Origin of the sequence: Shewanella marinintestina (assembly GCF_023283845.1) — a bacterium.
Classification (GTDB): Bacteria; Pseudomonadota; Gammaproteobacteria; order Enterobacterales; family Shewanellaceae; genus Shewanella; species Shewanella marinintestina.
Genome location: NZ_JAKILC010000007.1, coordinates 1 through 230,686 on the forward strand (window position 1 = coordinate 1; position 230,686 = coordinate 230,686).

Annotated in this window: 197 protein-coding genes and 2 riboswitches (1 of these 199 cut by a window edge); of the genes, 93 read left to right on the forward strand and 104 right to left on the reverse strand. The window is 43.3% G+C overall.

Annotated features, from left to right (window positions below; genetic code table 11):
- Nucleotides 1-1,066: 1,066 nt before the first annotated feature.
- The 3 genes from L2747_RS09305 to L2747_RS09315 form a co-directional block, all read right to left on the reverse strand.
- The gene (locus tag L2747_RS09305; RefSeq protein WP_248998764.1) at nucleotides 1,067-1,954 is read right to left on the reverse strand and encodes a phosphoribulokinase; all 888 of its coding nucleotides are present in this window, start codon (nucleotides 1,952-1,954) and stop codon (nucleotides 1,067-1,069) included.
- A 168-nt stretch (nucleotides 1,955-2,122) separates the two neighbouring features.
- Nucleotides 2,123-2,377: a YheU family protein gene (locus tag L2747_RS09310; RefSeq protein ID WP_248998765.1), complete on the reverse strand. Its 255-nt coding sequence runs from the start codon at nucleotides 2,375-2,377 to the stop codon at nucleotides 2,123-2,125.
- On the reverse strand, nucleotides 2,371-3,351 hold the full coding sequence (locus tag L2747_RS09315) for a hydrolase (RefSeq protein WP_248998766.1): 981 nt from the start codon (nucleotides 3,349-3,351) through the stop codon (nucleotides 2,371-2,373). Before L2747_RS09315 ends, L2747_RS09310 begins: the two co-directional genes overlap by 7 nt.
- 178 nt (nucleotides 3,352-3,529) lie before the next feature.
- On the opposite strand from L2747_RS09315, the gene L2747_RS09320 reads away from it, so the two are divergent.
- Together L2747_RS09320 and L2747_RS09325 are read left to right on the forward strand one after the other, a co-directional pair.
- The gene (locus L2747_RS09320) at nucleotides 3,530-4,045 is read left to right on the forward strand and encodes a TAT leader-containing periplasmic protein (RefSeq protein ID WP_248998767.1); all 516 of its coding nucleotides are present in this window, start codon (nucleotides 3,530-3,532) and stop codon (nucleotides 4,043-4,045) included.
- An 87-nt stretch (nucleotides 4,046-4,132) separates the two neighbouring features.
- Nucleotides 4,133-5,719 (forward strand): GMC family oxidoreductase, encoded by a 1,587-nt coding sequence (locus tag L2747_RS09325; protein ID WP_248998768.1) that lies wholly within the window; start codon nucleotides 4,133-4,135, stop codon nucleotides 5,717-5,719.
- Between the two features lie 99 nt (nucleotides 5,720-5,818).
- On the opposite strand, the gene L2747_RS09330 is transcribed toward L2747_RS09325, so the two are convergent.
- Both L2747_RS09330 and L2747_RS09335 read right to left on the reverse strand, forming a co-directional pair.
- Nucleotides 5,819-6,283 carry a TIGR02444 family protein gene (locus tag L2747_RS09330; RefSeq protein WP_248998769.1) on the reverse strand — a complete coding sequence of 155 codons (465 nt, stop codon included), beginning with the start codon at nucleotides 6,281-6,283 and terminating at the stop codon, nucleotides 5,819-5,821.
- A gap of 117 nt (nucleotides 6,284-6,400) precedes the next feature.
- Nucleotides 6,401-8,311, reverse strand: a complete 1,911-nt coding sequence (locus L2747_RS09335) for an ABC transporter ATP-binding protein (RefSeq protein ID WP_248998770.1) — start codon at nucleotides 8,309-8,311, stop codon at nucleotides 6,401-6,403.
- 152 nt (nucleotides 8,312-8,463) lie between these two features.
- On the opposite strand from L2747_RS09335, the gene L2747_RS09340 reads away from it, so the two are divergent.
- On the forward strand, nucleotides 8,464-8,673 hold the full coding sequence (locus L2747_RS09340) for a YheV family putative zinc ribbon protein (protein WP_248998771.1): 210 nt from the start codon (nucleotides 8,464-8,466) through the stop codon (nucleotides 8,671-8,673).
- Between the two features lie 575 nt (nucleotides 8,674-9,248).
- A complete protein-coding gene (gene dbpA, locus L2747_RS09345; RefSeq protein WP_283107242.1) occupies nucleotides 9,249-10,658 on the forward strand; it encodes an ATP-dependent RNA helicase DbpA in 1,410 nt (469 codons plus the stop codon).
- Between the two features lie 230 nt (nucleotides 10,659-10,888).
- Here dbpA and L2747_RS09350 read toward each other — a convergent pair whose 3' ends face one another.
- A complete protein-coding gene (locus L2747_RS09350; RefSeq protein WP_248998772.1) occupies nucleotides 10,889-12,448 on the reverse strand; it encodes a DEAD/DEAH box helicase in 1,560 nt (519 codons plus the stop codon).
- A 412-nt stretch (nucleotides 12,449-12,860) separates the two neighbouring features.
- Here L2747_RS09350 and L2747_RS09355 point away from each other — a divergent pair, with 412 nt between their 5' ends.
- The 4 genes from L2747_RS09355 (at nucleotide 12,861) to cydC (ending at nucleotide 17,499) form a co-directional block, all read left to right on the forward strand.
- A complete protein-coding gene (locus tag L2747_RS09355) occupies nucleotides 12,861-13,061 on the forward strand; it encodes a DUF3565 domain-containing protein (protein ID WP_248998773.1) in 201 nt (66 codons plus the stop codon).
- 193 nt (nucleotides 13,062-13,254) lie between these two features.
- The gene (locus tag L2747_RS09360; RefSeq protein WP_248472557.1) at nucleotides 13,255-13,596 is read left to right on the forward strand and encodes a DUF3622 domain-containing protein; all 342 of its coding nucleotides are present in this window, start codon (nucleotides 13,255-13,257) and stop codon (nucleotides 13,594-13,596) included.
- Nucleotides 13,597-13,951: 355 nt separating this feature from the next.
- Nucleotides 13,952-15,760, forward strand: coding sequence for a heme ABC transporter permease/ATP-binding protein CydD (cydD, locus tag L2747_RS09365; RefSeq protein WP_248998774.1), 1,809 nt, complete (start codon nucleotides 13,952-13,954; stop codon nucleotides 15,758-15,760).
- The gene (gene cydC, locus L2747_RS09370; RefSeq protein WP_248998775.1) at nucleotides 15,760-17,499 is read left to right on the forward strand and encodes a heme ABC transporter ATP-binding protein/permease CydC; all 1,740 of its coding nucleotides are present in this window, start codon (nucleotides 15,760-15,762) and stop codon (nucleotides 17,497-17,499) included. Before cydD ends, cydC begins: the two co-directional genes overlap by 1 nt.
- Before the next feature lie 120 nt (nucleotides 17,500-17,619).
- On the opposite strand, the gene L2747_RS09375 is transcribed toward cydC, so the two are convergent.
- From L2747_RS09375 to L2747_RS09400, 6 genes are all read right to left on the reverse strand, one after another.
- The gene (locus L2747_RS09375; protein WP_248998776.1) at nucleotides 17,620-19,500 is read right to left on the reverse strand and encodes a methyl-accepting chemotaxis protein; all 1,881 of its coding nucleotides are present in this window, start codon (nucleotides 19,498-19,500) and stop codon (nucleotides 17,620-17,622) included.
- Between the two features lie 66 nt (nucleotides 19,501-19,566).
- Complete coding sequence (locus L2747_RS09380) at nucleotides 19,567-21,447, reverse strand: methyl-accepting chemotaxis protein (RefSeq protein WP_248998777.1); 1,881 nt, start codon at nucleotides 21,445-21,447, stop codon at nucleotides 19,567-19,569.
- A 349-nt stretch (nucleotides 21,448-21,796) separates the two neighbouring features.
- Nucleotides 21,797-24,991, reverse strand: coding sequence for a bifunctional proline dehydrogenase/L-glutamate gamma-semialdehyde dehydrogenase PutA (putA, locus tag L2747_RS09385; protein ID WP_248998778.1), 3,195 nt, complete (start codon nucleotides 24,989-24,991; stop codon nucleotides 21,797-21,799).
- 661 nt (nucleotides 24,992-25,652) lie between these two features.
- Nucleotides 25,653-26,228 (reverse strand): TIGR04211 family SH3 domain-containing protein, encoded by a 576-nt coding sequence (locus L2747_RS09390; protein WP_248998779.1) that lies wholly within the window; start codon nucleotides 26,226-26,228, stop codon nucleotides 25,653-25,655.
- Between the two features lie 162 nt (nucleotides 26,229-26,390).
- Nucleotides 26,391-27,659, reverse strand: a complete 1,269-nt coding sequence (locus L2747_RS09395) for an inorganic phosphate transporter (RefSeq protein WP_248998780.1) — start codon at nucleotides 27,657-27,659, stop codon at nucleotides 26,391-26,393.
- Nucleotides 27,660-27,683: 24 nt separating this feature from the next.
- Nucleotides 27,684-28,364 (reverse strand): TIGR00153 family protein, encoded by a 681-nt coding sequence (locus L2747_RS09400; protein ID WP_248998781.1) that lies wholly within the window; start codon nucleotides 28,362-28,364, stop codon nucleotides 27,684-27,686.
- A gap of 232 nt (nucleotides 28,365-28,596) precedes the next feature.
- Between L2747_RS09400 and L2747_RS09405 the strand changes: the two genes are divergently transcribed.
- Nucleotides 28,597-30,084: a CYTH domain-containing protein gene (locus L2747_RS09405; protein ID WP_248998782.1), complete on the forward strand. Its 1,488-nt coding sequence runs from the start codon at nucleotides 28,597-28,599 to the stop codon at nucleotides 30,082-30,084.
- A gap of 80 nt (nucleotides 30,085-30,164) precedes the next feature.
- On the opposite strand, the gene L2747_RS09410 is transcribed toward L2747_RS09405, so the two are convergent.
- The 8 genes from L2747_RS09410 to L2747_RS09445 all read right to left on the reverse strand — a co-directional run bounded on the left by L2747_RS09410 (nucleotide 30,165) and on the right by L2747_RS09445 (nucleotide 37,089).
- The gene (locus L2747_RS09410; RefSeq protein WP_248998783.1) at nucleotides 30,165-31,016 is read right to left on the reverse strand and encodes a potassium channel family protein; all 852 of its coding nucleotides are present in this window, start codon (nucleotides 31,014-31,016) and stop codon (nucleotides 30,165-30,167) included.
- Between the two features lie 58 nt (nucleotides 31,017-31,074).
- Complete coding sequence (locus L2747_RS09415; RefSeq protein WP_248998784.1) at nucleotides 31,075-31,404, reverse strand: hypothetical protein; 330 nt, start codon at nucleotides 31,402-31,404, stop codon at nucleotides 31,075-31,077.
- Nucleotides 31,405-31,537: 133 nt separating this feature from the next.
- On the reverse strand, nucleotides 31,538-32,188 hold the full coding sequence (locus tag L2747_RS09420; protein ID WP_248998785.1) for a DUF4178 domain-containing protein: 651 nt from the start codon (nucleotides 32,186-32,188) through the stop codon (nucleotides 31,538-31,540).
- 11 nt (nucleotides 32,189-32,199) lie between these two features.
- The gene (locus L2747_RS09425) at nucleotides 32,200-32,889 is read right to left on the reverse strand and encodes a PspA/IM30 family protein (protein WP_248998786.1); all 690 of its coding nucleotides are present in this window, start codon (nucleotides 32,887-32,889) and stop codon (nucleotides 32,200-32,202) included.
- A 12-nt stretch (nucleotides 32,890-32,901) separates the two neighbouring features.
- Nucleotides 32,902-33,315, reverse strand: coding sequence for a YjfI family protein (locus tag L2747_RS09430; protein ID WP_248998787.1), 414 nt, complete (start codon nucleotides 33,313-33,315; stop codon nucleotides 32,902-32,904).
- Between the two features lie 91 nt (nucleotides 33,316-33,406).
- Complete coding sequence (locus L2747_RS09435) at nucleotides 33,407-35,134, reverse strand: polyamine aminopropyltransferase (protein WP_248998788.1); 1,728 nt, start codon at nucleotides 35,132-35,134, stop codon at nucleotides 33,407-33,409.
- A gap of 82 nt (nucleotides 35,135-35,216) precedes the next feature.
- On the reverse strand, nucleotides 35,217-36,116 hold the full coding sequence (locus tag L2747_RS09440; protein ID WP_248998789.1) for a DUF350 domain-containing protein: 900 nt from the start codon (nucleotides 36,114-36,116) through the stop codon (nucleotides 35,217-35,219).
- A 13-nt stretch (nucleotides 36,117-36,129) separates the two neighbouring features.
- A complete protein-coding gene (locus tag L2747_RS09445; protein WP_248998790.1) occupies nucleotides 36,130-37,089 on the reverse strand; it encodes a hypothetical protein in 960 nt (319 codons plus the stop codon).
- Between the two features lie 348 nt (nucleotides 37,090-37,437).
- Here L2747_RS09445 and glnE point away from each other — a divergent pair, with 348 nt between their 5' ends.
- From glnE to L2747_RS09480, 7 genes are all read left to right on the forward strand, one after another.
- Nucleotides 37,438-40,299 (forward strand): bifunctional [glutamate--ammonia ligase]-adenylyl-L-tyrosine phosphorylase/[glutamate--ammonia-ligase] adenylyltransferase, encoded by a 2,862-nt coding sequence (gene glnE, locus L2747_RS09450; RefSeq protein ID WP_248998791.1) that lies wholly within the window; start codon nucleotides 37,438-37,440, stop codon nucleotides 40,297-40,299.
- Between the two features lie 363 nt (nucleotides 40,300-40,662).
- Complete coding sequence (locus L2747_RS09455) at nucleotides 40,663-41,346, forward strand: DUF4347 domain-containing protein (RefSeq protein ID WP_248998792.1); 684 nt, start codon at nucleotides 40,663-40,665, stop codon at nucleotides 41,344-41,346.
- Between the two features lie 153 nt (nucleotides 41,347-41,499).
- A complete protein-coding gene (locus tag L2747_RS09460; RefSeq protein WP_248998793.1) occupies nucleotides 41,500-41,949 on the forward strand; it encodes a hypothetical protein in 450 nt (149 codons plus the stop codon).
- Between the two features lie 580 nt (nucleotides 41,950-42,529).
- Nucleotides 42,530-43,114, forward strand: a complete 585-nt coding sequence (locus L2747_RS09465; protein ID WP_248998794.1) for a hypothetical protein — start codon at nucleotides 42,530-42,532, stop codon at nucleotides 43,112-43,114.
- A 700-nt stretch (nucleotides 43,115-43,814) separates the two neighbouring features.
- The gene (locus L2747_RS09470; protein ID WP_248998795.1) at nucleotides 43,815-44,180 is read left to right on the forward strand and encodes a hypothetical protein; all 366 of its coding nucleotides are present in this window, start codon (nucleotides 43,815-43,817) and stop codon (nucleotides 44,178-44,180) included.
- Between the two features lie 240 nt (nucleotides 44,181-44,420).
- Nucleotides 44,421-44,915, forward strand: coding sequence for a hypothetical protein (locus L2747_RS09475; protein WP_248998796.1), 495 nt, complete (start codon nucleotides 44,421-44,423; stop codon nucleotides 44,913-44,915).
- Nucleotides 44,902-45,414, forward strand: coding sequence for a DUF3592 domain-containing protein (locus L2747_RS09480; RefSeq protein ID WP_248998797.1), 513 nt, complete (start codon nucleotides 44,902-44,904; stop codon nucleotides 45,412-45,414). The genes L2747_RS09475 and L2747_RS09480 overlap by 14 nt, the downstream gene beginning before the upstream one ends.
- 56 nt (nucleotides 45,415-45,470) lie before the next feature.
- Here the strand turns inward: L2747_RS09480 and L2747_RS09485 are convergent, their stop codons facing one another.
- The 4 genes from L2747_RS09485 to dsdC form a co-directional block, all read right to left on the reverse strand.
- On the reverse strand, nucleotides 45,471-46,226 hold the full coding sequence (locus L2747_RS09485) for a leucine-rich repeat domain-containing protein (RefSeq protein ID WP_248998798.1): 756 nt from the start codon (nucleotides 46,224-46,226) through the stop codon (nucleotides 45,471-45,473).
- Between the two features lie 203 nt (nucleotides 46,227-46,429).
- On the reverse strand, nucleotides 46,430-46,699 hold the full coding sequence (locus tag L2747_RS09490; protein ID WP_012156666.1) for a hypothetical protein: 270 nt from the start codon (nucleotides 46,697-46,699) through the stop codon (nucleotides 46,430-46,432).
- A gap of 310 nt (nucleotides 46,700-47,009) precedes the next feature.
- The gene (gene zapE, locus L2747_RS09495) at nucleotides 47,010-48,296 is read right to left on the reverse strand and encodes a cell division protein ZapE (protein ID WP_248998799.1); all 1,287 of its coding nucleotides are present in this window, start codon (nucleotides 48,294-48,296) and stop codon (nucleotides 47,010-47,012) included.
- A gap of 98 nt (nucleotides 48,297-48,394) precedes the next feature.
- The gene (gene dsdC / locus L2747_RS09500) at nucleotides 48,395-49,369 is read right to left on the reverse strand and encodes a DNA-binding transcriptional regulator DsdC (RefSeq protein ID WP_248998800.1); all 975 of its coding nucleotides are present in this window, start codon (nucleotides 49,367-49,369) and stop codon (nucleotides 48,395-48,397) included.
- 220 nt (nucleotides 49,370-49,589) lie between these two features.
- On the opposite strand from dsdC, the gene dsdX reads away from it, so the two are divergent.
- Together dsdX and dsdA are read left to right on the forward strand one after the other, a co-directional pair.
- Nucleotides 49,590-50,927, forward strand: coding sequence for a D-serine transporter DsdX (gene dsdX / locus L2747_RS09505; RefSeq protein ID WP_248998801.1), 1,338 nt, complete (start codon nucleotides 49,590-49,592; stop codon nucleotides 50,925-50,927).
- An 18-nt stretch (nucleotides 50,928-50,945) separates the two neighbouring features.
- Entirely contained in the window at nucleotides 50,946-52,271 is a 1,326-nt protein-coding gene (gene dsdA / locus L2747_RS09510; RefSeq protein ID WP_248998802.1) for a D-serine ammonia-lyase, read from the forward strand.
- 115 nt (nucleotides 52,272-52,386) lie between these two features.
- Here the strand turns inward: dsdA and L2747_RS09515 are convergent, their stop codons facing one another.
- From L2747_RS09515 to L2747_RS09540, 6 genes are all read right to left on the reverse strand, one after another.
- Complete coding sequence (locus L2747_RS09515) at nucleotides 52,387-53,157, reverse strand: hypothetical protein (RefSeq protein ID WP_248998803.1); 771 nt, start codon at nucleotides 53,155-53,157, stop codon at nucleotides 52,387-52,389.
- 9 nt (nucleotides 53,158-53,166) lie between these two features.
- Nucleotides 53,167-54,180 (reverse strand): plasmid segregation protein ParM domain-containing protein, encoded by a 1,014-nt coding sequence (gene parM / locus L2747_RS09520; protein WP_248998804.1) that lies wholly within the window; start codon nucleotides 54,178-54,180, stop codon nucleotides 53,167-53,169.
- Between the two features lie 142 nt (nucleotides 54,181-54,322).
- Nucleotides 54,323-55,858, reverse strand: a complete 1,536-nt coding sequence (locus L2747_RS09525) for a M16 family metallopeptidase (protein ID WP_248998978.1) — start codon at nucleotides 55,856-55,858, stop codon at nucleotides 54,323-54,325.
- Nucleotides 55,858-57,258: a M16 family metallopeptidase gene (locus L2747_RS09530; RefSeq protein WP_283107249.1), complete on the reverse strand. Its 1,401-nt coding sequence runs from the start codon at nucleotides 57,256-57,258 to the stop codon at nucleotides 55,858-55,860. Before L2747_RS09530 ends, L2747_RS09525 begins: the two co-directional genes overlap by 1 nt.
- A gap of 170 nt (nucleotides 57,259-57,428) precedes the next feature.
- Nucleotides 57,429-58,982 carry a nitric oxide reductase transcriptional regulator NorR gene (gene norR / locus L2747_RS09535; protein WP_248998806.1) on the reverse strand — a complete coding sequence of 518 codons (1,554 nt, stop codon included), beginning with the start codon at nucleotides 58,980-58,982 and terminating at the stop codon, nucleotides 57,429-57,431.
- Nucleotides 58,983-59,393: 411 nt separating this feature from the next.
- The gene (locus L2747_RS09540; RefSeq protein WP_248998807.1) at nucleotides 59,394-60,320 is read right to left on the reverse strand and encodes an LpxL/LpxP family Kdo(2)-lipid IV(A) lauroyl/palmitoleoyl acyltransferase; all 927 of its coding nucleotides are present in this window, start codon (nucleotides 60,318-60,320) and stop codon (nucleotides 59,394-59,396) included.
- Nucleotides 60,321-60,419: 99 nt separating this feature from the next.
- Here L2747_RS09540 and hldE point away from each other — a divergent pair, with 99 nt between their 5' ends.
- The 5 genes from hldE to L2747_RS09565 all read left to right on the forward strand — a co-directional run bounded on the left by hldE (nucleotide 60,420) and on the right by L2747_RS09565 (nucleotide 65,392).
- Nucleotides 60,420-61,850 carry a bifunctional D-glycero-beta-D-manno-heptose-7-phosphate kinase/D-glycero-beta-D-manno-heptose 1-phosphate adenylyltransferase HldE gene (gene hldE / locus L2747_RS09545; RefSeq protein ID WP_248998808.1) on the forward strand — a complete coding sequence of 477 codons (1,431 nt, stop codon included), beginning with the start codon at nucleotides 60,420-60,422 and terminating at the stop codon, nucleotides 61,848-61,850.
- A gap of 13 nt (nucleotides 61,851-61,863) precedes the next feature.
- Entirely contained in the window at nucleotides 61,864-62,781 is a 918-nt protein-coding gene (locus L2747_RS09550) for a hypothetical protein (RefSeq protein ID WP_248998809.1), read from the forward strand.
- 172 nt (nucleotides 62,782-62,953) lie between these two features.
- Complete coding sequence (locus L2747_RS09555) at nucleotides 62,954-63,445, forward strand: TetR family transcriptional regulator (protein WP_248998810.1); 492 nt, start codon at nucleotides 62,954-62,956, stop codon at nucleotides 63,443-63,445.
- A gap of 261 nt (nucleotides 63,446-63,706) precedes the next feature.
- Nucleotides 63,707-64,300 carry a hypothetical protein gene (locus L2747_RS09560; RefSeq protein ID WP_248998811.1) on the forward strand — a complete coding sequence of 198 codons (594 nt, stop codon included), beginning with the start codon at nucleotides 63,707-63,709 and terminating at the stop codon, nucleotides 64,298-64,300.
- A 9-nt stretch (nucleotides 64,301-64,309) separates the two neighbouring features.
- Nucleotides 64,310-65,392, forward strand: coding sequence for a rhomboid family intramembrane serine protease (locus tag L2747_RS09565; RefSeq protein WP_248998812.1), 1,083 nt, complete (start codon nucleotides 64,310-64,312; stop codon nucleotides 65,390-65,392).
- A gap of 78 nt (nucleotides 65,393-65,470) precedes the next feature.
- On the opposite strand, the gene L2747_RS09570 is transcribed toward L2747_RS09565, so the two are convergent.
- The 4 genes from L2747_RS09570 to L2747_RS09585 all read right to left on the reverse strand — a co-directional run bounded on the left by L2747_RS09570 (nucleotide 65,471) and on the right by L2747_RS09585 (nucleotide 69,860).
- Entirely contained in the window at nucleotides 65,471-66,832 is a 1,362-nt protein-coding gene (locus L2747_RS09570; protein ID WP_248998813.1) for a MipA/OmpV family protein, read from the reverse strand.
- Nucleotides 66,833-66,981: 149 nt separating this feature from the next.
- Entirely contained in the window at nucleotides 66,982-68,364 is a 1,383-nt protein-coding gene (locus L2747_RS09575; RefSeq protein ID WP_248998814.1) for an NAD(P)(+) transhydrogenase (Re/Si-specific) subunit beta, read from the reverse strand.
- A 6-nt stretch (nucleotides 68,365-68,370) separates the two neighbouring features.
- Nucleotides 68,371-68,646, reverse strand: coding sequence for an NAD(P) transhydrogenase subunit alpha part 2 (locus L2747_RS09580; protein ID WP_012153916.1), 276 nt, complete (start codon nucleotides 68,644-68,646; stop codon nucleotides 68,371-68,373).
- Nucleotides 68,646-69,860, reverse strand: a complete 1,215-nt coding sequence (locus tag L2747_RS09585) for a Re/Si-specific NAD(P)(+) transhydrogenase subunit alpha (protein WP_248998815.1) — start codon at nucleotides 69,858-69,860, stop codon at nucleotides 68,646-68,648. The genes L2747_RS09580 and L2747_RS09585 overlap by 1 nt, the downstream gene beginning before the upstream one ends.
- A 345-nt stretch (nucleotides 69,861-70,205) precedes the next feature.
- Between L2747_RS09585 and L2747_RS09590 the strand changes: the two genes are divergently transcribed.
- The 6 genes from L2747_RS09590 to L2747_RS09615 all read left to right on the forward strand — a co-directional run bounded on the left by L2747_RS09590 (nucleotide 70,206) and on the right by L2747_RS09615 (nucleotide 78,318).
- Nucleotides 70,206-72,002: an assimilatory sulfite reductase (NADPH) flavoprotein subunit gene (locus tag L2747_RS09590; RefSeq protein ID WP_248998816.1), complete on the forward strand. Its 1,797-nt coding sequence runs from the start codon at nucleotides 70,206-70,208 to the stop codon at nucleotides 72,000-72,002.
- Between the two features lie 78 nt (nucleotides 72,003-72,080).
- Nucleotides 72,081-73,778 (forward strand): assimilatory sulfite reductase (NADPH) hemoprotein subunit, encoded by a 1,698-nt coding sequence (cysI, locus tag L2747_RS09595; protein WP_248998817.1) that lies wholly within the window; start codon nucleotides 72,081-72,083, stop codon nucleotides 73,776-73,778.
- Nucleotides 73,771-74,538: a phosphoadenylyl-sulfate reductase gene (locus tag L2747_RS09600; protein WP_248998818.1), complete on the forward strand. Its 768-nt coding sequence runs from the start codon at nucleotides 73,771-73,773 to the stop codon at nucleotides 74,536-74,538. Before cysI ends, L2747_RS09600 begins: the two co-directional genes overlap by 8 nt.
- Before the next feature lie 748 nt (nucleotides 74,539-75,286).
- The gene (locus L2747_RS09605; RefSeq protein WP_248998819.1) at nucleotides 75,287-77,011 is read left to right on the forward strand and encodes a hypothetical protein; all 1,725 of its coding nucleotides are present in this window, start codon (nucleotides 75,287-75,289) and stop codon (nucleotides 77,009-77,011) included.
- 138 nt (nucleotides 77,012-77,149) lie between these two features.
- Nucleotides 77,150-77,575, forward strand: a complete 426-nt coding sequence (locus L2747_RS09610; protein ID WP_248998820.1) for a DUF3010 family protein — start codon at nucleotides 77,150-77,152, stop codon at nucleotides 77,573-77,575.
- A gap of 170 nt (nucleotides 77,576-77,745) precedes the next feature.
- A complete protein-coding gene (locus L2747_RS09615; protein ID WP_248998821.1) occupies nucleotides 77,746-78,318 on the forward strand; it encodes a peroxiredoxin family protein in 573 nt (190 codons plus the stop codon).
- Between the two features lie 89 nt (nucleotides 78,319-78,407).
- On the opposite strand, the gene L2747_RS09620 is transcribed toward L2747_RS09615, so the two are convergent.
- The 3 genes from L2747_RS09620 to L2747_RS09630 form a co-directional block, all read right to left on the reverse strand.
- Nucleotides 78,408-79,268 carry a PA4780 family RIO1-like protein kinase gene (locus tag L2747_RS09620; protein ID WP_248998822.1) on the reverse strand — a complete coding sequence of 287 codons (861 nt, stop codon included), beginning with the start codon at nucleotides 79,266-79,268 and terminating at the stop codon, nucleotides 78,408-78,410.
- A gap of 95 nt (nucleotides 79,269-79,363) precedes the next feature.
- Nucleotides 79,364-80,857, reverse strand: a complete 1,494-nt coding sequence (locus tag L2747_RS09625) for a S41 family peptidase (protein ID WP_248998823.1) — start codon at nucleotides 80,855-80,857, stop codon at nucleotides 79,364-79,366.
- 119 nt (nucleotides 80,858-80,976) lie between these two features.
- Nucleotides 80,977-81,909, reverse strand: a complete 933-nt coding sequence (locus L2747_RS09630; RefSeq protein ID WP_248998824.1) for a phospholipase A — start codon at nucleotides 81,907-81,909, stop codon at nucleotides 80,977-80,979.
- A gap of 548 nt (nucleotides 81,910-82,457) precedes the next feature.
- On the opposite strand from L2747_RS09630, the gene cobA reads away from it, so the two are divergent.
- The 5 genes from cobA to cysC all read left to right on the forward strand — a co-directional run bounded on the left by cobA (nucleotide 82,458) and on the right by cysC (nucleotide 88,131).
- Nucleotides 82,458-83,273, forward strand: coding sequence for a uroporphyrinogen-III C-methyltransferase (gene cobA, locus L2747_RS09635; RefSeq protein WP_248998825.1), 816 nt, complete (start codon nucleotides 82,458-82,460; stop codon nucleotides 83,271-83,273).
- A 26-nt stretch (nucleotides 83,274-83,299) separates the two neighbouring features.
- A complete protein-coding gene (gene cysD, locus L2747_RS09640; protein ID WP_248998826.1) occupies nucleotides 83,300-84,208 on the forward strand; it encodes a sulfate adenylyltransferase subunit CysD in 909 nt (302 codons plus the stop codon).
- Nucleotides 84,209-84,254: 46 nt separating this feature from the next.
- The gene (cysN, locus tag L2747_RS09645; RefSeq protein WP_248998827.1) at nucleotides 84,255-85,694 is read left to right on the forward strand and encodes a sulfate adenylyltransferase subunit CysN; all 1,440 of its coding nucleotides are present in this window, start codon (nucleotides 84,255-84,257) and stop codon (nucleotides 85,692-85,694) included.
- 2 nt (nucleotides 85,695-85,696) lie between these two features.
- Nucleotides 85,697-87,421, forward strand: coding sequence for an SLC13 family permease (locus L2747_RS09650; protein ID WP_248998828.1), 1,725 nt, complete (start codon nucleotides 85,697-85,699; stop codon nucleotides 87,419-87,421).
- 92 nt (nucleotides 87,422-87,513) lie between these two features.
- On the forward strand, nucleotides 87,514-88,131 hold the full coding sequence (gene cysC / locus L2747_RS09655) for an adenylyl-sulfate kinase (RefSeq protein WP_248998829.1): 618 nt from the start codon (nucleotides 87,514-87,516) through the stop codon (nucleotides 88,129-88,131).
- A gap of 108 nt (nucleotides 88,132-88,239) precedes the next feature.
- On the opposite strand, the gene L2747_RS09660 is transcribed toward cysC, so the two are convergent.
- Nucleotides 88,240-89,097: a TIGR03899 family protein gene (locus L2747_RS09660; RefSeq protein WP_248998830.1), complete on the reverse strand. Its 858-nt coding sequence runs from the start codon at nucleotides 89,095-89,097 to the stop codon at nucleotides 88,240-88,242.
- 173 nt (nucleotides 89,098-89,270) lie between these two features.
- Entirely contained in the window at nucleotides 89,271-90,458 is a 1,188-nt protein-coding gene (locus L2747_RS09665) for an MFS transporter (RefSeq protein WP_248998831.1), read from the reverse strand.
- A 457-nt stretch (nucleotides 90,459-90,915) separates the two neighbouring features.
- Between L2747_RS09665 and L2747_RS09670 the strand changes: the two genes are divergently transcribed.
- From L2747_RS09670 to L2747_RS09695, 6 genes are all read left to right on the forward strand, one after another.
- Nucleotides 90,916-92,322: a porin family protein gene (locus tag L2747_RS09670; RefSeq protein WP_248998832.1), complete on the forward strand. Its 1,407-nt coding sequence runs from the start codon at nucleotides 90,916-90,918 to the stop codon at nucleotides 92,320-92,322.
- A gap of 32 nt (nucleotides 92,323-92,354) precedes the next feature.
- Nucleotides 92,355-93,503: an imelysin family protein gene (locus L2747_RS09675; RefSeq protein WP_248998833.1), complete on the forward strand. Its 1,149-nt coding sequence runs from the start codon at nucleotides 92,355-92,357 to the stop codon at nucleotides 93,501-93,503.
- A gap of 219 nt (nucleotides 93,504-93,722) precedes the next feature.
- Nucleotides 93,723-95,309 (forward strand): di-heme oxidoredictase family protein, encoded by a 1,587-nt coding sequence (locus L2747_RS09680; protein WP_248998979.1) that lies wholly within the window; start codon nucleotides 93,723-93,725, stop codon nucleotides 95,307-95,309.
- Nucleotides 95,310-95,528: 219 nt separating this feature from the next.
- Nucleotides 95,529-96,056: a menaquinone-dependent protoporphyrinogen IX dehydrogenase gene (gene hemG, locus L2747_RS09685; protein WP_248998834.1), complete on the forward strand. Its 528-nt coding sequence runs from the start codon at nucleotides 95,529-95,531 to the stop codon at nucleotides 96,054-96,056.
- 20 nt (nucleotides 96,057-96,076) lie between these two features.
- A complete protein-coding gene (locus L2747_RS09690; protein WP_248998835.1) occupies nucleotides 96,077-96,607 on the forward strand; it encodes a cytochrome b/b6 domain-containing protein in 531 nt (176 codons plus the stop codon).
- Nucleotides 96,608-96,732: 125 nt separating this feature from the next.
- On the forward strand, nucleotides 96,733-97,737 hold the full coding sequence (locus L2747_RS09695) for a glycosyltransferase (RefSeq protein ID WP_248998836.1): 1,005 nt from the start codon (nucleotides 96,733-96,735) through the stop codon (nucleotides 97,735-97,737).
- A 91-nt stretch (nucleotides 97,738-97,828) separates the two neighbouring features.
- Here L2747_RS09695 and L2747_RS09700 read toward each other — a convergent pair whose 3' ends face one another.
- The 4 genes from L2747_RS09700 to L2747_RS09715 form a co-directional block, all read right to left on the reverse strand.
- On the reverse strand, nucleotides 97,829-98,485 hold the full coding sequence (locus L2747_RS09700) for a thiol:disulfide interchange protein DsbA/DsbL (protein ID WP_248998837.1): 657 nt from the start codon (nucleotides 98,483-98,485) through the stop codon (nucleotides 97,829-97,831).
- Nucleotides 98,486-98,945: 460 nt separating this feature from the next.
- Complete coding sequence (locus tag L2747_RS09705; protein WP_248998838.1) at nucleotides 98,946-100,328, reverse strand: DUF4397 domain-containing protein; 1,383 nt, start codon at nucleotides 100,326-100,328, stop codon at nucleotides 98,946-98,948.
- Between the two features lie 167 nt (nucleotides 100,329-100,495).
- The gene (locus L2747_RS09710) at nucleotides 100,496-101,014 is read right to left on the reverse strand and encodes a hypothetical protein (protein ID WP_248998839.1); all 519 of its coding nucleotides are present in this window, start codon (nucleotides 101,012-101,014) and stop codon (nucleotides 100,496-100,498) included.
- A gap of 40 nt (nucleotides 101,015-101,054) precedes the next feature.
- Nucleotides 101,055-101,807, reverse strand: a complete 753-nt coding sequence (locus L2747_RS09715; RefSeq protein WP_248998840.1) for a winged helix-turn-helix domain-containing protein — start codon at nucleotides 101,805-101,807, stop codon at nucleotides 101,055-101,057.
- A gap of 455 nt (nucleotides 101,808-102,262) precedes the next feature.
- Here L2747_RS09715 and L2747_RS09720 point away from each other — a divergent pair, with 455 nt between their 5' ends.
- Nucleotides 102,263-103,084 carry a cytochrome c3 family protein gene (locus L2747_RS09720; protein ID WP_248998841.1) on the forward strand — a complete coding sequence of 274 codons (822 nt, stop codon included), beginning with the start codon at nucleotides 102,263-102,265 and terminating at the stop codon, nucleotides 103,082-103,084.
- A gap of 10 nt (nucleotides 103,085-103,094) precedes the next feature.
- The gene (locus tag L2747_RS09725; RefSeq protein ID WP_248998842.1) at nucleotides 103,095-103,625 is read left to right on the forward strand and encodes a hypothetical protein; all 531 of its coding nucleotides are present in this window, start codon (nucleotides 103,095-103,097) and stop codon (nucleotides 103,623-103,625) included.
- Nucleotides 103,626-103,766: 141 nt separating this feature from the next.
- Here the strand turns inward: L2747_RS09725 and L2747_RS09730 are convergent, their stop codons facing one another.
- Nucleotides 103,767-105,044, reverse strand: a complete 1,278-nt coding sequence (locus tag L2747_RS09730; RefSeq protein WP_248998843.1) for a lipopolysaccharide biosynthesis protein — start codon at nucleotides 105,042-105,044, stop codon at nucleotides 103,767-103,769.
- Between the two features lie 176 nt (nucleotides 105,045-105,220).
- Nucleotides 105,221-105,634 (reverse strand): hypothetical protein, encoded by a 414-nt coding sequence (locus L2747_RS09735; protein ID WP_248998844.1) that lies wholly within the window; start codon nucleotides 105,632-105,634, stop codon nucleotides 105,221-105,223.
- Nucleotides 105,635-105,780: 146 nt separating this feature from the next.
- Here L2747_RS09735 and L2747_RS09740 point away from each other — a divergent pair, with 146 nt between their 5' ends.
- The 5 genes from L2747_RS09740 (at nucleotide 105,781) to L2747_RS21495 (ending at nucleotide 110,574) form a co-directional block, all read left to right on the forward strand.
- Nucleotides 105,781-107,109: a BamA/TamA family outer membrane protein gene (locus tag L2747_RS09740; protein ID WP_248998845.1), complete on the forward strand. Its 1,329-nt coding sequence runs from the start codon at nucleotides 105,781-105,783 to the stop codon at nucleotides 107,107-107,109.
- Nucleotides 107,110-107,246: 137 nt separating this feature from the next.
- Nucleotides 107,247-108,146 carry a pirin family protein gene (locus L2747_RS09745; RefSeq protein ID WP_248998980.1) on the forward strand — a complete coding sequence of 300 codons (900 nt, stop codon included), beginning with the start codon at nucleotides 107,247-107,249 and terminating at the stop codon, nucleotides 108,144-108,146.
- A gap of 167 nt (nucleotides 108,147-108,313) precedes the next feature.
- A complete protein-coding gene (locus tag L2747_RS09750; RefSeq protein WP_248998846.1) occupies nucleotides 108,314-108,901 on the forward strand; it encodes a hypothetical protein in 588 nt (195 codons plus the stop codon).
- Between the two features lie 30 nt (nucleotides 108,902-108,931).
- The gene (locus tag L2747_RS09755; protein ID WP_248998847.1) at nucleotides 108,932-109,831 is read left to right on the forward strand and encodes a 3'-5' exonuclease; all 900 of its coding nucleotides are present in this window, start codon (nucleotides 108,932-108,934) and stop codon (nucleotides 109,829-109,831) included.
- Nucleotides 109,828-110,574 carry a DUF3465 domain-containing protein gene (locus tag L2747_RS21495; RefSeq protein WP_346347781.1) on the forward strand — a complete coding sequence of 249 codons (747 nt, stop codon included), beginning with the start codon at nucleotides 109,828-109,830 and terminating at the stop codon, nucleotides 110,572-110,574. The genes L2747_RS09755 and L2747_RS21495 overlap by 4 nt, the downstream gene beginning before the upstream one ends.
- Before the next feature lie 58 nt (nucleotides 110,575-110,632).
- Here L2747_RS21495 and L2747_RS09770 read toward each other — a convergent pair whose 3' ends face one another.
- Entirely contained in the window at nucleotides 110,633-110,842 is a 210-nt protein-coding gene (locus tag L2747_RS09770; protein ID WP_248998848.1) for a ribosome alternative rescue factor ArfA, read from the reverse strand.
- Between the two features lie 432 nt (nucleotides 110,843-111,274).
- On the reverse strand, nucleotides 111,275-112,369 hold the full coding sequence (locus tag L2747_RS09775; RefSeq protein WP_248998849.1) for a permease: 1,095 nt from the start codon (nucleotides 112,367-112,369) through the stop codon (nucleotides 111,275-111,277).
- Between the two features lie 263 nt (nucleotides 112,370-112,632).
- Here L2747_RS09775 and L2747_RS09780 point away from each other — a divergent pair, with 263 nt between their 5' ends.
- Both L2747_RS09780 and L2747_RS09785 read left to right on the forward strand, forming a co-directional pair.
- Nucleotides 112,633-113,562: a hypothetical protein gene (locus L2747_RS09780; protein ID WP_248998850.1), complete on the forward strand. Its 930-nt coding sequence runs from the start codon at nucleotides 112,633-112,635 to the stop codon at nucleotides 113,560-113,562.
- Nucleotides 113,563-113,925: 363 nt separating this feature from the next.
- Entirely contained in the window at nucleotides 113,926-115,308 is a 1,383-nt protein-coding gene (locus L2747_RS09785; RefSeq protein WP_248998851.1) for a Na+/H+ antiporter NhaC family protein, read from the forward strand.
- Nucleotides 115,309-115,381: 73 nt separating this feature from the next.
- Here L2747_RS09785 and L2747_RS09790 read toward each other — a convergent pair whose 3' ends face one another.
- Nucleotides 115,382-116,257 (reverse strand): LysR family transcriptional regulator, encoded by an 876-nt coding sequence (locus L2747_RS09790; RefSeq protein ID WP_248998852.1) that lies wholly within the window; start codon nucleotides 116,255-116,257, stop codon nucleotides 115,382-115,384.
- A 100-nt stretch (nucleotides 116,258-116,357) separates the two neighbouring features.
- Here L2747_RS09790 and L2747_RS09795 point away from each other — a divergent pair, with 100 nt between their 5' ends.
- Both L2747_RS09795 and L2747_RS09800 read left to right on the forward strand, forming a co-directional pair.
- On the forward strand, nucleotides 116,358-117,425 hold the full coding sequence (locus tag L2747_RS09795; RefSeq protein WP_248998853.1) for an HlyD family secretion protein: 1,068 nt from the start codon (nucleotides 116,358-116,360) through the stop codon (nucleotides 117,423-117,425).
- Nucleotides 117,426-117,471: 46 nt separating this feature from the next.
- Nucleotides 117,472-118,524 carry a DUF2955 domain-containing protein gene (locus L2747_RS09800; protein ID WP_248998854.1) on the forward strand — a complete coding sequence of 351 codons (1,053 nt, stop codon included), beginning with the start codon at nucleotides 117,472-117,474 and terminating at the stop codon, nucleotides 118,522-118,524.
- A 36-nt stretch (nucleotides 118,525-118,560) separates the two neighbouring features.
- On the opposite strand, the gene L2747_RS09805 is transcribed toward L2747_RS09800, so the two are convergent.
- The 3 genes from L2747_RS09805 to L2747_RS09815 are packed head-to-tail and all read right to left on the reverse strand — an operon-like array spanning nucleotide 118,561 to nucleotide 120,727.
- On the reverse strand, nucleotides 118,561-120,168 hold the full coding sequence (locus L2747_RS09805; RefSeq protein ID WP_248998855.1) for a PepSY-associated TM helix domain-containing protein: 1,608 nt from the start codon (nucleotides 120,166-120,168) through the stop codon (nucleotides 118,561-118,563).
- Complete coding sequence (locus L2747_RS09810; protein WP_248998856.1) at nucleotides 120,165-120,461, reverse strand: hypothetical protein; 297 nt, start codon at nucleotides 120,459-120,461, stop codon at nucleotides 120,165-120,167. The genes L2747_RS09805 and L2747_RS09810 overlap by 4 nt, the downstream gene beginning before the upstream one ends.
- Entirely contained in the window at nucleotides 120,461-120,727 is a 267-nt protein-coding gene (locus L2747_RS09815) for a hypothetical protein (protein WP_220780271.1), read from the reverse strand. Before L2747_RS09815 ends, L2747_RS09810 begins: the two co-directional genes overlap by 1 nt.
- Nucleotides 120,728-120,868: 141 nt before the next feature.
- Here L2747_RS09815 and L2747_RS09820 point away from each other — a divergent pair, with 141 nt between their 5' ends.
- A complete protein-coding gene (locus L2747_RS09820) occupies nucleotides 120,869-122,932 on the forward strand; it encodes a TonB-dependent receptor (RefSeq protein ID WP_248998857.1) in 2,064 nt (687 codons plus the stop codon).
- Nucleotides 122,933-122,976: 44 nt separating this feature from the next.
- On the opposite strand, the gene L2747_RS09825 is transcribed toward L2747_RS09820, so the two are convergent.
- From L2747_RS09825 to L2747_RS09835, 3 genes are all read right to left on the reverse strand, one after another.
- Nucleotides 122,977-123,504, reverse strand: a complete 528-nt coding sequence (locus L2747_RS09825) for a YgjV family protein (RefSeq protein WP_248998858.1) — start codon at nucleotides 123,502-123,504, stop codon at nucleotides 122,977-122,979.
- 128 nt (nucleotides 123,505-123,632) lie between these two features.
- Nucleotides 123,633-124,259 carry a Crp/Fnr family transcriptional regulator gene (locus L2747_RS09830; RefSeq protein WP_248998859.1) on the reverse strand — a complete coding sequence of 209 codons (627 nt, stop codon included), beginning with the start codon at nucleotides 124,257-124,259 and terminating at the stop codon, nucleotides 123,633-123,635.
- Between the two features lie 83 nt (nucleotides 124,260-124,342).
- Nucleotides 124,343-125,593 (reverse strand): MFS transporter, encoded by a 1,251-nt coding sequence (locus L2747_RS09835; protein WP_248998860.1) that lies wholly within the window; start codon nucleotides 125,591-125,593, stop codon nucleotides 124,343-124,345.
- A gap of 102 nt (nucleotides 125,594-125,695) precedes the next feature.
- Between L2747_RS09835 and L2747_RS09840 the strand changes: the two genes are divergently transcribed.
- The gene (locus L2747_RS09840; RefSeq protein ID WP_248998861.1) at nucleotides 125,696-126,481 is read left to right on the forward strand and encodes an AraC family transcriptional regulator; all 786 of its coding nucleotides are present in this window, start codon (nucleotides 125,696-125,698) and stop codon (nucleotides 126,479-126,481) included.
- 25 nt (nucleotides 126,482-126,506) lie between these two features.
- Here the strand turns inward: L2747_RS09840 and L2747_RS09845 are convergent, their stop codons facing one another.
- Nucleotides 126,507-126,794, reverse strand: coding sequence for a DUF6482 family protein (locus L2747_RS09845; protein ID WP_248998862.1), 288 nt, complete (start codon nucleotides 126,792-126,794; stop codon nucleotides 126,507-126,509).
- A gap of 171 nt (nucleotides 126,795-126,965) precedes the next feature.
- Here L2747_RS09845 and L2747_RS09850 point away from each other — a divergent pair, with 171 nt between their 5' ends.
- The gene (locus L2747_RS09850; RefSeq protein WP_248998863.1) at nucleotides 126,966-127,481 is read left to right on the forward strand and encodes a hypothetical protein; all 516 of its coding nucleotides are present in this window, start codon (nucleotides 126,966-126,968) and stop codon (nucleotides 127,479-127,481) included.
- 83 nt (nucleotides 127,482-127,564) lie between these two features.
- Here the strand turns inward: L2747_RS09850 and L2747_RS09855 are convergent, their stop codons facing one another.
- Complete coding sequence (locus L2747_RS09855) at nucleotides 127,565-128,089, reverse strand: hypothetical protein (protein ID WP_248998864.1); 525 nt, start codon at nucleotides 128,087-128,089, stop codon at nucleotides 127,565-127,567.
- A 165-nt stretch (nucleotides 128,090-128,254) separates the two neighbouring features.
- Entirely contained in the window at nucleotides 128,255-128,641 is a 387-nt protein-coding gene (locus L2747_RS09860; RefSeq protein WP_248998865.1) for a DUF2541 family protein, read from the reverse strand.
- Between the two features lie 415 nt (nucleotides 128,642-129,056).
- Here L2747_RS09860 and L2747_RS09865 point away from each other — a divergent pair, with 415 nt between their 5' ends.
- Nucleotides 129,057-130,358 (forward strand): NAD(P)/FAD-dependent oxidoreductase, encoded by a 1,302-nt coding sequence (locus L2747_RS09865; protein ID WP_248998866.1) that lies wholly within the window; start codon nucleotides 129,057-129,059, stop codon nucleotides 130,356-130,358.
- Nucleotides 130,359-130,457: 99 nt separating this feature from the next.
- On the opposite strand, the gene L2747_RS09870 is transcribed toward L2747_RS09865, so the two are convergent.
- The gene (locus tag L2747_RS09870) at nucleotides 130,458-130,754 is read right to left on the reverse strand and encodes a DNA polymerase III subunit epsilon (RefSeq protein ID WP_248469702.1); all 297 of its coding nucleotides are present in this window, start codon (nucleotides 130,752-130,754) and stop codon (nucleotides 130,458-130,460) included.
- Between the two features lie 687 nt (nucleotides 130,755-131,441).
- Here L2747_RS09870 and L2747_RS09875 point away from each other — a divergent pair.
- Complete coding sequence (locus L2747_RS09875; RefSeq protein WP_248998867.1) at nucleotides 131,442-133,271, forward strand: leukocidin family pore-forming toxin; 1,830 nt, start codon at nucleotides 131,442-131,444, stop codon at nucleotides 133,269-133,271.
- Nucleotides 133,272-133,717: 446 nt separating this feature from the next.
- Here L2747_RS09875 and L2747_RS09880 read toward each other — a convergent pair whose 3' ends face one another.
- Nucleotides 133,718-134,827, reverse strand: coding sequence for a GGDEF domain-containing protein (locus L2747_RS09880; protein WP_248998868.1), 1,110 nt, complete (start codon nucleotides 134,825-134,827; stop codon nucleotides 133,718-133,720).
- 39 nt (nucleotides 134,828-134,866) lie between these two features.
- On the opposite strand from L2747_RS09880, the gene L2747_RS09885 reads away from it, so the two are divergent.
- A complete protein-coding gene (locus L2747_RS09885; RefSeq protein WP_283107246.1) occupies nucleotides 134,867-135,943 on the forward strand; it encodes a linear amide C-N hydrolase in 1,077 nt (358 codons plus the stop codon).
- A gap of 45 nt (nucleotides 135,944-135,988) precedes the next feature.
- Here L2747_RS09885 and L2747_RS09890 read toward each other — a convergent pair whose 3' ends face one another.
- From L2747_RS09890 to L2747_RS09900, 3 genes are all read right to left on the reverse strand, one after another.
- Nucleotides 135,989-139,570, reverse strand: a complete 3,582-nt coding sequence (locus L2747_RS09890; protein WP_248998870.1) for a hypothetical protein — start codon at nucleotides 139,568-139,570, stop codon at nucleotides 135,989-135,991.
- Nucleotides 139,571-139,869: 299 nt separating this feature from the next.
- Nucleotides 139,870-140,340, reverse strand: coding sequence for a hypothetical protein (locus L2747_RS09895; RefSeq protein WP_248998871.1), 471 nt, complete (start codon nucleotides 140,338-140,340; stop codon nucleotides 139,870-139,872).
- A 9-nt stretch (nucleotides 140,341-140,349) separates the two neighbouring features.
- Complete coding sequence (locus L2747_RS09900; RefSeq protein WP_248998872.1) at nucleotides 140,350-141,033, reverse strand: C-GCAxxG-C-C family (seleno)protein; 684 nt, start codon at nucleotides 141,031-141,033, stop codon at nucleotides 140,350-140,352.
- A gap of 716 nt (nucleotides 141,034-141,749) precedes the next feature.
- Here L2747_RS09900 and L2747_RS09905 point away from each other — a divergent pair.
- Nucleotides 141,750-142,115 carry a DUF805 domain-containing protein gene (locus L2747_RS09905; RefSeq protein WP_248998873.1) on the forward strand — a complete coding sequence of 122 codons (366 nt, stop codon included), beginning with the start codon at nucleotides 141,750-141,752 and terminating at the stop codon, nucleotides 142,113-142,115.
- Between the two features lie 495 nt (nucleotides 142,116-142,610).
- Nucleotides 142,611-144,452, forward strand: a complete 1,842-nt coding sequence (locus L2747_RS09910; RefSeq protein ID WP_248998874.1) for a carboxypeptidase-like regulatory domain-containing protein — start codon at nucleotides 142,611-142,613, stop codon at nucleotides 144,450-144,452.
- 83 nt (nucleotides 144,453-144,535) lie between these two features.
- On the opposite strand, the gene L2747_RS09915 is transcribed toward L2747_RS09910, so the two are convergent.
- The 7 genes from L2747_RS09915 to L2747_RS09945 form a co-directional block, all read right to left on the reverse strand.
- Nucleotides 144,536-146,578 (reverse strand): S9 family peptidase, encoded by a 2,043-nt coding sequence (locus tag L2747_RS09915; RefSeq protein WP_248998875.1) that lies wholly within the window; start codon nucleotides 146,576-146,578, stop codon nucleotides 144,536-144,538.
- A gap of 276 nt (nucleotides 146,579-146,854) precedes the next feature.
- Nucleotides 146,855-147,517, reverse strand: coding sequence for a DUF2076 domain-containing protein (locus L2747_RS09920; protein WP_248998876.1), 663 nt, complete (start codon nucleotides 147,515-147,517; stop codon nucleotides 146,855-146,857).
- Nucleotides 147,518-147,837: 320 nt separating this feature from the next.
- Complete coding sequence (locus tag L2747_RS09925) at nucleotides 147,838-149,085, reverse strand: NupC/NupG family nucleoside CNT transporter (RefSeq protein WP_248998877.1); 1,248 nt, start codon at nucleotides 149,083-149,085, stop codon at nucleotides 147,838-147,840.
- A 31-nt stretch (nucleotides 149,086-149,116) separates the two neighbouring features.
- Nucleotides 149,117-149,692 carry an NAD(P)H-dependent oxidoreductase gene (locus L2747_RS09930; RefSeq protein ID WP_248998878.1) on the reverse strand — a complete coding sequence of 192 codons (576 nt, stop codon included), beginning with the start codon at nucleotides 149,690-149,692 and terminating at the stop codon, nucleotides 149,117-149,119.
- A 338-nt stretch (nucleotides 149,693-150,030) separates the two neighbouring features.
- Complete coding sequence (locus tag L2747_RS09935) at nucleotides 150,031-150,585, reverse strand: hypothetical protein (protein WP_248998879.1); 555 nt, start codon at nucleotides 150,583-150,585, stop codon at nucleotides 150,031-150,033.
- A gap of 269 nt (nucleotides 150,586-150,854) precedes the next feature.
- Complete coding sequence (locus L2747_RS09940; protein WP_248998880.1) at nucleotides 150,855-153,452, reverse strand: acylase; 2,598 nt, start codon at nucleotides 153,450-153,452, stop codon at nucleotides 150,855-150,857.
- Nucleotides 153,453-153,845: 393 nt separating this feature from the next.
- Nucleotides 153,846-155,066, reverse strand: coding sequence for an adenosylhomocysteinase (locus tag L2747_RS09945; protein WP_248998881.1), 1,221 nt, complete (start codon nucleotides 155,064-155,066; stop codon nucleotides 153,846-153,848).
- Between the two features lie 418 nt (nucleotides 155,067-155,484).
- Between L2747_RS09945 and L2747_RS09950 the strand changes: the two genes are divergently transcribed.
- Nucleotides 155,485-156,381 carry a LysR family transcriptional regulator gene (locus tag L2747_RS09950; protein ID WP_248998882.1) on the forward strand — a complete coding sequence of 299 codons (897 nt, stop codon included), beginning with the start codon at nucleotides 155,485-155,487 and terminating at the stop codon, nucleotides 156,379-156,381.
- A 400-nt stretch (nucleotides 156,382-156,781) separates the two neighbouring features.
- Nucleotides 156,782-158,080 (forward strand): hypothetical protein, encoded by a 1,299-nt coding sequence (locus L2747_RS09955; protein WP_248998883.1) that lies wholly within the window; start codon nucleotides 156,782-156,784, stop codon nucleotides 158,078-158,080.
- Nucleotides 158,081-158,157: 77 nt separating this feature from the next.
- On the opposite strand, the gene L2747_RS09960 is transcribed toward L2747_RS09955, so the two are convergent.
- From L2747_RS09960 to L2747_RS09970, 3 genes are all read right to left on the reverse strand, one after another.
- Nucleotides 158,158-160,071 (reverse strand): alpha/beta hydrolase family protein, encoded by a 1,914-nt coding sequence (locus L2747_RS09960; protein WP_248998884.1) that lies wholly within the window; start codon nucleotides 160,069-160,071, stop codon nucleotides 158,158-158,160.
- The gene (locus L2747_RS09965) at nucleotides 160,071-160,634 is read right to left on the reverse strand and encodes a hypothetical protein (RefSeq protein WP_248998885.1); all 564 of its coding nucleotides are present in this window, start codon (nucleotides 160,632-160,634) and stop codon (nucleotides 160,071-160,073) included. The genes L2747_RS09960 and L2747_RS09965 overlap by 1 nt, the downstream gene beginning before the upstream one ends.
- A gap of 339 nt (nucleotides 160,635-160,973) precedes the next feature.
- Nucleotides 160,974-161,315 carry a TM2 domain-containing protein gene (locus L2747_RS09970; protein ID WP_248998886.1) on the reverse strand — a complete coding sequence of 114 codons (342 nt, stop codon included), beginning with the start codon at nucleotides 161,313-161,315 and terminating at the stop codon, nucleotides 160,974-160,976.
- Nucleotides 161,316-161,623: 308 nt separating this feature from the next.
- Here L2747_RS09970 and L2747_RS09975 point away from each other — a divergent pair, with 308 nt between their 5' ends.
- Entirely contained in the window at nucleotides 161,624-162,646 is a 1,023-nt protein-coding gene (locus tag L2747_RS09975) for a tetratricopeptide repeat protein (protein ID WP_248998887.1), read from the forward strand.
- Nucleotides 162,647-162,794: 148 nt separating this feature from the next.
- Here the strand turns inward: L2747_RS09975 and L2747_RS09980 are convergent, their stop codons facing one another.
- From L2747_RS09980 to L2747_RS10010, 7 genes are all read right to left on the reverse strand, one after another.
- Nucleotides 162,795-163,520 (reverse strand): amino acid ABC transporter ATP-binding protein, encoded by a 726-nt coding sequence (locus L2747_RS09980; RefSeq protein WP_248998888.1) that lies wholly within the window; start codon nucleotides 163,518-163,520, stop codon nucleotides 162,795-162,797.
- Nucleotides 163,513-164,193, reverse strand: coding sequence for an amino acid ABC transporter permease (locus L2747_RS09985; protein WP_248998889.1), 681 nt, complete (start codon nucleotides 164,191-164,193; stop codon nucleotides 163,513-163,515). The genes L2747_RS09980 and L2747_RS09985 overlap by 8 nt, the downstream gene beginning before the upstream one ends.
- A gap of 7 nt (nucleotides 164,194-164,200) precedes the next feature.
- A complete protein-coding gene (locus tag L2747_RS09990) occupies nucleotides 164,201-164,938 on the reverse strand; it encodes a basic amino acid ABC transporter substrate-binding protein (RefSeq protein WP_248998890.1) in 738 nt (245 codons plus the stop codon).
- A gap of 427 nt (nucleotides 164,939-165,365) precedes the next feature.
- On the reverse strand, nucleotides 165,366-166,061 hold the full coding sequence (locus L2747_RS09995; protein ID WP_248998982.1) for a class I SAM-dependent DNA methyltransferase: 696 nt from the start codon (nucleotides 166,059-166,061) through the stop codon (nucleotides 165,366-165,368).
- Between the two features lie 251 nt (nucleotides 166,062-166,312).
- Nucleotides 166,313-167,308, reverse strand: a complete 996-nt coding sequence (gene add, locus L2747_RS10000) for an adenosine deaminase (RefSeq protein WP_248998891.1) — start codon at nucleotides 167,306-167,308, stop codon at nucleotides 166,313-166,315.
- 95 nt (nucleotides 167,309-167,403) lie between these two features.
- A riboswitch (purine riboswitch) is annotated at nucleotides 167,404-167,503 on the reverse strand.
- A 267-nt stretch (nucleotides 167,504-167,770) separates the two neighbouring features.
- Nucleotides 167,771-168,025 (reverse strand): HP1242/YdcH family protein, encoded by a 255-nt coding sequence (locus tag L2747_RS10005; protein ID WP_220758746.1) that lies wholly within the window; start codon nucleotides 168,023-168,025, stop codon nucleotides 167,771-167,773.
- A gap of 147 nt (nucleotides 168,026-168,172) precedes the next feature.
- On the reverse strand, nucleotides 168,173-168,319 hold the full coding sequence (locus L2747_RS10010; protein ID WP_248998892.1) for a hypothetical protein: 147 nt from the start codon (nucleotides 168,317-168,319) through the stop codon (nucleotides 168,173-168,175).
- Between the two features lie 285 nt (nucleotides 168,320-168,604).
- Here L2747_RS10010 and L2747_RS10015 point away from each other — a divergent pair, with 285 nt between their 5' ends.
- On the forward strand, nucleotides 168,605-169,720 hold the full coding sequence (locus tag L2747_RS10015; RefSeq protein ID WP_248998893.1) for a flavin-containing monooxygenase: 1,116 nt from the start codon (nucleotides 168,605-168,607) through the stop codon (nucleotides 169,718-169,720).
- A gap of 391 nt (nucleotides 169,721-170,111) precedes the next feature.
- Complete coding sequence (locus L2747_RS10020) at nucleotides 170,112-170,852, forward strand: hypothetical protein (RefSeq protein WP_248998894.1); 741 nt, start codon at nucleotides 170,112-170,114, stop codon at nucleotides 170,850-170,852.
- A 162-nt stretch (nucleotides 170,853-171,014) separates the two neighbouring features.
- Here the strand turns inward: L2747_RS10020 and metH are convergent, their stop codons facing one another.
- Nucleotides 171,015-174,770, reverse strand: a complete 3,756-nt coding sequence (metH, locus tag L2747_RS10025; protein ID WP_248998895.1) for a methionine synthase — start codon at nucleotides 174,768-174,770, stop codon at nucleotides 171,015-171,017.
- 250 nt (nucleotides 174,771-175,020) lie between these two features.
- On the opposite strand from metH, the gene L2747_RS10030 reads away from it, so the two are divergent.
- From L2747_RS10030 to L2747_RS10080, 11 genes are all read left to right on the forward strand, one after another.
- Complete coding sequence (locus L2747_RS10030; protein ID WP_248998896.1) at nucleotides 175,021-175,641, forward strand: histidine phosphatase family protein; 621 nt, start codon at nucleotides 175,021-175,023, stop codon at nucleotides 175,639-175,641.
- Nucleotides 175,642-175,762: 121 nt separating this feature from the next.
- A riboswitch (cobalamin riboswitch) is annotated at nucleotides 175,763-175,915 on the forward strand.
- A 109-nt stretch (nucleotides 175,916-176,024) separates the two neighbouring features.
- Nucleotides 176,025-176,882, forward strand: a complete 858-nt coding sequence (locus L2747_RS10035; RefSeq protein WP_248998897.1) for an ABC transporter ATP-binding protein — start codon at nucleotides 176,025-176,027, stop codon at nucleotides 176,880-176,882.
- The gene (locus L2747_RS10040; protein WP_371985474.1) at nucleotides 176,875-177,930 is read left to right on the forward strand and encodes a FecCD family ABC transporter permease; all 1,056 of its coding nucleotides are present in this window, start codon (nucleotides 176,875-176,877) and stop codon (nucleotides 177,928-177,930) included. The genes L2747_RS10035 and L2747_RS10040 overlap by 8 nt, the downstream gene beginning before the upstream one ends.
- Nucleotides 177,931-177,967: 37 nt before the next feature.
- Nucleotides 177,968-178,996: a nicotinate-nucleotide--dimethylbenzimidazole phosphoribosyltransferase gene (gene cobT, locus L2747_RS10045; RefSeq protein ID WP_248998898.1), complete on the forward strand. Its 1,029-nt coding sequence runs from the start codon at nucleotides 177,968-177,970 to the stop codon at nucleotides 178,994-178,996.
- Nucleotides 178,997-179,007: 11 nt separating this feature from the next.
- A complete protein-coding gene (locus L2747_RS10050) occupies nucleotides 179,008-179,787 on the forward strand; it encodes an adenosylcobinamide-GDP ribazoletransferase (protein WP_248998899.1) in 780 nt (259 codons plus the stop codon).
- A complete protein-coding gene (cobU, locus tag L2747_RS10055) occupies nucleotides 179,784-180,326 on the forward strand; it encodes a bifunctional adenosylcobinamide kinase/adenosylcobinamide-phosphate guanylyltransferase (RefSeq protein WP_248998900.1) in 543 nt (180 codons plus the stop codon). The genes L2747_RS10050 and cobU overlap by 4 nt, the downstream gene beginning before the upstream one ends.
- Before the next feature lie 60 nt (nucleotides 180,327-180,386).
- On the forward strand, nucleotides 180,387-181,946 hold the full coding sequence (locus tag L2747_RS10060) for a cobyric acid synthase (protein ID WP_248998984.1): 1,560 nt from the start codon (nucleotides 180,387-180,389) through the stop codon (nucleotides 181,944-181,946).
- Nucleotides 181,947-182,275: 329 nt separating this feature from the next.
- The gene (gene cobO, locus L2747_RS10065) at nucleotides 182,276-182,893 is read left to right on the forward strand and encodes a cob(I)yrinic acid a,c-diamide adenosyltransferase (protein WP_248998901.1); all 618 of its coding nucleotides are present in this window, start codon (nucleotides 182,276-182,278) and stop codon (nucleotides 182,891-182,893) included.
- A gap of 303 nt (nucleotides 182,894-183,196) precedes the next feature.
- Nucleotides 183,197-184,024, forward strand: coding sequence for a cobalamin-binding protein (locus L2747_RS10070; RefSeq protein ID WP_248998902.1), 828 nt, complete (start codon nucleotides 183,197-183,199; stop codon nucleotides 184,022-184,024).
- 185 nt (nucleotides 184,025-184,209) lie between these two features.
- The gene (locus L2747_RS10075) at nucleotides 184,210-184,767 is read left to right on the forward strand and encodes an HdeD family acid-resistance protein (protein ID WP_248998903.1); all 558 of its coding nucleotides are present in this window, start codon (nucleotides 184,210-184,212) and stop codon (nucleotides 184,765-184,767) included.
- A 155-nt stretch (nucleotides 184,768-184,922) separates the two neighbouring features.
- Nucleotides 184,923-185,306: an MAPEG family protein gene (locus tag L2747_RS10080; RefSeq protein WP_248998904.1), complete on the forward strand. Its 384-nt coding sequence runs from the start codon at nucleotides 184,923-184,925 to the stop codon at nucleotides 185,304-185,306.
- Nucleotides 185,307-185,540: 234 nt separating this feature from the next.
- Here L2747_RS10080 and L2747_RS10085 read toward each other — a convergent pair whose 3' ends face one another.
- From L2747_RS10085 to L2747_RS10095, 3 genes are all read right to left on the reverse strand, one after another.
- Nucleotides 185,541-185,921 (reverse strand): cytochrome c3 family protein, encoded by a 381-nt coding sequence (locus tag L2747_RS10085; RefSeq protein WP_248998905.1) that lies wholly within the window; start codon nucleotides 185,919-185,921, stop codon nucleotides 185,541-185,543.
- Nucleotides 185,922-186,088: 167 nt separating this feature from the next.
- Nucleotides 186,089-187,738, reverse strand: coding sequence for an HAL/PAL/TAL family ammonia-lyase (locus tag L2747_RS10090; RefSeq protein ID WP_248998985.1), 1,650 nt, complete (start codon nucleotides 187,736-187,738; stop codon nucleotides 186,089-186,091).
- 35 nt (nucleotides 187,739-187,773) lie between these two features.
- Entirely contained in the window at nucleotides 187,774-189,333 is a 1,560-nt protein-coding gene (locus tag L2747_RS10095) for a flavocytochrome c (protein WP_248998906.1), read from the reverse strand.
- A 1,076-nt stretch (nucleotides 189,334-190,409) separates the two neighbouring features.
- Between L2747_RS10095 and L2747_RS10100 the strand changes: the two genes are divergently transcribed.
- Nucleotides 190,410-191,936 (forward strand): sigma-54-dependent Fis family transcriptional regulator, encoded by a 1,527-nt coding sequence (locus L2747_RS10100; RefSeq protein WP_248998907.1) that lies wholly within the window; start codon nucleotides 190,410-190,412, stop codon nucleotides 191,934-191,936.
- A 191-nt stretch (nucleotides 191,937-192,127) separates the two neighbouring features.
- On the opposite strand, the gene L2747_RS10105 is transcribed toward L2747_RS10100, so the two are convergent.
- Nucleotides 192,128-193,285 (reverse strand): porin, encoded by a 1,158-nt coding sequence (locus L2747_RS10105; protein ID WP_248998908.1) that lies wholly within the window; start codon nucleotides 193,283-193,285, stop codon nucleotides 192,128-192,130.
- 442 nt (nucleotides 193,286-193,727) lie between these two features.
- Between L2747_RS10105 and L2747_RS10110 the strand changes: the two genes are divergently transcribed.
- The 7 genes from L2747_RS10110 (at nucleotide 193,728) to L2747_RS10140 (ending at nucleotide 201,629) form a co-directional block, all read left to right on the forward strand.
- On the forward strand, nucleotides 193,728-194,990 hold the full coding sequence (locus L2747_RS10110) for an efflux RND transporter periplasmic adaptor subunit (RefSeq protein ID WP_248998909.1): 1,263 nt from the start codon (nucleotides 193,728-193,730) through the stop codon (nucleotides 194,988-194,990).
- Between the two features lie 19 nt (nucleotides 194,991-195,009).
- Entirely contained in the window at nucleotides 195,010-195,252 is a 243-nt protein-coding gene (locus tag L2747_RS10115; RefSeq protein ID WP_248998910.1) for a hypothetical protein, read from the forward strand.
- 85 nt (nucleotides 195,253-195,337) lie between these two features.
- On the forward strand, nucleotides 195,338-196,069 hold the full coding sequence (locus L2747_RS10120) for an ABC transporter ATP-binding protein (protein WP_248998911.1): 732 nt from the start codon (nucleotides 195,338-195,340) through the stop codon (nucleotides 196,067-196,069).
- A gap of 21 nt (nucleotides 196,070-196,090) precedes the next feature.
- The gene (locus tag L2747_RS10125) at nucleotides 196,091-197,392 is read left to right on the forward strand and encodes an ABC transporter permease (RefSeq protein WP_248998912.1); all 1,302 of its coding nucleotides are present in this window, start codon (nucleotides 196,091-196,093) and stop codon (nucleotides 197,390-197,392) included.
- Nucleotides 197,393-197,418: 26 nt separating this feature from the next.
- Nucleotides 197,419-198,630 carry an ABC transporter permease gene (locus L2747_RS10130; RefSeq protein WP_248998913.1) on the forward strand — a complete coding sequence of 404 codons (1,212 nt, stop codon included), beginning with the start codon at nucleotides 197,419-197,421 and terminating at the stop codon, nucleotides 198,628-198,630.
- A gap of 218 nt (nucleotides 198,631-198,848) precedes the next feature.
- Entirely contained in the window at nucleotides 198,849-200,270 is a 1,422-nt protein-coding gene (locus L2747_RS10135; RefSeq protein ID WP_248998914.1) for a sigma-54-dependent transcriptional regulator, read from the forward strand.
- A gap of 75 nt (nucleotides 200,271-200,345) precedes the next feature.
- Nucleotides 200,346-201,629, forward strand: a complete 1,284-nt coding sequence (locus tag L2747_RS10140; protein ID WP_371985575.1) for a sensor histidine kinase — start codon at nucleotides 200,346-200,348, stop codon at nucleotides 201,627-201,629.
- A 66-nt stretch (nucleotides 201,630-201,695) separates the two neighbouring features.
- On the opposite strand, the gene L2747_RS10145 is transcribed toward L2747_RS10140, so the two are convergent.
- From L2747_RS10145 to L2747_RS10155, 3 genes are all read right to left on the reverse strand, one after another.
- Nucleotides 201,696-201,917, reverse strand: a complete 222-nt coding sequence (locus L2747_RS10145; RefSeq protein WP_346347782.1) for a DUF1272 domain-containing protein — start codon at nucleotides 201,915-201,917, stop codon at nucleotides 201,696-201,698.
- An 85-nt stretch (nucleotides 201,918-202,002) separates the two neighbouring features.
- Nucleotides 202,003-202,575 (reverse strand): TetR/AcrR family transcriptional regulator, encoded by a 573-nt coding sequence (locus L2747_RS10150; RefSeq protein ID WP_248998916.1) that lies wholly within the window; start codon nucleotides 202,573-202,575, stop codon nucleotides 202,003-202,005.
- Between the two features lie 23 nt (nucleotides 202,576-202,598).
- The gene (locus tag L2747_RS10155; RefSeq protein WP_248998917.1) at nucleotides 202,599-204,026 is read right to left on the reverse strand and encodes a coniferyl aldehyde dehydrogenase; all 1,428 of its coding nucleotides are present in this window, start codon (nucleotides 204,024-204,026) and stop codon (nucleotides 202,599-202,601) included.
- Between the two features lie 168 nt (nucleotides 204,027-204,194).
- Between L2747_RS10155 and L2747_RS10160 the strand changes: the two genes are divergently transcribed.
- The 3 genes from L2747_RS10160 to L2747_RS10170 all read left to right on the forward strand — a co-directional run bounded on the left by L2747_RS10160 (nucleotide 204,195) and on the right by L2747_RS10170 (nucleotide 205,703).
- Nucleotides 204,195-204,575 carry a SpoIIAA family protein gene (locus tag L2747_RS10160; RefSeq protein ID WP_248998918.1) on the forward strand — a complete coding sequence of 127 codons (381 nt, stop codon included), beginning with the start codon at nucleotides 204,195-204,197 and terminating at the stop codon, nucleotides 204,573-204,575.
- A gap of 129 nt (nucleotides 204,576-204,704) precedes the next feature.
- On the forward strand, nucleotides 204,705-205,136 hold the full coding sequence (locus L2747_RS10165; RefSeq protein ID WP_248998919.1) for a universal stress protein: 432 nt from the start codon (nucleotides 204,705-204,707) through the stop codon (nucleotides 205,134-205,136).
- 123 nt (nucleotides 205,137-205,259) lie between these two features.
- Nucleotides 205,260-205,703: a universal stress protein gene (locus tag L2747_RS10170; protein WP_248998920.1), complete on the forward strand. Its 444-nt coding sequence runs from the start codon at nucleotides 205,260-205,262 to the stop codon at nucleotides 205,701-205,703.
- Nucleotides 205,704-205,812: 109 nt separating this feature from the next.
- Here L2747_RS10170 and L2747_RS10175 read toward each other — a convergent pair whose 3' ends face one another.
- Genes L2747_RS10175 through L2747_RS10185 form a run of 3 tightly spaced genes read right to left on the reverse strand, consistent with a single transcriptional unit; the run spans nucleotide 205,813 to nucleotide 208,725 of the window.
- Nucleotides 205,813-206,385, reverse strand: coding sequence for a DUF924 family protein (locus L2747_RS10175; RefSeq protein WP_248998921.1), 573 nt, complete (start codon nucleotides 206,383-206,385; stop codon nucleotides 205,813-205,815).
- A gap of 2 nt (nucleotides 206,386-206,387) precedes the next feature.
- Nucleotides 206,388-207,902 (reverse strand): PH domain-containing protein, encoded by a 1,515-nt coding sequence (locus L2747_RS10180; protein WP_248998922.1) that lies wholly within the window; start codon nucleotides 207,900-207,902, stop codon nucleotides 206,388-206,390.
- On the reverse strand, nucleotides 207,892-208,725 hold the full coding sequence (locus tag L2747_RS10185; RefSeq protein ID WP_248998923.1) for a PH domain-containing protein: 834 nt from the start codon (nucleotides 208,723-208,725) through the stop codon (nucleotides 207,892-207,894). Before L2747_RS10185 ends, L2747_RS10180 begins: the two co-directional genes overlap by 11 nt.
- 187 nt (nucleotides 208,726-208,912) lie before the next feature.
- On the opposite strand from L2747_RS10185, the gene L2747_RS10190 reads away from it, so the two are divergent.
- The 4 genes from L2747_RS10190 to torR all read left to right on the forward strand — a co-directional run bounded on the left by L2747_RS10190 (nucleotide 208,913) and on the right by torR (nucleotide 212,341).
- Nucleotides 208,913-209,209 carry a winged helix-turn-helix domain-containing protein gene (locus L2747_RS10190; protein WP_248998924.1) on the forward strand — a complete coding sequence of 99 codons (297 nt, stop codon included), beginning with the start codon at nucleotides 208,913-208,915 and terminating at the stop codon, nucleotides 209,207-209,209.
- A 356-nt stretch (nucleotides 209,210-209,565) separates the two neighbouring features.
- A complete protein-coding gene (locus tag L2747_RS10195; RefSeq protein ID WP_248998925.1) occupies nucleotides 209,566-210,390 on the forward strand; it encodes an ion transporter in 825 nt (274 codons plus the stop codon).
- Between the two features lie 265 nt (nucleotides 210,391-210,655).
- On the forward strand, nucleotides 210,656-211,393 hold the full coding sequence (locus tag L2747_RS10200) for a TorF family putative porin (RefSeq protein WP_371985461.1): 738 nt from the start codon (nucleotides 210,656-210,658) through the stop codon (nucleotides 211,391-211,393).
- 237 nt (nucleotides 211,394-211,630) lie between these two features.
- The gene (torR, locus tag L2747_RS10205) at nucleotides 211,631-212,341 is read left to right on the forward strand and encodes a two-component system response regulator TorR (protein WP_248998927.1); all 711 of its coding nucleotides are present in this window, start codon (nucleotides 211,631-211,633) and stop codon (nucleotides 212,339-212,341) included.
- 78 nt (nucleotides 212,342-212,419) lie between these two features.
- Here the strand turns inward: torR and torT are convergent, their stop codons facing one another.
- On the reverse strand, nucleotides 212,420-213,481 hold the full coding sequence (torT, locus tag L2747_RS10210; RefSeq protein ID WP_248998928.1) for a TMAO reductase system periplasmic protein TorT: 1,062 nt from the start codon (nucleotides 213,479-213,481) through the stop codon (nucleotides 212,420-212,422).
- Nucleotides 213,482-213,619: 138 nt separating this feature from the next.
- Between torT and torS the strand changes: the two genes are divergently transcribed.
- A complete protein-coding gene (gene torS / locus L2747_RS10215; protein ID WP_248998929.1) occupies nucleotides 213,620-216,664 on the forward strand; it encodes a TMAO reductase system sensor histidine kinase/response regulator TorS in 3,045 nt (1,014 codons plus the stop codon).
- 75 nt (nucleotides 216,665-216,739) lie between these two features.
- Here the strand turns inward: torS and L2747_RS10220 are convergent, their stop codons facing one another.
- The 8 genes from L2747_RS10220 to L2747_RS10255 all read right to left on the reverse strand — a co-directional run bounded on the left by L2747_RS10220 (nucleotide 216,740) and on the right by L2747_RS10255 (nucleotide 224,997).
- Nucleotides 216,740-217,282 carry a type II secretion system protein gene (locus L2747_RS10220; protein ID WP_248998930.1) on the reverse strand — a complete coding sequence of 181 codons (543 nt, stop codon included), beginning with the start codon at nucleotides 217,280-217,282 and terminating at the stop codon, nucleotides 216,740-216,742.
- 168 nt (nucleotides 217,283-217,450) lie between these two features.
- Nucleotides 217,451-218,116 carry a molecular chaperone TorD gene (gene torD, locus L2747_RS10225; protein ID WP_248998931.1) on the reverse strand — a complete coding sequence of 222 codons (666 nt, stop codon included), beginning with the start codon at nucleotides 218,114-218,116 and terminating at the stop codon, nucleotides 217,451-217,453.
- Complete coding sequence (gene torA / locus L2747_RS10230) at nucleotides 218,113-220,605, reverse strand: trimethylamine-N-oxide reductase TorA (protein ID WP_248998932.1); 2,493 nt, start codon at nucleotides 220,603-220,605, stop codon at nucleotides 218,113-218,115. Before torA ends, torD begins: the two co-directional genes overlap by 4 nt.
- 14 nt (nucleotides 220,606-220,619) lie before the next feature.
- Nucleotides 220,620-221,798 (reverse strand): pentaheme c-type cytochrome TorC, encoded by a 1,179-nt coding sequence (gene torC, locus L2747_RS10235; RefSeq protein ID WP_248998933.1) that lies wholly within the window; start codon nucleotides 221,796-221,798, stop codon nucleotides 220,620-220,622.
- Between the two features lie 40 nt (nucleotides 221,799-221,838).
- Nucleotides 221,839-222,009 (reverse strand): periplasmic nitrate reductase, NapE protein, encoded by a 171-nt coding sequence (locus L2747_RS10240; RefSeq protein ID WP_248998934.1) that lies wholly within the window; start codon nucleotides 222,007-222,009, stop codon nucleotides 221,839-221,841.
- A 299-nt stretch (nucleotides 222,010-222,308) separates the two neighbouring features.
- A complete protein-coding gene (locus L2747_RS10245; protein WP_248998935.1) occupies nucleotides 222,309-222,698 on the reverse strand; it encodes a DUF2956 domain-containing protein in 390 nt (129 codons plus the stop codon).
- A gap of 82 nt (nucleotides 222,699-222,780) precedes the next feature.
- On the reverse strand, nucleotides 222,781-224,205 hold the full coding sequence (hutW, locus tag L2747_RS10250) for a heme anaerobic degradation radical SAM methyltransferase ChuW/HutW (RefSeq protein ID WP_248998936.1): 1,425 nt from the start codon (nucleotides 224,203-224,205) through the stop codon (nucleotides 222,781-222,783).
- Between the two features lie 366 nt (nucleotides 224,206-224,571).
- Entirely contained in the window at nucleotides 224,572-224,997 is a 426-nt protein-coding gene (locus tag L2747_RS10255; protein WP_248998937.1) for a PACE efflux transporter, read from the reverse strand.
- Nucleotides 224,998-225,148: 151 nt separating this feature from the next.
- Here L2747_RS10255 and L2747_RS10260 point away from each other — a divergent pair, with 151 nt between their 5' ends.
- The gene (locus L2747_RS10260) at nucleotides 225,149-226,054 is read left to right on the forward strand and encodes a LysR family transcriptional regulator (protein WP_248998938.1); all 906 of its coding nucleotides are present in this window, start codon (nucleotides 225,149-225,151) and stop codon (nucleotides 226,052-226,054) included.
- A gap of 41 nt (nucleotides 226,055-226,095) precedes the next feature.
- On the opposite strand, the gene L2747_RS10265 is transcribed toward L2747_RS10260, so the two are convergent.
- Together L2747_RS10265 and L2747_RS10270 are read right to left on the reverse strand one after the other, a co-directional pair.
- On the reverse strand, nucleotides 226,096-226,617 hold the full coding sequence (locus L2747_RS10265; protein ID WP_248998939.1) for a YdcF family protein: 522 nt from the start codon (nucleotides 226,615-226,617) through the stop codon (nucleotides 226,096-226,098).
- 92 nt (nucleotides 226,618-226,709) lie between these two features.
- Nucleotides 226,710-227,246, reverse strand: a complete 537-nt coding sequence (locus tag L2747_RS10270) for a dihydrofolate reductase family protein (RefSeq protein ID WP_248998940.1) — start codon at nucleotides 227,244-227,246, stop codon at nucleotides 226,710-226,712.
- 223 nt (nucleotides 227,247-227,469) lie between these two features.
- On the opposite strand from L2747_RS10270, the gene L2747_RS10275 reads away from it, so the two are divergent.
- Nucleotides 227,470-228,024 (forward strand): TetR/AcrR family transcriptional regulator, encoded by a 555-nt coding sequence (locus tag L2747_RS10275; protein WP_248998941.1) that lies wholly within the window; start codon nucleotides 227,470-227,472, stop codon nucleotides 228,022-228,024.
- Between the two features lie 122 nt (nucleotides 228,025-228,146).
- Here L2747_RS10275 and L2747_RS10280 read toward each other — a convergent pair whose 3' ends face one another.
- The 3 genes in view from L2747_RS10280 to L2747_RS10290 are tightly spaced (at most 37 nt apart) and all read right to left on the reverse strand, a layout consistent with a single transcriptional unit that may run on beyond the window.
- A complete protein-coding gene (locus L2747_RS10280; protein ID WP_248998942.1) occupies nucleotides 228,147-228,953 on the reverse strand; it encodes a heme ABC transporter ATP-binding protein in 807 nt (268 codons plus the stop codon).
- 13 nt (nucleotides 228,954-228,966) lie between these two features.
- Entirely contained in the window at nucleotides 228,967-229,983 is a 1,017-nt protein-coding gene (locus L2747_RS10285) for a FecCD family ABC transporter permease (protein WP_248998943.1), read from the reverse strand.
- A gap of 37 nt (nucleotides 229,984-230,020) precedes the next feature.
- Nucleotides 230,021-230,686: the 3' portion of a heme/hemin ABC transporter substrate-binding protein gene (locus L2747_RS10290; RefSeq protein WP_248998944.1), read on the reverse strand. 270 nt of this gene lie beyond the right edge of the window; only the last 666 of its 936 coding nucleotides appear in the window; its start codon lies off the right edge, out of view; its stop codon occupies nucleotides 230,021-230,023.

Below are 230,686 nucleotides of genomic sequence, written 5' to 3' on the forward strand. Positions count from 1 at the left end.
AAGTTTTACAAGGTAAGGTCAGCTAGCAATCTCAAGGAGATGAGCGGATCAAGCATGAAGGTGAAATTCATTTTTTAAGGGAAGTTTTACAAGGTAAGGTCAGCTAGCAATTTCAAGGAGATGAGCGGATCAAGCATGACGGTGAAATTCATTTTTTAAGGGAAGTTTTACAAGGTAAGGTCAGCTAGCAATCTCAAGGACATGAGCGGATCAAGCATGAAGCTGGAATACATTTTTTAAGGGAAGTTTTACAAGGTAAGGTCAGCTAGCAATCTCAAGGAGATGAGCGGATCAAGCATGAAGGTGAAATTCATTTTTTAAGGGAAGTTTTACAAGGTAAGGTCAGCTAGCAATCTTAAGGAGATGAGCGGATCACGCATGAAGGTGGAATTCATTTTTTAAGGGAAGTTTTACAAGGTAAGGTCAGCTAGCAATCCCAAGGAGATGAGCGGATCAAGCATGAAGGTGAAATTCATTTTTTAAGGGAAGTTTTACAAGGTAAGGTCAGCTAGCAATCTCAAGGAGATGAGCGGAGCAAGCATGAAGGTGGAATTCATTTTTTAAGGGACGTTTTACAAGGTAAGGTCAGCTAGCAATCTCAAGGAGATGAGCGGATCAAGCATGAAGGTGGAATTCATTTTTTAAGGGAAGTTTTACAAGGTAAGGTCAGCTAGCAATCTCAAGGAGATGAGCGGATCAAGCATGAAGGTGGAATACACTTTTTAAGGGAAGTTTTACAAGGTAAGGTCAGCTAGCAATCCCAAGGAGATGAGCGGATTAAGCATGAAGGTGGAATACATTTTTTTAAGGGAAGTTTTACAAGGTAAGGTCAGCTAGCAATCTCAAGGAGATGAGCGGATCAAGCATGAAAGGTGGAATACATTTTTTAAGGGAAGTTTTACAAGGTTAGGTCAGCTAGCAATCCCAAGAAAATGAACAGATCAAGATGGGGGAATTCACCTTCAAGGGAATGCTAACTTATCGTTCTTTCGCCTGAAATCCCGATGACTGAAGTCTACATATACAGGCTTAATCTAATCTTAAGATCTGGGCCTCTACAAAAGAATTATTCAATTTCCGGCGAGATTAGCTGTGAACGCTTATCCATTAAATCTTTAACCAGTGGAGTGAGGATTAGCTCCATTGCTAGTGACATCTTGCCACCTGGTACTACAAGAGTATTTACCCTAGACATAAAAGAGCCTTGGATCATGCTGAGGTAATAGGGAAAGTCTACATTGTTAATCCCGCGAAAACGGATCACTACAAAGCTTTCATCTAAACTCGGAATACTCTTAGCGCTAAATGGGTTTGAGGTATCAACGGTTGGTACTCGCTGGAAGTTGATATGAGTGCGAGAAAACTGTGGCGTCATATGGTTAATATAGTCGTCCATACTGCGCACTATAGAGTCCATCACTTTTTCACGGCTATGGCCACGTTCTGATGTGTCGCGGATGATTTTTTGGATCCACTCTAGGTTTACAATTGGCACCATACCTATGAGTAAGTCAACATGCTGAGCAACGTCACATTCATCGGTAACTACACCACCATGAAGGCCCTCGTAGTAGAGCATATCGGTATTTTCAGGTAATGGATGCCATTGAGTAAACGTTCCGGGCATTTGATTGAATGGCACAGCCTCATCGAATGTATGCAGGTAAGCGCGAGTTTCACCTTGGCCAGTATTACTGTAATCGTTAAAGCATTGCTCTAAACGTTTGAAGTCATTGGCTTCTGGACCGAAGTAACTGATATTACGGTTTTCAGTTTTTTCTTTACGGATCATTACCGCCATTTCAGGGCGAGTAAAGTGATGAAAACTGTCACCTTCAATAATGGCTGCATTAATGCCCAGCTGTCTAAAAATATGATTAAAAGCAGTTGTCGTTGTCGTCGTGCCTGCGCCAGAGGAGCCTGTTACTGCAATAATTGGATGTTTCGCTGACATTTTTTTACCCAAAGAAAGAGAGTTTGCTTCACCTGCATGTTAGCCAAAGCTACGACTAATTATCGTTATTCAGGTAAGAGGGTTGCGCTTATAACCTTCATTTATACGGCTTCACTTGGCTCAGGTCAATCTATGCCCAAGCCAAGAGCAGGCTTTTACTACTTGATATTAATCCTGTTGCCAATCTTGGACAACGATATCTTCTTTGCGTCTAATACCAATAGATTCTTCTTCCTCGCTGTACTCGACAACGAGAACGCCTTGCTTAAGTGCTGCTTTACACTGAATGATTGCTCTTTCCATGCTGTGTTCGCCGTCACCAGAAAAGCTGCCATCTTCAACTTGGCTGATAAGATATTCTTTAATAAGGTTGTCAAAAGTCTCGCTAGATAACTGAGCTAAAGACTCATAAGGCACTAACATGGTGATTTTTCCAATGAGATTAAAAAGTTTAAAATGCGTTTTTCAAGGTAGTAGCGTGGTCGCCATGGACTACCGCCATCGATAAAGCCTACGTGACCGCCATTTTCGTGGAGTTCATATTGTACTTGTTGTGAAAGTTGCTCTCTAGCAGGGATGACCGCTTCAGTCATAAAGGGGTCGTCTTTTGCGTGGATCACTAATATTGGCTTAGTGATGCGGCTTAAGTACGGCATACCGCTGGCACGATTATAGTAATCATCTACACCATCAAAGCCATGCAGAGGTGCTGTGACTTTATCATCGAATGCATAGAAGGTGGTGAGGCTATCAATGTCATGCTTATTAATTGGCATTAATGTGCTTAATTCAGGCTTTGCGACTTTACCGTGCATTTTTTGTTGTAGCTGCTTAATAAGGTAGCACTGGTACACTTTTGAAAAGCCTTTCTCTAGGCGATTGGCGCAAGAGCCTAATTGTAATGGTGCAGAGATGGCAACGGCTTTATCAATCAAACTCAACTCTTGCTGCTCGCCCTGATATTTTATCAGTACATTGCCGCCTAGGCTGTAGCCAACGGCTAGCAAAGGGTTATTTGGGAAATGGCTTTTTAAGTGTTGTAGTGTGCAATGGAGATCCTCTGTATCACCGCTGTGATATCCGCGTGGAAGACGGTTTAACTCCCCTGAACAGCTACGATGATGGTGTACTACAGCACATAAACCTGATGCCTTGCTAGCGGCTAAGATTCGACGTGCGTAGTGAGACTCAGCACTGCCCTCAAGGCCATGGATAATCACTAAAATCGGCTGTTTAGCTTCAGGTGTTCCTTGCCAGTCGAGATCGATAAAATCGCCATCGGCAAGTTCCAAGCGTTCACGTTGTAATACAGGTCTGTCCACTTTAGTCAGTACAGGGAGAATCGTTTGAATATGGGGGTTTTTAGCCCACCAAGGTGGCGAAAATATTTGGCTCATAATAATTTGGCTATTGCTGAAAATTAAAACGTGTGTTTAATTGTTGTTGTCGTCAGAGTGTAACATAGATTGAAATCGGTCATTTTAATGACTTTGTTTCGAGTTGTAAGTGGCTATGCAATCTGGATGAGTGACGAACTAGAGCGCCAAAACATAATGATTAGAAATAGAGGACGCGATGGAACGACGGACTTTTATTACAACCGCATTAGCAGGCACTGCCTGCTTAGCGTTGGGAGTGAATTACTGCTCTTCAGACTATATCGCGGTCAATAAAGAGCTAGATGACAAGCATCGTTTGTTATTTAGTGTGTTATTGCCCGTTTTTTTAGATGGCGCTCTGCCTGATGTCGCAACATTAAAACGCGATGCGATTAATCGTACACTCGACGCGATAGAACACACGATTTCGATTCTCCCCCAAGATAGCCAAGCGGAACTTGAACAGTTACTCAACATGCTTGAGGGACGTTTGGGGCTGCTTATTCTAACAGGAAGTGTTACGCCGTTAATGATGCGTAACGAATCTGAACTCATCGATATGCTGCAAAGTTGGCGTACAAGTTATCTTGATATGATGGTCACGGCCTATCAGGGTTTACGAGAGCTGGTGATGGCCAGTTATTACTCGAGCCCCGAGCACTGGAGTCGATTGCATTACGCTAAACCTAGCTTTTTAGAGGATATGCAGTGATGTTAATTGGAATACTTTCGGCATTATTAATACAGGTGCTAACCAAGCGGGCGCAGACAATAAAAACTCAGAATAAAGGACGCGTTTATGGCCATTGAAGATCCTATTGTAAAAGGACTGGATTCTGGCTGGGCGCATATAAATGCGGCTAAGCTCAATGAAAACCAAACCTTAGAAGCCGATGTGGTCATTGTTGGCAGTGGCGCTGGTGGCGGTGTTGCAGCAGAGATCCTTACCCAAGCAGGCTTATCAGTTATTATTGTTGAGGGTGGTCCGCTTAAATCATCTAGCAACTTTAATATGGAAGAGCGCCGTGCCTATCCTGACTTATACCAACAAGCTGCAGGGATGAAGACCGCAGATAAAGCGATTGGTATTTTTCAAGGTCGGGCAGTGGGTGGGTCAACTACAGTTAATTGGACCACTTCAATTCGCACTCCCGAGCCTGCGCTTAACTACTGGGCACAGGTCAAGTCTGTTGAGGGGCTGTCTCGAGCTGAGCTTGATCCTTGGTTTGAGAAAATGGAGCAGCGACTCAATATCAGTAAATGGGCTTATGAGCCCAATCGAAATAACCAAGCACTAAAGCAAGGCTGTGAGCAATTGGGTTGGGAACACACAGTTATTAAGCGTAACGTTAAAGGTTGTTGGAACACCGGCTATTGCGGCATGGGCTGCCCAGTTAATGCTAAGCAGTCGATGTTAGTGACCACGATTCCAGCGGCTCTTGAAGCGGGGGCAACATTGGTTAGTCAGGCGAAAGTAATTAAGCTTGAGCATCATAAGGACAAAATCTTTGCTATAAAAGCGCAAGCGGTAGATAGCAATATGAAGCCTTTACCGGTTGAAATTATGTTTAAGGCTAAGCATTACATTTTGTCGGCAGGAGCCATTCACACACCAACAATCATGTTGCGTTCTAAGCTACCAGACCCACATGAGATAATCGGTAAACGTACTTTTTTACACCCCACTTTACTTAGTGGCGCAGTGTTTAGCGACCCGATAAATGGCCATAGTGGCGCTCCACAGTCGATTTATTCTGATGAGTTTGTCTGGCAAAATGGCGCTGATGGAGAGCTAGGTTATAAGCTCGAAGTCCCTCCCATTCATCCAATTTTGATTGCCTCAAAAACCATTGGTTACGGTAAAAGCCATGCAGAGTTGATGGCGAAATTTAATCAACTACAAGTGACGATTGCTTTGGTGCGCGATGGTTACCATGAAAATAGCCAAGGCGGCCAAGTGAAATTGACCGAGCATGGCTTTGCGTTGGATTATCCGCTCACAGACGCCTTTTGGCGGGCAGCAAGGCGTGCCTATGCCAGCATGGCTGAATTACAATTTGCCGCTGGTGCGCAGCAAGTATTACCTATTAGCGAAGGAATGCCTTATTTGTCGAGTTGGAAGGAGGCCAAAAGCGCGATAAATGAGATGGAATTAGCGCCACTGAAAACCGTTGTGGCTTCTGCCCACGTGATGGGCGGCTGCCCATTCGGTGAAGACCCAAAAGTTTCTATGGTTAATAGTTTTGGTGAGTCACATTACTTCGAGAACCTTTCTGTAATGGACGGCTCTATCTTCCCTACTAGCTTAGGAGCAAATCCACAGCTGTCTATTTATGGTATTACTGCTAGAAATGCGACTCGCTTGGCTGAAAAGTTGACGGCTTAATTTGTACTGGTATAGCTTGGTATGGCTAAAAAGGCGAGCAGAGCTCGCCTTTTTAGATCTGTATTAAACACTTATTTCACAACTTATGAATACCGCTAGTTATTGGTTTAGACAGGGGTAATCTTGGCTATTAAGGTTAAATAGCGCCAAGTAGCGACTCACATTGCTATCGGTTTCAGCAGGGTAAACTTCATCTAGAACCATAGGCTTGAGTGCTATGAGGATCTTAGCTTGAGACTTGCGTTCTAACATTAACTCCACATCCAGCATTTGTTGATATTCAGCCTGCTCAAGTGCGGCCTTACTTAAGCGTCTCAGCTTACGGTAAGGCAATAATAGTCTTTGCTCCCAGCTGAGTAGAGCCTGCTGTAGCTGCTGCCAGTCTGATGAAGCAAGTCGTTGATGGTGGCTATCAAGCCATAGAGCCAATAGTAGTAAGTTTACGTTGAGCTGGTGGTCATCTTGCAGTGCTAAGAAAATGGTCTGTTGCTGGATATAGATGACATCACAATCTTGCCAAAGGTGCTGATAAAAGCTGGGGTTAAAACTACCTGGTAGCGTCATATGAAAAGCTCCGTCTACCGCAAGCCTATCGAGCTTACGTTTCATGCATATTAAAAAAGTTGCGCAAAAAGTGAGTTATAAAAAAGGGAAGCATTGCTTCCCTTATGTCGTTACCTATCAGACTTCTTCACGAACACTTTGTTCAATATTTTCAATTTCTTCTTGGATCTCAAGCCATTCCATTTCGCTCTCTTCCAAACCCTGAGTCAAAGTGGTTCGCTCACTAAGCACCTGAGTCAGTTTGGCTTTATTGTCGGCATCATAGAGGCTGGTGTCGGCCAACATTTCTTCTAGCTCTTTTAAGCGGTCATTGGCTTTTTGCTGATCTTTCTCTAGCTTAGTCTGTACCTTTTTCAGCGGCGACAGTTTTTGTCTTAGTTCTGCTTCTAAGCGCTTTTGTAACTTCTTGTCTTGAATTGGCGTGCTGGTTTCAACCGCTTCTTCTTTACCTGCATTTTTAGCCGCATCGAGTAGCCATTGATGGTAATCATCTAAATCGCCTTCAAAGCTTTTCACTTCACCTTGTTCGACAAGGTAGTAGTCACTACAACTTAGGCGTAATAAGTGTCTATCATGCGATACAATAATCATTGCACCTTCAAAAGTTTGCAGTGCCATGGTTAATGCATGACGCATCTCTAAATCTAAGTGGTTGGTTGGTTCGTCGAGTAGCAATAGGTTAGGGCGTTGCCACACTAACAGCGCCAATACTAAACGAGCTTTTTCACCACCAGAGAAAGGTCTTACAGGCGCAAGAGCCATATCGCCGTTAAAGCCATAACCGCCTAAAAAGTTACGTAACTCTTGTTCTGTCGTCGTTGGTGCCAAACGCACCATGTGTTGCAGTGGTGAGTCATCTAAACTGAGAAATTCCAGCTGATGCTGGGCAAAGTAACCGATATTTAAACCTGGGTTGGTTTCATATTTACCTTGCATTGGTGATAGCTCACCAGACAGTAATTTCACTAATGTCGATTTACCCGCACCATTACGCCCAAGTAGACCAATGCGGGCTCCCGGCACCAAGTTTAGGTGCACTTTTTTAAGGATCTCGGTTTCACCGTAGCCAATAGAAACTTGCTCCATTGTTACTAGCGGGTTTGGTAGTGCTGCCGGCTCTCTAAATGCCATATGAAACGGGCTGTCAGCTTGAGATGGTAGCAGCTCTGCCATACGTTCAAGAGCTTTTAAGCGACTTTGAGCTTGCTTAGCCTTACTGGCTTTATAGCGGAAACGGTCAACAAAAGACTGCATATGGGCACGCTCTTTTTGTTGGCGCTCAAAGGCCACTTGCTGCTGAGCCATACGCTCGGCACGAACACGCTCAAACGAGGTGTAGTTACCTTTGTAATAGTTAAGTTTGGTGTTCTCTACATGCACGATTTCATCGACAATACCATCAATAAAGTCGCGGTCGTGACTGATCAGAATGAGCGTACCTTGGTAAGCCTTGATCCAGCCTTCTAACCAGTACATGGTATCCAAGTCTAAGTGGTTAGTCGGTTCATCGAGTAATAGTAAGTCCGAGCGACATAATAGCGCCTGCGCTAAGTTAAGGCGCATGCGCCAACCACCGGAAAAACTCTTAACTGGATTACTTTGCTCTTGCTCACTAAACCCAAGACCTGCTAGCAGGCTTGCAGCGCGTGAATGAATAGCATAACCGCCAATTGCGTCTATTTTGCCGTGTAGTAGTGCAATTTTATGGCCGTCATCAGCTTCTTGCGCTGCGTGCAGCTGTGTTTCTAACTCTCGATATTCGGCATCGCCATCAATGACATATTCAATTGCAGAGACTTCTAGTGCAGGGGTTTCCTGAGCAACGGTAGCAAGTTGCCATCCGCTTGGCATGCTGAAGTCACCTTTATCTAAGCTTATTTTGCCTAAGATAAGGGCAAGTAACGAAGATTTACCGCTTCCATTGGCACCGACAAGCCCGACTTTATGTCCTGGATAGACAGTTAATGAAGTTTCATCGAGCAAGGTTTTTGAGCCACGAACGAGTTGAGCTTGAGTGATGGTGATCATTGAAGTCGGCTTAAAGTCAGAGTAACAGCAAATATTGGGGACAGATGATAGCCCAGAACCGCTAGATACTTCTATGGCAGAAGCTAGAAAAGTACGGTCTTGATGCGACTTTTGTGGCAAAATGGCGATATAGATGGATAGGAATTAAAATCATGACAATAACAACTAAAAAAGTGAAAAAACGTTTTGTAGCCGGCGCTAAATGCCCTAAGTGTCAGGCAAAAGAATCAATCGTATTATTTAAAGAAAATGGTATCGAAACTGTAGAGTGTGTCGATTGTGATTACCGTGAACAGCAAACAGAGGAAAAAGTCGCTAAAAAAGCCAGTGGCGCCGTTATTGGAGTATTTAATCCTGACTAACAATGAAGAGTCTGGGGCTTAAAATCGTCATCGTTAAATACCGCTTTTTGGTAAAGTGTAATCACATGTGTGCTGTCTGCTTGCTGGTGTAAACTTTGCGGATTTAGCCTTAGTGCTTTTTGCTAACGCAGCGTGGCGTGGCAAAATATTTAGAGTCAGTTGTTTAATGATATTCATATCAATTCGAATTTTAGTGCAGCAATGAGCATTCTGACTAAAATTAAGCTGGTATACATTGCCAGCTTTTTTGTGGCCGCTTTTAATAATCAAGCATACCTTGATGACCAATTGGCATAAGTGGCTATCTAAATATGGCTTTCAAGCGGGTTAAGGTCAGGGATAGAGGATATTTCTTCGTTATCCTTTATTGAGCATGCTGCAACTAAAAGAATTACTGCTACAATAGCGCGCTATAATTTATATCGATAGAAAACGACAACTTTTGCTCCAGCTGATTTGGAGCCTTGTCACCATGATTAGATCACTGCAAAGCACGATTTGAGCGCCTTGATAAAGGTATCGAGTCCTATAGGGAAAACCGCCCTAACCAGCAGTGCATACTTAGGAAAGATACTTTGACTCAAACAGTCCCAAATACCGATGCTCAAGCGCCGTTCTCAAGCCTAAATCTGAAAGCTGAACTGCTAGATAACCTGAAAACTATGGGTTATGACTCAATGACCCCAATTCAAGCGCAAAGCTTGCCTGCGATCCTTAATGGCGAAGACGTTATTGGTCAAGGTAAGACGGGTTCTGGTAAGACTGCTGCGTTTGGTTTGGGCTTATTGCACAAGTTAGACGTTAAACGTTTCCGCATTCAATCTTTGGTGTTGTGTCCAACGCGTGAGCTTGCAGACCAAGTAGCTAAAGAGATCCGTACGCTAGCACGCGGCATTCATAATATTAAAGTGCTAACACTTTGTGGCGGTGTGCCTATGGGGCCACAAATTGGTTCTTTAGAGCACGGTGCGCACATTATTGTGGGTACGCCAGGTCGTATTATCGACCACTTAGATCGCGGCCGTTTAGATCTTGAAAACGTACAGACTTTGGTGCTTGATGAAGCCGACCGTATGCTAGAAATGGGTTTTCAGGTTGAACTTGAAGGCATCATGGAACGTATGCCAATCGAACGTCAGACCTTGCTATTTAGTGCGACTTTCCCTGAGCAGATCCAATCTATTGCCGACAAAATCATGTTCAAACCAGTGATGGTGAAAGTGGCATCAACGCATGCAACTAGTACCATTGATCAGCACTTCTATGAAGTCGGTAATAACAATGATCGTATGCGCGCGCTTAAATTATTGTTACTGCAGTACCGTCCAGAAAGTGCGGTAGTATTTTGTAATACTAAGCGCGAAACTAAAGACGTGGCTGCGCAGTTGAAGAACGATGGCTTTAGTGTAGTTGCACTACATGGCGATCTTGAGCAGCGCGATCGTGATCAAACCCTACTGCAGTTTGCTAACAAGAGTGTGTCTATCATGGTAGCGACTGACGTTGCTGCCCGTGGTCTTGATATCGATGCGCTTGATGCTGTGATCAACTATCACGTGGCTTACGACACTGAAGTGCATATTCACCGTATTGGCCGCACGGGTCGTGCTGGCAGTAAAGGTTCGGCGCACACTTTCTATAACGATGAAGATGGTTACAAAATTGCGCTACTTGAAGATTATCTAGAGCGTGACATTGTTAATGAAGCACTTCCGTCTGAGCATTTGTTAGATACTTTCCCGGTACAGCCTGTTATGACTACCTTGCAAATTGATGGTGGTAAAAAGCAGAAATTACGTCCAGGTGATATCTTAGGTGCCTTGACTGGTGAAGATGGCATTCAAGGTAGCGAAGTAGGTAAGATTAAAATTACTGATATGCGAGCTTATGTTGCAGTTAACCGTAAGGTGGCTAAAAAGGCATTGCATAAAATTACTAACGGCAAGTTAAAAGGTCGTTCATACCGTGCATGGGAATTGCGTTAACTCGTATTCTTTGTTTTTGGAGTAAGTAATTAGATTTTATTTACTCCGAAAATGGCCATTGTTGGCATAAAAAAAGCAGCGTATAAACGCTGCTTTTTTTATGCCTGGAGCATTTATGCCAAGGCCCATGGATGGTTAGCCTTGGTTTTGTGTCTAGAGCACTTATGCCAATAACCACAAGTGGTTTTTGGCAAAGATATAATCGAGCTCAAGCAATATTAGGCGCTTGCTTAGCTGTTTTGGCTAGGCTTATTGGCTGTACGATTGCCATTACTTGCTCTATTTGGGTTCGGTCTGCGTTGTCCTGTTGGCTTGCTGTGGCTGCGTTCTGGACCGTTGCCGTTTGCAGTTGCGTTGCCGTTAGCTGCATTCGGTCTACGCTGACGTCTAGGCTTGCTTGGTTGTGAATCACCGTTTTGCTGGTGGCCACGAGCCATTTCACCACTACGTTGGCCATCCTTGTGCTCTACTTTAGCAGCATTATTTTGACCATTGCCTTGGCGACGCGGGTTAGCTGACTTATTGCTAGCTCCGCCTGAGTTTGCGCCTTTATTTGGACTACGCGATCGACCATTACCACGACTTTGGTTACCACCATTACGCGGACCTTTATTCTGGCCATGAGATTTACCGGTTAAGTCTGTTTCAGGTAAGTGATAAGTTGGCTCAAAGCCTTCGATTACGCGGCGTTCTAAGTTCTGTTTAATCAGTAACTCAATGTCACGCAAAAGTTTAATTTCTTCATCGCCAACAAGTGATACTGCATGGCCTGATGCCCCAGCGCGACCAGTACGGCCAATACGATGTACATAATCCTCTGGCACGTTTGGTAAATCAAAGTTAACCACTTGCGGTAGTTGGTCTATATCAAGGCCACGTGCGGCAATATCAGTCGCCACAAGTACGCGAATTGCACCACTCTTAAAATCGGCTAGAGCTTTCGTTCTTGCGCCTTGGCTCTTATTACCGTGAATCGCAGCAGCAGTAATATCTTTTGCTTCAAGGTTTTTAGCAAGACGGTTAGCACCATGTTTAGTGCGGCTAAATACCAATACTTGTTGCCAGTTATTTTGCTTAATCAGTTTGACTAAAACTGCTGCTTTTTGGCCTTTATCAACAGGGCAGATCCACTGCTGTACAGTATTAGCTGTCGCGTTACGCGGTGTAACAGAGATCTCAACTGGGTTGTTCACTAAGCCTTTGGCAAGCTGGCGAATATCATCAGAGAAGGTTGCTGAAAACATCAAGTTTTGGCGCTTTGCTGGCAAGATAGCTAAGATTTTTTTAATGTCATGAATAAAGCCCATATCTAGCATTCGGTCGGCTTCATCAAGAACAAGTACTTCAAGCTGACTAAAGCTCAGAGCACGTTGATTATATAGATCGAGTAAACGACCTGGAGTCGCTACCAGAATATCAACCCCGCGGTTAAGTTTAGTGATCTGTGGACCAATGCCAACCCCACCAAATACTACAGCTGATTTAAGCGGTAAATTCTTACCGTAAGTTTCAACGCTTTCACCAACTTGAGCAGCTAGTTCACGAGTTGGAGTTAGCACTAATGCGCGCACTTGTTTAGCCGGGGCTTTGGTGCCTTTTGAAAGTAGCTCTAGCAATGGCAGAGTAAAACCTGCTGTTTTACCTGTACCAGTTTGCGCAGCGGCCATCACGTCCTTTCCTTCCAATACGGCAGGAATTGCTTGTGCCTGGATAGGTGAAGGAGTGTCATAACCTTTATTGGCAACGGCTTTCAAAATTTGGGCTGATAAGCCCAGTGAGGCAAAACTCATAGATAGGTCTCATTTCGGCTGCGGAATAGACGTTAAAGTGCGACTGGCAGCGGTTTCAGGGGGCCTGCAGATGCTGGCGGCCGTGCAGCTTACAGGATCTGCCTAAAAAGCGCTAATTATTAAACAATCAACCGCTAAATAAACGGTCTTGCTAGCGTTGTCGCTTAACTCCACTGAGTATGGCAGTTAAATAAGAACTAGGGGGGTATTAGCAACTGAAATGGAGCTGATTGATCATTGTCAGCAGGATAAATTGACTAATTTGGTAAAAAACTATCGATTGTGTGATTTTTAGTCGATTAAAAGATGTTGTATCGGCGCTGCATGTGTTAATCTCGCGCCCCTGAAAGTTCATCTACCGATTTTCACCAGTAAATCTAGGTATACATCATACCTAACTCGGCGACTTGTCATGCAGCAACCTATCATTAGTTATCATAAAGATGATGAAGACCATTGGGTTGCGAATTTGTCTTGCGGTCATACGCAACATGTTCGCCATCGTCCTCCATGGGAGCGACGAGACTGGGTGACTAGCCAGCAAGGCAGAGATGCCATGCTTGGTTATAATCTGGAGTGTAAGCTGTGTGAACTCAATTCGGAAGTGGAATAAATCGTGTAGTGATTTAGGTGATCATTACAGAGCGATTTAGAAACAGAATTATGAACGTGAGAGTGATACTTAGAGTGTTGGTCTTGCGTATTGATTGAGCTATAAATAGCCTTGGCTGATATCTTTAACTGGGTATCGCACAAATAGTGTATTTGGCTCAAGTATTAGCATTATTGTTAGGATAAAAAGTAACATGACACAAACTAAGAAGTATGATTTTCGCGTAGTAGCAGATGGCGCAACTTGGACTGGCCAAATCACTCGTCGTCAAACAGCAAGAAAGATTGTTGTTTCTAAAGCTAAGAAAGGTTTTGCGACTGAAGCTGAAGCACAAGCTTGGGGCGAAACTGAACTTAAATCATTCTTAGAGAATTTGATTAAGCGTAATGAGCGTAAAGCTAAGGCGCGTGAAGAGCGTAACGAAGCTGCTGACGCTAAAGAACTTGCTGCTGATGCATGGCGCAATGCGCGTCCAAGCAAATCATCAGATTTCGATGAAGATAACCTAGATTATGAGTCTGACTCAGAAGGTTAATCTTGCGCAGCAAATCTAATTTGTTTTAGCGATAGCTAAATAAATTGAGAAACCGCAGTAAGCCTAGCTTAGTGCGGTTTTTTTATGTATAGGATTTGCTGAGCTGCTTGTTTTATAAACCGTGATTTATTGATCTAGCTCAATTTTTGTGAGTCCGATAACATTTACTGCATTGATGTTTTATTCTGCTATTAATGCCTGCGATACTGAGGGAATGCATTCGTGTTTTACTCGCCTTGCGTAAACTAAATAGATTGAACTTACGCTAGTCGATAAAGTCTTTAAAATATGTTTTTGCTCAAGTTAGATGCGCAGCATCCAACTTATCCTCTTGTTGTCGTTAGTCTGGAATCACATGGATAAAACAGTAGAAAAAAAGCTTACTAAATGGCTGAAGCTGCAAAAGAAAGCGTGTGGCTTTTATTTAAATTTGTCGGTTTTTTTCGGTGTATTAACCGGGCTAAGCTTAATGTGCCAAGCATGGCTTATTGCCACTGTACTGCAAGGCATTATTATTGATGAGTTACCCAAGAGTGATTTCATTAATCACTTTTGGGCATTGCTTGGATTAACAGTGGTCCGCGGCGTACTAGCGTTTGCCCGAGAACGCGCCAGTTTTCAAGCTGGTGCCAAACTCAGAGTTGAAATGCGCGCCGCGGTATTAGATAAATTAGCGCTGCTTGGGCCTGCATTTATTAAAGGTAAACCGGCAGGCAGTTGGGCCAGCATAGTGCTGGAACAAATAGAAGATCTGCAAGATTTCTACGCTCGTTACTTACCACAAGTCGTATTGGCTGGTTTTATTCCATTAATTATCTTAGTTGCGGTTTTCCCTATTAATTGGGCGGCAGGATTAATTTTGCTGGCTACAGCGCCGCTTATCCCGATGTTTATGATTTTAGTGGGTATGGGGGCAGCCGACGCTAACCGTAAAAACTTTAGTGCGTTAGCCCGTTTAAGTGGCCACTTTATGGATAGACTGAAAGGCTTATCAACGCTGAAGCTGTTTAATCAAGGTGAGAAAGAAGCCAGAGTTATCCGCAAAGCCTCAGAAGAGTTCCGTGAGCGCACTATGGCTGTATTGCGTATGGCATTTTTAAGCTCGGCAGTATTAGAGTTTTTTGCTGCTGTTTCGATAGCTGTTATGGCAGTTTACTTTGGTTTTAGCTACTTACATCATCTGGACTTTGGCCATTACGGCGTATCAATTAGTTTATTCACAGGTCTTTTTGTACTTATTTTAGCACCCGAGTTTTACCAACCACTGAGAGATATGGGAACCCACTATCACGCTAAGGCGCAAGCGATTGGTGCGGCAGAAGAGTTAATGGCATTACTTGATCACCCAACAGAGCAGTTTGGTGGCGAGAAGCAATTGAACGGAGATCTCGACATCATAGCTAAGGATTTATCTGTTTATAGCTTAGATGGCAGTCTATTACTGGGGCCGGTGAGTTTTCAGATTAAAGCCAATGAACATGTGGCAATAGTAGGCCCTAGCGGCGCAGGTAAAACTAGCTTACTGAATGCGCTACTGGGTTTTTTACCTTACAAAGGTCAGTTAAGTATTGCCGGTACCGAGCTTAAAGAGTTGTCGCTTATCGATTGGCGCAAACATCTTGCTTGGTTAGGGCAAGAGCCGCAGCTTTTTCATGGCACCTTGCGTGACAATATTGCCATGGGGCGCAGTTTATCTGACGACGATATTTTAACCTTGTTGGAACAAGCGCAGATTTTAGATTTTGTGGAGCAGTTGCCATTAGGCTTATCTCATCCAGTCCAAGAACAAACTGCCGGGTTATCGGTAGGGCAGGCGCAGCGAATCGCATTAGCAAGGGCGCTTGCTCAGCAAGCTTCGTTATTTGTACTCGATGAACCGACCGCCAGTTTAGACAGCTTGAGCGAGCAAGCGGTGCAAGCAACATTAACCGCAGCAATGCAAGGGAATGCTTGTATTATGGTTACCCACAGACTCGAAAACTTAAGCGCCATGGATAAAATATTTGTCATTGATAAAGGCGCGTTAGTGCAGCAGGGCTGTTATCAGCAATTAGTGGCACAAGAGGGCACCTTTAAGCAGATGCTGGATGAAGTCTGCAGTGTTAGCGAGTTTGATCTTAAACTTGTGCCGCAAACAAATAATCAGTCAGAAGGGGATAAGTAATGAGAGCACTATTTCCCTATATAAAACGCTTTAAAAGCCAAGCATTTATGATGTTCATCGGTTTGTTTTTGAGCGTTACAACCTTGATGGCAGGCATAGGTTTGCTGTCGTTATCTGGCTGGTTCTTATCGGCAACAGCGGTTGCAGGTTTAACCGTTTTGGCCGCGCAAACCTTTAACTATTTTACGCCAGCTGGTGGAGTGCGATTTTTATCGATTGTACGTACAGCAAGTCGCTACGGTGAGCGCTTAGCAACTCATGAGGCAACTTTTAGTTTATTAACTGATTTACGCTGCTGGGTATGGAACAAGTTACTGCCGTTAAGTGCAAAGAACCTGCAAGGGGTGCGTCAGGGCGATCTGCTAAACCGCTTGGTTGCCGATATTGATACGTTAGATCATCTGTACTTGCGTTTAATTACGCCGCTTGCTGCATCACTACTAATGATGTTGGTGCTTTACTTCTTTGTTGGTCACTTTGACCCTGAGCTTGCTCGTACATTGTGTAGCGTGTTGTTAGCTATATGGATCTTACTACCGACGACCTTCTATTTTCTTGGCCGCAAGCCTGGAATGGCACAGCTAGAGACTAAGCGCCTATTTAGGGTGCAGTTACTTGAATATATTCAAGGCCAAGCTGAGCTTACCTTGTTTGGTGCACAAAAAGCGTATCGCTTACGCTTAGAGAAAGCTCAGCGCGCGATGATAAATAGTCAGAATGCGATGAACCGTGTCACCGCGCTTAGCCAAGCGTGTTTGATTCTCTGCCATGGTTTTGCCGTCTTGTTGATGCTGTATCTTGCGGCGTCAGGTGTTGGCAGCGCTGTGCCGCCAGGTCCAAGACTGGCGATGATTGTATTTTTAACTATGGCGACGATTGAGATGATGATGCCGCTAGCGGGTGCCTTTCAGCATTTATCTGCATGTAGCTCTGCAGCGACTCGACTCAATGAAGTGGTTGAGCAGGCACCAAGTGTGACTTTTGGCGAAGGACAATGTGCTGACGTTAGCCTTGGTTGTGTTAGCTTTAAAGATATCGAATTTGGCTATAGCGAACAGCAAAGCGTATTGAAAGGGCTAAACCTTGAGATCGCAGCAGGTAAAAAAGTAGCGCTGCTCGGACAAACTGGTTGTGGTAAGTCGAGCTTATTATCGCTGTTAACCCGAGAGTGGTTGCCTAATAGCGGGCAAGTTAGTATCGATGGCTGTGATGCTAGCCAATACTCAGAGCTACAACTGCGTCAGTCGATGTCGGTGGTAAGTCAGCGTATTTACCTATTTAGTGGCACACTGCGTGAGAATCTTGCCTTAGCTATTAACGGTGCAACCCGTAAAGATGATGACAAGTTGATTGCGGTATTACGCAAAGTCGGTCTTGAGAGTTTATTACAGGGTAGTAAACCGCTGGACGCTTGGTTAGGTGAAGGCGGACGTCAGTTATCTGGTGGTGAGCAGCGCCGTATTGGTGTTGCCAGAGCCTTACTGCGCGATGCTCCTATCTTATTATTAGATGAACCAACCGAAGGCTTAGATAAGCGTACAGAGCGCGATATTTTGCGTTTATTATTTGAATTTGCAGCTGATAAAACCATGTTGATGATTAGCCATCGCCTTACCGCGATGAATCAAATGGATAGTATTCACTTAATGGAGCAAGGTGCGATTCGCGCGAGCGGCACTCATAGAGAGTTACTTGAGAGTGATGCCTATTATGCCAGCTTGTTTAAGCGTTTAAGTTAACGAGTCGTTGGCTACGGGCTGTAATGCTGCATAAATTTAGCTCAGGCTACTCGTTAATTAACAGCAAAAAGCCCAGTTAAACTGGGCTTTTTATTCGTTAGCATTGACTGTGAGTAAACGTTAAATAGTAAAGCGGGATACTCGCTCGCTTAGGCTATTAGAGGTATCGAGCATCATTTGTGCGTTATCACTGACTTCTTGAGTCTGCGCCGATAGTTGGTGTGAACTATCGCTAATCCCCTGCGTATTACGGCTAATGTCATCAGAAACTGCACGTTGCTCTTCTGCGGCACTGGCGATTTGAGTCGCCATATCACTAATTTCAGTAATTGAGTCAGTGATCCGCATTAAGCTTTGCTTGGCTTGATTAGCAAACTCGACGCTGTTACCTGCAATATCAGTGCTCGACGCCATAGATGCAACGGCTTGTTGACTATTTTGTTGTAAGGTGGCGATCATTGCACGGATCTCCTCGGTCGAATCTTGAGTTCGATGACTTAACACTCGTACTTCGTCAGCGACGACGGCAAAGCCTCGACCTTGCTCGCCTGCGCGGGCAGCTTCAATAGCTGCGTTAAGCGCTAACAAGTTAGTTTGTTCGGCGATGGCTTGAATCGTTGAAAGGATCTTATTGATCTCAATTACGTTAGCTTCAAGGGCTGATACAACTTGCGAAGCATCACCAAGCTGCTGCGATAGTAACTCAATCGACTCTCCATTTTTGCTAATAACGTCGTTACCTTCAAAGCACGCTTGGGTAGAGACTTGCGCGGCGTTAGCCGTCATCTCAGCGTGACTCGCGACTTCGCTGGCCGTTGCAGACATCTCATGAATCGCTGTGGCAATTTGATCTACATCTTGGTGTTGAGCATTAACTCCATCACTAGCTTTAGCAGCAATATCAGATGACTCATGGATCTGCTTTATCAGCTGTTCGGTATCGTTAGAAATTGCTTTAACCATTTGCTGTAGGCTGGCTAAAAAGCGGTTCATATGGCGCTCAAGGGTGCCAATTTCATCTTGTCGCTGAGCATTAAAGCGCTGAGTTAAATCGCCGTCACCTCTAGACAAGGTTTCAATCGCATTAGTCAGTTGCTGTAGTGGCTTAAACATGTGATTAACGATAAAAGATGCGATCACTAAGATCACTAACGCGAGTAGTACGATTGCAAAAATTGATTGTAATACTTGCTCTTGTATTGCTTGATAAGCAAGTGACTTATCTTCAACTAAGCCGAGTGTCCATTTAGTGCCTTGTAGCTCAGTTAAGCGCAGTAGTTTCTCGTTTGCATCTTGCCATTCAATGGTGGTAATCGCCCCGCTATTACGCAGTGTTTCAATATAAGATGGTGTTAGGCTGCTAGCAAGGCGATTGGCATTTTGCTGGGTGTAATTGCCATCTCTAAAGGCTAAGATTTTATTGTTCTCATCCAGTAAAAATGCGAAGCCTGCATTGGCTATGTTTAGTTCACTGACTTGCTGAGTGATATAGCCAATACTTAAATCTGCAGCAAGCACACCATTTGGATTGCCGTTAAAGCGTTTAGCTAAAGTGACCACGCTATCGCCTGATAAATCGACGTATGGCTCTGTGGTAATGATCTCGTGGCGATTAAACGCATCTTGGTACCAAGGGCGAGTGCGGCCGTCAAAATCTGCCGGGATTTCAACGTTTTTATCACCCGAGATAACTAGGCCATTGTCTAGACCCATATAGAGATTGATAAAGCCACCGGCTTGAATACTAAGTTCAAGCTCATTTGCGCTGCTTACCCCCGCGCTGATCCGCGCTTCATTGGTATTAATAATGCGCTTTTTATCTTCTAACCAACTGAAAATATTATTGCTAACCGAGCTTGCCTGTAAGCTAAATCGATCGGCAATTGATTGCTCAGTATTTTGCTGTAGTTGATTGATCGAGATATAAGACAAGGTTGCTGTAATGGTTAAGATCACAACTAGTATCGAGAGCTGAATTTTTTGTTTTATGCTTAAGTTCATTTATTGTTATCGTTATTGCGCTGAGTCGTAGTGAGTTGATAAAGCCCTATAGCGGGCTTTACTGGATTAAATTTTAAAGCGTGATACTCGATCGCTTAGGCCGCTAGAGGTTGCAAGCATCATCTGAGCGTTATCGCTAACCTCTTGAGTTTGGCTGGAAAGCTCATTAGAGGTGTCATTAATTGCTTGAGTATTACGGCTAATATCTTCAGAAACTGCACGCTGTTCTTCAGCTGCACTGGCGATTTGGGTTGCCATGTCAGTGATCTCAGTGATCGAGTCTGTTATACGTTCTAAACTGTGTTTAGCTTGATTCGCGAACTCGACACTTGATTTTGCAATGTCTGTGCTCGATGCCATCGACGAAACAGCTTGTTGGCTATTTTGCTGTAAGATCGAGATCATTGAGCGGATCTCTTCGGTAGAGTCCTGAGTTCTATGGCTTAAGACACGCACTTCATCGGCAACGACAGCAAAGCCACGACCTTGTTCACCCGCCCTTGCCGCTTCAATTGCTGCGTTCAGTGCGAGCAGGTTAGTTTGCTCAGCAATTGCTTGGATAGTTGATAGGATCTGATTGATATCAGTCGCATTTTGCTCAAGCGCAGAAACAACCGATGAGGCATCGCCAAGCTGCATTGATAGTTGCTCAATTGAATTACTGCTTTTAACTATGACTTCGTTGCCCTCAACACAGGCTTGCATCGACACTTGCGCGGCAGATGCCGTCATTTCAGCATGGCTGGCAACTTCACTCGCTGTCGCTGACATTTCATGGATTGCGGTGGCAATTTGATCGACATCTTGATGCTGACCATTCACGCCATCACTAGCCTTTGCGGCAATATTTGATGATTCGTTAACCTGTTTAATTAACTGCTCGGTATCGCTTGAAATGGCTTTAACCATTAGCTGTAAGCTTTCAAGAAAACGGTTCATGTGGGCTTCAAGCAGGCCTATTTCATCTTGCTTCTGAGCGTTAAAGCGTTGAGTGAGATCGCCATCACCTTTAGATAGTGTTTCAATAGCATTCGTAAGCTGTTGCAATGGTTTAAACATGTGATTAACGGTAAAAGAAGCAATTAAGAGGATCACTAGCGCTAATACAATAACCACCGCAAGTGATTGTAATACTTGTTGTTCAATAGCTTCATAAGCAAGAGACTTATCTTCAACTAAACCTAAGGTCCACTTGGTACCTTGTAAGTTAGTTAAACGCAGTAACTTTTCGCTGCCATCTTGCCATTCAATTGTAGTTATCTCACCTTGGCGTAATAACGAGTCAATATTGCTTGGAGTCAATGTTTTCGCTAAGCGAGAAGCATCTTTTTGTGCGTAGCTGCTGTCACGAAAAGCGAGCACTCTATTATTTTCGTCTAATAGAAACGCAAAGCCAGCGTTATCGATATTAAGATTGTTAATTTGTTCCGTGATATAGCTAATGCTTAAGTCAGCTGCTAGCACGCCGTTCATCACGCCATTGAAGCGCTGAGCTAAAGTAACTACTGCGGCACCAGTAATATCGATATAAGGTGGTGTGGCAATCATCTCGCTGCTGTTATAAGCCAGTTTATACCAAGGACGAGAGCGAGGGTCGTAATCTTCAGGCCAAGGCTGAGTCTTATCTCCAGAGATAATATCGCCAGTATCAAAGCCGGCATAAACATCAATGAACCCGCCGCCATTTAGAGTGAGTAATAGCTCTCTGTCGCTGTCTAAACCACGTTTGATGCGATCTTCGTTAGCAATGATGATACGCCTTTTATCTTCCAGCCAACTAAAAATATTGTTACTCACAGCTTCAGCATGCAGCTTAAAGCGGTCAGCAATTGCCACTTCGGTATCTTGGGTTAGTTGGCGAGTAGAGATGCTAGCTAGTGTGGTACTAATCACTAGGATAACGATCAAAACAGCAAGTTGGATTTTGTTCTTTATCGTAAGGTTCATTATATTTATCACTGATAAAATTAATATTTACTAGTCGGTTTAGCCAGTAAAGTATAAAAGACAGGTGTTTCTGAGAGCTAAAAAACCGCTGCATTATAGAGCAAGTTTTTTTAACTAAGAGCATAAATATTAAATATTTGAGAGAGTGGTCTCAAATATGTTGGATTCAATTTAAACAGGCTGTAAATACAACTGTATATTGGACAGAACATGTAAATTCAAAACAGAGATCACAGTTAACTCATTTTCATTGAGCTCGAAAAAGAGAAAGCCGATTACTAAGTAATCGGCTTTATGAGTACTTCAGAAAATCCGTTAGGTTTTACCCTAAACGGCCACTAAATTGCAGTTAGTCGTCACTATCACCTAAAGACAGCAGGGTCGCATTACCACCAATAGCGGTAATATTATTGGTGTGAGTCTTTTCAGTAATAAAGCGCGTGAGGTAGTGTGGACCACCTGCTTTAGGACCTGTTCCTGATAGGCCTTGACCACCAAAAGGTTGTACACCAACCACTGCGCCGATTTGGTTGCGGTTGATATAAACGTTACCTGCGCGGATCTTCGCTGCTAGCTTTAAGGCGTAAGCTTCGTTGCGGCTATGAATACCTAAGGTTAAACCAAAGTTGGTTGAGTTAATCTCTTCAATCACTCTTTCTAGCTCTGAAGATTTGTAACGGATCACATGTAAAATTGGCCCGAAGTGTTCCTTCTCTAATACTCTGATTGAGTCAATTTCCACTGCCGTTGGCGCAACATAATGGCCATTTTCAGTACCAGCGGGTAGTTCGACTTGTTTGATCAAGCTACCCACTTGCTTAATATGTTCAATATGGGCATTTAAGTTTGCCGCAGCTGTAGCATCAATCACTGGGCCAACATCGGTTTTGACAAAGTGCGGGTCACCAATGGTTAGCTCATCCATGGCACCTTTCATTAAATCAAGCACGCGATCGGCAATATCTTCTTGCAAGAATAATACTCGCAGCGCAGAGCAGCGTTGGCCTGCACTGGTGAATGAGGATGACACGACATCATTCACCACTTGCTCTGGTTGTGAAGTTGAGTCCACTACCATTGCATTCTGGCCACCAGTTTCTGCGATAATCGGAATGATTGGTCCTTCACGCATAGCAAGTGTACGGTTAATCTGTTTTGCTGTGGCGGTAGAACCGGTAAAGCATACGCCTGCAATTCGTTCATCTGAGGTTATTGCAGCGCCCACGGTAGCACCTGTGCCCGGCAGGAACTGTAATACTTCTTTCGGGATCCCGGCCTCGTGGGCAAGCTGAGTAGCGCGGTAACCAACGATTGAAGTTTGCTCAGCAGGTTTTGCGATAACAGTGTTACCAACTGCTAGCGCTGCTGTCACTTGGCCTAAGAAGATTGCCAATGGGAAGTTCCATGGACTAATACAAATAAAGATACCGCGACCTTCAAGGAATAGCTGATTACGCTCACCCGTTGGTCCTGGTAGTAATGTCGGTTTCTCCATCATCTTTCTGGCGTTGACCGCGTAATAGCGACAGAAATCGACAGCCTCACGGACTTCATCTATGCCATCTTGAATACTCTTACCCGCTTCGCGGGTACAAAGTGCAATCAGCTCTTCGCGATGTTCTTCAAGTAAATCAGCTAGCTTTAATAGTGCAGCAGTACGCACTTCAACTGGGGTGTTACACCAAGCAGGGAAAGCGGCGTCAGCACTAACAAACGCCAACTCTACAGCTTGTTCATCAGCGAAAGCGACATTGCCAACAAAGCGCTGAGTATCAAATGGGCTAACAACTTCTCTAGTTTCACCGGTCAGCGTTATACCGTTAACCAAAGGACCTGCATTCCAAGTGACATCTTTATACTTATCGAGCTTGGCAAAAAACGGCGTCGACTCAGAGATGATGTTCATATTGACCCCTTTAGAGTTTTTACGCTCAGGACCAAATATATCCTCTGGCAATACGATTTTAGTATTAGCTAAAGTTTTGTAATCTTTAAGGGTTCTTAAAGGGTGAACCACTAACGACTCAATTGGTGTATTAAGATCGACTAACTTGTGGACAAACGAAGTGTTAGCGCCGTTTTCAAGCAAGCGTCTAACCAAGTAAGGCAGTAGATCTTTATGGGCACCAACTGGGGCATAGATGCGTACTTTTTTAACGCCGCTTTCAGCGAGTAGTGTGTCATAGAGTTCTTCACCCATACCGTGTAGGCGCTGGAACTCATAATCACGATCACCTGCAATGTCAGTGATGCTGGCAATGGTTTGCGCGTTGTGACTGGCAAACTGCGGGTAGATGGCACCTTTTGTGGCGTCAGAGAGTAAGTATCGAGCACAAGCAAGATAAGACACGTCAGTACCGGCTTTACGAGTATAAAGTGGGTAGCCCGCTTCACCGTTTTCTTGTGACCACTTTAACTCGCTATCCCAGTACGCGCCTTTAACTAAGCGCAGTGGAATTTCATCACCTTGATCTTTCGATAGGCGAGTTAGCCAGCATAGAACGGGTAATGCGCGTTTAGAATAGGCTTGAACAACAATACCTAACAGACCCCAACCTTTGGCAGCATCTGAGTTGTATAGCTTTTGGAATAACTTAAGTGATAGCTCTAATCTATCCATCTCTTCAGCGTCAATAGAGACACCAACATTTAGGCTGCGAGCTTGTGTAATTAGCAGGATTAACGTGTCGTAAAGCTCGGTTAGCGTTCTATCTTCATTGGCCACTTCATAGCGAGGGTGCAGGGCTGATAGCTTGATAGAGATAGTTGGGCGCGGCGCATTGCTGGTGTCGTAATCTTGGGCACCTAGAGAAGCGATGGCATTTGAGTAATCTTCAAAGTATTTCTGCGCATCTTTTTTAGTTAGCGCAGCTTCACCTAACATGTCATAACTGTGGGTGTAACCCATCTTACGCTTATCGACACTATTTTTAAGCGCTTCTTTAACTGTGCGGCCAAGTACAAACTGCTTACCCATGATTTTCATGGCTGCCAACATAGACTTTCTTACGACAGGCTCACCGACCTTGTTGACCAAGCGGTTAAGCAGACTACTTGGTTTTCCATCGATATCATGATCAAGCTTAACGACTTTACCTGTTAGCATGAGTCCCCAAGTCGATGCGTTCACCAAAATAGAGTTACTCTTTTTGATGTGTTCATCCCACTTAGCACCGGATAGCTTATCTTCAATAAGCGCATCAGCAGTATCTGAATCAGGAATACGTAATAACGCTTCAGCTAGGCACATTAAAATAATGCCTTCGTTGGTTTCTAAGCTATATTGCTGCAGGAAAGCGTCAACACCGACCATTAGGCCTTTCTTATCGTATTGACGGACTTTATTCACTAGCTCGTGTGCACGGTTAGTCACACGGTTGAGCTCTTCATTACTTGAAGGAACCAGCTTTATCAAGTCTGATAAATATTGCTCTTCATCGACAATATAGTTATCGCTGATCGCTTGGAACAGTTCGTTGAGATCGGCTGAGTCATAACGCCCAGTAAGTACTTCACTCGCTTTGAACATATTAATCACTTCCATCTAGGCCATATGGGCAAATTGCTTGAATAATTGTGTCGATAAACCTTGATTGTTTTTCTTTTGTATACAATCTAAGGCCGTCTCGCGGCGATTATACCTGCAAAATGTGATGTGCGACACCTTTGTGATAGCTAGTGTGATTTGTGTTTGATTCTTATGGGTTAAACAGTGCGCAAGCTCTTGCTATATAAGGAGTTTGAAATGAACAAAAAAAACTCAGCGTTTGAAATTCATAGGCAAGATTAGCTATTTTTGAGTCACTATTAGCCATTTTGAGGTTATGGCTCGAAATTTACAGCTGTAAATTGAAAGGATTTTTTAATCGGATTGTTCGTGGTAACAATGTGATTACCGGTGGTTAACCTTGGTGGTACATTTCTGGCTAAAAATGGTGGGTTTAAATTGGATAAAGGAGCAATAGAGCTGGTATTTGGATTATGAAACTTAGTTTATTTTAGTGACTCATGCCAATTTCTCCCTAGTAGCAATTGAAGCATGCTTGATTACTTGTCTTTATTAAAAGAGGACTATTCTATTTCTTGGAGCTGGCATTAGCCACTCATAGAGTTATGTAACAGCGTTATTTTGCTTAGCAAAGGTAATAAAAAAGCCTGTGATGAGTACACAGGCTTTATGTTCGCTGTTTAGTTAACGAAACTGATTACCAACGGTTTTTAGGTTTACGCTGTGGTTTTGGAAGGTAAACCAAAATGATACCTAGTAATAAGCCACCGGCAGCGATCAAGCCACCTTGCTGCCACATTTCAAAACGTTCATTCTTCTGAAGGTTAGCTAACGTTGCTTTAGCATTGTCACGCTCAGAGCTAGCACTATCTAATGCTTTTTTAGCTGCAGAAAGTTGGGCTTTTACTTGGCTTAACTCTGCCGCGTTGTTGTCGCTACTGCTTAGCGCGCTTTCAAGCTCAGCTTTAGTTTTCTCAAGTTCGGCTTGAATAGCTGGTAGCTGCACACGTAAGCTCATTGACTTGCTTAGCATCTTAGTTTGGATCCAGCCTTCACGACCCTTATGGTCGACAATCTTGCTGTAATCGCCCTGAGCTTCTTCAAGAGAAGTGACCTGTTGGCCTGCTTCAATGCTGCCTAAAATTCGGAACTGAGTTCCAGGTCCACCATGAAGGTAGATATAAACATCATCTGAGATGTAGCGCGTTTGGTTTGCGGCCAGTAAAGAAGGGGAAAGTAACATCATCCCCGCAATCATTAGAATTCTTAACACTAATCTATTCTCATCTACGAAATTTAGCCCACATGCTAGGGATTTAAAGGGGTTAATGCAAGTGGCAAAAGAGCGATAAAACGCAAAAGGGAAGTTTGATACAAATATTATCAAACTTCCCTCATCATTACGTCGTACCTAGGGTACTTGTTGTACTCGGAATTAGTTAAAAATCCCTTTAATCATGAAGAAGAACATGATTGAAAGACCAGCACCAGCTGGAAGGGTAACAACCCAAGAAACAACGATGTTACGTACTACACCGATATTGATTGCTGCAATACCACGAGCCATACCCACACCAAGAACCGCACCAACAAGTGTTTGTGTAGTAGAGATAGGTAGACCAGTACCTGACGCGATAACAACAGTCGATGCTGCTGCAAGCTCAGCGGCAAAACCACGGCTTGGCGTTAGGTGAGTAATGTTTTTACCAATGGTTTGCATTACGCGTTGACCAAAGATAGCAAGACCAAGAACAATACCTACAGCACCTAGAGGTAGGATCCACCAAACTAGTGGTGCAGTATTGTTAATTTGACCGCCACTTTCTACAACAGAAACAACTGCTGCTAGAGGGCCAATCGCGTTAGCTACGTCGTTAGAACCGTGAGCAAATGCCATACAACATGCAGTCACAACCATTAAGATAGCAAATACTTTCTCAACGTTACCGAACTGAGTTTGACGGTCAGCTTTAGTGTCCATTTTAAGACGCTTAATCGCAATCATACCGCCGATACCAACAAGAATAGCAAGTACGATAGCAAGTGCATATGCTTCAACGTTAGTGAAGTGAAGACCTACATGCTTTAGACCTTTTTTGATAGTCACAAGTGACATTACAAAGCCAGCAAGCGCCATGTAGAAAGGCACGTAACGCTTAGCGTTTTCTAATGGATTGTCAGTATTGAAAATCAGCTTTTGTACACTTTGGAATATCATAAAGGCGATAAAGCCAGATATTGCAGGTGTTACAACCCAAGAGCCTACGATTCCGCCAACTTTACCCCATGCAACCGCATCGCTACCAACACCAACTGCAGCGAAACCAACAATAGCGCCAACAATAGAGTGAGTTGTAGATACTGGCCAGCCTAGAGCTGACGCAGCGATTAACCAGATACCTGCAGCAAGCAACGCAGAAATCATGCCGTAAACCAGCAATTCTGGTGAATCAATAAAGTATGCAGAGTCGATAATGCCTTTACGGATAGTGCTTGTAACTTCACCACCCGCTAGATATGCACCAGCAAACTCAAAGATCATAGCGATAATGATCGCTTGTTTAATTGTAATGGCATTTGAACCTACTGAGGTTCCCATTGCATTGGCTACGTCATTGGCGCCAATACCCCATGCCATTAAAAATCCAAATACAGCCGCAATACCAATAAGCCATGGGCCGTTGGTGACTAATACATCAACCATGTTGTTACCTTGATAATCTTTTGACTAGACGCGAGCTAACATTAGCTCTAAGCGAGAACCGACTCGTTCGGCAAGATCTGCCAAGTCACCAACCCACTCAATTATCTTGTAGAGGAACATTACATCTACAGGGTTCAGTTCCGACTCGATAGCGTAAAGCTGTCTACGGATCTTAATCTGTAAGTCATCGGTGTCTTCTTCGATAGAATCGAGCTCAGCAATCATTTTAGCAACAAGATCCACTTCACGACCTCTAAAACCTGTTTCTAACAGATCATCAAGTTCGTTGATTGCTTCTTTTGACAGAGAAACTGCATCGATACAGCGCTGCAAATAAGCAATAAATGGTTCTTTAATTACTTGAGGTAGCTCAAGCTGACGGCCAATGACGCGGCCTGAAATGTCTTTTGCTTTGTTAGCAATTTTATCTTGCTGGGTTAATAGCTCCAGTAAGTCAGTACGTTCAACAGGCATAAACAAGCCGCCCGGCAGAGTTAAACGGATCTCACGTTTTAGTGAGTCAGCTTCTTGCTCTGTAAGGCTAATTTGCTTACGTAATTGAACGGCTTTGTCCCAGTCTCCTGCGACAGTAGCTTCAAAAAATGGGACAAGTAATGACGCACAGTCGTATACTTTGTCGATATGCTCTTGAAGAGGCTTAATTGGCGATTTTGCAAACACGCCTAAAATAGAGTTTACTGGCATTGCCGTGTACCTATTTTGGTTATTCCACTATTGGAAAAAGCGGGCGCATGTTAACTCAAGCGGCCGCGTAAGAAAACTGTGTTTTACGATTTAAATTGACAGTTTTTTATTCTAGCGAGTTATATCCTAACTGCAAAGCGGATCCTACGGTGATATTATTGCAGAAATATTACAACATGTAACTTTAATGACAGATTGATTAATTTTTGATGACAAGGCGAATGGTGCATCGATGGAAGCTGAGATCGAACTCAAACTTTTCTTTAATGAAAATCACAAGAAAAGCCTTATAAAACTATTAGATAGCTTACCGAATTGCGATGCTAAAGGTATAGAAGAACTAACGAACGGCTACTTCGATACCGCAGACTTAACCTTAAGAAAATGGGACATGGGCCTCCGAATTCGAGGGGTTAATCAACATTTAGAGCAAACAATTAAAACAAAAGGTCAGGTTGTTGGCGGGATCCACTCTCGTCCCGAATACAATGTTGATGTAGATCAAAAGTTTCCTCAATTAAATTTATTCCCGAACGAAATTTGGCCTGTAGGCGCAAATATCGAGCAAACGCAGTCAGAACTCTTCTGTTTATTTAATACAGATTTCGCCCGTCAGCGATGGCATATTTTTGTTGATGACAGTTTAATTGAGGTGGCGCTAGACATAGGCGAGATCCGAGTCGACGATGCTGTAGACCCTATTTGCGAGCTAGAATTTGAACTGTTAGCGGGTGATACAAGTGCTTTATTAACTCTTGCTGGCATTGTCAGTCGAGCCATTCCAGTGCGTTTAGGTAAGGCGAGCAAAGCACAGCGTGGCTATCGTTTAGCGGGACAATATACTCCTGACACTATAGATGCACTGACATTTATTGAGATTGAGCCCAATCAAAGCCTTAAGCAAGTGGCAATTAACCTATTAACTTTAGGTTTAGATCGTTGGCAAACAATTGAAGCCATGCTGCTTGATCCTGAGCAAAATCAGCTTGAGCTACCAATGTTGAGTTATCGACTGCGTGCCTGCATTCGTTTATTAAAAAGCACACTGAAACAGTTTGATTTAATAGAGGACTCGTTTGAAGCAGATTTTGACTGTATTGAATGTCGCTTAAACTTTATTGAACAAGCACTGAGCCTATACGGCATTATCGAGGGCGACGTTGCACTGGTATCGAAATGGCCGCAACACCAAGCGTTGGTTGATGTGGCAACCGATAAATTGCAGCAGCTTGATGTCGTTGAACAGGTAGAGCAACTGTTGAATGATATCTGTTATGGTCGCCTACAAGTTCATTTGGTCGATCTGCTGACTCAAGTTACTGATGGTCAGGTTAGTATCAATAAAGAGCTCGACCTCAGACATTTCGCTAATAAAATGCAAGAAAACTCTTGGCAGCGCATTATCGATGTAATGCCACGCGACAATGAACTTAGCAGCTCTGATTATCTTTCAGTGGCTAAAGCACTCGATGACAGTATTTTTGTGGGAGTGGCCTATGGTGGACTTTACCCTGAAAAATCACGCGATCAGTTTAGAGCACCTTGGCAGGATCTAGCGCTGGGGATCCGTACACTTGCGGCTTATCGCCAGCTAAAAGAGATCAGCGAAATAGCCTATTTAGATATTAGTGCCTGGTTGGAAAACAAAGAGCAGAGCTTAGTACAAGCGATGGAGTTTTCTCGTCGCAGTGCGCTGCAAAACGAGCCTTACTGGCGTTAACTCATTCAGTAAACACGTTGAAACAAAAAGCCCACATCATGTGGGCTTTTTGTTTTGCAGCTAGCTTGACGCTAAAGGGATCAATTTTCGTCCTGGCGTTTGCTTTCTAGCTTCTGTTCAAGCTTATCGTCTATCTTGTCTGCTATCGTATCTTCAATAGACTGTTTTAGCTCATCGATTTCGGCTAGCAGCTTTTGTTGGTTGGCTTCCATTCGCTGTAGACTATTGTTTAACTCACAGCGGATTTCTTCTGCGTGAGAGTCGAGCTTTTCTGACTCATCAGGTGAGACAAATACCGACGCCATATAACCAGAAATTACACCAAAGAAGCTCACACCACAGACAATGACCACGCCACCAATAATGTGACCAGCGGTGGTGACCGGGTAATAATCGCCATAGCCTACAGTAGAAATAGTGACTAGTGCCCACCAAATGGCACTTTCAGCAGTGTCGATATTGGCACCATCAACACCGCTTTCAACAATTAATACCAGCACTGAAGAGAAGGTTAAGATGGTGATGAGTGCGACTAATAAGCTGGCAACAGTGGCTTGTCGGCGTTGTTTTAGCATGGGCACAATTAACGAGCGAGTAGTGCGAATAAGACGAACTACACGTAAGATTTGAAACAAACGCGCCATTCTTAATGCTTCAATGGCGGGAATACTGGCAATAAAGTCTATCCAGTGTCCTTTTAGGTATTCGACTTTTTCATCGGCCTTAAACAGCTCGAAAAAGAAGTTAGACATGAAGATAAGACAGATACTGGTATCGATAAAGAACAGTAAGCGTCGGGTTTCGCCATCAACCCGCCCAAAAGTTAGCACTAGCACTAAAATCACAGACAGCAGCGATAGCAGCATCATGGCTAATTGTAATGGGGTCGGAGGAGTATCGGGTTGCAGTAACCAACGCTTCTTATTTGCCATAACTAAGGTCCATCTTATTAGGTGCAATGGCCTTAGCCACTCAGCACCTTGTTTTGCACTAAGTATCAGCGCTAAATTGGATTAAATCATCTAATACATGTTTTTTGATTTCAAGCTGTTGCTCTGGTGATAGCTGATATTTTTTAGCTAAGAGTTCGTAATCGTTCACGCTAAGAGACACGGTAAGGCGCGGACGCTTGGGTCTTTTGGTGACACTTAAACCCAATATTTCTCGGATTTGATCTGACGGACTCACTCCAGCATCAAGTGCAGCTTTGCGAATGGCGTATTGGAACTTTTCATCCATATCAAAAGCGATTTGCGTCGCTTTAGCGGCTTTTTGGTTTTGCTGCCACTGAGCGGGTAAGGGATTTTTTTGTTTGGTCATGCGTGCGCTACCTAAATTTACTCATCCGTAAGAGATCGTGCGGAATATGCTTAATCCCAATTAGTATAATGCTACCACTCATCGAAGCCGAAACAAAAATGGTTCTAAAGCTGGGAGCTTTAGAACCATTTATTTATGCACCAGGCCAGTAGTCTCTGATATCTGAAAGCGGTCGATAGATGGTTAACATCACATCGGTTTCACCGCCTTCATACACTTCAACGTCAATGGCTTTATCTTCATCATCATCGAGTAACTGGTATGACTCAAAGGCATCACCCGTTGCACCGTTTGTATCTTGAGGTGGCTTTTGGCCTCGGTAATCTTGGCGATGGAAATAACCAAAACTGCCGGCAGTAACTTGATGATAATGAGCCGACAACCATTGCTCATAGTCTTGTAAGTCAGCTGACAAGGTTTTAGTCGTTAGCTCGGCTTTACCTGGCTCTTCAAAGATCTCACTAAATTGATCTAAATCGAACAGCGCTTCAACTAGGCCTCGATTAACTTTAATCGAGAGGCCAAGGTAGGTTTCATCATCTTCATCAAGGCTGAGAAAGATGGTGTCACTACCGTGACCTTTTAACACCCACTCAGTTTGTTGCTTGCGCTCATACTCGTAAGTATTAACCGCTTCAACTCGCAGTTGCTGACCACGCAGTTGTGGTGGCAAAGCAAAACTGTCATCAAGGGAGATCATATCTCCCTTATTAAGTTTTGATGGGTGATCGAGTTGACGTTTAGGTTCCTCTTTTTTGCCAAATAGGCTGCTTAGAAATCCCACGTCAGCCTCCTTTAGCCTTTACGCGCTTTAATGCGGTCAAGTACTGCATTGGCGTTAGACTTTTGCTCGCCAATACCTGCTTCAGCAAGTTTGTCGTGTAGAGCCTTATCGCTGTTCTCTTCTGCTAGCGTTTCAGAGGCTTTTAGGCGGTCATCAAATGACTGCTGGCGTGCCTTGATACGCTCTAGAGAATCTTTAGCGTTGAGCAGCTTAGAGTTGCTACCGGCAAAAGAGTCAGTAATCGTTGCAGTGGCTTTTTGCACGCTTTCAGTGGTTTTAACCATAGTCAGCTGGCGCTGGTAATCAGCAACTTGGCGCTCAGTTTTACGTACTAACTCTTTTAAGCGAGTCGCATGGGCACTGAAGCTTTCGTTTGCCGCTTGTTGATCGCTTAGCTGTTGGTCAAGTTCAGCAATTTTTTCAGCTACTTCTAGTGCTAGTGGCTCGTTGCCTTTTTCTAGAGCTTGTGTGACATAGCCTTCGTGTTCAGCAACAGAGCGTTTTAGACGGTCAACTTCACGGCTAGCTTGCATCTCTTTTGCCATAACTTCAGTTAAGTCGCGCTTAGCTTTAGTTAGGTGTTTCTCTGCATCACGAATTTCTTGTTCAAAAATACGTGTTGAGTTTGCATCTACGATGCCTTGGCCAACTTCAGTAGCGCCGCCACGGAAGGCCGTAAGAATTTTGTTTAGAATGCCCATAATGTGGCTCCTTTATTTAAGGTAATCGACGAGTTCGTCGATGACTTCGAGACAGTTATCAGATAGAACAGACAGTTCCTGCTCAATCTCTTGCATGCTTGATTGCACTGACAGCGCGCCGTAAACCACATACTTATCATCGATTTTTGCAAACGATGACAGTGGCATTGGAATGTTGAGCTCTAACATGGTCTCAAACATTTCAGCGCGACGTTCTTGATTCACTTCGTCTTCGCCCCATAAATAACTGATGCAAAGCACTTGGTTGTCCGTTACCGATACAAATACCGGAATTTCTTCTCGGCCAACAACGTTAACTTGTAAGACTTCCACGTCACCAGCAATTGGATAACAATCAAATTGAAAGCCAGTTTGGCTGTTGTCGCCAAGCGCATTTAGGTGGTTGGCAATTGTGTGGATATTCATATTTGTCCTTATTGACATATTATGTCTGTGATTAAAGATAGCACTGCGACATAATATGTCAAGCGCTATCTTTACGATTCAAAAATAAACTCTACTGATTTTCTAACCAAGCCTGCTGATGATATTGATACAGCTGGCTTGAACCTAAAACATTGGGCTTAATCTGGCCTTTATCTTGGTAGAAATTGCCCGGGAACTCAAAGGCCGCATGGATAAGTCCTGGAGTTAACCAAGGATCGTTTACCGGTAACTGCTGCACACTTTCTAATCGGCTTCTGCCACTTTTACCACTCAAAGTGGCGATACTCCAGCCCCATTCACCAAAGCTAGGCACATTGTGGTGATACTGATCGACAGTAAAGCCGGCCAGCTCCAAAGTGTTGGCCACAGAGATAAAGGCGTTGGGTGCATGGTACGGCGATGTTGACTGTATGGTTAAGGCAGCATCGTTGCTCATTAGTTCCTTCAATTTTAAATAGAAAGCATCGGAATAGAGCTTGTTAAGATCGGGATGGCTCGGGTCCGGTAAATCGACAATAATAGTGTCAAATTTTTCTTCTTTCGCCAGCAGTTTATCAACGCCATTAAAGGCGTCGTCATACATGATCCTAACGCGAGGATCGTTCAAAGCATTTTGATTGAGTTTTAGCAAGGCACGGCTTAGATGTTCAGGCATATCACTGGCAGGTTGTTTAAATAGCGCAACCAGTTCCTCATCAAGATCCATTAAAGTCACTTGCTTAGGTTGCCACTGCAATACTTGCGTCAGGCCTAAACCGTCACCACCGCCAATGATTAATATCTTATCGTGGCGCGCACTGGCCGCCATAGTCGGGTGCACTAAAAATGAATGATAGATATGCTCGTCACTACTTGAAAACTGTAAGCGACCGTTAATATAAAGCGAATGAACAGGTCCTAGTCCATTACCGCGTAAGCGCTCGGTAAAGGTGAGCTGCTGAAAGCGAGTTGCCTTGGCGTACACCACTTTGTCTTTATACAACAGGTTATTAAAGTTTTGCTCCCATTGAGGGCCGTGCAGCGCCAGCAGCACAAGGATCCCGGTCGCAATAAAGTGGCCGACGAGCAGTAACTTTACATGCCTGATTTGGTGCCAGAAGCGCCAGATAAAGATAAAACCAGCCAATAGATTAAAACTGGCTGTCAGGGCGGCGGCAAGTTGAATATCAATGGCTAACATAAAGCCAACCCAAATTGCTGCGCCAATACCCGCACCAATATAGTCGGCGCCATAAATAGTACCGGCATTATGCATTAGGTGTGCTTCAGACATCGCTTGGCGTACGCGGGCGATCAGTGGGATCTCCATACCGATCATCAAACCAAGCAATACACCCCATACATAAGGTAAGTACTCGCTAAGCTTTTGTAGTGTGCCAATAAAGCCGCCATCGGGAAGCTGATCTGCTGGCAAGCCTAATGTGTTAGCAATAATCAGTGGCAACTGTTGGCCAAAGCCAATAACTGCCGCGGTAATTAAAATAGCCAGTGATCCACACAAGGCAACACACAGTTCTAAAACGGCAAAGCCAGTAAAAGCGCAGCGAATTTTACGGGCGGCAAAGGCACCCAATCCCATGGAGACAATCATTAAACCAATCATGGTGTAAATCGCGGCTTCGAGTGCGCCAAGAATACGCCCAGCGTAATGGGATAATAAGTATTCATAGATCAGGCCACAGCCTGCAAGCACGGCCATAATGCCAAGCAGTAATACATCATCGAACCAGCCGAGTTTGCCTGATTCAATGGTTTGGTTACTAGATTCGATAGTGGAGTTATTTGTGTCGGTTTGCATTGAGTGTCTGTTGATTATGTTGAGTCAGATAAGAATGTGTAGCTAATAAAAAGGGAGCGAAGTGACGCTCCCTTGATACTCTCTAAGCCATTAAGGCAGCTAGAATAATCGCGATGGAGACGCTAATTGCCACTTCAACTGCAGCAAGACCGATATTGTGTTGCTGCTCAACTTCTTCACATAGGTTGATGTTAGCTAGCACTAGCTTTTTAATCAAAGTAATCAGTAGTGATAGCGACAACAGCATGACTACTGAGAAGACTAACCAGCCAATTAGGTTGGCAATGTAAGCTTCAGGATTAAAGATAATAAAGTGGCTAGCAGCATTAAAGCTAAACGCCATGGCTAGCATGTAACCGCTGTGGCGGATAGCTAGCGCTGTATGACCTTGCGCTAACGCTTCCTGCATTGATGCGCCTTGGTTGCGCTTAGCATAGCGATTTTCACGACCACGAGTCAGTAGTACTAACATTAGCTGCGAAATCGCAAAGGCACTAAAGATGGCAATAAAGGTATAGATTGTTAAGTCTTCAGCCCACATGAGTACCGAGCGGATAATTATCGCTGTAGCTATGGCTGCAGCTGCATCAACGATAGCAACCGACACATTACCTTTAATAATTAACGCGTTCTTATCTATGTTATTGAGGGCAATTTTGTCATGTAAAAAGCGCCCGAGTTTAATCAGTATTAGGCCAAATAAACCGTAAGCACTCATACCAATAGCTTCAACTAAATAGGACTCTGCCGCTTCGCCAGTAATTGCACCAGTGAGCACAATACCTAATGCCATCACGGCGCCTGCGGTACTAATACCAAAAGCAAAGTTATCGTTTTCAGCTAGCTCATGGCGGCTATTGACTTTAACTGTCCAACCTTGCAAGTAACGCATTAAGGTTAGTAGCAATACCGCAATGGCCAAGTCGATTGCCAGAATGATCATTAAATCGAGAGTGAGGCCGTAATTTTCTAAAAATGTCATAAAAGTTCCTTAATTATTTGCCTCGGCGAACACCGCGAGTGGTACGACTGCTGGAATTACGGAAGCTGCTGTCCTTAGAGTAGTTTGAGCGGAACTTGCTCTTACTGCTCGCAGTGCGTCCTGTTGAACTGGCTTTGGGTGTACTGCTACTTTGTCTTGAAAGACTGGTCGAGCCGGTACGCGATTTTGCGTACGGGCTATCAAATTTTCGGCCTTGAGAATTAAACTGCTTTTTAGTGCGCTCATAGGTTTGAGTTTGCGCACGAGCTTGCTTTGGCGAAGTGTAGCGGTAGCGACCCACATCGTTGTAGTAGCTGTAGTTACGACGGCTAGACCATCTGTCATAGCCAATTGGACCACGCGTCAGGTTAGAGAACATTGAATACATGCCGTACCACGCCCAAAACGACATACCGTTAGAGCCTGTTTGCCAGCCACCGTACGCAGGGTTGCCGACTAACTGACTGCCAGCGCCAAAGTCTTCAGCACCATTGGCAAGGGCAGCGGCTTCGCGACTAATGGAGTTAACTCGCGCCAGAGCACCATCTGACATATCGGCAACCACGTTAAGTGGGTCTGACAACATGTCGTTATATAAACTCGGGTCGGCGGCCTGATAAAGGTTCTCGACTTCAGCAAGCTGCTGATCGAGATCGACATAATTAGCCGCATTTTGGCTGTCGGTTAAGCGCCTAGTTAAAGAGGTGAACATCGGGCCGCGATTAGTCGCATCGGTAGCCAGCTCATTAAGCAAAGGGCTTAAATCGGGCTTTTGCTTTTCCAATACTTGCACGTATTGTTTGAGCAAATTAGCGTTACGTACCTGACCGTCGTTAAGCATATTGCTAAGAGTATCTAAGCGCTGTTGCGTTAGCTGCTGATACTTGGCAATTTGCTCTGGTCTATCATCGCCACATCCTGCAAGGGCGAATACCAGTATGACGGTGAGAACGCGCATTAGCATTCCTGCCATAGTCTCTCCAAAATCGGTTATGTTACTTTACACCCTTGGGTGTTAGCCGCGCATTGTCTAATGGTAACAGACCATAGCGCTTAATGAGTGTTGCATAAAGCAGTTTTGCTTGCTGAAACATTGAATTCGCAAGAGAAATAACCGCTCTTACTATAATCGCTGTAACTGATTAGTATAGTATTGCGTATTCGAGCAAAAAAATACCAAGGATCCTGTTTCCAGCTCAGTCGCGGCTAAAATCAACTCAAGTTGCCAACATCCGTGATAAAAATTGCTCACCTTTATTTACGCTCTATCTATATCATTAACGACATAATATGTCGATGTACTAATTTGTTAGGGATTATTATGCGCACGGCGACACAGGGTAATAAACAGCTTAGTTCTCAAATGGCAGCAACAGCAGACTTGTATTGGCAAAGGCTGTTAGATAATGCTGCCGACCTCGTCGCGTCATTGACTGATGAGCAACAGCAAGAGTTAAAACAAGTATTTGGACTCAGTGACTTTATTGCCACTCAGCTTTGCCGTCATAGTCAGTGGATCCCAGAGCTTTTTAGCCGAAATTTGCATAATTTTGAACGCCAAGTGTTTGATAAAGAGTTGGCTGAATTACTTGAGCCTGTAACCGATGAAGAACAAGCCAAACGGGTGTTGCGTCAATACCGCAATCGTCAAATGGTCTGCATCGCTTGGCGTGATTTTATGGATTACAGTCAATTACAAGAATCGCTGTTAGATCTATCAGCATTAGCTGAAGCGCTGATTATTGCAGGACGCGACTGGTTATACCGTGAGATGTGCGCCTCGTTAGGTACACCTAGTTGTAGCCAAGGTAAGCCGCAAAAACTCCTGATCCTCGGTATGGGCAAGCTTGGTGGTCGTGAGCTTAACTTTTCGTCAGATATCGATCTTATCTTTACTTTTGCCGAGCACGGCGAAACAGCTGGCGGCAGACGCTCATTAGAAAACCAGCAATTCTTCATTCGTATGGGGCAGCGCCTAGTTAACTTGTTGCATCAAGTTACCGTTGACGGCTTTGTGTATCGCGTCGATATGCGCTTGCGCCCCTATGGCGAAAGCGGTCCGCTAGTGGTGAGCTTTAGTGGTCTTGAAGATTATTACCAAGAGCAGGGGCGCGACTGGGAACGCTACGCCATGGTTAAAGCGCGAGCACTTGGCCCGTGGACTGCAGAATCAGATGAACTACACGACTTATTAAGACCCTTTGTATATCGCCGTTATTTAGATTTCTCGGCGATAGAATCTTTGCGCAAAATGAAAGGCTTAATTACCCAAGAAGTGCGCCGCCGTAAACTTACCGACAATATTAAACTTGGCGCAGGTGGGATACGTGAAGTTGAGTTCGTGGTGCAAAGCTTTCAACTTATTCGCGGTGGCCGTGAGCCAGCGCTGCGCCAGCAAAGTTTATTTGCTGCAATCGAGACCCTATATCAGTTAGGTCAGCTGGAATATTTAGCCGTCGATGAGCTCAAAAATAGCTACATCTTACTGCGCCGCGTTGAGAACTTGTTGCAAGCGATTAATGACGAGCAGACTCAGACATTGCCAAGTGAGTCACTTGATTGGCAACGCTTATGTTATGCGTTAAACGCCGATACTGAAATGGATCTGCGTGAACAGATCGCCACCGCAATGCGCCAGATCCATAGCCACTTTGAAGAAACCGTTGGTGGTAATAATGAAGACGATCAAAACGAAACTTGGACGCAACAGATCTGGAATGCTTACGAAGATGAGCATGCGCAGTCGATATTAGAAGAGCAGGGGATAGATGACGAAAAGTTGTGGCCAATGCTTAATAGCTGGCACGACACAGTAGTACGTCGAACGATTGGTCCGCGCGGACGCGAAACCTTAGACAAATTAATGCCTAAGCTATTGTGTGAATTTACCAATATTCCCCATCCGTCGAAAGCATTTGCGCCAGTTTCAAAGGTATTAGATCAAATTTTAACTCGTACAACTTACCTAGAGCTGCTGTGTGAAAACCCCGGAGCAAGGCAGCAACTCGTGAGCTTGTGTCTTGCCAGCCCGTGGATTGGTCAGCAATTAGCAAAATTCCCAATGCTGCTCGATGAGCTGATTGATCCCGCGCAGTTATATGACACCACATCGCTAGACGACTATGGCAGTGAGTTACGTCAGTATTTACTGCGGGTGCCTGAAGATGATCTTGAGCAGCAGATGGAAGCACTGCGTCAATTTAAGTTATCGCAGCAATTAAAAATTGCTGCGGCTGACGTCACCGGTGTTTTACCTGTGATGGAGGTGAGCGATCACTTAACTTTCTTAGCCGAAGCGATTATCGAGCAAGTCGTGCATCAAGCTTGGGCGCAAGTTAGCGCTCGCCATGGTGTGCCAGAAAACCTAAATGATAACGAAATGGGCTTTGCGGTTGTCGGTTACGGTAAAGCGGGTGGTATAGAACTAGGTTATGGCTCGGATCTTGATTTAGTGTTTTTGCACAATGGTAGTAAAGCCGGGCAAACCAATGGTGAAAGGCCTATCGATATCGGTCACTTCTACCTAAAGCTTGCCCAGCGGGTACTGCACTTTTTCTCTACCCGAACTAATTCTGGCGAGCTCTATGAAGTGGATATGCGCTTAAGGCCTTCTGGTGCATCGGGCTTATTGGTCAGCGAGATAGAAAACTTTGGAGAATATCAACGTGACGAGGCCTGGACATGGGAGCATCAAGCACTAGTACGCGCGCGGTTTATGTTTGGCGATAATGCTCTGTCAATGCGTTTTAATGAGTTAAGAGCTGAAGTCTTGCAAACCTCACGAGATAAAGTGTCGCTGGCTAAAGACGTGCGAGAAATGCGGATTAAGATGCGTAATCACTTGCTAAAAGTTGAGCCTGGTATGTTCGATTTAAAGCAGAGCAGCGGAGGCATCGCCGATATTGAGTTCATCGCCCAATATATGGTGTTAGCCAATAGCCATGAGCATAAGCGTTTATGTTTTTGGTCTGACAATGTGCGGATCTTCTCCGATCTTGCAGAGCTTGAACTGCTGCCACTTGAAAGTGCCCAAGCATTAACTCAAGCCTACTGCCATCTGCGAGACGAAAGCCACAGACTAACATTGCAACAAAAACCTACAGTGCTACCCATTGATGCATTGCAACCACATATCGACAGAGTGGAAGCTATCTATCAGCAGGTTTTAGCCGAGCCGCAGTAGAGTATTGCTGGTCATTAATAAGCCTCTGAGTATCTTGGATGTGACGAGGTTTTTTGCACTCTGATTAAATGATGTAATCAAGCTCTCTCCTATCACTCTCACTCATGACAAGCTAATTCTAGTGGGTATAGGGAGTCGCAAACTGCCTTGCAGATTAAGACAACATGATTAATCGCAGCGCTTTATACTGATAATCGCTCTAACAAGTCGAATACAAGCTCGTAGCCGCTTATTTATAGCCTTGCTAATCGCTTGAATGATAAGTTGTTATTTCTCAGCGTAGATAGCAACGAGCTAAAAAGGAACAACTTGGTTTACTCCTTGCAACCTTAGGCCTATTACCTTAAGTCTAAGGAGTTGCTTATGAACTCGCCCAAATTACTCAGTTGCTACACTCGGTTCAATGAATGCTTTACCAGCATGTTGATCAGCAAACACTTCACGCTTAAGTGTAAGCCTAGCACCAGTAAATATCAGTTTGTTAAGGAGTTACCGCTACGTTGGTTACTCGTTTTATGCGTTCTGTTGCTGATAAACAGCGCCGTTGCAGCCGATACACCCAATAAAATGATAACTATCCCAAGCTCGTTAGTCAGCGCAGATCAAGGTGTTAGCTTGATCATTGTCGATCGCTCCAGTGAGCAAATTGAGTCGTTTTTAGCAGGTGTGAGGGGAGATGTTCATCTACTGGTGTTAGAAGAAAACCAAGAGCCTTTTGAGCAAATAAATCAAGTGTTAGCCGAGGAGCCGCTTTACTCAAATGTGACCATTGTTGCTAAGGCTTCAAGCTCTGCAATTTACCTGGGTGGACGTTGGATCGATCAGCATTACTTGCTTGAGCATCAACATAGCTTAACGATTTTTGCTCGCCAGTTTGCCAACAATAGTCAGCTTTCTTTATATACCACTAACTTGACGACCAGTCATGGTGGTGAGCAATTTATCGGTTTATTTGAAGAGTTAACCCAGATGAGTGTGGATGTTATTCATATGCAAGGTTTGCGACATGAACCACTATGGGTACAGCGAACCCAATTTAGCTTTTAACTAGCGCTTAATAAAGTATCGCTAATGATACGTTTTGTATCATGTTTTCGACAAAATCTGCTTTGAGGAAATTGATTAAATGCTTACTATCGCAGCAATATATCTCACTATTGCTCAGGGGAGCAGTAAAGGGATCCTGTTGAGGATTGTTAGATGACTTCTGTTAGTGGCCTAGCCAATAGTGCAAACAGTACCAATATTAGCGCTAATCTCAGCTCCAAAGTCACGGCTGAACCGACAGCACAGCAAGCTGCTAACACTGCCAACCAAGCGATAAGCCAGACATCTGACAGCGCTAACAATGCGGTTACTGCTAGCGCAACTAAGCCACTGCCCAATACTGGTGATAGCACCACAGTTACCCTATCAAGCGCCGCCCAAGATAAACTGGCAGCAGAGCAAACAGGGGCTAAACCTGCTGCGGCTGAGGCAGCAAATAAAGCATCTGAAGAAGATGGCGGTGATATCGAATCGTTCGTGTTTGGTGCGCTTGGGCTTGATCATCCAGAAGAGATTGATGAGAACGGTGACCCATCGTATTCGGCAGGCCAATATGTGAAAGCGGCGGCGACGGTTGGCAGTATGATCGCGATGCTGATTTAGACGCTGTCTAAGAAGTGGGTTTTATCAGACTAGGTCTGATTTCTAAGTTAGACTGCGTCTAACAATTTCATTATGGGATTTCATCCCACTATAGGTCAATCAAACTTCGTTTGATAAAAGTCGTGGCGCTTCGCCCACACCTGAGCCAAGGGGGAAAGCGCTTGTCCCCCTTAACAAACCCTCAGCGCCCCAGACGAAGTTGTTGATCCTCACTCATTTTCGAAAATCGCTATCGCCTTATATTCGCCATCCATGGCTCACCTAAGGCTATCTCGTCATCCATGACTCGCTCACACTATTTTCTTCAATGACTTCGGCAACTCCGATGGGGGATTGGTGTTTTCTGTGAGCTTGGTAATTAACTCATTTCTTAATGATTAAACTCTTGCTTTGACCTAGCCCAGCATTTAGCTTTTTGCAATATATTTATTATCAGTAAATAAAGAATCATTTCTTTAAGTATTATTCGTAAAGCAATAATATCTATTTTAATTCAGGCTGTTAGCTTGTGCTTGTGGCTGTTTTGAATAAACGGTATTCGTATTTCAGTATAAAATTACCCATAAGATAGGTAAAAGACGTGATAACAAAAAATGTAATTACAGCAATGCTCCTCATTGGAACACTAGCTGGTTGTGTAGCGAATGATTATGGAAAGATGAGTCGAGGAAGTGGAGTCTCTGAAACTCTATTGGTCGAAAATTGTGAATCAATAATATGCTCTTACGATAAATTAAAAGATCGTGTTCAAGCCACTGCAAATGATATGAATGGCTTCTTAGCAATTTCTGGAGCTGAAACTCGAACTATTCAATATACTTGGGTAAGCGACACCAACAATATTTCTATAAATTTATATTCAACAGCGCTTTATGGTAGCTGGTCATTTATAGACTCTGCAGAGGTTTATGTTGGGAAAGACATGATTGCTAAAGTATCTGGCTCAGTAGACCGTATAGTTGGTTATTATAATGAAGTCGCTGGTGAGCATGAAAAAGTTGAAATTTTGACTGGAATTATTGACGTCGAGGCTGCTCAGAAAATAGCTGAGGCTAACTATGAAAACGTTACTGTCAGATTTTACGGCAAGGATGGTTATAAAGATAAAGAGTTACCAAGAGAGCATGATTTAATTAAAGTAGTTAATTTGGCAAAGTCTGCATAATGATTGCTTTGTGCTTTAGGTATTATGATAAGTGGGTCAGCGTAAACTTTCTGAATTGATGTTAGGTTCTTTAATTGCTGCTTTCTATATTTGGTCATAATCAAAAGTTTAATAACCCTTGTAGGTCAACAGGAAACACCAACTCCCCATCGAAGTTGCTGAAGTACGTAAATAACTCTTTGCTCGAAATAGTGCCGTGGAACCATCATGGATGATGGTTCAGGCTCGGCGGGACATGGATGTCCCATCTGAGCCGTTAGGCGATTTTTATTGGAGTATGAGGAGCAACAACTTCGTCGGGGCGGCAGGGGTGATCCAAGAGGGGATTGCTGTTGATCCCCTCTTGGCCGTGTGTGAGCTGGAAGCTCACGACCTTTATCAAGCGGAGCTTGATTGCATTGAATTCAGGCACAGCTTGCCATGGAAGTCTGGGACCAGGAAATGTGGGGTCAGAGTAAACTATTCTAATCTCATCTATCTTGAACCATAAATCAATCGTTAATTGGCGCGAATGAACTGACATAAACACCACTTCCCATCGCAGTTGCTAAACGACTGTATATAGCAATGTACAATCCTTAGTCCTGACTTTTCTTAAAATAATCTTAATTACTATACCGTTAACGCTTGGCTCCATGTAACATCAGGGGCTGCTTAAGGGGGGATCCCCAATATGTATTTTGCCAAGCAAAGAGGTTGCATGATCTACTATTTTTTTGTTGTCCTTATCTATGCTGCGCCAGCCCTGTTTACCTTAATCCACGACAAGATTGCGTATGGTAAAGCGTGGACTAGAGGGGTGACCTTTAATCGTCTGTTGGCGTGTTACGGCATCTATATGCTCGGCTTACTCTTTTATACGGTTTGGGAACCTATCGATTATTACGTCAATAGCTATTCTTGCGGTTTGCCTCAGCCTGCTGATTGGTGTGGCGGCTATGGATATTCATTGGTTCAAGGCATTGAGGATTGGTTATTACCTGTGTCAGTTACCGCAGCGGCAATCGGCCAGATTATTTATATTCATTACCTCGCTAACCTAAGTAAACTACTTGGCCGAGTGTGAGCTGGAAGCTCACGACCTTTATCAAGCGGAGCTTGATTGCATTGAATTCAGGCGCAGCCTGTCATGGAAGTCTGGGGCCAGATCAAATAGCATTTTGCATTGAATTCAGGCGAAGCCTGCCATGGAGGTCTGGGGACAGATCAAATAGCATTGACACCCATTGTTAATGGCAAGGTTAGCACCAAAACCAAGATGTATTACAGCAAGGCTATCTAAAGTCGCTGTAAATAAGGATTAAAAATGGACTTATCAAGACACTCTCAACTCACTCAGCTGCGCTACAGTTACTTTGCTGTGCCTGTGATTTATATTCTTGGCGCTCTTTGGTTGCCTGCGGCGACGCTATGGATAGGCTGGCTTGGTTGGGTTGGGGTTAACTGGTACCGCATCCAATCGGCGGTTTTAAAACAAGGGTATTGGGTTATTTTGCAATCGTTCGGCTTACATCTAGCGTTGAATTTGGCAGCTTTTGCTTCGGTTTGGGGAGCCAGCATATTTAATCGTGGCGGGCTGTTCAACAGTGCCGGCGACGGTGATGATTTTTTTTATATGCTTGCCTTAGGTTTGCTTGCGTTGGTGTTGCTGGTTATTGGCATGATATGGCCATTGGTAAAGCTTGTGAAAGGCTATCAAGCCTTGATGAATAGTCATAAGGATTGCACTGAGGGCAGTAGCGTCGATTGCAATAAAAAAGCTTGTGCGGATATTAAGGAACATAAAAATGAAGCGGTTTAAGCTGTCGCAGATTTCAATATTAATCTGGTTTATGTTTATCATGTTCTCCACTGCTGTTGGAGTGGCAACCTATGCTGTGCATCAGTCTCATGCAGCTTTTAATTGGCCTACAGCTAAAGGGATGGTGGTAAACTGTTGGCTGATTGAGCGCTACCATGAAAGAAGCAGCGCTGAATCTCATTACGAAGTGGCTATTGAGTACTTCTATGCAGTTGACGGCAAAATCTACCACAAGAGCAATAAGACCGATATCACAGGTGCTATCCCGGGTTACTCTTTGGAAGAAGCTGAAGCCTTGGTGGCAGAGTTTCCTCGGGATAAGAAGATCTTAGTACATTATAAACCCAGTAATCCCGACACCGCTGTTATCAAGCCAACAATGCACCTGTTTTTGATTGTGGCTTTGGTGGTGTTCTCTTTGATATTAATCCCCGTCCTTTATCTGATGTATCTGCAGATGACCTCAGACCGTGACAGTTTTATTGTTCGTAATGTGTAAACATTGAAGTGAAGCGTTGCTTGATACTTAAATCTAAGTTTGAGGGTGACTTAAGCTTATAAGTCACCAAAGACTTCGAGCCACTCTTCGTCAGTGAGTTCTCTGGGCGGCTTTTTGTTGCCAACGCCTTTAATGATCCTGCCCCTTAATGGGTTATCGGTAAAAGCGTCATTACCCATGTAAGTGACCGAAGTCGGAATGAATACGCTGGTTATGGCATTATCTGCAAACGCTTCAGAACCTATGTCAGTTACCGAGTCAGGAATTGTGATGCTTTGAAGTTCATTTCCTCTAAATGCGCCTAAGCCGATTTCAGTCACTGAGTCTGGAATGGTGATGCTGGTTAACGTATTAAATTGAAACACTCGGTCATTAATTTTAGCCAATGAATTTGGCAGGCTCAGGTGAGTTAATGCATTGTTTGCAGATGCTCTTTCTGCAATTTCAGTCACTGAATCTGGGATATCAACGCTGGTAAGTGCGTTTTCAGCAAAGGCCTTGTAACCAATACGAGTGACAGAGCTTGGGATCACTATCTCGGTAAGGGCGTTACGCTGAAATGCGCTATCGCCAATTTCTATGACAGTATTAGGGATAACCACGCTGGCTATTGGGTTCTGTGGGACCTCTTCGAATTCCTCGCTTAACTCCTCAACCTCTGAAAACGCATAATCCCAGATCTTGGTGACAGCTACACCGTCAAAATTATCAGGGATGATGATATGTTTATGCTTGCCCTTGTAAACATCAATCCTGCCTTGTTTTCTATCAAATGAGACGTCATCTAATGTCAGGGTATGTGGCTGGCTCACGGCTAATTCTCTTTTTGTTGTAGTTGTAGTGTGAGTTGTAGTTGAAGCTTTAGTCGCAGGGTGTGGGGGGAACTTGGCTTGATGCGCAGAGCTTTGTGCTATAGCAAGCCCAAACAGGGTGGCAAGGATAGCACCAGCTAACATGCGAGATAAGTTGGTGCTAAACAGGTTGATAATAAGAGGCTGATATTAAGCTGCTTATATCAGTCTTCCATCCAATCTAGATTTGGCATGGCATCTAAATGCTGGTTGTAGCGCTTTTCGTTAAATGACGCGCCATTTAGCATTACATCGCTAACTTCAATAGCTAGCGCGCATGCCATCCATTGAATCGCTTCTTCACGCGGCGTACCTGTCATCACTAAACGCATTAGCGTTTCTTTGACTTTTTTCGGCTCGCCATCGGCGATTTGATTTTCGACTGTTTCAATCAGGGTTTCTTCAGTCATGTAGCTGTCTTGCTGGTTATCCATTTTTACGACTCTGTAATGTAATTGGCGTCATTATGCCGCAAGCTTATTGCAAGCAATAGATTTGATCTCAAATTTCTCGAGCATTCTGACTTTAGCGGCATAATTTTGGGGAGTAGGCTTTTCTAACTTAGTGTAGATACAGCTGAGGCCTTTGGTAGTAAGGACGCCACCGTGGAGCGGTCATGGACGGCGAAAGCAAGCCTCGGCAGTGTCTGCACATGCGCTGACCGCAGGTCGTTGGAACCATTGATGGCGGGATCCTATGGGGCGAAGAATACATCGCATACCCGTTGCCTCCATTATTGAGTCATCAATATTCTAAACTCTGCATTTGGGTCAAACGGCTCAATGTGCGTCTGAACTCAAAGCTTAATGCGCCGCCGCTGTAGAGCTCATCCATCGCTACATCTGCTTGAATATACAGCTCCACTCCTTGGTCATATAACTCATCCACTAAGCTGATAAAGCGCCTCGCGGGATCATCACTCACCGCGTAAGACAGTTGTCTATTTCCTGTTTCTATTGCCACTGCGCCATCTTCGGTGCCGCGGGCTTTAATCCAACTGCGGGGCTCCCCGCCTAAAACCGGAACTTGGGTGAGTATAACCGTGCTAAAGCGGCTGGCTATTTCGATATAATCGAGCTGCGAACGTGGGCCGTCACACAGGGCGTCGAACTCAAACCAGGCCACATGCTGATTGTATTTAATGGTATCGATTATGCGGCCATGGATTAATAGCGGCGCGTCAATTGATGCAGCGGCTTCGGCTTGTGGGCATCGATTAAAAACCTGCTCAAACTGCGCTAGCACTAGCTTGTCATTTGAGTCGTTAGCGCTGTCATTAGATGAGTCAACAAAGTAGCGCGGCTTTGTCGCTGTATTTGAATCTGTGGATTGGTGCAAGCGATGATCTTGCTCACCGCTTAAATGCAGCTCTTGAGTATAACGATTGAGCAGGTCGATAGTCGGCAAAAAACGCTGGCGCTGCAGGCCATTTTTATATAGCTCATCGATAGGAATGTTTGAGGTGGCGACTAAGATAATGCCCTGCTCAAATAGCGCTTCAAATAGCTTAGCTAAGATCATCGCATCGCCGATATCGCTGACAAAAAACTCATCGAAACACAGTACGCGGCATTCCAGTGCCACCCGCTTGGCAATGCGCTTGAGAGGATCGCGCTTCCCCGACTCACCGATAAGCTCTTTATGAATGCGCGCCATAAACCGATGAAAATGCAGCCTAAGCGTGAGCACGCTAGATTCACTTTCAAGGCATTGATAAAACAAGTCCATCAAGTAGGTTTTACCACGGCCGACATCGCCCCACATATAAAGACCCTGACACACTAGATTTGCATCGTCACTGACTTGAGGCGCTTTGGGCTCTTGGGTTAGCTGTTGGTGCAATCGCTCCAGTGCTGCTATGGCTTGGTGCTGCGCGCCATCGTCGATAATCTGTCGCCGCTCGATCTGCTCTTGATAGCGCGCGAGGGGCCCGCTGCGTTCAGCACTAACAGTAACACCAGTACAGGCATCAGCAGCACTGGCAGTTAATTGCGGGTGTTGCCTCAATAGCTTCGCAGCTTGATGGCTCATAGCATTCCATTACATCTGTTGAGATGGCGTGATTATATCAGCTCAAGCTCATTTATTGGGGAGCATCCAATGTGAGTAAATTTAATTGTCTTCAGCTGTTAGTGATTGTTGTGTTTGGCTTGTTGTTTTAACCAAGCCACAAACAGCTTAGCCTTAGGGTTTAGCTCCTTATCATGAGAAGCCACATAATAGGTTTGCTCGCAGTTAACTTGCTGGCCAGCAAAGGGGGCGATGAGTTCACCTCGAACGATACGTTTACTTACCAGTTGGCCACGTCCCATAGCGATACCAGCATGGTTCATGGCGGCGATAACGGCTAAGTCTGAGCGGTCAAAACCGATTGAGCGCTTGTCTTCAATATTGAGCCCTTGAGTTTCGGCCCAATACTTCCATTCATCACAGTCTGAGTCATATTCCCAGGCCTGATTATCGTGTAGTAAGGTGCAGCGACTCAGATGCTCAGGCTTGTCGATAAGATCGTGCTCGGCTGCATACTCGGGGCTGCAGACTGGCATGATGGTTTCATCCATCAAGTGCTGGCAAAACAGTTTGCTGCGCGGATGATTGTCGTAGTAGATCGCGAGATCGATATGAAAGCTATTGAAGTTAACGTTTTCATTGCCGGTCAAAATATTAATGGCTATCGCTGGATACAGGCGGCTGAAATCGGCAATTTTGGGCACTAACCAACATTGGGCGATAGAAGGGCGCGAGTAGATGGTCAGTTTACCCGACACCTCTTGGTTTTTAATTTCGAACACTTCTTGGTTGAGACTTTTTAAGCTGTCTTTCAGCTTGGAAAACAGACGCTTGCCATCTTCCGTTAGCTCGATTCTGCGATGAAAACGAGCAAACAGCTTAAAGCCTAACTCACTCTCTAGTGCGGTAATTCTATGACTTACGGCTGAAGGACTGACGCAAAGCTCCTCTGCAGCTAGCGAAAAGGATTGGTGACGGGCAACCACTTCAAAGGTATGCAGTTTTGCCAGTTGGTAGCAACTGAGTAAACGGTTGCGGCTGAATACATCTTGCTGGGAATACATGACTGAGTTCTCAATTTGTGATGTGAGCATTTTACCTTAAGGCGCTTTTTAGCGCTGATCACATCAACACAGTTGAAGCTTGTGTCATGTAAAAAACGCTTTTGTGACAATTGAACACCTGTTGCCACAATCTGGCTCAACTGAACTGCAATTTATATCTTTTGTCAGCATTTCTGCGATTGGCTTTAATAGCGCAACTTTTTACTCCTTTTCATTCCTTTAACTCCTGTTAACCAATAAGAGAAATACAATGGAATCACAACTGTGGATTATCGGAACTTTACTTAGCAGCATTTTGTTGATTGTTGTCAGCATCGTAAAGTTCAAGTTGCACCCTTTCCTTGCGCTACTGCTAGCCAGCTTCTTTGTGGGCGGCATGATGGGCATGGCACCATTGGAAATGATCAAGGCGATGGAGTCTGGGATCGGTGGAACCTTAGGCTTCTTGGCTATAGTTATCGGTCTGGGCACGATATTAGGCAAGATGATGGAGATCTCAGGCGCTGCCGAGCGAATTGGTATCACCCTGCTAAAATCTCGCTACCTAAGCCCTGATGTGATCATGGTGCTGGTGGGCTTAATCTGCGGTATTACCTTGTTCGTTGAAGTGGGCGTGGTATTGCTTATTCCGCTGGCATTTTCTATCGCTCGTAAAACCAATACTTCACTGCTAAAACTTGCCATTCCACTGTGTACAGCCTTGATGGCAGTGCACTGTATTGTACCGCCGCACCCCGCTGCACTGTTTGTGACCAATGCACTAGGCGCTGATGTTGGAACAGTCATCATCTGGGGTCTGTTAATCGGTTTACTAGCCTCACTAATTGGCGGCCCGCTATTCCTTAAAATGTTTGGTGAGAAGCTGCCGCACTTAAGCGTACCGGCAGAGTTTAATGAAGTTTCTACCCGTGAAGAGAGCGAGTTGCCATCACTTGGAACGACCTTGTTCACCATTCTTTTGCCGATTATTTTAATGTTGGTGAAAACTGTGGCCGAGCTTTATATGGAGCCGGGCAGTGCGCTTTACACCACCCTTGAATTTATTGGTAACCCAATCACGGCGATGTTTATTGCAGCGTTTGTGGCTTATTACCTGCTAGGTTTGCGTAACAAGATGACCATGGGCACCTTGTTGACTAAAACCGAAGACTGTTTTGCCTCTATCGCTAATATCTTGCTGATTATTGGTACGGGCGGGGCGTTTAACGGCGTATTAAGTGGCAGCGGCATGGGCGATAGTCTGGCGCAGATCTTAGCAAACCTTGATATGCATCCTGTGCTACTGGCTTGGTTAGTCGCCATTATCTTACACGCAGCGGTAGGCTCGGCAACGGTAGCCATGATGGGCGCTACAGCGATTGTGTCGCCGTTATTAGTGCTTTATCCAGACTTGAATCCAGTTATTGTCACCTTAGCTATCGGCTCTGGCGCTATCGGCTGCACTATCGTTACCGACTCATTGTTCTGGCTGGTTAAGCAATACACCGGCGCGACGATGAAACAAACATTTATGTATTACACCACAGCCACCTTTATCGCCTCACTTGTGGCACTGGCTGCGACTTTTGCACTGTCTTATGTTATTTAATCCTAAAGGGGAATTGAAATGATGAACACTGAACAACTGCTAAACGACTTCCCTTTGCTGACTCAGCTTATCAAGCTTGAAGAAGTTAGCTGGTTTGAAACCAAGGCGACTCACTTAGCTGAAGCACTACCTTATGTTGGCTTAGATAGCACTGATGTGGCCGATGCTAGCGCACGTTTACAGCGTTTTGCACCCTACCTAACGTTAGCCTTCCCTGAGACGGCAGCGTCTAACGGAATTATCGAGTCTGAAGTGGTGGCTATTCCACAAATGCAGCAGGCGCTAGAAGCTAAATACGGCCAAAAGATTGCTGGTAATTTGATGCTGAAAAAAGACAGTCATCTACCGATTTCTGGCTCTATCAAGGCGCGCGGCGGTATTTATGAAGTGCTGACCCACGCTGAAAAATTGGCAATCGCTGCGGGTAAGCTTAAAGAGTCTGACGATTACCAAATGCTGTTTACTGAACAGATGCGTAGCTTCTTTAATGGTTATAGCATCGCGGTAGGCTCGACCGGAAACTTAGGCATGTCTATCGGCATTATGAGCGCCAAGCTTGGTTTTAAAGTGAGTGTGCATATGTCGGCAGATGCTCGCCAATGGAAGAAAGACAAGCTGCGCAGCCATGGCGTAACGGTACATGAATATGAGCAAGATTACGGCGTTGCAGTTGAGCAAGGGCGTAAGGCGGCAGAGTCGGATGCTAACTGTTTCTTTATCGACGATGAAAACTCTCGCACGCTATTTTTAGGTTACTCGGTTGCCGGTGAACGCTTAAAAGCACAGTTTGACGCAGCCGATATCAAGGTTGATAGCGAGCACCCGCTGTTTGTGTATCTCCCTTGCGGTGTGGGCGGTGGCCCTGGTGGTGTGGCATTTGGCCTTAAGCTTGCGTTTGGCGATAACGTTCACTGTTTCTTTGCTGAGCCAACACATTCGCCTTGTATGTTACTTGGCGTGCATACCGGTCTGCATGACGAAATCGCTGTACAAGACTTAGGGATCGACAACGTCACTGCGGCCGATGGTTTAGCGGTAGGTCGTGCTTCTGGCTTTGTTGGCCGTGCGATGGAGCGTATGCTTGATGGTTACTACACGCTAAGCGATCAGCACATGTATGATCTACTTGGTTTATTAGCTCAGAGTGAAGGTATTGAGCTTGAGCCATCAGCACTTGCGGGTATGCCAGGTGCTCTACGAGTAAGCGCTGATACACAATACCAAGCCCGTATGGGATTAACACCTGAGATGATGAGCAATGCGACTCACGTAGTGTGGGCGACTGGTGGTGGCATGGTGCCAGCAGTTGAGATGGCGAAATACCTGGCGCAATCGGCTAGCTAAACGTTTTACTCGTCAAACTTTTTACTTCGAAAACCCGTATCGAGTAAGCTAAAAAAAATCCACCCTAATACGGTGGATTTTCTGTTTTTAGAACTGTTCTAGTGCCCCAAAGTGGCTACCACAGCCCTTTGGATTTCACTCGTCTGGCTCGCTCAAGTTGCGTCTCTAAGCTGGGAGTTTCTAGGTTAGAGGCATCATTGGCAGAGCTGTTAGCAACAGTGCTAACAGAGACTTGAGCTAGCTGGCTAGATAAGCTTTTTATCTGCGCCATTAGCTTTTCTTGACCCTGCTTAAGTTGACTCAGCTGGGCACTAAAGTCTGGCTGATGCAGCTTAGTATCATCGCTGACTTCTGTTTGACTTGTCTCATTATTACGAGCCTCTTTATTACTCGCCTCTGCTTGGCTGGTGGCTGAATGCGTAAGCGCTGAGCTTAGCTGCTCCAGCCCCTCAAGCATTAGCTGTTGTAACTGGGCTAATTGCTGTTCAATGGCAGTTAAGTTAAGCGGCTCGCTTTGCTGCTTAGGCAAACTGGCAGCTTCAAGCATAGTGCTGAGTTTTTTCCACTGTAGCTCTGATAGACCATTCTCAGCCGCAGGCTCCAAAACCAGGCCCGCAGATTTAAGTTGGCAAGCCAAAGTCTGGCTATTCACTTTATCTTGCAGCAAGGTTTGGGTGAGCATGGACGGCAACTGCGGCGCTAATTCGTGCAGGAATAAGCCCGACAAATACAGGTCACGATGAAACTGAATACGGCGCTGTAGCACGATATCGGTTTCATCATTGCGCGCTTTTTCCTCTTGCTGCCATAGCCTTAGACATTGAATGGCGTAGCTGTGGGAGTCGAAGAGCTCAGGCTCTAGGCCCACATTGAATCGAATGCGCATAACTACCTCTTAAGCCGCGTCGCTAGCTTCTGCTGCGTGGTAGCAACAGATCTCGCGTGAAAGTGCCTCTTGAGGCTCTTTTATCATGACGATTTTTTCACCCAATGATGGGTAAGCTTCACGAATGGCTGTTTCAATTAACATGGCGCCACCGCCTACTAAATAGATGCGATTAGGGTTGCGGGTAAAGGTTTTAGCTTCGTAAGCAACTGCGGCGCCAAGTTCACTGATCTTGTTTTCGATACGTTCAAGTACCCAGTCAACCTTGCTTATATCGTTAATCACTTCTTCGACGAACTCGCGATTATGACGACGCTTAATCAGCTCGTTGGCAACAAGGTAGCTGGCATCGCTATCGGCTGCCGATAGGGCTTTTCTTGCCGCGTTAGTCACCATAGATACGCCAATTTCAGCATTGCCATAAACAGCTGACACATCGTCAAATTCACCAACAATCACTCCCATATCGAGTGTGGTGCCGCCGCAGTCGATAACAAGAGACTTGGTAAACTCATTCACGCCTGAATCCATCAATGTGGTCAGTACGGCGGGTAAGCTTTCAGGCAATACTTCTACATCGACAATAGTGAACAACTCGCCTTTGTTAAGGCTGATTTCACGCATTAGGTTGGCTTTCTTACGTGCGATATTTTCTTCGTTTTTCTGGCAGTCGTCGGCTTGGTAGTACTCAGTGATTGGCAGGGTAACCAGAATACTCACCGGGCAAGGTTTAACGCCCGTTTGCAACAGCGCATGATGTACTGAAAGTAGGTTCAAATCGTCATATTGAAAGGCAACATGAGTCGTCGATAATGCCTTGTCAGATGTGGCGTCGTAGGTATATTTAGTCGATGCTACTTGGTAGTTAAATACCTTGCGGTCATTTAGTAAAGCCGCGCTTTTCCAGTCTTTACGAAATGAGTTGGGCGAAGTTACGCTGCGCACTTGACCGTCCTCAAGCCAGCTGATCTTAACGTTGGTTGAACCATCGTCGATGGCGAATTTCATGATACTTGAATGCATGAGTGTTCCTATAAATAAACCCAATTTTGCATGTTAATGCGACTGGATTTAGCAATAACTGAAATCTTTATTGGGTTTATTTTCTAGGATGTTAGCGACTTAACAAAAAGGCCGCTATTTACAAAAAAGTCAGGTTGTATGCTTAGTTCGCTAATGCTTCGACTATGTTCCAATCGGGGAGTTTATTGTTAATATCGGCACTTATTTTATCAGCGTCCCCGCGGATCACGATATAGGGCACATTGTTAAAAACTGAGCTGGCAATGCGTTGTAATTGCTTTGGCGTTAAATTGGCCAATCTGCTGGCTTCGCGTTGCTCTTGTTGTGAGCTATCACCGCGAATTAATAGCTTAATAGTGTCGAGCTCAAGCGCGCGATAGTTGCTTTGGCGCAGTATTTTCTGGCTAGTAAGATAGGTGGTTAACGCACTAAGTTCAGTGGTTGAGATTGGTGTTTCGGTGGCTAAGGCTAAATGGTCTAACACGCCATCAATAAATGCACCGGTGTGTTCAAGTTTAGTGCTGCCATAAAACTTGAGGGTGAGCGATAACGGGTTGTCAAAACAGCGACCGTAAATACCGTAGGTTAAGCCACGCACTTCGCGCAAATCGTAATACAAACGGCCTGAGAAACTACGGCCAAGCCAGCTAGCCAGTAATTTACAATTTTGAATCGCATCAAGCTTGCTGTCCTTATCGCCATTATGGTCTGTAGGTTGACTGAGTGGGTAGCCAATCCGAACCTGAGTTTGTACGCTACCGGGAGCATCAATTAGATATAAGATTTTATTAGTATTACTTGGCTCGACAAAAGCTGTTTTACGGTCGCTACTCTGCGTCGATAATGCGTTTTTTGATGATGAATTGGCGGTTGAAGATAACCTAGGTACGTTTGTTATACTGCTAAATTGTTTAATAACATTAGCGCTAAAATCAACATCTTGTTCTAGGCGTTTATCGGCAAAAAAAGCCCATTGGGATTGGGCGAAAATGCTGTCTCTAACCTTATTGAGTTTGGCTAAATCTAACTCATCAGCCAAGGTTTTATCATCGAGCGCTTGATTATAAATATGCCGCTCGCCAAGGATTTTTTGCGCCCATACATCGTCTATCTCTGCGCCGCTATAGGCGTTAATATGTTTGCCCAGTTTCAGCTGGCGTCGCACCTTAGCTATGTCTATTTCTGCTAGGCCATCATTTTGCCAAAACTGCATGAGTAACTCGGTTGCTATTAGCGGCGAGTCAGGGCAATCAATACTCAATGTTAGGCTGTGCATGGTCGGCCGAATACGTAAACTCTCGGCGCAAGAGAGAGGTATTTGCTGCACTAACCAGTGTTTTTTCTCGCTAAAAGCATTAACTAACACATCGAGGTTGATCATTGGTTCGACGCTATAGGCCACGAGTGATAAGTGGTGCAGTTTTGATGGCGTATCGTTAAATAGATAGATTGCCAATGGCGATGTTTGCTCGTTAGCTAATGTGACTTGAGTGGCCGCTTGTAGAGGGTGATATTGCAATGCTGTAACTTCAGGTGCGCCTGCTAATGCATCAAAAACAGGTAATTGCGGCTCGGCAGTGGCGGTAAATTCTACTTGGGTTTGCTGGCAGCCAACAGCAGTTAAAACTAGGCTGCTACATAGCGCTAATGCCGCCACTTTTATTGCTATCAATCTCATCACATTACGCTCTCTTCAAGGCTGTCAGTCAGGCCTTGTGGTAAGACTTCTAAAATCGATTTAGTGGCGCGAATATACCAAGGTGGCAGTAAATCTAATCTAACGTAACCACCAGTAAAGTAGGTTTGCACCGTAGCTTGTAGCTGCTTGGCGCTAACCGCATTGATCCGCTGCCAAGGACCGGTTAATGGATGTTGTTTATCTTGTGGCTGAGTGGCAGACAAGGCTTTAGCAAGGTGCACTGGTGAATCTAATTGGGCTAACGCTTTATTGAGCCATACCTGTTTTAACTGGCATAGCTTAGCGTCAGTTATTGGCTCAGCGGCAAGCGAGTCAATTAAGCCTTCTACATTGTCCGTCAGTTGGTCAAGGGAGGTGCGAGCGCGAGGTACCAAGACCAAATTGGTCATGCCGTGATGAGTCATTTGCAAAGGGATGGAGTAACTGAGCAGTTGGTCTGGATCAGTAAGGCTGTGTTTTTGAATAAGACTACCACTATTTTGAAATAGATAGCTTTCAAGTAAGGTTAGCGCCGCAGCATCTGGTGAGTTACGCCCAGCGGTATGCCAAGCCAGTAACACCGCAGGCCAAGGCCCACGTTCATCAATAATTTCGCCATGTACTGCTTTGGGAGTGACCACTAAGTCACTGAGCTTGGACTGCTCAAACTCAGGAACTTGCCAGTCGCCAAACTGGTTATCTATCCAAGATTGGGTTTGAGGAGGAATATCACCAACTAAACTTAGTTGCATGGCATCAGGGCGATAATAGCGCTGGTGGAATGCATTTAGGCTCATAGGTGTGGCCGCTTTGACATCAGCAATACTGCCAATTACCGCATGGCCATAGGGCGTACCTTCAACTTGGTCTAATAAAAACTCCATCGCACTGCGCACATAGGGCTGGTTATCTATGCTGGTAGCCATCTCTTCGAGTACCGCACCTTGCTGATTTTTCACCGTGGTGTCATTGAGCGTTGGATAGCGAAAACGATCGGCTTCAAGCCATAGGCTTAGCTCAAGTGCTTGTGATGGAATGGTCAGATAATAGTTGGTGAAATCAAAAAAGGTGCTGGCATTAAACTGGCCGCTAAAAGCGCTCATGGTTTGGGTGTAGCTATCGCCCGGCGCATGTTCACTACCTTTAAACAGCATGTGCTCGAATAGGTGCGCGTAACCAGTTTGCCCCTTAATCTCATTGCGAGACCCGACATCAAACTGGCTAGCAATTGATACTACTTGCGTGTTTTCAAGCGCTAAAGTACGAACCTGTAAACCATTATCTAACCGTCGATATTGCAATCGCTGCTGAGCTGCATAAAGCGGCTTGGCAAGCGTGCCAAGGTCGCAGTGATTAGCCTCATTTATTGTTTGCGCATAGGAGGGCAAAGCAAGAGCCAAGGAGGAGAGTACAGCAAGACCTAATAGGGGATAGATCTTACTGTGAGCAATGACGTAGGTGATTAGTTGCTTCACTGAGTATTAATCCCTTTTAACGGCTTTGAGCGCCAATAAACTCCTTAAGTTATATCAGCTTAATTTACGCTCTGCCACAGTCGATAACGCTTGGCTTATTTCAGGCCAATACGTTTGGCAAGGCGATGTAAATTGCCTGAGTCTAAATCTAGCGCCCTTGCGGTGGCTGCCCAGTTATTGCCATTAGCGGCTAAAGCTTGGCGAATATATTGTGCCTGAAAGTTTTCAGTAGCTTGTTTAAGCGTTTGCTTAATATTAGTCTGCGACAAGGTCGATTTTGAGCCTGTGCTCGTCGGTACAGCGGCAATGCTTTTGCTTTGCTGATTATAAAAATCAAAGTGCTGCGGTCTTATCAAGGCAATATTTGATTGAGCTTCGGCGCGGGCTAACACCGCAGCGCGATGGATCACATGTTCAAGTTCGCGCACGTTGCCCGGCCAATCGTAATGGTTGAGTTGAGTGATACTATCAGGGCTGAGTCTTAAACTCTTTAAGCCCAGTTTTTGCCTGCTGCGCTCGATAAAGAATCCGCTTAATAAGATCACATCGCCTTCACGCTCATTCAGTGGTGGCACTATGATGGGGAACACGCTTAAGCGGTGGTATAAGTCGGCTCTAAAGCGTCCGGCTAATACTTCTTGTTTGAGGTCTTTATTGGTGGCGGCAATAATACGCACATCGACTTTTAAGCTTTTATCAGAACCGACTTTCTGTAAGTCGCCATATTGTAATACCCGCAGTAATTTGGATTGTAGCGACAAAGGTAACTCGCCAATTTCATCTAAAAACAGCGTGCCGTTATCGGCAATTTCAAACTTACCACTACGGTGGCTAATCGCGCCGGTAAACGCGCCTTTTACATGACCAAAAAGCTCGCTCTCTGCTACGGATTCCGGTAATGCGGCGCAGTTTAAATACACCAGTGGTTTATTCGCGCGCAGCGACCCCTGATGAATCGACTTCGCAACTAGCTCTTTACCTGTCCCTGTATCGCCTAAAATCAACACATTTAAATCAGTATTGGCGACAACGCTAAGCTCGGTTTGCAAGTTCTGCATCGCATGAGATTGGCCAATAAGCTCTACCTGCGCGTCTAAACTAGTTTGATTAAATGCAGAGGGTACTTGTGATTGCGCTGCTTGTTTTTCAAGTTTATCAATCAGTAAGGCGTTGTTGAGTGAAGCTGAGGCGATAGCGCTTAAGGTGCGCAATTCATTATCGCTAAAGGCATTAAATTGGTTTGGATCAAAGCCATCAATGGTGACGGCGCCAATCAATGTGCCCTCGGCTAGCAGGGGCAAGCCGATGCAGGCATGCACCATTAAGTGTTCATGTTGATGAGGGATTAAACCATCATAAGGATCAGGCAATTCGCTGTTGGCAGGAAATCGCACTACATCACCAGCGCGAGCAATGGCTTCAAGGCGAGGGTGCTCAGATAGAATAAAGCGTCTACCCAGTACATCAGGGCTGAGGCCATCAATCGCTAGCGGAGTAAACTGTTGCCCAGTAAATTGCAGCAGCGCCGCCGCATCACAATGTAGAGTTTGTCTGACTGTATCCAGTAGCCTTGAGAACCTGTCGTGATCCGACAATCCAGAGGTGATATCCAGCGCAATACGGGTAAGGTCGCTTTGGCTCAGTGACATAGGGGCTCCAACTTTAGGTTAGTTCGTTAACCTCGGACGAGTATTTTAGCTGCTATCTCTTATTGCTGATTAGAGTATCAGCTTAGGTTAATAGGGTGTCTTTTTAACAGTATTTAGCTCGCGGGGATTAATGTCAATTTTACAGTTTGACTCAAGTTGGGGAGTTAGATTACATCTATGGCTGGTATGGTGGCTTTGCCACATAAGACTTTTAAGGCATCAAACGAAGTTTGACCTGTAACTAAATCAAACTTCGTTTGATAAAGGGTCGTGAGCTGGAAGCTCACGACCTTAGTCAGGCGCAGCCTGATGCATTAAAAGGTCAAGCGAAGCTTGATTGCTTAAAACATAGTTTGTTAGACGAAGTCTAACTGCCAAAGCCCAGCCTGAATGCGTTAATGCAAACCTAAACTACTTATACAGCGAAGCATCGCCTTTATTCGGCCGGGTCTTAAACCGTCTATGCAACCACATGTATTGTGGTTTGTTACGGCTAATCGTTTCTTCAATAATCCTATTACCGCGTTTAGCATCTTCGACTTCATTTTCACCGGGGAAGTTATCTAACGCCGGTTGGATCTCAATATTGTAGCCGGTGTCATCACTATTACGTTCAACAAAGAAAGGTAATACTTTGGCTTTGCCTAGCTTAGCAAGAGTTGTCGCACCGGTAATGGTTGCGGCGTCGGGAACATTAAAGAAAGGGATGAAAATAGCGCTTGAACGGCCGAAATCTTGGTCGGCGGTGTACCAGATAACATTGGGGGCTCTAAGGCTGCGAACCATCTGACGTAGGTCGCGTTTGGGGACTAAGGCCTTGTTTGAACGCAGGCGGCCTTTAACTTGCAGATATTCCATTAAAGGGTTGTTGTGCGGGCGGTAAACACCGACTCCGGGTTGAAACTGGCCAAAAATTCGGGCGCCCATTTCTAGGGGCAGACAATGGACGGCAAATAGAATCACACCTTGGCCATTGTCTAACGTCTGTTGCACATGCTCTTGGCCTGCTATGGTCATGTGCTGCTGGATCTTTTCATCTGACCACCACCAGGCATTGACCGTATCGAAGATGGCTTTACCGGTTTCTTCAAAATTCAGCTTGAGTAACTTTTCTATTTCATCCTTGGGCATATCGGGGAAACACAGTTCTAGATTACGTCTGGCTGTCTTAGCTCGGCCACCGACAAGTTTCATCCCTAAACGACCCAGACCCGTGCCGAGTTTCATTTGTACTCGTAGCGGTAATAGCTGAGTGAGTCGCATAAAACCAACGCCTAACCATAAGAGCCAGTACTTTGGATGATAAAGATGAGTTGAAAATTGAGCTTTTTCTACCACGTAATTCTCGAATCCATTGAAAAATTACTCATTATTCTAACTCAAAATCGATTAAAATTAGGTACAATCACTATTAAATTTTGTGAAAGATAAGACGTTATGAAGATTTCTCTGCCAGCATTTGAAAAAGCCAAGGTTCTCGTTGTAGGTGACGTGATGTTAGATCGCTATTGGGCGGGGCCTACAGCGCGGATCTCTCCTGAAGCACCTGTTCCAGTTGTGAAAGTTGAACAACTTGAAGATAGACCCGGTGGTGCAGCTAACGTAGCAATTAACATCGCTACATTAGGTGGTGCAGCGAGTCTTGCTGGCATTGTTGGCTCTGACGAGACCGCTGATGCACTGACTTTAGGTATTCAAACTCTTGGTGTTGAGCCTAATTGGCATAAAGTGGCAGGCAAACCAACCATCACTAAGCTCAGAGTTATGTCGCGTAACCAGCAGTTACTTCGACTCGATTTTGAAGAAAGTTACACCCAAGCTGAAAGTGATGCATTACTAGAAAAGACGTTACCTGAACTCGATAAAGTCGATGTCGCGGTATTGTCTGATTACGCTAAAGGCGCGCTTATCTCTCCGCAAAGCTTTATTGAAGCCGCTAACGCTAAAGGCGTTAAAGTGCTAGTCGATCCTAAAGGTAGTGATTTTTCAAAGTATCGCGGTGCGTATTTATTAACGCCAAACATGAGCGAATTTGAAGTAGTTGTGGGTAAGGTTGAATCAGAAGCTGACTTAGTGACCAAAGCCCAAGGTCTGTTGGAGGCTTTTGACCTAACGGCTATGCTAGTGACTCGCTCTGAAAAAGGCATGACCTTAATCACTCGCGATCAACCTGAGCTGCATATCCCAACCGTTGCTCGTGAAGTTTATGATGTGACGGGTGCTGGTGATACGGTGATTTCAGCCTTAGCGACTGCAATTGCTGCAGGTAGCGATTTACCGCAAGCTTGTGCGATCGCTAACACTGCCGCTGGTATAGTGGTAGCTAAGCTTGGTACATCAACAGTGACGCGCCTTGAGTTGATTGAAGCACTGTCGCTTAATCATGGCGAGTCAGGTTTTGGTGCAGTAAGTGAAGACCAATTGGCGTATGCGCTTGAGCAGGCAAAACTGCGCGGTGAGCGTGTAGTCATGACTAATGGTTGCTTTGATATTTTGCATGCAGGCCATGTAAGTTACCTACAACAAGCTCGTGCTCTTGGCGATCGTTTAATTGTGGCGGTGAATACGGACGCTTCCGTTAAGCGTTTAAAAGGTGAAGGTCGCCCAGTTAACTCTGAAGATCGTCGTATGACGGTACTGGCTGCACTGGCGTCTGTTGATTGGGTTGTACCGTTTAGCGAAGACACACCTCAACGCATTATTTCACGCCTACTGCCAGACTTACTGGTAAAAGGTGGCGATTACAAAGTGGAAGATATTGCTGGTGGTGAAGAAGTTATTGCTGCTGGTGGCCAAGTCAAAGTCTTATGTTTTGAAGATGGCATTTCAACGACTGCAATCATTCAAAACATTATGGCTAATCAGTAAAGGTTTAGCATAAGTGATAAGCTCGTTGGCTGTTGCGGCGGTTAGTGTAATCGTCAATGCTACCGTCAGTGTTGTGGCTGTTGCCACAACACCTTTAGCAACGCCAAGTGAGTTTTTATGGGCCGAGATCGGCCCTAAAAAAGCCTTAGTTTGTAAGCTACAACAGCTTGAACCTTGTTTGAATAATCTTCCTGCTTCTGTGCGTAGCCAGTTACCGTCCGCCAGTTATCAATTTCACGCCTTGTTAGCGCAGCGCGGTGCTATGGTGCTGCCTTTACACGATGCGAGCATTGCTGGCTTAGTGATCACTGATTTTGCCAAGATTCCAAAATATCAAACCATTAATTGGGGCGTGGGATATTTCTCTTTAGCACTCGATAAACAAGCGGAGCTGACTTATTGGCATGAGCTGGGTCACTTATACGCTATTGATGCATTAAGTCGCCAAGACAAAACAATTGCAAATCCATATCAGCATGAGTGGTTAGCAGATGTCTATTTAGTGTGGCGCATTGCTCATGAAACCAATAGCTTAGATTTAGCTTGGCAGCAGTACCATAGGCGTAATTTAGCTGCGATGGCGGATAGCGAGTTTATGTCGCATTGGTCGGTGCCTGTTTTAGCGCAAATATTGGCAACTTACTCGGTAGCTCAGTTGCAGCAATTTAGCGATTTCAATGAGTTTTGGCAGGATTTTTCAGGCAAGTTAGTGTTGCATGACAACGACACTCTTGATGAGTTTTCTAGCTTAATGCAGCGCACGTTTGGTGCAGGTACTGTGCAGCCGTTACCGGGATATATGTATTGGCGCAAACCTAAACTGGGGCAATACCTAAAACCGACTCTAGTGCGTATTATGGGGCTAAGTGCGGCGCAATCATGGTTAGCGGAGCAGCAGATGGCGGGTGAAACTGAAGTGGAACATTATTAGTTTGTGGTCATCTTTAGCGCTCTACCTTGTGAAGGTTAGGTTTTTTGTCGGGAGTTTTTGACCGACTTGCTGAACCTTAGCTGAATGAGGCGTCGATTGTATGGCACAACTAAGGTTTTCCTAAAGTGCATTTGTTAGAGTCGTTGTATGTCGATTTTAATAAAGTATGGTTATGGCAAAGCGTTCAAAAGTGGCAACTAAGCAAACGGTACAGCAGATCTTAGACGAAGCGATGAAACAGATCTTGGAGCTGGGTTATGATGCAATGTCATACTCGACACTGTCTGCAGCAACGGGCATTAGCCGCACTGGGATTAGTCACCATTTTCCTCATAAAATCGATTTTCTGCAGCAGCTGGATCCCCGCATAGGCGAATTGTTTATTGATTGCTTAGACTTTTCCAATGCTCAATCGCTACAAGCCTCATGGAAGACCTCGTTAAATAATACCCGTTTCAGGGCTATCATACGTTTGTACTTTTCGTTGTGTGGTTCTAACCAACTAAATCTTGAAAACTACAAAGCCATTTCGCTTGCTAGTGACCATGCAGCTGAAACTCTCGGTGAACCAGGACGTTTATTAGTGAGTGCTTTAGTTGGGCAGAGCGCGATAAGATTACTGGCTACACCAAATGATAGTGAGTGCAATTTACTGGTTAGTTAATCTGCTGTATTCCTTTGCTAGCACAATAAGCTATAGGTAGTCATGATGACGCTGCTGCTTTGCGTTTTTGTCTATTAAAGGCTGTTTATTTTTTAGTATTAAGTTTAATTATCTATCTAGATCCTGTGTGTTCATCCATGTACACTGCCCGCTTTAAATCGTCCCTCGTTTAAAATTTAAGCCGTTATGAGTCTAAGGCGGATACAGCCTGTTAGTCATGCTCGGGGGAGTATGTGCAGCAAAAAAGGAGTCGTGCACGATATGGAAGTCAAACCAAAAGCGCCACCTACGGTAGAGTCTGTTAAACGTTTTCCAAAGTTAGATAACCAAGAATTAGTGAAAACCAGTTTTTGGGTCAGCCAGTTTTTTATGATTATTGCTACTGTCGCTGGAGTCTACTTGGCTGCTCAAGAAGGTTTGAGCCAAGCGATAAAATTTGATGATTTAAGCAACAAACAAAATAACTATTATCTGCGTTATGCTTTATACGATGAAGTAAAAGACAATATCGATACGATAAATGTTTATGCCGATACGCTGACAAAAGGCAGCAGTAACCCTTACGATTTGAAAAATATTCACCCAACGATTTCGACTTTTGTTTGGGAAAATATGCGTTACTCAGCAAATACCTTAGAAACCCCGACTGAAATTCTCACAGAAACCCGTCGCTTTTACATGCTCTCAGACGACATTGTGGCTAAAATTGAGGCGCGATTTTATGGCGCTAACTTCGGCGCCAAAAAACTTAGAGAGTTAACCGCAGAAGTGAGCCAAAACACCTTACCTAAGCTTAAGAAAAACTATACTGCCTTAGGTATTTACCTCGAAGAACATGGCATTACCGTCGAATAAGGAAATATGATGAATTTGAAGTGTCCAGGCTGCGCTAGCGACGAAATGCGAGTGTCTTTTTTTCATGGTCAAGAAGTCGATAGCTGTACTGCTTGCGGTGGTATTTGGTTTGACAGTGGTGAGCTTAATGCTGCGCTTTCTGCAGCCGATAATGGTAATGATAGTGTTGGTATTGAGAACTCATTGGGTTGTTATAAAGGGCCGTCTCAAAAAAGCTGCGTTCATTGTGATGAGGTTTTACACCATTACCATTTAATGGATGATTTCCATGTTGAAATTGATATATGCCACTCTTGTACCGGTGTTTGGATTGATGAACATGAGCGTGAAAAAGTGGTGCAGTCACCGCAAATTCACGCCGCATTAGAAGAGTTAAATAAAAAGGTAAACCTTAAGACCTGGCTATTTCAATTTTTAATGCAAATGCCGATGGAGTATAACCTTAAGCCTAAAAGTACACCTTGGGTAACCTATACCTTAATTGCGATTAACACCTTTATTTTTATTGCCACAGTACTGCAACCAAACGCAACTGAGTGGATTTACGATACGTTTGCTTTAAAGCCGGTTGATTTAGTGCAGGGGCAACATGTTACTGGCTTGGTGAGTCATATGTTTATGCATGGTGGCTGGATGCACCTGATTGGTAATATGTATTTTCTGTACGTAGTTGGTGATAATTTAGAAGATGCTTTGGGGCACAGTCGATTTTTAACTATGTATTTGATATGTGGTTTTGCCGCTGCTGCAGGGCATATTATTTCAGACCCAAGCTCGTCGATTTACATGGTTGGTGCAAGCGGTGCGATTGCCGGACTATTTGGTATGTATTTACTTTGGTTTAGGCATGCAAGTTTGACCTTTATGTTCATCATTTATCAAAAGAAACTGTCGCCAATGGCATTTTTTGCTATTTGGTTACTGATGAATCTTGCTGGTGCTTATTTTGGCGGTGGTGGTGTAGCTTATTGGGCGCACATTGGTGGTTTTGTTGCAGGGCTTAGTATTGGCTTAGTGCTGAAAAAGCAGGTGATGCGTGATAATCCAATCTTAAGTATGCTAAATTCGGATGAATTAAAAGTTGCCCGTTAATACATTCAGGCTGCTTATATTAGCCGTATAAATAAAAAAGGCCGCTGACGCGGCCTTTTTTATTGGTATATTAATAGCTTAGAAGTGCCACTGCAGATATACGCTTTGGTAGTTACTGCCGCCGCTAATACGTCCAAAAGCTGAGCTGGACTCGAAGATCCCTGAACGGTGGTGAATGCTATAACCCAACCACATATTGTCTAACTTAGCAGAATTAAAAATATCGCCGACGTTGACATCGAGAGAGAAATCTAAGTAATTAAGCAGCTTTGAAGGCTTATAGCCTTTGATATCAAGCTCCGAGCCTTCAATGTGAGTTACGTTGCTGACATAAGATAAACCTTCAGCAACACCGAGTCTAAATCGAGGTCCTAGTTCAAAGGTATAGTAGGCCTTTACAGCAATTACGGCTTCAGCAATATCGTCTTGTACTTCTGAGCTGTAATGCCAAGCAACACCCGGAGTTAAGTAGAGGTCGATAGGCAGGTTGAATAGGCTATCCGTTAGCTGAGTACCGTAAAATACTGAACTCATTTGGTTATTATATGGGTCAGTCTTAGTTTGCCACTTTAAGATGGCATTGAGGTTTGATGGCGTAGCCCAACCATGGGCGACGCGTATGTATTCGCTGCCCTCTTTACGCTTTTTTTGTACAGGTTGCGCAGAGTATTTTTTCTTGTTTGGTTCAGGATAGAAGCCAAAACCGAAGAAAGATTCATATTGAAAGCGGTTATTAATGGTCGGTAGGTGGTAGACGTCATCTTCAAGACGACCAACACCGAATTGACCAAGCAGATATAAGTTACTCGCTACATGATAACGGGCTTTTATACCAGCATTAAAGGCGATGCCGCCACCGACGTCATACTGCTCCAAGCCATAGTAATAGTCATTAAAGTCTGCACTTTTCCATTGAAACTCAGCATAGGGCTTAAGAGTCCAGTCACCTGATTGCCAGCTGTACTGGGTACGGCTGTAACCGTAACTGCGTTTATTGGAGTCCGATAAAAAGGCGATATCAAAGTCCCATTGATCTTTAACAAAACGGTACTGCAGACCAAAGTCAAAAGCTTGCGACTGCGATTCGTTTTGCAGCTCTTTCGGAATATCAACAAAGCGAAAGCGGGTATAGAGGTTTATCTGGTGATTATCGTTTTTCCAGATATGGCCTGCCGCTTCCATGCCATTGATATAGAAATAATCATTTTCAAAGTAGATTAATGGCAAAGTGTCGTAGACTTCGTCTTGCTCGGTAGCGTAGGGGATATCACCGCGGCGCACTCCGATACCTATGCCCCAGTTATTAGGCCATTGGACTTCAGGCTCTGCTGCAAGCTCAACTGGCGGTGGCGGCATGGGTGATTGCTGTTCTGCTGCCTGCAATGTAGCGCTGGCGATGAGTAAACTAAAAGGTAACAAGCTCTGTATTTTCAGTGTCATATTTTATTCTTGTTAGCGCGGGTACTGTGAGTAAGAGTACTGCGTTTTGAATCATGAATCACATTATTTTAACAATGTAGGGTTAAATAGTGCTTAATAAAAAAGGCCGCATATAGCGACCTTTTAGATGATTAATAGTTAGTAGGCCATTAATCGGCTTCTTTTAGACTCTGGGTCAGTTCAACAATGGCTTTTTTACCGTCGCCAAACAGCATCAATGAGTTATCCATAGCAAATAGTGGGTTAGGTAAACCCGCAAAGCCTGGGCTCAATGAGCGCTTAACGACAACTACTGTTTTAGCTTTATCGACGTTCAGGATCGGCATGCCGTAAATAGGGCTGCCTTTATCTTCACGAGCCATTGGGTTGGTTACATCGTTTGCACCAATCACAATTGCTACGTCAGTTTGCTCAAACTGAGGGTTGATCTCATCCATCTCAATCAACTGCTCGTAAGGCACTTCGGCTTCAGCTAGTAGTACGTTCATATGGCCTGGCATACGGCCCGCAACAGGGTGTATAGCGTAAAGTACTTGGGTACCACGCGCTTCCATTACTGAGGCGAGCTCTCGCACAGCATGCTGGGCTTGCGCCATCGCTAAGCCGTAACCTGGAACAATAACAACGCGCTCAGCAGTCTCAAGTAGCATCGCCACTTCTTCTGGCGATGATGAGGTTACTTTACCAGCGTAAACTTCATCAGCATCAACTGTTTCACCACCTTCAGCCATTACGCCAAATAGTACGTTAAACAGTGAACGGTTCATCGCTTTACACATGATTTGTGTCAGGATGATACCCGATGCACCAACCAGAGAGCCCGATACAATCAATACTGTGTTGCCAGTAATAAAGCCGGTAGTTGCTGCAGCAATACCTGAATATGAGTTAAGCAAAGCAATTACAACTGGCATATCGGCGCCGCCAATTGGCACAACCAATAACAAGCCAAGTACTAGTGAAACCGCAACTAATGCGTAGATCAGGTTGATATTGCTTGGGTCCATTACGATAGCAATGGCAAGACCAATGGCACTGATAAGTAAAATCGCGTTAAGGATTTTATTACCCGGTACCTTAATTGGGTTACCTGAGATCAACTCTTGCAACTTAGCAAAAGCGACAAATGAACCCGATAGCGTTACGGCACCAATAATCACTGTTGCAGTAATAGAGACAAGCGCAACAGTGTGGGTGGCTGAGCTAGGGTCAAGGAAGTTTGCTAGGGCAATAAATAGCGAGGCACCGCCACCAAAACCATTAAGCATAGCTACCATTTGTGGCATTGAGGTTACTTGGATTTTCGTTGCCATTACAGCACCAATAGCACTACCAAGTAGCACACCAGCAATAATCCACTCGTAGCTTAGAATGCTTTGATCGAATAGTGTAACCACTACCGCGATAAACATACCGAGTGCTGAAAGCTGGTTACCACGAACCGCAGTACGTGGCTTAGTTAGCCCTTTAATACCTAAAATAAATAGGCTTGCCGCTACAAGGTAGGCGAGGTAAATAATCGTCGTACTCATAGTGGCTTATTTCCTTTTGAACATGGCTAGCATGCGGTTAGTTACCATGTAACCACCGACAACATTAATCGTGGCAAGTACTACGGCAATAAAGCCTAATACGTTGACCCAGATGCCTGCACCAGAACCTGCTGAAAGCAGTGCGCCAACCAGAGAGATCCCTGAAATCGCATTTGAGCCTGACATTAATGGTGTGTGCAGCGTTGGTGGTACTTTGGTGATCATCTCGACACCTAAGAATACCGCCACCACAAATAGAGTTAACAGCAGTAAAATTTCCATTATTTAGCCTCCGAAGTGGTTGAGTTAGCGCTTTCAATTGAGTCTTCGTTAGGGCTAGCAACTTCTAAAGCGGGTAAGCCTAAAAGGTCGCGCAGACGTGCACTCGCTACTTCACCTTGATGAGCAACAACAGTGTCTTTGACGATTTCATCTTCAAAGTCGAGGTTTAGCTCGCCTTCTTTACTAACGAGTAGCTTAAGCAGGTTTTCAATGTTAGTGCCGTACATCTGACTAGCATGGTTTGCAGCTGTGCCCGGTACATTTGATGGCCCAAGAATGGTGACACCTTTGTAAACGACTTCTTTATCAAGCTCGGTTAGTTCACAGTTCCCACCGGTTTCAGCAGCAAGATCGACAATAATGGTGCCGCTCTTCATGCCATCAACCATTTCCTTGGTGATAAGGATCGGTGCTTTACGCCCTGGAATTGCTGCTGTTGTGATAACAATATCTTGCTGTGCAAGTACGTTCGCCATCGCTTGTTGCTGACGTTTTAAGAAGTCATCAGACTGTTCTGCTGCATAGCCACCTTTGGTTTCAGTATTTTCAGCTTCGAGGTCAAGCTCAACTGGTTTAGCGCCAACAGAGATGATCTGTTCACGCGCGGCAGGGCGAATATCATATGCCTCAACGACAGCACCTAAACGCTTTGCTGTAGCACAAGCCTGTAGACCCGCAACACCCACACCCATGATAAAGGCGCGTGCTGGTTTTAAGGTACCCGCTGCGGTCATCATCATTGGGAATAGTCGCGGCGCTTTATGGGCTGCAAGTAGCACTGCTTTATAGCCAGCAATGGTTGCCATAGATGACAGAATATCCATGCTTTGTGCACGAGTGATGCGCGGTACAAGCTCTAGCGCAATCGCGGTTGCACCTGTTGCGGCAATAGTTTGTGCATTTTGTGGCTGCGCAAGTGGATCCATCATACCAATAACAATTTGCTGAGGTTTAATCGCTGCCGATAGCTCTGCAAGTTGCTCATCTTTAGCGTTTACTACTGTGATGATATCTGCTTCAGTTAGCACTTGTTGGCGAGACACAATCGATGCGCCTGCTTGAATGTATTCTTCATCGGTAAAGCCTGCATTGCTGCCAGCGCCACTTTCAACAAGAACTTGTAGGTTATTTTTAAGCAGTCGAGTCACATTGGCAGGAATAAGCGCAACGCGACTTTCAGCTGCATGACTTTCTTTGGGTAGACCTAGCTTCACAAAGGTAAACCTCTCTGTTGAGGACATTCGTCGGGACAGATGTCATTTATTTGTCAGGATGCATATTGTGGCGACTCTTAATCTAGACACAAGCGCATATTTTTCAATATCCCACTTTATGGACTGGTCAGACTGAAAAATTTGCGCTAAGCCACACTTTTGAATAGAAGTTTGCGCTAGCAAACCCTATTGCAAACCAGTTTATTGATTCGCTAGTTACTTTTGTAGCTTAATTTTTGAGCTTTGTATATTCCTAAATCGAATTAAAAATTATCTTTTATTCTTTTTTTCTTTTGTTGGGAGGGGCTAAGCTTGCCAACAATATACTGATACAGGGCCGTTTCCATGTTGTTAAAAGAGCTTTCCTCACTCGCTTCGCCGCTTTCTGCTGGCCAAGTTGATAAGTTAAAGCAGCTCACTGCAGAGCTGAGTGCCGTTCAACTTGCTTGGGTTAGTGGCTATCTTGCTGCAACATCTGAGCAAGGAACGGCTGAACTACCACAAGCGGCTGGCAGCAGCGATGCTGGTGCTGAACAAACCATATCGATTGTTTATGGTAGCCAAACTGGAAACGGTCGCGGCATTGCTTCAGAGCTTGCAGAAAAAGCACAGGCTCAGGGTTATGCGGTTAACTTGGTTTCGATGGGCGATTATAAAACTCGCCAATTAAAGCAAGAGAGCTTATTGCTGTTAGTGGTGAGTACTCATGGTGAAGGCGATGCGCCGGATGATGCGATTGAACTGCACAAATTCTTAAGCTCAAAGCGTGCCCCTAAATTGGATAACTTAAATTATTCGGTGCTTGCATTAGGGGATTCAAGTTATGAGTTTTTCTGCCAAACAGGTAAAGACTTTGAGTCTCGCCTCAACGCTTTAGGGGCAACTGCGATTGCGCCGTTAGTTGAGTGTGACGTTGATTACCAAGAGCAGGCTGAACAGTGGCAAGCGGATGTATTAGAAGCGGTTAAGCCACTTATTCAAACAGCCGGTGCGAGCGTGGTATCGATAGCTTCTAGCCACGTAACAACTAGCAGCTACACCAAACAAAAGCCCTATAGCGCAGAGCTCTTGGTTAGCCAAAAACTCACGGGTCGTGATTCTGACCGCGATGTGCGCCATGTTGAGATTGAGCTCGGTGAATCTGGACTCAACTACCAAGCTGGTGATGCACTAGGTGTGTGGTTTACCAATTCACAAGATTTGATTGCTGAGCTGCTGAGGAGTTTAAAGCTTGATGCGAACGAAGCAGTTACAGTCGGTAAAGAAAAGCTTAGCTTGCTTGAGGCGTTGACTCATAAGAAAGAGTTAACACAGTTATATCCAGGTTTAGTGACTGGCTGGGCTGATCTAAGCCAAGATCCAAAGCTATTGGCTATTAGTGCTGATAAGTCGCTGACCCGTGAGTTTGTTAATAACCACCAAGTTGCCGATTTAGTGCGTTTGTTCCCCGCTAGCGTTACCGCAGAGCAATTTGTTAGCCTTCTGCGCGGTATTACTCCAAGACTTTACTCTATTGCGTCAAGCCAAGCTGAAGTTGAATCAGAAGTTCACTTAACCGTAGCCTTGGTTGAAGATGAGCGTGATGGTGTGGCCCGCTTTGGTGGTGCATCGCAATTCCTTGCCAGCGCCGAAGAAGGGCAAACGGTACAAGTTTATGTTGAGCCTAACAATCACTTCCGTTTGCCTGAAAATCCTGACACCCCGGTGATTATGGTTGGTCCTGGAACTGGCGTCGCTCCATTTAGAGCCTTTATGCAGGAGCGTGCAGCACAAGGTGCTGAAGGGAAGGCTTGGTTGTTCTTTGGTAATCCGCATTTTGAGCAAGATTTCCTATATCAAACAGAGTGGCAGCAGTATCTGCAAAGTGGCGAATTATCACGCATTGATCTCGCTTTCTCTCGCGATCAAGAGCACAAAGTTTATGTCCAGCACAAATTGGCTGAGCAAGGTGAAGCACTGTGGCAGTGGCTTGAATCTGGTGCGCATTTTTATATTTGTGGTGATGCAGAGCGTATGGCGAAAGATGTGCATCAAGCGTTGTTGGACTTAGTGATGAAGTACGGCAATAAAAAGCCAGAGCAGGCTGAGCAATACTTAGAAGAATTAAGAGCCGCTAAGCGTTATCAAAAAGACGTCTATTAGGCTCCATTTTGTCAATGATGAGCGACGCCATGCTAAAGCAGGCGCAAAACCAAAAGAATTTTAAGAGAGTGCCTTGCTATGAGTGAGCAAAAGTTAGCAGTAAATGAATACCTGAAGACCGACAGCGATTATTTGCGCGGTACCATCCAAGAAGGCTTAGATACAGCGGTTACTGGTGCCTTTAGTGAAGGCGATCAGCAGTTGATCAAATTCCACGGTTTTTATCAGCAAGATGACCGTGACTTACGTAACGAGCGTAAAGAGCAAAAGCTAGAGCCTTTGTATAGCTTTATGTTACGCGCCCGAGTAGCCGGTGGTGTGTGTTCTCCTGAGCAGTGGTTGGCGGTAGATAAAATTGCTTCAAACCTTACAAGCTCAAACAGTATTCGTTTAACGACGCGCCAAACGTTTCAGTACCACGGTATACCAAAGCGTAACCTTAAAACGATTATTCAAGATCTTGACCGTGAAGCTCTAGATTCTATCGCCGCATGTGGTGACGTTAACCGTAACGTGATGTGTAATCCAAACCCAGTTGAGTCGAAGTTGCATCAGCAGGCTTACGCTTACGCTAAAAAGCTATCTGACAACATGCTGCCGCACACCAAAGCCTATGCAGAGATCTGGCTCGATGATGAAAAGTTGGTGACCACAGAAGGTGAAGAAGTTGAGCCGGTATACGGTAAAACTTATCTGCCGCGCAAGTTTAAGATGGCAGTTGCTGTACCGCCTGATAATGACGTTGATGTTTACACTAATGACCTTGGCTTTGTTGCCGTTGCTGACGGCGATGAGTTAATTGGTTTTAATATGGTTGCCGGTGGTGGCATGGGCTCGACTCATGGTGAAGTTGCTACATTCCCACGCTTAGCAGATGATTTTGGTTATATCAAAGCGGAAGATACCCTCAAATTTGCTGAAGCGGTAATGACGATTCAACGTGATTGGGGGAATCGTGAAAACCGTAAGCTATCACGTTTAAAGTACACCATAGTGAAACATGGCTTTGATAAGTTTAAAGCAGAAGTCGAAGCTCGTACTGGTATTAAATTCGAGCCAAAGCGTGATGTGGTGATAGGTGATCGTGGTGATCGTTATGGCTGGAAACAAGGTGTGGACGATAACTGGCATTTGACTCTGTTTATTGAAGGTGGCCGTGTTAAAGATTTACCGGGTCAACCGCTGCAAACAGGCTTGAGAGAAATCGCCAAGATCCATAAAGGTGATTTCCGTATGACCTCTAATCAAAACATTATTATTGCAGGCGTCCCCGCTGCCGATAAAGAACAAGTTGAAGCATTAGCAAGGCAGCATGGGTTAATGGGTAAGCTAATTACTGAAACCCGTGGTCACTCAATAGCGTGTGTGGCACTGCCGACTTGTGCGTTAGCCATGGCGGAAGCAGAGCGTTATTTCCCTGACTTTTTAACTAAAGTGGAAGCGTTGCAAGAAAAGCATGGCTTCCTAGATCAAGGCATCGTTATTCGTATGACTGGGTGCCCTAATGGTTGTGCTAGACCCTTCGCAGCAGAAATTGGTTTAGTCGGTAAAGCACCGGGACGTTATAACCTTTATCTTGGCGCCAGCTTTGAAGGGACACGTTTAAACAAACTGTACCGAGAGAATATCCAAGAAGCGGAAATCCTCTCGGAGTTAGATACCTTGTTTGCGCAGTATGTGGCAGAGAGACAAACAGGTGAAACTTTTGGTAATTACACTGTGCGTAGCGGTGTGGTTGCAGCTGTAAATGATGCGGCTAAGGATTTTCATGGCTAATCTCCAAGCTGTTGACTCTGTTATTTCGGCGGATGAACTCAAGGCTTTATTGGATGCACCGAAAGTTGAGCAACAAACGGAATTAAAACGTGTTAATGCATTTTTGGAGCAATTAACACCGGTCGAGCGTGTTCGCTGGGCGTTAATTTACTTACCAGGCAATCATGCACTATCGTCTAGTTTTGGTATTCAAGCGGCGGTAATGCTGCATATGGTGAGTACTGAAAAGGCTGATATTCCGGTGTTACTGACAGACACTGGTTATCTGTTTAATGAAACTTATCAGTTTATTGATGAATTGACTGAAAGGTTAACGCTTAACTTAAAAGTGTACGCATCGCCATTTAGTGCTGCTTGGCAAGAAGCTCGCTTTGGTAAACTGTGGGAACAAGATATTGATGGTTTAGATAAGTATAACCAAATCAATAAAGTTGAGCCTATGCAACGTGCTTTAGCTGAGCAAGATGTGTCGACTTGGTTTGCGGGCTTAAGACGGTCACAGTCGAGTACACGTGAAGACTTGCCAGTATTAGCGATTCATGGACAACGCTATAAAATATTGCCGATTATTGATTGGAGTAATAAACAGGTACATGAATACCTAACCGAGTTTGAACTGCCATACCACCCATTATGGGATCAAGGTTATGTATCCGTTGGAGATACCCATTCGAGTAAACCACTTGAGCTGGGCATGAGCGAAGAGGAAACTCGTTTTAATGGATTAAAGCGAGAGTGCGGGTTGCATTTTGATATCTAACATTGCCAACGCGATAAGGTTATAAGTGGTACTATCGTGCTATCTATGGTTGCTAAGTGTTAACTTTGTATACAAAGGAGCTTTTGTCAAGAGTATGTAAATATTAACTTTTTAATCCTTTAGTATTAAAAATAATTTATTTTGTACATTTTTGCTCACAGGGTTATGCACAGTTAGTTTTTTTAGGCTATAGTCCAAAGTTCCCGTAGATGGTTTTAGGGAACTGTTCTGTATCAGACCCTATTGGGTCAAGTAATACTTAGTCTTCCACTGGTTAACTTATTAGCCAGCTAAGCATTACAGGCAGAGCCGTCAGTAACCAGATAAACCAAGCTTAGCTTTTGTAGCCATATAAGGGCAAAAGTTGAGTGCTTTGATTGGCTTGCTAGCGCCTGCTTATCAAGCAATTTGTACCCCAGGTCTCCCAGTTATTATGGAGTCTCTGGGGTTTTCATTTTATGAGGTAACCTCTTCTCCCTCTTGTACTTTCCCTATCTAGTTGTACTTATCTTCGATGGTTTGTAGCGTCGCTTTCTATAGCATTTACACTGTTTTTTTGGGCTGTAGGTCAATTACTTGCGCTGGCGACTACTGATGATAATTGGCTTATTTTGATTCGAAGTGGCTAGTAAAGCCTAAATGTGTTTTTGCTTAAGTTGGTAATAAGTAGGGACAATGTTGTAGTATTGCTGCGCTAATAGGTTGTTTCGCTTTTATTGGATAAATTGAATTATAAATGGAGTTTTGAATGAATAAGATGCTTATTGCCGCGGCAGTTGTCGCTGTAGGTGCGGGTGGATATTGGTATAGCCAGCAATCGGCGCCCTTGTCGACGAGCGATAATGCAGTACTAAGCTATGTACCTGCTGATACCCCTTTATTTTCTGCGCAGCTCACACCTTTCCCTATTAAATCTTATATTAACTCTTTACCTGAAGCTTACAGGCAGTACCCTGTTGACGTCTTAGATGAGCTTGAGCAAGAAGACGATCCTAGAGCCCAGTTTTTTGTCAGCTTGATGAAGTCTTATATGGCGTCCATGAAAGATGGCGAAACATTCATTAAGACCTTTGGTTTTGCTGCAGATATTCGCAGTTATTTTTATACTCTTGGCGCTATGCCGGTATTAAAAATCGAAGTTGAAAATGCTGACGCTGTTTGGGCTTTACTGGATAAAGCTGAAGCAGAGAGTGGCTTGATGCATATCAATGCCAACTTAAAAGGGGTTGATTACCGCAGTTATAAGCTCACTAGTGAGACAGAAGAAGAACAGATAAATTTAGTGTTTGCTGTGCATGATGGTTTGTTGACAACCACCTTTAGTACCTCGTTTAGCGATGCAACTTTACTTGAAACTGCATTAGGTGTGACGCCCGTAGATCACTCTATTACTGATGCAAATATCATTCAAGACATCATTACTAAGCATGGCTTTACCAATGAAGGGATTAGCTATATCAATCATAAAGAGATTGTGACGGCGCTAACCAGTACTGACGGTAATCAATTGGCAGGTCAGCTATCAAAATTATTCGCTATGGCTGATGAAGATCCATTTGAAGAATTAAGAACGCCAGCGTGTAGTGCTGAGCTAGCTTCTATTGCGAATAATTGGCCGCGTACCGTTGCTGGTTATGATGAGCTTAAGGTAACCGATAGTGCGAGTTCATTTGGTTTTAGAACGGTAATAGAGAGTGAAAACAAGCTACTGATCGATGCCTATCAAAAGCTACGCGGGTTTATTCCTGCATACGTGCAAGATATCGATAATAGTGTATTTACCATGGGCGTAGGCATTGATGTAAACCAAATGGTGCCATCACTTACTGCTATCTGGGATGACATGCTGACACCTGAGTACCAGTGTGCGCCTTTGGCGGAAATGCAAGCGCAAATGAGCCAGCAAAACCCCGCTATGTTAGGTATGGCTACAGGTATGGCTAATGGTGTTAAAGGTATTGGTGTTTCGCTTATTGATTATAAAATTGCTGACGACTTAGATGATCCTAAGTTAGAGAGTGTAGACGCTGTGATCAGCTTATCTGCTGAAAACCCAGCAATGCTATTCAATATGGCTAAGTCATTTTCTCCAGAGCTTGCTAGCGTTCAATTACCGACGAATGGTGATGCAATTGATCTAAGCAGCATGTTACCGCTGCCACCTGAAATGAATATTTCGCCAAAACTGGCTGTTAAAGGTAATCATTTAGTGCTGTTTGCAGGTGATAAAGGTGAAGCTGTCGCTAACTCTCTAGGGCAAGAAGCACTTGCCAATAATGGCTTGATGCTAATGTCTGCTGATTACATGAAAATGTTTAAGCCGCTACTGACTTTTATCGAGCTTACGGGTGAGCAAGTGCCTGAAGAGTTAGAAATGATGAAGCATTATGATATGCGCGTTAAGTTTGGTTTGGATATCGACCAAAAAGGTTTTCAAATCGATTCGCACCTCGACTCGCGCTCAACTCAATAAGCGAACTATGCCATAATCATCGCGCAACGCCAGCCATAGGCTGGCGTTTTATTATGGCCTATTTATTCTTTGAAATGCAGTGTCGTTGAGGAATATGGTTAACAGGCTCAGTTATTTTTGTGTAGGTGTGGAGTGGTGATGGGCGAACAGGTAGTTTGTGGCATATTTTTAAAAGCGAATGAAGTTAGAGTGGTGACCTTAGCAGGTAATCGAGCAACTCATCAGCTTATAGCGCCTAAAGTAAGCAAGTTTAGTTTGATTAAAAATCCGAACCAGGCAGACGTTAAAAACTTTATCACGCAATTGCAGGGCTATATTAGCGAGCATAAGGTTAATAAAGTGGTATTAAATCGTCGAGCCACCACTGGGCAAGGTGCTGGTGGAGCGGGAACCTTCTTGATGGAAGGGGCTATCTTGGCAAGTATTGAACAAGAACTTGAGTTTGTGCACCCTGCAACGCTGCGGGCGACAGATAAGCGTTGTTTAGCATTGAAATCTACGAAACCTAAAACGGTTGATTTAGGTAAAGCTTATGATTTGGCTTTTGAGTGCTTAAACGCATAGGTGTTATAAAAAATTCAGGTTATAAGTGATTGAGCAGCTAGTATTTAATGGCAACAATGATCTTTTTCAGCGGTGAAGCGTATGGTTGATTAACGTGAAGCTTTTGCTAGGTTTACAGGATTCAACATAGGGCTCTATGAGCTCTAATAATTTGATAAGGCGATAAAATAATGATTAAACAGCTTTCAAAACTAGGTTTTATAGCATTTTTGCTATTGCCACTTACAGCTGCTGCAACCGATTTAAAAGTTGGTGATGTAGCTCCTGATTTTAAACTACAGGCAACCGATGGCCATTTCTATCAGCTTAGTGACTATAAGGGTAAGCAAAACCTCGTTTTGGCTTGGTACCCAATGGCGAATACTCGCGGGTGTACTTTAGAATGTAAATCGTTAGTAGAAAAGGGACATCTTATTCGTGAGTACAATGCGGTTTATATGATGGCAAGCGTTGATGACTTAGAAGATAACCAAGCCTTTGCTCGGGAACAAAAAGCGGACTTCCCGATGCTTAGCGATCCGACTAAAGAAACGGCTAAAGCTTATGACGTTCTAAATTTAGTGCGTGTGGCAAGCCGAGTGACCTTTTATATCGGCACTGACGGCAAGATCCTTAAAATTGATGAAGATATCAATGCTAAAACTGCAGCAGAAGATATTGCAACTACGTTAGCTGAGCTCAATGTTGAAAAAGTTAATCAAGAGCAAGAAGTAAATAATAGCGAAACAGCTCAAGTTGAGTAAACGGCTTGATGACATTAAAAAGCCCAGCTAATCGCTGGGCTTTTTAGTTAAAGGCGTTACTAACCGCGATTTGTAAGCGTTAGCTAAGTCTAAAATTCATCTTCTGTTTCAGCTTGAATACGTGCTTTACGCTCTTGCTCTTCTTCAAATGCAGCTTGGATTTCGGCCAATACTGATTCAATGTCTGCACTGTGCTCGCTTTCAACAAATTGGCCTGTAAGCACTGTGTCTGGTAATAAATCGCCAGACTCAAACTTTAGCCACATCTCTTGAGCATATTTACTCGTCAATAGTGCTGGCGAAAATTGACCATAATATTGAGTCATATTATTCACATCACGCAGTAGCATACGTTTAGCATTGTTATTTGCTGCGGCATCTACGGCTTGGGGTAAATCTATAATTACCGGGCCAGTATGATCAAGTAGCACGTTAAACTCAGAAAGATCACCGTGAATAAGGCCTGCGCAAAGCATACGCTGCACATCTTTCATAACTAAAGCGTGATGCGCTGTCGCCATTTCAGCTGTTAGGCTAACATCGTTTAGCCGTGGCGCAACGTAACCAGCTTCATCGGTTATTAGCTCCATTAGCAATACGCCGTCAAAGCATCCGTATGGGGTAGGCACGCGAACGCCGGCATTCGCTAGGCGAAATAGCGCATCAACCTCGGCATTTTGCCAAGCTTGTTCTTGTTCCTGACGGCCGTAGTTGGAGCCTTTCTCCATCGCACGGGTTCTGCGAGAGTTACGACCTTTGCGACCTTCACGGTATTCGACAGCTTTTTTAAAACTACGTTTATCGGCTTCTTTATAAATTTTGGCGCAGCGAACGTCATCACCACATCTAACTATGTATACATCGGCTTCTTTGCCGCTCATTAATGGACGAATCACTTCGTCAATTAGTCCTTCATCAACCAGAGGTTGGAGTCGTTTTGGGGTTTTCATGGGGCTCTTATACCTTAGTTAGCCTGGTGATGGAATGGGTTCGCTTATTATCATAAAAAAAAATGACATTTATTAGCTCCAACTGACCATAATGACTAACGTTTTTCCAAAGTCGCAATAGCTACTGTACCTTTAAGTGGAGCGAGTGAACGAGTTAGTTTTTGCGCGGCAATGAGTGCAACAACCTGCTCGTCTTCAAAGGCTAGATGGTTAAGTTGCATTGCTGGAGCTAAGCCAATGCCCGAGATTAGCTGACCGCTTGGTGAATAGACAATGCCTTGGCTAAATTGCAGCTGAATTCCGCTATTGGGTAAGGTGGCATAATAACGCGGACTTAAGCTGCCACGAGTGGTTTCACCGATGAGCTCAACGTTAGGCCAATTGAGGGAAGCGAGTGCTATCCACTCACATTCTAGCTCGCAGCTAGAATCGATTAATAACGTGAGCTTTTGCTGGCTGATTTCAGCAGAGTTTGGCGAGCTTTGATGTTGGCGCACTAAAAAGTCACTGAGGGCGCTATTTTGGTTTAGTGCATTGTTAAATCCGTGATTAAGCAGTCGAGATTGCTCAAAAAAACTCAGCTCTGCAATAGAGAAATATTGATTGGCAATATGCTCTGCCCTTGATGTAGCAAAACGTTTATAGCGCAGTAAGCCGATACTGGTAGATTGATTAGCTTGACCAAAATGACTCTGCAGCAACGCCATTAGTTGAGGCTGTGGCGACTTTATAGCGCGGATATCGAGTGTGAGTGGTGAGCGACTCTCCTGTTGGGAATATAGCTCTTTTTGAGCCAATAGATGAGATAGCTGTTTAATCGTTGCAGAGTCTAGCTCATCCTCAAAACGCAGAAGGTGATGCTCAGAATTAGCTATTGAGTGGCTTGGAGTAGATGCTGTAAAAGGTTGCAAGCCACCGGTATCAGACGATTCATGAGCGAGTGTTAGTGTATGTTGCTCACTCACTTCACCATTACTGAGAGTTAGTACAACCTTTTTGTTAGCGGCAAGGCCGATGTCTTGGCGTAATTTAGTAATATGCTGAAGCCAATCAGTCTGGGCTTGAGCCGATTGCTTTAACGGATTGGCAAGATAAACTTGGGCGGCCTTTACCCAGCGGTTCATAGGAATACCATCTATATGGGTTAGATAAGGTAAGTCTTCTGCCAATAGCTTTTTCTTGTTAGAAAAGGCGTGCCAGTGCTCTCCATCAAAGCGCAGAGCTAAAGGTAAAGTTACAGCTGTTTGTGTGCTGGATATCAGAGAGACGGAAGCGGCTGGATCATTAAGCTTACTTATCAGTTGCTGGAGCTGTTGCTCTAGCGCCGCTGCTGAGGTTTGTTTGCTTGCTGACCGCGTAAGCTTTTGGCTTTCAGTTTCAATGCGTTGTAAATCTTGCGGGCTGAGAACAGCAAAAGCTGATCGTTGCTTAATCACGTCGACAAAAAACTGTATGTCTTGTTGGTATTGTTGGCGGTTTAATTGAGTGGCAAAAGTGCTTGGATAAAAAGCTAGATATAACAGCTGCACAATACTCACAAACATGAGTATTGTGAAAGCCGAAATCGTGCCCCTAAAGCTCAAAAGCATAAACCATCCTTATTATGCAAGCTTGGCGCACAGGCTTTCAAGCTTGCTTTAGATGTGTTTTGGTATCGAGCTTTATGGCTACTGTATGATGCCCGTTAAAAGTTATGCTTACAGGCAAGCTACAGAATATCGTTAATTGAAACCCCGATACCTATTCGTTGGTTATGTACATTGTAGTCGATTAAACTTTCACCGTAGCCATTAAAGTATTGGGTATAGACTCTTAAGTTACCTAAGATCGGGTAGCTCCAAGTAAACTCCACGGCGCCATAGTTAGGCTTTTGAATATAATTACGTAGCATGAGCGTAAAACGATGTTCATCTAAGCCGTACACTCCTGTGAACTCTATATTGCCCATATAATCGGTAATATCAGGGTTATCATCACCGCGCGGCGATTCAGGAGTCTCTTTTTCGTCTTCAGGTATTCGCCACCAAGCTTTAGCCTCAAGAGCAAACGGACCGTTATCAAAGACCATCATACCGTAGAGACGGTTCCAACTGCGTGAGAGCGAACCTGACTGCCCATTAGACTGATGTACTGCGCCAACTCCCCAAAAAGAGTTGGTAAGAGGCCCCAGTTGCCAATCGTTTGTAAATACCATAAACACTTCTGGTTCATGGTTGGTTTCTCTAAACGGCGAAGAGATATCTTTGTTGTAAACCTGCCAATAAGATTGGTTAGTGTAGGCGGCAAATAGATGGCCATTATCACCAAACACATTATGCCAAAGTGGAAACTTAAAGCTGATTTGAAACTTGGCTTCCATATTATCTAAGGTAAAGGGTTGTTCCTCTTGCTGCTGTTCAAAAGGAGCCATATTTGGAGATTTGCTGTACGTCACTGGCAGAATATAGTTCACTTTATGAGGTGTGATGACGTAGGGAAGATCTCCTGTGGCGCTTTCTTCCGAAATACGTTTATCAACTAATGACTCTTCAGCCTTAGGTTTGACCTCAATATCATCTTTATTGGTGTCAGTTTCATTTGCCTGTAACGCAAAAGTGCAGCAAAAGCTCAATGGCAGAATTAGCCAAGCTAGTTTGTTCATAACTATCCCTAAATCTAGCAATACCAAGCGTTATAAGCGTAAAACTACAGTCGTAGTAACAACAAAAAATAATCTGTAACTTATTAAGTGCTGTTTTATGTCCTTGCCTAAAAAAGCTGTAGCGACTTGTTTATTGTGATTGGTATCAACGCGGTTTTTAGTTTTCTATTGTGGGTAAAATATTCTACCTAGCTGGCACTTGCATTAACAGGGGTTTATCACTTCAGTAACATTGTTGCGGGGTAAAGTTGAATTGGATGGCAGCGGTTGCGGTGGTATCTTAGAGGCCTGTATTGAGAAATAACTATACCTAAATGCAATAAGTTAGTGCAAAACCGCACTGGGTTGCTCACTATTACGAACTGAATAAATAGAGCCTTAATATTTAACGTTTGTTAAACAATTACTTAGGTGGTCAGACTGGTCGTTAACAATGAGTTGAATATTTCTAAATAACAAAAAGTTATAAAAAGTAATAATTATCTATTTATTATGGAATAAGCAGGCAGCTATATTTCACTCTAACAAATTAGCAGTGGGGTAGCGGAATGGAAATTGTAGCTTTACCTGGCCAAGCCAGTACAGGAAAGGTCTGGTTGGTAGGGGCTGGGCCTGGCGATGTCGATTTGCTGACCGTCAAGGCATACCGAGTGCTGCAAAATGCTGATGCTGTGTTATTCGATGCATTGGTAAGTGACGATATTCTCGCGCTCATTCCACCTCATGCAGAAAAAATTGCAGTGGGTAAGCGTGCTGGTAAGCATAGTGCAGCTCAGAGCGAAATTAATCAGCTGTTGGTGACTAAGGCATATACCCGCAAAAATGTAGTGCGACTTAAAGGTGGTGACCCGTTTATATTTGGCCGCGGTGGTGAAGAGTTAGAAACTATTGTCGCGGCAGGCGTGGACTTTGAAGTCGTGCCGGGTATTACGGCTGCAAGTGGTACCGCTGCTTATGCGGGTATTCCACTCACTCACCGTGATTACGCCCAAGGTGTGACGTTTATTACCGGCCATTGCAAGTTAGAAAGCAGACCGATGGACTGGCAGAGTTATGCCAACCCAAATAATACCTTAGTAGTTTATATGGGAATATTGAATGCCAACTTGATTAAGCAAGGGTTGTTAGGTGCTGGCCGCATCGCAGCAACACCTGTGGCAATTGTCTCTAAAGCCACTACATCGAGTCAGCAAACCTTTATTGGTACGCTCGACAATATAGAACAATTAGCTAGCCACCCAGATTTAGTGATGCCAGCACTGATGGTCATTGGTGAGGTTGTTGAACTCGCCGACACGCTTAATTGGTTTACACCCCAATCAAACCAAATTAAGACCACTGAATTAGCTGCACAACTTAAATAATTGATTGAAGAATACGGAGAATTAGCATGGCCACGAAAGAGTTAAGCCATTTGCAACAACTGGAAGCTGAGAGCATTCAAATCATTCGTGAAGTGGCGGCTGAGTTTGATAATCCTGTCATGATGTATTCCATCGGTAAGGACTCTTCTGTGATGCTTCATTTGGCTCGCAAAGCATTCTACCCAGGAAAGATCCCGTTTCCATTATTGCATGTCGATACTGACTGGAAATTTAAAGAGATGATCGCATTTCGCGATGCTCAAGCTAAAGAGTTTGGTTTTGATCTGTTGATCCACAAAAATCCTGAAGGCCTAGCGTTGGGAATTAATCCATTTGAACATGGAAGTGCCAAGCACACAGATATTATGAAGACCCAAGGCTTAAAGCAGGCGCTTAATCAATATGGATTTGATGCCGCATTTGGTGGGGCGCGTCGCGATGAAGAAAAATCACGAGCTAAAGAGCGTGTCTATTCATTTCGCGATAAACACCATACCTGGGACCCTAAGAATCAACGTCCAGAGTTATGGCGGACATACAACGGCGCAGTAAATAAAGGCGAAAGTATTCGTGTCTTCCCGCTTTCAAATTGGACTGAACTGGATATTTGGCAGTACATCTATCAGGAAAATATCCAGCTAGTGCCACTGTACTTTGCTCAAAAACGCCCGGTGGTTGAACGTGACGGCATGATGATTATGGTTGATGACGAAAGAATGCCGCTAGCTGAAGGCGAAACACCGAAGGAGGAGTTGGTACGTTTTAGAACCTTAGGTTGTTACCCACTTACAGCAGCGATGCATTCAGAAGCGGACACGTTAGAAAAGATTATCGAAGAGATGCTACTGACTCGTTCGAGTGAACGACAAGGCCGACTTATTGACTCAGACCAAAGCGCGTCAATGGAACTGAAAAAACGTCAGGGGTACTTCTAAACCAGCCCGTAGGGACGGTTTGAATACAGAATTCTAAGGAATCATTATGAACCAAGCAGTAAATAACAACACACGCCTGGCGGCAGAACTTGAAGATTTAGGCGTAAAAGAATACCTGTCACTGCAGCAACATAAAGGCTTATTACGCTTTTTAACTTGTGGCAGTGTTGATGACGGTAAAAGTACTTTAATCGGACGTTTACTTCACGATAGTGCACAAATATATGAAGACCAGCTAGCAAGCTTAAAGAATGACAGTGCCAAGCTAGGCACAACTGGCGAAGAAGTTGATTTAGCCTTGTTAGTGGACGGCCTGCAAGCAGAGCGTGAGCAGGGGATCACCATTGACGTGGCTTACCGTTATTTCTCAAGTGACAAGCGCAAGTTCATTATTGCCGATACGCCGGGCCATGAGCAGTACACTCGAAATATGGCAACAGGTGCTTCAACGTGTGATTTAGCCGTGTTGTTAGTCGATGCGCGGTATGGAGTGCAAACTCAAACTCGCCGCCATGCTTTTATTGCGTCACAGCTTGGTATTCGTCACTTCGTGGTTGCGATTAATAAAATGGACTTACTTGGCTTTGATGAAAAAGTCTTTAATAACATTCAAGCTGAGTTTGCTGCTTTTGCAGAGCAGTTAGGTGATATTGATATTCGTTATGTGCCGCTTTCAGCACTTAAAGGCGACAATGTTGTTGATGCAAGTAGCCAAACTCCTTGGTATAACGGCGGCACACTGCTACAGCTTTTAGAAACGATAGATACCCGCCGTGAGCTTACTAGCCTACCTGTGCGTTTTCCGGTGCAATATGTGCAACGCCCAGATCTCGATTTTCGGGGCTTTTCAGGCACGCTGGCATCTGGTGTGATTAATGTAGGTGACGAGCTAGTCGCACTACCTTCAGGTAAGCGCAGTAAAGTCGCGCGTATTGTGACATTTGATGGTGATCTTGAGCAAGCTATAGCAGGCCAGGCGGTCACCTTAACCCTTGAAGATGAAATTGACATCTCAAGAGGTGACTTATTATCTCAAGTAGAAAATGCGCCAGCGATTGCCAACCACGTTAGTGCAGACATTGCTTGGATGGATGAGAAACCACTGCAATTGAATCAACTTTATGATTTAAAAGTTGCGGGTAAAAAGCTACAAGCCAGCGTGGTTAAAATAGAGTATGTTGTTGATGTTAATACGTTAGATCGTAACGAAGGCGACAGTATTGGTCTTAATGACATGGCACGCGTAACACTTGAGCTAAATGAATCAATTGCCATTGACCCATATACCTTAGTGAGAGACACAGGCGGCATGATCTTGATTGATCGTTTGTCGAATGCAACCGTTGCGGCAGTTATGGCTGTATCTAGTTCTAAAGAGCTTAAAGAAGTACAGCAATATAGCGATTTTGAACTTGAGCTTAACGCGTTAATTCGTAAGCAATATCCTCATTGGCAAGCAATTGATATTAGTAAAGTAGAAGGTTAACCGTGGTTGATTTGTGGGTGTTATCGTGCATTTTATTTGCTTTAGTCGTGGCCTTAATGGCTGGACTATGGACACCTGCGGCGCTGTTTTTTATAGCGTCACTCACCACCTACTTGTTAGGAATGGTTGAGCTTGAAACAGCGCTGTCGAGTTTTACCAATGCCAGCTTAGTCACTTTAGTGCTGCTAATTATGTCTACGGCGGCACTCGAAAAGACCTCAATGCTGGGTAAGTTAAGCCAGATGGTGGGCCGTGGCTCATTGGCATCGACCTTAGCTAAATTGGGGTTATCGACGGCGCTACTATCATCTTTTACTAACAATACAGCGGTTGTAGCCTCACTCATTGGTGTGGTGCGCCGCAATCAAGCTCATGCGCCAGCTAAATTATTGTTGCCTTTGTCTTACGCGGCAATTTTAGGCGGTACGCTGACGTTAATCGGTACGTCAACTAACTTGATTGTTAACTCATTTGTTGAAAATGCCGGACTTGAGCCTTTAGGTTTCTTCGAGTTTTCTCTTATCGGTATTGTGATTGTTGTCGCAGGTGTTGGTTTACTGGTTTTATTGGCTAATTGGTTACCTGATAGACGTGAAGATAATGCCGAGGAAACCTTGCCTTATTTACTTGAGGCTAGGGTCGCTAAAGAATCGTTATTGATAGGAAAAAGCGTACAAGATAACCGTTTACGTGCTCTTAAGAAGCTGTATTTGGTTGAGCTTGAACGGAGTGGGATCCGCATCTGCCCAGTACCACCGCATTTAGTCTTGCAAAGTGAAGATGTGCTGCGTTTTAGTGGCGCGGTCGAGTCGGTCGAATTACTGCATCAATTTGACGGTCTAGAGTGGTTTGGTAAGCAACAAGCTAAAGGTCAGAATCTGATTGAAGCAGTGCTGGCACCAAGCTCTACTTTAGTTGGTCGCTCATTAAAAGAGTCGACCTTTAGGGAAAAATTTGATGGTGCAGTATTAGCGATTCGTCGTGGGCATCAGCCATTGAAGGGCGGATTAGGTGATATTGAACTGCAAGCTGGAGATGTATTGCTAATCACTCCAGGTGATAGCTTTAGTCGCAATACTAAATTGGCGTCAGAGTTTGCTGCTGTGAGCGGTCTGGATCTAAGTGTTCGTTTAGACACCAGGCGCAGTCAGTGGGTGCTAGGAGGGTTCCTGCTGACTATTTTAGCCAGCTTAACCGGAGTTTTACCTCTGGTAAAAGGGCTTGTTTTACTGCTGATGAGTTATATTGCCATAGGTGCAGTTAGCCTGGCAGAGTTAAAGCGGCGCTTCCCGTTTGAGTTAGTGGTCATTGTAGGTAGTGCCTTAAGTTTGGCCAATTTAATGTTATCAACCGGACTTGCAGATGATATCGCTGCATTTATTCTAGGGGCAATTAATGGCTACGGAGTATTTGCAGCTTTTGTGGCTGTTTACCTATTAACCCTGTTACTGACTGAACTTATTACCAATAATGCGGCGGCAGCGCTATCTTTCCCTGTCGCTTACGCCATTGCAATGAATTATGGCGTCGATACTCGGCCATTTATATTAGCAGTGGTTTTTGGCGCGAGTGCGAGCTTTATTTCGCCTTATGGTTATCAAACTAATTTGATGGTTTATAACGCAGGTAATTATCGATTTAGTGATTTTGTTAGGCTGGGCTTGCCGTTGTCTTTACTGTATTCGGCAATCGTCTTGTTAATGGTTCCAGCCTTATTTCCATTTTAATTTAACCTGCTTTTATGGCGGGTATTTACCTAGGCAGCAGTAGTGCGGTGTTATCAATACCTCACTGTGAAGATTAGATTTTAGGAGTTTTTATGTCTGATATTGTTTGGCACCAACATAGTATTGATAAACAGTCGCGTGCGGATCAGAAAGGGCAAAATCCTATTTTGTTATGGTTCACTGGACTTTCAGGATCGGGTAAATCGACACTCGCAGGCGCACTAGAGCGTGCCTTATTTGATGCGGGCTTTCATACCTACTTACTCGATGGCGATAATGTACGTCATGGCTTGTGTAAAGACTTAGGTTTTAGTAGTGAAGATCGTGACGAAAACCTGCGTCGCGTCGGTGAAGTCGCTAAACTGATGGTAGATGCAGGTCTGGTTGTTCTGTCTGCATTTATCTCGCCGACACGTGAAGAGCGTGAGCGCGTGCGAGCATTATTTGATGCCGGCCAATTTATTGAAGTACATGTTTCAACACCTCTTGAGGTGTGTGAGGCGCGAGACCCCAAAGGCCTCTATAGCAAAGCACGAGCAGGCGAAATAGCCAACTTTACCGGGATCTCTGCTCCCTATGAGGTGCCTGCGGCGGCCGAACTGACTATCGATACCAGCAAGGGCGATTTGGCGACTCAAGTTAGTGCGCTACTAGATTACTTAGTTGCTATTCAGGTTATTGATTTAGATAAGTTAAAAGCGGCTGTATAACTTTATTCGACTAGGGTTATAGCTAGACGAGCTAAATGCGATACTGTAATGGTGTCGCATTTTTTATTGGCCTAGTTTCGGAACGGTTAATCGCAGCGATTGACAGCATTAATCAATTTTAAAGTCGTGTGAGAATAAAGCTTTCATCGCTTTGATATAGCTCTTATCGGTATTAAAGTGAATCAACTGAGCAAGCTCATCCCCAATGGGCGTAAAACGGTAGTAGCTGAAGAAAAGTTGACCGCTTTTTGGCGTTAGCCTTAACTTAATATCACTCAGTGAAAAATGAATCGGGGTTTTATTGCTAAGTAGCCCAGTCTCTAGTTCACTGCGGTGTAAGATCCCCGCTTCGACTAAGGTCAGAATATTGGAGTAAGGCAGGCCAAACTGGGATAAACCTATGCTGGTGGAGTTCGCTTTTTTAAATAACTGACTCAAGCCTCCAGCATACTTAAAACCAATGATTAGCTTAAGCCGAGTTTCATTGTTGACTAACACAGACATGCCTAAAGCTTTTTCTAAAATCTGCGCTTCTTTATGAGTAAGTTGCTTAAGTGTGCTTAATGTACGTAAGCTAAAGTGGCCTGGAGAGGTGATTTCATTGGCTAAGATCCGACCCCATAGTTCTTGCATTTTTCGGTTGTGGATTTGTTCTGCTAGTTGAAAAAACTGATGAGCCCAATCAGGATCTAGATCAACACCAGTCACATCGGAGGGAGTATGACTGATAGCAATCTTATAAATAGTCTCTAGGTTTTGTTGATACTGACAAGCTTGTTTTTGCGCCCTAAATGCGGCGCGTTCACCAATTGAAGCATTGCTAGCACGGTAATCGTCTTCACTAGCTAAGCCTAACATTTTACCCAGTAACAAGGCTTTTTTACGGGCTGATGGATCAGCCGTTTTATTGCTGTCTTGGGCCGTTTGTTTTATTGGGGCACTGTTATCTGAGACAGTTTCAACCATGCTGTATTGCCACTCTTTTTTGTTAATTATTTATCTCGCGCAGATGAGTATGCTCTGCGCTAGGTTAACCTAATATATGCCTTAGATTGTCTGCAACACCCTTGGCATAACACTGTAAGTGTTATGCCAAGGTTCTGTAGGCTTGTCTATTTATTTATCGACTTATTGCTTGACTAACTTGTTGATGTGACTGTTTTAGTTACTTTACCAAAATGAGCTACTTCTGCACCTTGATCAGGATGGCGAGGAACATTGATAGCTAAAATTAATGAGCATACAGCAAAGCCTGCACCTATATAGAACACCATTTCAGGGGAGGTCAGCCATAGTACTCCAAGCAATGCCGGAATAATGACTGCGGCAATATGGTTAATGGTAAAGCTTACCGACATAGTGGCTGCAATATCTTTAGGGTCAGCAATTTTTTGGAAATAGGTTTTTACTGCAATTGCCATGGCAAAAAGTAGATGGTCGATAACATAAAGTGCTGCTGCAAATTCCGCATGTTCAACTAAGGCATAACTCACAAATACTGCAATTAAGCCGATGTATTCTATGGTTAAGGCATTGCGCTCGCCTATGCGACCAATAAAGCGACCTATGGCTGGTGCGAATAATAGGTTCACTACATAGTTAATTAGAAACAGTGAGGTGATTTGAGTGATGCTATAGCCAAACTTTTCGACCATCATAAACCCGGCAAATACCATAAAAATTTGCCGTCTAGCACCAGAGAAGAAAGTTAGCATGTAGTAAAGCCAGTAACGCTTTCTTAATATGATTTTTTTATGCTGCATTTCTCCCTGAGGAAAAGTAGGGAAGTAGCGACTTATGGTGAGCACCATAACGAGACCTAAGGTGCCAATAATAGCGTACATCCATTGGTAATCTAATTTTAGCCAAGTCATGATAAGCCAAATACTGGCATAGCCACCCAGCGCAGCGGCGCTACGCCATGCTAGTGCTTTCCCCATAAAAGCGGCGGCATCTTGCTTATCAACCCACTGTAAAGTTAATGACTGATTAATGGTTTCAAAGTAATGGAAGCCCACTGACATTAATATGGTGGTGATATACAAGCCCAAGACCTGAGGGAAGAAGCCAGTAATGGCAACGCCTATACATAACACCGCTAAAGATAACAGTGCAAAAGCCTGCTCGCGGATCAGTAGCAATACAAAAATAGCAGTAAAAGCCAGAAAGCCAGGTACTTCGCGTAGGCTTTGTAGCATACCTATTTCTGCCCCCGTAAATTGGGCTCGCTCGATGACAAAGTTATTCAAAAGTGCCTGCCAGACAGCAAACACTAGCGACATAATAAACGTCATCCAGAGCAATAATTTTTGCGGATTATTCTTCATAAATTTTCCATGTAGTGAGCCTGCATGCTGCAAACATTAATCTTGAAGTGTATAGGCTAGTGCAGCTGATTATGCGGCAGTATACCTTAGTTAACTTTGAGTTATTAATTCAGATTTTTTGTTTATTAGCGATAACTTAATCATTTGTTGTCGCTATTTTTGCTCAGAGAGCTGCTTTTTTTAGCTGAGCAATTCAGCATTAAACTGTTTGCTGAATATAAATTTCAATCTTGACACTTGCTATTCCATGTAAGTGGTTACTATCGCCAAACCTTCTTACTTTAGAACTTTGCCTACGTGTTTGGCTTGCGATACCAGTGTCACTGGTTGGTGTTTTATGTAATCTTATTGTAAATAATATTGTAAAGATTAATGCAAATAGTTCTCATTACGTGTATTTTGACTGCGAATTTCGGGGGAGCTGGTTTCCAGCGCAGAATCAAAATGAGAGCGGTTTATGAAGTCTATTTCAAAACATGCCAAGTTAAATGTGCTAGCAATTGCGATTGCGAGCGTATTTAGTGCTAATGCCATGTCAGCAACAGATCCTGAGGCCTTGGCCGCAGCGATTGCAAAACAAGAAGCAGAATTAACTGCACTGAAAAGCCAATTACAACAATTGGCCCAGCAGCAAAAGCAGCAGGAAATTGAAGTTCAGCAGCAACAAACTGAGCATCAGCAAGAGCTGCAAGCAGTTAAGTCAACAACAAGTAAGTGGGATAAGTTTTCATTCAAGTCATATGGTAGCGCCATTTACACCAGTGATGAGTATTTCGATAACGTGCAAGACACTTCGCCTGAGCGTCGCAGCCGTTTTGACCTAGAGCGCATTGTAACTGAGTTTGGCTATCAGTTTAATGATGAATGGGACATGGAAGTTGAGATTGAATACGAACATGGTGGTACAGGTACATCGTTAGAATATGACGGTTTTGATGAGTTTGGTGAGTTTGAAGCCGAAGTCGAGGCTGGCGGTGAGGTCATGATCGAAAAGGCCGAGATCCGTTATCGCCCAAGTAAAGCATTTGGGGTGAAGTTCGGTAATATCCATCTGCCAGTTGGCTTAAGTAGTACGTTACACAAGCCAAGCCAATACCTTACGGTGCAACGCCATAAGAGTGAGGCGGCTATGTTACCAGCTGTATGGAATGAAAATGGTATCGGTATTTTTGGTGAGATGGCCGATTTCCATTACCAAGCTCAGGTAGTCAGTGGCTTAAATTCAGAATACTTCAGAACTTATGATTGGGTCGCGTCAGGCCATCAAAAGCGCTTTGAGCATGTTAATGCTGATGATTTGGCATATGTCTTACGCCTAGACTATGGCAATTTCAAAACAGGTTCTGCGATAGGTGCGTCTTATTATTATGGCAACACCAGTGGAAATCGACATAAAACCAATAAGCTAAGTTCAGATGGTACTGTTGAGATCTTGTCTGTAGCTGGTGCTTTTGTGGAAGGTCCTTGGACACTACGCGGCCAATATCTATACGGCACCTTAAGTGATAGCGACGCCATTACTCAAGCTAACAAAACTACACCGGGCTTAAAGCCGGGTAACTTCGCTCAACTGGGTTCAAAGTCAGAAGCTTTCTTCGTTGAGGCTGGGGTTGATTTAGGCCATTTCACACCTGTACCTATTACTATTTTTGCCAATATCGACTACTCAAACCCATTGAAAGAAGTTGAAACTGGTGTTGCGACCAAACGTTATGAAAACACTTGGATTAGCGCCGGTATCAACTATTTCCCTATCCCTGAAGTTGTTATCAAGGCGGAAGCCGGGGTGCATCAGGTTGCAGTGGCTGCGATTCCAGATACTAATTTCTTCGCACTCGGTGTTGGTTACCAGTTCTCACTTTAATTTGCACAAATGACATTATAAATGGAGTTTTCATGAAACACTTTACTCATTCAGCGCTAGCAATTGCCCTTATTTCAGCCCTTACTGCTTGTGGCGGCTCAGGCTCGGACGACAACTCAAGCGTAGCACCTGACAAGAGCTTTACTTTTGCTGCAACTGAAATGATTACGAATCTAACGGATAACGTTATTGTTGCTGGTTATACCAACCTTGCAGATAACGGCGAAGCCATGTTCCAAGCAACGCAAACGCTTGTTAACTCGCCTAGCCAAGCTAACTTGCTGGCAGCGCAAGAAGCGTGGAAAGCTGCACGTGAACCTTGGGAACAAGGTGAGTCACATATCTTTGGCCCGGTTGATTCTCTGGGTATCGATCCGCATCTTGATAGCTGGCCGCTAAATACCACTGACTTAACGACGGTTCTAGCTAATAACACTGGTTTTGATGCCGATACAATCAAGGGCTGGAACGATGATGTTCAGGGATTCCACACAATGGAATACCTATTGTTCGGTGACGGTGTTGCTGATAACGCAAAAGATATATCTGAGCTTACAGCTAACGAGCGTGACTATCTTATGGGGCTTGCAGAGGTTTTCCGTGATTATGCTAAAACACTCGACGATTCTTGGAAAGTAAGTCATGACGGTCAGAGTGGTAAAGCTTATGGCGAGCTACTTAAAAATTCTGGTACCGATGACAATACATTCTATAGCTCAGAAGTTGGCGTCGTTGAAGAACTCGTTAATGGCATGATCGGCATCGTCGATGAAGTGGGTAATGGTAAAATCGCTGATCCGTTTGGGGATTCACTTGCTAAAGCGGATACCTCAAAGGTTGAGTCACAGTATTCTTGGAATTCTTTAACTGACTTTAGCGATAACATTATTGGCGTGCGTAATGTCTATTTAGGTGAGTTTGAAGGTGAAGCCGACAAGCAAGGGATCAAAGACTTCGTTAATGCTGCAAACCCAACGCTTGCAAGCCGTGTTGAAACAGAAATTAATACTGCAATTACTCAAATTGAAGCGATTTCGGGTGATAGTAATATGCCATTCCGTCAAGCGATTAGCGACGCTGATGGTCGTGTACGTATTCAATCTGCAGTTGATGCACTTTCAACGTTACAAAGCAGTTTAGAGTCTGATGTTTTGCCATTACTTAAAGATTGGAAAGTCTAAGTAAATAAGATATGAGGAGGCCTAATAGGCCTCCTTTTTATTATGTTAATTCCCTTGTTTTATAAGTGGTTAATTAACATTTTATTTCGCAAATTAGATAAAGTATTACAGTGTGTGGAAACGTATATGGCAATTGAATCGAATACAATAACAACCACAAGTCTGATTAATCATCTAGCACCGTGTTTCAAGCTTAAAGCAGGTTTGCTTAATGGTTTAATGGTACTGGGGATCGCAAGCTTGACAGCATGTGGAGGCTCGGGAGACGACAGTACGCCGCAACCGGAAGAGAAAGTCTATCCGGCTTATACCGACATAAAAGCAACTGGGGGGGACACTACCACATTTGATGCGTCTGAATCTGGCCATGGTTTTTCAACCCCCGCGCCAAACCTTAGCGCGGCCGAATTGGAATTGCATCTTGAGGGCGATTTAGGTTTTGAAACCGCATTTACCACGGCACCAAATTCGGCTCATCCCGAACTCGATGGTTTAGGGCCTGTATTCAATAACGCTGATTGTAACTCTTGCCATCAACGTGATGGGCGTAATTCTACGCCAATTGTTCCGGCTGGGGCTTCACGAGTAAAATTGGGCTCAGAAGCCGGGATATTTCTGAGGATCAGTAAAGCACCAAATGAACCCTGTGTAACCGGTACTTCAGCAAATGATTACTGCGCGCCAATCCCTGTCCCTGATTTTGGTGGGCAGCTTTTTCACCGCGGTGTATTGCAGGCACGACCTGACTGGCAGCAAAATCAGTTTATCGGTCAAGCTGATGTTTACTTGTCCTATGAAACCAAAGTCGTGACCTACAGTGATGGCGCGACAGTGACCTTGAAAAAACCGCTATTTGACGTTGAAAACCCCTATGACGCGCCGGGTGAAACTAAGTTGAGTAGCAATGTGACGTCTAATTTACTGCAAGATGATGTGCTGATGGGCTGGCGTAATGGTATGCCGGTGTTTGGCTTAGGTTTACTTGAAGCTATTCCTGAGGCTGAGATTTTGGCAAATGTGGACGCTAATGATAGCAACCAGGATGGCATTTCAGGTCGAGCTAACTATGTGTTTGATGCTGTAAAAGCGCAAGCGGGCGCTTCAAATCCTGTATCGCTAGGTCGCTTTGGTTGGAAAGCCAACACCCCTAGTGTGAGAGTACAATCCCTAGGTGCGCTGCGAGGCGATATCGGTATCACTAATCCGCTGTTCCCTGATGAAAGTGTGGCTGGCACGGCATTGCATGACTCTTACCTTACTCGTACCGGTTTTGTTGATACTGGCTCGGATGTGAATGGCGAGCCCGAAGCGAGTGCTGAGTTTAGCGATTCAGTTGTATTTTATGCTGAAACCCTTGCTGTACCAGCTAGACGCAATGTCGATAATGCTGGTGTGCGTGAAGGTGCCAGATTGTTTGAGCAATTAAATTGTAGTGGCTGCCATACTCCTAGCTTTGTTACCAAGGCGAGTGGAGATATTGGCGGTACAAGTATGATTGAAGGGCATAAGAGCCAAACGATTTATCCATTTACCGATATGCTATTACACGACATGGGTGAAGAATTAGCTGATGGTAGACCTGACTTTTTGGCTGATGGTAATGAATGGCGTACTCGACCTTTATGGGGAATAGGTTTAACTCAAACTGTTAATCCACAAGCTGGTTTTTTACATGATGGCCGTGCGGCTACATTAGAAGAAGCCATTTTATGGCATGGTGGTGAGGCGGAAAAAAGTCAGCAAGACTTTATGGCTTTAAGCCATGAAGAACGTTCGCAAGTTATTGATTTTCTAATGTCGTTATAATCAAAAATTGAATAACTGACCGCAGACATTATCGCGATTAAAACAGTGGGACTACCTCTTTTGAGGAGTCCCACTGTTAATTTTGTGAAGTAGATAAAGCAAATTTGATTTATTCCCCCGCTCCTCGTGATCTGTTTCATGTAATCTTTTAACCAAATCACCTATGATTTATTCATTAAATTCATTCGCTTTAAAATTAATACTTCGGGGAGATGTCTGGTGAGCAAAATTCTTATTGTTTATTCAAGTGTACATGGCCAGACGCGCAAAATTAGCGCCTATCTAGAAGATAAGCTAATAGCCGCGGGTAACAGTGTTACGGCTATGAATATTACCGATAAAGTGGATTTAGCTGAGTTCGATAAAATTATCATTGGCGGTAGTATTCGTCATGGCAAGCATAGCGCTGCCGTATATGACTTTATTGAAGCGAATCAAACGGTATTAGAGCAAAAGCCAAGCAGCTTTTTTTCGGTAAGTTTAGTGGCTCGTAAGCCGTTAAAAAATACTGCTGACACCAATCCTTATATGCGTGCTTTCTTTGAAAAATCGCCTTGGAAGCCGCAGTTAGCTGAAGTGTTTGGTGGTAACCTTAACTACCCAAGTTATGGCTCAATGGATAGAAATATTATTCGCTTTATTATGTGGATCACTAAAGGCCCTACAGCAGCGGATACTAATATTGAATACACGGACTGGAATAAAGTTGATACTTATGCTGAATCCGTTAACCAATTAGTTGTTTAGAAATTAAAAGGCAGAAGCTTATGGCGCAGTCTATGTTTAAACGCTTAGCGAGAAAATATATTGATTTGCAACATGTTTTAATTATCCTCACTTCTGCTTACCTGATATTTACCAGCAGCTGGATCTTGATAGGGCGCAGCCTGCGAGCGAATGCGAGCATTTGGGATACTAGCCATGTGTATCTTGGCCTCGTTGGCGCTTTTCTATCTATTACCTTTATTATTTCCAATAGCCTTAAGGGAAGGTGGCGCCAATATTTTCCGTGGCTAGTCGCTGATTTCTCGCAGTTTAAAGCCGATGTTTTAGGATTATTTAAAGGCAAAATACCTATTGCTGGTGGGCGAGGGTTATTTAGTATTATTGAAGGCCTTGGCATGCTGGTCTTCTTAGCGGTGGGGGGTACTGGAATACTTTGGTTTGCGACGCAAGGCAGTAGTGATGCGCTGATGTGGCGTAGTTATCATATTAGTTGCGCCCAAGGTTTTATTGGCTTTATCGTATTGCATGCGATTTTTGCTTGCTTGCACTTGCTCGACTTTATTCGTAACTAACCATAAACCACAGGCTAAAAATACTTAGCCTGTTTGTCGGTGGTTAAATATAGTCCAAACAATGCTTTTAAATCTGTCGCTATTTCTTTAACTTAAGTACAAAGGCACTTAAGTTAGGAGTCAGTGTGCGGCCAACCATAGTCCACTTAATTGATGATACTAAACTCGGTGGCGTTAACTTAGCGCTGCAAAGTCTCGCTGCCTCAAAGTTAAACCTTTCTTTCTATTTTAAATTGATATTTTGCCAATTTAATTACCCGCAATTTAAGCGTTATCATGCTGATGTCATTGTTATTCACGGCTCTATTAGTTGGCAAAAACTGCCGGCTTTCCTCGCTCTAAAACTTGCCAATATTGGTACCCCCATTTTTTATCAAGAGCACCATTATAGTCGAGAGTTTATGCATCACTGTGTGCAACGTCCGGCTCGATTTAGGCTAATGCTCAAACTAGGTTACGCCTTGATGAACAAGGTATTACTGGTATCGAAAGCACAGGTAGATTGGTTAGCAGAGATCGATGTGCTTTCGCCACGCAAAATGGTTTTAGTAGGGCAAGGTAAGCAGCTAAAGGATTTTGTTTCTCTACCTAAAGCCACCAGACATCAACCGTTGAAACTCTTGGCTTATGGCCGGTTAAGCCAGCAGAAAGGGTTTGATCTGCTGATTAAAGCCATGACCAATCTGCCGAGTGATAAAGTTGAGTTAGCGATTGCTGGCGAAGGCGAACAGCAAGATACATTATTAAGTTTAGCTAAGCCGTTAAAGCACGTGCATTTAGTGGGAGAGGTCAGTGACGTCCCCAGTTTTTTGGCCTCCGGTGATGTGGTCGTTGTTCCCTCTCGATGGGAGCCTTTTGGGTTGACCTGTCAGGAGGCTATTACTGCTGGACGGGGCGTGATAGTAGCAAATGTTGATGGTCTAGCGGACCAAGTTGCAGACTTACAGCAGCGAGGTGATGGTTATCAAGTGATCAACGAGCTTACCGCTGCTGGTATTGAGCAGGCTATTTGGCAAGTTATAGAGAATAAACATTTTGAGGTTAATACTCAGCAACGTTTATTAGGTGAGCAGGCATGGAAGGCTGTTTTAGACAACTGGCAACGTCTGTTAGATGAGACATTACCTTAGGTCGCAGTTCTTGAGTGGTTATAGCTAAGTTTAAATGGCAACAAAAAAGGCGCTAATTAGCGCCTTTTAAAATCATTTTATAAGCTCTGTTTTACTTATGCTCAAGTGCTAAGTAGTTCATTAGGTCGATAAGTTCGCCTAGTGTACGAATTGAGCCCATATTGATTTGGTATTTGTCGTTAACGATGAACGAAGGTACGCTTTGTACTTTAAATTCACGTTGCTGAGTGCGCCATAGTGCAAGTTTAGCGTCAGTTTCTTTGCTGTCAGCAGCGGCATCATATTGCTCAGCGGTTACACCAAACTTAGCAAATACAGCTTTGATATCATCACGGCTTTTTAATGGCTCATCATGCTTGTGGCCTGGTGCGCTATGGTCATGTTTTTCGCCGTTATCGCCTTGGATAACTTTAAACATCGCGTCAGTTAATGGCTTTTGGTTATCTAGTGTTTGGATAACAGCTAGAGAACGCATGACTTCGGTATTGATTTCAGTGTTAGCAAAGTCCACGTGCTTACTATCAAAAGCGACCTTTTTGTTTAGGTTTGCTTTGATATCTGCCATGTACATTTTTTCCATATTAAAGCAGTTACCACAGTAGAACGAGTAAAACTCAGTGAGCTTTGGTTCGGTACTTGGCGCTTTATTTGAAACAACAGTGAAGTGCTTACCTTCAACAAATTGTGCGGCAAAGCTGCTCAGTGGAGCAACGGCAAGTGTTAACGCTAAAGCAATATGTTTAATCAATCTAGTGTCCTCTAAGTGACGTCTATATAAGTGGTCGAGCGATAACGAATAATACAAATATTATTCATCCGTTACAGCAAATTACATTGTTGTTAAGAATAAGCCCAGATGCTTAATTATGACTGAATTTGGCGGTTAATACAGGCTCTAGAGTGTGACGCGTATAATGATTTTAAGCGGAAGCTGAAGATTTCATTTTAAACTTTGCCTCGCTTCACAATATCAATTAAATTTTGGTTGAAAAACTGCTGTTGCGGGAACTTATTCAATATTGCTAGTTTGTGGTTATTCTTGGTTTAATATTGGCTAAAGTCCAGCTTTGAGGGGGAGCCGAGCAGTGCAATGCAGTGCTCGGCGAGGTTATTGTTCACTATATATGCTGCTTTGAAACCAAACAACAAACGAAAACGCGACCGAAACAAGGTTTCGGTCGCAATAAGAGTTAGGAAGGCTAATGTGGTTATTTCATGGTGACAAAGTCATCAAGTAAAATGACATCAAAAGCGCCACTAGTCGTGCTGTCTACAGCGGCTACGCCGTAAATGCCGCCATTTTCTAAACTGATTGGTAGTGGACCAATAGCAACGGTTTTGGTGCCAGTCACAGTGACGCTAACAATGTAATCGCCAGCTGGGACACTTAAGCTACCTGAAGACGCTTTGAATGGAACATCAGTCAATGCTGGTGTTGCTTCAGATATATCGTCCGTCTCGGTTAAGTAAACATCTACGTTGGGTGCTGAGTATGCCGCGTGAGAAACGGTTAGCTTGGCTTCAGTTGCGACCATACGAGTGTCTTCCATAATAATCCATGGTGCAATCATGTTGTCAGTTAATGAGCCTGTGGCCAAAATTGAGTAGCTCATTCCGAGTGCTAATTCAAACGGTGCTTTATCAATAACTACCACGCTGTTATCGGCATTGGCTGCAACCGTTGCCGTGTGCTCACCTTCTGGAATGTTGACGTATCCTGCAATCCCTTTAAACATAAGATTGCTTACGGCAGCAGTTGCGCTGTCATCTAGAAATACATCAACAGCGGGAGCGTCTGCCACAGCATGAACCACTCGGATATCACTGCCGCTGGCAGTATCGTTGAGTAACACCTGACCTTCTGGTAACGCAACAAGTAAAGCGACAGGGGAATCGCCTGACCACGTATTTGGAATGGCGGTAATAAAATAGTCACCAAGTGCTTCTAGCGGCACTGTACCAGAGTCATATACTGCTTGTTTTAATCCGGCTGCAGTAATGCGGATTTGATAATCTGCTGCCGCGACTTCAAGCTGCGGGCTGGCATCCATGTAGTTTGCTGAAAGTGTTGGCTGCATCATACTGATATCTGCGCCTGGCTCAGTCACATAAACATCGACTAACCCGACGGCCGGGCTAGCATGAAGTACTTGCACGCGAGCATAGTTAGCTGCAATGTCTTGCTCTGGGTTCGCTATTACTTTTAGCATTAATGAGTCATCGGCCACACTGCCTAGTGCCACAGCAGTATATTCGGTGTCCGCTTCAGCAGCCAAGTCAGCACTCAAAACAGTGGTTGTAGTGCCGTCTGGGAGCTGGGCATCTACAGCGACAGCATAGTTGCCACTTGGGACAGTCGCTAGACCGCTCGACATTGCGTAGTCTACGTCATCGATAAAACTGTTACCGTTGGCCATAATATTAACCAATGGTGCATCACTACCGGCATGAATGACGCGGATTTGAGATTCAGCAATTTCTATCGGGTTGCTAGGGGTTGGGTTGTCATCGTCATCACTACAGGCTGTTAGGCCTAGAATCGAAATAGCCACAACAGACATATAGCGGGTTATTGGCATTGAAAAGTTCATTTTCGTAATCCTTGATGTTTGGTTTCGAAGAAGCATTACGCAATGACATTTTTATAAGATCAAAAAATTAACAACTTTTTTACTTTGCCATGAAATGGCTGCCGGAAGGTATGGATAATAAGCGGGGCAAGGCTATTGATATGCCCCGATTTTTGATGAAATTAGCATTAATTTACGAGTCGACAACCACAAACGGTGTTACTGGGTTGAAATAGTACAACGGCAAAGTCTTTGCCTTCATCGCGCTCTAAAACCCGCACGCTTAGGTTATGCATGCCTTTTTTATTGAGGTTTAAACTGCTGACATAAGAAAGGTATTTATAGTGTTCTGGGGCAAGGTCTAGGTTTGAGTGGGGGAACTCTTGCTTAGTTTTGACTGAAATATCGTAAAGCATATTATCCAAATCGATGCTATTAACTTGTCCTTGCATTGATACAGAACCTGCAGAGTTACCTTCTAAGTCAAAGTAGCGATAATTAATTTGCGCTTGACCATCTTTAGAAAAAAGATCGACTAGAAGATAGTGTTTATTATCTTCTAGTGATTGCTGTCGATTAAATAGCTCGGAGCTGCAATTAAGCATAAAGCTTGGTGGCTTAACGGTAAGTTTATAGATGACTCCTAGACAAGCGAGCAAAATACTAAGAATAACGATGTTTATAGCCCAGCGCCAAGTTCGGCTCATTATCTGCTCCTTGTTTACTTGGTAATTCGTAATTGGTGGCTTAACCACAAATATCAACAGCTTGTAACCATTGCTGATTAATAAACTGCTTTGGCTGGCGACGATCACTAATCTTCAAATTACGGATCATCGATTGACCAAATTGCTCACCACGTAGAGTGATGTTGAGCACTTGTTTATCATGGGATAGAGAAAGATAAACGTTCTTCCAGCTTGAGAGATTGCACTGGCTAAAGCTCAGTAACATTGTTTGGCTCAACTCGGTTAATAAACCATTATTGGTTTTAGAGTGAGCATATAAAATCACATTGACTGAGTGGCCTGAGAGAGTCTTAACAGAATTACTTTGCAAAGGTATCGGAGCTGAATTTACTAGGTTCTGGTTGTCGTAAATAGCCCAGCTGCTGCATAGGACAATAGCTAAAGCTAATGAAATCCCAGCCAATAATTTCGCCGAAGAGACTTTACGCTGTGATGGAGTATCGTTATTTTTACGGCAACGATGGTGGCGTAATAAATAGCCCTGCCCTTTTACGGTTTCTATAAGTGACTCATACTGTGGACCAAGAAATGAGCGAAGAGTGAAAACCGCACGAGTTACTGATGAGTCGCTGAGAGGCTGTTGTTCGCCATTACCTACTTTCAATAAGGCTTTAGCGACTACTTTACCTTGATAATCAACTAATAATGTTAGAACTTGTAGCTCCGCTCTTGGCAGATGCCAGACGTGTCCACTGTCTAAATTGATTAGTTCTTCTCTATCAATATCAAATCTACAATGTCCTAATTGCATCTTTGTCGCCTTAGTTAAGCCCCTCTATCTGGAAAGTCTATGAACTTAAACTAATGAAGTCTGTGATCCTGATACTTAAGTTTGGCTGGCATGATAAATTTGAGCGCTGTGCAGAAGCCTAAATAGCTAAATGAGAGCTTAGTCACGTAAATTCATACAATTAATTAACTTTCTGCAACATGAATATGGCTGCAAATGTCCGATAATAATGTGATTTACATCATGAATGTTGAGCTGGTGTTGGCCAGAGTGTCCTGGTTGTCAGGTTTTTTAATACCTAAATTTAGAAATCTTCTTGCTCTAGCTTCATCGGCCTCAAATCACACTTTTAATTTTTCCATTTCTTAAAGTTAACCCATCGAGTCGTTATCCAAAATTTGAACTCGTTTACTAACCGTAATAAGCCTTAGGGCTTATAAGCAAAATAAAATGATGATGGATATGGGGTGATTATTATGAGTATTGATAGACGTCAGGCACTAACTAAAATTATCGGATTAAGCACTGCAGCAGCTGGCGCAGCATTAGTTGGAACCTCTGCTTTTGCAGCTACTGATGCGGACGGCAATTATCGCTTAGAGATGGGAGAAAAGCTTAAGTACGTGCCACTTGATGCAATGGCGACCGCAAAGCTAGCTTATGAAACTGGCGGTGGCTGTATGCATCAAGTATTTCACTCAATTATTACTATGCTAGCTCAGTCTAGCAGTATGGATGCGGAAAAGTTTGCCACTATTCCTACAGCCTTAGCGGGTTATGGTTGGGCTGGTATTGTTGGCCAGGGCACCATTTGCGGTAACTTGAATGCTGCTGGCATGTTGATCAACATTTTAGATGATATTAATGGTCAAAATGATGCGGTGATCGGTGGCTCATTCCGCTATTACGAAACTGAAGATCTGCCGCTTTCATCTGATGAGTTTGTCGCTGGGATTGGTTCAACTGCGGAGAAGAGTATAGAAGTTGGTAGTACCTCGGTCGCGAATAGCCCTCTATGCCATTCCTCTATTAGTAACTGGTCGGCAGCGTCGGGCAAAGTATTTAAAGAGAAAGGTGAGCGCTGTAAGCGTTTATCAGCCAGCATGGCGTATCACATTGTAGAGCTACTCAACCGTGCCTATAGTGGTGAAGGTTTATCGCTTCTACCTGAAACTAAGCCATCTGAAGACGCACAAGCGTGTCAATCTTGCCATGGTGTCACCGAGACTATGGGCCCAGCTGCAAGTGTGAAAACAGATATGGAATGTACTACTTGCCATACTGGTCACTTTAACTAAGGAGTAAGCTATGAAGGTCAAATTACTGAGCGCCCTCTTGGCAAGCTCAATCCTTTTAGTTGGCTGTGGAAGCGACAACGATGATGTTACTGAGCCCCCTGTTGTTGTGCCGCCACCAGCAGATGATGCCATTGATATCGATGAAGCTAGTGCGATTGTAATGAAGCTGGCCAGTTTTGATGCGGCTACAGGAGCGTTAACCTTTAGTTTGCAAGATGCAGATGAAAAATCTATCTCCAAGGCGACTGATTACGATATATATTACTTTGGTTATCCAGATCCAAGCTCACCGTCAACGAATGCAAAAGCTTGGAAGCGTTGGCATGTTACTCAGAGCTATAAGTGTGACTCCAGTGCAGATGAAGAGTGTGTTGGCGTGTTGACTGAAACTGCAATCAAAGGGCAATACACGTTTGAGGCGACGGACTTAGATTTAGACTCTCAAGCAGCAGCTGGCGCGTTGGCGCTGTATAAAGTGGCAATTCAGATCCATGGCGCGCTGGCGAGTAATGAAATTGAGCTTATTGAAGCTGAAGAATAATGTCATCTAAAAGGGGAGTTCGCTTCCCTTTATTTCATCCCCTTGATTGAATGCCTGCAATAAGCGCCTTAGTTCAATACTTATATCTTGATAGTTTAAAGCCGTAACTCTCCTCTAGGTTACGGCTATTTTTACTTAGTTTTAATGTGCTGCGTTAGCTTCATCGAAACTGTGTTGTTTTAACAGCTTACGTTCGATAATACTTGAAGCTATAAACATTACTAAGTAACCAAACCCTAGCGCTAAAATGACTGCAACCACATTATCTGTAAATAGTCTGAGTAGATAAAACATACTTAACAGTGTCGCGACACCAAGCAGGCGGATCATTAAGCTTTGTAAAAATAATCCATGGGCCTTGATATACGCCACTTGAAATGCATTGAGCATCATAAAGCCGAAAAACAGCGAGAAGTGTAGTAACACTGGCGCCGCTTTAGCGTAAGTTTGCGGGAAAATAAATCCGACAATTTCATCACTAAATAGAACTAATACCAATAATAAACTGGCGCTGATAGCCAAACTTAATTTAAAGAACCAGCGGCGAATTAAGGCGATTTCTTGGTGCTGTTCATGGCGTAAGCATTGGGCTATTTCAGGCAATATATAACGATATACTGGGAACACAAAAAGCATAGTGAAATAAGCGAGTACTGGACGTACAACCACCTGAAAATCACCTAACTCATCGATAGTGAAATAGCCGATGGTAAGCAGTACCGCTGCATAAATCATTAAAATACTCGCGCCGACTTCCAATGATGACATCATGCTCTTTTTGACAAAGCTCTTCATTTTTTCATCGAGCTGTACCGGTGCTAGCGGTGTAGTGGCGATAAGCTTTCTACGTTGGATAAACATATAAGTTGCCACTGCAAAGTTAGATAGCATCAAGCTGAAGAATAGCGATGCAACCGCAGTTTGGCCGAAAAGGTAAAAGCAAACTAAAAACAATAATACTTGTACTAAGGGTTCTATCCAGATCGCTTTATTGGCGATATCGTAGAGCCGGTACATGCCTATCTGGTTAGTAAAATAGACTTTAAAGCCCATGCCAAGAATCACACCGACTAATTGAATGTATTCAACATCAATATTAAGCTGATGTTTTATGTAGGGTAGAACTAATCCCCACGTAAAAAGCACCATGGTGATTAATGAATAGCGAAAGATATTAGTAATGTCGGCATCATTTTTCGTTTGGGAAAAACTCACCACCATAGATGCACGAAAGCCACTTAATAAAATCAGTGACATAGAAATAATATCGACCACTGTGTGGTAAAGAGCAAGATCGCTTTTATCAACCCATTGCGCCAACCAAATTTTAAATGCTAATCCCAAAGACATGCTGGCGAAGGTTGCCCAAATCGCGCTAACAAAAGCATTTTTAACCCGCTGAAAAGAAGACTCTGTCATGATATGGCGTTACTCAATGTATAGAAGGCAGTACGTTTAATGGACCCAAATATTAACCATTAATAGACGATGCGCTATAGCAAATGTGTAAAGCTGTGAAGTGACAATTGTAAAGTATCGATAGCCAAAGAAGGTACTATCGATACTTATTCTAGGTTTACAACCTAGTTGAATGGCTAATCAAATACACGTGGGCAGGCCGAGTAGTCGTTAAAGGCATCATCCCAGCGCCTAACGTCATTTGCGCGACGCCAGCGGCCATGCCAAAACTCCATCATGCAGCTGCCGTCCCCAATCTCGACTAAGAAAGTATCCTGTTCTTGTACTTGGTCATAGGGCGGATAGGTCTGGCTCTTGCCCCAAGTTATTCCACCGCGACTGTTTGCCCATATTTGCCAAAAGTCATCTAGAGTTAACCATTGTTGGGTTGATCCTTGCCAAGCCATCGCTTGGCCTGCTTGCATTTTGACTTGGCCATTATGCTCGCCGCTTGCCTGAGCAGATGCATTTTGTAGTGGAGTTAACAAGAGTAAGGCAAAGCCAAGTGAGGCGAAAAGTCCTATTTGGAAACGTTCTAATGCTCGAGTCATATTTTTTAGTCCTGTTATTTTATTATCGGTTTAATGATGCGAGTAACTATGTGACTCTAAGCATAGACCCTATAACTGTAAGTTTATGTTCACCGTGAGGCGAAATTATTTCAGTACCAAGCCTGTAGCATCGTCAAGGAGTGTAAATGCTAAAAATGAAAGCTATTAAAGTCCAAATGAGCTTGGCCTGTTTCTATTTAATATCGGCCTATTCTGCCATGGCGGCCCCGGCTGCTAATGTTAAAACTACAATTGATAGAGCGGAAACACCTAACAATGTAAAAGAGAAATTGATTTTGCCTTACCTGTTTAGCACTGACTCTATGGGGCTAAACTTAGGGGTTGGCGGTATGCTAAGTGGCTATTTTCAAGATCAAATGACCATTGGAGGCACTGTGTTTGGTGGCGAGGTAAGCCAAGGTGCAGGACTTGGTGTTTGGAACTTTAAATTACCAAAGACGGAGCGCTTCTTTTTAAGTGCGGTCGGATTTTTAGGCTATTACCCTGATCAGAGAGCCTATGCGGGTGGTTCAGCTGAGTTTATTCCTGCGGGCGTAGCGCTGCCCGGAAGTAATAGTTCGAGTAATCAGCAATTTTTAGAGGCTCATGGTTCTTCTAACTGGCTTGATATCAAACTTGAGTACGCGCTGCCTATGGGGGCAACAAAAGACAAAGGTCGAGTCGAGTATAAATTGGCTGGTGGCTTATTAGTGTCAGAACCAAGTGGTGGTAAACAATGGGATCCGTTAACAACGGGCTCGACTGTCATGGTGCTGCGTCAGTTTAATCGCTATCAAAGTTTTGAATTTGAGCCGCAGACTTTAGAAGGCAGCATTCATGCGATAGAGCTTGGGATCTTATACGACAATACCGACTTTTCGGTGAACCCAAGTTATGGCAGCAGCCAATATCTTTCGGTATCAAGGGATATATCTTGGTTAGATTCAGATAATCAATGGACTTTTATTAATCTTGATATGAGTAAATATTTTTCATTCGGCCCTTCTGACTGGGCAAGTCAGCGTATATTAGCGTTAAATTTTTGGACCGGATATTCACCATCTTGGGAGTTAGAGTTTGATGATCAAGGAGGGCGCCGAGTCATTAACAACGCACCGTATAATGAAGGTGCGACCTTAGGTGGCTTTTATCGGATGCGTGGTTTTGATCAAAACCGTTTTCACGACAAGGCATCAATATACACCGCGGCAGAATATCGTTACACCCTAAAGAATAACCCTGTTGAAGATATTCATTGGCTACGATTTCTGCGCCTCGATTGGTTTCAATTAGTCGGGTTTGCTGAAGCTGGGCGAGTTGCGCCAGAGTATACTGCCAGTGAGCTGTTGTCGGATTTAAAGTTTGATTATGGCGTGTCATTAAGAGCATTGACCGCGGGGATTGTTATTCGATTTGATATTGCTCACTCACAAGAGTCAACCAATGCTTGGGTTATGGTTGACCATCCTTTCTAGTCGCCTTATCTAATAGTGGTTGGCTTCTTATGATCGATAGTCTTATTTTTTAGATTAGTAATCGTACAATTATGCGTTATTTATTCTAATTAATAGTCGTTATTCTAGGTGTATTGATAACGAATTAGGCACACATGATGAAACTACTATCAACACATCAGGCACATAAAGCTATGGATGGTGACGGAGTCAATATTCGGCGCGTTGCGGATTTTACCAAGCTAGGGTTTGATCCATTCTTAATGATTGATGAGATTAAATCAGATGATGAGTCAGACTTTATTGGTGGCTTCCCTGCACATCCGCACCGTGGAATTGAAACTTTTACCTATATTCTAAAAGGCGGCTTTGAACATAGAGATCAACTAGGAAATGTTAAAGCGATACGGGGCGGTGATGTGCAGTGGATGAGTACCGGGAGCGGGGTCGTCCACTCTGAAATGCCGTTAGCCGATAGTCAAGACGGACTGCATGGCTTTCAAATTTGGTTAAATATGCCAGCAAAAGACAAAATGCGTCCGGCGCGCTATCAAGATAGCGGTGATATTGTACTGCCTCAAACAAATCTAGATGGCATACATTTTAAGGCGCTAGCAGGCAGTTGGAATTTTGCCGGTAAGTACTTAAATTCACCATTATCTGAGCTAGCGGGGAAGGCTAAAATTGCCGACTTAACGTTTGCTGCCAATGCTAAGGCAGATATCAGTCTTAGTGTTAATCAACTGAATACTGATGATGGATGTGAGCTGCAAAAACGATTTGTGGGGATCTATATTTATAGTGGTTCTCTGCGGGAGGGCTTACAAGTTGCCAGTTTCTCTGAGTCGTATCAAGCAGGACAAATATTGGTACTCGATAGTCAGGAAATCATGCCGCTACAAGCTGGAGGCGAGGGGGCTGGAGTGCTATTACTGGTTGGCGAACCGATAAATGAGGCAGTTGTGCATATGGGACCGTTTGTAATGAATAGCCAAGCTGAGATCCGTCAGGCTATAGAGGATTACCAAATGGGACGCTTTGGTAATATTGAACAGTGATAGCTCAATACTAATCTAACGAAAAATGCGAGCGAGTAAGCTCGCATTTTTATTGGCTAAGCCTTACTATCCGACAGATAAAATACGTAAGAATTTACGAGTATTTGTACTTGTTTATAACAGTCAGCATTAGGCTAGGCAGTTGATATAATCTCTGAGGAGAGTTAATGGCGTTATGCTTAAATATGTTTTCATTGCCGAATGAACACATTTGTTTTTTGAAAGCTCATCCGCAAACCCTTGATGCATATTTACAAGGGGAACTGCCTGAATGGGAGCCTGCAAAGCAAACTTTGCTAAATAAGGTGCTTCAGTTGCTTGGTAGCAAAGGGGGGCAAACTTTGCCTAGCGATTGGCCATGCACAGCTGTGGTTATGATAGGCCCCACAGCAGATCATCGTAACGTCGACCTTTATCATTATATTTTAAATGACACGGAAGAACGGGTTAAAGGCGCCGGCAGTTTGTTCCAAACTTGGCTTGATATTCATAATCATGACGCGATAAAGATGGATAGCGAGAGCGAGTCTTTTGCGTTTCAAAGCCAGCAATTACCCGCTTTACAAGTATTGTTGTCAGTGCTGAATGAGCAAACGGTACGCAAGAGGTTTGATGCTTGGCTGGATATTCATAACCCTGATTACTTACCTCTAGAGCCAGAGTACCAACAGCTTTGCCAAGGATTTGAGCGATTTAAGCTGAATCTAGCCAAAGCGATAGATAAAGATCTAGGCTTGATGTGGGTAACACAGTAAAAGGCATGAGATTGAAAAAAGGGTTACAGCATGAGTTTATTTAATTTTGGCCTAAGCGCCGATAAGTCGGCGGTTATTTATCGTGAACTAGGTAAAGATGCCGAGGCATTTTTTAAAGCGATGCAGGCTGCTGAAACCGCATTTTTTAGCGAAATAACAACGGCTGAAAATAAGCAAAAACTTGATTGGCTGCAATTGCGAACGGCTTTAATTACACGTATTGATGACCGCCATTTGTCAAAGCTAGCAGACTTTAATGTTGAGCAGATCCAACATGTATCGCCTAAGTTTAATGGCCAACCACGGCAGATAACAGTGGTAACGCTTGATTCGCTGCCAAGCGCTATCGCTGATATTAATGGGCAAGCTTGGATCGGCTTTGATACTGAAACTGCAGCCACTTTTGAAAAGGGACGTCGTAATACTAACCCTATTTCATTGATCCAAATTGCTACGGTGACGCATTGTTACTTGTTTCGTATGCAGGCAGAAAATATAGCGGCGTTTAGCGCAGCGCTGGCGCCGGTTTTAAGTAATGAACAGACTTTGAAAGTCGGTATCGGGCTTAGAAGTGATATTAATGCAATTAAGCGAGATTTTAACATTGCGATGTCGGCAATTTTGGATCTCAACTGGCTGATGAATCAACTCGGCGCACCTAAGCAGTTGGGAACGCAACAAATGACGGCAACAGTTTTGCGGTTAAAAGTGCCTAAAAGCAAAAAGGTCACCTTATCAAATTGGGCGAAACCATTATCGGAGCCGCTAAGTGAGTTACAGCTACAATATGCTGCAGCTGATGCTTTTGTTGCTCTGGATATTTTACACGGAACTCTCGCTCAGATTGTTGATTATAGTGAATTATGGCCTAAGTCTCTGTTGCAGCGTTTACTTGAGCTAAACATGGTTGAAAAGGAAGTCACTAAATGAATTACAAAGGCCAATTAGTAAGATGGAACGATACAAAAGGCTTTGGTTTTATTGCACTGCAAAGCAATATGGATGGCCCGCGTAAAGAGGTGTTCATTCATATATCGGCACTTGCAGGTGCTGCTCGTCGCCCATTAGTTGGCGACAATATAAGCTTTCAAATAGAGAGTTTAGAGCAGGGTAAGCAAAAAGCAGTACAAGCAAAAATTGAAGGCTTAGATATACTCGATACGCAGCCCACTAAGCAACAAGCGGATGGGGTACAGCACAACAAGATCATTAAAGGCGTATTAATGCGCATCGTGATTATGCTGGTGGCGTTAACGGTTGCAAGTTTTGTCTATAATCGTGCGGTTGCTGCAAGTGCTAATTTAAGCATCGTTGCTACATCAGGTCCTATCGGCAGCATGGGGAGTGAGGAGCTCAAGCTAGCATTTACGCAGCAGAAGAGCGATATTCAAGTACAAGCCTCAGGTGTTGTCAGCAAAGTGCTTCCTGATGATAACAAAGGCAGCCGTCATCAACGATTCATTTTACGGTTACCCCATGGGCAGACGGTGCTCATTGCTCATAATATCGATTTAGCGCCGCGGATCCCTAATTTACAAGATGGCGATGCTGTGGAGTTTTACGGTGAATATGAATGGAATAAGCGTGGTGGAGTGGTGCACTGGACCCACCATGACCCTAGAGGTAAGCATATTGGTGGTTGGTTAAAGCATAATGGACTTACCTATCAATAAGGCTAATTGATAACACTGGGTTTACTGGGGTAATAACGAGGCGTTGAAAGCAGATGTATTAGTTAAATGCCAGATAGTCAAAAGGGGCAAAGCCCTTCAGCTTTTGCCCCTTTTGTTGTTTGCGGTTGTAAGACCCTTTGCCTTTTTTGGGCTTTTCAGTTCGGGTTCTAAATAGTGAACTGGTAACAATAGCCTTTAAAGCGTTATCTTTTATTACGCCGCGACCACTTTCATGCTCAATCGCCGTATTAGTTTGATGTTTAGCCATCAATATCTCCTTGTGTAAATTGCTTCAATTAAAATAAAAAAGCACCACCTTATACCAATCAGTATAAGAATTTGCTCAACTCAGAACGATTTTTGGCAAACTAATTCAAGGCGAATAGCTGCAATAATGGTTATTCCCTTATAAAGGTATTCAACGCAGAAGTAGGCAGCCAAAAACGTTCCAGACTGGCGAGTTTTAGCGATTCTAATGCTGTGTTAACGAACTTGAACGTAGAACAACTATGCTCTTCGCCTTGCCTCAAAACCGCTAAACTCTCGCTGAGTGACTAAATGTTTATACTGATTGGTATTAATAATCGTTGCTTATCACGTTATTAAGGTAGTGTGATTATACGCCGTTTTTATCGGGCAACTAGCAATTTGTTGCATCATTTTTCAGCGTTTTCTTGCTGTAGTTGATGCTTTGATGAGATTAAAATATTAGCGTATATAGGTAACCAGCAGCGATTGCCATACCTAAAATAACTGCTAAAAATGCCGCTATCATTTGATTCTTAAAGATAGATTTTAGCAAAATAACTTCAGTTAAACTTGCACCCGCACTACCAATAATCAATGCCATTACAGAGCCTAACGCCATACCTTTAGCCACTAATGCTGAACTTAAAGGGATCACAGCCTCTGCACGAATGTAGAGTGGGATACCAATCACAGCAGCAATTGGAATGGCATACCAAGTGCCTTCACCAGCGTACTTCGCAATCAAATCTGTAGGAATAAATCCGTAGATGAATGAGCCAAGTAAAATACCAATCATTAAGTAAGGCAGTACTTGTTTAAAGTCTTTCCAGGTTGAGCGCCATACTCGCATCCAGCGGCTATCCTCTTTCACTACAGGGCTTGAATCACAGCAACTTGTAGTGGCTTCAACTTTTGGTGCGTTGCAGCTTGTCGCTGCGGTAGGTGCGGCACAACAACTTGTGGCAGCAGCTACAGGTGCAGCTTCTAGCTTGGTGTCTTGTTTAGGTGCAGCACAACAACTGGTTTCAGCTTTAGTTTCTACTTTTGGTGTATCACCGCAGCTTGTGTTGCAGCTTGACGGTTCTGCAGCTTCATAAGCTTCAGGTTTTACATAACGCTCAAAACCAAGTTTTTCAAGCACGTAACCCGCAGTTACAGATACAGCCATAGCGACAACAAAGTAAAATAGCGCGACTTTAAAGCCAAAGGTCACGATAAATAGACCGATAATAATTGGGTTTAATAGTGGGCTTGAGAACAAGAACACCATCATAGGACCAAAACCTGCTTTTGCTCTTAATAGACCTTTTAAGAAGGGAATGGTCGAGCAAGAACAAAATGGCGTAATGGAGCCCAGTAATGCTGCAATGATATAGCCTTTGCCCTTTTTTGAACTCAGTATCGACTGAATCTTTTCTGGCGGAATATACTCTTGCAGTATGCCTACAATATAGCTAATCGCTAGAAATAGAAGGGTTAATTCAGCCGCCAGAAATAAAAACATTCCGGCAGTATCTTTGGCCATAGCCATGATTTCAGGAGTCATAATAGTTACCTCTAAATTTTCTTTTTGTTATTACCGGAATTACCGAAATAATGAAGTTGGGTAGAGAATAGTCCGATTAAAAAAACTGTCAACTATTATTTCGAATAATATGGAAATAATTTGAAGATGTTGTTTTGTTGAGTTGGCAAGTGTGGTTCGGCTGTTTAGGGGCTTGATAAGTAAATGAGCAAGTCGATGCTCAATCTTGTTGTTATCTTTGATCTTCTCTATGATTAAAAAAACATGAAATTGAGAGAGTTACCATGCTTGACGCAATATGCTTGTTCGATGAATCGAACCCTATTACGTATTCAGTTTTTAAATTCCAAAAACTCGATGAGCTCGATATTGAAAAATATCGTCAAGCATTGGTGTGCCCAGTTTGTGCAGGAAAAGCCTATTATCGTAAAGCCTCAAAGGACGGTAAAGCAGCCTGTTTTGGCTCTCGCTACCATCAATCTGATTGTCGTGAGTTTAAGCCTTCAGCCGCAAAAGTGCGTGAAGAGCAGCATGCAATCGAGGTCAATCAGCTATTAGTTGATAGTGACGCGATGATTATTGATTTTAGCCGTAGGCCAAGTATTGAGAATACTCAAACGGATAAGTCTAAAAAAACTGTCGTTGCTAAGGTCACTGATAATAAGCCTGCTGCAAATAAGCACGTTGAGGCTAAGGCTTTAAAGCCTGAGCAACAAGAGGCTTTAAAACCAGCACCGGCGTTGCAGGTTGAAGAGCAAACTCAAGCTAGTCCAGAAAAGCGTATTGCTAAAGAAGGGCTTGAAAAAATACTTAATAGTTTAATGCGCGGCAGTGATCTCGCCAGTTCAGAACTTTGGGTATATACCGATGAAAAATATCGTTGGCGCGCTAAAAATCTATTCGTCAATTTTGCCGACGCAACACCCACAGATAATGGTTCTCCGCGGATGTACTGGGGCACCATTTCTCATACCGATAAAGAAGGGCTCTGGCTCAATCCGGCAGATAGCCAAGATGTAGGTATCCCGATAGAAGGCATAAAAGCTGATTTACAACAACGTTTCGGCCTTGATGATAGGCGTGATTTTGAAGGCGCTGGGATAATTCTGCTAGGAAAGTGCTTTTGGAATAAAGCCAAAAACCGCAAAATTATTCAGTTGTGGGGTAAAGACTTGAATCGTATTTTTATTTCTAAGTCGGAAGATAGCGAGTAGCGGTTAATCATAAATCAACCAAGCTGATTAATTCCTGCTGAGATTTTGATGCTTTTTAGTCAAAACCTTCTACAATTTGATGTTGAGTTTAATGATATTTAAGTTAATGTTTTCATGTGTTTGGGCTTTTATTTCATCCAAGGGCTATAAAAATTCACTCATTGGGGATATTTATTATTGACTCAGGGGCAAATGGGGATTATTTTCTGCGCGATGTTTTTACTAGGGCGCTAAATATTGCCCGTAAAATTCAAGGTATCGGCAGGTATCTCAACAGTAGAGCAGCAATTAAACTTCGCAAATAATTGTGTAAGTTTGGTGATTAATTGCCATTTTGGCACTTTATTATAAGGACATTAGCGCATGTCAGAACCGACAGCCTTAAGTCTTATACCACCAGTGGTGGTATTGGTGTTAGCGATTGTGCTACGCCGCCCAATTCTCTCTTTGATTATCGGAGCATTAGTTGGCTTGGTCATGTATGACCCGAAGAATTTGCTAACTAATTTCGCAGATACCTCTTTGTCAGTGATGGCTGATGAAACAATCGGTTGGTTGATTCTAGTTTGTGGTGGCTTTGGTGCCTTGATTGCTCTGCTTGTGCGTACAGGCGGTTCAATGGCGTTTGGTCGTTATGCGCTAAAATTTGCCAATGGGCAAAAGTCATCGTTGTTTATGACCTTTATTCTAGGCGCGATTATCTTTATTGATGACTACCTCAATGCGTTAACGGTTGGTTCAACCATGAAGCGAGTAACTGATAAGTTTAAGGTCTCACGTGAGATGTTAGCTTATGTGGTGGACTCAACGGCGGCGCCAGTTTGTGTGCTAGTACCTCTATCGACATGGGCGGTATTTTTTGGAGGCTTGTTAGTTGATAACGGCATTGCAGCTGAAGGGCAAGGCATTGCTGTTTATATGCAGGCTATTCCATATATGCTTTACGCATGGCTTGCTGTTGCCATGGTATTACTGGTGATTCTAGGTATAGTGCCTGCTTTTGGCCCTATGAAAAAAGCGCAATTGGCCGCGGCTCAAGGTGAACCTGCAATTAAGCAAGTGGATTTAGATGAAGTACAAACTTCAGATGAGTACGCGCTAAAAGCCATTGAAGATGAGTTTAAACATGCCGATGACGGCGGCAAATTACACAACTTCTTCGTGCCTATTTTGTTGTTAGTTGGCTTTACTGTTTATTTTGATATCGACGTACTAAAAGGGTTGATTGCCACATTAGCGGTAACTTTGCCTTACTACGGTTTACAAAAACTGATGCCATTGTCAGAGATGATGGAGCAGATGATTGATGGCTTTAAGAACATGCTACCTGCAATCGGCACTGTGATTGCCGCGTTCATCTTTAAAGATGTATGCGATAAATTAATGCTGCCGCAGTACGTGATTGAGAGCTTAAGTCCCTTTATGACGCCGCAATTATTACCTGCAGTGGTGTTCTTGAGTATGTCGATTTTGGCATTCGCAACGGGTTCAAGCTGGGGTATTTTTGCAGTATCAATTCCGATTGTTATGCCATTGGCGCAATCTGTTGACGCCAATATTCCATTGGTGATTGGCGCGTTATTGTCTGCATCATCATTCGGTAGTCAGGCATGTTTCTACTCCGACTCTACGGTACTGGCCGCTCAAGGCTCTGGCTGTAACTTAGTTAGCCATGCGGTGACTCAATTACCATACGCATTGCTTGCGGCAGGTATGACATTTGTCGGCTTCTTGCTAATGGCATAAGGCTGTAAAGACTTAATAATTTATTGCTTTAAAGGGCCGTACTGATCTCAGTGCGGCCCTTTTATTATTACTATCAGCGAATATTATTCTCGCTGAAAGCCTCTCTGAGTAACTTAATTAGTACGCGGCTTTTTTCAGGCAAAAATTGCTTAGAAGGGTAGATGAGTGTCAGCTTTATCTCTGGCAGTTTTTCATTAATCAGTATCGCTTCAAGCTCGCCTGATTGCAGCGCATCTTTGACTAAGATGGTCGGTAATAAGGCCACGCCTTTAGCTGTTGTTGCCATATGCTGAATTAAGCGTAGATCATCGGAGCACAACCTAAGTGTTAAGTTGTCGGGCAAAGATGATTGGTTATAACGACTAACCATAAGTGAGTGATTGGCGAGATCGCTAAGCTCTGTGATACTTGGATGACTTTGCAGGTATTGCTGTGAGGCAACTAAACTGCTGGGAAAACGCAGCAGTGTTTGTTGCACATAGTCCTCGTTCTGCACTTTTACCCCATCGGGTAAGATCTGAATATCGACATTTTGTCTCTTAAGATCAATGCTCTCTTGGCAATGCAGAACCTCTAGCTGTACGTCTGTAAATTGCTCAAGGTATTTTTCTAATAAGAGAGCGAACATATTTGAGGTAATAAGTGCGGCAGGTACCGCCACTCTTAACACGCCTTGTACCGACTTTTGTTGATTACTGAGTAACTTGGCAGCTTGGGCGACACCCGTTAAAGGCTGGTTGATTTGCTGATATAGCAAACGGCCATTTTCAGTGAGCTCTATCTTACGAGTGGTGCGAATTAGTAGCTGGCAACCTAATGACTTTTCTAGCTCTTGTAAGCGTCTGCTGACTTTTGAACGTTGTAGGGATTGCTGTTTAGCTGCTGCGCTGATCCCGCCATGCTGCACAGTCAGTACAAATAGCTGTAAGTCATCCATACTAATATTCATTGTCCTACCTGTAGGTTGTAAGCGGCCTATTTATCATTCTATTTAATCTAATTAGTAATATCTATACTACGCAGCCCTCAGATTGACCTTGGATTGATTCATGCAAACCGCAGAACATGCTTTTCGTCGTTGGATGCAAAGCCTCATTATTCTTTTTGTTATTTTGGTCGGCTATATCGTAATTGCAGATCGTTATGCGCCGTTAACCACTGAAAGCAGAGTGCAGGGCTATGTGATTCAATTAGCTTCTGAGGTCACAGGTACGGTTTTTGCTGTACAGGTTGAGAATAATCAACAGGTCAGTAAGGGCGATAAGCTCTTTAGCATCGATAAACAAAAATACCAGCTAGCTGTCGAGAAAGCACAGCTCACACTGGAACAAGCTTTTGAGCAAGAGCAGGCCATGTACGCAAAAGTCGCTGTAGCAAAAGCCAATGTGGCAATCAGTAAAGCGGCGTTTGATAATGCCAATAGCGAGTACTTACGTATTAGTCAGTTAGCTAAGCGGCAGTTGGTGTCTGTTTCTATGTTAGATAACGCCTTAGCCAATAATAATGCCTCACGTTCAAGCCTCGATGCGGCTAAGCAAGAATTGCTAGCGCTTAAGGTGCAACTTGGTCGTGGGCCGGGACAGAGTAACGGGGTTCGTGCGGCGCAAAATGCACTCCAGCAGGCAAAGCTGGATCTTGCTCATACACAAGTGTTTGCGCCAAGTGATGGGGTGGTGACTAACCTGCAGCTTGAAGTCGGCAGTACTGCCAACGCAAACATGCCTCTACTGACTTTCATTCCTACCGATTCGTTGTGGGTAGCGGCTGACTTTCGAGAAAAAGCTGTGGCTAAGATCAACCAACAGTCAAAAGGGTTAGTGGCATTTGATGCTTTTCCGGGGGAGGTGTTTGCTTTTAATGTGCAAAGTCGAGACTTTGGCGTAGCGGCGGCGCAGCAAAGCCCAAATGGACAATTGACTCAGGTAGAGGTCAATAATCGTTGGGTCCGAGATGCTCAGCGAGTCAGAATTAATCTTGCTAGCGAGCAAGGGCTACCTAAGCCGCTATTTGTCGGCTCCCGCGCGACAGTGGTGCTATACCCAAGTGAGAACGGGCTGTGGGGCTTGCTTGCTAAAGCCCAAATTAACATTGTTAGCCTGCTGCATTATATCTATTAAATCCATTGCTTAATCTAATGATTTTTAGTTGAAGAAGGAGATTGTTGTGCAGCAAGAAACCTTATTAAAGACTCAACGGATCTGGTTTGGTACTGTGCTTGGACTCGCTGTCACTTTAGTGTTTGGTTGGTCAAATGGCATGTTTGCCGCATTGCTACCTATGTTTGTGTTAACTCAAATTGATAGGTGGAATAGCGGCTTAATAGTGCAGTTAGTGATTGCTGTTATTTGGGTTTGTATCCAAGTGACCTTCATCATAGGATTCTTTCAGCCGTCCCCCTTGTTAATGACGCTAGTGGTAGCAATTATGCTGCTGTGTAAGTGCATTGCTATGACCCATAAAAGCAGCTATCTGTTTGGTTATATTGGGTTACTTATGGGCTCAATCCTGCTCAACTATGGCAGTTATCAGGGCTTTGATTTAGAAGATTTTGTGATGGGGCTGGTGGCATCGGCGTTGTTAACAGGGCCCGTTGTCGCACTGGTATTTTTCCTGTTTCCAGAGCCTTGCAACACTCAGCCTTTGTCGCATTTAGCAAACCAAAATCAAGCGAAAACCCATAATGACAATCAACGTAAAGATCATTTAGGCATGGTCAGGCAAGCGGCGCTTGGTTGGATAGTTGCCATGGCGGCATTTATTTTGTTTCAGGTAGCCGATCTAAATGACTCGCTATCAGCGCAAGCGTCAATATTGATAGTGTTAGCGCCAATGACGTTTATCGGCTCTATGGCGGTGGCTAAAATTAGAATACTAGGCACCTTTCTAGGCTGTTTAGCTGGGATGATATTACAGCTAACCTTGTACAGTTTGGCTAATAATATGATTTTGTTTTTGTTGGGCTTTGCTATTGTTGCGGCTATTTTTTGTCGTTGGCTGGCGATGGGTGGCATAAAAGCGGGAATTGGCTTTTCGGCAATGTCTGCACTCACTGTGCCGTTAACCAGTAGTTTTGTGCCTGAGCAACAAGATGCCTTTTTCTCAATCTGTTATCGCTTTAGCTCTATTGTTGTGGCTGTGGTGGTGACTTCACTATTGATATGGCTGGTGCACCACTTTTTAGTACGGATGATCAGGCATAAGCCATTAGCCGCTTGATCGGTTACACGATAAGCGGCAGTGGTTTACGATAAATCAGACCTCATTAATCACTAGCTTGCTGCTTGTTTTAGGCTCAATAGCCCAAATACTATTGGGCTCTCCCTGTGCACTGCGGCGCTGGGTTTTAATTGCTGCGAGGTAAAAGATCCCTGCAAACAGTAAAGCCATTAGCTCAATTAATCCGCTACTAAAGTCGGCTGGCGCCCAAGAAGTTAGTCCCGGCACCCATAGGGTTAATAGCGAGCTTATTGGGATTAACAGGCAGCTCAGTGCCAGCAGTTTGAGTAGGTGAATTGCTGCAACGGCAGCCCCTCGTGTAAAGCTATAGATAAGCGCGGCAAAGAAAACTAGGTAGTAACAGCTTAAATAGTGTTGGTTAATCTGCTCATTGAACAAATACAGCCACTTTGTCGCAAGCATTGCGCTACTCACCCCAAGCATAGAGCCTAAACAGATGCCAATGGTGAGTGATGCCATAAAGCGTACTGAGCGTTTTTGCTGGGGCTGTTTTTGACGTCGCTTTTCAAGCCAAAGTCGGTTGCCGCTGTAAAATAAAAATGCCCCTAGCAAACCAAGGCTGAAGTAAATCCAACGGGTAAATCCGCCGCCATAATTACCAAAGTGCAATGCAAAAAAGCTATTAACGATATCGCCATATGGACCGTCTTTTGCTTGATGAACAGTGCTAAATTCAATTTTATAGGTATAGGGGTTTAGATAAATGTAATCGCTATAGCCACCACGCATCACTCGGTCATTGGCAACCACTTCCACTGCAAGCGAGGGCGTGGTGCTAGATAACTTATCGTATTCCATGCTCTTGATTTGGTAATCACTTGCAAGCTGATTAACCCATTCGATATGCTCATTAATTGAAGGTAACTGAGTGACGGAATACTCTATATCTGACTTTGCTCTTGGCTCAAACATAGCTTGCTCGCCATAAACCTGCTGCAGCCCACCATAAAAAGGGTCATGAAAAGCAAACACCACTACAGTCCAGGCTATGATGAGGTGAAATGGCAAGCTAACCACACCAACGAGGTTGTGGCTATCTAACCAAAAGCGGTTGGCACCTTTATGTTGTCGTAACGCAAATAAGCTTTTGACTAATGTTGGCAGTAATACAATGACCCCAGATACTAAAGCAATAAAGTAAAGCAGCGCCGCTAGGCCTAAAATCAACACGCCAATGTCTTCATGACCAAGCTTGCCGGGGATCGCCGCGGTGCGATGTAGCTGATCGATAAGCTCGCCTAACTCATTGGTAGTACTTAGTTGAGTCGTAATATTGCCGTCATCATCTAATGTTGCATGGCGTAAACTATCATCGAGTCTAAAACCGCGTCCGCCGCCTTTCTCAAACCATGTGAGTGGCGATAAATCTGCAGTAAAATTGACCTTAAAGCCATCGGCGGCCTTGTCGTATTGATTAACGGCTTTGCTAATTAATTGATCGTAATCTTGCAGTGCGATTGGTCTTAGCTGAGTGTGCGGTGGGGTTGCCCATTGTTCAATTTGCGGCTTGAACATGGTGAGTGCACCGGCGAAAAAGGCGATGAATAATAGCAGTCCAGTGGTGATCCCTGTCCAAGTATGAATCGATTGATAAGTTCGCAATACATCTGAGCGAATTTTCATTGTAACCACCACAAAAAAGCAAAAATTGAATAAACCAGTGCATTCGCACCTAATAAGGTTATAAAAGCGCTTTTAGCACTGCGAAATAGAAATACGCCAGCCAAAATTGGCAACCAGATCAAGCTAATCATCCACATATTGAACTGCACCTTGACCGGTGCATCGATACCACCTGGGCCGAACCATGCAAACAGGGCAACGCTTCCGTAAGCAAAGCTTAAGCCTAAAAAGAGGGCTATAAAGCTCTTGCGCCACCAATGAGGCTGAATTTTGTGTTGCTGAACACTTGGCATTAGCACTCTTCTCGGCTATCAAATAAGGTGGAAAGCGGCAGAGCGATTAACAAGGTCATGGCTGTAAATAGCCAGGTAAAGATTGCGGCTGTGGGGGTAAGTAGTTGCCACCAACTTAATAGTGCAAATAACAGCAGGCAAGCGCCTAACCAAGCTAGCACCTTAGGTTGAGGTTTTCGTAGCAAGCGCTGATGTTTGCTAGTGGCATAAATCAGCCCACTACCAATGATTGTCAGAATAACTGCGGCTAGTTGAAACCCTTCCATTTGTTTCCTCTCTTGTGATCAATATTTCAGATTTGGGTAAATGGTAATGTAAATGTGAACTGTTCGCAATTGCGAGTCATTATCATTTACTGTAAATTGTTGCCGCAACAAATTGATACTAACTGTAACTAGAGGTAACCCATGGAATTAAGGGTGTTTAGAAGAAATCTTGTTGTCACTGCTATCTTATGTAGTCCTATTTTTACGCCAGCTTATGCTGACAATATGGTGCCTGATGCAGGGATTGAAGTGATTACTGTATATGGTGAAAAGGTTGAGCGTAGCCTAAAAGATACCACTTCATCAGTTGCGGTTATTGATAAGGAGACCTTAGATAGTGGTCAATATCAGTCTGTTTCAGCTGCGTTGTCAGAAGTGCCCAACATAGTGGTCACCACTGGTGCGGTTCCTGATGTTCGTGGTGTAACGGGTAATGGTAGCGCGACAGGTTTTAACTCTTTTACTGGTGGTGCTAAAGCTCGTGTTTCGACCTTAGTTGATGGCGTAGCAGAACCTTTTGTTGCTGACCTTACTGGTGATACAGGTCTTTGGGATATTGAGCAAATTGAAGTATTTCGCGGCCCACAATCAACCATTAATGGTCGCAATAGCATCGGTGGCACGGTATTTATTAAAACCGCCGATCCAACCTTTGATTGGCAGGGAGCGGCGCGCATAGGCTATCGTGACCAAGATAGCTTTGTAGACAGTGCGGTAATGTTGTCGGGCCCGATTCTGGACGACCAATTAGCGTTTCGTATCACTGGGCAAAATGTAACGGGTAACACCTACAATAAAGGTGAAGTTTACTCAACCAACCCAAAAACCTTCGACCAAAATGAATTAGATACCAATCGCTGGCGCGGCAAGCTGTTGTGGCAACCAGCAGGGCTTGAAGACTTAAGTATTCAATACAGTTTTGCTTATAACGATGAACGTGGCGACTCTGGGCGTAACTACTTTAAAGGTGACGACCCTTGGGCTTATGAGCCAATTTTTCAACGTTATATTAAAACCAAATCAAGTACTCATTCAGTCAACTTTGATTACCAGCTTAGCGAGGGCCAAGCATTAGATCTGCTGGTCGCTTATATGGATTACGATTGGGGCTTTGACTCTTACGAGCCCATTGCCACAGACGAAGCTACAGTGGCAATGAATGATAAAAGCTACACGGTTGATGGTAAGTACAGCTTTGGTTTAAACGATAGAGATTTCAATGGTTTTGTTGGCCTTGCTTATTACAAGCGGGAACAAGATTTTAGCAGTGTCGGCGGCTTTAGTTATGGTGGTGACGACAGCAGCACTTCATCATCGGTTTATGGTGAGCTGACCTATGCATTGGCTGACAAGTGGTGGTTAACCGCGGGTGGTCGGGTGATGCGCGACGAGCAAACTCGAAACTTTGCCATGCAGTTTCGTGGCAGCGCCGTTGATGAGCTCTTAGATAAAGCCAAAACCGTTGCTTTACCTAAGCTTGTGCTGCAATACGGTTTGAGTGAGAGCACAACGTTAGCCTTAAGTGGTCGCCAAGGCTATAACGCTGGTGGTGGTGCACTAGCGCTGACGCCGGGTGGTGGTGATTACTACTATTACGATGAAGAGTCGGTTGATACCTATGAGCTCAGTTCACGTAGTAGTTTCGATAATAGTAACGTTAGCTTAAATGCTAACTTGTTCTATAACGACTATGACGGTTACCAAGCTTCAAACAGCCTTCGCCGGATCACTAACATTGATAAAGCCGTCACCTATGGTTTAGAGCTAGAGTTTATTGCGATGTTGGGCAGTGACTGGCAGTTAGTATCTGGTGCGGGTTGGTTAGAGTCTGAGATCAAACAAGCCGATCCAAGCTATGGTGACATTATTGGCAATGAGCTAAATTCAGCGCCCAATTTTACCGCTAACTTAGGACTAAAATATTGGTTTAATGATGAAATAACCTTTGGTGTATCAGGCAATTATGTTGATGAGTATTTTGCGGATATTGCCAATACGCCTGAGCGAGTTGCAGGTGATTACATCGTAAGCCGCTTAAATATTGATTACCAAACAGAACAATGGCGTATAAGTGCCTTTGTAAACAACCTGTTTGACGAAAAAGCACTGACAGTTAATGAGCCGCCGGGGCGTGGCTATGATCATGGTTACGCAGCTGTCGTTGACCCTCGCAATATTGGTGTGTCAGTGATGTACAGTTTTTAATTACTAATCTGTTGTTACTAATAAATAAGGGAGCCAAGGCCCCCTTATTTAAATACCATCGACTTTAAACTTGTACTCGTTAATGGAAAGTTGTAGTGCCGACAGTAGCCAATTAGGTTACTGCCGATAAAAAGTAGTTCCATAACAATAGCAGCCGGTGAGTCGACTAATATGTTATTTATTAACCAAATGCTAGTGCCAAAGAGCATAAGTTGCCTTAGTTGGCGGTCATGCTGGCAAAATGCCGCAATAGTTTGGACTGTACTGCCTGCAAAACTAAGCAAGCTAAGTCCGCCACTAAAGGTAAACATCATGGCTAACGTGTTGAGTAATAGGAAAAACACTAATAAGCGTTTGGAGTGACTGAAAATAGTGACGAAATAACGGAACGCTGCCAACAGCATGAGTAAGGCTGCTGTCCACTGTTCGAGTAAGGCAAAGTGACAGCTAATGATTACGCCGGAAAAACAAAGGCAGCTAACAATCTTGCTTTTTCGTTTAAATTGAAATGAAACTAAATCAGCAATCATAGCGATGACAATAAGCCATTGCGACAGAATGAAATCAGACATATTAAAACCTTAGCCGAGCAGACTTACACTTTGTAGGTCTTTATTCTGTTAAGGTTAAGCGCTTTGTTTCTTGTCGAAATTAACCTAAGTTAATTTGGTGTAATTTATTCTTTATCTCTACTGCTCGCTTATCCTTTTGCTAGACGGGCTTTTAAGCGCGATAAGCTCACAGCATTGATCCCAATATAGCTCGCCAGCTGAATATTATTCAATTTCTCAACCCACATCGAGCGATGCTGTTGTAAAAATAGATAACGTTGCTCTGGGGTATTGAGCAATAGAAGCGCTTCTTTCTGTTCTTTATAGATAAGTTGTTGGCTTAATAGCGCTATTTTGGCTGTTTGCCAGTTAGGTTTATCAAGTAAGCTAAGTGGCAGTTGTATGAGTTGGGTAGGGGTAATGGCTTCGAGTTGATATTGGGGTAAAGATTGTGTCAGCCAACAGTCGTATAAAAAGCATAGTTCATTGTCAAAATAAAACTCTTTTGATAAATCGTTGCCTTTGTCATTGTAATGACAAGCTTTGATAATTCCCGACACAATAAAAAAGGCATCAGACTGAGTTGCACCTTGATGCAGTAATACCTGCCCCTCTGATACACTTTTAAGTTTAGCTTGGCTTAAGGCATCGTCAATTGCATCTTGATTGAGTCCCTGTGCTGTTAAAAACAGGCTTAGCGCTGAGAGGTGACACACTTCTTGAGCTTCTGTTTCGCCAAGAGGGGCCGTACTTATATTGCTGTCACTCGGAGACATTATTACACCTTCGCTATACCGTATTCCTCCCCATTAAGGGTCGCATTTATCAGGCTAGCTTAAAAGGGAGAAACAGAAATTAGTTAATTATTATCGAGTTGTGGCTGGCAGATAAGCGTTGGCTTTGTTACCGCAATAATTTCATCTTTTGCCGCGAGCCAGGCAAAACCACCCCAAAATAAACTGCATAGAGCACAAATCATTAAAGGTAATTGCCAGCTAGTCGTTTGCTCATGAATCTCACCCATTATCATTGGGCCAGTCGCTGCAACCAGATAGCCTAAGAACTGCGCCATGCCTGACAATGTTGCAGCCTGATAGGCGCTTGAGGTGCGTAGACTTATTAAAGCAAGTGCAACAATAAAACCGCCGCCAGCCCCAAAGCCAAACAACATTCCCCAGATCATTGCCTGAGATGGTATCAGTAACAGCCCTATGATGCCGACAAACGCCATAAGAGTTAGCGCTAAACTAAGCAAGCGTTTATCTTTAATTCTTCCCATAAACGGAATAAGCACTAAAGCGGGAACGGCAGTAAATAGCTGTAATACACCATGGATAACGCCAGCCTGATGATGACTATAGCCTTTGTCGACCAAAATCGTTGGCAGCCAGCTAATAAAGATGTACATCAGGAACGAATTCAGAGCTAAAAAGAGCGTTATTTGCCATGCGCTGCTGTTTCGCCAAAGGTAACTATGGCTTTCCAGTTGCAGAGTGTCTTTGCTTGGTGCGGTATGATTTTTTAACTGTGGTAACCATACAAGCATCGCAATAATAGGAAATACGACTAGGCTTGCAAGTGCAACGGCCCAACTAGGGATCACATTAATTGACAAGCGTTCAGCAAACCCTGTTAGTGGGATAGCTAAGCTGGCGCTGATAGCAGAACCAGCCCCCATCATTAACACATATATTGAGGTGATGGTGGTAATTTGGGTTGGGAAGTCGCGCTTAATTAGGCTAGGTAACAGTACATTAGCAAAGGCAATACCGGCACCAATAATAACGGTACCAAGAAACAATGCGCTAGAAGAGCCAAATGAACGCACGCACAGTCCACTTACGACAAATAGTAACGACAGCATGAGTGCTTGCTCGAGGCCTAATTTTCCGCCTAACTTTGACGCCACAGGTGAGAAAAATGCAAAAGCCAATAACGGCAAGGTGGTTAGCATTCCCGCCTGTGTAGCCGAGAGGTGTAGTTCGGCTCTTATGGCATCAAGTAGTGGTCCAACACCGGTAATAGGGCTACGTAAACTGATAGCAATGAGCAATATGCCGAATAGTAAAAAACCTGTGCTGGCAAAACGAGAAGGATGCGCTGAAGTCATATTAGGCCTCATGATTACAATAAAGTGCGCTAGCTTACGCTTCTAACTGCTTACTGTATTGAGCTATAGTGACTCTATATTGCTAAAAACGGTCAAGTTCTCATGCTAGATACCCCATCATCCATCAATTTTGACTCCGATGATTACCCGCAAGCGGTGGTTGCCACTCGTTTTGTTGCTGAACAAGAGTATGCAGAGACGCCGGTTCATCAGCATCATAAGTGTCAGTTGGTGCTTGCCCTTAATGGCTATGTAAAGTGTAAAATTGCAGATGCAATCTGGATAGTACCGCCTAATTGTGCCGTTTGGATCCCAAGCCAAGTCACCCACAGTAATCAAGTGTCTAAAAATGCCAATGTGTGCATGTTGTTTGTTGATCCTGCTATTGAGGGGATGCCCGTATCGAGTTGCACCTTATCTGTGACGCCACTGCTAAGAGAGCTGATTGCCCATTTAACTGAGGTTGAGCAAAACTACCCCAAACACAGTGCGACCGATAAGTTGGTCGATGTGTTGATTGAGCAATTACGCTCTATGCCAACCGAGCATTTCGATTTTCCGCTTCCAGCAGAACCTAGATTAAAAGCGATTGCGAACCGCTTATTATCAGCGCCGGAAGATAGGCGGACTGTAGGGCAATGGGCAAGTGAGTTTGCCATGAGTGAGCGGACGCTATCTCGATTGGTTAAGAATGAAATTGGCCTGACATTTGGCCGCTGGCGGGGGCAACTACATATCGTCCTTGCGCTGCAAAAGCTTTCCACTGGCGATTCGGTGCAGCGCATTGCCGATGAGCTAGGTTATGAGTCTGTAAGCGCTTTCATTACGTTTTTTAAGAAAACATTAGGTAAATCTCCAAAACAATATATGAAGCTTAAAGAGCCATAACTTTCGCCCAATGAGTTATCAGGTTTTACAGCTTAATGGTTTCTTTATAGCTGCCGCAGTGGGGCAAACCGCACATTTCATCGTAGGCCGTTTGATATTCAAGCTCTGCGGTTTGATACTGATGACTTCTCAGTAACTGCTTAGCTTGAGCGAGTGACGATACACACTGAATACTCGACTCTTCATTGAGTTCGATAAAGTTGTTATTGCCATCTACACTGCCAACTAAATAGTGAGTGGCATCTGCTACACCAATGATTTTAGGTTGGGCGTTTAAAGATGCTAAAGATTGCGTAACCTGAGGACTATTCATACTTTGCTCCTTGTCGTTTTGGTGCACTACGCCTCTGATTATTAAATGGTTCAACAATTCAGCAGATTGTTTTCTCTAGTGAAGATTAATAAAGTTTAAAAGTCAGTGTTTGAAGAACTAGGTATACTCAGCATTATGGCAGGTTAGCCATTGATTTGTTGGAGAATATAAATGCAGTTTAAGACGGTTATGGTTCCAGTAGCTTTAGCGATTGGCTTAAGTGGTTGTGGTTATTTTGGTGGCGATGAAAAGCAGCAATTAGAGCAAGCTTGGTTAGCAAAAGATGAGCAGTTGCAGCAGGTTATTGAACAGATCCGTAGCCAAGGCATTGAAGCCGTAGCTAAAGGTGCAGATGCTGGCAGCGTTGCAGCTTGTGTAGCGGGAAAACTTGAGATGGATCCGCTAGGTGAGCTAGTAAACGTAGAAGGCGCTTTAGTTGAGTCGGCAAAGGTCGCTGAGCTAATGAGTGAGCTTGAAGGGCTTATGGAGCAAGATTTTAGCTTAGAGAATATGTCGAGCTTAATGCAAAAAGGCGCAGATGCCGCTGCGTACGCCAAGCAGATTATTGCCGATCAAGGCATTGAAAAAGGCCTTGAACACTTGCAAAAAATGGCCACGGCTAGCGAAGAGTTTGCTAGCCAAGATCTAGGCGCACATTTCCAGCAGCTATTAAGCGAGTGTCAGTGACAGCTTTGTTTTATCAAGTGATAGTGACGATTGAATAATAAAATGACCACCGATGAGTGGTCATTTTTGTTTAGCGACTTTGCTTATTCAAGGTCGATGGTAACTACGTTAGTCATGCCTGGTGTTAACTTTAACATCCCTGTCGTGTAGAACTTGCCATCTTTAGCCTTAGCTTTCATATAATACTGGCCGCTATTAATCATTGTGGTGCGAGTGTTGTATGCGGGAGTGTGCTTGTCGGCCATCCAGCCATTTTCATCAACGGTATATAAGTACTGATCAGCTTTTAATGCTGCGCCGCTATCTTGGTGAAATGCAAGAAAGCGCACCATGGTCATACCCTTCGGATTTTTCTCCAGCTCAATAGAGCGGATCACGCCATAATCTCTGCTGGTTTTTCCCGTTAGAGGAGCGTAGATATCTTCTGACTTATTCGAATATTGCGGTTGGTTATGGCTATAACCAGGATTTGGAGAGTTGCTAGATGAGTTTGTCGTCGATGAGCCGATGCTAGCGATATCAGCAACAGAGCTAGTAATATTTCTAATGTCATTACTTTTACAGGCGCACAGACTAAGCGCCAAAGCGCAAAGAACAACTTTTTTCATATTTTAATCCATTAAGTCAAAGCGAAAATCCTTTTAAGTGACTATAAATATAGCCAAACAAAACTGAGGTTAATGTTTGAAATAGTTACAGTCACTTAAGTTTGCAGGCTAAATTAGCAACCGCTAACTTTGTGGTCAATAGTACAATCGTCTGGTTTTACGCGATTATTTTTTACGACCAAATACTTTTAGGCCAGCTTTTGAACCGTCAGAGTTACCAAATACTTCAAGCTTTTTAACGCAGCGACGGTAGCCAAAACTGCGCCAGTCAGTGTGCTTATCTTCTTTCAAATCACGATAGAAATTAATGGTTTTAGTTTGACCATTGTTAAAAGTCACCTTGACTCTTTCTAGATGCAGATCACGTTCGGCTTTTACACGAATTGCATCTGTTTTACGGCAAACTAAAAGTGGGATCTTAGCGCCATGATCACCGCCGCTTAATAAAATTGTACGGCCAAGGGTGATTTGTTCACCAGCAATAACGCTTGAACTAGTAACTAACAGACTTGCAGCCACAACTAGGCTAGCGATTAGAGATTGGATTTTCATATCTTAATTGAGTGATGTAAAAGGGCGGCTAAATTAGTTGTTTGTTTGCTTTTTAGCTATTAAATCTTGAGTAAATTTAGATCTTGCTAGCAATTATTTAGACAATCAATGTACTAAAGAGCACTATGCGGATAGTGGCGTGGTTATATAGTGAGCATTTGTGTGAACTTGGCTATGTTATCAGTTCTGTTTGATGATCTGCTTTTGGTTGCCTTATGTCGACAGTTGTGTTGGTTTTGCGATTTACAGTGGTTAAATCAACTGATTTTTGTCAAAAAAACAAATTTATTCAACGTGACTTAGATCTTGTTTTACGTCAACATAAGCACAGATAAAGTAAGTGATTGTTAAATTAGTGTCTAGTCCTATTGATGTATAGATAAGTCAGTAGTAGACCTATGTGAGGAAACAAAAGATGAGATCGGCAAACCCTAAAATAGTCATCGTAGGCGGTGGAGCGGGTGGTTTAGAACTAGCGACTCAATTAGGGCATAAACTGGGTAAAAAGAACCTAGCTCAAATTATCTTAGTTGATAGAAATCGTACTCATATTTGGAAGCCTTTACTGCATGAGGTTGCTACCGGTTCGCTAGATTCTGCACTTGATGGAGTGGTGTATTCAGCGCATGCTGCTAAACATGGCTATCAATTTCAGCTCGGTACCTTTTGCGGTTTAGATGAGGCTACTCAGTCAATTTCAGTCGCGCCGATTGTTGATGAAGCGGGTAAGGTTATGTTGCCTGAACGCCAGATTCAGTATGACAAATTAGTGATTGCTATCGGCAGTGTCAGTAATGACTTTAATACTCCGGGCGTTAAAGAGAACAGCTTCTTCTTAGACTCGCACCAGCAAGCTAACCGTTTTCATAATGCACTTTTAGATAGTTTTACTCGCGTACATCAATCAGAAAGTATCAATGAGCTTAATATCGCCATTGTTGGTGGTGGCGCAACGGGTGTTGAATTGTCGGCAGAGCTTTATCATGTGACTGACATGCTTAAAGTTTACGGCTTAAGTAAGATGACAGCCGACAAGCTTAATATTCACTTGATTGAAGCGGGTGAGCGTATTTTACCGGCATTGCCAGAGCGTATTGCCACTTCAGCTAGAGTTGAACTGAGTAAGCTTGGCGTTAATGTGATGGAGAATACCCGTATTAGCGAGGCGACTGCCGCAGGCTTTGTGACTTCTGAAGGTAAGCTGATTGAGGCAAATATCATGCTTTGGGCCGCAGGGGTAAAAGCACCTGACTTTATTAAAGATATCGGATTATTTGAGCTAAACCGTGCCAACCAAATTATGGTTAAGCCAAACCTGTTAAGTACGGTGAGCGACGATATTTATGTAATAGGTGATTGCTGCGCTTGCCAACAAGCTGATGGTAGCTTTGTGCCGCCACGTGCACAGTCTGCACACCAAATGGCCGAGTGTGTTGAGAAGAACATTCTTAATGAGCTTAAAGGCGAATCACTGGTAGATTATGTTTATGTCGATCATGGCTCATTGGTTAACTTATCGCGCTACAGTACTGTTGGTAGCTTGATGGGGAACTTAACTAAAAGCAGCATGTTTGTTGAAGGCAAGATTGCACGTTTAGTGTATATCTCACTTTACCGTATGCACCAGCAGGCAATTCATGGCACTTTTAAGACTATTGCGCTGTGGTGCGCAGAAAAGGTGATGCGTGTGGTGCGCCCAAGAATGAAATTACATTAATGTGTTATAAGTTAAAGTAATAAAAAGGGAAGTTAGTTTAACTTCCCTTTTTTATTTACTGTTTTAGCTCGGTTTTTACCAAGCTAAGTTTGCAGAGCTTTAGTTGTTCGATGCTGAGCCGTCTTCGTCGGTATCAAATGTCGCTTCAATTTGCTGCAACTCTTGCTCTTGTCTAAGTTTAAGCTTTTCTTCTGCTGATAATTTCACTTCATTGAGCAGAGCTGCTTGTCTTTGCTTAAGCTCGTATCTCTCTGGTTTAGTCAGAAACTTATAGGCTTTTGCATTAGAAAGTGCGTAAGCAACAACATCTTCGCCCTTGGTTCTGCGCTCATCTACCCGTTGTGCAAAGCGTTCGTTATCTCGAGCTTTGCGCTGTTCGGCATTTAATTTTTTCATATCTCTCATCCTCATTAGTTGTTACGGCAGCTATTGACTGCCTTCAGTCAAACAAATGAGATCGGTTACACATTTATAAAGCTGATAGCGGATTTTAACATAAAATCCGCTGTGTGCCCCATTGTATCGCGTTTTTGCTGAGGCAGAGGTTTTAGCTTAATACTGCTAGATGATCTTTATAGTAAGCAGAAAAGGGACTGGGAATATTGTAAATATAAAGATTGAATTAAACCAAGTATTATTAATATTGCATATTAAAATAAAGAATAAAGAATAAAGAATAAAGAATAAAGAATAAAGAATAAAGAATAAAGAATAAAGAATAAAGAATAAAGAATAAAGAATAAAGAATAAAGAATAAAGAATAAAGAATAAGAAATGAAAATAATGGGTAATTATTAAGGATGGTTTATTTAGTTAGCTAATAGTGACTAATTCATAGTGTGGTGGGGTTTTTCGCAATATTATATCGTTCGATTTCTCTTTGGTTTTATAGAGTTGTTATTGTCCTTGGTTGGTTTTTATAGTGGGTTAATATATTTTTTTTGGTTTTATAGAATATCTTTGTATATTTATATTAGCGGTTAAATGTTTTAAGTGTTTACGCTTCAAAGTAGTATATTAGTATGTTTAGATCTGTTTTGGATCTTACAGGTTTACGGATTTTTATCTTTAAGGAGGAAGGTTATGTTGAAGTTTATAATTGCACTTTTTTTAATGAGTATGTCGTATTACGCTATATGTAGCAATGATGGCGAGCTATCTTGCTCTAATGAAAGCGATATTCATGTTCCCTTGGGAGTTGCTGCAAATATTATTAGTGATCTTAATGATGCAAGTAAAGTTATTTATATCAATGCAAGCTGCTTTGTTAGTAACGTTACAATATTCGATCTAGTATATGGAGTTAAAGGTAAAGTATTAGATGAAAACTATAGGTACTTCTTTGATTTTAGTACAATTAAAGATGTTAAAGTGAAAAGTAATATAAAGGAAAAGTTTTTACATGCTTTTGGCGTATCATTTGTTGGTGATTTAATAATCCTTACTCGATTTGATTATGAGTTTATGTATACCCAGTTGCGAGGCCGGTATGATGATAATGTTAAGCTTTTAGATGCTGTAAATGACTTAGTTATTATAGGTTTGAATGATGGTTATAAGATAGATAAAGACAAAAAAATACCAAGTTTTGATTTTTATTTAAATGTTAACAAGAATGTAAATGATAAAAACTGTGGTATCGATTGGAATACAACTAATGGTATGTCTAGGTCGTATTTGTGTAAGGATGCTAATATTTCACTTATTTATTATGTGAGTCTGAGGCGGTCACTTTTATTTCAAAATGAAAACGGTGATTCGACGCCAGATGCAAAATATGTAAATATTTCAATAGGTAGGGATGATAAAAAGTCAGAAGGAAGTGGCATACATTTAAATAATAGGTTATACCCACAAATCATTATGTCTAACGGTATATCATGGCCTTTTGGAGGGGCTGAAGCGGAGTGGGCTTCTTCTGCAATAGCAAAGAGTTACCGATTCAACTTTAGAGCTTCCAACAATAAAGCTAGTATTATTAATACTATGCCTAAATCAAATGTAAATTCTAATTTTAACGCGACTAAGACATCGAGCACTGAATATGGTTTAAGCTCACTAAATCCTAAAGATCTGTTAACTGCTAATCACAGCTGGTCAGAATCTTTGGCTCTCTCATTTAATGTACATGACTATCGGATTATTAAAAACTCTAGAAGCGCGCGTAACGTTACTTTTCAATGGGAACGAGAGCAATATCCGACAGCTGAGTCTATAAAAAGTGCGAGTTTAGAAGGGGTAAGTGTACGAAAAGAGTATCCTGGAGATTTAAGTAAAATCCACCCGATAGCATTTAGTGGTTTCTCCCCTTCTATAGCGGTCAATTATATTGCTTCACCCAGTAGCAAGGGGACGACAAATTTTACGATTAACTCCTCAGTTAAAGTTACTGGCTTTAGGTTTAGATCGAGTATTACCGGTTTTTTTGGTGTGAGAACCTATTACTCAAAAGACAGTGATGATCAATCAGTTAATCTGTCTAAGTCAGCTAGTTTTACTGTTGATTGGGAGCATCCTGTATTTTTAGGGGCTTGGCCAGTCAACTTACAGCTTGGTGATTTTAATAATAAGTGCATAACTATAAATAAAAATAATAAGTTAACAACTAAAAAATGTAATTTTAAAGACATGAGACAGGCATTTATTTATGACAGATTTGGCAGGTATATTAGTGTAAACTATAATAGGTTTTGCTTAGATGCGACTAGTTTTCCTACCTTAAAGAGGTGTAACCAAAACTTAAGTCAACGCTGGAAGTGGTCAAGCGAAGGGACTTCGAGAATATTGAGTAATCCATATAAAAATTTAAGTGTTGCATATAGTAAAAAGGACGCGCTTATTCAGGTTGTTAGAACGGGGCAATCAAATACTGATTTAAGCGTTCACTTTTTAACAAGTAGTTTTCCTAAGTAGTTTTCCTAAGTAGTTTTGCGAAGTTACCGAATAGACTTCTAGTTATTGGTAGCTTAGTTAGTTTGTTTTAGCGATTGTTTCAAAAGATTTTTGTAGACTTGGGTATTTGAAGGTTGATTTGGTTTTGTCAGAGACTTGTAGGTTTTCATTGGTAAGCAAGTAAGTAATTGTACTTTATACAAACATGACTATTAACTCTACCAAGCCAATTTAGCCATCAATCACTCCGCTGTAATTTGCACTGTACTTTGGTTAGTCTATTTCGCTCCTTTGTAGCAGGTAGCTTAGTGGTGATCTTGACTAAAATGGCTTATGTGCAAGAGACACTGCAGCTGGTGTCTACAACCCTATTTAGCTTAGCCATCAAAAGGTGCTTAGCACGATTTTATGGCGCTTTAACATTTAGACGAAGACTAAAAGCGAATCTAAGCAAAAAAGTCAACTGATTAGGCGGATACTGCAATTGGATCGTTGTGATAAATCACTTGATTTCGGCCATTGTGTTTAGCCCTATATAGCCGTTGATCTGCTTGGCGCAACAAATTAGGTAAGGCTATGCCTTTGCGGTAACTGCTTAACCCAATGCTGACCGTAATATTGATATTCGCTTGTTCTTTGAGTTTAAAAGTATGTTGTGCAAGTGTCATTCTGATTTGCTGAGCAAGTGCTATAGCATCATCTTGTTTTTTATTCTCAATCATTACACAAAACTCTTCACCGCCAATCCTAAATGTTTGCTTATTACCCGCGATTTTGCTGATAATTTTGGCGCTTTCTTGTAGCACAATATCACCTGCTTCATGACCATATTCATCGTTTACCTGTTTGAAAAAGTCGATATCTAAAATCAGTAAGTGCACCTCATCAGCAAGAGTCAGCAGAGATTGATTTGCTACGATATCCTCGTAATATTTTGTCAGTGCTAGTCGATTAAAACTCATTGTTAGTGGGTCTTGTAGTGCTAGTTTTTGTAGTTTGGATTCTGAATCGGCACGGTTCTTCTCATAAGTATGAGAAACAACCCAAATCAGTAAGTAACTAAAAATGAAGTTAATGAGCAGTGGATTAAGGGTTGAGCCGTATTTAACTATGATCTCGGCAATAACGGCAGTGAAAAGAATTATGACCGGAAAATTCGCTAATTTTTTACCTAAAAGAAGATAGTAAACCGTGGGTAAAACCAGTACCCAACAGATCATTGAGTTTATGGTTTGAGATAGCGACACTGCGTAAATAACAATAGCGGTTAAGGTAAAAATATATAGAAGAACTTGCCAAAATTGGTGTCTTCTTTTGATTGCTATTATTGCTAGTGTGAATGAGCATATTGCGTAGAGGAGTTCGATAAAGCCAAGCGTTATCCATTTCGCCTCTATAGCTATATTGATTATACCGAGTAGAAAGCTCAGGCAGCCTAAGAGAGTACACATGCCAATTAATACAGCCCTTCTTAAATTGTAGGTGCTATTTAACTCTTTGCTATCCATGCTATATCCGTATATAAGTCTAGCTCCATTTTGTTGCTTATATGTTATTGTATTTCGCCTTGATTTCAAGTAATCCGAGCAAAAATAAGAGATATTAAAGGAACTGATATGTGCTTAAGAGTATTAAATAACCTTAATTCGGACTACCCAGTAACGGGAAGAAATATGAATTGGTTTAGGCCTATTGAAGCTAATTTATTCCAATTTCCTCAAGGCCTTAGCAGACAAGGGGTATCGGAAAAGACTGCCGTTAAAAAGGATCTCGCCCCAAGTGTCATATTTCACTGGAAATCTAAATACGCGAGTGCTGTTTCAATGATGGGGAATGATATTCAGGGCTATGCGACAACTGACGGAATGAACTCTGAAGGTTTAGTGGTTAATGTGTTATATGACACGCCTGCAACCTATGGAAAGCCTAAGCATTACTTGGAAAACGGCAATATCAGTATATTGCGTTGGCCGCAATATATACTCGATAGTTTTGCCAATGTTATCCAAGTTGTTAACTATGCTAAGAGCAACACTTTGCAGTTAATCAAAGAGAAGATCCCGGAAGGTGGCAAAGCGAAAGATCTGCAATGGGATAAGATCCATCTTGCAGTCTCTGACAGTCAGGGTCACTCCGCTGTGATTGAGATTAAAAATGGTGAGCTGCATGTTTATGCGGGTGACGAGAATCAAATTGTCACCAATGAGCCAGCTTATCCAACTCAGCTGGATATTTTAAAGTACTGGCAATACCTATGGGGGCAAACGACTCCCGCCATCGCAACGCCTGTACTTACCGCTCCTGGTGGTATATCAGCAACCCAAAGTTTTGAGCGAGCAGCGTTTTACTTGAGCCTTTCAGATAAAGTACAAAGTCCAGCGGAGGTTTTAGCTCAAACACGAGCACTGATGCAAAATGGGGCAATTCCATTTGCGTTTAACCCTAGTCGAGCTGAACAATCTACTTGCACACGCTGGACGAATCTTGGCGATCACAAAGCAGGGCTTTATTATTTTTTAAATCCATTGAATATGATACCTGTTTGGTTAAAGCTCAATGCTGATGCTAGCCATAGCGCAAGAGTAAAATTGATAACGGTAAATAATGTCAGTGGTGAACTGAACAACCACCCTGAACTTGAGGGAGAAGTGAATCACCACTTAATTGATTGTGAAGACCCATTTAAGGCGTAGATATAAACTTTAAGGCTGAGTAATGACTCAGCCTTATCGCTAGTTTTAACTTAGTGCAACCTCAACTCTGTCACGGATTTGGCGTGATTTCTCCTTGGCGAACAGAGGCATAAATTCTGTACCATCGCTTTGCTTAGCAAGAATGTCCACTAAAGCTGCCTTGGTTTCAATATGCAGGAATGATATCAAAGGTTTGATTTCATCGCGGCGCGCCATTGCGGCAATATATTTTCCCATGCATGGGCGATAACTTTTAATCATATATAGCAGTAGGTACTCAGGTTTAACGTTTTGGCTAAACAACCAATCAAGTAGCGCTTGATAAGCCGCCTCTTCATAATCATCCTCATCGCATTCTAAGCGAGTCGCTAAGTCCATCTTTCCTTGCAGGGCAAGCATGTCCATGTAACCTGTGACTAGCCCGTCTGTAATCACTTTATAAGCGCGATAACTGTGATTTGCCAGCAACTTAACTAAACGGCCGCAACACTCATCATCGAGTAACCATACATATTGGCTCAGTGCATGGCTACGATACTCTTTTAGGTTGACTGTGGTTTCATAGCTCACATACTGGTTAAATTGCGGTGCAAACTCTGCATAATCTAGCTCGCCGTGCAGATAGGCCCATAGGTTTTGGTTAACTTGGTTTTGGCGTTCCTCTGGAGTAGATAGGTTTTTGACTGCGTCAATCACGGTTTGGGCGTCTACCTTGTCATCGAGGATCACAACTTGACCGCCAACGTAGAAATTACCGTCTTTAAACGCGTCTTTGTCTGCTACTAAAACCAGTAGTTCATCGCCAACCTGCTGTAAGACCTCTGTGTAGATCCAATCCATTCTATCGTTCTTACGGCTTTGGCTGATATCGGCGTTAGGGTGCAATTTGACCTGAAAGCGTAACTTTTTAGGTAGCTCAGCCTCGTCGGTAACAAAGTCAGAGAAGATCACATTGTCGCTAAACTTGCTGGCAATCACCTCTTCCCATGAGTTTTGATTAAGCTTAATAAAGTCGGCTAGACATTGCTTTAGTTCGTTATCGAGAGCAAAAGGCATGCTTGGAAAGCGCATCGCCACATGTTTGTGAAACTCGAGCTTTGTTGGTTGGTAGCTGTAATCTAATCCGCGCAGTAAAGTCTTAGCATCATTACGTCTTGTGGCTGCCATCATGCCTTGCTGCTCATTCTCTAACTCACCCATTAACTCGATTAAGTTCAGATAATCTTCAGTGCGAGATGAGCTCGAGCTAAATTGCTCAACTTGATAGGCCAAAGTAAAGGCTTTATCTATGCCATGGCTGTTTAACATGTCGAAAAAGTTTTGCTCATCGACAGCTGACTCAAATCTCAGCTTGCGGCTATGTTCGCTATAGGCCTTAGCAATAATATGCACGACTCTGATGGGTGCCATGGTGATAAGCATTTGCCAAATACGTTTAGCAATGACCGATTCTGGGCTATTGAGCTGTTTAAGCCACAAGCAAATGAGCACCACTCGCTGATAGTCATCATTATAGTCATCTAAAAACTTATAGCTTTTTTGCATAGGGCTAATTTTAGGGAAATATAGAAAGGCTTGGCGGCAGATATCTTGGCCGTAAAGATGTTGGTTTAATAGATTAATCACTTGTTGCTGGTTTAGCTGAGGCGTTGCCTCGGTAAAGTAAGCTTTAACTTGTGCTTGTTCGCTTTCGTTTAAGCCTTTTTCATCAAAGGGACCGTCGCCTAAAATATCGGTATTTTCTAGCATCAAGTTAACGGCTCGCTCGAATACGCCATTTAGCCTTACATGTAACGCTTGGGTGTAATCATCATTGATATTGTTCAGCGTATCTTGCAACAGCAGGTAGGCGCAAAGCGCATCGATGCCGAGTTCATCCTCGGACCAGTCTTGGCAGTTTAGGCAGGCGCGATTAGCAAATAGCTTATCGGTTTGCTTAAGCATCTCGGCAGTGACAGGGCTGTATTCTATGTCAGTATATTCATCGAGCAGACTTTCAAGCGCTTTTTGCTCTGCTCGACTTACACCTGAGTCAAGTTTTGGTGTTGCGTCGATAGGCATAAAGCGAGCGTAATAGTCTTCAACACTGATAATTGCCTGATATACCGACTCTCCTGTAAGCATATCGCATAGCTCGTCATCAAAAGGTTGCTGGCCGAATAAACGATAGAAAATATCAACAAAACGCAGCATAGTTTGTGCGCTACGCACTTGGCTTTCAGGCTGGGTGTTAGCCTGCATGGCTTCAACATCAGCGCAGGCTTTATCAGAACCTGAACTAACTCGAATTATAAAGCCATACATTGCCTCTGCATCCATCTCATCGTCCAAATCTTGCTGTAGGTCTTTAGCGAGGTAGTGCAGCGGTTCGTGAAAGCTCTTTCGCACAGAATTAAAGTTACCTAACTCCCAGCAGGTTTCGTCGATAGTTTCGAACAGTGATAATGCATGCTGTTGGCAGTGCTTAACAAAGTCAAAGGATTGAATGCCATCGAGTACTTCGGGGGTTTTACCTGTTGAGATGTAAGCGAGCAGGGCGTCACTATTATCAAGGCTACGAATAAATTCGTTGAACATCTCTAGGCCGCCGAGATATTCGTCGCGTGCTTCTTCACGATCGCTGCGTTGAGCACGGACTTTTTGTTGCTGGGTAATGCTGGCAGCATAACAACATAGTGGTTTGCTAAGTTCTAGTTTTAGCTGGTTTTGCAGATCTATCGCTTCATTTTCAAGAGTATCATTAATAAAGAGCCTAGCGAGTTCCTGATTTCTATCTTCAGCATATTGGCCGCAGCAATCCGCTAATAGGGTGATATAGATGTCCAAAACGGGGTTCTGTTTATAAAGCGGCTCATCTGCGCTATAAACTAACACTGGTAAGGCATTAAAGCGCTGCTTAACTAACTCTATAAAGCGTGGGTATTGTGTTGGATTAGCTTTTAAGTAATCCCCTAGTGGCTCGTATCTTGGAGCTGGCTGTTCCCAATCACTGCCGTAAAAGGCAAATCTAAAGTGTGGATTATCACACCAGATAAAGGCGTTAATCATCGCCTCACACCAACCATGTTGCTCTAGCAGGCTTAGCAGCATATCGCCGTAGCCTGTTGCATGTTCATCATCCCAATAGGGGATAAAAAACTGCGCTAAATAAACAGCATCGTTAGCGTCTTTGGCCGCCATAATGTAAAGCGCTTCTGCGCCAAATATCCGAGAATGATCAAGCCACATCTTATTGGTATCATTTTCAAAGCGGGCGTAATTCACCATAGCTTGCGCTGTTTTTCGTAGCTGAGATATTAGCGATCCATGCTCAAGAGCTAGGGCAAATAACAGGGTTTCAGACAGATACAGCAGACGTTCATCACTTACCACATAACTACTTAGTAGACCGCCGTCTGGGTTTAGCGCTAACGCTGCCATTACTAGCTGTTTATCTTGCAGCATGTCCAGTTGTAGGGGCTCGACTGTGCCGCTGCTATTATCCATAAACATTAAGTTGAATCGACCGCTTCTATCAAAAGCTTGATGCGCTTCTAGTTTGGCTTGATAGGTTTTTAAAGCTCGCTCGATGCTCGAAGGATGGTGGCGGTTAAACTCGATTACTTGTAGGTGGGCAAATGTGTCCATACTAACGTCCTGTTAAAGCTGAATGAATTCCATTTTCTATGGATTCACCATTGAAATTGCTCAGAGGATAACTTATTAGTTTTTCAATGACAGTTGCTTAGGTGTAAAAGTTGTTGCTGGTTTGTTGTCTTGGTCAAGGGCTTTGGGTGAAGTTATAATGATAGGCCTAATGACTTAAGATTCTCCTACCACAACGGCGCCCCGTTCATGATATAAAAAAAGGCTGCCTATTTTGGCAGCCTTTAATTTTCATAACTTTGCACTTTTACAACCAAGGGGATTATAAAATGGACTAACTCTTAACTTGCGTTGCTGTCTATTATTATAACCTCAGCTTTGTTTTGTCTAAGCGCTCCTGCAATTGTTATTGCTAAGCGTTTATTTTGCCAAGTTTCAGTAGGTACTGTATCAGGGGTAAAACTATAGTTACCTAGACTTTTTTCTTTCAATTCTCCCATACAACTCCCTTCGACTTCAAAACCTGCACTGCATAAAACAGCGTGATGCCAAGGTACTGAAAATGCAGTTACCGTTGCTGGAGTATGGCCAAGATACATCATTTTATATTTAGCGTTTTCCGCACCAGTGACTGGTAGTCCAGCGCCGTCGTTTAGACTAAAAGTAAAGGTATGACTAGCGTTGTCGAACTCAATTTGAGTCACTTTTAACACTGTTGCTGAATCTATATCGACTGATGGGGTGTCATCGTCGTCACTACCACAAGCTGTCAATGCAAGTGTCAGTGCTAACATTGAAAAAAGTTTTTTCATGACAAACTCCTAGTGACAATCTGCACAAGTTAACTCTGCATGCACAGGTACTCCGCCTGCCATATCATGTGAGCTATGACATGACTGACACTCAAGTGTTGAATTAACATCAGTTCCTAAATATGTGTCAGGTTCACGAGCAGTAGAGCTATGGCAGCCTTTACACTCTTGGTTGGCTGGTGCAACAAGCTCTGCGTCTAAAGTGCCTTCTAAGGACTGGTTTAAGTAAGTCACCAACATGTAAGCGACTTCAGCTGTGACTTGGGCACAGCGCTCGAACTTAGCTTGATGACTAGAACCAAATTGACTTGCTTTGGACCATAAGGTGACCGAAGTATGGCAAAGTGTTGAGCCAGCAATTGATTTACCTATTAAATTTGCTTCTAACAGTGTGCCATCATCTGTTTTGCGGGTAGGTGCCCCAATAGCGCTTAAGAAAGCGCTATCCCCCCTAGGCATCTCTGACTTTTCATAGAAGCGAAATAGTGCGCGACTTACAGCGGATGGATTAATACCCGCAAGTAAATTTATCGCCATAGCAGCAGCGTTCACACAGCCGTAAATAGATCCCATACCAAATACACCGCCTTTACCAAAGGTTGCCATATTGGTTGGGATTGCGGCAAAACGGCAGGCATCTTCATGACCTGCATCAGCAAGAGATTTTATGATCGCATCAAATACACCGTACATACATCCTCCGCGGTCATAGCCGGCATAAGCCAACTTAGCGACAACCATCGGATCGAGTTTTATGTAAGTGAGTAACTTGGCATCATTACCATTGCTACCGAAATCGATGGGCTCATTACCGCTGCACTGAGGGGCTGCTAAAACTGCTGGAGCAAAGATACTACCAGTGCTAACAACTGAGAATGTAGCGAATTTTTTAAAGCATCACGTCTATTCATCATTTTCTTTCCCTATTATATTTATGGCGATTTATATTTCGCGCCATATATTTAGAGTTAAATTTAATAATGGTTTGTGATCGAAGACGATAATTTAGTTTTTGAGTTTTTTTTGAGGTTTAAAACTGATTTTATTTAATTATTTTAGTGGTTTGGCTTATTTTTGTTTTCTATTATTTGTAATTGTAATAGCGTTTAAATATAAACATGATTATGTTCAATGATTGACTTTAAATGTGATCTTGCCGCTACATAGATTAAGTATTAATAAAGGGTTTACTCATTTATAACCAACAGTGATATATCTAATTTATAGTTTAGGTTATTTTATGGTTACAGTTTACAAAGGACTGAGTGCTGAACATTTACACTTGTAAACTTCGACTAGCCTTGAAATTTTTGCTGTCTATTGTTTAAATGTTTCAGGAAGCAACCTGAGTATCAGCTAATTTAGATTGACTGCGGAAGGTTTTACTGTTGAAAGAAAAGGAATTTTACATGGATTGGTATCTTCTAGCCTTTAAAAAATATTTTGACTTTAGTGGGCGCTCTAGACGCAAAGAGTATTGGATGTTTGCGCTATTTAATTTGATTGTAGGTATAACACTTAGCGTACTTGATACTGTGTTCGGTACTTTTAATCTTGAAACCGGCTTGGGTCTACTTAGTGGTCTATATTCGTTAGCGGTATTTATTCCAGGACTCGCACTATCGGTTCGCCGCCTGCATGACATTGATAAAAGTGGTTGGTGGTTACTGCTTTTATTGATCCCTATTATTGGTGTGATTACTGTATTGATCTTCTGTGTGCTTGATAGCAAAACAGAAGAGAATAAATGGGGAAATAGCCCTAAATTCGCTTGAATCTTAAACAGGCTTGACCTCGAACCTGATCTTGTATGACTGTCTAGAGCTGCGAGCAACGAAGATAAAAAAGCCTGTCAGTGTTAACTGACAGGCTTTTTATTTTGTTAAATTATCAAGCCAGATTAACGTCTGCCCGGTTCAGTAAAGTGAATAATCCGATCTTCTACTTAGTTATACTCATAGGTAACATTTAAGACATTAAGATTACTCTTTAGCTGCCAAAGTACGAGCAAGCTGCCGCTTTGGGCATGTAGTTGAATGATTAGTTTTTCCGTTCTTGTAGGCTAACTTAATGGTTATGACATCTAATCTATTTTTCATTAGTGCTGACTCAAAATACGATAAATATCTAATCAATATTTTGCTACTTAATTATCTGCCATAACCCTTGTTAGCTGTATATAATCTCTCGCCGTAATAATCTATTGTGGCACTGCTTAATCCAACCCTCTGGGGATAAGCAGTCGTTTATCGACTATTTTAAGAAGAATCATGATTAAAAAATTTCTTTTCATTTCTTTTGCTTTGTCTACGCTTTCAGCTTGTGGCGGTGGTAGCGACAGTAATAAAGATCAAGGTATCAAAGTTCAAGGCTCTGTGGTTGCAGACGCCTATCTTTTTGATGATGAAGCACTAGCTCAAGTTAACTCTCGACGTGGCACAAGTTATAGTGCTGAAAACGGCGAGCAAGGTGAAGCTGAGTTAGATATTTGGCATGTATGTGGCGATGTTTATAACAGTTTAATCGAGCCAAGTTTATATAACCAAGATTACGATCAAGATGGTATGGCAGAGACTAACCTGACGGATGATGCGGGTAACCTTTATTACAACATCGACCTTAATGGCGACAAGTTAGGTGAGTTGAATATCGTCACTGCCAGAGAAGGTATTTATCTTAACGTTGATATGAGCTGTGACGCTAAAGCAGATATAAATATCGATAAAGATTTTGATGGTATTAGCGATCTTAACATCGATGTTGATGGCGACATGGTTGCAGATCGTTTAATCGATATTGATGGTGACGGCGAGCCAGACTTTTCTTATACCGATAGCGATGGAGTATCGCTTGCGGGTGTGAAAGTACAATTACAAGGTAAGTATGGTGAGTTTGAAACGGTTACTGATGATAATGGTAAATTCTCATTTGATCGTATTCCAACGGGGACTTATACGCTAAAGGCCGATGATATTGCCCTTGATGGTTCTAATATCTGGACTCGTACTCTGGTTGAGATTGAAGAGTTTGATGACTCGATTGGCGCGTTTAGAATGCACCAAGACCCGATTATCACTGAGGTGAATCTCAACCATGAAGCCAAGCATCAAGGTTTTTGGCAAGATTTTCATTGGTACTCTAGCGATATTAATACTGAGTATGCAGTAGGTGATAGCGTATGGGTCGAGCTGAAAGCTGAAGATCCTAACAATCGCCCGATAACGGCTAAATTTAGCGTTAATTACCGCCCAGAGACTGAAAAGGTTGTTATTGGGAACGGTGTATATCAGTACCAACACACAATTACCAAAGCTGATACCTTTGAGTACATGATATCGATTTTTGCAGAACTAAGTAATGATGACGGTTTCTTTGGTTTAGATGGTACGACTGACGCTCGTGCTTCGATGCAGTTTATGATGGCAGATTATGTTGAACCTGAAGAGTTTGAAGTTGAAACTGTCACTGTAGGTGATGAGCGATTTGATAACCCGCCAGACTCAACTTATATGCTGGTTGAAGTAAAGCAGCCAATTGCCATCGATGGCAGTGTTCAGATTGATATCGAGGTGACAGGCCCTGATGAGCGTATTACCGAATTTCACGTAGTTGGTAGAAAAGACAGTACTACCGAGCTACCAAAGGGTGACAACTTTCTATTTGAAGCCGATATCGCTTATCCTCATTACAACTATGAAATTCAATATTTTACCTACTCAGATTTTCTTGCTGAGCGTGAAGAGGTGGTGATTAAAATTCCACTCGACACCCAGTTAAAACCTACAATAGTTGATGATTTACTGATTGATGGCGTTACAGCGACTGATGTGATGGTCCGAGTGGATCACACCTATCAGTTAAAGGCGCTCTATACCGACCCGCAAGATGATGTCGTGCAGTGCCGTTTTGAAAAAGCGGGAAATCATAATGTCGGCGGTAATGGTGATTATATTATTAGCGATTGGGGCTCTTGTCAGGTGGAATACACCTTTAAAGAGGTAGATGCGGTCGCTCAGTTTAATCTCAATGCCTATGTACGCAATAGTGATGGCATCGTGGTCTGGGAAAGTTACGATGATCTTAAGTGGTATAAGGTTAGCGTGACTAAATAAGTGATTTAGACAAGATAAAAGGCTGCCAATAGGCAGCCTTTGCTTTTATAAAACAGATAAGCAACTGCTTTTATTGAACGAGGTTAGCGTCCACCAGGCTCGGCAAAGCGAGTCATCCAATCTTCTACTTGGTTGTACCAATAGATAGAGTTATTAGGCTTCATGATCCAGTGGTTCTCATCAGGGAAGTAGATCATCTTTGACTCAACTCCACGGGTTTGTAGCGTACGGAATAACTCAAAACCTTGGCCAACTGGTACACGGTAATCAAGCTGACCGTGGATCACTAATGTCGGCGTATTAAAGTTCTCTGCAAAGTAATGTGGAGAAATAGACTTGTAGATCTCAGGCTTTTCCCAGTAGCTGCCGAAGCGAGTACTGTGAACTGAGAAGTCAGCTGCCATTTGAGAGTACATGTTGTACACAGCCGCGTGGATCATTAACGCATTAAATGGATGCTCTTGACCCAAGATAATCGAGGTTAAATAGCCGCCGTAGCTCGCACCACCAGCAACCATACGTTCGCTATCGATCCAATCTTTTTGTTCAAACCAGTCAGCTGCTTTCAGCACATCGTCTAGTGACTTGTTCTTCCAGTCTGGGTTGATGCTGTCAGCAAACTCTTGGCCGAAGCCACTTGAACCGTGGAAGTTAGGCCATGCGGTAACATAACCCCAAGAGGCAAAGGTTTGCGCGTTCCAGCGGTAGTGGAAACCATCAGTAATTGCGCTGTGTGGGCCGCCGTGAATTAGCATCATTAATGGATACTTCTTACTGCGATCAAACCTTGGTGGGTAGTGTACCCACATCTGTATGTCTTGATCGTTATAGCCTTTGTAGGTTACCGACTCATAAGTGCCCATATCAACGTCAGCAAGAATGTCATCATTAAAGCTATCTAGGCGTGTGGTCTTGCCGTTGCGTGGGTTAATGGTTACAAGACGTGCTGGATACAAGAAGCTGTCGTTAGTTGCAACGATAGTACCGTCTTCAGCCATCACCGGCTTACCAAAGTTGGTGTCTTTGGTGATCGCTTTTACTTTGCCGTTTTTAGCATTGATATGATAAATGCGGCTAGTGCCAGCATCATCAATTGCGGCGTAAAAACCTTTGCTGTCTTTGGTCCAGCCAAAGCGTGATACCGAGCGATCCCAAGTGTCGTTAATCACCTTTGGTTGACGTTTTTTCATGTCCATCAACACTAGGCGCGAGGTATCTGCGTAGAAACCGTGAATTAACTGCTGAGTAAAGGCTAACGTTTTGCCGTTAGGGCTAAACTGCGGGTTACTATTTGGCGCTTCGTTGTCTGGGGTTAAGTTTTCAGCTTTGTCGCTACCGATTTTCGCTAAGAAAATATCAATCTTAGGATCAACTTCGCGGGTCTGCTTAGCTTGATCCCAGCCGTTGGCGGTAAAGGCAATCCACTGCTCGTTTGGCGCGATATCATAGCTTGATGCGCTTTGCGATGAGCGTGGTAACTGCTGACTCAGTGGTTGAGTAATGGCTTCAATCTCACCGCCGGTCGCAGGGATACGGAACACGTGGGCCTGACGGTCTTCATCAATCCAATGGTCAAAGCTTGAATAAGGCAGCTCGGTCCATTGGTGTGCTGAAACCTTAGTGTCTTTATCGGCTTTTAGCTGTTCTGTCATCTCATCCCAGTTCTTCCCCGGGAAAATACGGCTGATAAAGTAGATGTGTTTACCTACCCACTTCATGCCATATACGCCGCCTGGCACATCAGTTAGCTTTTGCGCTTCACCTGGTCCCGTCATTGGCAGCAGGTATACTTGGCCGGCTTTATCGTCATCACGCTTACTGATAAACGCTAGTGTTTTCCCATCAGGTGAAAAGGTGGCTTCGCTTGCACGCATGCCTTTAGCTGTCAGTGCTTGCTGGCTATCACCATCTTTATCAAACAACCAAAGCTGGGTTGAGCCTTTGTCTTCAGGCACATCATATTGGGTTACAGGCGCAACGACTTTGTCGCCGTCCGGTGAAATAATTGGACTGCCTATACGGTTTAGTTGCCACAGCACATCAACCGAAAGGGGTTTAGTTGATTCTGCATACGCACTTGCCATAGGCATTAGCATAGACAGTAACAGGATCCCGGCTTTCTTCACGAGTGGTTCTCCTTAGGAGCAATTTGTTGAGTTTTTTATTAGTGTTTTAGCCAGCTTGTTACTGGCGAAGCTAGTATAGCTGCGAATATTACAAAAAGGATATCAATATCAAGAGGCTGTTGCAGATGGTTACACAACTGCTTTAAATAAAGATTAATTGCTGAGAATAAAAGTAGAAGAGAGTTAGATTGAAATAAAAATGGCGGCTGAACCTTGAGTTCAGCCGCCATTAGCTTGTGTGGTTTTAGCTATGATACTCGCTGCGATTAAGCGAGATTAAAAGTCTTCGTCATCGCCACCGAAATCACTATCGCCAAAGCCAGCGTCATCAAAGCCGCCGAAGCTTTCATCACCGCCAAAGCCTGTGTTAGCAAAAGTGTCTTCGCTTGCATACTCAGAAGCAAAACCAGAGTTGTCATCTAAGAAGCTTGAACCTGTGTCTTCAGGTGCTGCGGTATCCGCCGCTGCAGTCTCAGTTGGTGCTTCTGCTGGCGCTTCTGGAGCAACTTCTGGTGCGGCTTCTGCTGTTGCTGGAGCTTCGTCACCAAATAGTGCGTTACTGATAAGGTTGCCGGCAACCATACCTGCGGCAACACCTGCAGCAGTTTGCATAAAGCTACCAAAAGCACTTGGTTGGCGAATTGGTTGTGGTTGCACTGGTGCAGGGTTAGTACCGCCCATCATACGGCTTAATGTGCCACGCTCAGATTCTTTTCTAAAGTGCTCAACTTGAGACTCTAGGAAGTCATTTTTAGACTTCATATCTTTTAATGCCATCTCTTGTATGATTACCGCTTGAGTTAGCTTATAAACGATGTCTTCTTGAGATGCGATCTCTTGGCCAATTAGACTTTCTGCTTCAGCATCTTTTGGCTTATTTGGGCTAGCTTTTAGTTTGTTAGCTACGTTTTGGATTAGTTCTTGTTCTTGCGGAGTCATTGTCAAATTCCTAAATGTAAGGATACGTCTTTACGTATTTGACGCGCATCCTAGCCTAAGGTTCACATCGTGCGTATAACTAATAATTGATTAGCTAATCAAAAGCTTAAATAACTATCAGTTAACAACAATTAACAAACAAGCAGCTTTAAAAACTTACAAAGATTAAGAGAGTTTTATCTAAAATTGTTTAGGATTTAATCAGTATAGAGAAGGGAAATAAGGAACCGAGGAAGCTAGGAAAAGTTAAGATATGCTAAGTGGTAAAAAAATGCTTACCCCAAAACAGGGTAAGCATTTTCAGTTGGTCGGTTATGGTCTTAGAAAGACATAAATAGACCGACAACCGTAGCTGATAGTAAGTTAGCTAAAGTCGCTGCTAACAGTACTTTCATACCAACAGATGCGATGTAGCTAGACTTGTTAGGGATCATGGTACTTAACGCTGCAACCACCATAGATACTGAGCCGATGTTAGCAAAGCCACATAACGCTACAGTGATGATAGCCACTGATTTTGGTGACATCACTTCACCCGTAGCAGCAACAAGGGTTTCACCTGAAATGTAAGGTGCAAAACCTGCGTAAGCTACAAACTCATTAAGTACTAGCTTTTGTGCAATAAAGTTACCCGCAACGTTAGCTTCAGCCCAAGGTACGCCAATTAACCAAGCGATAGGCGAGAAGGCGATGCCCATTAGTAGTTCAAGGGTCACCCCCTCAAAGCCAAACAAGCCGCCAGCCCAGCCAATCAGGCTGTTTAGCATCGCCATTAAACCAATACAGGCGATAAGGATTGCACCCACTACCGCAGCAATTTGCATACCGGCGATAGCACCTTTAGCAATAGCGTCGATAAAGTTTGATGGCTTTTCATCATCAGGAAGTGCTGGCGTGTCGTTAACAGGTTGCTCAGTTTCTGGGATCATTAACTTCGCAAATAGTAGACCGGCTGGGGCACTCATAAAACACGCCATAACCAAGTAGCGAACTTCAACGCCCATGCCAGCAAGGCCTGCTAATACAGAGCCTGCGATAGAGGCTAGACCGCCAACCATAATGGCAAAAATTTCAGACTTAGTTAGGTGTTGGTGCCAAGGCTTAACAAAGAGTGGCGCTTCAGTTTGACCGCATACTGTGTTGGCTATGGCGTTCATTGATTCCGCTTTAGATGAACCAATAAGCTTTTGTAAACCACCACCTAGCACTTTAACCACAAAGCCCATTATGCCCATGTAGTGCAGTAAGCTCACCAGTGACGCAGTAAAGATAATCGCTGGTAGTACTTGGAAAGCAAAGATAAAACCTAGGTTTTCAACTTGGAAAGTCACTAGGTTACCGAAGACAAAGCTAATACCTTTAGACGCGAAGCCTAAAACGTTAGCAACGCCGTTAGATAAAGACAGCAATACGCTTTCGCCAAAGCTGGTGGCCAACACAAAGCCTGCAATGGTCAATTGGATGATTAGCGCGCCACCGACGGTACGCCAGTTAACTTGTTTTTTAGCATTACAGAAAAGGTAGCCCACGACAAGTAACGCTACGATACCTAATATGGATTGAAACATAATAGTTATAACCTATTGTTTATTTGATTAATTAAGCTGATTGACTCAGTTGGTTGAGTAAATGGATTAAGCGCTCTACGTGTTGTTGAGCTAATTGCATAACGGTGTTTTGATCGCCGCCTTCATCAGGTGTTGAATTCATCTCGAAGGTGATAACCGTATCGACAATTTCCATTTGTGCAGCCTTAACGGGATGCATAGCGGCTTGTAAATACTGCTCAATAGGCAAGAAGTTAAACTCACCTGGTTGATAGGAGTTTTCAGTTGCACCACAGGTAATCGATAAGATCACTTTTTTGCCTTTTAGCTTGTCGCCGTTAGGACCGAAGGCAAAGTTGTAGGTAAACACTTCATCAAACCACAGCTTCATCAATGCCGGATAGGTTGACCAGTAAAGTGGAAACTGGAAAACAATCGTATCGGCTTGAGTCAGTAAGGCTTGTTCAGCGGCAACATCAATTCGAAAGCCTTGGCAGGCCTCATCAAGTTGATGGATCTTAATCTGGCTAGTATTTGCTAGCAGTTTAAGTATTTCGGTATTTGCAACGGAGCGTTTGAGGTCGGGATGGCCCGAGATCAATAGCACATTGCTGTTGGTGTCATTCATTTTGTGTACACTTAAAGTCGTCTAAAAATCATAAATAAGTGCGCGCAGTCGTCCTCAAAACCATTGTTTTTGAGGTTAATATTAGTTTTATAAAGTTGACCTTTTATCAGGTCTAGATCTGCGGCGCGCTAATATTGCACAGACGCCTATTAATGTGGATTAACTTGATAGGATATTGGTGGGCGAGTCACACTTACCCTTTGGTTGCCGGGTGATTATTAGACGGTTTGCGGCGTATTTAGCCAGTAGTAATAATATTGCTAACGCTAAACTATTATCAGCTCAATTCTCTAATGCTGTTTTACTGCTTATTTAGTAGGGAGCCTTTTGGCCCACTTCTATCTTTGATTACGCCTTAGTGAAATATCGCCGCTAATAATTTCGACTTGTTCGCCAGTTAAGCTGACTAGCTTGGCCTCAATATGCATCGACATCGGAAACTGGCTATCGGGTTGCTTAATGATCACCTCTGCATAGGTTCTTACCCGATTGGATAAAAAGTAATAGCGACCATTCCAAGTGCAGTCAAAGTAGAAGTTTTTCTCACTAAGGTTAATGTTCTCTAAGCGGTTTTTAGAGTGCCGCAGATAATTGTCGGTGGTGATAATGCTGCAGCTATTGGTTGCACTGCCATTGGTATCGGTGAACTTAAAATTGAGTGCTGACTTATTATTGAGTTTGCCTTCTGTGCCACCTAAGTACTTATTGAGTGTAATTGTGGTCATTACGGTTTCATTATCTGGCTTATTTGAATAAGTTGCGTTAGCTGAATTCGTTGCTGGTGTCGCTACAGCTGTTTGCGTAAGCCTCTTTACCGTCGCTTGAGTTTTTAGTGATAACAGCAGCAAACTTATCGCAACAAACACAGCGGCGAACCAAAGTAGAATACGCATGTAGCCTTCCTTGTCATCTCGTTTGATTATCTTGATGCTCTATGGGCACTTTAATTAAATCATGCACTGGAATGTGAACTGGAGCAAGTTTGGTTAAGTAATTAAGGTTTTGAAAAATAAGTAATTAAACTTTAAGCTTTTACGAATGTTATTTTAGTAGATAATTGCGAGACAATAAAAAAGCAGCCTAAATGGCTGCTTTTTGCATCATGTTGATTAACCCACAGCGCTGTTATGGCGCTTGATTAACCTTAAAGAAACTAACTTAACTACTGCACTTGCACTTTTTGTGCGCTTAGCTCAGTGGTTGATTCTACCGCTGCGGCAATGTCACTTTCATTAAACAAGAAAGGACGGAACTGCTTGCTGTTTGAGTAAAGTTCACTTTGGTCATTGAAGTTTGCGCTCATCATATTGCTTGATTGCGAATAAGTTAAAATACCTTTGGCAACAGGACCGTCATTGGTAAAGCTCACTGCCATCATCCAACTTGAACCGTAACGGATAGCGTAACCTTGCTCAGATAATCCTGATGCGAGTGGCTTGCCGGTTACTGCGTCCATTACTGCGGCGTAGCTATGTTGTGGCACTAGCGTGTCATCACCACTTAAGCTAGTTGAGAACACGTTAAAGCCACCTTCTGCGTTATGAGTGCCCGGCCAAGGTAGTTTATTGCCTGATGGCATGCCGTCTGGCAGTGATTTTTCAACAAATTGCACTGTGCCCATAGCCACATCAACATCAAAGCCAGCGGCTTCAACATTTAGCGCTGCTTTTGCTAAGGCAACTAATGCACTACCGTCCGTCGCTAGGGTGTTAGGCGTTGTTGCTGCATTTTCAAAATCAAATGCCACGCTTAGCATGCTTGCTTGATCAAACTGATGGGCGAACTCACGTACCAGCGCGCCGCCAATGCTGTCGTTATCTTGCTTGCCATTCCACTGCTTTAAAGCGGCGCAGGCAGCGCTGATATCTTTTGATTGGCTCGCGCTGACCATCACTGGCGTATTACCTTGAGCTTCACATTGAGCGATTAAATCGCTAAACACTAAGCTATTAAGATAGATATCATTACCCAGTGCTGCAGCTTCCAATTCATCGATATTGAACTTACCGTCTTCACCAGCAGCTTCTGCCATCAACTTAAGCGCCATACGGGTACGTAGTGATTGCTGACCACGCTCTGGCCCATACATGGCAGAGTAGCCCTCAAGCGGCGCTTCAAGGTTAGTTGACCAAAATGAGTTATTTGAGTTTTGTACAAAGTCAGTACGTTCAAGCTTTGGCGCGTATTCGTAGGCCAGTGGTGCGTCGTAAGCAAACATAGAGGTATTACCCGGCAAAATGGTAAAGCCTGCTTGCTGACGGGCGGCAATAATATCGGGATTAGACTTTAACAAGCTAATGGCGATACCTGATAGGCCTGGAACCGTCGAGTCATCAATATAAAATGCGTTACCTTCTTTGTCTGCGTACATGGTGTTATTGAAAATCACCCCATCAAAGTCTTTAAAGGCTTGCTGGAATTCATCTTTATTGGTTGCACGGTTCATGGCTAACCAGTGATCGATAGGATCTTTATTAGCCATATTGGCATCTTGTAGCATATAGGCTTGACCGTCATCCCAACCAAATGGTGCTTGGGTCGCAGGCGCTTCAGCGATTGGACCTTTTGGCGTGGTGTAGATGTCTTTTTCTGCGACTAACATGCCCGCAGGGCCACCGTTAACTAAGATCTGTACCGTTTCTTTAGTGATAGGCATAGCTTCACCGTCAAACAGGTATTGCATGCGATCGCCACTAACTAGCTCTAGGTTGTAAAGTACAAAGTGCTCTGCAGTAGAGAAAGTATGTGTCCAAGCCACATCTTTGTTAAAGCCAATATTAATGGCTGCTGGCATGCCGACTAATGAGCCGCCCATCACATCAATATGCCCCGGAATGGTCAAGTGTGACTGCCAAAAGCGTAGGTTACCCGTATGTGGGAAGTGTGGATTCCCCAATACCATACCTTTACCGTTTTCGGTTTTGTCTTTACCAAGACCCCAACCATTTGAACCTAGATCTCGCGGATTGGTTTCTGGCGTGGTAATCGCGTTTTGGAATGCAACAAATTTGCTATTCACATCTTCAATAAACGCGGTTTGTGCTTGAGTGGGAGCAGGACCAATAATGCGTGGTAGATACTCTTGACCATCGCCTGGATTGGCGTAAAAAATCAGATCAAGGAAGTTAGCTGCGCCAGGAAGCAGTGCAATAGAGAATAAATAGTTGGCAACATCAACACCATCAATGGGCTTCACCCAAGGCTGGCCAGCACAAAAGGGTTCCGCGGTTTGTGTGCCAGTTTCGACATCGGCTAAGAACTGGTTGTAACCGGCACTAAATCCCTCCATTAATGCTCGCGAGTTATAACTAAAGCTTGGGTATTGTGTTTCAGCTTTTTCGCGGATTTTAAGGGCTTTGTAAGCAAAGTCAGAAATTAAGTTACCGTTATCTTCAGTGGTAGGTAAACCTGTTGTGAAATCTAGCGAGGCGTGCGGACCAAAGTACATAGAGCGTTCAGAGTTAGCTTTAATAAAGCCATCGGCTAGCACACAAAGGTTGTCTTGAGCTTGAGCATACCCGCTACCAAAGCCTAAGCTTTCAAGGTTATCGGCTTTAATGTGAGGCACGCCATAAGCGGTACGACGAATTTGGGCTGCAAGCTTACCGTCAGGTGCAAAAGCTTGTAGTGGCGGAATAACTTCTGGAGTCGGTTCTGGCACAAATAGCGAATCACTTTTGTCTGTTTCATCATAGCCACAACCTACTAATGTAAATGTTGAAGCTATCCCTAAAGCGATCACTAACTTATTTAAGCGCATTAAAAGATCCTTTTTATTTGTTGTTCCACCAATCAATGTTGATGGATACTTTTATTATGTCGGATGTCCTAATTTTGACTGAAAAACATATACTTATTGAACTGATGCACGAATAAGTACCCAAAATGTTTTTATCAAATACAGCAAGGGCATGCGTGTTAGTTAACCAGTCATTTAAACGTTTGTCTACATATGGGTAACATTTGCTTGTGCTTAATTCTTAGTAAGCAATCACTCGGCTGCCAAAGAGCTAGTTAGTGGTATAAATGGCTAGGATTAGGGGGATTGTGGTGAGATTGATTGGCGAAATTGCTAATTGTTGACGGAGAAGACAGCTATAGAGTCATAGCCGCCTTGATGAGTTGTAGAGTGATTAGATGGTTTTAAAGCCCGTTAATGATTAATCCAGTATTGGCAGGCAAGTGCGGCGACATCCAGTTCAATATCGTGAGGTACTGGCTGCGGCATTGGCGTTAACGATTTAGCATTAAGTGCAATGCGCTCAAGGCTTAATGATTGCAGAGCAAGCCCCAGATCCATAATTTCAATCGGATTGCCATCACCGGCGGCAAGGTTGACGAGGTTTGCGTCAGATAACACAAACAGGGTTTTATCGTTAAAGTGATAGCCTTTTACATGCGGGCGAATTTGTTCAACTTTTTCTGCAAGTTGAGTTAGTGCTGGCAGGTTGATTTCACGTTGAAAATGGCCTGCATTGGCAATAATCACGTTGTCGGCCATTAGCTCAAAATGTTGCTTATCGAGCACCTTGTCACGACCAGTGATAGTGATCACCATGTCGGCATTCGGTAGGGCTTCTTCAAGGGATGCGGTATAGAAGCCTTCCATATGCGCTTCTAACCTTGTTAGAGGGTTAGGTTCAACCACAGTGACATGGGCGCCCATACCTCTAAGTCTTTGTGCTGTGCCGCTGCCGCAATATCCATAACCTATGACCAGTACTTTTTTACCATGGAGCATCACGTTGGTGGCGCGCATAATGCCATCGACAACCGATGAACCTACGCCATAACGATTTTCAATAATGCGTTTTGCCTGAGTGTCGTTAATGATTAAGGTCGCAAATTTATCTGATTTAAAGTCTTCACGCAGGCGGTTAGCACCTGTGGTCGTTTCTTCAGTTGCGCCAAGCAAACTGGCGATGAGATGTTGGTTTTGTGGCAAGGTAAATAGCAGCTCATGCAGGTCGGCGCCATTGTCAGAAATAATATCTGGCTGATGGTCGAGTACTTTTTGGCAATAACGTAAGTGGTCAGCAAAGCTCTCGTTGCGCTGGCTATAAACATGCACACCGTAATCAGCAACAATAGCCGCTACGGTTTCATCTTGAGTCGTCCCTGGTGAGCCGGTGATCGCCACGGTTGCGCCGCCTTTGGTTAAAGCTTCAAGCCAAACACCCGTTTTTGCTTCTACGTGTAAACAAATACCAATTGTTAAGCCTTTAAATGGCTGCTCTTTTTCAAAGCGCTCGATAATATTGCGCATAATTGGCATATGGGCACGGGCCCAATCAATCCGTTTTCTGCCAAGTGGTGCTAAGTTAATATCGGCGATTTCGCAATCAATATGGGGTGTAGTGGTATCTGTTGTCATGATGAATATCCTTGTTATTGTTTATTCATCATTGACTAGGGCCGTTGTTTTAACAATTTCACATATTGAACAATACTCTTTCCAACAAAGAACTAATACCAATCAGTATAAATACTTAGTCACTCAGCGAGAGTTTAGCTGTTCTGAGGCAAGGCAACGAGAGAAGAGCATAGTTGTTCTACGGTCAAGCTCGTTAAACAGCATCAGAACCGCTAAAACTCGCCATTCTGGAGCGTTTTTGTCTGCCTACTTCTGCGTTGAACAGCTTTAAAAGAGAGTAACCATTATTGCAGCTATTCGCCTTGGATTAGTTTGCCAAAAATCGCTCTGAGTTGATCAAATTCTTATACTGATTGGTATAATACTTAAGTCGTTGAGTTAGAATGGCTAAATCCACACTCATACATAGGATAATCAGGTGAAACCTAGCTTTAACCTTAACTTGTTGACTAGCTTTTACGCCGTGGCTCGCCATGGTTCATTTGCGGCGGCGGCCGATGAGCTGTGCTTAACTCACTCGGTAATCAGTAAGCACATAAAGCAGCTTGAATCGAGTTTACAAAGTCAGTTGATTATCCGCACTACTCGGGCACTGGATTTAACCGAAGAAGGGAATTTCCTGTACCTCAAGTGCCAGTCTATTTTTAATGAAGTGACTCAAATAACAGATTTTATTGATGAAAAGAAGCAAGTGGTCAGTGGGTGTCTAGTTATCAAAATGCCAAGCATCTTAAAGCACGATGATGGTATAGCAACAAGCCTCGAATTTATGCATTTAACTTATCCTGATTTAATGCTGGATATTGTATTTGACGACAATCTTGGGGATTTGGTGAAAGAGGGCGTTGATATCGCATTTCGTATTGGTAAGCTCGAAGATAGCAGTTATTTGTGCCGTAAAATCCGTGATATTGACACCTATGTAGTGGCATCGCCTGAGTATTTAAAAGTGGCTGGAACCCCCATTCATCCTAATGAGCTAACTCAGCACAAATGCCTGCACTATAGTCATTGTCTTACCGGGCTGAACTGGTCGTTTAAACAAGACGGCGCGCAGTTCAATGTGCCAATAACGCCGGCATTATCGTCAATGAGTGAATCCATGCTCGCACAATATGCATGCAAAGGTTTAGGGATTACTACCACGTTAGATTTTGTTACCGGTAAACAAATCGCATCTGGGCAATTGGTGAGCTTGCTTAAAGCTTTCACTTGGAAAACTGAGCTGTTTTTAGTTTTCCCATACGCAGCAGTGGTGCCATTAAAGACGCGCACCTTTATTCAAGTGATATTGCCCGCAGACGTTAGGATTTAAGTTTTCAGTTAAAGCATCTCTGACAAACATTTCTCATGTTTAATCTTTAATCTTTAACTTTAGTCAAATAATGACACTTTCAAATACTGTCATACGTGTTACTAGCATCTTAGTATCACTTTGATTGAAGCATTTTCGTTTTACCTCATAAAGCTCGTTTCTACTGGTTAAATCATTGTTTACTTAATTAATTAGTTGAAAAAAATTGTCAGCTAAATAATAGACAGCTAAGGCGTAAAACGGTACCGTAGCCCGAATAATCGTCGTTACAATAAATTAACATTAATTTGCTAATTAATTTTTATTAGTTTGGTTGTTTCTGGGGGTTATAAACAGTTTTTAGCTGTAAAAAGCGAGGTAATGATTACTTGGCTTATTCATAGATATTCAGGAAGAAGATATGACAACAACAAAATGGACCCTAACCGTATTATCCGCATTGGTTTTAACTGCTTGTGGCGGAGGTGACGATTCATCTGGATCAGCAGGTAATGGTGGTTCAGCAGGTGGCAATATTCCGCAAATCACTTTAAATACTGTTACTAGCAATTGGTGTGGAATTGAAACGCCAAAAGCCGGCGTTGATGTGTTTGTGCATAATAATGCAGGTGAGCTTATTGCTGAGTATATTACTGATAGTAACGGAGCGCTCACTGCTGATTGGCCGAGTAACGCTAAACACCTCACGCTAACAGCAAATAATCAATCTTATTATAAAGACCAGCCCACTCTTACTGTTATCTCTCATGTTGACGTTGAAGCCGGCGATCAGGGGGTTAAGCACTTTTGGGATGATAATGATCGAACTGGTTGTGATTGTAAGAATGTTGAGTTTCCAGTGCAGTCACTTATTGCTGATGCGCCTGACAGCAAGCTTTATCTAGGAGGAAGCAGCTATGAGTTAACACCATTTAGCAGTTCACCTACAGTTGAGTGGTGTGATGGCGCGGGCCCAATAGATGTGCAGTTAGTGGCTGCTGATGGGCAGAGTAGTCTCGGTGGCAGTATTGATTTAACCAATAAAACCGAATATACATTGAGCCTGACTGACTTCACTCATGAAGGCGTAGCAGTTGATTATGTTAATCCATATGACGCACGGATCTTATATGCCCGCTCATTTGAAGGCTGGACTAATTATAGCCAAGATGATTTAGTTTTTGTTTATCCAACATTAACTAATAGCAGTTATGTTTGGCCTGCAAGAATGGGTCAAGAGCACGTAGGTAATGTAACAGCTGACAGCTATAGTTCAGCACGGCACCGAGTCGCATCTGATGGAACAACTTCGCCGATTATGATGTGGGATCCCGCTAACGGTTATTCTGATGCGGTATATGCTTTATTTAATGAAATCGCGACGGGTAAAGCACCTTATCAGTATGACTTTACCGGTGTTAGCAATGTGGCGCTGACTCACATGTCTTTATTTGGCGACCTCGATAATGGTGACGCCGAATGGGTTATTTGGGGCGGCGCATCAGGCAGTATGCCGGATCTTAAATTGCCAACAGCTTTAGACGCAAAGTTTGATTCTCTTTATTCCGCTAGATTGCAGATTGGCGTAAGAGGCTACGGTTCGGAAAAGCCACTAAGCGAATGGCGCAAGCTATTAGTAGAAAGAAGCCGTTTGGGTGAAAGAGGTACAAGTGCCCTCGATTCTGAAACTAATTATATGCGATTGAGTTTCGACTTTTAGCGGTATTTTTAAGCTTATAGAAATCAAAAGAGCAGGTTATCCTGCTCTTTTTGCTTTGAAGTAATAAATGCTCAGCGCTATTCGTCGGCGGTATTCGCTTTTATAGTTTCTTGGTTAACGAAACTATTTTGAATAAATTCATTTATTTTAATGTAGAGTTCTATTTGTGAACCTACTAATTTAAAACCGTGAATTTCATTTTCCATATAAAAATGTTCGAAATCTTTATCTAATTTCTCGAGAACATATTTCATTCTAAAGTAATGCTCATCTTCAACTATTCGATCTCTACCACCTTGAGCAATGAAGATAGGGATTTTTAGTTCATTTGCACGATAAATTGGTGAAAACTCTACTAAGGTATCCCAAGATTCATCAGGATCACCAAGAATATCCTTTAGTGCTTGATGGCGCTCATTATCGGTTTGTACACCGCCAGAAAATAATAGCGGAATATCGGTAACACCAGCGTAAGAGATTGCACAGCGATATAAATCTGGACGGCGTATAGCGCTAATTAAAGCAGAATATCCGCCATAGCTTATGCCAAAAATACAGATTTTAGATGATTCGATAACACCTTTATCCAGCACTTTTGCTACTGCTGATTCAATGTCATCCTCAATTAAACGCCCCCATTGCTTTTTACCTGCATTTAAGAACTTTTCGCCAAAGCCTGATGAACCACGATAGTTTGGGGTTAAAACTGCGTATCCTTGCTGAACAAAGTAATGTACATCAATCGGAAAGTGGCGTGTATCACTCACTCCCAATGGGCCTCCATGTGGCATAACTAGCAGTGGGACTTGCTTATTATCAGTTCTTGCTGGAAGAGTAAGGTAAGATTCAATTTCTACCCCATCGCTAGATTTTGACGTGATCACTTCACTGGTACCTAGCTCGTATTTATTCAGCCAAGGGCGCTCTTCGCCGAGAAGCATGCTTTCATTAATTGATTGATTATAAAGATAGTATTTACTTGGTTTATCAATAGAGCTATTAATATAGATTACTTTTTTATAATCTTGACTAAAGTTTATAACATAGCCGTTTGGGATATCGGTTGTTTTAGTATGTTTATCGACTAATTCTGATAGCGTTTGATTATAGATGTGATGAGCAACGCCGCCTTGAATATAGCTGTATCCAATCAGTTCAGGTTTGAAAGGATTAATTAAAACGTTTGCGATATCTCTACCGTTTACTTGGTAAACAATATTAGTAAACTCATTAACTTGAGTATTGTAGCTATATAGTTTTAAGTAACCCTCATCCTTTTGTGATAAAACCAATAACTCATGCTTTTCTGGTATAAACATGACAGGTTTAAATTCGATTTCATCACTGTTTTCCCAGACTTGTCGCCACTGTTTTGAGTCAGGGTACTTGACATAAACTTCGGTTTGTCCATCTTCAGTGTCATAATTTACATTAACGCTACCAGAATGGTTAACTAGCCAACGTCCATTTCTAAGCGGGCCTTTAGTTATGCGTTTTTTGCTCCTAAATTGGCTCTCATGGCGTTCACTGTTTAGGTCAAAAGAAAACAAATTTGGTTTGCCATGTTTATATCTAAATGCAATAAACCTATCTTCTTGAGTTATTTGGGCATCAAAAACGTAGGTGTTGGAAAGTAGGGCGCTGCGTTTGGCTTTACCGTTTTCATTTATTTTATATAAATAAAGATTGCCGCCGTTTATGTCATCGTAAGTCGAAATTGCAAAATTATTATTTCCTAGCCATTCAAAATCGGAAATATAAGTTGAGCTTTGGGTTGATACTTTTAGTACAGGTGTTTCTATATATTTATTTAGATTGGTTAGTACAATTTCATTGTAATTATCAATTCGTTTTTTGACTAATAAAAAGTCGCCATTACCGTTGAGTTTTGGCATCACAAATTCCGGATTTCTAAAAAAATCAGATTCAACTGATGCATAGGAATTACCTAAACCAAACAGAAAAACAAACAATAAAATTAAGCGTTTCATTATAACTTTACTCCTTTGAGCTGCTTGGCATAATCAAAAAAGTGGTCTTTATGTTCGCCGGTATAAATTAAATCGTAATCTTTAACTAAACTTGGAAAGTTGTTATCTAGATAGGTCATTGCTTTGCTTGCTTTGTTATTGAAGTAAAATCTAGCACCTCCAAGTAGCGAGTTCCTGCTAGCATTCATCGTAGTATGCAATAGCAGATGCCCACCATAATTGATTTTACCTGGCTCTACTTTGATGGTGAGCTCAGCATCTTCAATATCTAGGTATACATCTTTATTAAGGTAGAGCCTGTCCCATTCGTATGTACCTGCTTCTACAGCTTCAAGCCAGTAGTTAGTGCTCGTAGGTTTTAGATCATATTTTAAACCATTCCCCCAACCCTCACCCGATAGTGTCACATAAGTGGGAAGATAGCCCTGCTCAACTTTTAAAGCGACAAGTACGTAGCCTTCATCTTTTTCTAGTGGTTCGATAGCTAATGCTGGGAAGGTAAATATTACAGACAGCAGTAATAATAACTTTTGTGTAAAACTAGACTCGGCATAAATCGTCATAACTAACACTCCTTTGTATAGTTATTTTTTGATAAGTTGCCACTTTTTTACATTTGCACAACATTAAAGTCAAACTTTAGTGCTGCAAATTTTATTATTTCGGTTCATTTTTTTATTGAAATTTTCTTTATATTTAATGGTTTAATCCTGTTTTGATAATTGTGTAATCTGGCTAGTACTTTTTTCTATCAATGAAAGGGCGTGCAATAAACTATGTGCTCATCGCAAAAAATATTTAGATTATCTAATGATGGATAGAACGAAAAAAGACAGCATAAGCTGTCTTTTTATAGTCTTTTATTTGTAATTTTAGGTTCGGTTTTCTATCAAAAGAAGTGCTTAAAACCCCTGAGTTACTCGCTTGCAGTAGCGTTGCTCAAAATGAAATGGCGTCATTCTTACGGTGCGGAAGGCATCGACCCAGCCGACAACCATAGGCACCAGTGTCCAGCTAAATGCGAGATATAAACTGCCTTTTAGGTGCTGACCTAAATAGAATTTATGTAGGCCAAATCCGCCTAGTAAAATACTAAACCAGATAGCCAGTTTCTGATTTTTAATACGGATATCTGGGTCTACGCCGGACAGAGAATCAAAACCTTGTGCAGCATGACATTGAGGACAAGTAACTACATTAAGGTCGATCTTATGGTTGCACTGAGGGCAATCTAGGGTTTGCATTACGGACTCCAATTGTCAATTTGCGATAAGGCATTATGTGTACAAGTGTGCGCTGAAAAATAGGTGCGCAGCTCACAAAATGAAAATAAAGCAATTTGAAACCGCACAGGGATCACAGTCGGTAATACTTGGCTGCATTAGGTCGAGGGGCGTAAATATTCTATCTAAGAAAAAATTGAACCTGTCTTTGCGAACTTAGTTCGAATAACTTCTCGTAAGACACTGAAATTCAATTGAACACATCAATTAAAACCTGCATGATCATGCGATAAAAGCCACTAATGGCGTGCTGTTGTCAAAGAGTGATTATGAAGTTTTTAATTTTATTAATGGTTTTCTTGCTGGCTGGGTGTGCAAGTTCAGAACGAAGCTCTGATCTTGCCTTTGAGAGTTATCGCAAAGCGGCTGAGCAAGGTGATGCAGACGCGCAATATAAACTCGCAACCCTTTATGATTTTGGAATGGGTACATTGAAAAATAGTGAAACTGCAATCAAATGGTACCGAAAAGCGGCAGAGCAGGGCTCTGCAGAGGCTCAATATACACTCGGTACCTTTTATGACTATGGTCTTGGCGTGCCGGAAGACAGGCAACAAGCATTGCATTGGTACTATCTAGCTGCTGAGCAAGATCATATCGATGCTCTCTATGGCATAGGGATGATTTTTCACTCGACAAAACAAGACTACCCACAAGCTATTTATTGGATTAAAAGAGCGGCAGATAAAGGCCTCGATGAAGCCCAATATGATATGGCTAGAATGCTGACTTTCGGCATCGGAATTGAGGAAGACAAACAGCAAGCTTTTGCTTGGTATATGAAAGCCGCTGAGCAAGGCCATGTTGCTTCGCAATTTTATATTGGTTCAGCTTATGACTTTGGCCAAGGCGTTGCAGCAGATCCGGCCAACGCTTTTACTTGGTATCAAAAGGCGGCGAATAATGGCTATGTCAAAGCGCAATTTTACCTAGGTTCAATGTTTGAGCAAGGTCAAGGCACTCAGGTTGACAAGGTACAGGCAATTAAATGGTATTTAAAAGCGGCAGAGCAAGGGAGCATTGGTGCGCAATATAGCCTAGGGGTGATGTTTGAACTGGGCGAAGGTGTAGTGCAAAACATACCTGAAGCGATAAGCTGGTATACAGCGGCAGCCAAGCAGGGAGATGCGGAGTCGCAATATGTATTGGGCAGCTTATATGAGTCGGATAACAGCGATCCGCAAAATCAACACATTGCCAAGAAGTGGTACCTAGAGGCTGCGGCGCAGGGACATAAAGAAGCACTCGCAGCGTTAATGCAAAATCCTATAGACTCTGTCATAGCCCATTGAAGCTATTCGTTTGATTTTTTTTGCTTTAAAATGCAGAGTTCCCTCATTATGTTGCTACAAGTAGTAGCAACATAATCGCTAAGTTCTCAGTTTAGCCCGTAATTCCCATAGGCTTTAGCTCTTAATCTTGAGTATTGACTCCTGAGCTTTATCTCAAAACTTTACTCAAAAACGCCTGAGTTCTGCCCTCTTTAGGCTGACTAAATAGCGTATCAGGTTCACTCTGTTCAACAATATAGCCGCCATCCATAAAGATCACTCTATCGGATACGTCCCGTGCGAAGCCCATTTCATGGGTAACAATCACCATTGTCATGCCATCTTCAGCAAGTGATTTCATCACATCGAGTACATCGCCAACCATCTCTGGATCTAACGCCGATGTGGGCTCATCAAATAACATGAGCTCAGGCTTCATGGCTAACGCTCTTGCAATGGCAACACGCTGCTTTTGCCCGCCAGATAAGCTCGATGGGTAGGCATCGGCTTTGTCTTTTAAACCCACTAGGGTTAGCAATCTATCGGCTTCAGCACTCGCTTCTTGCTGGTTCATCACACCTAACTTAACAGGGGCTAGCATGATGTTTTGTTTAACGGTTTTATGAGGGAACAGATTAAAGTTTTGAAACACCATACCGACTTTTTGTCTTAACTTATCAACGCAAGCTCCTGCGGCGGTAATGGATTGACCATCAATGAAAATATCACCTTGAGTTGGTTGCTCTAGTAAGTTGATACAACGTAAAAAGGTACTTTTACCGCTCCCCGATGGACCAATAACGCTGACGACTTCACCTTTGTTAATTTGCTCGCTAATACCTTTTAAAACTTGGTTGTCGCCAAAGCTCTTATGTAAGTTATTTATTTTAATCACTTTGTTTCAACCTCGTTTCGAATCTAGATAGCATAAATGTGAAGATGTACGTCAATAGCAAATAGATAATGGCACAGGTAAATAGCGGTATGCTGTCTTCAAATGTACGGCTACGAATGATTTCACCTGCGCGCATTAAGTCGACGCCACCGATAAAGCCAATGACCGCAGTCTCCTTGAGCAGTACAATAAACTCGTTACCTAGCGATGGCAGAATGTTCTTAATCGCTTGCGGTAAAATCACTTCTTTCATCGTTGACCAATGCGATAAACCGAGTGATCTCGCCGCCTCCATTTGGCCTTTGTCTACAGCTTGGATCCCGGCCCTGATGATTTCAGAGATATAGGCACCACTGTTAAGGCCAAAGGCAATAATAGCTGCAGTGATTTTATCTACATCAAGTGATGCCAGTACAATAAAGTAAAGGATTACTAACTGCACAACCACTGGCGTTCCACGGATCACGCTAACATATAAATTCGCAGGCCAACTAAAATACCACTTTGATGACATCTTCATTAAGGTGGTAGCCACGCCAAGTACAGAACCCATTATCATGGCAAAGAAGGTGACGATTAACGTAACTTTTAAGCCGTTTAAGATGAGATAAATCCCGATTAAACCGTCTTCACCAATTGGCGTAAATAAAGAAGTGTTTATTGCATCAATCATTAGCTGCTCACTTCATGTATTTAGTAACAAGGGCGTCGTATTCGCCGTTGTTTTTCATGGATTCTAGGGTGCTATTGATACTCGTTAGCAATTCAGCTTTATCTTTAGGTACTGCTAGTCCGTAAAATTCAGGTTCAAAATCCAGTTCAACCATTTTTAATTGTGGATTTTTATTCAAAAAGCTAATGGCGGGCTCACTGTCAAAAAGTACTAAATCAACTTTATTGTTTTTCAGTTCCATAACGGCTTCAAAACCAGTATTAAAAGCGGTAACTTTTTTGCTAAAGGTCTTTGCCATGATATCGCCAGTTGAACCTAACTGTACGGCAATATGTTTGCCTTTAAGATCATCAATGCTGTTAATACTGTTGTTGTTTTTATTCACTAATACCATTTGGGTGGCTTCGTAGTAAGGTGTCGAGAAATCGACGTTCGCTTGTCTTTCTGCAGTAATGGTCATTCCTGATGCGATAAAGTCGATTTTTCCAGCATTTAACGCCACAATCAACGAGTCAAAGTTCATGTTTTCAACTTTTAGGCTCTTACCTGCATCTTTGGCAATTTGGCGTGCAAGGTCGATATCAAAGCCCTTAATTTCATCACCACTAACGCCGCCTACATATTCAAAAGGGGGAAACGAAGCATTGGTGCCGACGACAAGCACATCATCGCTCTTACCACAGCCAGCCAATAATAAAACGCTTGCTAACCCTAAACTCACTAAACCTGTCATTGACTGCTTCATTTCAAACTCTCTTAATCAAATTACTTAACTGCCATCGACTATAAACTCACACCAAAATAAATCAATACTTATGCAAAAATAATGCTTAATAATTCGGTTTGATTTGTTTTTTTGGTTAAGTTTTGAACGTTTCACTCGTGGTGTTAACCTTGGTTTAACAAAGGGTGTTGTTTTGTTTTACACTTGAGTCGGCTGATTGGGAATATAAGTGATAATGAATATTTATTGAGTAGGTAAAGTTGATGACTTAGATGAGAGTTTGGATAAATGCCTTAAATTAAAAGTTGAAGGTCAAACTAAAATGAGGAGCGGAAACGAGAAGTTGTTCAGTAGATGGGAGAAAAGGTTAACGATATTATTATATAGCCCCAAATACACTGTTAGCGATATTTTGGGGCTATTGATTAAAACCTTTGTAGCCTCTTGGCTAAATTTTTACACAGGTAAAAATTGCATTGCCTGACTTGCCGTTCCAAGCCAAGATCTTGTCATAATCATGTTCAAACATTTGCACTTCGAAATAGGGGGCTAAAAGTTGTTTTAGCTGCTCAAATCCTACTGCGACCATCGCGTGCTCATCTTGCCAAGATTGGCTTATTTGCTCTGTGGTCTTTTCAATGTTGACGATTAACGATTGTCTTTCGCCTTCCCCGCAATAATCCCAGCCTGAGCTAAAGGTAAACTGGCTGTCTTCATGGGCTAATTGAAACTTAGCAAATGAGTTGTTGATGATCATTTTCTTTTCAACGGCGTTGAAACAAAAAATACCGCCAACGTTAAGGGCGTGGTGCACGCTGGCTATGCACTGCTTTAGTTTTTCAATTCCATCGCTGTAATGGATTGAGTATAAAAAGCAGGTGATTAAGTCTAACGGCTGTTCAACCGTAAAGTTTGCCATATCTTGTAGGCTAAACTCTGCTTCCGGGCAGTGCAGTTTGGCTATGTCTAGCATCGGCTGGTTAATGTCTAAGCCCTGGCTTTGGTAGCCGCTATCGATGAAGTGCCTAACATGAGGGCCTGTACCACAAGCAAGATCAAGATGTTGTTTTCCACCATTGCCAAAGATTTGATGCAGTCTGCGAATGCATTCACTTTGTGCTGAGTAGTCAATTTCGGCACACATTAAATTGTAGTAACTTGATAAGTCAGTATAGAGCGCAGTAGTTGGTGCGGTAAGCAAGGCTGTTGACCTGTAAATTGGGGTGCGGCATCTTATACTAATAGCTAGATTTAGCGATGATTAATTAAGCATATTGCGATCTATCTCTCGCTATATGTAGCCGCTGAAATGTGTTGTTGATTAGTCTGGGGCGGGAACGAGTTAGCGAGTGCATAGCTGCACTCGCTAAAAGGCATATAACTTGTTAATGAAACTTAAACAGTGAATCGCAATAGATGCTGTTTGACAGCATCAGATGCGAAGGAGTTATTGGCGCTGATTTTGTAGATAGCCATGTAATCTTGTTCAGTTAAGTTAAACTTCTCAACTGCAAGCTGTAACTCTTTGGTCATAGTAGTATCAGACACTGTCCGATTGTCAGTATTAATCGTAACTAATAAACCATCACGATAAAAATCACCAAACGGGTGGCTTTCTAAATTCTCAACCGCTTTGGTTTGCACGTTACTGCTTGGGCAGGTTTCTAATGCAACTTCTTTCGAACGCACTAAGTCGTACGCTTGTTTATGGCTGTTAATGTGAATACCGTGTCCAATACGTTCGGCACCTAGTAACGCAATTGCGTCATACACATTTTGGCCTACACCTTGCTCACCCGCATGGATCGTAATGCGGTAGCCTTTATCAAGGGCATATTTAGCGTAAGGAATGTACTCATGGCAAAAGCCTGGTTCTTCACTTGCAGCTAAGTCGAATGCAACAACACCGTTATCAAGGAACTGAGCACCCGCGTCGATCACATCATTGATGTCATCTTTTGGTAGCACCTTAATAATCGACAGGATGTAGTTACCCTTAATATCGTATTGGGCTTCAGCTCTGCGCATACCTTTGACAACACTGCCAATGATCTGCTCAAAGTTAAGGCCTTGTTTACGATGTAATTGCGGACCAAAACGGACTTCTAGGTACTTCACGTTTTCTTTTGCTGCGTCTTCAAATAGCTCAAACGAAATACGCTCTAACGCCGCTTCTGTTTGCATAACCGATACAGGCAGCGCAAAGCGGGTAAGGTATTCATCAAGGTTTGGGCAAGATTCAGGGGCCACCATTAGCGCTTTTATCTCGTCAACGTTATCGCTAGGAATAGCTGTGCCTTGGATTTTTGCAAGGTCGATAACAGTTTGCGGACGTACGCTACCGTCTAGGTGGCAATGAAGATCAATTTTAGGTAGCTGTAGAAAATTCATGAAGCTCTCCTTTATTAAGTGGTTATACCAACTATAGGCAAATAACGATTCATACCTTGCAGCGCAAAATAGAAACAATATTACATAGTTAGCATTACATAAAGTAAAGTCTTCATAATCAAGAGTTTAGGGCTCTTGGTAGAAACTCTCAAACCATATCATTGAGATTATACGAAGTGTTAACGGTCAATATTAGCACTCATTAAGCTAGTTGCGAAAGAGCCTAACAACAAATAAGACCAAGGGGAGCATTGGCTGCCCAAACACAAAATCTGGTTTAAGCACGCATTATCTAGGTATTTAGAGTCGATTCGTTTAACCCTAAAGCTTTCTTGGCTGAGTTTTGTAGAGATAAAAGCTGATTAAAAAATGATTAAAGCCAAAAGTGTAGCATTACTGCCTTTTGGCTTGTTTTGAATGCTATATGCAGAGCTGACAGCACTCGGTATTTTTCAAAAATGGTTACTTTGATTCGCTGTGATGAGCTTGAAGCTTATGGAATAAAACATCTTTTAAGTTAGCGCGTTGCACTTTTAGTTGATGCATATGTTCGTCATCGGTTGGGCTACCGGCAATTTCTAACTGACGAATATCATAATCGAGGAGGTGGTATTGCTTGGAAAGTTTGTCGAACTCTTGGTCGGTGTAGTTCAAGTAAACAATGTCTTGTTTAAATTCTGGGAAGTCGAAAATAAGTGCATGATTTTCATTTAACATTGGTGCTCCTTGAAATGCTGAACTTAAATGGCGAACAGAAACAATTTATGTTGGAACTGGTTTGACTATAGCACTGGCCAAAACCACAAAGTGAGATCTTGGCCGCTTTTTAATTATGGTGCATCGAGATAGTCGCTTAGCTAGTTGTCACTTTTTGATAAAAAAGTAATAGATCCCCAGAGCCAAAGCAGCAATGGCAGATAGGTAAACATCAAGCATGTAAGGAGCGTTAAAGTAGATAAGCCCTACCACCAACAAAACAGCTACGGCTTGTATTCCAATTTTGTATTGCATAGATTTCTTATTATTTTTGGCTTCACTGTTACCTTCTACAATAACAATTCCCTGCAATCATTGATAGCTATCTTATTAAATACATTGTATTTTATTGAGTATTGTTTGCAGATGAAAAGCTATTTTTGTGTTGAAACAACAAGGCCTAATTGCTATTTAATCTTTGTTAAGTTACTTATCTTTACAGTTAGCTGCTTGAGTATTTTTTGGCTAAATCAAGTTCTATACTGATGTTCTGTTAGAATGCTCTGCATAATAAAAATAAGACGTATGCATTTGGAAATCATGAAAGAATTTATCATTATCGGCGCGGGTCAGTCAGGCTTGTCTATGGCCTATAACCTGTCTCAACATAATAAAGATTACCTTATTTTAGATGCCAACGAGCATATAGGTGCGCCTTGGCTAAAGCGTTGGGACTCATTAAAGCTATTTACTCCTACCGAATACAATCATCTACCGGGCATGCCATTTCCTTTTCCTAAAGGCTATTACCCTAATAAATATGAAGTGGCGGATTACTTAAAAAGTTATGCCGAGAAGTTTTCGATACCGATTGAATTTAATCAAAAAATCACCTCGGTAAAGAAAGTGAATGGCATTTTTGAGATCACCAGTGCGACGGCAAATTATCAAGCTAAGCAGCTGATTATCGCCACCGGCCCGTTCCATACTCCGTATACACCGCCTTGTCATGCGGACATCGCTAAAGATGTGAAGCAAATTCACAGTGAGAACTATAAAAGTCCGGCTCAACTGCAAGAGGGCGATTGCTTAGTTGTTGGCGCGGGCGACTCCGGCGTGCAAATTTTATCGGAAATTGCCGATACCGGACGCAAAGTACACTTTTCCGGTACGGATAAAATCCCTGCAATTCCGCAGACATTCTTAGGTAAAACCCTCTGGTGGTGGTTTACTAAAATAGGCTTTTTGTCGGTTAACCGTTATAGCAAAATCGGTCAGTGGTTAAGTAAGGGCGTGCAACCGGTTATTGGCACAGATGTGAAGTCATTGCTGGCAAAAGACAATGTGATTCATATGGGCAGAACCCTGTCAGCTGATGACAGCAGTATCAAGTTTCAAAAAGGCAGTGTCAGCAGTATTAAGAATATCGTTTGGGCGACAGGCTTTAAACCTAACTTCTTTTGGATTGAAGACATCTCTTTTGATGAAATGAACTACCCAAGTAATTATCGCGGCGTCAGCAAAGATGTCGATGGTTTGTTTTTTATTGGCTTGCCTTGGCTGTATACCCGTGGCTCGGCAACGCTGGGTGGCGTCTGGAAAGATGCTAAATACTTGATGACGTATATTTTAGAAACCCAACAAGCGAACAGTAAACCTGCGCAGAATAATCTGCCACCTAAACAAGCCGCCAAGATAATTACTGACGCCAGCTAGTATCGAAGGTGCTTATTCACCATATTGAATGTAAGGTTGCCTTCAATATGGCGGATTGCAGTGTTCATTTTTTCGATTCCTAAGGTAGCCTGTTCCACGGCTGCGCAGCTAAGAGTTTTGATACCAGACAAGGTTGAGCTTTTTATTTCAGTCATTGTTGTTAAGCGTAAAAGAGTGAGTGGTCTTTATTTACAATCACTTGGTGGTAATTTGTCGTCAATCCCTTGTCTGGTCAGCGTTAGGCGGGTTTTACAGCAAAATATATTGAACCTATAGTTAACGGATATGTAGTTAACTAAGCACGTTGTCTGTATGCATTTATCTGTTCGATAAATGCTTGATAAAGGAGTGTCATTTTTTACAGATAACCGCTGATTAAGTGGGGCGGTATATGACTTCTTATCAGAGTAAGGCGCAGTTGTTTCCCTTACTTCATTTGCTGGATGATTTTAGCCAATTTCAATTGCAGGGCGGCTTTATCAAAACCTTAGCTGAAAAAGATCTACGTCTGCAGGCACCTGCGTCCGTTAAGTTGGATGAATTATCACATATTCCTTGTGTGAGTATTTATGATGCACCTGCCCATACCACTGCTGCAGATCTTCAGCGGCATTTTTGCAATAAAAGCCAAGATGACGAATTTATCAGTCATCAAATATTTAAGAGCCTTGTTCCAGTTAGCCGTATATCGCAAAGTCGACATCAAAGGCATTATCAGCTGGTGGCTTTTTTAGAAGAACAGCAACAAACCCCAATCGCCTTTGTCACCTTTAATGTGGGTTTGCTTGATTCTTGGTATGCAGATGATAATGCCTGTGATGATAGGCATGTGGGCGTATGTTGTTATTTACTTTACGCTTATGTGGTTCCGGAGATGCGACACCTTGGGATCAGCAGTTGTTTGTTTCATCTTATCTCTAATTTATTTTGGTCGCAGCTGCAGTTTGTCGATGCTCAGGCGCAGGCGCATAACCTGACTATGGTGCCTTTGGTGTATGAAAGCACCGCAGCTAAAGGCGCTGAAGGCTTAATGCAGCAACTTGAACGAAATATTAATCAGTATAAGGCGTTACTACTTAATAATGATAATGCCTCGGGAGTGATAAAGCCTTGTATGACTAATGTGGGCTAGGGCTGCGAATCTAGTCTTTTGAGTTTAGCTTGGACTGTTGAGATTAGCTTTTGAGCTTAGGCTAAGTTTACTGAACTGAAAAGCTGCCCTGCAAACCAAGCTGCTGCTCTATTTAGCCCCTTATTCAGGGGCTTTATTTATACTTTTTTACTCAGCATTCTATTACTCTGGATCATAGTCCAACACCGGCATTAACCAGCGCTCGGTTTCCTCTATGCTCATGCCTTTACGGGCGGCATAATCTTCCACTTGATCACGGCCAATGTTAGTTACGCCAAAATAACGCGACTTAGGGTGAGCAAAATACCAACCAGAAACCGCTGCGGTTGGGAACATAGCGTAGCTTTCGGTGATATTAAGGCCAATGGTTTCATCTGGCTTTAATAAGTCCCACAGCAGGCCTTTTTCAGTGTGATCAGGGCATGCTGGGTAACCAGGAGCTGGGCGAATACCTTTGTACTTTTCGCGAATAAGCGCTTCGTTATCGAGTACTTCATCGGCTGCGTAACCCCAAAACTCTTTACGTACGCGTTCATGCATCCGCTCGGCAAAGGCTTCGGCTAAGCGGTCAGCCAAGCATTTAAGCATAATGGCGCTGTAGTCATCATGGTCAGCTTCAAAGCGTGCCACGTGCTCATCAATACCATGGCCTGCCGTGACGGCAAAGCCGCCCATGTAATCGGCCACGCCACTGTCTTTTGGCGCGACAAAGTCAGCTAAACAGAAGTTGTCATTACCAACACGTTCAATCTGCATCCGTAGGTGATGAGTCGTCAGTTCAAGCTCGCTACGACTTTCATCGGTGTACAGCTCAATATCGTCGTGGTTAACGGTGTTGGCTGGGAATAAGCCAATAACCGCTTTCGCGGTGAGCCATTTTTCACTGATGATTTTGTCTAGCATAGCTTTGCCGTCGCTAAACAGCTTACGTGCTTCTTCACCTACGACTTCATCATCTAAAATGCGCGGGAAATGTCCATGCAGCTCCCAGCTTCTAAAAAATGGCGTCCAGTCTATGCGCTCAACTAAATCTTCTAGCGGATAGTCATCAAACACTTGGCGGCCAAGTTGATTAGGTACAAATGGGCTGTAGTTTTGCCAGTCGTGTTGGCAGCGGTTTTCACGTGCGGCTTCTATGCTGGTGATCTCTTTGCGCTTAGCTTGTGATAAGCGCTTTTCGCGCATGACATCATACTCTGCATAGGCTTCGTCAATTGTAGCTTGGCGAGTGTCGTTATTAATCAGTTTAGAAACCATAGGCACGGCGCGCGAGGCGTCGGCAATGTAAATAGCGCCCTCAGGTGAGTGTGGGGCAATTTTCACTGCGGTATGAATTTTAGAGCAGGTAGCACCGCCAATAATTGATGGAATGGTTAAGCCCGCTTTATGGAAGCTCTTAACGTTATGCACCATTTCATCAAGACTTGGGGTAATTAGCCCCGACATACCAATAATGTCGACGTTTTCGGCTATCGCCACTTCGATGATTTTCTCTACCGGTACCATTACGCCTAAGTCGATCACTTCATAGCCGTTACAAGCCAGTACTACGCCAACAATGTTTTTACCAATATCGTGCACATCGCCTTTTACGGTGACCATTAAGATCTTACCGTTTGACTGACCTGCGACTTTTTCTAGCTCAATGTATGGGTTTAAGTAAGCTACGGCTTTTTTCATCACTCGGGCAGACTTGACCACTTGTGGCAGGAACATTTTTCCTGAGCCAAATAGGTCACCAACGATGTTCATGCCGTCCATTAACGGCCCTTCAATCACATCCAGTGGGCGTGTTGCCTGTTGGCGCGCTTCTTCGGTATCTGCATCGATATAGTCGGTAATGCCTTTTACTAACGCATGGGCTAAGCGCTCATTAACCGGCTTAGTGCGCCATTCTAAATCTTCTTTCTTGATGGTTTGACTACCATCACCACGGAATTTTTCGGCAACTTCTAATAGCAGTTCGGTGTTGTTGGTATCGGCCACAGTGCACGGTAAGTTTTGCACAATGGCTTCAACGCGCTCTTTTAGCTCTGGGTCGATATCGTCATAAATGGCCAGCTGACCTGCGTTAACAATACCCATGTCCATCCCAGCTTGAATGGCGTGATACAGGAATACGGCGTGGATTGCTTCACGCACCGGGTTGTTACCACGGAACGAGAATGACACGTTTGATACGCCGCCTGAGATCATTGCGTGCGGCAAAGTACGTTTGATTTCAGCGGTGGCTTCAATAAAGTCGACCGCATAGTTGTCGTGCTCTTCAATACCAGTGGCGATAGCAAAGATATTTGGGTCGAAGATAATGTCTTCTGGCGGAAAGCCTACTTTATCGACGAGCACATTATAAGCGCGAGTACAGATCTCGACTTTACGTGCTTTAGTGTCGGCTTGGCCAACTTCATCAAAGGCCATCACAATAGCCGCTGCGCCATAGCGTTTAACTAAAGTGGCTTGCTCGATAAACTTTTCTTCGCCTTCTTTTAGGGAAATAGAGTTAACGATGCCTTTACCTTGAATGCACTTAAGCCCCGCTTCGATGACTTCCCATTTAGAGGAGTCGATCATAATTGGTACGCGAGAGATATCAGGCTCTGAGGCGATTAGATTAAGGAACTTGTGCATGGTTTCAGCGCCATCGAGCATGCCTTCATCCATGTTGATATCGATGATCTGCGCGCCGCTCTCAACTTGCTCACGGGCAACTGACAATGCTTCTTCATATTCGCCAGTTTTAATCAGGCGCAAAAACTTAGCTGAACCGGTGACGTTGGTACGTTCACCGACGTTTAAAAATAGCGAGTTGGCATCAATGGTTAGCGGCTCAAGCCCTGATAAACGGCAAGCAACTGGAATGTTTGGTAGTACTCGGGCAGGGTGCTGAATAACCGCTTCACGAATAACGCGGATGTGATCAGGCGTAGTACCACAGCAGCCACCAATAATGTTTAAAAAGCCTTCTTCGGCCCACTCTTGAATGACTTCAGCCATCTGCTCTGGCGTTTCATCGTAGCCACCAAATTCGTTAGGCAGGCCAGCGTTAGGGTGTGCAGAGACATAACATTCAGAAATCTTAGATAGCTCTTCAACATAAGGGCGCAGCTCGGTTGGCCCTAATGCACAGTTAAGGCCGATAGATAAAGGCTTAACGTGGCGCAAAGAATTATAGAAAGCTTCCGTCGTTTGGCCGGTAAGGGTGCGGCCAGAGGCATCGGTAATGGTGCCTGAGATCATAATCGGCAGACGGAAACCTTGCTGATCAAATACGGTTTCTATGGCAAATAGTGCCGCTTTAGCATTAAGGGTATCAAAAATCGTTTCAACCATAATCAAATCTGCGCCGCCAGCTATCAGCGCATTAATCGATTCAATGTAGGCTTCAACAAGTTCATCAAAGCTAACGTTACGATAACCAGGATCATTAACATCTGGGCTAATTGAGCAGGTACGGTTGGTTGGACCAAGTACACCTGCTACATAACATTGGCGACCGGTTTCAGTTTCAACTTCATTAGCGGCTTCTCGGGCAAGACGCGCACCGGCTAAGTTAATTGCTGCTGAGTGCGCCTGCATGTCGTAATCGGCCATGGCGATACGCGTAGCGTTAAAGGTGTTGGTCTCAATAATGTCTGAGCCCGCGAGCAGATAATCTTTATGGATCTGCTTAATCGCCTCTGGTTGCGTCAGCACCAACATATCGTTGTTGCCCTTTACATCGCAATGCCAATCTTTGAACTGCGAGCCACGAAAATCAGCTTCTTCAAATTTGCGATCTTGGATCATGGTGCCCATCGCACCATCGAGAATAAGGATCCCATCTTGAAGCTTTTGGGTAAGTACTGCTAAAACCTTTTCGGCAGTGTCTTGAGTGTGTGCTACTGCGCTCAAGGCATGTGTTGGGGTACAGGTTGCCATAGATAATTCCTACCAATTCGCAAATGATTATTCTGGTAATTTATGCTCGTATAAAATGCCGGTCATTTTTCTTTGAGTTGCGAGTCGCTTTCAGACTTACATTTTTTGTTTGGACATTTATACGTATAGACGTCCATAATACGTGAGGCTTACTCAAAAGTGCAAGTGCTAAAAGCATGATACTTTTTCAGCATTAAAAACCAATAAAATTATGTAAGTTGTTGATAAATAATAATGACAGGCTTAAACGATGCAAAACACTAACGTTATCCTCCTAAGGCATGGCCAATGTGAAGGTGGTAATATTTTGCGCGGTCAAGTGGATGTAGGCTTGAGTAAGCAGGGCGAATTGCAGATGAAAGTAGCACTTGCCGCTGTGTTTGAGTCGAAAAATGCCTCAACATCCGCACCCGATGTGATTATTAGTTCTTCGCTTATTCGCTGCTCAGGTCCCGCTAAAGCATTCGCTACATCGCATCAGTTACCTTTATTTGTAGACGATGGCTTTAAAGAGCTGAACTTTGGCGACTGGGATGGAAAAACCTTTGATGCGTTGTATCAGTCAGATGCAGCCGCGTTAGATAGCTACTGGGCTAACCCTTGGCTTGCTGCGCCGCCAAATGGCGAGTCGATGCAAGACTTTGAAACGCGTATTGAGCTAGCTTGGCAAGATATGATTGAGCAGCATCAAGGTAAACAGATATTACTGGTCACTCATGGTGGCGTTATCCGCTATTTAATGAGTAAAGTGCTTGGTGTATCGCGCTGCGCAGGCTTTTATACGTCATTAAAACTACCTTATGCTGCTAAGGTACAAATAGACATACTACACGACGGCGATACACCGCATTTGAGTTTAAACTGGGCGTAAATAAAGCGAATTGATGGCTTACTTCTGTGTTGAACAACTTCTCATACTGATTGGTATTCGCTGTAGACGTATGATGGTAAACTGCGACATTAATATTATTAATGCTAAGAATTTTTGCCGTTAATAACAAATAAAGTTAGGTGCTTAATAGCATAAAGGGAACCGGAAGCTGCTGCATCGCAGTGGCTTAGTCCGGACTGTACCCGCAACTGTATGAAAGCTTTGTTCTAACGTAGCTTTCAAGTCAGATACCTGCCTAATTTAATCGAATAGGGTTTATCAAAATCGGTATTGATAGCTCAAAAGTGCGGCCTATTGGCGGTACATATACTCGAGCGGGCGACTCGAGGGAGATAATAAAATGATACGTGTTGCTTGGTTGCATGCCGCTCATGGCTGAATCAGATGCAGAGCTGCAGCCTAAAATGGTCCTGTCAGTTACAGATTTAAGTTGGCAACTTAACGACAAACACATTTTGTCGACGATAAATTTCAGCCTTACTGAAGGTAAAATGCTGGGCATTATTGGCCCCAATGGCGCGGGTAAGTCTAGCTTGCTGCGTTGTTTATATCGTTTTATTAAACCAACTTTAGGCAATATTGAGCTATTTGGCCAAGATATTGGTGTACTTTCCGCTAAGCAGTTTGCCCAACAAATAGCGGTTGTACTGCAAGATACGCCGCACCATTTTGATATGACCTGTTCGCAACTTATTGCGTTAGGTTTAACCCCCCACAAAAATGCTTTTGATTTTACCAGCAAGCAGGACCGACAAGAGGTTGCTAACGCACTAATTAAGGTGGGATTGCAAGATAAAGCGAATCAAGCTTATGAAAGCCTGTCTGGCGGTGAAAAGCAGCGAGCATTGATTGCCCGCGCGATAGTGCAGCGACCTAAACTACTCATTCTTGATGAGCCAACTAACCACTTAGATATTCGCTACCAAATTCAAACTTTGGAGTTACTACGTACCCTCAATATTACGGTAATTACGTCGATTCATGATCTAAATCTTGCCAGCGCTTTATGTGATGAACTCCTACTACTTGATGGAGGTTACTGTGTGGCTAAAGGCTCGCCAAAAACAGTGTTGACAGAGCAGCGTATTGCCGAGGTATTTGACGTGTGCTGTGAAATTAGGCCACATCCACAACATGGTAATCCGCTGATTAGTTACTTCTACGGTTATGAGTCTGCAACTGATTTAGCCAATAAAGTTCAAGGAGGCGAGGGTGAGTAATTCCGCTATTGGGCTGGTTAATGGTTTAACCTTGCCGCGACGCCCAATTGAATATTTATTGTTTGGTGTACTCGTCTTACTTACCTTATTGACGCCATTTGCGGCGACAAGTTTTGGCGCAGCTAGCATCAGTGTTGCCGATGTAGTTAGCGTTATTAGCCATAAATTATTAAATGTCGGCGAGTCGCTAGGAGTACGAGAGCGAATTGTTTGGGAGCTTCGGCTACCACGGGTATTGCTTGCCTTTATCGCGGGTGCAGGCTTATCTATCGCCGGTAGTGTGCTACAAACAGTCACTCGAAACCCGTTAGCCGACCCATACCTATTCGGTATTTCATCAGGCGCATCCTTTGGCGCTGTGGTCGCACTAACCCTATTTAGTCAAAGTATTCTATGGTTGAGTTTACCCCTAGGTGCCTTTGTTGGTGCCAGTCTATCGGTTGTTATGGTGTTGGCTTTATGTGGGCAAAATCTATCGACTCAGGTTGAGCGTATGCTCTTATCTGGGGTGGCGATTTCGTTTATGTTTGGTGCTATGGCCAGCTTGATGTTGTATTTCTCAAGTCCACAAGCTGCGGCGTCGGTATTGTTTTGGACTTTAGGTAGCTTCGCTAAAGCCAGTTGGCAAGGTTTGTGGTTACCCGCCAGCGTTGTGTTTATTTGTACATTAATCATTTTATTGTACAAACGCCAAATAGTGGCGATGCGTGCAGGGGATGAAACCGCCCACACTTTGGGTATTAACGTCGGTGCTTTGCGTTTGTCTATGCTACTCCTTTGCTCACTTATCACAGCTATTTTGGTCGCGAATTGTGGCGGTATAGGCTTTATCGGATTGATGGTGCCGCACACAGTGCGTCTATTATTTCCTGGGCGTTATCCACTGCTATTAACGGCGCTGGTGGGCGGATTATTTATGGTCTGGGTGGATGTGTTAGCGCGGACATTATTGAGTTATCAAGAACTGCCTGTGGGGATAATTACCTCAGTGATGGGCAGTATCTTCTTTTTATTTATTTTAGGTAGTCGCAGCGCTAAGCGTATATAGCGATGAATACCCCAGTTGAGTGCTCAAGGGATTAAAAATGTTTGATATTAAACCGGTTAATACTGAATTTGATAGCGCAATTTTGCACAAGATAGATACCAAAACTAAGCCGTTAGGCGCACTAGGCGATTTAGAAACGCTAGCGCTGCAAATTGCCCGAGTGTTGGGTAAAGATAAGCCGAAAATCATTAATCCTAAAATGATGGTGTTTGCTGCTGACCACGGTATTGCCGATTCAGGCGTATCGATTGCACCAAGTGAAGTAACCACTCAGATGGTGGTTAACTTTATGCAGGGCGGTGCTGCGATCAATGTGTTTACTCGCCAAGTTGGCTTTGATCTAGAAGTCATTGATTGCGGTATTTTAAAGCCAATTGAAAATGTTGAAGGTGTGATAAACCAACGTTTAGGTTCTGGCACTGGGCCAATTCATAAGCGCGCTGCTATGACGCTAGGCGCAGTCAAGCAAGGTTTTGAAATGGCGACCGCTAGAGTTGAGTTGCATCACCAAAATGGTTGTAACTTGATAGCATTAGGCGAGATGGGTATCGGTAATACTTCATCTGCAGCTGTGATGATGTCAGCGTTAACCGGCATAAAGGCAGAAGACTGCGTTGGCCGCGGTACGGGGATTGATGCCACAACCTTTAAGCGCAAATTAATGCTAGTGGAGCAAGCGCTATTACTACACCACTGCGAGCTAGACGACCCTATGCAGGTACTTGCTTGTGTGGGAGGATTTGAAATCGTGCAGATGACGGGCGCTATGTTGGCTGCGGCCGAGCGCAATATGTTAATTGTGGTAGATGGATTCATTGCTTCAGCAGCGGCGTTGGCAGCAGTTAAGATTAACTCGAATGTGCGTGATTATATGATTTTTGCTCACCAATCAGGTGAGAAAGGTCATTTTCTGATGTTGGAATATTTGCAAGCCAACCCTTTGTTAAAACTTGGCATGAAGCTAGGTGAGGGCACTGGGGCTGCATTGGCCTTGCCACTTATTCAGGCTGCCGTAAATTTCTATAATGAAATGGCAAGCTTTGAAGATGCTGGCATAGAAATCTAAGGGCGCTACACATGAGTCAGTGGCAAAAACAGTTCAACCTATTTTTTATTGCGATGGGATTTTTTACCCGTATACCTATGCCTAAATGGATAGAGGTTGATGCTGATAAGCTCAATAAGGCCAGTCGTTATTTTGGCTTAGTAGGCTTGCTAGTGGGCAGCATAAGTGCGCTGGTATATAGCTTAATGCTGTATTGGGTGTCGCCGTCCATAGCGATTGTATTTGCCATGATCACCAGCGTATTAGTTACTGGTGGCTTTCATGAAGATGGTCTTGCCGATACGGCTGATGGACTCGGTGGTGGCTGGACGGTCGAAGCCAAGCTAAGCATTATGAAAGACTCTCGCCTTGGCAGTTATGGCGCACTGGCACTGGTGCTAGCCTTATTTTTAAAATGGCAGTTACTGACCGAGATATCGCTGTTTAACCCCAATAATGTCAGCCTCGCATTAATCGTTGGTCACTGTTTAAGCCGAGTTTTAGCGGCCAGTTTTATATTTTCAGAGCAATATGTCAGCGATACCGATACCAGTAAAAGTAAGCCGTTAGCCCAGCACCAAGGGATTAATGAACTATCGATTTTATTAGCTTCAGGCGTATTAGTGTTGCTCATAGTGGGCGCGATACCAGCACTTATGTTAGTGCTAGGGCTTTGTATGGTGCGCTTTTGTTTAGTAAAGCTGTTTAGAAAGCAGCTTGGCGGTTATACCGGTGACACCCTAGGGGCTGCACAGCAAGTGGCTGAGTTAGCTTGTTATCTGTTATTGCTTATTTTAGGAGTTAGTTGGTGATCCACTTAGTCTTAGGTGGTGCTCGCAGCGGCAAAAGCCGTTTTGCAGAGTCACAAGTGTTGCAATGCGTTAATGGTGCAGAAGCCGATTTGGCTAAAAACTGTTTTTATTTTGCTACCGCTCAGGCATTAGATGCAGAGATGCATGAGCGTATTCAACATCATCAGTCCCAACGAGAAATAGATGGTATTGCTTGGCAAACCATAGAGTGCCCTCTGGAATTAACTAAGGCATTAGAGACTTATTCTACAACTAACAGCGTGATTTTAGTGGACTGCTTAACGCTTTGGTTGACCAACCATCTAATGCAATCCATGGATGATTGGGAGCAGGTTAAAACTCGTCTTTTAAAGACGTTAAGCTGTTTGCCAGGTGAGGTTATATTAGTTAGTAATGAGGTCGGTTGTGGCATTGTACCCATGGGGGAACTAAGCCGTCGATTTGTGGATGAAGCGGGGTGGTTGCATCAAGATATTGCAGCTATTGCAGACAAAGTCACCTTAGTTACCGCAGGGTTACCGCTGGATCTAAAAGGTTAAGAGAGGCTTAGAGTGACAGTAATCGACAACAATAAAGGCCAAGTAAAATGCAAAGTGTTAATGGTACAAGGTACGACTTCCGATGCAGGTAAAAGCACCTTAGTAGCAGGTCTATGCCGCCTGTTTGTTAGGCAAGGCGTTAACGTTGCACCGTTTAAGCCACAAAATATGGCGCTCAATAGCGCGGTAACAATAGATGGTGGCGAGATTGGGCGTGCACAGGCTTTGCAAGCCGTTGCTTGTAAGCTAGAACCACAAATCGACTTTAATCCAATTCTATTAAAACCTAGCTCAGACACTGGCTCGCAAGTCATCGTGCACGGCAAAGCTTTGATGAAGATGGAAGCGGAAGATTACTTTGGTAAAAACGCCAATGGTTATCGGGTTAAAGCTATGGCGGCAGTAAAACAGTCGTATAACCGATTGGTTACTGATTACGACATGCTAATGGTTGAAGGTGCTGGTAGCCCTGCTGAAATTAATCTGCGTGAAGGCGATATTGCCAATATGGGCTTTGCCGAAGAAGTTGATTGCCCAGTTATCATCATTGCTGATATCGACAAAGGTGGCGTGTTTGCCCATTTGGTGGGAACGCTTGCACTGCTAAGCGAGTCTGAACAAGCGCGAGTTAAAGGTTTTGTGATTAATCGTTTTCGCGGCGATATTAGCTTATTACAAGGCGGATTAGATTGGTTAGAACACTACACTCAAAAGCCAGTATTAGGCGTGTTACCTTATTTGCACGACCTGCACCTAGATGCCGAAGACGCGTTAATCGCTGCGCCTGATAAATCCTCAGATACTAAACTTAAAGTCTTAGTATTAGTGCTGCCACGTATTAGTAATCATACCGACTTTGATCCACTAAGATTACACCCACAAATCGATTTCAATTATGTGTCATTGCAAACGCAAGCACAGAACTCAAATAGAGGCGCTAACACGCTTCCACAAGCGGATTTAATCATTATTCCGGGCAGTAAAAATGTACGCGCCGATCTCGATTTTATTCGTCAGCAAGGCTGGGATAGTGCAATTGAAAAGCACCTGCGTTATGGCGGTAAAGTGTTGGGGATCTGTGGCGGTTACCAGATGCTGGGGATTATTATTGATGATCCTCAAGGCGTTGAAGATACACCTGGCAATAGTGAAGGTTTAGGTCTGCTACCCCTAGCGACTGAGCTGACGCATCATAAAATTTTGCAGCAAGTTGAGGGGAGTTTACATCTTATTGATGAAAATGCAGCCGTGGCGGGTTATGAGATCCACTGCGGACGTTCTCGCTCGTTAATGCCATTGACTCAGCCTTTGCTGTTACGGGCTAAAAACGATTCAGAACAAGAGGCTGGCTCAACAATAGAACCAAGTGCAGATAATCAACAAGCGTCGACCGCGCCTGAGGGGATGCTATCTAGCGATGGTCAAATATTGGGTACCTATGTGCACGGCTTATTTGACTCGCCTGCGGCATGCCAGTTGATCTTGAAGTGGGCGGGAATGCAAAACGCGGAAGTTGTCGATGTAAACCAAGTGCGCGAGCAACAGTTAAATAGGTTAGCAGATGTATTAGAACAGCATTTAGATCTTGATCGACTCGATCAGATCTGGGATCCACATTAACCTAGCAATGTTTAATCGTGCCTAAACGAAAAATGTATTTATAGGGCTTAAAGAAGATAAAGGTGCTAAATGGTGTAAAAGCCATCTTTTTGCTTGAAAGTTAAACGTTGGTTGTGTGCTAACTGAACGATTGAAATATGGTGTGCGGACATCATAATTAGACTTGGTTAAACCCTCACCAGCTCTGAGTTTGTTCTATATTTTTAACAGTAAAAATTAAAGGCGTTTTAGTTGCAGCTAAGTATTGCTTTAGACGGTTGAATGTTGAGCATTTAGAAATGATTTTGAAAAGTAGAATTGGTGTTTAAGGGATAAAATAGGAATGGAATATGGCAGATAATAAGTCGGCAGAAGCAGCCAAAGCAGAGCGCCATAAAGCGCGTCAGCAGCGGATCAAAGAGGGCGTAGATGCCAAGATCGCCCGTGCTCAAGAAGAAAAGGGGATTTTGCTGGTATTAACCGGTAACGGTAAAGGTAAATCTACCTCTGGATTTGGCACGGTAGCCCGTGCAGTGGGCCATGGTAAAAAGGCGGCTGTGGTACAGTTTATTAAAGGTAACTGGGACTGTGGTGAGCGCACGTTGCTTGAAGGTGCCGGCGTTGAGTTCCATGTCATGGGTACCGGCTTTACCTGGGAAACCCAAGACCGCGAAAAAGATACTGCTGCCGCAGTAAAAGCTTGGGAAGCGACTGAGAAACTGCTACAAGATGAAACTATTGATTTAGTTATGCTAGATGAGCTCACCTATATGGTCAGCTACCACTATCTAGAAGTAGAGCGAGTGATTGAAGCGTTAAAGAAGCGCCCACCAATGCAGCATGTGATAGTAACGGGAAGAGCTTGCCATAGGGCTATCGTGGAGCTTGCGGATACGGTTAGCGAGGTGCAGCCAATCAAACATGCGTTTGAGGCAGGCATCAAAGCTCAACCCGGCTTCGATTACTAAATTTCTTCCTGCTAGCTTCTGTAGCGTTATTGTCTGCGCTTTCTCACCCAATCACATACTACTCGTATGCTCATGGGCTGAGAAAGCTTGACGGCTTAGCTACAAAAGCGATCAGTTTGAAATTGCTTTCTTCGCCTTGTTTGTTGTGGGGTTATTGTCTGCATTTCCTCATCGAGCCAACCGGGTTTTAGAAAGAGACGTATGCTTGTGGGCTAGCCATTTTAGATAAATTTGACGGCTTTGCCATAAGCTCGAGTGCTACGAAGTATCGCTGCTAATTGCAGCTCATCTAAAAAGGATTTTATGAACATCTTGTGTAAGTTACTACTGGCGTTGAGCCTGTTTATCTCTGTATCTGCCTCTGCTGTTGAAGCGCCTGCTAAGCGGATCGTTGCGCTTTCGCCACACTCGGTTGAGATGCTTTATGCCATTGGTGCGGGTGACTCAATTGTGGCGACGACTGAATATGCAGACTTTCCTGAAGCAGCGCTTGATATTCCGCGTATTGGTGGTTATCACGGGGTGCAGATTGAGCGTATTTTAGAGTTAAACCCTGATCTTGTGGTTGTGTGGGCGAGTGGCAATAAGGCTGAAGATATTACGCGAATAAAAGAACTTGGCTTTAAAGTGTTTGATAGTAATCCTGATACTCTTGAGGCGGTTGCTGATGAGTTAGAGTCACTTGGTGAGCTTACAGGACATCAAGCTCAAGCAAAGCAAGTTGCTGATGATTACCGTGTTAAGTTAGCTAAGCTACGCAGTGATAATTTTGCGAAAGCAGAAGTAAAAGTCTTTTATCAGCTGTGGTCTACGCCATTAATGACAGTAGCGAAAAACAGCTGGATCCAACAGATTATTAGTGTTTGCCATGGTGACAATGTGTTTGTTGATTCTGCCAGTGATTACCCACATGTCAGTTTAGAAACCATATTGTTAAAGCTACCAGAGGTGATATTGCAGAGCCAAGATGAAGGTAATATTATCGGCGTGGATTGGAGCCAATGGGCAGAGATCCCAGCGGTTAAAAATCAGCATATTTATCAGCTAAATGCTGATTTATTACATCGTGCTGCACCAAGAGCCTTGCTAGGTGTCGAAGCATTGTGTGACGCCTTAGATAAAGCGCGATAACACTTTTATCTAGACGCAAAGCCTGTTGATTGCAGGCTTTTTGCGTCATGAATCTTTTCAATAAACTTCATAATTGCCAAAAATAACTGTGGAACTCACTTCAAAATAATCTGCTCTACCTAGTTATATATCTAATGTTGACCAATACTTAGAGCTGTAATAGGCAAACAACGGGCTGAAGGCGAATGGATAATCCTGTAAATACGATGCTGAGTAAAGGTTGGAAGTGGTTTGTGATGGTTGGAGCTGTAGTGGCGCTTGGTGGCATTTTTGCTATTAGCTTACCTGTGGCTGTAGGCGTTACTATTACCGCGATAATCGGCGCTATCTTTCTGGTGTTGGGGGTAGTTCAGTTGTATCACATCTTTAGCATTCCAAAGTGGAAATCCAGCTTTTGGTATGTCATCAGCGCACTGTTTTACCTGATTGGCGGCATCATGATTATCGCTGAGCCTTATGTCGGCTTGTTTACCATTACGGTAATGATGATAACTATTATGTTGTTTAATGGCGTGACACGAATGTTCTTTGGTTTTAATAGCCGTAATAACTTAGCGGGATGGCGCTGGATTGTGGTTAGTGGTTTAGTTTCGACTGCGATTGCGGTTTACTTCTTTTCTTTAATGGGCAATCCCGAGTTTTCATTATCTATTTTGGGTGTGTTTATTGGTGTCTCATTTCTATTTGAGGGGATTAGCTTTATTTTTATCGGTATGCAGATGAAGAAGGCTATCGTTAAATAATCGAGATAATTTAACCGTAGTTATACTTACTTGGCGTAACAGATACTTTACCTGTTGCGCCTTTTCATGTTTAAGTGAAGACTTAAATAGCTTTGTTGGCGCAAGGTTTTCAACTTACTCATTCCAAATAATATCAATAATAAAAGGACTTGATCATGACTACGCTACTCATCTGCTTGTTTATCGCTATGTTGTTACCTTATGCCGCAAAGGGCCCCGTTGCTGTGGCGATGGCCAAACTTGGCGGATACGACAATAATCACCCTCGAGATCAGCAAGCAAAGCTGACTGGCTTCGGTGCTCGCGCGGTAGCAGGTCACCAAAACTCTTTTGAGTCGTTGCTTATTTTTGGTTTGTCTGTGGTGGTGGTTATTGCGGCTGGGAAAGTAAATGCCTTGGCTGAAACCGCGGCAATTGTACATGTGGTAGCACGCATTGCTTATCAACTTTTATATTTGATGGATAAAGGTACACTGCGTTCTCTATCTTGGTTTGTGGCTATTTTTGCTTCATTCACGGTATTTTTTCAGGCGGTTTAAAAGAAGATTCTAGTTTTAAAAGAAGAACCTAGGAAAAACCGGTTCTAGGAAGAGCTAAGACGATAGAAGCAAAGATGGTACAAGCTGAGGCAAAAGAGTTGGAAAAGACGGAAAAGAGTGGAAGGTTATAGCTTTTGTGTCAGGTCGTAGACCGTTCGTCTTTGCTTTAATCCGTTCTTATCCGTCTTTGTTTATTCGACTCTCAACCGTCTCAGCTTTATTTGGCGCTAGAACTTATCGCTTCATATTTGGGTATTCAAACTCATGGCATTGGTTACAGTAAACTTTGCTTTCCTTATGCTCAACATGACAATAAGTACAAGGTAAGTCGGTACCGTAATGTAGGCTATCATGTGGATTAGGCTCTACGTCATGACCTGCATCTGCAGGGCGCTTGGTTAGCTCTGCTATATCTTCAGGCGTCCCATGACAGCTTTCACAAGCGCTAGCGTCTGGTATGGTTTTACGCTTTGCATCGCCGTGACACGCGCTACATTCTATCTTGCCGTTATCACCTGTCATGATTTCTTGGTGATAGTCTTTAATTTTCATGGCTTTAGCATTCGGGATGGCCATCAACATTAGCATGCAAATAGTCGAAAATACTTTTAACATCTTTTTTCCTTTCCGGGCGGTTGCCCAATTACTTTTATAACATCAATGCGTCATTCGCTTGCGAGCTAATATTGGCTCATTGTGCGTTGCTGGGCGTTATCAAAGGGAGCGGTATTGATAACGCCAAGCAAGTGCAAATAGGTAACTCGCTTTAAGATTAAAAGGTCTTAGTACTGTGCGATAAATGCTTTTGATGCCTCAATATCAGGGGTGAACGGACGGTCTACCGATACAAATGGCACTTGCTTACGGAATGCTTCATACATGGCTTTTGTTGTTTCACCTTGTTTCAAGTCTTTGTCTGCAAGTTTGCGCAAATCGATTGCTTGAGTAGAGTGCATAAGTTCAAGACCGTACATAACGTTTGTGTTATCAACGATCTGAATTAGTCTGTCTGAAGCAAGCTTTAGATTAGTGAAGGTATCTTCAATGTTACCTGCAATCGCAATACCGTCGAACGAGACTGGGTTCGCTAGTGCTTTGTTACGTACTTGCATATCAACAAATGTTTTTTGAATCGCACCAAATGCGTGGCCATTGTTACCCGGTGCGCTTAAGAAGCGTGGTAGACGCGTAAAGTGGTCATCAGACAAGTGGATAGTACGCATAGCACTGTTGTGTGATACGTGAGTTAGCGCAATGGCTAACTGCTGTACTGCAAGTGCAACAGGTAGTGGTTCAAAGTTAGTTGTTGGGAATACACCGCCTTTACCTTCAACTAAGTACTTAGATACTTGAGAGTTATTACCGTAATCAACCCCTGCACCTACGATAACGCCAGGGTTGTCGTCTGAGTGATTAATTTGAATATCAATCACTTGGTCAAGATCGGCTAGTGCCTTGTAAGCGCTAGCAAAAGTGTAGGCTGTGGTACGGTAGCTTAGCGGATCTTGTAGTGGACGCTCAGGGTTTGCATCCCATAAATAGCTGCCCATTAAGTCGTTACGGATCTCACTAGTCGCTTGTTTTAGGAATGGGAAAGGACGAATATCATTAGTCTGTGGTAAAAATGGCGAAACATTACCGTTTAAGCCTTCAAGGCTTAGGCTAAATACCGCTGGAGACACTGCTAAAAGATGTTTAGCATCGCGGTAGCCTTGCATCGCATACGCTACGCCTACTGAGTTATTTGATAAAATAGACAGGGCATCTTTACCCACTGGGTCTAGGGCTTTAATACCAGCTTTTTTCATCGCGACGGCGCTGCTCATGCGTTCGCCTTTGTAGATCACATCCCATTCACCGATCATTGCCAGACCCACATGAGATGAAAGCAAAATATCAGCTTCGCCCACAGTACCTTTAGATGGAATAATTGGCGTAATATCGTTATTCAAATAAGCTTGGTAAAGCTCGGCTACATAAGGTTGAACACCCGTGTGGCCAGATAAAATGGTGTTTAAACGTACCGCTAAGGCTACGCGAGTTAAGCTAACAGGCATAGCTTCGCCAACACCCGCGCTGTGAGCGCGTAATGTGCTGTAGTTGAAAGACTTTGACGCCTTCATTACTTCAGGGCTTAGCTCGCCGTTGGCATCGAATAGTTTGTGGTCTTTGTTTAAACCCACACCTACCGTTAGACCGTATACTGGTTTGCCTAAACGGGCAGCTTCCATCAGTAGTTCGTGAGACTTTACCAGTGCAGTTGCTGACTGAGCCGCGATTTTAACTTCAGCGCCATCAGCGATTTCCCAAGCTTGATCTTGAGTTAAGTTTTTACCGTCTAGTACAACTGTGTCGGCTGCCATTGCTTGGCCGGCAGTCAGTGCTAATGCGAGTGTCGTTAAAGCAACATTTTTAGTCGTTTTCATATTCATCATTCCTATAATTTTTAAAATTTAGTAGCGACTTACTAAGCAAGTTTTAGAGTTACGCTCTGGTTTTCTGCGCAGTGACGACCAGCATTTCGACCGGTTACAACCCCTTCTGCCACAGCACATGCGCCTAAGCGGCTTGCACCGTGAATACCGCCAGTGGCTTCACCGGCTGCGTATAGTCCTAGGATTGGTTTGTTGGTCACAAGGTGAAGTACTTCTGATGCAGTGTTGACCTTTACGCCGCCCATGCAGTAGTGGACTTTTGGCCACATACGCACGCCATACCAAGGGCCTTTATCAAGTAACATGGCCTTTTGCATTGGACGACCAAATTCAGAGTCGTTGCCGTTAGTGACAGATTCATTCCAGCGAGCAACCTGATCTTTAAGTGCTTTTGCTGGCATGTTGTAGATTTTTGCGAGTTCTTCTAGGGTGTCAGCTTTCTTAATGACGTTGTATTTCAAACCCCAATCTAGAGTTTGTGCATCTTTTGCACCCTCAGCATTAGTAAAGCCGATTGGGTAAACAGGGTTACCTTCTGTATCGCGGCGAGTCATGATGGCATCGGCGCGGGCCTTACGATCAGCAAGTTCGTTAAAGAAACGCTCACCGGTGCGCACGTCAACTACGATGCCGCTTGGGTAGGTCGCAATAGTGTTGAACTGAGATGCAGTACCAAAGCCTTTTTCATCAGGTGATGCCCAAGGGCCTAATTGGATTTGATCTAAGTGAATTGGGTTAGCACCGAGTAACATCATTTGCTTTAGGGCTTCAGACGTTGCACCCGCGTGGTTAGTTGAATCTAATTGGTTGGTGTATTCAGGTTGCTGCATTTGACGATATTCAATATCGTTGCCAAAGCCACCCGTTGCCATAATTACGCCTTTGCGGGCGCCAATCTTAACCATCTTGCCTGTGCGTTCTTTCGGGAAGTAATAGCCTTGACGTACATCGACGCCAATTACGCGGCCGTTTTCGTCTTTAATAAAGCCTTCAAGCTTGGCTTGGTTGCGCATATCGATGTTGTTCTTTTTGGCAACTTTAATGAGCGGGCGAATGATACCGGCGCCAGAGCTTTGTACGGTTTGCAGTACGCGAGGAATAGAGTGACCACCAAAGTGCTGTACAAAAGGTTTCCATTGAACACCGTGATCAATCAGCCATTCACAAGATTCTGCTGTGCCATTGCATACTAGCTTAAGCATTTCTATATCGTTCATGCCACGGCCAGATTCCAGCATATCGGCAACCATTACATCAACAGAGTCTTCGATACCTTCTTGTTTTTGCAGGGGAGAGCCAGCAACAGCCATTGCGCCGCCATTAATGGTTGAGTTACCGCCAAATACAGGCATCTTATCGATAACCATAACGCTTGAGCCATTTTCTCTAGCTTGTAGTGCCGCCGACATACCCGCAAAGCCACTACCAACAACAATAACATCAACAACTTCATCAAACTTGGCATCAGCTTGTGGTACACAAGCGGCATTTGCTGATAAGGCGACAGTGCTACCTAAGCCTGCAACCGCCATAGCTGCACCACCTTTAAGTAGTTGGCGTCTGCCAAGACTTACCAATTCTTTCTCGTTCATCTCTCTCTTCCCTATCTGTATTTTAATTGTCTATCAGAGCTATTAGTGCTCGATGTAATACAGTTAAAGTTGCAGCGACTATGCCAACTCGTGAATTAATACTTTATTGCTAGGGATTTATGAACCGAATCATCAAACCACGAAATATCATGGTGTGAGACCTTGATATTTCGTGGTCACCCCGAGATATCACCGATATGTCAAATTTAAATCGAATGCCGATAATAGATATTTAACGATAATCAATAATAAGTTGATTAGTAGTTTTTATTTTAATAATCATTATTGCTAATGTTAGTTGTTAGCTTCTTGCCATATCTTTAAAGCTTGTTTATATATTTTTATGGTTTTTCAATTGTGATAAACAACTATTAGATAAATATTCCCATAATTAGTCATACCCAAACAGGAAGCCTTGCTCAAATATTAGCGGGTTTGTTTGTCGTGAGTGGCTTCTATAACGGTTAATCATCAGTGAAACCTCAATATACTGCTCCGGATTATATTCTATATATTTATTGGTTTTATAACGCTAAGTTAGCTTGTTTATTGACGTTTGTTATCATTTTTGGCTTAGCTCTGCTCGCTTTAAAAGTATATATCGATCTAATTTTATCGATTACAGCTACTAACTCGTCGACAATACAGCACTGTGCCTAATTATTAAGCATAAGCAATATTGAGCTTCGCTTAAGTTATATTAAGGCGGAATAGACTTTTTTATTATGCTGTAAATAGTGTTTTGTGAGCTTTGGTATATATTTTATAAAGTCTATGTAATAACGGGTTAGGTTTGTCGTTTTTTTATCTTTGGTTTTTATGTGTGCAGGTCACAATTATTGGATTATTTATAAATGATTCACATGTTTAAATTAATCACTGCATGCTTCACATATTTAATGCTCTTTTGATGTTACAAGTGAGGGGCAAATTAATAAAAGCTTGGTGAACATCAAATAATAATAATTTGTAGGGGGAAAGTAGGCGTTGTTTACAATGTTTTATGAACAGGGACACAGACTCACTAAATACAATGCACTACCATCACGAAACTTCGTGGTTAACTCGAGACTCAAATGAAAGAGCAATTTTATTATCAGGCGACGCATTGTTTATGTAGTAGCTTGTCACTCGAGGTGGCGTTAGAAAGTTACTATGATTTCGTTAAGCAACATTTACCGATCGATGGCATTTTTCTTAATATTTATCGTCCTGAGCATGGTGATATTCAATTTTTGGCTCATGTAAATCAACATCAGGTTGTAGCGCTTGATAAGCAAGTCAAAATCTCTCCAGAAATGGAGGCGGTATTGCAGGAAAATGATCGACCTGTTATGCGAATTATCAACGACATTCATCTTGATAAAGTCACCAGCTTTGTTGCTCCACAGGTGATCCCTGAAATCGCATCGGTGATTTTACTGCGTATGGTTAGTGATAATACTCATCTAGGAGTTGTTGGTTTCTATGCTAAAAAACCGGGACAGTTTAAGCCGCGACATGCCGATTTGATTGAGCCCCATAAAGATACCTTTTCATTGATCACCGCCTTTAATTTGCGTGGACGAAACTTGCTCAGAGCTAACCAAGTATTAAGCCAAGAAAATGATAACCTCAAGCGAGGTATGTTTGCGCCGGATGGTGTTGTTGGCGCCGAAGGTGGCTTGAAAAAAGTGATGGTACAAGTTGATGCCATTGCAGCATTAAATACCAGTGTATTAATGCAAGGTGAGACGGGGTGCGGTAAAGAAGTTATAGCCAATGCGATTCATGCGAAATCTAATCGTGCAGGCAAACCATTTATTAAGGTTAATTGTGGGGCTATCCCCGACACTTTGATTGACTCTGAGCTTTTTGGTTATGAAAAAGGCGCTTTTACAGGGGCTGAAACCCGTAAAGCAGGTTACTTTGAGCAAGCCAATGGCGGTACTATTTTTTTAGATGAAATAGGAGAACTGCCTTTATCTGCACAGGTACGGTTATTGCGAGTGTTGCAAAATAGCTCTATCACACGTGTTGGTGGCTTTGAAAATGTTGATCTAGATATTCGTGTGATTGCTGCAACTCATAGAAACTTGCAGGCTATGGTGCATGAAAAAACCTTTCGTGAAGACCTTTGGTATCGTTTAGCGGTATTTCCTATTGATATTCCATCGTTACGTCAGCGAAGAAGTGATATTCCACTTTTAGTTCAGCATTTTATCGAAATGCTAGCTGCCAAGTTTAACTTAGATGCATTGCCGAGAATAATGCCTGAGCAGCTAAGTATTTTAAATAATTATGGTTGGCCAGGTAATGTGCGTGAGTTAATTAATGTACTTGAACGGGCAATTATTCAGAACCCTAGAGGCCCGCTTAGCTTTGATCTGTTGAGCGCAGCGGTTAAAGAGGAAGTCCCGACGCAAAGTGGCCAAACAATTATTGTCGATCCGAGTCATGCTAGCGATAAACTGGTGCCACTAGAAACCATGATTAGTAAGTATATTAATCATGCTTTACGGATCACTGGCGGTAAACTTTATGGCCCAGGCGGTGCCGCAGAGTTATTGGATATCAATCCCAATACATTAAAGAGTAAAATGAAAAAACTCGGTTTATGTTAGTTGCCACTGTCTTTGAGCAATTGATAGTGCAATAAAAAAACACTTCCAAGGAAGTGTTTTTTTATTGCAGGGAACTTTTGATCCCGGGGCATTGAGAATGATGAGGACTCAATGGCTTTTGGATCATGACTCAAACGTTTATGACTCAGAACGCGCAATAAAGGGGGAGCGCGTTTGAGTCATTGTGCTAATTAGAAGAAGTAACGAATACCAACAGAGTAGCTGTTGTCTTGTAGGTCTTCGTAGCTCTTATCATCCATCTCACTGAAGTCTATTTTCGCTTCTGCAAACATGATGGTGTCATTGCTGTAACGATAGTGAAGGCCGACAACAGCAAACTGGCGTGTCCAATCACCTTGGATTTCAGTCGATGCATCAGTGTCTAGATCTTGGTAAGAAAGCAAGAAGCTGGGTACAAAACCATTTTCATATTGATAAGCAATTAAGAATTCGCCGCCAGTTGAGTCATATAACTCTCCACCAACTAGCTCATTTTGTTTACTCTTATGGGCGTTAAAACCAACATAGAAGCCATCTGCATCGCGATTAGGGGCATATTGGTAGAATGAGCCATATTGTGCACCGATGCCGATGATTTCGTTAGTATCGTCAACCTTCTCACCTGCTAGTTCACCTTTAAAGTCACCACGGTTGATCCCCGCTAGTACTTTAAATTTATCGGTAATCTGATAAGTCATGCTCGCACCATAGCTGGTGTCAAAATCAATATGTGAGCCGTCGTTTATAGCCATACCGTCTTTATCAAACAGTGCTACGTCGCCATTTTGTTTTGCTGCATATTGCACTGCAAAGCTCAAATCACCAAATGAGTTACGGTAAATGAAGGCTGAATCTGCACGGCCTGCACCGGTTAGTCCGCCGTCACCGAAGGTATAAGCACCAACAGAATAACCTGTGTAAACGTTGAGTACGTCGGTGGTATAGGCTACGTCGTAATAGGCTCCCCATTGCTTACCAAACGTTAAGCTACCCCATTTGTCATTCGCTAACCCGACATAGCCTAAACGGTTGAATAGAAAGTCAGAGTTTTTCTCTGCACCCAGCTGGCCGCCGGTATAGTTTAGTGAGTCGTCACTGGTGACCATGTTTATGCCCCACTCTGTATGAGCGAAACTGCGCCAGCCGTTTTTCTCTTGGCGGTCAAAGCGAAAACCAACGCGTGAGAAATTATCAACAACTGCGGTGTCGTGAGTGTCGTTGATAGCAGCAAAGCCCAGCCACCCCATCATATTAATGCTGTTAGTTTGGTCGTTATAAATCTCAGCAGCTTGTGCCGAACTCGCCATCAGGATGGATGGAATTAGCAGTGCTAACAGTTTCTTGTTCATATCATTTTCCCTATATTTTTATTTTGCTAAAGCAAATTAGCTTCTAGATTTTTTTAATTTCCTATAGAAGAGCAGCTAGCGTGCCAAGCTGGTAAACAGGGGATTTGAAAGGGATAAATTGGAGCAAGATCGACGAACCACGAAATATCGTCAAAGTGGATCGTTAAATATCGTGTTGCGGGTGAAATATCGTTGTAACTCAGAGCGGGAAGCCAAAAGCAGGCTGTACGGCTTAGGTGGACACTTTTTTTAACTGCGGACATCTAAGCGCTAAAGCGGACACATTTAATGAGTGTCCGCGGACACTTTTTAGTGGATTAGTCTTTACATCTTTTAATTAAGCTTATGTTTATTAGCTATTTATTGTTTTTGGCACAGGGATTGTATTAATAGACCTATCGAAAGCGATGAATGCTTAGAACGGACACTTTAGGGAAAGAAGATGATTCAGGATACCAGCGGACAAGACACCATCAAGCAACAAAGTAAGGCGAGCAAGTTTAAGCGCCCAGCAATATTTGGTATTGCAGCATTGCTTGTTTCTGGTCTGGTTTGGTCAAGCATGGATAGCGATTCAGTCGCCACTTCAATCAAACGTTCTGAGCTGAGGTTTGCCACTCTAGAGCGAGGCACTTTAGTTCGCGATATTCCCACTACTGGCAAGATTGTTGCTGCCAATGCACCAGTCCTGTATAGCCCTGAGCAAGGCTCTGTGACCTTAATCGCTAACCCCGGCGACACTGTACAGCAAGGTGATGTGGTTGCCAGCATTGAAAGTCATAAGCTCACTAACAGTCTTAAGCAGCAACAAGCCCTACTCGAGGGAATGAAAAGCTCATTAGAACGTGCTCGCTTAGAAGCGCGTCGCCAGCAACTTAAAGCGCAGCAAACTCTAGATATGGCTAAAGTCGATTTAGAGGCCGCTGATCGTGAAAGCCGTCGTGGTGATCAACTGATTGAGTCAAAGCTGATTAGTAAAATTGATTTTGAAAAGAGTAAGGATGATTTACATAAAGCCAAATTGCTATTTGCTCATGCAGGCCAAGAAGCGCAGCTGATGAAAGACACCTTAACCTTCGAGCTTAAAAATACTGCTCTAGAAGTCGATCGTCAGGCATTAGTGGTTAAAGAGTTAGAACGTCAAGTGGCGGCACTGAATATCAAAGCCCCTGTCGGAGGCATTATCGGTAATTGGTTAACTGAGCAAAAGGCGCGAATTGGTCAAAGTCAGCCGATTCTCACCGTTGTTGATTTAAGTGCTTTTGAAGCTGAGTTAGCTGTACCAGAGTCTTACGCCGATGAATTAGGCATAGGCATGGCTGTAGAGCTGAGCTTTGGCTCTATGACGGTAATGGGGGAGTTATCGTCTATTTCTCCTGAGGTGCGTAATCGCGAAGTCACCGCAAGAGTGCGTTTTGAACAAAACGACACACTGCAACTACGTCAGAATCAGCGTTTGTCAGCAAGAGTATTACTCGAACACCGCCCTAACGTGTTGATGGTAAAACGCGGCGCGTTTGTCACCAGTGGCGGTGGTCAGCAAGTGTATGTGATGCATGATGATATTGCCGAGCAAACCACAATTCAGCTAGGTGCACGCAGTATGAGTCACATTGAAGTTATTCAAGGCGGGCAGGTTGGTGATGTTTGGGTGACCTCAAGCATTGAGCCTTTTAAAAAAGCCGAACAAGTATTAGTTCGTTAGTCAGATAAGGGATTAGACGATGATTAGGAACAGACTCAACAAACAGCAACTTATTACTGCAGCAGTACTTATGCTGCTGGTAGTCGCGGTACAGGTTTCCACCGATAGAGCCGGAGATTGGATGTTTATCGGTTTGAATTTGATTGAGATTGGCAGCGAGGTGCCCGTGATCTCAGGCAAGGTATCAGATGTATCGAACTTTGATGTTCAGCAGTTAATTATTAAAGCCGTCGAATGCTTATTAGCAGCTATTAATCAGTAATGCTTCGGCGTTAAAAGATACAACTCACACAAGCATTAGCCATTTTATACCAGATTGGATAGACAGAATTAAGGGAATATTAACCATGTTATCAATGAAAAATATCAGCAAAGTATTTAAAACAGATTTAGTAGAAACTCATGCATTGCGGGATTTCAATTTAGAGGTAAATGAAGGTGAATTTGTTGCCGTAACTGGGCCATCTGGTTCAGGTAAAACAACCTTTTTGAACATTGCGGGCTTGCTTGAGGGTTTTACTCATGGCGATTATTTTCTTGATGGCGTCAATATCTCCAACTTGAGTGATAACAAGAGTGCTGCGATTAGAAATGAGAAGATAGGCTTTATCTTTCAGGGCTTTAACCTTATATCAGATCTTAATTTAGCTGAAAACGTTGAAGTACCATTGCGTTACCGTGGCTTTAGTGCAAAAGAGCGAAAGGTACGTGTGGAGCGCGCACTTGAGCAGGTAGGGTTAGCGGCGAGGATGAAGCATTTACCCACTCAATTGTCGGGTGGTCAGCAGCAGCGAGTGGCAATTGCTAGGGCACTGGCAGGTGAACCACGTTTCTTATTAGCCGATGAGCCAACAGGTAATCTAGACAGCTTAATGGCGCGCCAGGTGATGGAGTTGTTGGAAGATATTAATAAAGCGGGTACGACGATTATCATGGTTACTCATGATGCAGATCTTGCTCGCCGAGCCCAACGCAATATCCAGATTGTCGATGGTCAGGTATGTGATTTCACTATGTATCAATCAGGTCAGACAGATCAAAAGGCCCAATCTATTGCCGATGCTGCGTCAGTGGCTTAATGGTTTGCTAAGGAGAGCATAATGTTTTTTTACTATTTAGATCTCGCTTGGCGCAGCATTAAAAAAACGCCGTTTTTATCGCTACTTATGGTGCTAGCAATTTCGATTGGCATAGGTATAACCATTACGACATTGAACGTTTATAAAATGGCGTCAATTAATCCTGCTGGTGAGCGTTCGTCGCAGTTATTTGCGGTGCGGTTATTGAGTCAAGACAACGATACTTGGGATGAAATCACCCCACAAATCACTTACCAAGATGCTTTTAACTTAAGAAAGTCAGCGGTTCCTGTCAGGCAAACTGCCATGTTTAGAACGGGCCTTGCAGTACAAACTGAGGATATCAATTTTGCGCCAATTCTTGAAAGCGTACGAGTGATTGATAGTGACTTTTTTGGCTTATTCGATGTGCCATTTATCTATGGTAGCCCTTGGGAAAAACAAGTCGATGATGAAGGTGGCTATAAGGTTGTTATTAGTGAGGACATTAACCAAAAAGCGTTTGGCGGTGGCGATAGCGTAGGTAAAACCTTATTGCTTAATCGTAAACCTTATCAAGTGGTTGGTGTGACTGCTCAGTGGAATCCGAGTCCGAAGTATTATGATGTTAATAACGGTGCATTTAATAACTCAGAACAGATTTTTGTGCCTTTCTCATTAGCGCCTATTGAGGAGTTTGAAAGTTGGGGTAATAACAATAGCTGGCGCCACGAAGATATTCGAACTTATAGCGACAAGCTCGCCTCTGAAATGCATTGGAATCAATATTGGGTTGAGTTGGATACACCGGCTAAACAGCAAGAGTATCTACAATGGCTAACAGCTTATGTAGAGCAGCAACAACTCATTGGACGCTTTAAACGCCCTGATGCACATGGTGAGATAAGCGATGTTTCTCAGTGGCTTAGCGAAAATAACGTGGTACCTGAAGATAATAAGGTGTTGGTTGGCTTAAGTGTGCTGTTCTTGGTGGTTTGTCTAGTGAATATGCTTGGATTGTTACTCGCAAAATTTTTAAAGCGAGCACCAGAGGTGGGCGTAAGACGAGCGATTGGTGCCAGTCGACTGCAAATCTTCTCACAGCATATTGTTGAAGTAGGCTTAATTGGTCTTTGTGGCGGGGCACTTGGACTGCTTTGGGCTTGGGCTGCGCTGTACTTCTTATCGTCTAAGTTTGAACTTGAAAAATCCTTAGCACAACTTGACCAAAGCATGTGGGTTATCGCACCTGTGATTGCCGTTTCTGCAGCCATTATTGCCGGTATTTATCCTGCTTGGCGCATCTGCAGTACTAACCCTAGTGTTTACCTCAAGAGTCAATAAGGTACAAAGTGAGAAAGGAGCTTACTATGTTGCAAATTAAACCCATTATGAGCATGTTGATGCGCAATAAAAGTGGACCTCTGCTGCTATTGGTGCAGATTATTTTGTCTGTTGCGATTGTTGCCAATGCGAGTTTCATTATAACTGAACGTGTAGGGCTGATGAGCCGTGATTCAGGTATTACTGAGTCAGAAGTGTTTGACCTTGATATCTACAACTTTGACGATGGGATGGAACCTATCAGTCAAACCAAACGCGATATCGAGATCATTCGTAATCTTGATGGCGTTAAAGCGGCCACTCTTAGTAGCATGACGCCTCTGAGTGGCGGCGGTTGGTCATCAAACTTCTCTTATGGCACTAGTAAGGAAGATCGTGTCGATGCGACTAATGCACCGCTTTATTACGGCGATGAGCAGATGATCTCAACGCTTGACTTAAAGCTGATTGAAGGACGTAACTTTTACCCTGATGAAGTGGCAACTGGCGGCCCTGAATTGGCTAGCTTACTGATAGTATCGCAGGCCTATGCTACAGAGACATTTGGTGATGAATCTGCTGTTGGCAAAGTCATGTATCGCGGTGAAATTGGAAATCAGCCGATGAAAATTGTCGGTGTGGTTGAGCGCTTGCAAGGCGCTTGGGTTGATAACAATAATCTTGAGCGCGGCATCATTATTAATGTTGAACTTGCAGCTGCATTTAATCGGGTATTAGTTCGTGCTGATGAAGATGCTATTGCAGGATTAAAAGAGGCGATCCCTGCTGCACTGCATAGAGAGAACCCTAACCGAGTGGTGCGAGGGTTTAAAACGATAAGTGAACACCGAACAGGTATTTATCGTAACCATGAGTTGATGGCAACTGTACTTTCAATGATGGTGGTTTTGCTGCTACTGATCACCTCGTTAGGCTTGGCAGGCATGGTGATGTTTAATATCGAGCGCCGTACCAAGCAAATTGGTACTCGGCGCGCATTAGGGGCTAAGAAGCGCGATATTGTGAGTTTCTTTTTAGTTGAAAACTACCTGATATGTCTAACTGGCGGGGTACTCGGGGCATTAATCGCAGTGCAACTTGGTCAGCAATTAATGACACTTTATAGCTTACCTAAGCTGGAACTTATTTACCCGATAGTCACAGTGGTAGGTTTATTAGTTTTGACCACTATCGCGGTAATTTTTCCGGCACAGAAAGCGGCAAAAATTTCACCCGCAACCGCCACTCGCAGTGTATAAATAGCAAGATAAACGTAAACTTAATTGCCGTTAAATATGAGTCAAGCAGGGGAGAGGCTTTAACTCTGTTTGGCTTTCAGTTAGTTTTATAGCTGTTAATTCACCCTAACTAATTAACAGCTGCTAATTGAAAGCTGTTTACGGACAGCTCTTAACAAAGAGCTGTCAACTCAATGCGGCAAGTTTAGAATGACTAAAGGAATTATAAAAAAGCGTTTATGGATACCGTTCTGATTGTCGATGATAACCAAGCTGTGTGTAATGCATTGTCTTTAATGTTAGAGCTTAATGGTTATCGCACTCTTACGTGTTTATCACCCGAAATCGCCCTAGAATTAGTGCAATTGCATGACGTGGCGCTGGTGGTACAAGATATGAACTTCACCCAAGACACCACTTCAGGTGAAGAGGGAAAAAGCCTATTTTATGCTTTTAGGCAACTGCAGCCCAGTCTTCCAATTATATTACTAACAGCATGGACTCAACTCGAACTCGCGGTAGAGCTAGTGAAAGAAGGGGCCGCTGATTACATGGGTAAGCCTTGGGATGACGCCAAGTTACTCAACAGTATTAATAATCTCATTTCACTGCATCGTTTATCTAAAGAAAATGCCCAGTTAAATCGAGTTGAAAGTCAACGTATGCTAGCGATTAAAGATGCTGACCTATGCGGCATTGTCTTTAATAGTGGCACGATGCAACGCTGTGTTGATTTAGCATTACAAATTGCTAAGTCTGATGTATCGGTATTAATTACTGGCCCTAATGGTGCGGGTAAAGACAAGCTTGCCGATATTATTCATGCAAATTCGGCGTTAAAAAATAAGCCGTTTATAAAGGTCAATATTGGTGCCTTACCAATGGACTTACTAGAAGCTGAACTATTTGGTGCTGAGGCTGGGGCTTTTACTGGCGCGAATAAAGCTAGAATAGGGCGTTTTGAAGCCGCAGATGGCGGTAGTTTGTTTTTAGACGAAATAGGCAACCTGCCACTTTCTGGCCAAGTTAAATTACTGCGAGTACTGCAAACAGGTGAGTTTGAGCGCCTAGGTAGCCACCAAACTCGTAAAGTGAATGTGCGGGTGATTAGTGCCACTAATGCTGATTTAGCTGAGGATATTCAAACCGGACGTTTTCGAGAGGATCTATTTTACCGCCTCAACGTGATTGAGTTAGCCCTTCCTGCATTAAATGAACGCAAAGATGATGTATTGCCCTTAGTGCAACATTTTATTGGAGCTGATTTTTCATTGTCACGACATACTCAGCAAGCATTACAGGCTCACCATTGGCCTGGAAATGTACGTGAGTTAGAAAATGCCTGTAAGCGAGCGGTGGTTTTGGCGCAAAGTGCTGACTTAGTCGCAGCAGACTTTGGCTTAACAACTAAACACGCAACAGATACTGTTTCAGATGGAGTTGCTATTGGTGCCGTTGAACCGCAAACGCTAATTTGCGGTGAGCCAAGCAAACAGATGAATAACGACTTAACCATTAGCGAACCTCGCGTAGACGAGAAAGCCGATATTGTGGCTGCACTTGAACAGCATAAAGGCGTAATTGCGAGGGTGGCTAAGTCTTTGGGATTGAGCCGGCAAGCGCTTTATCGCCGCATGCAAAAGTATCAAATTGATAAGTAGAACAGGAGTTCAGGTATCACAGTTTCATTAAGGGTTAAGTTGATTGCTAGCGCGACTTTGGCGTGCGCAGCAGGGCTGTTGTTAGCGTTTACGGGATTACTTTGGCTTACGTCAGCCGAGGTACAACAAAGTATTGTTTCTGAGTCTTGGTTATATTTGTTGCTATTTACATTGGCAATCTTATTAACCGCTGCGATAAGCTATTTTGGCACTCGTAGCCTAGCTTCAAGTTTGATGGCGTTAGAGGTAGGGTTACTTAACTTTAAAGATAATGATTTTAGTGTCAGCATTCCGGTTAGTGGTGACACTCAGTTAAGGGCGCTAGCCAGTTTATTTAACGATTCAGCCAAGATTTTGCGTAAAGAGCGCCAGTATATTTATCAACGAGAGTTGTTACTCGATAAAGTGATTCAGAGCTCGCCAAATGTGATGTTACTGCTTGATGATGAGCAGCGGGTGATCTATGCCAATGACGCAGCTCGGCATCTGTTTTATGACGGGCTTAGAGTCGAGGGGATGAAACTTGATGCATTGCTTGAAGGCGGATCTGCAGAGTTGGTTAGTGCGCTCAATAATCCTAAAGATGGTTTGTTTTCACTAACAGATAACTCCGATGATGATGCACAAACCTGGCATCTATCCCGTGGTCAGTTTTTACTTAATGGCCAATTCCATCATCTTATCTTGCTTAAACAGATGACGCGCGAACTTAATCGGCAAGAAGTCGCAGTGTGGAAAAAGGTTATTCGTATTATCAGCCACGAACTCAACAACTCGGTGGCCCCTATTGCCTCAATGGTCAACTCTGGGCGGATGATCACTAAAGATTTAAATGATCCTAAATTACAGCTCATCTTCGACACCATTGAAGACAGAACAAGTCATTTAAGCCAGTTTATCTTTAATTATGCCCGCTTTGCTAAGCTACCTTTACCGAGTAAATCTAAAGTTGATTGGCAAACATTAACGGCGCAATTAAAGCAACACTATCAATTTGAATTACTCGGGGAGCTACCTGCGACTGAGGTGTATTTTGACCTGATTCAGATGGAGCAGGTATTGCTTAATCTACTTAAAAATGCCCATGAGTCAGGGTCTGATCTTGCAGAGATCACTCTAGAGATAAAGCAGCCTAATAATCCACAAGAGTTATGCATCGAGGTTAAGGATTCGGGGTCAGGGATGTCGGCAGATGTATTAAAGCAAGCGCTATTGCCATTTTACTCAACCAAGCAGTCTGGTACAGGCTTAGGTTTACCTTTATGTCGTGAAATTATCGAGTCGCATGATGGCCGAATTAGTCTACATAATCGTGATGAAAAGGGGCTTTGCGTTAGCTTGTGGTTGCCACAAGGGTGACGAATGAGCATAAACATAAAAGGTCAGCAATTGCTGGCCTTTTATGTTTGATGTTCAAATTTGCTTTTAGCTAAAAAGAGTATTTTTTAATTCTGCAGCAGGTACCTTAAACGGCTCAATTAATCTAGGTGGCCTAAGAACCAGTGCTCCTTGGCAGTTTTTGCAAGTAAAGTGCAGCTTTTCACTGCAAGATTTACAATAAGTACACTCAAATGAACAGATGTAAGCGACGTCTTTACGGGCTAGTTTAGTTTTGCACTGTTCGCATTGGGTCTTCATTCTTAACATATATTCACTCCTTTGAATATGACATTAATATTAAGCTAATCACGGCTGTAAGGCTCTTCCATGAGTACGCTATTGGTTCGTTAAGCTAGGCTTTCATTGCATTCCAAAACATCGAAAAACTGGCCTGTTTATGCAATTCATCGTCCCATGTTTCAGGGTTATCAAGAAAGAAGCGTGTGGCCGCTAAAAATTGACCATGACAACTTTCCTGCATCAAGGATAGTGGATAATTCGCCAGCTCGCCTGTTTTTTGTCCATGCTGGATCAGCTCACCCATAAAGCTCAAAATGCCATTCATCGCTTGCTGTCTAATTGCTGCTGGGATCGACGGAGACATAGAGTATTGCTGGAAAAACTCCTGTTTTAACGGATTAGTCATTGCCCAATCAATGGCGACTTGCCACAGATGTAAGGCATCAGCTCTTAAGTCATCCGTTTGACTGATTTGTGCTTGAATCGCATCAGCAAACTCTTGCTTGATGGATAAAAACAGATAATTCATTAACTCATCTTTTGACGAAAAATGATGAAATAAGGTACCTGTTGCTGCGCCTGCTTGCTTAGCAATCGAGGCGGTTGATGTGGCATAAAAACCCTGGCTGACAAATAGTGTCAGCGCAGTGTCTAAAATGGCTTGTTTTTTATCGATACGACCCATTGATTCTTTGCCCTGTCAGTCAATTAGCGTAGAAAGAACTTCATCAACATACGTTGGATAAAGCCACCGTATGGTGGGTGCACCAGTTTACCAGTATTGAGGAACTTGCCTCTACTTAGTACGGTTTTAGCGTGACTTAACGTTAAGAATCCTTCTTTACCATGATAATGACCCATACCAGATGGGCCAATACCACCAAAAGGTGCGTCATCAGCCGCAACATGAAATACGGTTTCATTAATACAAACACCGCCAGAGTGTGTGTGTGCCAGTACATGTTTTTGAACCTGGCTATCAAAACTCATTAGGTATAGCGCTAATGGGCGTGGTCGCTGATTAACATAGGCAACCGCTTCATCTAAAGTATCGTAAGGAATTACAGGCAATAGCGGGCCAAAGATCTCTTCTTGTAGTAGCAACATATCATCAGAGCTGTTTTCAATAAGTTGAGTAGGGACTTTACGTTTGTCGCTATTAATGGCTTCATCATTAGCACTAGTAATTGTTGCGCCTTTGGCTTTAGCGTCGTCAAGTACGTGCATAATGCGATCAAATTGACGTTGATTAATCACACTGCCGTAATCTTGGTTGTCGCTAACTTTGCCATACATGCGACTAAATTTAGTCTTATAGGCTTGAATAAAGCTATCGACTTTAGTGCGCGGAACGAGTACGTAGTCTGGTGCAACACAGATTTGCCCTGCATTAAGACATTTGCCATAGATCATGCGCTCTACGGCAATATCCATATCGATATCATTAGCGATAATCACTGGTGATTTGCCACCAAGCTCAAGTGTTACTGGCGTGAGGTTGTCTGCAGCAGCACGCATCACGTGACGGCCTACGGTAGTGGAACCTGTAAACAGCAAATGATCGAAAGGCAGTGATGAAAACTCTGCGGCAACGTCTGCTTCACCTTCGATACACACCACGTGGCTATCATCGAAGATGCTACTAAGCATCGCTTTAATGACCTGGTTTGTTTCTGGGGTAAATTCAGACAGCTTAATCATTGCGCGGTTACCCGCAGCGAGCGCTGTAATAAGCGGTCCTACAGATAACATAATCGGGAAATTCCACGGTACTATGATGCCAATAACACCTAACGGTTGGTAATGAACTTTTATTTTGGCTGGTGCCAACAGTAAACCTGCGTGGCGAGAACTAGGCTTCATCCACTTTTTTAAGTGTTTTAAGCTGTAATTGATATTATTAATGCAGGGCATGATATCTGAGATCATGCTGTCATCGACTGAGCGGCTCCCATAATCACGGTTGAGCGCTTGGACTAACTCTTCTTGGTAAACCAATATTGCCGCTTTTAGGCTCTTAAGGTGCTCGATTCTGGCGTCATATGCTGGTGTTGGTTGTGCCATATAACTGCTACGCAGTTTGACTAACACTTGGCTAAGCGGTACCGCTGTTTGATTATCAATATGCATATTCATTAAACGAGCTCCAAAAAAGTTCTTTAATTTACCGACTGATTAGTCGGTCTAACTATAATGAAGTTTTTATTAAAGATCAAATAGCCACAGAAAGTGTGATGTAGATCAAATTCAAATATCGTCAGAGTTCTAAAATTGAGTTAGAGAGCAATCTATGGAGATAAGCAAATGGCTAATGAAACACATGGCATATCAATAGGAATTGAGCGCAGTGGTAGCAAGTTTTATATGACTTTTGTTGCCGTTGGTAAGTTAACTCATGAAGACTATGAGTACATGGTTCCTATGCTGGAGTCGGCAATTGCAGGTGTCGAAGATCCTGAGATAAATGTGCTTGCAGATATCAGTGAGTTAGATGGCTGGGAGTTGCGAGCAGCATGGGACGACCTGAAAATAGGCATTGATCATGGTAAAGCATTTGAAAAAATAGCTATCGTTGGTGAGGGCAGGCTACAAGAGTGGATGGCTAAAATAGCGGACTGGTTTACTCCCTACGATGCTAAGTTTTTTGATAGTAAAAAAGAGGCACGAGAGTGGCTTAATGACTAGTCTTATTGAGTAGAGGAAGTGAATAAGCGGGTAGTTTTTTAACGCTATAATGCGAGCTTTAGATTACGACATAGCGAAATTCACTATGGCGAAAATAAGTGAATAGATTATTGTTTGGAGGAAGTGGTTATGCGTACACGTCAAATCTTATGTCCAACAGACTTTTCTGAAACAGCTTCCCATGCTCTTAAGTATGCGATTGAAATGGCGAACTTATATCATGTGGGTCTGCGTATAGTGCATGTTATCGAGCAGCCTGTTGGCGTTGATAATTATCAGATCCTCACCGTTACACCACAGGAATTGGCACAAAGCATGGAAGATAGTGCAGCAGAAAATATGAAAACGCTATTAACTGAGTTAAAGAGCGAGCTTTCAGTGGAATCTGTTATTCGCCACGGTAGTGCGACTGAGCAGATTTTAAAAGAAGCTGAAATGTCGGAGGTCGGCATGATTGTGATTGCTAGCCATGGCCGCACCGGACTTTCTCACTTCTTACATACTAATGTTGCTGAAGGAGTGGCAAACCGCGCAGAATGCCCTGTATTAGTGGTTAAGTAAGACGTTAGTTTGCTTATTATTGAATGAGTTTTATCGTGTTGTTCGTTTTGTAAGAAGCTGTTTTTTTTAATAGCTTTATTTATTGACCAATCGAGTCCAATTTGACTCGATTGAGGAGAACTTATGCGTACCCGACAAATTTTATGTCCAACTGATTTTTCCAAAACAGCTTCTCATGCGTTGAGTTACGCCATCGAGATGGCAAACCTTTATGGGGTTAATTTACGCTTAGTCCATGTTATGAGTGAGCCGTTTAGTGAATACCATTATGGCATTGCGGTTGAATCAGTTGAGCAACTTGACCTGCAAATAGAATCCGCTGCTGATGAAAACCTAGATAAACTCAAATCTCAAGTCCAGCAAGAGCTTAATCATGGCTTGGCAGTGCAAACTGTATTGCGTAAGGGCGACACATTAGACCAAATTTTAGAAGAGGCTGAGGTCGGTGAAATCGGCATGATAGTCATTGCTAGCCATGGTCGTCAGGGAATTGCACATTTGCTCAATCCTAATATTTCAGAAGCATTAGCAAATAAAGCTAAGTGTCCTGTATTGGTGGTGAAGTAATTGTATTGACGCGTTAGCGAACAAGCAGCGTTTTTTTATACGCTTTAAACAAAAAGCCAGTGCTGTAAGCACTGGCTTTTTAGTTTGGTAAGAGCTACGTCTACATGCGTTAAAAACTAGAACCTGGTTGTTCTAAAAATGCAACTTCAGCAGCGGTTGATGTCCTGCCTAAAATGGCATTGCGGTGTGGGTAGCGACCAAATTGATCGATAATCGCTTTATGTCTGAGTTCGAAGTCTAAATTCCCTTGTGCAGCTTCTCGGCCGAATAATCTTACGGCGACGTCATGCACCACTTTAGATTCACTGTGCATATAAGGCATAAACAAAAAGGGGACTTGTTTGGCTTTTAGCTCTGAATCGATATTGAGCGCTACGGCTTCTTGGGCGAGGGCCAACGCTATTGGGTCCGCAGCAAATGCTTTAGGTGTATCACGGTAGATATTGCGAGAGAATTGATCTAACACGATGATCTCTGCCAGTCTGCCTTCAGGAGTTGCCCGCCAATGGTATAACTCCCCTTGAATAGCTTGCTCTAAAAGCCCGCCAAAGCGCTGTTTGATTAAGCTGTCAAACTCGACATCTTTAACCCACCATTGCTTAGGTTCAATCTCTTCAAACCAAAAATGAATGATCATGTCTGGGGTTATTGGTTTTGCTAATGTGGGAGTGATTTGAGTCATTGCTATATCCAGTTTCGGTGGTCGTTATGAATAAGCGCAAGCGATTGCTCGGCAATAGCGCGCGCGGCAATAATAGAAATGTAAGGCAAGGTTACTGTACCACTCGCAAGGCCAATTTCAAGGTTTGCTAAGCCACTGCGTTTTTGATTAGGTGATTGTGAAATCGCAACATGTTGCACCTTACTCAGTGCGATAAGTTGCCAGCTATGGCCAAGCAAGCCTGAGTGGAACCACAAATTATCCCCCTCTAGCGCATAGCCGTATTGGCGGTACTTGAGATAAATCCCTAAACAAAACAGCATCGCAGCAATCCAAAGAATATCGGTAAATAGGTTCAAGCCTAAAAAGTAGGTGTTAATCGCAGGGACTAATAGTGGTAATAAACCACGACGCCAATACCAGCCTAAGTGGATCCTTTGGTAACGCTTAGGTAAGGTTCGTGCTGTTGCCTCGATGCCTTTAAGCTTAGGGAGTAACTCACCAATATCGCTGCGAGACATACTCGGTACCAACATATTGGTATTACCTTGAGCCTCAATTTCATGGCCTTGAACTTGTTTAAAGTAAACGGTCCAGAGCTTTAGTAAGCGGCCTACAAGTGGTTGATAAAATTTAACGACTTGAATGCGCTTAATTGCCAAAGCATCGTTTTGTTTGGCGATTATGCCGCCTGTACGATGTAGGGTATTACCACTACGACTGAGTTTATAAGGGAAGTATTTCAGCACTGCAGAAATAATAGATAGAATTGAAAAAAGGAGGTAAAACACGATTAAAGCCAGGCAAGCGAGTAACAGCTGCAACACAATACTACTGCTAAGGTTCGTTTCATACCATGCTATGAGCGTCTGTACTTGTTGCAAGTTTTCCATCGACTCCCAGTCTAGTTGACCAAAAATGGGACCAAGAATGACCGCTAACCAAATGGCGTTATTTTGGTAAAGACCAAATAGCAGTAGTTGTTTTAAGCTTTTACGGCTAACGGTATTAACCTGTTTCACTGAATTTTGGTTTTGAGACTCATGGCTGAGCTGAGTACTAGATTGATGATGGGCATCATGCTCTGCCATGAGTTGCTTTTTTAGGGTTAGGGCATCTTTGTAGTCAAGGGCCGATAGCTCTGCCTCATTACTTTTGGAGCCGGCTGTTTCTACAATAATTCGATATAACCCCATAGGCCGAAAATATAGGGGTTGCTCTAAACGAACGTTTTGGATTTTAGCAAATGGCAGCTCGTCGGCTTTCTTAAAGATAATGCCATGTTTGATAATGAGCTTATCGGTTTCGACCTTAAAGCTAAACTTGAGCCACTGCAGTACACTAAATGCCAAGATAGCGCCAATAACACCAACAGCTGCTACGATAACCCAGGGACTGCTAAAGCCCTTTTGCCAACCAGCATAAACAACAGGAATAATGGCATAACCACTGCTAAATAAGTTTTTGGCAGCCATTAAGGTAAAGCTGATAATCGACCAAGCTGAGAGTGATGACCAATCGGTAAATTTATGCGTCATCATTGCGACCTTGCTGCAAAGCCGTGCTGTGTTTAAAAGGCTTTTCTTCAGACAATCCCTCTTTAGCCTCAAGTGGATTACTCGTGTGATTGTCTGTTTCGCTTTGCTCAGTGGCAGCCGCTTTTGTGGTTAAAGCCTCAGAGACGAACTCTTCATCTTTGTCAGGCTTTAATGCTGCAGTAGTTGCTGCAGCAGGATTGGCTTTTGCTGCTTGTGCGAGTAGGTGTTGGCGTAGATGTTCAGCTGTATCTTGCTCAATGCCGGGGAGTTCAATCTCTGCAGACCCACTGCCAGCACTGAAACACTTGATGCTAGCAAGATTAAAGTGACGTTCAAGTGGACCATGAGATAGGCTGACGTGCTGCAATCTTGAATAGGGCAACGAGGTGCGTTTTTGCCACCAAAAGCCTTTTTGCATAATTAGCTCGTGGTCACAAACTGCATATGCAAGCGATTTAGCATGTTGATAGCGCACATAGCTCACCAAGCTAATAATGATTAACGCGCCAATGCTAACGGCTAAAATTCTTGTTAGATATAAATCACCAGGCAGAATAATGATGAGTGATGCAACTACTAGCAACAGGCAGCTAAATATCAGGCTTTCTATATTGACTTGAGCGTAGTGATTAGGACTGACAGGCTCGAGTGGCACTTGATCGAAACTTTGCCATTGGCTTTGATGAACAGGGAGGTGACTAGCAGCTTCAGAATTAGCTGGAGCTAAAGCTTCTGTGGTAATAACGTTGTCATTATCCTGAAAATTGTCCGTCTGTTTGGCATGCGCTTCATGCTCTAGCTTACTGTCCATGTCACTGCTCATGTGTCACCATTCATGTGATTGCTGCTCTTTTGTTCTAATCGACTATATCAGCATGACAGAGGTTTTCGCTATAGCGAGACATATTTGGCAACATATTGTGGTGAATGTGGCACTCAGCTACTTGTTATTTGTGCGCAATCACGTAATTTATCGGCAACTCTTTAAATAATAACAATAGCTAAAAAATATGAGCCTCAACTTTACCGAATCTAAACAACAAAAAGCGTTTTTACGAAAGCTATATATTGCTTACTTGATTGACAGTGAAAGGCATAACTTATTATCGCTACATAAGTTAACTAATATGCCGCGTCGAACCTTACAAGATGCTATTGCAGTATTGGGCGATTTAGCTATTGAGTGTGAGTTTATACAAGACGGCGAGCGTAATAATGCCGGTTTCTATCGTATAAACCAGTGGGGAGCCATCAACCGAGAATGGGTTGAGCTTCACCTTGCTGAGATTGAGCAGCAGCTTAGCTAAGTGTTTTTAATTGGCGATACTTGCAGTCGATAAGTGATAACTGTGAGTTTCGCTAGATTATTCGCATCTATAACGCCAGCGCTCTTGCGCGGGCATCACTTTGGCTGCCAAATGGGCAACCTTAGTGCGTTAGTGAGATCTGAATATATAAACTAAGCCTTTCAAATAAGCACTTAGTGCCTCTTTTCCCCAGTAGTCTCGTATCTTGAGCTGTTAATTTATCAAGCTTAGTCAATTGTTTGAGTTATTTAACACAAAATTAAGCCTTGCTTATTACACTGCGCGATCTTTTATAATCGATGGCTGATATTAGGCGTCGGTATTTTTAATTTAATGCATATTTATAGGAGCACGGCGTGCTTGCGAATGTTTCTGGCTTACAGTCACAACTAAAAAAAATTGATAATAGTAAGTTTTTTCAAGGCTTCATTATTTTCGTGATTGTGGTCTCTGCACTATCTATTGGTGCACATACTTACCATTTGCCGAGTTGGATGGAGAGTGGCCTTGCACTGTTAGATATTGGTATTACGGTGTTTTTTGCCATTGAAATTGTCATCCGCTTTTTAGCCAGCGATGGTCCCAAGCGATTTTTTAGTAATGGCTGGAACGTATTCGATACCATTATTGTGGTTGGTAGTTTAGTACCAGCTGGTGGTTCGGCTATTTTACTTGCCCGTTTACTGCGTATTTTCAGAGTATTACGTCTAGTATCTATGATCCCAGAGCTGCGAATGTTGGTTAATGCACTGCTAAAAGCCATCCCTCGCATGGGTTATATTGCATTATTGATGTTTGTGATTTTCTATATTTATGGCGCCATAGGCAGCATGTTCTTCGCTCATGTGAATGATTTTCTTTGGGGCGATGTGTCAGTAGCTATGCTAACACTGTTTAGGATCTCTACATTCGAGTCATGGACTTCAATCATGTACGAAACCATGGCGGTATATCCATTAAGTTGGATTTATTATTTGAGCTTTATCTTTTTAACGGCATTTGTATTTTTGAATATGATGGTGGGTGCTGTCCTTGATGTGATGACTCAAGAAACCGCGGCTATGCGCGGTGAAGAAGAGGCTAAAGCACCTGAAGAACTACCAGCTAGTGCAGCTGATGTCGCAGAGCTAAAAGTGCAGATTGAGGAACTTAAAGGCCTATTGCTTAATAAAGCCAGCTAAGGCTGCAAAGTCTGATTATCACGGTCATTCATATTTTTTCATAATGTTGGTTTTTTAATTCATATTTACTCTCAAGGTTGTTAATAACTTGAGAGTAAGCTCTAACCAAATTTAGATACAAGCTTAGATGAAAACCTAAATTGTAAACTTAGGTGAAACTATAGATTAGTATGAGCTGATATTGCTAAGCTTAGCTAAATCTATGAATCGCTTAGGTTGAACATTTAGATTAATAACTTAGATCGAAGATATTGGGATGATGATTATGAAATTTACACATGCAATTATGCTTGGTAGCTTAGTTATGGCTGGTATGGGCTCTGCTGTAGCAGCAGATGACAACGAGTTACTAGGTGGCCAAATTAGCGGTAATGTTAAGTTTGCAACCGACTATGTATTCCGTGGTGAATCTGAAACTATGGACGGTGATGTGCCTGTAGTACAGGGTACACTTGGTTGGGCGAATGATGACGGTTGGTACACAGGCGTATTTGCTTCAAACATTAAGTTTGCTGATCCTAACCTTGAAATTGTTACCGCACCTTACATTGGTAAAGCGGGCGCATTTGGTGACAGTGGCTTTACTTATGATGTAATGGTGTTTTCATATCTTTATCCAGGTGCATCTTACTCAAACTATACAGAGCTTTGGGTGCGAGTAGCTAAGCAGTTTGGCCAAGCAAATATTCAATTAGAAGTCACGCCAACATTAGATGATTGGTTTGGTGTTGATGGTTGGCAAGGTGTGAACTACGCGGTTCACCCGAGCTATGATTTCAATAATGGTGTGAAACTATCTGGTTCATTTGGTTACCAAGACCTTGATGGCGAAGGTGCTGAAGGTTGGACACACTGGAACTTAGGTGTTGAAGCTAATTATGTTGGTCTAACATTTGACTTGCGTTATCACGGAAGTTCAGTAGATAACACACACTTAGTTTACGGCACCCAAACAGAAATCTTTGATGACCGTGTTGTATTTGGTGTTAGCAAGAGCTTCTAATCTCACCTGTTAGGTCCCCCTTTAAAAGCCAGCTTTTTAAGTTGGCTTTTTTACATCTGGCTTTTATCTATTATCTCTTTGACTTTGTTGCGATTTAATACTTGCGAACGCAACTGCTCGCTTTACGTGCTAACTTGTGTATATTATGTGCCGCATTTACTGCTAATCACGGCTTGATTATGATTGGTATAAGTAGACACTTTTATAGATAAAAGCGGTTTAGGGTTGAGGTAATATATGGGCTACCGAGTACTGGTTGTTGATGATGAAGCTGTCATCAGAGCTAGATTAAAAGGCTATTTTGAGAAAGAAGGCTATGAAGTGCTTGAAGCTCAAGATGGTGATCAGATGTGGCACGAATTTGACCGCCAACACATCGATCTAGTCATGCTTGATATTAACTTACCTGGTGTTGATGGTCTAAGCCTTGCGCGCGAGCTGCGTAGTAAAAGTCATGTTGGAATTATCTTAGTTACAGGCCGAGATGAAACTATCGATAAGATTGTTGGTCTCGAAATGGGGGCTGATGATTACGTGACTAAACCCTTTGAACTCAGAGAGTTACTGGTTAGGGTTAAGAACCTATTATGGCGTATGTCATTGGTGAAAAAAGCGGTGGCCGATAGCGCTGAACAAGATGATCCTAATGACAATATCATCGCTTTTAACGATTACGTGTTAGAGCTTAATAGCCGTCAACTGACGCATCAAGGTGAACAGATCAAGCTAACAAAAGCTGAGTTTGAACTATTAACAGCATTTTCACTGCATCCACAACAAGTATTATCGCGTGAGCGCTTGATGATGCAAACAAGCCATCGAAATCAAGATGTTAATGACCGTACTATTGATGTCATTATTCGTCGTCTGCGCAATAAGTTATCTAGTGAGTTGTTTGTTACTGTGCACGGTGAAGGTTATTTGTTTGCCGCTAAGGTCAAAGACTAAAGCTTACTCGTTAGTGCTATTTTTTTAGGTTCTCGCCAATAGGTAGCCTTAAGATGAAAGATTAAGTGATAAGTGCTGCTAACTCTCATTAACCCGATAAATAGGGTAGTAATCCGCGGGGGGTAAACTGGTTTTTAGCACATTTTTATTGATGTGTTCAGGGTATAAGCTTTTAATTTGAGGCCCTATATCGCCAAATGCCTTAGCACCCTCAAGTTCTCTAACACAAATATCGATAGCCAACTTACCTTGCAAAACAACTTGATCGTCGTTACTAAACGCCACTTTACCGCGATAAATTCCACGTAAAACTGCAGGCGAAAGATAACTGCTTATGAGTTTTACTTTATCAGTCAGCTGATATTGCCTCAGTATGCTGACCCCCGCCTCAACGGCAACAGCGCTACCCAAAATATAATCTGGCGTTTGCGTATCAAGCAAGGCTTCTAGCTCATCACGATAAAGATTACGGTTGTTATCTGCATGATGCACTGCGCTAATAGTAACATTACTACCTTCGACCGTATCGATAAGGCCTTGCTCTACTGAATCGCTGCCTCCCAACTTATCGGGGCCAGTTAGTAAAGCAATTGTGGTTGGTTGTTTAGTTTGTTGCTTAACGTAATTGCCAGCCGTTACCCCCATTTGATACCAATTAACACCAATCCGAGTGTTGACCTTTTTGTGCTTAAGGCGATTGACTAAAGCGGTAATGGGTTTGGTGATAGGCGCTGAGTAATAATCTAAAAGCTTAGGACTGACGCTACCAATAATGATGGCATCAAAGTCTTGCTTCATACAGTTATCAAGCTGTGTAAGTTGTTTATCTAGACCATAGTAGCCACCAGCTTCAAATAGGGCTAGCTCAATGCCGAGCTGTTTAGATTGTTGCACTAGACCGTAATTAATCCCAGTCCAATAGGTATCTTTTAGGTGAGGCACCAACACACAAATACGCCAGGTTTGTTGGGCGGACTTGAGCGGCGTAAGGGTTAGTAACTTTGTTTGTTGATGGGTTTCTGCATAGGGCGTTCTTTGTTCGAGTGACCAAGTTGACGTGTTTGTTTCTGCGCAAACCATAGGGCTTAAAAGGCATAAGCCAAAAACCAGTAATAAGCGTTGCTGCAGAACTTTAACCATGGATAAGGTCTCTATGAATCGAATGAGTAAAGGATTAATATTGTATCAGCTTAACAGATAACAGTGAGTGTATTGTTTTTGCCTAAATCTCCTTTGCCCAAATTAACTTTATCAAGAAAAAGCCTCATTGGCCGACTGATGCTTGCATTTGGTCTACTGGGGTCATTGTTATTGCTGTTGGTGACGCTAGGAAGCATTAGCTTACGTGGCTTGCAAGAAGCAGATAAATATTTGTATAACCGCGCGCTACCTGCATCAGAGGCTGCGAGTCAGTTAGCTTTATCAAGCAGCGCTTTAGCCGAAAACGCTAAACAATTAGGACTCACTGAAGATGAATCTCAGCGTCAGTTTGTCGGCCGAAAGCTGTCAATTGAAAGCGCTACCATGCTGGGTGAGATTAAAATTTTAAAGGCGCTTGAGGTTAATTTCGATTTTAGCCTTGAACAAAGTGCGTCAGAAATCATTGTCGATATCTCCAAGTTAGGAGAGCAGGTTGGTCGTCGTATTGCTGTCAGTGCCGATCTGCAACAGCAAGGCCGTGCGTTAGTTGATGCAGCCAATAAAAGTACTGAGTTATTGCTGGCAGAATTAGCCATTGTTGATTCGGGGATCTTATCGAAACTGAGTTTAGCTTACCCTGATGCAGTTGGAGCTGAAAAAACTGCGCAATTACTCGATACTCTTATCGAACGAGATTTGGATACCCAAGAACGGTTAAATCGCGCCCTAAAAATTGTGCATAATATCGCTTTAATTGGACAGATGTTCCAGTCTCCAGAGTTGGAGTCTGGAGTTTATTCATTGCTTGGAGATCTTGCGACTCGTTCTCCCCAAGTTCTCTATACCGTTCCTGCGCTAATTGCCGCACCAAAGAGCACGAAAGCTGGTAACGTAAATCAACAAGATAAGTTTGAAAGGGCGGTTACCAACGTTGAGAGCCGTTACCTATCTTCGCTTACCAGTTTAGCTAATATCATCCGAGATCCTAGCCGAACTAAAGCCTTATTAAAGCAATTTAGTGTGTTGCAAAAGCTGCCAGAAAGTATCGCTTTGCAGCAAGAGTATACCCAGTACAACCAAGCGCAAGAATTACAACTACAGAAGATTACCGACAAACTCGATGTACTTAATGATGTGGTAGCAACAGCCATGCAGTTTCAACGTCTAGAGGCTGAAAACGCTAGGCATGAATATTTGAAACAGCTGAGTTGGTCGAAAGCCGGGCTATGGGTAACGGGTTTACTGATGTTTCTAGTCATTTTCGTTGTAGTCTATAAAGTCATATATAAAGGCATTGCTTTAAAGCTTGATGCCGCGACTAAGGCGCTAGCTCAATTGAGTTTAGGTAATACAGCGGTAACCATCGATACCCAAGGTGATGACGAACTAGCTGCGATGGCGAGTGCCATTAAAGCCTTTAAACAAAAGACCGATCATAACCACAAATTACAGGCTGAACTTCGAGAAACCGCAGCAGAATTATATGAACACAAACAAGCATTAGAAGCCAAAGTTGAAGCGCGAACATTAGAATTAGCCGAAGCAAATATTCAGTTAGATAAAGAGTCTAAAGGCCACGTTATTGCCCGCGATATGGCCGAGCAAGCTAACCAAGCTAAGTCATTATTCTTAGCGACCATGAGCCATGAGATCCGCACTCCGTTAAACGGTCTTTTGGGAACGTTAACTTTGCTTGGACACTCAAACCTGCCGCCTGCCCAGCAACAAATGTTAGCGTTATCGCAATACAGCGGCACCCTGCTGCAAACGGTATTAAATGACATTTTAGATTTCTCGCGCTTAGAACAACGTAAGCTCGCTAATGAGCCGCGCGCGGTCGATTTAAATGAGCTGCTGGATCAGGTGTTGGCCATTATGTTAGCCGGAGCGGGCCTTGCCGGGCTCACTTTGCGCGGTACCCACACTGATTTACCTCAGTGGGTGTTTATTGATGGCCCTAAACTCAGGCAGGTATTGCTGAACTTGCTCGGTAATGCGATTAAATTTACTCCCCAAGGTATGGTTGAACTCACCGTTGAAGTTGTCGATAACCAGCTACAATTTAAAGTGCAAGATACAGGGGTTGGTATTGATGCCGCAGCAATGAGGAAGCTATTTAAAGCCTACAGTAATGAATCAAGTAAAGGTCGAGATCGTGGTACAGGCCTAGGTTTAGCGATCAGTAAACAGTTAATCGAGCTAATGAATAGCGATGCCAACAATTATTGCAATAATCAGAGATTAGTCTCTGATATAGCCTTGAGCGATGAAGGAGTATGGGTCAAAAGTGAAGTCGGCAAGGGCAGCTGTTTTGGTTTTAGTTTGCCACTGGTTATTTGCGATTGCCCAGATATTGAATTACAAACCCAGGCGAAAACGGTTGCCGCAAAACATGTGTTAGTGATTGAAGACAATAAGATTAATGCCATGGTTGCTCAAGGATTTTTAGCTCACTTAGGGCATAGCTCTGAGCTGGCTAAAAGCTGTGAAGGGGCGAGGCAAATTTACACAGCAGCCACGGCCAGCCAGTTTGATGCCATTATGCTAGACATTCAGCTAGGTGATGGCTCTGGAGTTGAGTTATTGGCTGAGTTACAAGCTGTTAATCAACAGGCTGAGCATCAAATTGAAATAGCGGCTTTTACGGCACAGCTACAATCCGATGATATGGAAAATTATCAAGCTAGGGGCTTTAACTTGGTATTGATGAAACCCCTCGATATGCAAGCTCTATCGAGCTGGTTGGGTAACGCAGAGCCGTTAGCAGGTAAACAACCATCAGCAAGTAACCAGACATCTGTCGATGTAGAGCGATTAGCTAGTGGAAAGTCTTCAGTCAACCAAGACGTGGGGCAAGAGTTATTAGATACATCGCAATTGGAGCAAGACCTCAACTACCTTGGGCTTGAAACCGTGCAAGAATTAGCTGAGCTGTTTAAACAAACCAGTGAAGTGCACTTTACTGGTTTATTGCAGCAAGATGCAGATGTTAAACATATTTTGCACGCGCTAAAGGGGAGTAGTGCCAATATAGGATTAGGCGCATTATCGGCCAAATGCAAACAGTTAGAGCTAGCAGGATTAACTGCAGATGAGTATCAAACTAATGAACATCAACCACTACAGGCGTTATGGTTACAGTCTCTTGATGCTTTAAGCCAATGGCTTGCTGAGCAAGTTTAGCCAATACTTTAAACCCGCAAGCAGCTCTTGAATGTCGTCACTGGTATTGACTGCGGGTCTATTTGAGTCGAGAAATTAACAACCTGTATCGACTGAACTTATGCTTGGTGTACCAGCTGTTTGCCAATGATAGTTAAAGTAGCAGTTAGTGGCTTTAACTTCGGCGGCAGTCGGTTGAGCGGTATCTAAAATGCTTTTAGGTGCACCAGCAACAGCATAACTGCCGTTTTCAACATAGATGCGATAGCGCCAGTCATTAACATCAAGTCCGGCTGCTTTAAATATTTCTGGCGGTGTTGCATAACCTGCGTTAAAACCCGTTCCGGTTGCTGTAGCAGCCCAAGGTTGATGATTACTACCTGTTATCTCAGAGAAAGTCACCACATCGGTTAGGCTACTTCCAGAAGTTAGGGTTTTTGATTTAAATAGTGATACCGCTGATTTGACTGACCCTACAGCGCCTTTAATCGCTGCGCTATTAGCGTCAGATTTTAGGTTAATAAATTTAGGCGCCGCAATGACAGCTAATATGCCTAAAACGATGATCACCACCACAAGTTCAATCAAGGTGAAACCCGCTGTGGCAGAAGAGTACTTTGGATTGGTAGTCGTTTTCATTATGTCATTTCAACATTCTAAGGATGAGTTAACAATGACACAGAAAAGTAGCAGATAAAAGTCATCAGAAAGGCCACAACAAGAAAAATCAGCTAAAACAAAAATGCCGACCATGAGTATCATGGTCGGCATTTTAAATTGTGCTTTTACTACAACAGCATGGTTAACTTAGTGGTTTTCGCTTTCAAGCCACTCGGCATCAGACTTGACCCAAGCATAGGTCAAGCGTGTTAATGCTTGATAAAAGTTGCCTGTATCAACCTCAGTAACCTTAGCTACAAAGTTGCCTAACCAGTTAGCTAAGTTAGCTTTAATAAAGTCATGCTGCTCCGCTGCAGTGCTATGAGTACAAAGGTGAGCAACATAAGCCAAGATCACCGCTAGGTGGTCTGCAGGCTCTGGGAACTCACTTTGTACTTGCAGTTGACTCTGTTTTAAAAACTGAGTCATCTGCTGATGCTGTTCACCAAAGAGCAGTGGTTCATCGCCTTTCTTAGCTGGCTTATCTGTTAAGTATAAGCTGGCATAAGGTGATGCGCTGTGTTTAGTGCCTACCAAGAACAACCCGCAATAGTCGGCGGCAAGTTCTAGTAGAGCTCGGTCGGTATTAAGCGTTGCCAACTCGGCAACTAATACATCAACGTCAGCTTTAAACTCAGCTTCGCTACCCAGTTGTGCCCAAAATTGTTTAGCTTGGTCACTGGTTAAATCGTGCAGCGTTTTATGGTCAATTTCTTTGGCAAATAATGACGAAAGTAATTGATAAATTGTGCTTCTAACCTGATCAACTGGGTTAACTTCAACTGTCTCTGTGTTCACAGCATCTTTAATCATAATGCAATCTCAATAGGGCCGCTAAATGAACTAACTGCAGGTACTTTACCTTGATACTTTTCGTAGTCAACAAGACAAGTATATGCAGAACAAGCCTGTGCAAGCTTAGAGGTACCAATGTCCATTGTTAAGGTATTTGGATCGCCATAACTACAGATAGCCCCAATTTTCGCGCCGCCTTCTTTGCTACCGTCTTCACCAACAGGGCCATACCAAGCACCTTCTTCGATACGGATAACGCCGCGAGGGAATTTTTCCGATACCACAGCACCCGCTAGTAATTGTCCGCGGTCGTTGAACACACGTACAATATCACCTGATTTAATGCCACGTTTCTTAGCATCTTCAGGGTTTAGGTATACAGGCTCGCGACCGTTAACTGTGTAAGTTTCACGGAACTCTTCTGATTCACACATTTGTGAATGCAGACGCTTGTCTGGGTGGCAAGACTGCATCCAAATTGGGTGCTTGTCTGAACCTGGACCACCATGGCTACGTTCTGCTTTTTCCATCCAAGTTGGGTGGCCTGGGCAGTCATCGTATTCATATTGAGCAATCTTACGGCTGAAGATCTCAATCAAACCAGAAGGCGTACCCAGTGGATTGATTTCTGGATCATCTCTAAATGCCGCGTGACGTACCCAAGGCTTACCTTCGCCAAAGTACACGTAACCTTCTTTCCAGAACTCTTCGAATTCAGGCATTTCAAACTTGCCTGCATTCGCTGCTTTACAGTCGTTGTAAAGCTTCACTAACCAGTCGTGCTCTGTCATGCCGCGAGTGTATTCTTTCTCTTTGCCAAGTAGTGCAGCAAAGCGCGTAAAGATCTCGAAGTCTGAAAGACTTTCAAATAACGGCTCAACCATCTTCTGCATCGCAAGCAAACCGCGGTTTGCGTATGCGCCATAGATGTCGATATCGTTACGTTCAAACGTGGTACATGCAGGCAGTACTATGTCTGAGAAACGACAAGTCGCCGTCCAGTTCATATCGATCGATACGATGCACTCAAGCTTGTGGAACGCTTTCTTCATGCGGTTACGATCTTGGTGATGGTTCCATGGGTTGTTACCTGAGAACACCATCATCTTAATGTCTGGATAAGTCACTTTAGAGCCGTTTGAGTCAATGGTTTTACCAGGCTCAAGGATTGAGTCAATCCAACGCGCAACAGGAATTGTGTTGCTTGCGCCTTTAAAATCATTGCTATCAAAAATAGGCTTCTGGCCTTCATCAAGGTTACGTGGGAACGCACCTGGCGCCGCAGCACCTGAAGACGGCACACCAATACTTGAGTAGTGGTGACCATAGCTAATACCGCCGCCAGGTAGGCCGATTTGACCAATCATGGTTGCAAGTACCGCTGCCATCCAGTAAGGCTGCTCACCGTGTTGCTGACGCTGAATACACCAGCCCATCAACATCTGTGTGCGATCTTTAGTCATTACCTTAGCAAGGTCACGGATGATTTCTGCTGAAACACCTGTGATCTCTGCTGCCCACTCAGGTGTTTTTTCTACACCGTCAGTTTGGCCTTTAATGTAAGGTAAGAACTTGTCGAAGCCTAAGCTGTAACCTTCAATGAACTTAGTGTCATGAAGATTCTTTTCTACCATTTCGTGAGCAATACCTAGCATTAGCGCTACGTCGGTTTGCGGATTAATGTAAAGTTGCTCACAACCTAGGTATTGCTGTGTTTTCGTGACGACTGGGTCAATACTGATCACACGAATTTCGCCTTTGGCTACTTTCTCTTTTAACTGAGCAAGGTAAGCGTAAGACTCATGTGTTTCAGCGTTCCAGCCGACTTGTAGGTTCTTGTATGGATCATTCGACCATAAAATGATGGTTTTAGAATGCTCCAGAATTAACGACCAAGAGGTACCTTGAGCGTAAACTTCGGTAGAACCTAAGATGTAAGGTAAAATCGTTTGCCCAGCACCTGTAGAATAGTCACCAATCTTCTTAACGAAGTTACCGTGCATGCCCACAGCGCGTTGCATGTGGCTGGTGCTTGAGTGCAACTGACCCGTTGCGCGCCAACCTGTTTGCCCCGCGTGTAGTCCTGATGGACCATACTTGGTTTGCACTTCATCAAGTGAATCTTTAAATAGGCGTAGTGCCTTATCCCAAGTTACACGTACAAAGCGAAAATCACCGCGTTGTGTGGTATCGCTTTGGTGACCTTTTAATAAAAAGTCTAAGCGTACCATTGGGTAACGAACGCGTGATGGGTTGTAAACTAAGCCCTTAATACCGTTGATCATATCGGTTGGATACATATCGGTATCGAAAGGTTTAACTTCAGAGATCACACCGTTCTTGCGCTTCATCTTGAACGCACCGAAGTGCGCTCCTGTTGTTAGCCAGCCGTCAGATGCATCCGCGCCAGCTGCCGCTAAAGCGTTTAGTGGCGCAAGTACTGATGATCCGCTAAGTACGACATAAGATGTTCCTACTAAGCCTTTTAGAAAGTCTCTTCTGTTCATTACGCTATGTCCTATTAGTGAGCTGACTTATCGAAAGTTGATGAATGCTCTTGTAAATACTTTTGTACCAAAGCCTGTGTATCTTGATCCATGTTGACGAATGCGATCATGCCTTGGAACATACCTGGCCATGTGTTGGCATCAAAATGCGCTTCAGCAGGCTGGGTGTGACATACGCTACAGCTTGTGCTGTAAGTGCTACGAGCGTAATCCCAAAGTGGCTGAAGGTCTGTTAGCAAGTAGTCGGTATCAGTCCAGATATCTGCTTCAACACGTTGCCATTTAAGGCCTGTCATTGGATCTTCTTTCTCTTCGAAAGTTCTAATCACACCTTCTTCTAGCGCAGCGTCTTTAGTTAACTGAGCCGATAGAATGTTTAAGCCAAAGTCGTAGTAGATCACTCGGCCAGCACCGATTTTCTTTCTCCAACCTTCGATTCCAATCTTAGCGCGGCTACCTTTCACTTCTAAGATTTTCACCTTAGTTGCGATATTAAGGGTGCCGGCTTCAACGTCTGTTTTTTCATTGAAGAATAATGGCTTAGTCAATGCTGAGAAGTAAGTTTGACCTACTTGTAAACCTGTTACGCCGCGGCCTACTTCTGCAATTAGTTCAGGTGCACGAGCGGTACCCATTTCTGGTAGTTTGTGCGCAATACCTTTGTGACAGTCAACACAACTTTGGTCTAGCTCGGCAGCGCGCTTCATCTGCTTAACAGCAAGCTTAGACATGCTGTCCCACTTCATTGAATCGTACTGGTGACAGTTTTTACATGCTGCTGACTTATCACGGTCAAAACGTTTCCACTCACGGCTAGCCATTTCAAGACGCTTATCTTCAAACTTCTCAGGTGTATTTACAGTGTTAAATAACCAACCGTATACGTCGTGAGATGCTTCTAACTTACGGGCAATCTTGCGGCCATAGTTATGTGGTACGTGACAGTCTGGACAGGTTGCACGAACGCCTGAGTGATTTGAAAAATGCACTGTCTGTTGTAGCTCTTTGTACGGTGTACTTTCCATACTGTGACAGCTGATACAGAACTCTTCTGTGTTCGTCGCTTCTAGAGCTGTGTTAAAACCGCCCCAAAAGATAATGCCCATTAGAAAGGCAGAAATACTGACACTGCCTAAGGTTAGATATTTAGCTGGTTTAGTTAGTGTGCGCCAGATGTTAAGTAACCATCTCATAACGGCATCCTCGTGATAAATTTAAAAATAGTTATTGAAATTAGTGAGACGCAACGCCACTAAATGTAAGCATGATCCAGATAACCAAGCCATATACGCTAACAACCGTGGCGGCTAATGCTGGAAATAGAATGAAGATGATAAAGCCCAGTGCCTTTAATTCATCTTTCTTACTGCTAACGTGTTCTTTTGGGGGACATTGCTCAGTCATGACTGTGTGCTCCGGCTAATCCATATTTTTTGATTGAGGTAAGTATAGTTAGTTAATGTGAATAGTGATGAGGGCATCAATGAATGAGATAAGACAACTTATGACAAAATATGAATAGAATTTTCATCAGCCAATCTTTCGCTATTTCGTTGAGTTTTATATCAGCTTTTAAAAGATAATTAAATGCTAAACAATGAATTGCGAAATTAAAAGGCACTAACAAATAAATTGTGTATGCCTTTTTTATCTATCTAAATACTGAAAGGGAGCGGTTTGCAGGAGCTAGCAGTAATGAAAAATTATTGAGTAAAAATAATATAAGCGATAAAGCCTATCCAGCTCAGGGTGAGTAATCCCCATGGCAGGTAAGGGCTAGCTGCGCGATCTTCTATATTGCTATGGTCCTGAGCGGCGATGTTAGCTTCACGAGCTTTGGCACGGCTTTCTTGTTTGCGCGCTTTATCTCGGTCTCTGGCTTTGCCTTTTTGCAGTTTCTTGTATTCAGCGATGCCTTTTTCGATCCCTTGAGCAATAAGCTTAGTCTGCTCCTTGGTTTGTCCCGGTTTTTGGGTTGATTTAGCCACTTGCAGTGCTTCTGTTTTAGTTTCATCAGAAATCACTTTTTTTGCTGCTGATGGTTTAGTGCCTGCTGGCTTATGGGGGGATTTTTTTGCGTTTGTAGCTGCCATGAATATTTGAATGCCTAGCGAAGAATAAGCGCACTATATCAGCTCTACTTTGAGTTGTGCAGTGCGCTTAAAAGTTAGACTGCTAGCTTGCTATGGCATGAGGTGAGTGAGTTTGTTGGTGACTCGTTTTAGGCTGCAGTGGATTTTCAGCTAAAAACTCAAATAATCCCGTTTGCATGTTTACGTTCCAAAAACGCCCGGCCAAGGTCAAGTTGAGCTGGTTTTGCGTTAATTCGGCTAAGCCATTGGCACGCCATGCGTTAAACAGAGGCGTTAAATGCAGCGCCATTGAGCTTTGCAATAAGTTAAGATCTAACTGGCCGCTATCCAGACCGCGTTTGAAAATAGCATCTAAGCTAGCCGACGGATTGGGGCTCATTAACATACCCGGTACTTGAACTGGTGCATTGGCTTTCGAGTCATCAGTTATTCGCTCATTTGGAGAACTGGCTTCATCATGGGCCTGATGCCATTTTTTTAAGTCTCGGGCGTTCATACAGCCATGACCGTGAATACTGCCACCAGCTCCAGCACCGAAAGGTAAGATCTCAATGCCACTCTTAGCCAGACTATTGTATATACTGCGCTCACGGCTATCTCGGCGCCAATGGCAGCTTGATAACCGCTGCCAGTTTTGTGCTTCAAAGTGGTGAGCGCCACTGGCGTACATATTGGCGCGAGTTTGGCTGTCAGCTTGAAACTCGCTTAAGGCGGTACCGAGAATCTTACCTTTTTCACGTGCATGTTCGATACGAGTGCCGCTCAAACCGATTAGTTGATACAGATCGACGCCATGCACACCACTATCGATAACCGCTTGTAGATCTTGCTGCCAAATATCTAAAGTTTGACCTGGTAGGCCGAAAATCAAATCAATGACGATGCTAGCACTTGGGTGTTGGCTAAGTTGCTGTAAGCGGTTAAGCAAAAAATCTTTATCATCAAAGCGACCAGCTGCTTGGCGCACTTGAGTGTCAAAGCTTTGAACCCCGAATGAAAAACGGTTAAAGCCATTTGCTGTGGCGTTATGCCATTTATCATCGTCAAAGCCGTTGAGTCTGCCCTCTAATGTCACTTCTGCATTCTCTACTAGCGGAAAACGACTAATGGCTTCACCGAGTTGTTTGACTTCATCGCTACTGATGTCAGTGGGTGTGCCACCGCCAACATAGACGGTATTAAATCCACGGCTTTGCGCCAGCGGTGTATCGGCAGCGATATGCAGTTGCTCGGTAAGGTTTTTGATGTAACGACTGATCCGCTCAGGATTGGTGCCGTTTTCAAAAAAATTACAGAAGCTGCAGCGCTTACGGCAAAACGGAATATGAATATATAAAGCACGTTCAGATGCTTGGCTCGGTTGCTGCCACCATTGTTGCCACTGCTGTGGCTCAAGAAATACAGGGCGGCTGCCTCCGCGACCAGCATGGGGCGCACTTTTAACTTTAAAGGCATGCTGCAACGGATCAGGGCTAGCAATGCCTGTCATGCTTGGCGTTAAAATCATCACGGCTCTCAACATAGAAAAGTTATTTTGATAATGATAATGATAATGATAATTATTATCAATTGTAATTTTGGTGCGATAGATCAACAAATTCTTCTTTGCAATGTAAAGTTCTAAACCACTTTAGGTGTTGTTGGGCAATATTCTGGGGGGAGTTAAATAGCTAAGCTGACGGTTAGTGGGTGAGTTAGTGGAGCACGAGAGAAGTAATACTCGCTGAATGGGCAGTGTCCTTACCGCCCTTAAACAAAAGTGATGTTGTCTCATCGCTGCTTATGCAGGGTTATTGCAGTAGCGATTGACTCACTATGGCTAACAAGCCGCATTTGCATAGCAAGTTGTGATTAGCTAGCAAGCTAGGCTTAGTTAGCAAGCTGTGGCACGACTGCGGATGATAAAAGCGCGAGTGTGGTCATAGGTTAGGTTGTATAAAAAGGCATAAATAGTGATAAATACCGTCACGCCTATATCCATGATTAGCGCTTCTACTATGCCAATATTAAGAATGTAAGCCATTACTGGCACCGTAAAAAATAATAAACCGACTTCAAATAAGGTCACGTGTACAATTCGAACTTTTAACGGGCGCTTTTCTTTGTCGCCAGTGATCACTCGATCAAAGCCCCAATTGAATATGAAGTTCCAAACCATGGCAATGGTCGCAACAACTATCATCATTCCTGATAGTGATTTAACATCGAAATCGGTAAAAATAGCTAAGCCGATAATTGAAAATGTTACCGCTAGTACTTCAAACAATACAGAGTGAAAAACTCGCTCTATAATACTCATTAATTACTCCAAAAAACGCCACATGTATTTATGTCAGCCTATAAGGGCTGTAAAAGGGCGCTGATTATTACAGGAAAAATGAGTAAGCAAAGTTAACAACCATCACGATTGGTGATGGTTTGCGGCATTCAACCTTTTTAGAGTGCAAAATATGTATAGTTTTGAGCAGTTGAAAATCTTTGTCACCGTATGTGAAACCGGCTCTTTCTCAGCCGCAGCGCGTAAATTAAAGCGCGCCCAATCTGGGGTGAGTCAGGCGATTTCTAACTTAGAGATAGCGATTAATCAGGAGTTGTTTAGTCGTGACAAGAATACGCCGATATTGACCGATAATGGCAAAGCTTTGCTGCCGATAGCCTATTCAATTTTGCATCAGCAGCAATATTTTGATCAAAAAATAGAATCACTGACAAAAGCGGATGAACATCAATTGGTGATAGCAATTGACGAAAGCTTGATGAATGGCGATTTTGTAAAAATTTTGGCGCCCTTAGCCGATAAATTTCCAATTACCCATATTGAGCTGATTAGTGCTTCGACCTTTGATGTTGAGGAGTTAGTGCGCAGCGGCAAAGCGCAAGTTGGTATTGTTTATGCCGATGGTGAGTTAAAAGTTGATATGGATTTTTTTGTGCTGGGGCAAGCAAGATTTTTAACTGTAACCTCGCCTATGCATGCGCTAGCGACATTGCCGGTCGTTCATGACTCCGATCTTAAAGCGTACCGCCAGTGCGTGCATCGCAGCGCTAAACAAAAAGAGCTTTGGTTTAGTTATGGGATCAGTACGGCAATGTGGTACGCCAATACACACCAAATTTTGCTGGAATTAGTCGATAACGGCATTGGGTGGGCTGTTGTGCCTGAGCTGTTGGTAAAAGAGCGTATCAAGCAATCGAGTCTAGTGGCGCTGCCAGTTTCCCATGAATATAACGGCTGGCTTACGGCGGTAGGATGTTTAGTGTCAAGAAGCCATGGTTCTGGTCCTGTATTAGAAAGCTTGATTGCGCGGCTGCAGGAGTATTTCTTTAACCGCGCCGACTGGCAGTTGCGAAAGTAAAGCTCATCGAAACTGCTTGAAAGATAGTTGCGTAACTCTGGTTATCTTTGGTCACGGCTATTAGGGGCGTTTAGCGCTGCAAGATTAGCTCTTTCTCTGTCCATCACTGATAACTCATGCTGCTTGAGCCGCTGAAGCTCTGCTGCTGGACATGGCGTTATTGCCGCCACATAAGACAGTTTGAGTTCTGTAAAGATAGAGCTAAAAATAAGCTTTGCTCTAGGCATGTGAAACTCAGAGGTAACTAGGCAAAGCTCATTAAACCCATGCTCCATAATGATGGGTTTTGACAGTATCGCGTCTTCGAATGTGAAGCGGCTAAGAGCAATATCGGTGAAGGCTGTTTTAGGTACGCCATGTTCAAAAAGGTACGCTTGGCAATAAAGAGCGTGGGCAGTGTGAGTTTGGTTAAAGTGCTCACCAAATCCACCAGTAAGCAGCACCTTACTGTCTGGGCGTAGTTGATACTGTAAAAGTGCTGCTTGGCAGCGCGATATGGCAATATCACCAAGGCGACCTTGATTATCGTTGGGTGAACCTAATACCAGAATAACGCGACTCATAACGGCTGTATTTCCTCGTTAAATTATTTAAACGGCTTGTTGGGAAAACGCTGCGCATCATCCCAGTCTCAACCCATTACGTTATATCAGCTTTACTCTCTTTCTCTCACAAAGGTGTTTTGTACTAAGCAGTCGAGTAAGCGTTCGGCTTTAACATGCTTAAACTTAAGGGGGGCTGTAAGTTCACCAAATAGTGTTATGCCGCCACCAAGGAGCACTGGAATAGTGGTAATAATGATTTCATCGATTAAGTCTTGTTGTAAGAAGCCTTGGATCGTTTTACCACCGTCGATATAAAGGTTGTTGTAGCCTTGATCACTAAGCTGTTTAATTACTTGCGGCAATAGCCCATTAACTAAAAATACCTTGCCTTCTAACTCTGCAGGCAGCTCAGTTAAAGTGTTGCTGAGCACAAACACGGGTTTATTATAAGGCCAATCTATACCAAAACTGAGCACAATTTCTAGGGTATTACGCCCCATCACCAGCGCATCAATGCGTGTCATAAAGTCACCAAAGCCGAGATCTGAACCGTCAGGATTTGGAATGTCGTGCAACCAGTCAACATTGTTGTCTCTGTCAGCAATAAAGCCATCAAGGCTAGTGGCGATATAAACGATATTGGTCATAGCTATTCCTTACTTAAACACTGCTTTTATATTAAGTGATAAGTCTAGTAGTGGGGGCGTATAGTGACTTTATAAGCTTAGATTGAACTGATTCATATCATCTATGCAGACGATATCTTTTATACAGATCCTGTTAGCTAGCTTAAGCGAGTGTTACTTGTAAAGTCGCAAAATAAAACTTATTCTACGCCGTAGAATATCTAAAGTCTACCGAGAGTGATTTATGACTGTCAAGCAAAAGAAGCGCGGCCGCCCGGCAAGTTACGTTGAACAATTGAGCCAAGAAGCGATAATTAACAAGGCTAAAGGCTTGATGTTAAGCGATGGAAAAATGCCAAGTATTCGGGCATTAGCCAGTGCGCTATCGGTCGATGCGATGGCGATATATCATTACTTTAAAAACAAAGATGCGCTGCTTGAAGCGATTACCACATCATTAGTGAGTGAGATTTATCAGCCTGAAAAAAGTGATGATTGGCAAGATGCTTTGATGGCGTTAAGTTGCAGTTACCTTAACTTATTACAACAGTATTCAGGTTTGTTAGAAACCTTGTTATCTATGCAATCAAGCGGGCCAGCAGAGGTGTTTATTAATCGCTTTAGCGAGATATTAAAACCGCTGGATTTAGATGAAACACAGCAAACCGATATTTTATGTTTATTGGTGGATTACCTGCATGGTTTTGCGCTGGCTTATCGCTGTAATAATACAACACAGACTTTAGGTGTTGAGGCGATAAAAGGGCCGCTAACACTGATTTTTAAAGCGATAAAATAGAAGGTTGAGCAAGGTAATCACGGTAATAGTTTTTAGCAAAAGTGCCCATAAATATGAGCACTTTTTACTGGATGGCACTTTTATTGGGCACCGATAATCCTTATTGCAAAGACAGCGATGTTTTAAAATAGCAGCGGCGTTTGTTTGCCTGGCTCCATCACCACTACGGGATCATAATGCCAAACCTGTCTTACTGTTTCCGCGGTTAAGGCTTCGCTAGGTATGCCATCACTGACAATGCAACCATTTTCGAGTACCACTAATCTATCGGCGTAACGTGAGGCTTGGTTAAGGTCGTGCAGCACCACAATCACCGCATAGTTATGTTCATGAGCAAGACTGCGCGCTAAACCAAGCACTCTATGTTGCTGGGCTAGATCGAGTGCAGAGGTGGGTTCATCTAATAACAAAATGGGTGGCATCTCTGATTGAGCAAGCTGGGTTAAGACTCGAGCTAACTGTACCCGCTGTTTTTCTCCACCGGAAAGCGTAGGGTAACTGCGCTCTTTTAAGTGCGACAGTGCGACCTGCTCAAGCTGTTCAGCAACAAGCCTTTTACCTTGTTGTTGATTAAGAGACAAAGGATACAAGCCCATCTCTACTACTTCGTGTACCTTAAATGGGAAGGTGAGAGAGGCATGTTGCGGTAAAACCGCTAAGGATTTTGCCAGTTGTTGTCTGTCCCAGTGGGCGATGGATTTGCCGTAAACCTCGATGTTTCCTGCTTCAATCTCAACATCCTGACAAAGGCTTTTGAGTAATGTTGATTTACCCGCGCCATTGGGCCCAAGTAGCGCGGTAACTTGGCCTGCTTTTAGAGTGAGATTAATATCTGTGAGTACCGGCTTATGGCCGATACGCACCGATAAATGACTCACTTGTACAGTGGGCGAATTGCCCTGACTATCTTGCTCTTGTTGATTCATCATAGCTATCGCAACCTTAAACTAAGCGGTGACGCTGCTTTAAAAGCAACACGATAAAGAAGGGCGCGCCAAGCAATGCCGTGACTAAGCCGACAGGTAATTCTGATGGTGCCACTAACGAGCGCGCACCAATATCAGCTAGTGCTAATAAAGCTGCACCCAGCATGGCACTAAGTGGTAATAGCTGTTTATGGTCAGGCCCCACCATCATGCGCACTAAGTGCGGAACAACAAGCCCAATAAAGCCAATAATGCCGGTTGCCGCCACTGAAATTCCCACCCCAATGGCGCACAGTACGATTAGTCTGAGTTTTAGCTTATCGACATCCAAGCCTAAGTGGCGGGCCTCTGCTTCGCCCAGTAATAAGGCATTTAGCGCTTTGGCACTGCGATTAAACTGCCAACTCACTAAGGCGAGTGCGATTAAGCTTAAAATTACGTAATGCCACTGCGCGCCAGCAATTGAACCAAGCTGCCACAGGGTAAGATCGCGCAGCGCCATATCGTCGGCCATATAGGTGAGTAAGCCTATACCTGCGCCTGCTAATGCGGCAATGGCAACGCCTGCGAGTAGCAGTAACACAACAGAGGTGCCACTTGGGCTACTGGCAAGACGATAAACAATCAAGGTGGTTGCAAGTCCGGCAATAAAAGCACTTAGCGCGACCATGTATTCGCCGCCTTGAGGGAACAACACAATACAAATTGCAGCGCCTAATGCCGCACCTGAAGACACGCCAATAATGCCAGGATCAGCAAGTGGATTTCTAAATAAGCCTTGCATCACTGCGCCGCACTGGGCGAGTACTGCACCAACAGCAAGTGCTAATAAAGTACGCGGTAAGCGCACGTTATCGATAACCAGTTGCTCGTGAGGCGCCACGCTGCCCAGATCTAGCTGAGTGGCCCAATTGATCACGGCGCTAAAGCTCACCGAGGGGCTAATTTGTAGTGGACCTATGCTGACAGACATCAGGCTCGTTATCACCAAAGCGGCGAGTAAACTGGGCCAAAGCCAACGACGATTATCCATGGGAACTTCCTAGTGTTTATATTGCTGGTTACCGAAACTAGTAGTGCTTTACGCTAATAAAATCGCTAGCCAATTTGTCGGCAGCTTCAATCGCGCTTAAGCCTAAACCGCCTAGCAGCGCTTGAGGTTTGAGCGATTGAATATGTTTGTTCTTACCCGCAGGCGTGTGCTCAAGTAATGGCATCTGTTTCAGCAAATCATCAATTGGACTGTCAATGGTTTTATCTGAGCGATTAGAGATTAGAATCACATCAGGCTGCAGTGATAAAATGCCTTCCTGAGACACAGATTTATAGCCACTAAAACCTGCAATGTTTTTGCCGCCAGCTAGCTTAATAATGATGTCTGCTGCAGTATCATCGCCGCCAACGCGGGCTGGTCTATCTGGCTGAAGCAGTAAAAATAACACTTTAGGCGCATCGCCTTGTTTAGCAATTTGTTGCTGCTTTTGCTCTATTTGCACGAATGATTGATTAACTTGCTCTTGCAGTGTTTTCGCCTGAGCTTCGCGGTTAAGCAATTTGCCCATTTCATTAATATTGCTGAGTAATTGTGGCTGGGTATGCGCATCAGGTAGCTGGATAACATTGACTTTAGCGCCACTAAGCACATCAAGGGTTGCCTTTGGCCCCATAGCGTCGGTGCCAAGCACAAGGTTTGGCGACAAGGCTAAAATACCTTCTGCACTTAGCATGCGGTGGTA

Bases quoted from the DNA above. Each gene is read 5' to 3' on its own strand.
- L2747_RS09305 (WP_248998764.1), bottom strand. From the start codon at position 1,954: ATGTCAGCGAAACATCCAATTATTGCAGTAACAGGCTCCTCTGGCGCA.
- L2747_RS09310 (WP_248998765.1), bottom strand. From the start codon at position 2,377: ATGTTAGTGCCTTATGAGTCTTTAGCTCAGTTATCTAGCGAGACTTTT.
- L2747_RS09315 (WP_248998766.1), bottom strand. From the start codon at position 3,351: ATGAGCCAAATATTTTCGCCACCTTGGTGGGCTAAAAACCCCCATATT.
- L2747_RS09320 (WP_248998767.1), top strand. From the start codon at position 3,530: ATGGAACGACGGACTTTTATTACAACCGCATTAGCAGGCACTGCCTGC.
- L2747_RS09325 (WP_248998768.1), top strand. From the start codon at position 4,133: ATGGCCATTGAAGATCCTATTGTAAAAGGACTGGATTCTGGCTGGGCG.
- L2747_RS09330 (WP_248998769.1), bottom strand. From the start codon at position 6,283: ATGACGCTACCAGGTAGTTTTAACCCCAGCTTTTATCAGCACCTTTGG.
- L2747_RS09335 (WP_248998770.1), bottom strand. From the start codon at position 8,311: ATGATCACCATCACTCAAGCTCAACTCGTTCGTGGCTCAAAAACCTTG.
- L2747_RS09340 (WP_248998771.1), top strand. From the start codon at position 8,464: ATGACAATAACAACTAAAAAAGTGAAAAAACGTTTTGTAGCCGGCGCT.
- L2747_RS09350 (WP_248998772.1), bottom strand. From the start codon at position 12,448: ATGAGTTTTGCCTCACTGGGCTTATCAGCCCAAATTTTGAAAGCCGTT.
- L2747_RS09355 (WP_248998773.1), top strand. From the start codon at position 12,861: ATGCAGCAACCTATCATTAGTTATCATAAAGATGATGAAGACCATTGG.
- L2747_RS09360 (WP_248472557.1), top strand. From the start codon at position 13,255: ATGACACAAACTAAGAAGTATGATTTTCGCGTAGTAGCAGATGGCGCA.
- cydD (WP_248998774.1), top strand. From the start codon at position 13,952: ATGGATAAAACAGTAGAAAAAAAGCTTACTAAATGGCTGAAGCTGCAA.
- cydC (WP_248998775.1), top strand. From the start codon at position 15,760: ATGAGAGCACTATTTCCCTATATAAAACGCTTTAAAAGCCAAGCATTT.
- L2747_RS09375 (WP_248998776.1), bottom strand. From the start codon at position 19,500: ATGAACTTAAGCATAAAACAAAAAATTCAGCTCTCGATACTAGTTGTG.
- L2747_RS09380 (WP_248998777.1), bottom strand. From the start codon at position 21,447: ATGAACCTTACGATAAAGAACAAAATCCAACTTGCTGTTTTGATCGTT.
- putA (WP_248998778.1), bottom strand. From the start codon at position 24,991: ATGGAAGTGATTAATATGTTCAAAGCGAGTGAAGTACTTACTGGGCGT.
- L2747_RS09395 (WP_248998780.1), bottom strand. From the start codon at position 27,659: ATGGTTGATGTATTAGTCACCAACGGCCCATGGCTTATTGGTATTGCG.
- L2747_RS09400 (WP_248998781.1), bottom strand. From the start codon at position 28,364: ATGCCAGTAAACTCTATTTTAGGCGTGTTTGCAAAATCGCCAATTAAG.
- L2747_RS09405 (WP_248998782.1), top strand. From the start codon at position 28,597: ATGGAAGCTGAGATCGAACTCAAACTTTTCTTTAATGAAAATCACAAG.
- L2747_RS09410 (WP_248998783.1), bottom strand. From the start codon at position 31,016: ATGGCAAATAAGAAGCGTTGGTTACTGCAACCCGATACTCCTCCGACC.
- L2747_RS09415 (WP_248998784.1), bottom strand. From the start codon at position 31,404: ATGACCAAACAAAAAAATCCCTTACCCGCTCAGTGGCAGCAAAACCAA.
- L2747_RS09425 (WP_248998786.1), bottom strand. From the start codon at position 32,889: ATGGGCATTCTAAACAAAATTCTTACGGCCTTCCGTGGCGGCGCTACT.
- L2747_RS09430 (WP_248998787.1), bottom strand. From the start codon at position 33,315: ATGAATATCCACACAATTGCCAACCACCTAAATGCGCTTGGCGACAAC.
- L2747_RS09435 (WP_248998788.1), bottom strand. From the start codon at position 35,134: ATGCAAACCGACACAAATAACTCCACTATCGAATCTAGTAACCAAACC.
- L2747_RS09440 (WP_248998789.1), bottom strand. From the start codon at position 36,116: ATGACATTTTTAGAAAATTACGGCCTCACTCTCGATTTAATGATCATT.
- L2747_RS09445 (WP_248998790.1), bottom strand. From the start codon at position 37,089: ATGGCAGGAATGCTAATGCGCGTTCTCACCGTCATACTGGTATTCGCC.
- glnE (WP_248998791.1), top strand. From the start codon at position 37,438: ATGCGCACGGCGACACAGGGTAATAAACAGCTTAGTTCTCAAATGGCA.
- L2747_RS09455 (WP_248998792.1), top strand. From the start codon at position 40,663: ATGAACTCGCCCAAATTACTCAGTTGCTACACTCGGTTCAATGAATGC.
- L2747_RS09460 (WP_248998793.1), top strand. From the start codon at position 41,500: ATGACTTCTGTTAGTGGCCTAGCCAATAGTGCAAACAGTACCAATATT.
- L2747_RS09470 (WP_248998795.1), top strand. From the start codon at position 43,815: ATGATCTACTATTTTTTTGTTGTCCTTATCTATGCTGCGCCAGCCCTG.
- L2747_RS09475 (WP_248998796.1), top strand. From the start codon at position 44,421: ATGGACTTATCAAGACACTCTCAACTCACTCAGCTGCGCTACAGTTAC.
- L2747_RS09480 (WP_248998797.1), top strand. From the start codon at position 44,902: ATGAAGCGGTTTAAGCTGTCGCAGATTTCAATATTAATCTGGTTTATG.
- L2747_RS09490 (WP_012156666.1), bottom strand. From the start codon at position 46,699: ATGGATAACCAGCAAGACAGCTACATGACTGAAGAAACCCTGATTGAA.
- zapE (WP_248998799.1), bottom strand. From the start codon at position 48,296: ATGAGCCATCAAGCTGCGAAGCTATTGAGGCAACACCCGCAATTAACT.
- dsdC (WP_248998800.1), bottom strand. From the start codon at position 49,369: ATGCTCACATCACAAATTGAGAACTCAGTCATGTATTCCCAGCAAGAT.
- dsdX (WP_248998801.1), top strand. From the start codon at position 49,590: ATGGAATCACAACTGTGGATTATCGGAACTTTACTTAGCAGCATTTTG.
- dsdA (WP_248998802.1), top strand. From the start codon at position 50,946: ATGATGAACACTGAACAACTGCTAAACGACTTCCCTTTGCTGACTCAG.
- L2747_RS09515 (WP_248998803.1), bottom strand. From the start codon at position 53,157: ATGCGCATTCGATTCAATGTGGGCCTAGAGCCTGAGCTCTTCGACTCC.
- parM (WP_248998804.1), bottom strand. From the start codon at position 54,180: ATGCATTCAAGTATCATGAAATTCGCCATCGACGATGGTTCAACCAAC.
- L2747_RS09525 (WP_248998978.1), bottom strand. From the start codon at position 55,858: ATGAGATTGATAGCAATAAAAGTGGCGGCATTAGCGCTATGTAGCAGC.
- norR (WP_248998806.1), bottom strand. From the start codon at position 58,982: ATGTCACTGAGCCAAAGCGACCTTACCCGTATTGCGCTGGATATCACC.
- hldE (WP_248998808.1), top strand. From the start codon at position 60,420: ATGAAGATTTCTCTGCCAGCATTTGAAAAAGCCAAGGTTCTCGTTGTA.
- L2747_RS09555 (WP_248998810.1), top strand. From the start codon at position 62,954: ATGGCAAAGCGTTCAAAAGTGGCAACTAAGCAAACGGTACAGCAGATC.
- L2747_RS09560 (WP_248998811.1), top strand. From the start codon at position 63,707: ATGGAAGTCAAACCAAAAGCGCCACCTACGGTAGAGTCTGTTAAACGT.
- L2747_RS09565 (WP_248998812.1), top strand. From the start codon at position 64,310: ATGAATTTGAAGTGTCCAGGCTGCGCTAGCGACGAAATGCGAGTGTCT.
- L2747_RS09570 (WP_248998813.1), bottom strand. From the start codon at position 66,832: ATGACACTGAAAATACAGAGCTTGTTACCTTTTAGTTTACTCATCGCC.
- L2747_RS09575 (WP_248998814.1), bottom strand. From the start codon at position 68,364: ATGAGTACGACGATTATTTACCTCGCCTACCTTGTAGCGGCAAGCCTA.
- L2747_RS09580 (WP_012153916.1), bottom strand. From the start codon at position 68,646: ATGGAAATTTTACTGCTGTTAACTCTATTTGTGGTGGCGGTATTCTTA.
- L2747_RS09590 (WP_248998816.1), top strand. From the start codon at position 70,206: ATGTTGTTAAAAGAGCTTTCCTCACTCGCTTCGCCGCTTTCTGCTGGC.
- cysI (WP_248998817.1), top strand. From the start codon at position 72,081: ATGAGTGAGCAAAAGTTAGCAGTAAATGAATACCTGAAGACCGACAGC.
- L2747_RS09600 (WP_248998818.1), top strand. From the start codon at position 73,771: ATGGCTAATCTCCAAGCTGTTGACTCTGTTATTTCGGCGGATGAACTC.
- L2747_RS09605 (WP_248998819.1), top strand. From the start codon at position 75,287: ATGAATAAGATGCTTATTGCCGCGGCAGTTGTCGCTGTAGGTGCGGGT.
- L2747_RS09610 (WP_248998820.1), top strand. From the start codon at position 77,150: ATGGGCGAACAGGTAGTTTGTGGCATATTTTTAAAAGCGAATGAAGTT.
- L2747_RS09615 (WP_248998821.1), top strand. From the start codon at position 77,746: ATGATTAAACAGCTTTCAAAACTAGGTTTTATAGCATTTTTGCTATTG.
- L2747_RS09620 (WP_248998822.1), bottom strand. From the start codon at position 79,268: ATGAAAACCCCAAAACGACTCCAACCTCTGGTTGATGAAGGACTAATT.
- L2747_RS09625 (WP_248998823.1), bottom strand. From the start codon at position 80,857: ATGCTTTTGAGCTTTAGGGGCACGATTTCGGCTTTCACAATACTCATG.
- L2747_RS09630 (WP_248998824.1), bottom strand. From the start codon at position 81,909: ATGAACAAACTAGCTTGGCTAATTCTGCCATTGAGCTTTTGCTGCACT.
- cobA (WP_248998825.1), top strand. From the start codon at position 82,458: ATGGAAATTGTAGCTTTACCTGGCCAAGCCAGTACAGGAAAGGTCTGG.
- cysD (WP_248998826.1), top strand. From the start codon at position 83,300: ATGGCCACGAAAGAGTTAAGCCATTTGCAACAACTGGAAGCTGAGAGC.
- cysN (WP_248998827.1), top strand. From the start codon at position 84,255: ATGAACCAAGCAGTAAATAACAACACACGCCTGGCGGCAGAACTTGAA.
- cysC (WP_248998829.1), top strand. From the start codon at position 87,514: ATGTCTGATATTGTTTGGCACCAACATAGTATTGATAAACAGTCGCGT.
- L2747_RS09660 (WP_248998830.1), bottom strand. From the start codon at position 89,097: ATGGTTGAAACTGTCTCAGATAACAGTGCCCCAATAAAACAAACGGCC.
- L2747_RS09665 (WP_248998831.1), bottom strand. From the start codon at position 90,458: ATGAAGAATAATCCGCAAAAATTATTGCTCTGGATGACGTTTATTATG.
- L2747_RS09670 (WP_248998832.1), top strand. From the start codon at position 90,916: ATGAAGTCTATTTCAAAACATGCCAAGTTAAATGTGCTAGCAATTGCG.
- L2747_RS09675 (WP_248998833.1), top strand. From the start codon at position 92,355: ATGAAACACTTTACTCATTCAGCGCTAGCAATTGCCCTTATTTCAGCC.
- L2747_RS09680 (WP_248998979.1), top strand. From the start codon at position 93,723: ATGGTACTGGGGATCGCAAGCTTGACAGCATGTGGAGGCTCGGGAGAC.
- L2747_RS09690 (WP_248998835.1), top strand. From the start codon at position 96,077: ATGGCGCAGTCTATGTTTAAACGCTTAGCGAGAAAATATATTGATTTG.
- L2747_RS09705 (WP_248998838.1), bottom strand. From the start codon at position 100,328: ATGAACTTTTCAATGCCAATAACCCGCTATATGTCTGTTGTGGCTATT.
- L2747_RS09710 (WP_248998839.1), bottom strand. From the start codon at position 101,014: ATGAGCCGAACTTGGCGCTGGGCTATAAACATCGTTATTCTTAGTATT.
- L2747_RS09715 (WP_248998840.1), bottom strand. From the start codon at position 101,807: ATGCAATTAGGACATTGTAGATTTGATATTGATAGAGAAGAACTAATC.
- L2747_RS09720 (WP_248998841.1), top strand. From the start codon at position 102,263: ATGAGTATTGATAGACGTCAGGCACTAACTAAAATTATCGGATTAAGC.
- L2747_RS09725 (WP_248998842.1), top strand. From the start codon at position 103,095: ATGAAGGTCAAATTACTGAGCGCCCTCTTGGCAAGCTCAATCCTTTTA.
- L2747_RS09730 (WP_248998843.1), bottom strand. From the start codon at position 105,044: ATGACAGAGTCTTCTTTTCAGCGGGTTAAAAATGCTTTTGTTAGCGCG.
- L2747_RS09735 (WP_248998844.1), bottom strand. From the start codon at position 105,634: ATGACTCGAGCATTAGAACGTTTCCAAATAGGACTTTTCGCCTCACTT.
- L2747_RS09740 (WP_248998845.1), top strand. From the start codon at position 105,781: ATGCTAAAAATGAAAGCTATTAAAGTCCAAATGAGCTTGGCCTGTTTC.
- L2747_RS09745 (WP_248998980.1), top strand. From the start codon at position 107,247: ATGAAACTACTATCAACACATCAGGCACATAAAGCTATGGATGGTGAC.
- L2747_RS09750 (WP_248998846.1), top strand. From the start codon at position 108,314: ATGGCGTTATGCTTAAATATGTTTTCATTGCCGAATGAACACATTTGT.
- L2747_RS09755 (WP_248998847.1), top strand. From the start codon at position 108,932: ATGAGTTTATTTAATTTTGGCCTAAGCGCCGATAAGTCGGCGGTTATT.
- L2747_RS21495 (WP_346347781.1), top strand. From the start codon at position 109,828: ATGAATTACAAAGGCCAATTAGTAAGATGGAACGATACAAAAGGCTTT.
- L2747_RS09770 (WP_248998848.1), bottom strand. From the start codon at position 110,842: ATGGCTAAACATCAAACTAATACGGCGATTGAGCATGAAAGTGGTCGC.
- L2747_RS09775 (WP_248998849.1), bottom strand. From the start codon at position 112,369: ATGACTCCTGAAATCATGGCTATGGCCAAAGATACTGCCGGAATGTTT.
- L2747_RS09780 (WP_248998850.1), top strand. From the start codon at position 112,633: ATGCTTGACGCAATATGCTTGTTCGATGAATCGAACCCTATTACGTAT.
- L2747_RS09785 (WP_248998851.1), top strand. From the start codon at position 113,926: ATGTCAGAACCGACAGCCTTAAGTCTTATACCACCAGTGGTGGTATTG.
- L2747_RS09790 (WP_248998852.1), bottom strand. From the start codon at position 116,257: ATGAATATTAGTATGGATGACTTACAGCTATTTGTACTGACTGTGCAG.
- L2747_RS09795 (WP_248998853.1), top strand. From the start codon at position 116,358: ATGCAAACCGCAGAACATGCTTTTCGTCGTTGGATGCAAAGCCTCATT.
- L2747_RS09805 (WP_248998855.1), bottom strand. From the start codon at position 120,168: ATGAAAATTCGCTCAGATGTATTGCGAACTTATCAATCGATTCATACT.
- L2747_RS09810 (WP_248998856.1), bottom strand. From the start codon at position 120,461: ATGCCAAGTGTTCAGCAACACAAAATTCAGCCTCATTGGTGGCGCAAG.
- L2747_RS09815 (WP_220780271.1), bottom strand. From the start codon at position 120,727: ATGGAAGGGTTTCAACTAGCCGCAGTTATTCTGACAATCATTGGTAGT.
- L2747_RS09820 (WP_248998857.1), top strand. From the start codon at position 120,869: ATGGAATTAAGGGTGTTTAGAAGAAATCTTGTTGTCACTGCTATCTTA.
- L2747_RS09825 (WP_248998858.1), bottom strand. From the start codon at position 123,504: ATGTCTGATTTCATTCTGTCGCAATGGCTTATTGTCATCGCTATGATT.
- L2747_RS09830 (WP_248998859.1), bottom strand. From the start codon at position 124,259: ATGTCTCCGAGTGACAGCAATATAAGTACGGCCCCTCTTGGCGAAACA.
- L2747_RS09835 (WP_248998860.1), bottom strand. From the start codon at position 125,593: ATGACTTCAGCGCATCCTTCTCGTTTTGCCAGCACAGGTTTTTTACTA.
- L2747_RS09840 (WP_248998861.1), top strand. From the start codon at position 125,696: ATGCTAGATACCCCATCATCCATCAATTTTGACTCCGATGATTACCCG.
- L2747_RS09845 (WP_248998862.1), bottom strand. From the start codon at position 126,794: ATGAATAGTCCTCAGGTTACGCAATCTTTAGCATCTTTAAACGCCCAA.
- L2747_RS09850 (WP_248998863.1), top strand. From the start codon at position 126,966: ATGCAGTTTAAGACGGTTATGGTTCCAGTAGCTTTAGCGATTGGCTTA.
- L2747_RS09855 (WP_248998864.1), bottom strand. From the start codon at position 128,089: ATGAAAAAAGTTGTTCTTTGCGCTTTGGCGCTTAGTCTGTGCGCCTGT.
- L2747_RS09860 (WP_248998865.1), bottom strand. From the start codon at position 128,641: ATGAAAATCCAATCTCTAATCGCTAGCCTAGTTGTGGCTGCAAGTCTG.
- L2747_RS09865 (WP_248998866.1), top strand. From the start codon at position 129,057: ATGAGATCGGCAAACCCTAAAATAGTCATCGTAGGCGGTGGAGCGGGT.
- L2747_RS09870 (WP_248469702.1), bottom strand. From the start codon at position 130,754: ATGAAAAAATTAAATGCCGAACAGCGCAAAGCTCGAGATAACGAACGC.
- L2747_RS09875 (WP_248998867.1), top strand. From the start codon at position 131,442: ATGTTGAAGTTTATAATTGCACTTTTTTTAATGAGTATGTCGTATTAC.
- L2747_RS09885 (WP_283107246.1), top strand. From the start codon at position 134,867: ATGTGCTTAAGAGTATTAAATAACCTTAATTCGGACTACCCAGTAACG.
- L2747_RS09890 (WP_248998870.1), bottom strand. From the start codon at position 139,570: ATGGACACATTTGCCCACCTACAAGTAATCGAGTTTAACCGCCACCAT.
- L2747_RS09895 (WP_248998871.1), bottom strand. From the start codon at position 140,340: ATGAAAAAACTTTTTTCAATGTTAGCACTGACACTTGCATTGACAGCT.
- L2747_RS09900 (WP_248998872.1), bottom strand. From the start codon at position 141,033: ATGTACGGTGTATTTGATGCGATCATAAAATCTCTTGCTGATGCAGGT.
- L2747_RS09905 (WP_248998873.1), top strand. From the start codon at position 141,750: ATGGATTGGTATCTTCTAGCCTTTAAAAAATATTTTGACTTTAGTGGG.
- L2747_RS09910 (WP_248998874.1), top strand. From the start codon at position 142,611: ATGATTAAAAAATTTCTTTTCATTTCTTTTGCTTTGTCTACGCTTTCA.
- L2747_RS09920 (WP_248998876.1), bottom strand. From the start codon at position 147,517: ATGACTCCGCAAGAACAAGAACTAATCCAAAACGTAGCTAACAAACTA.
- L2747_RS09925 (WP_248998877.1), bottom strand. From the start codon at position 149,085: ATGTTTCAATCCATATTAGGTATCGTAGCGTTACTTGTCGTGGGCTAC.
- L2747_RS09930 (WP_248998878.1), bottom strand. From the start codon at position 149,692: ATGAATGACACCAACAGCAATGTGCTATTGATCTCGGGCCATCCCGAC.
- L2747_RS09935 (WP_248998879.1), bottom strand. From the start codon at position 150,585: ATGCGTATTCTACTTTGGTTCGCCGCTGTGTTTGTTGCGATAAGTTTG.
- L2747_RS09940 (WP_248998880.1), bottom strand. From the start codon at position 153,452: ATGCGCTTAAATAAGTTAGTGATCGCTTTAGGGATAGCTTCAACATTT.
- L2747_RS09945 (WP_248998881.1), bottom strand. From the start codon at position 155,066: ATGACAACAGATACCACTACACCCCATATTGATTGCGAAATCGCCGAT.
- L2747_RS09955 (WP_248998883.1), top strand. From the start codon at position 156,782: ATGACAACAACAAAATGGACCCTAACCGTATTATCCGCATTGGTTTTA.
- L2747_RS09960 (WP_248998884.1), bottom strand. From the start codon at position 160,071: ATGAAACGCTTAATTTTATTGTTTGTTTTTCTGTTTGGTTTAGGTAAT.
- L2747_RS09965 (WP_248998885.1), bottom strand. From the start codon at position 160,634: ATGACGATTTATGCCGAGTCTAGTTTTACACAAAAGTTATTATTACTG.
- L2747_RS09970 (WP_248998886.1), bottom strand. From the start codon at position 161,315: ATGCAAACCCTAGATTGCCCTCAGTGCAACCATAAGATCGACCTTAAT.
- L2747_RS09975 (WP_248998887.1), top strand. From the start codon at position 161,624: ATGAAGTTTTTAATTTTATTAATGGTTTTCTTGCTGGCTGGGTGTGCA.
- L2747_RS09985 (WP_248998889.1), bottom strand. From the start codon at position 164,193: ATGATTGATGCAATAAACACTTCTTTATTTACGCCAATTGGTGAAGAC.
- L2747_RS09990 (WP_248998890.1), bottom strand. From the start codon at position 164,938: ATGAAGCAGTCAATGACAGGTTTAGTGAGTTTAGGGTTAGCAAGCGTT.
- L2747_RS09995 (WP_248998982.1), bottom strand. From the start codon at position 166,061: ATGTGTGCCGAAATTGACTACTCAGCACAAAGTGAATGCATTCGCAGA.
- add (WP_248998891.1), bottom strand. From the start codon at position 167,308: ATGAATTTTCTACAGCTACCTAAAATTGATCTTCATTGCCACCTAGAC.
- L2747_RS10005 (WP_220758746.1), bottom strand. From the start codon at position 168,025: ATGTTAAATGAAAATCATGCACTTATTTTCGACTTCCCAGAATTTAAA.
- L2747_RS10010 (WP_248998892.1), bottom strand. From the start codon at position 168,319: ATGCAATACAAAATTGGAATACAAGCCGTAGCTGTTTTGTTGGTGGTA.
- L2747_RS10015 (WP_248998893.1), top strand. From the start codon at position 168,605: ATGAAAGAATTTATCATTATCGGCGCGGGTCAGTCAGGCTTGTCTATG.
- L2747_RS10020 (WP_248998894.1), top strand. From the start codon at position 170,112: ATGACTTCTTATCAGAGTAAGGCGCAGTTGTTTCCCTTACTTCATTTG.
- metH (WP_248998895.1), bottom strand. From the start codon at position 174,770: ATGGCAACCTGTACCCCAACACATGCCTTGAGCGCAGTAGCACACACT.
- L2747_RS10030 (WP_248998896.1), top strand. From the start codon at position 175,021: ATGCAAAACACTAACGTTATCCTCCTAAGGCATGGCCAATGTGAAGGT.
- L2747_RS10035 (WP_248998897.1), top strand. From the start codon at position 176,025: ATGCCGCTCATGGCTGAATCAGATGCAGAGCTGCAGCCTAAAATGGTC.
- cobT (WP_248998898.1), top strand. From the start codon at position 177,968: ATGTTTGATATTAAACCGGTTAATACTGAATTTGATAGCGCAATTTTG.
- L2747_RS10050 (WP_248998899.1), top strand. From the start codon at position 179,008: ATGAGTCAGTGGCAAAAACAGTTCAACCTATTTTTTATTGCGATGGGA.
- L2747_RS10060 (WP_248998984.1), top strand. From the start codon at position 180,387: ATGGTACAAGGTACGACTTCCGATGCAGGTAAAAGCACCTTAGTAGCA.
- cobO (WP_248998901.1), top strand. From the start codon at position 182,276: ATGGCAGATAATAAGTCGGCAGAAGCAGCCAAAGCAGAGCGCCATAAA.
- L2747_RS10070 (WP_248998902.1), top strand. From the start codon at position 183,197: ATGAACATCTTGTGTAAGTTACTACTGGCGTTGAGCCTGTTTATCTCT.
- L2747_RS10075 (WP_248998903.1), top strand. From the start codon at position 184,210: ATGGATAATCCTGTAAATACGATGCTGAGTAAAGGTTGGAAGTGGTTT.
- L2747_RS10080 (WP_248998904.1), top strand. From the start codon at position 184,923: ATGACTACGCTACTCATCTGCTTGTTTATCGCTATGTTGTTACCTTAT.
- L2747_RS10085 (WP_248998905.1), bottom strand. From the start codon at position 185,921: ATGTTAAAAGTATTTTCGACTATTTGCATGCTAATGTTGATGGCCATC.
- L2747_RS10090 (WP_248998985.1), bottom strand. From the start codon at position 187,738: ATGAATATGAAAACGACTAAAAATGTTGCTTTAACGACACTCGCATTA.
- L2747_RS10095 (WP_248998906.1), bottom strand. From the start codon at position 189,333: ATGAACGAGAAAGAATTGGTAAGTCTTGGCAGACGCCAACTACTTAAA.
- L2747_RS10100 (WP_248998907.1), top strand. From the start codon at position 190,410: ATGAAAGAGCAATTTTATTATCAGGCGACGCATTGTTTATGTAGTAGC.
- L2747_RS10105 (WP_248998908.1), bottom strand. From the start codon at position 193,285: ATGAACAAGAAACTGTTAGCACTGCTAATTCCATCCATCCTGATGGCG.
- L2747_RS10110 (WP_248998909.1), top strand. From the start codon at position 193,728: ATGATTCAGGATACCAGCGGACAAGACACCATCAAGCAACAAAGTAAG.
- L2747_RS10115 (WP_248998910.1), top strand. From the start codon at position 195,010: ATGATTAGGAACAGACTCAACAAACAGCAACTTATTACTGCAGCAGTA.
- L2747_RS10120 (WP_248998911.1), top strand. From the start codon at position 195,338: ATGTTATCAATGAAAAATATCAGCAAAGTATTTAAAACAGATTTAGTA.
- L2747_RS10125 (WP_248998912.1), top strand. From the start codon at position 196,091: ATGTTTTTTTACTATTTAGATCTCGCTTGGCGCAGCATTAAAAAAACG.
- L2747_RS10130 (WP_248998913.1), top strand. From the start codon at position 197,419: ATGTTGCAAATTAAACCCATTATGAGCATGTTGATGCGCAATAAAAGT.
- L2747_RS10135 (WP_248998914.1), top strand. From the start codon at position 198,849: ATGGATACCGTTCTGATTGTCGATGATAACCAAGCTGTGTGTAATGCA.
- L2747_RS10145 (WP_346347782.1), bottom strand. From the start codon at position 201,917: ATGTTAAGAATGAAGACCCAATGCGAACAGTGCAAAACTAAACTAGCC.
- L2747_RS10150 (WP_248998916.1), bottom strand. From the start codon at position 202,575: ATGGGTCGTATCGATAAAAAACAAGCCATTTTAGACACTGCGCTGACA.
- L2747_RS10155 (WP_248998917.1), bottom strand. From the start codon at position 204,026: ATGAATATGCATATTGATAATCAAACAGCGGTACCGCTTAGCCAAGTG.
- L2747_RS10160 (WP_248998918.1), top strand. From the start codon at position 204,195: ATGGCTAATGAAACACATGGCATATCAATAGGAATTGAGCGCAGTGGT.
- L2747_RS10165 (WP_248998919.1), top strand. From the start codon at position 204,705: ATGCGTACACGTCAAATCTTATGTCCAACAGACTTTTCTGAAACAGCT.
- L2747_RS10170 (WP_248998920.1), top strand. From the start codon at position 205,260: ATGCGTACCCGACAAATTTTATGTCCAACTGATTTTTCCAAAACAGCT.
- L2747_RS10175 (WP_248998921.1), bottom strand. From the start codon at position 206,385: ATGACTCAAATCACTCCCACATTAGCAAAACCAATAACCCCAGACATG.
- L2747_RS10180 (WP_248998922.1), bottom strand. From the start codon at position 207,902: ATGACGCATAAATTTACCGATTGGTCATCACTCTCAGCTTGGTCGATT.
- L2747_RS10185 (WP_248998923.1), bottom strand. From the start codon at position 208,725: ATGAGCAGTGACATGGACAGTAAGCTAGAGCATGAAGCGCATGCCAAA.
- L2747_RS10190 (WP_248998924.1), top strand. From the start codon at position 208,913: ATGAGCCTCAACTTTACCGAATCTAAACAACAAAAAGCGTTTTTACGA.
- L2747_RS10200 (WP_371985461.1), top strand. From the start codon at position 210,656: ATGAAATTTACACATGCAATTATGCTTGGTAGCTTAGTTATGGCTGGT.
- torR (WP_248998927.1), top strand. From the start codon at position 211,631: ATGGGCTACCGAGTACTGGTTGTTGATGATGAAGCTGTCATCAGAGCT.
- torT (WP_248998928.1), bottom strand. From the start codon at position 213,481: ATGGTTAAAGTTCTGCAGCAACGCTTATTACTGGTTTTTGGCTTATGC.
- torS (WP_248998929.1), top strand. From the start codon at position 213,620: ATGCTTGCATTTGGTCTACTGGGGTCATTGTTATTGCTGTTGGTGACG.
- L2747_RS10220 (WP_248998930.1), bottom strand. From the start codon at position 217,282: ATGAAAACGACTACCAATCCAAAGTACTCTTCTGCCACAGCGGGTTTC.
- torD (WP_248998931.1), bottom strand. From the start codon at position 218,116: ATGATTAAAGATGCTGTGAACACAGAGACAGTTGAAGTTAACCCAGTT.
- torA (WP_248998932.1), bottom strand. From the start codon at position 220,605: ATGAACAGAAGAGACTTTCTAAAAGGCTTAGTAGGAACATCTTATGTC.
- torC (WP_248998933.1), bottom strand. From the start codon at position 221,798: ATGAGATGGTTACTTAACATCTGGCGCACACTAACTAAACCAGCTAAA.
- L2747_RS10240 (WP_248998934.1), bottom strand. From the start codon at position 222,009: ATGACTGAGCAATGTCCCCCAAAAGAACACGTTAGCAGTAAGAAAGAT.
- L2747_RS10245 (WP_248998935.1), bottom strand. From the start codon at position 222,698: ATGGCAGCTACAAACGCAAAAAAATCCCCCCATAAGCCAGCAGGCACT.
- hutW (WP_248998936.1), bottom strand. From the start codon at position 224,205: ATGATTTTAACGCCAAGCATGACAGGCATTGCTAGCCCTGATCCGTTG.
- L2747_RS10255 (WP_248998937.1), bottom strand. From the start codon at position 224,997: ATGAGTATTATAGAGCGAGTTTTTCACTCTGTATTGTTTGAAGTACTA.
- L2747_RS10260 (WP_248998938.1), top strand. From the start codon at position 225,149: ATGTATAGTTTTGAGCAGTTGAAAATCTTTGTCACCGTATGTGAAACC.
- L2747_RS10265 (WP_248998939.1), bottom strand. From the start codon at position 226,617: ATGAGTCGCGTTATTCTGGTATTAGGTTCACCCAACGATAATCAAGGT.
- L2747_RS10270 (WP_248998940.1), bottom strand. From the start codon at position 227,246: ATGACCAATATCGTTTATATCGCCACTAGCCTTGATGGCTTTATTGCT.
- L2747_RS10275 (WP_248998941.1), top strand. From the start codon at position 227,470: ATGACTGTCAAGCAAAAGAAGCGCGGCCGCCCGGCAAGTTACGTTGAA.
- L2747_RS10280 (WP_248998942.1), bottom strand. From the start codon at position 228,953: ATGATGAATCAACAAGAGCAAGATAGTCAGGGCAATTCGCCCACTGTA.
- L2747_RS10285 (WP_248998943.1), bottom strand. From the start codon at position 229,983: ATGGATAATCGTCGTTGGCTTTGGCCCAGTTTACTCGCCGCTTTGGTG.